Raw genomic sequence first — 219,343 nt, 5'->3', positions numbered from 1 at the left:
TTCCAGGTTCCGGACGAAAATATCCCCGGTCTCACGGGCGGCCGAACCGATGGAACCAAGGCCGAGAAAATCCTGCGCCGCCGACCGCGAAGACCTGTCATCGAAGAAGGAAAGATCCAGCACCAGGTTCCGGACGCTCGCCGCGGTTTCGTCAATCGCCTTCTGGGCGTCGAGCTGGGCCAGCGCCGCCATATCAGCCAGGACCAGGCGCAGAGCCGGTGAAGCAGAGCCGAACTCGTCGACCATGTCAGCGACGCTGAGGCGGGTCTTTTGGGACTTGTCGTGGAACGCCTCAATGGCGTCCCCGGCCGCCTCGATGCGGTCTTCCAGCGTCTCGGCCGCTTCAGCGGAGCCGGTCATCCACTGGATCATGGCGGCGCCTGCAGCAATCCCGCCAATCGTGATCAAGTTCAGCGGGCTGATCATGCGGGCCAGTGCCTGGCGCACCATGCTTACTGCGTTTGCGGCGCCTGAGGTGCCGAACACCTGGGTGATTTGGGTGCCCTGCTGAATTGCGAGCTGAAGCGGGTTCTGACCTGCTGCCAGCATGACGCCAATGTCGTTGAATTGGGCGGTGAGGTTGCCGACCTGGCCCGCCGAAAGCTGGTGTGCCCGCCCAAGTTGGACAACATTGTTCGTCATGCCGCCCTGGGCAGCACCGAGCGCCTGTGCCTGGCCTGCTGCCGTTCCGGAGGCCGCCCCGAGTGCCTTTACTTCCCGCGCAGCCTTGGCTTCTGCCAGGCTAAGAACCTCGGCGGACTTCCCGGTGGCGTTCTTGACGGCCTGAAGCTCCCGCAGTTCCTGTTTGCCTTGGGAGGCATCCATCAGGACTTTACCGGAGAGCACAAAGGGCATGGTCAGGTTCCGTTGGTTTCGGCCAGAACGCCGCTTTCAATCATCTGGACCTTGGCAAACAGGTCCGGGGTCATTTCGGTTCCGCTGAGTGCCCAGGCTGACTGGGCGCCGGAGTAGTTCAGGCCGGTGATGCGGGCCCGGCCGTCGGCAAGAGCGATCCGGTTGAACTGTGTGGCGGCGTCCAGGAAGGCCTCCACCGCTTGCACGTTCTGCGGCCAGACCCCTTCCATTTGCTGCTGGCCGGGCCGCTCGGCAGCCATCAGTTCTTTGGGGATGCCCAGGGCCGCAGCGTCTTCTTCGTCCTGGTGCCGGGCGGCCGGAGAGCTGAAGAGCTTGCCTTTCACCCACGCCCGCCCGGCCCAGATCAGTTTCCCGGCAGCAGGCCGTTCATGCCGATGCTGTAAGCCCCCATCAGGGCGATCCGGGCGTAGGGCAGCTTGAGCACCGCCTCGCGCACCTCTTCGCTATAGGGCAGGGGGTGGCCGCCTTCGCCCGCCAGTTCGTCCAGGGAAGCAATCGCCTGGCGCAGAAACTCTTTGGTGCCTGCAACGTCCGACATGGACAGGTTTTCCAGGGCGTCGTCATCAAGGGCGTTGAAAGTGGCTTTAAAAGTCTGCTCAGTGCAGCCTTCGCCATCCGGAACCTGGACTTTGACGGGGCGTGTGAAGGTCGGGCGCTCGAGGATATTGAACACGGGAATTGCTCCTTCAGATCAGGTGAGGGTCAGCGACCATTGGCCGTTTTCGGTGGCGGCGCGGGGCACCATGCGCAGGGGCCATTCGGTGATGCCCTGGGACTGTGAAAGCCCCGGCCGCTGCATCTGGGCGGTGGGCAGGTTGAGCGTGGCGATCTTCCCGGCCTCGGTGCCATGGGTCACAACCACCGGGTCCTGCGTTTGGGCCATGGCCTTTTGCCACGGGTTGAAGTTGGCCAGCGGCTGGGCTTCGACGGTGGTTTCGAACAGCTCGGATTTGTCGGTGACCAAAATCCGCTCGGCGCCGACCAGGAAGCGCGGCTCCACCTTGTTGCCCAAGGCCAGCTTGGCGGTTTTCATGACCAGGCTGGTACCGCCAATGGTGAAGATCGGGGTGTTGTTGTGGCTGACCACCAGAGGTTCGATCCAGGACGCCAGATCAACAGTCGGTGCCGCCGTGTCGGTGGGCAGCGAGAACAGGCCGGTCAGGTCGAACTTGATCTTGGGTGTCTGCTGGGCATCCAGCATCAGTTCCGCTGTGCCGCGGGTGCCGAGCATGACATAGCGGGTGCCGCCGATGCTGATATGCACCGTTCCGGCTTCCTGGCCGTTCACGATGGGGGTGTATTCCACAGAGGTGCCGGGGGTGATGGTTTCGGCAACAGCGCAGGCCCGCAGCAGCGGCCCCCAGGCGGGAGCGGTGCCCGCCGTGCCGGAGGTGCTGAGGTCAACCGTCAGAGTCAGCTTTGAGTGCAGGTCCAGCGGGATTGTGCCGTTGGCGCTCATGCCGGGCTGTTCCAGGTCGCGTTCCTGGTCCTGGCCTTCCATCGGCTTCAGCGTCACGTCATAGCCCAGGATGGCATTGGCCGCGCCGGTCGGGGCTGCGTCGGTGCCGTAAGTGCCTTCCAGCTTGAACAGGATGCGCTTGTCGCGCCAGTAGATCGGGGCGGCCATTTACGCCTCCTTTTCCTTGCGGGGGTTCGCGGCGGGTTTGGCCGGGGCGGGTGCCTTCGGCTTCGGGTCGGCAGCCGGTTTTTCGACCTGCTCCAGCTCGCCTTCAGGGCGGCGGATGAAGCTGCCGCCGGATTGGGGCAGGGGACCTTTGCTCATGGTGTGACCCTCAGTTCGGTGTTGATGGAAAAGACCAGCTCATAGAGGAGGCGGCCCTGGGTGATGGAGAGGAGACGCCCCCGGTCCACCTGAAACACGCCCGGCCCGTTGACCGGCGCCCAACCTGCCAGGGCAGAGGCCACGCTGATAATCAGCGGGTCCACCTCGTCCAGCGCTTTGGCGCCGGTCTTGGACTGGCAAGGGGCGATCAGCAGCACTGAATAACCCCGGTCCAGGGCTTGGGTGAATGCGCCGGTGCCCGTTCTGGCCGTGCCGCCCTTCAGCCCCGCGGGCGAGACCGTCGCGGTAGCATTCTGAGGCAGGCGGTTGTTCCGGATCATTTCGACCAGGTCAGCCACGGGCTTTGCCCGGTTGGACAACGCGGGCACCTGGGCGTTCAACCGGCTGACAATCGCATCCAGCATCAGATGAAGCCCTTCATGTTGGCGGCGGTCAGCGGGCGTTTCCGGTCGGTGACGCGCACGCCATTGGTGGGCTTGGTGTCAGGTTCGATGCCCTGCACCGGCAAGCGGATCTTGCCTTCAGAAATCTTGTTCAGAGCTGCCATGGCGTCCTTGTGATCCTTCAGCTTTTTGGCGTCGGGCTCGTAAAGGTGCAGATCGTAAATCGCGATGGCCTCGGCCAGCTTCTCAATCAGCGGCGGGGTTTCGGACAGCGGCAGGACGTAACGGCCCTGCAGGTAGCCGTCGATCAATGCGGCCGCGCCGTCGATGGCATCGGCAACCACGGTGGCGTCGATCTGGCCAGTCGGCACTTCGGCCCGGTCTGTCAGCTCAATCAGCAGGCTTTCGCCATACCGCTTAACCAGCTTGTCCTGTGTGGTGTAGGCCATGGTGCCCTCGGGGGTTCGGGAAGGGTGCGGCGGCGCGCCTGGCGCCGCCTGCAGAGTCAGCGGATGGAAACGATCAGCTCCGGATCGTTCATCAGGGCCGCGACGTCGTCGTCTTCGAGGTCACCCCGCGGGATGATGGTCTCATCGCGGGTGAACTTACGGCCGATCCGCCAGCGGCCCTTTTCCGGGCCCAGCACAACGACCTGGCTTTCTACGGGGCCGGGCTGCTCTCCCGCTTGACCGCCGGTTTCGCCTTCGGCGTCCTGGTCCTGGTCCTGGTCCTGGTCCTGGTCCTGGTCCTGGTCCTGGTCCTGGTCCTGGTCCTGGTCCTGGTCCTGGTCCTGGTCCTGGGTGCTGGTGGTTTCGGTGGCCGGGGCGGCGGTGGCTGATGCCGTCCCGGCTGCGGGCTGCTGTCCCGTTTCAGCAGCCGGCGCACCCGTTGCCGGGGCGCCATCCTCCGTGTTGGTCTTCGGGGCTGCCTTTGCCTCGGCTTCCGCCACCACCTTTTTCAGGTTCTCGGTGGAGATGTTCCTGGCCGGGTTCAGTTCCAGCTCTTTGGCCCGGGCGAAGAGGTCTTCACGTTCCTTGTTCATCAGATCAGCCCCTTATGCCAGCCAGGGAACCATCAGCACCTCAGCGGTGCCTTTCCATTCGTTGTCCGAGCCGTTGACCTGCTCATTCTTCATGAGCCGGTTGGCGGCGCCTTCCAAAGCGGGGCCAACCACAAGCAGGTTGGGGGTGATGCCCAGCGGGCGGCCGTAGTCGCCCTTCATGCCGGTCATGGCAGCGCGGGCGGCCTCATAGTTGGCAGCGTCCAGCGTTTGCTTGGAGCCATAGGCCATCTGCCAGTAGCCGAAACCGACGTTACAGCGGCCGTCCACCCCGTAGACGAACTCCTTGTTATGGAAGACGCGCGGGTCCTTCGGGTCGTCCATGGCAACAAAGTTGGGCTTTTCGCGCTCCTGGTACAGGATCGGCTTCAGTGCCCGGTTGGTCGACAACAGGAACCACGGCGCGCCCGCACCGCCGCCGGTGTTGGAGACGGTGGTAACTTCCCCGTCTTTGTCCAGGACCGGATGGTCGGTGTCGAAGAAGTTCTGGCCGTCATAGCAGGCGGTATTGAAACCCTCTTTCAGCAGCTCAAAAACCAGCTGGTCGGGAAGCGCCTGGGTCGACTGGCCCATTTCTTCGAACATGGGGGCGTAAATGCCGAGCTTGTCATCCTTGATCGCATTGCGGTCAACGCCGATGGTCAGTTCGAAGTCGTCGTTCTTGATCGTGTAGCCGTGTTCGGTGATGCCGTGAACGACACGGTCGCCGAGCCACTTGCGCATGTTCGGCATTTTCCCGAGCCAGCCGTAGGTTTCCTCGCTGGTGGACGACGGAACAACGGTAGCAACCTGCATGTACTGCGACGGCGCCTTGCCGAGGCCGCGGTTGAAATGGGCTTTAAAGCCCTTGCGAACGGCCTCAAGAGTAGAAGCATTGATGTGCATTGCGGCCTCCTTAGCCTGCGTTGGTCAGCGCTTCGTCGAAGCGGACCCAGACGCCCTGGGCGTCAACATTGTCGATGAAGCCGGCGCGGGAGCGGGTGCCGCCGCCGTCCGTTTTGGCAAGCGTCTGATCGTCCACGACGTAAGCCATCTGCCCGATGTCGGCCGCGGTGATCTCATCCGCCGCGGCCGAGTTGGCGTAGCGGAAGCAACCCGGGAGAAAGGGTACGTCCATTGCGCCGTCTGCGCCGTTGCGGTTGTCCACATGGGTGTGGGCACGGCCGACTGCGACCAGGTTCAAGGCCGTTTGGCCTTTGGTCAGAAAGCCGGTCGCGGTGCGCATGACGATGGCCCCTGCGAAGATCTGCACAGCGCCTTCGGCCTTGCCCATCTTGTTGTCGCCGAGGGATTGAGGGGTGTTGCGGTCACTGGTCAGGGCAGTCATCAGCCTTCCTCCTCAGCTTTGGCATAGTCTTCTGCGCTCAGCCCCAGTTGGGCTGCCACGTCGGTTTCTGCCGCATTCAGCGAAACCTCACCCTCTTTGGGCGGCGGCGGCAGAATGGTGGTGTGTGTGCGGTCAAGCTTGGGCAGCCCGTTGATAAGGGCTTCCGTGCCTTCCGGGTCCTGCTGGTGCAGGGTGATGAAGCGGTCGCGGCTCGCCTGCACGCCAGCCCGGACTTCCTTGATGGCGTTGTCCACGAAAGCTTCCGCCGCGGTCTTTTTCGTGTCGCCCTGCAACGTGGTGACGGTTGCGCTCAGCGTTTCTACGGTGGACTGCAGGGCGACAATCTTGTCGTCCTTGCTGCTGTCCGAGCCAGCGGTCTTGGCCGCCGCCAGAATGTCTGCCGCCTTGGCGCCTTCGGCACAGCCCAGGGCAACGCCGATTTCGCCCATCTGGGACTGCAGCTCATCGCTGCCGCCGTCCAGGCGGGCATTCAGTTCAGTTCGCACTGCCTCCTCGCTGGCGTCGGGCTTGAGGCCCAGCAGCGAGGCGACGAATTGCTGGAAATCCATGATTTCGGTCTCCTGGTGATTGAGCGCGGTCATGCCCTGCAGGTTCGGCCGGTTGACCAAAGACGCGCGCGGGATGGCCAGGATTTCCCGGCCCTTGGGTTTCTGCAGGGTGATGACGGGAGAAATCCCGTTGTAGGCGCGGTCCTTCAGCAGCTCGCGGCCTGCTTCGGTCCATTCGACCTGGCCATAGATGCCGTCTTCGCGCGCCTGCATGGCGACGATCCAGCCGCGGGCAGGGGCGGGAAGCCCCTTAGGTGCGGCAAGATCCAGCGCATGGTTTTCGTCAATCGGCAGCTTCTGCGACTGGGCAAAGCTGCTTTCGATCACTTTTTGAGCGTCGGTTACATTGTACGGCCCCCGGCTGTCGTTGGTGCGCACCACCCCAGACGCCGCAGGCAGAAGCTGCACCCATTCGGGCACCCCGCCGTCCTCCGCGGAGGCGGGGATCTCGGACTGCAGCGCGATTGTGGTGGTTTCAAACTCTTTTCCCATGCCCGCCAATCTGGCAGGGGCCGAAAACAAATGATGCCCGCAACGGTTTGCGGGCATTCGGGCAGAGCAGCTTGTTTTGCAGGTTGGCGCGCCTGGCGCCGCCGGTCAATCCCGGCTGTCAGCGGCGTTTTGCAGCCACTCTTCCAGCTCCAGAACCATGTTGGCCTGGTCATCGTCGGAAATGCCGATGAACTCCCGCGCCGGAATGTCTCCCCAGGGGATTGAGACAGTCGGGCTGGTGCCGCCAAAGCCCGCCCCTTCATAGGAACCGAAGGCGCCTTTCTTGGCGCCGAACTGCATCACCGCCGCCTGGATGGCATTGGAGCCGTATTCCAGCCCGTCTTTGTCCGCCTCATAGAAGAGGGTGTTTCGCATGTCCCCGGATTGATTCAGCGGCGCGCCAAAAGCCAGCCCCAGTTTGGCGTACCGCTTCAGGGTCGATTGCGCCCGCGGGGCAAAGGGGGTGCCGTCGGGGTTTTCTCCCCTCTGCATCCGATCCTGGGTGGATGCGACCAGCAGCTCGCCCAGGTCCGCCATCGCCTCGGAAGGGTCTTCCAGCGCTTGGCGCAAGGCTTCCAGCATCGGGTCCAGGGTGTCGGTGTTGTAAACAAGTCCGGCCATGGCTATATTTCTCTTGCTTTCGTTGGGGGCATCAGACCGCCAGGCTCATAACCTGGAACCGTGTTCGGGCGTTCAGGTCGGGGACCCTTCGGAAGCTCTTCTCCCCCACATGGATTGAACAGCGAGCATCCGGCGCTTCTTGCCGCGGATCTCCATGGCCACCGTGTAAGTAATCCCGCCGATCCGCCGGGAGAACCGCACCACTGGCAAGCCTACCCGCGATTGCCCTGCCTCCTCGATGACGTCCGGCCTGTCCAGGATGCGGGGCAGGAGGGCGTAGGTTTCCGCGCTGACCGGGATCTGCCCGCGCAAAGCCTCAGAGGCACTGCCGTGGCCCGACAGGATGTGCCGGACGGCCGGGGCGTCCAGCGTGAAGTGGTAGTTCTCAAGGTCACTGCCCAGGATCTCGTTCACGCGCTCCCGGTGCGCCTGGGTCAGGCGGCCCATGGTCCGGATGGGCTGCACCTGGCGCCCTTGCTGCACGGCCGCCGCATAGCGCCGCAAATCGGTCATGAGCGAGGGCAGGTTCCGGTATGCACTGGAAAGCGCGTCCTGCTGTACCGCCGGGAAATCGTCCAGGTAGGCGCGGGCGATGGAATAGGGCCAATTCACCGTCTTATTCGCCATGACTTGCACCAGGTCGGCAACAGATGCGCCGGGCGCCTGACCCCAGCCCTCGTCAATACCGGCAGGCGCCCCGGTTTCTGCCAGGGGCTTCTCCCAGCCGTCCTTCAGCTTTACGTCCGCCTTGCCGCCGCGCCGGATCGCCCCGGCAATAGACCTGGCTCCGAACACCTTGCAACTGCAGCCGTAGCCATTGGGCGGGAAGGCCAGGGGCCAGAATGGGTGTTTTGAAGGCAGGATCAGCCCGTCCCAGGACAGGTGCTGCAGGCGCGGCTCCAATGACCCGCCGTGACGGTAAACCCAAAACGGGAAATTGCCGCCGCGGAGCTGCGCCAGGCGCCCGGCCATGAAGCTGGTGCGCATGTTGGTGCGGTAGATGGTGCGCATCCGCCAGGCCTGGCCACGCTCGCTGCCTTCCCCGGTCCAGCCGGTCCAGCCGCGGCGGGCAACTATCGCGCGGAAATCATCCTTGAAGGCTTCAAAGCCGGTGCCTTCTGTAACCGCCCGGTCCACCGCGGCAGCCAGGTCCGCCAGCAGGTCCGCTTTGAAAGCTCCGGCTACTGCAAAGCTCCGGTCGTGAGCTGCGCCCGGCAGATCATCCCAGGCACTGGTGGGCACCAAGTTGCCAAGCCGCGTCCGGAATGCCGCGACCTGATGGGGGAACGGCTGGCGGAAGATGGCGGCAACCTGGTCAGTCACCGGCTTCTTCCTCGGTCATCGCCCGGCCGCCGGCAACCGCAGCAGCGATGCCCTGGGCCATGATGCCGCCGAGCCTGCCCACGCTCAAATTGGGATATGCGCTCAGCAGGTGCTCCCGGAATTCTTCCAGGTTGGAGGAAGCCTCCATCATGACTTCGACCTGTTGTAGGATCTCGCCCATTGCTGGCGCCGCATCCTGCTCCAATTGACCCGTCAAAGCCGCTACCGGCGAAAACGCCTCAGCGGCCCCAGAAGCCGTTTCTTCGGCCTGCAGCGCGGCTTCCCCTTCCGGAACCTGCTTCACCCCCTTTAAACCCCCTTTAAATCCGCTCTCAGGAGTATTGCCGTCCTTTGCCGGGGGCTGCGCCTCCGGGTTCGAGGCGGTTTCGGGCTTTTTGCCCAGGACTTTCTCCCCGCCTTTCGGGGCGGGCAGACCGAACTTTGTACGCACCACTTTCTCCGGGACTTCCATCCCGCGATCCACCCAAGGCGTTACCCCCTCGGTCCAGGCCACCAGGTCTTCCTCTTCCGGCCGCCCGATCATCAGGCGCGGATAGATCTTCTGGGGACCGTAGTTCAGGTCGATGAATGCGCGGACGAGCTGCTGATTGAGATGGCCGCGGAGCTGCACCGCGTCAGCCCGCTCGATGTCTTCTTGAACTTCGCGGTGCTCTTTGCCGGACCCCAGCCCGCCGGTCTTTGCGTCGGTGGTAGCAGTTTGGCCCAGAACTGCCTTGGAGGTTTGTTCGTCCAGCCAGACTGCACGCTCCTTGTATAGGTCGCTGGAGGAGCTGGCGCTCTTGGCCTCAATGAACTCGATTGCCATGCTTTCGGGAATGATCGCGGCACAATCTCCCGCGATATTGGCAACTGCACCGAAAAGCGTGTCCTTGTCATGCTCGGATGCGCCGGGACCGTACTTCCCGACCCGGATCGGCTGGCCGTAGGTCTGGGTAAAAATCGCCCAATCCCGCTGGGTGAAGGCTTTGAACATCCATGTCCATGCCACAACACGGGCAAGTCCGTTGCGGGCGGGAAGACCGGATTTTGCCTTCATGGTGCTGAAGATGAACTTGAAAGCGGGCAGGTCGGCCTCCTGGCCGCCATCGGTCAGCATGACCGGGGTACGCAGGTCGTCACGTTTAAATCGGAACCAGCGCGGATCGCGCCATTCCAGCCGGGCGGGGACGGTCATTCCGTCCACGTGCTCCCAGATGATTTCAGTAAAGGAGTAACCCTTGCCTACAGCGTCCAGCATATCAAACAGCTCGGTCTGCAGCTCATCACGGGTCAGCCAGTCGCGCAGAGCGCCAGCGTGCTTTTCGTCACCTTTGGTTTCGACTGTGATGTCGAGCTGGCTCACAGACCGTTTACGGGTGCCGAGAACAGCCAAGTAATGCGGATCGCGCTCTTCGACGGCTTCAGCCAGCTCAAGGTAGCTGATCGGGTCGCCCTGGTCAGCCTGGCGTAAGATGGTAGCAAGCTGCACGGGGTCCAGGCCGTCAGCCGGATAACCTGAAATCGGCGAGCGGATCGTTCCGAATTCAGCCTTGGCGACTTCCTGGGTCAGAAGCCCCCGTTTGACCGGCCGGCCGTAAGGGTCCACGAGCTGGTAGCGGTCTGCCATTATCGCGTCCCCCGAAGCATAGCGCCCAGAAACAGCGCCGTCGCACTGAAGGCGGAACTGCCCGCGCGGAGCTGAGGGCGCAGTGCCTGGTTGCCAGGGTGCTTGCCCCGCTTGCGTGTCTCGGCCTGCTTCTTCGCTTGGATCTGCTTCCTGCGGTTGGTCTTCCTGGGCATCACATTCCCCCTCGGATACGGGCGCCCAGAGGGCTTGAATACGGGTTGCGGGACGGGGCATCTGCAGCGCGATTGCGGGCAAGGCGTTCGGCGCTGGTTTGGGCTGCGCCGCCGGTCTGATGCGCTTGCTTTACCGCCCGGTAATCGTAGGCGACGTAACGCATCCGGGATGCGAAATGCGCCAGCGCCAGGCCGATGGCATAGTCACCGTGGCGCTTCTTGCCGCTCTTGCTGGCTTTCTCCGCGTCCCGAATCTCCGGCACGCGCGGAATACCGCGGATGGTTTTCACGGCGCGCAGGTCGGTGACGTGGTCATCGTCGGCGCCGATGGAAATCATGTCTTCTTCAAAGGCGGTTTTCAGCGGCGGCATGTGCAGCCGGTACCATTCCTGGGAAAACTTGATGGCCCAGATCAGGCCAGGTGTGTCTTCGCTTTCGCGCAGGCCGAAGCGGCGGCCCATGTCTTCGGCCACTGTCCACCCCATGCCGGTGGCGTCGAAGGCCGCGCCCAGAAGGCGTTCCCGCACGCAGTCCAGGACGTCGCCAACAATGGCCTTCTGCTCAGTGCCTGGCACGTTGCGCATTTCCAGCGACATGGCTTCCCGGCGGCGCAGGTTTTGCTCCACCATCAGCAGAGGAAGAACAGACAGATCCGCGACGCGGGCGAAGTCGAACCCGGCCGCGTAATGCGGCGTGAGGTCCAGGCCGGACAGCACCTGGTCCAGCTCCCGCATGAATGCGCGCATGTGCTCGGACTGGTGCTGCTGTGTCAGGTGCAGGTAGTTGCCCGGCAGCTCCAGCCGCAGGACGGGCGCGTCTGCCGTCATCCGGGCTTCAATCAGCGGGGCAGGGAGCCAGGCGCCGGTTCCGGCCTTGGGAATACAGTGCAGCTCCTCGTCGGCGTCGTCGCCATAAACCGCATGGATGCTGTCGATCCACTGCTGTTTGGCCTCCGGTGTATCCTCTTTCCCGGTGACCAGGGCGATGCGCTCATAAAGCCCGGAGGCCACGGCCTCGTTGAATGTCACGCGGACGACTTTGGCAATGTCCCCCCGTTCACCTGAGTTGACCTGCTTGACCAGGACATTGAACGGGTTGGCGTCGCCGTCATGGGTTGAAATGACCAGGACCTTGCCGCCCCACATCAGGAGCGCGTTGGCCGCCTTCAGCATTTCGTCCAGCTCGTCGTGGAAGGCGGCCTCGTCAAAGATCACATAGCCCTGGCGGCCGCGCAGCGAGCGCGGCTTGCTGGTGAGCGCGACGATCTGGAAGCCGCTGGCGAAGCGGATGCGGAAGGCCTGAATATGGCGGTCTTCTTCGCCGTCTTTCTGGTCCTTGAAGAGGAATTCCTGAACCGAGCTTGCCGCTGGAATGAAGGCCTTGGCCCACATGGCGCAGGTATCAATGAACTCCTGCGCCATATCCAGGTTGAACCCGATATAGAGCGTGTCCATACCGCCCGCTGCCTTGGACGCGCCGGACGTCAGCACGGCATCGGCGCCCACCGCCCAGGTCATCCCGATCCGGCGGGATTTCTCGCAGACCGTGAACTGGTAAAGGGCCGTCGTCTGCAAGAGCTGCGCCTGATAGGACAACAGCACCGCCGGCAGGCCTTCGGATGTATCAAGGATCTCCGGGAACTCTTGGCGGCTCTTGGCGCGCAGTTCTTCCCATTCTTCGTCGGTCAGAGCTTCAGCAGACATTGCAGAATCTCCCGGCCAGGCATTGAATGCTAGCAATAAGTGTTTTTGATACTTGAGTGAGGACTTTAAAATGATCGAATTGGCGACGATTGCCGCAGCTTTGACTGTTCTCAAACAGGGGGGTGACGCGGCCAAAACCGGAATTGAGGCCTACAACTCTCTTAAAGAAACAGGAAAAGACAGTGATTTGGCGGAGGTGCAAGCAGTTGCTGGACGGCTTGCGGAAGAGCTTTTCCGCTCGCGCGCTACAAACCTTGAGGTGCAGACCAAGCTTCAGGATTTCCAGGCTGAGGCAAAGGCGCAGGAAGACTTTGAAGATACCAAGAGAAAATATGCCCTTTTCAAAACCGAATTTGGTGCGGAAGTTTGGGAACTGGTTGAGGAGACGGACTGCTACCAGCTTCACCAGTACGTTTGCCCGAATTGTCTGGTTAAGGTCAAAGATTTTTACCCCCTCCAGAAAAACGGGGACATTCTCAATTGCCACAACTGCAAGGACCTTTTCCGACTGCGGTCGAGCGGTGTTGGAGGAACTTTCGGCCGCGTGATCAGTTGAAGTAAGGTTTCTCACCGCTTACCCCCGAACAATACTTGCTCGCGGATTGCCTGAACGGTGTCCGCGGTCATGCCAAGCTGGGTGGCCGCCTTTTTGACTTCACCGGCGGCTGCTTCCCGCGCCTCGGCCGCGATCCGGTCGCGCTCATCGTCCATCAGCTTTTCGCGGATGCCAGAGCTGGACATGAGGTCCTTCATCATCTTGCCCAGGAAGTGCAGCTCGCGCGGGTCGATCTCGCCGCCGTCCTGGGTCATCTGGTGCTGCATGGACTTGAACGCCAGCGTGGTCAGCATCTGGAACAGCACGTTATGGCGCTGCGCCTCTTCCTGCAGGCCGTTGTCCGTCATCCAGCTTTCGGCCCATTGACTGGCCTGCTCCTGGTACTTGACGAACTCCTGGTATTCCTTGCCGTACTCATGAACGGCCGACTTGCCGATCTGCAGCTCGATGCCTTCTTCCTGCAGCTTGGCGTTCAGGTCGTCGGCGATCTTTTCATAGCCGCTCCAGCCGCTGTTCTTCAGCGTCTGGTGCAGCCAATCCCGGACCTCGGCGGGCATCATGTTGATCTTGCGCGGCTTGGGCATCGGTCAAGCCTTCGGGCTGGGGCGCTGGATCTCCGGATGGGTGGAGCGGCCCGTTGCAATCTCGGCCCCGGCGATAGTCGCCGTCGCCACGACAAAATCGCCGTTCTCCTTGGTCGATATAAAGCCGTTTTCCTTCAGCCACTGAAGCTCGGTAAGGACCTGGGACCGGGTGGAAGCAACGCCGACGTGGTCCAGCACATCGGTCAGGATTGAGGCGTTGGAAGTGTAGTCCGTGCAGGCCTCGAGGTGGCGCAGGATGGCCAGGCGGCGGTGCTTGCGGTTGAAGTCGTTGTAGCTCATGTGTTTTCCCGCAGGTAATCTTCGTGGCGCGATGAGATGTGCTCAAGCCGGGTCTGGCTTTCTGCGATAGCCCGCATGGACGCCCGCATCGCCTTCAGCTCCCCGCCCATTTCCGAGAGCAGAAGCTGAAGCGAATGGATGTCGTCTTTCTGGGGCATGGTGCTGAGCGTCTGCTCAGCACTCTGGATGCGTTTTTCCAACCCGTTCATACGGTCTGAACCGGCCTTGAACCGGTCATCAACATCAGATCGGCGCGTCGCAAACCAGGTGTAGATAACGGCCCCTAACGCAACAGCGTAGGAGCCGGCAGACAGCAGGTTGGACCAGGTGAAGGTCGGGTCGAACTCCATCAATGCAGCTCCCCGGCTGGTTCCGGTTCGGCGCGGCCCATGGCCTGAAAGTTCGTGCCATAGCCCAAGGTGCATGTGCGCCCGCCTGGGGGCGTTGAAGTGACCGTCCAGGTGCCCGTTTCCGGGGAGGTGAACAGGGAAATGGCGTGGCCGTTCTTGCCAAGCATTTCTGCGGCCCGGTATTCGCCGTACTGGTCGGCAAGCGCAGCCGACATTTCTGCCCAGGTGTCGTAGCAGGCGACGGTTACTGCCGCGGCCCGTTGTGCGGCGAGGCCCAGCACCAGGCAGGCGGCCAGAGCAAAAAGCCGGATCATGCGGCACCGCCTTTCATGCCGGCGATCACCGCGTCCTTGCTCTTGGAGCCGACAGACGAGCCGAAATAGAAGTTCAGCACCTGGGTCAGGCCCGCAGCAAGGGAACCCATCAGCAGAGTGACGACAGGGCCGGTGGCCGCGGGCAGGTCGTAGAGGGAAACGAACGCCAGCACCACAAAGAAGCCGAGGACAACGGCCGCAGCCAAAATGCCCGGCACCCAGTCGCCGGTTTGAACCTGCCGGGCGCGGGCGCTGGCGCGGTCGTTGGCGGCGATGCGCTCCAGCTCAATACCGGCCTCCTCAAGCTGGGCAGCAAAGTCCGCCTCAATCTCCTTCAGCTTGACCAGGTCAGCCGGAGCACTGGTCAAAATGGACTCGGCCAAAGTGTCTTCGGGAACGTCTTCGGCGTCCCAGATACCCTTGCTGAGCGCCTTGACTGCGACGCCCGCCATTGGCCCGCCAAGAGCGGTTGCGATGGTCGGGGCGACGGTGCCCAGGAATGCAATCAGCTTGTCCTTGTTCTTCATTTTGCTGCCCCTTGAAAGCCAGTTTTCGAAGTCGTGATGGGATCGGCGTAAGCCGCGGCTATCCAGCCCTCAGCGCCGCCATAGACGACCTTGAGCCACTTGCGGTTGCCCAGGGTGACGGTGGCGAGAACCGGAACACGGGTCTCGTCCGGGATCTGCGCGATGACGTTGGGATTAAAGCTGGGCCAGCGGCGCAAATTGAGCGTGTCGCGGGGTGTGGTGGTGACCACCATCTCTTCCGCCGCGGTGTCGGTTTCCCCGTCGGCCAGGTCTTCTTCGGCCGGATCGGAGCGGCCCAGGATCAGCGAGCGGATATGCTCAAGCGGGAACAGAGGGTTTGTGTCCTTCTTCCGGCCGGGTGAGACATACCAATGGGTGGTAATGTCTGCGAGGGACGGGATTCCCGAGAAGAGCCGCTGCAATAGGTCCAAAAGGGCTTCGATCTGCGCCTCGGGGTAGGGCATCCAAAAGCCACGGCCGTGCTGGGGCGTTTCCGCCTCCTCGATGCCGTATTCCGCAATGCTGAGTTTCTGGCCGAACCAGGTGCGCGCCATGGTTTCGGAACTGCGTGTCATGAGCCCGGGGTTCACCAGTTCGATGCCGATGGAGAACCCGTTGCACCATTTGCGGCCGTGGTATTCAGACCTGCCCGCGTGGTTGGCTTGGCGGCGGACGGGCACCTGCTGGGTAACAGTGCCGTCCAGCTCAATCACAAAGTGGACCGAAACCTTGGCTTCGTTGTCCTGCAGGTAACGGGCGGCATTGCCCTTTTCGATCCGGCTGGCGGTGTCGTGAAGGATAACCAGGCTTGGAACAATCTCGCGGCCAACCCAGCGCGCCTCGTTGAATTCAATCCCGGTGAGCTTGCCGCTTTGAATGCCCATTTTCGGCCCCTTAAAACCCCGTTTCAATGGGGTTCAAATTGGCAGCCGGGGGGCAAAAAAAATGCCCGCAACGGCTTGCGGGCAAATCGGTCAGAAGAAGGAAAGCTGATTGGGGTCGTCCCGTGAGCGGTCGTCCAGGTACTTGCGGACGGTCACGTCGGTCACCCCAAGCTTGCGGGCTATTTGCGAAACTTTCAAGCCCAATGAAGAATAGACCTTGGCGCGCCATTTCTTGGCGGTCGGCACCCTGGGCTGAAGACGGTGGGACACGGCACCTAGTGACTTTGCCTTAGCGTAGCCGACGACTGCGACGACCTTGTTGGTCTGCCGGGGATTTTGGGAAATCCGGACTTCTGTGCCGGAAAACTCTTCCAGGAACTTCAAGGTGTCCTCCAGGCCCAGCACCTCAAAATAGGGTTCGACCTGCGCCGTGGGTCTTGGAAACTCGGGAGTGTCTTTTGCCATCGGCGGTTCCCCCTACTGTTCCAGCTCGATGCCGGCGCGCCAGCACCAGTCCTTCAGCGCGTTGATCACGTCGCTGATTTGTTCATGCTCAGTCAACATATCCACGTCGGCCAGCTCGGCGCCCCAGGTGTGCCCGAAGCGCTTGCGGATGAACTTGTTCAGGCCGGACCGCCCGGGCTCTTTCAGTTCGCCGTGGGCGCCGAGGAGGCTCCACAGAACATGGATGAGCCGCACACCGCCGTGCTTGGCGCGCGGGTGCTTCTTCTTGCCGCCAGGCTTGCTGCTGGCCCCAGCCTCCTTCAGGTGACTGACCACCTTCAGCAGATCAGTTTGGTCCATATCGGTCAGGGACGTTTTGCCAGTGACCTGACGCTGCATCGCCTTGCGGTCTTCATCTTCCAGGCCGAGCTGGCGGCACTGGGCGAAGATCTGGCGTTTCAGGTTGCCGCTCATGTTTCGGTCTCCGGGGCTGGGAGTGAAGCATGCGGAGCCGGCAGGGCAAGGGGCTTGATTGCGCGGCGCTCAGTGGCTGTTTTTCGCGGCAGCTTCTGGCCGGACTGTACCTCAGCCAAGCTCTTTAGCGCATGGGCCAACTCGAAAGTATCGTCGGTTTCCAGCTCGATCTTCACGGTGGCCTTGGCACCTTTGGTCGTTGCGCCGAATGACTTTAGGCGCAGTGCCGACCTTGGGTCGCTTGAAAGAAAAAAGGTCATTCTGCCGCCTCCACTGAAACCAGCGGGACAACCGGATGGAATGCTTCTGCCGAGGTTGCCATCCGGTGGGCCGCCGCCTCCATTTCCGCACGCACCAGCGCGTCGAACTCCCCGGGCTGCAGCTTAGCCAGCTCGGCCTCGTTCTTCAGGACGCCCAAGCGGCCGCTGAGCTGCAGCCCGGCACGGCGGTGCAGTTTGGCGAAGTTTGAGTAGCCGCCGCGCAGGCTTTCCTGAATTTCCTTTTTGGTCATGGGCATGTGTTCGGTTCCAAATTACTGGTGTTAAAGGTCAGGCGCCTGCGGTCCCTCTTGCCCCAGCGGTGCGGTTTATCTCCCCGCCGGTGGTCCAAAGGCGCAAGGTCTTTGGGGAGCGAAAAATGGCGGCCGCGGATGTCGAAGAACGCGCCGTCCAGCTTCACGTAAACGTGGCCTTCGTCCGCAGAATAGTACGCCTCCGCCTGGGGCCAGATTGTCCTCATTATGAGGAACAGGCTGTAGCACCGCCCTTTCGTGTACATAGCCACCATGTCTGGGTGCGAGGCCCGCAGCGCGGCCAGAAACAGGGCGGCGCCGTTCATTCGGCAATCTGCCTGGCCAATGCGGCTTCCAGCAGTCCGCTGCGGCGCTGCAGGACACGCAGGGGGAGCCCCAGGGCCTCTGAAATACCCTGCAGCTCCTCCAGGGTGGCGGCCAGCAAATCGGCGTCCAGGCGGCCGGAATTCACCCGCCCGCCGTAGCCGCGTTCCAGGACCGCGCGCACGCCGCCGGAAACCGGGCTGTCATCGCCGGAAACCTCAGCCGAGGTGCGCGGGTCAAAGAAGGTCAAAGCGCTCATCTGGGCACCTCAAGCTTTGGCCAAATCGATGGGAATATGTTGCCAGTGTGCGTCCGGTGCGGAGCGCTGGTGACAGGTGACATATGTTGCCTTGCCGACAGCGCGTTCAGCGTCTTTGATTGCCTCCATGGCCCGCAGCCAGCGCTCGTCGGTGATGTCCAGCTTTTTCAACTTCAGCAAGGCAGCCCGGTTGATTTTGCCTTCTTGGTTCACATTGAACGCATCGGAGACAATCGACTGCAGCCTTGCGTCTGCATTGGCGGCCCAGTCGTTCAGGCACTCGTCCACCAGAGACTTCGCAGTCTGCAGCTCCGGCCCATAGTCGTACTGATCCGCTATACGGACGCTGACCTTGAACAGGCCGTCATAGCTAAATAGGGTTTTGTTCCCTTTCGGGCCGCCGATTGCGGCGTCGTACTTGAGCGCCAGCACCTCTTCGAAGGTGGAAATGTCGTCAAAGACATGTGCTTTGAACCGGGAAACCTGGTTGCTGAGCGCAATTGCAAATCCGGCGATGGTGCGGACCGTCTCGTCCTGGAAAAGGTCCTGGGGTTTCACCAGCTCCAGGGGGACCAAAGAACCCTTGGCATCGGGCATATAGGTTCTCCCGTTGACTTCAACCTGGCCGCTGGGGATCGGGGCGGGCTTGAAATCGCTCTGCCGGTGTTCTTGGGGGGCGTGTTCAGTCATGAGTGGTTCTTTCAGTTGGGAGGCTGGGTTGTGCGCGATGCCGCGCGGGGTCTAGGCGCCTGCCGGGTCCAGCAGGTCGGCAAGGCTACGGAGCCGGATTGCGATCCGGGTTTTGAGGGGAAGCTGCTGCGTCATTCTTCGGCTGCCTTGGTGAATTTCGGGCAGACACGGCAGGCGCGCTGCATCCGGACCCGGAACGGGTTTGAGTGGGACCAGATTTCCGCGCGGCGGCGGTGGTTCAGGCACGCTTCGCTGGAGATTTCGGTTTTCAGGGCAGGGCACTGGACCGGCGCGTTCATGAAGACGTCGCGCACCACCTGTTCCACCTTTTCCAGATTGCCGGGGTAGCTGTTGCGGATGGTCTGGCTGATGACTGGGGCGCTGATTTTCAGCTTTGCCGAGACTTGGTTTTGGGATGACTGGTCACATTCCTGAACCAGGACTTTGACCCAGTCGGGAAGGTTGTCGCCCCAAGCGTCCTGGGCAACGATCATGCGGTCGCTCATTACAGGCGCCCTCCTGGTGCATAGACGATTTTGTCATCGTTGCTGTCGACGACGACGGTCATGTTCTTTTTCTGAGGCGGCAGCGGGCCGGTGTTCTTAATCAGGAACAAGGAGGTTTCAGCCTTCAGAACGCGGGTGCGGGCGGCTACGCGGAGGTAGCCTGCCAGGCGCAGGGTCCTGCAGTACTTCAGAATGTACTCCTGGGAGATATCAGGGCGGGCCGGAGACAGCGCGGCAAAAAGGTCAATGGGCCGGAACCGCCGCTGCTGGCGCATTGCAGACCAAATGGCGCCGTCTTTGGTGCCGCGCTTGCCTTTGGCATCCTCCCGGGCTTCTTCCGGCGTCTTCACGGTCAGGAAGGTTTTTCCCTCGCTGCGGCCCCAAACCCGCATCACGCCGGTTTGCTTCAGGCGGTTGAGGAACCGTGTCCTGGTGGCTTCCGTTGCGCAGATGGAGGCCACGTCTGCCGAGGTGAAATAGGGCCGCTCGGAGATGTATTTCCAGATCTGCTGCTCTTCCGGGCTGCGCGGTTCTGGTGTCGGGATTTCAACTTCGGCGCCAGTCTCGCGCATCTTGCCCAGCAGCTGGTCCAGGCGCTGCAGTGACCAGGCCGTGTCCAACTCGCGCCCGTTGGCGGCGGCAATGATTTCTTTGGCCTCATCAACGCCCCAAACGGTATAGAACCGGGTGCAGCCGTCGCGTCCGCATTCGGTGACCACGCCCTGGCGCTGCAGGGCGCGCAGGAAGTTCTCCCGCGCCCAATCGCTGGCCTCGCAATGGGTGGCAACTTCCTGGTGGGTGAACCGCAGCCGGGTCTGGATGAACTCCAGGATTTCCTTTTCGGCGGCGTTGCGGGTGGTGACCGTGATCATTTCAGCAGCCCCGCACGCGGACGAGGCGCATCTTTGCGGCGGAATTCCATGTCGCCCCAGTCCGATTTGGACATGGTTTTAAGGCCAAGCTTGCCCGCCTCGCTTTTGACCTGGGCAAGGTCTGTCACCATGCGCCGCACATTGCCGGTGTTGCGTTCCAGGATGGAATTCAGAAGGTCATTCGCAATTTCGATGCCCTCGGCATAAACGCCAGCAAGCAATTGGGCATCCTTGAGGGTGGCCGGCTGGGCCGCCTCCCTCAGCATGACCCGGCTGTCGATCAGCTCGAACTTCTTGAGCTTATGCGGAAACTCTTCCATACCGATCATGACAACCGGGGTGTCCGATCCATCGTGCAAGTCCCGGATCAGTTCGATAATACCACGCCGGAAGGCATAGTCGGCTTCATCGACAATCAGCGTGCGGCCATCCTGGGCCAGCCCTTCACAGGCCTGCAGAACCATGTCCGGAACAACCCGCTTGGGCGAGATGCCGAGTTCCAGCAGCAGCCGTTCCAGAAAGGTCTTCTTGGTCCAGTCGCCCTGGATGGAAATATGGATGACGTCAAAGGCAGAGGCGCAGAAAATGGCGCCGAAGGTCTTTCCGTAACCGGGGTAGCCGTAGAACACCCCGAGGCCGGGCATACCGAACACCCGGTTCTGCAGCTCTGTCACCATTGCCGCCATTCTCGCAACGTTGGTCAGCGGCTGCACGCTGTTGCCGATCTCCAATGTCTGTGTCATGCTCGCTCCTAGTCAATCAGTGCCGTCGCCTTGGGGACCATCCAGGCGGCGGCTTTCCTTTTGAATTCACCCGGCGTTATCGCCGCCGAATGCCTGTTTCATTGCCGCCATCGCCTCGTATTCCGAGTGGCTCTGGTAGCCTTCCAGCCAAGCCGCCTCGCGCTCCCCAATGGGGGCACCGGCTTGCTGGCGGCGCTCGATATCCTGCGCCTGGCTGAACCGTTCTTCCGGAGTTGCAGCCACCTTGAAATCCTCCTGTTTTGACGACGGTGCGGCTTTCTTGCGCTTGGTGCCCATCTGCAGAATGAGGGCGTCCTGGGCAGCCTCGGCGCTGGGGTCCGAGTGCTGCTTGAAGGACGAAACCCTGGGGTTCTTGGGAAACACCGGCTTCACCACTTTGTCTTCGATCAGCGCCGTGGTTTCTTCGCGGTGCTTGTTCAGATCGGCTGCAAGCTGTTCTGGCGAAATCGGGGCGTGCAGTTCGGCCAGCTTCTTTTCGGCCTTGAGGATCTGTCGCTTGCGCTTGGCGGTAGCCCGCGCGCTCTCCAGGTCAAAAAAGCCGATTTTCTGCTGGCATTCGGCAAATCCCAGGTAGCTGCCTTCCGGGCTGTAAATATGGACGCCGCTGTGCAGGTCTTCCGGGTCGAAGCGCAACACGATCTTGCGGTCTGCTTCCTGGCTCATCCAGTCGCAGTGATAGACGTTGCCTTGGAAATTCAGGCTGCCGTTGTGCTTGTGCAGCTTGCCCGTTTCCTGGCCCATCAGCCAGAGATTGCGCTGCTCCTCGGTCGCCTTCAGGACATTGGCCGTGGCATAGCTGTCCGCAAAGGTCTCATCAAAGGAGCGGCCTTTGGCGGTGTCCGAACGGCGCCCGGTGCGGGCGTTGTGTTCTTCAATGCCTTCCTCCAGGACTTCGAGGAACTCCGCCAGATTTACCGCGCGGCTGCCGTAGTTCTCCGGCTTGGCGGTTGGTCGGTTGCCGACATAGGCACCAGCAAAGCGAGGGTCCTTGGCAATGTCGCTGGCAATGTCCCGGAAGGCCCGTTCAATCGGTTTGGCCTGGCCATGTGCCGGGGTTGCCCAGTGCATCTTGATGCCAAGCTGTGGCAGCACCCCAATTGGATCGTCCTCCCGGATTTTGAACCGGAAGCGGGTAGGGGCGCCGGCCGTCATCCATTTGTTGGCAAACTCATGGCCGTTGTCGAACAGGCAGCGTTTGGGGATGCCCCATTTGTCGGCCATTTCGCCAAAGGCGGCCATGACCATGACCTTGTTGGGGTCGTGGTCCACCCGCCAGGACAGGATCTTGTTGGAGAAAAGGTCCTGAAAGGCGATGATCTGGGGCCGGTTGATGGTGCCGTCGGGCCATTTCACAAAGACGTCGATCTTGTGGCAGTCGGCGTTCACGGCCTCCATAGCCGAGAGGGAGGAGCGGTCGCGGATCTGCGCAGGATAGCAGCGCATCAACCCGCGCGGGCCTTCCCGGCGGAAAATCTGGACGGTGCGCGGGACTTCAGCATCCACCCAGCGCTTTGCCGTCTTCTGGATCGGGAAGGGCCAGCCGTTCCTGTCGGCCTGTTTCTTCGCAGCCCGGTAACATTGCGCAAAAGTGGGGCCTTCGAACTGCAGAAAAGCGCTCTTCAGCCAGTCCATGAATGGCTTGTACTGCTCCCGGTCTGCTTTCCTGGTGCGCTTCTTGGGCGGCTGTGGCGCCAGGTAGGCAAGGTGATCCGCCGCCGCGATACCTTCGACCAGGGAAAGCCAATTATAGACTGTCCGCGGGCTGACCTTCAGATCTGCCGACACGATTTCCACTGCATGAACCTGTGTGGTGCCGCTGTGGTTCAGCAACTCGACCTTGTGCAGGGCGTCCAGCCGCCGCTGGCCTTCGGACTTGGCTTTCGCCGGCAAACCTTCATAGGTCACCCACGCGGTTGTCCGGTCAGGGCGCTCGGCGGGAGCTTTAATGTCCGTTTCAAGCAGCTTTAAACGGGCTTCAAGCGGCAGCAGCGACCATTTGAAGAGGAGCCCGCCACCGCGCCCGGGCTTGCGTTTCAGGTTGCCAGGGCTCTTTGTCCAGCCTTCGCGCTCGGCGTAGGCATTCACGCCGCGAACGCTGGCAGGCAGGCCCGGCAAGCTCGCGGCTGCAATGTCAGCTGCCGACCACCATTCCTGTTTGGGAGACAGTTCCTCGGTCACTGCGCGGCCTCCCGTTTGCTGGAGAACGGTACAACTTCGCCAGGGGCTGCCTGCTCCTGCGCCTCGGCCAGAAGCTCCTCAAGGGCTGAACGGTGAACGCGAACAAACTGCAGTCGGGCGGCCTTGCTTGCGCGGGCGAAGGCATCTCCAATCTTGCCGGCTTGCGCATCCGGGCCGGATTTGACGGCCGCACCAGAGGCTTTCTTGCGGTCAAGCACCTCCTTGGCTGACTTCGCCTGGCCGTCGCCCAGGGCTTGGCAAATTGCGCTGCGGTCATCTGCCTCGCCGCACTTGGCGATCTGTTCCAGATCCGTGAATTGCACCTTGTTCGGTGCTTGCCGGAGCAGGGCGATTTCTTCCTTGGACAAGTTCGTGCCAACGCTGATCAGACGGCGGATGTGGCGCTCGCCTTTGCCGAAAGTTTCGGCGGCGCTGGCGGCAAATGATCGTACGGACATAATGTCCGTACATTCGCCACGGCGTGCTTGATTGGCCTTGAAAGCTCGCTTGGCTTCGGGGTTATCCAACTCATACAGCCTCTTGTGGGCCGCAAGGAAAACAGCAGCATCCAGTGGCGTCATCGGCGCCGCGGCCAGGTTTAGGCTGACTTCCCAACGCAGGGCCTCATCATTGGTGCACTCCCTGACTTTCACTGGCACATCTTCCAGGCCGACCTTGATAGCAGCGGTCAGGCGGTGCAGGCCGTCAATCAGTCGGTAACCACCTTTCACCCGGCGAACGGTCAAAGGCTTCTCAATTTCACCGTCTTCTAGAATTGAAGCTGCGATACTATTGACGGCGGTGGGATTGGCCGGTCGCAAACGCTCTTCCACTTGGATATCAGCAACCGGGAGAATTTGAGGCTTTCGCGAATTTGGAGGGGTCATTGGGGATGCTCCATCTTGTTGAAATTTTGAGTGTTCGGGGGATGGCCTGCTGTTCTATGCAGCATGGCCGACGGCGTCAGCGCGCAGGCGGGGCTTGAAGTTGCCCCTTATGATCTGCGCGCCGGGCATCAGGGGCAGCCTGCGGTTTCCAGCGCCGCGAACTCTTCGAAGCTGTCTAGGAAACCATTGGCGGCAAGGCCTCTGACCTGGAGGGCAATCTCTTCCTGGGCCTCAGCTTCCAAACGGGTCAGTTCGTCGACCACTTCAGCGCGGCGCCCGACAGTGGGCCAACTGCGCCGGCGGGCTTCTGCGAGCCGCCCTACAGCAGTCATGAGCTGTTCCCGCAGGTCGGCATAATTCGCTGCTGAAACCTGCAGTTTGCGCACGCGGTCTGCTGGCGTCAGGGGCAGGGAAACAATTGGGTGGTTCATTTCAGGAAGGCTCCAAACAGAAACAGAAAAGGCAGGGTGAACGCACAGGCCGAGCCAATTGCGTCACCCGCCAGGTCGGCTAGTCGGGGCCACCATTCGCGCGCTTTCTGGCCCCAGCCAGCCGAGAAATGCGGCGAAGCTGGGACCCGTTCCGGCGAGTGGTAAGCGGGAAGAAAAGGCCCCGGCAGCGCATCCCCATGGCTGCCGGGAAGTTGATCCAGGCCGCTGCGGGCAGGCGAGCGGGACTGGCCGTAGTTGTGAGGCTGTTTGCGGCTTGAAGCATGGGGTATCTGAAAACGCATCCAGCGGGCTCCAATCACTTCGAACCAAGGATAGAGGAGAGCTGCTCGATCTGGATCGGATCGAGGTTGACCCCATAACGAACAGCATCAGTCAAAATTTGCCGCTGAAGCTCATAGGCGTGTTCCAGCTTCAGGTTGTTCGGGTTCTTGAGGAAGTTTGAAACCCGGTTCTTTGAACCCGGCTTTCCTTCTTCCAGTAGGTAATGGCTTGCGCGAGTAGGGAGACGCTCCAGTGACGCCTTCACCCACTGAGCAAACTGCTGTGGGGAGGGCATTACCGGAACAATGTGCTGTTGAGGTGTATTGATCATTGCTGCCTCACATTATGATGAGGCTAGAAAATCATAAGTGATTATGATTTGCAACGTTAAATTATGAATGCTTTCATAAAATATGATAACCTGCAAAAAAATACAGGTTGAGAAAATCACATGTCAGCGTGATAACCTGTCCACCAACATGGAGACCGGGTATGGATGGTGTGGACTGGGATAGGCGGCGGCGAAACATTCGCATATTGATGGCCGCACAGGGTACAAACCCAACGAGTGTTGCAAACTCGGTTGGCTTGTCACCTAACACGCTGTCGAAATTTACCAGCGGCTCGACTGCTACACTTAGCCAAAGAACCATTTCGAAAGTTGTTAACGCGCTTGGTTTGTCCGCCGCTGAAGATCTGGACACGGATGATCCTCTGAACAACCCGAGAGCAGTTCTGCGCCAGTTGATCGAAGATCTCCCAGAGGAAGTCCTGGATTCACTGCGTCGGGAGTTAGAGGTTCGGTTTTCGGACCACTTGAAAGACTAGCGCGCTCAATCACAACCAGAATTGCGTCCAAGAGCGTCTCCTGTGGGAGGCGCTCTATTGCTTTGTGGATGTCGTCGCGTGGAGACCTCATCGCAGGTCCTGTGTTGGTGTTGACATGTTATGAAAAATCACGCTAGATTATGAAAATACTCACTTGAGAGGATAGTTTTCACAATGATGCAATTTATGCAAGAAAGATTTTCCGGATATGGCTATGTCGTGCTAGCGCCAGGCGAGGTGCCGACCTCAGCCGAAACCAGCTTCGGGGACGTGTGGCATCAAAAGTACTTCGAAAATGAGTTCCACAAGATCGACCCAGTCTTTGAATTCAATCGGCTATCCCGTGGGCGCTCAGGTGTCCGGCTGTTGTCGTCAAGAGACATGGCTTCGCCCTTGTATGAAGAAGCCCGCCCCTTTGGAGCGGACAGCAATTTCATTTCGATTTCAGTTCTGGGAGGCAGCAAAATGGTGTTTGGTGGAGTGAACCATGACTTGAGTGAGCAATCGGCACGTGACCTTCACGGCGCTTGCCAGGCAGCGCACCGAGCGGCCCTACTGAAGAGGGTGGACGAGTTGTCAGATGCCCAAGTGGACTTCATGGAGATGTGCGAGGAAGGTCTTTTAGATAAGCAGATTGCTAGCGAACTCGGCGTGTCTGTTTCGGCAGTGGCTCAACGCAAGAAAGCTGTTTGCAGCAAGCTCGGCGTGGGGCAGTTCAGGGCGGCCCTGTCGCTGTACTCCCTAAGGAAGTGGAGCGGAATCATTCCTTTGATCTGAAGATTCCTTTGAGGTAAAATCATAATCCGTTATGTATTCTGGATAATGCGGATGATATCCACACACCTCGTTGACCTGACCAATCAAGAAAGCAGGGTGGACCTTTACACCGCCTGCCTACAGTTGCGCAGAGATGTATTCATCTCTTCAATGGGTTGGAACTTGCACGAAAGCTATGGATGTGAGTTCGATCAATACGACATACCCGCCTCAGTCCACATAGCTGCAGTTGCAAGTGGTAGCCTCGTTGGCTGCATCCGGTTGCTGAGAACTGACAGTGAACATAGTGGTACCACCTACATGATCCTGGATGCCCATAGAGGCAATATTCCGAACCTGCCCTCTGAAATTATGCAGGAAGAGATTGCGGCAAGAGACGTCTGGGAGGCTTCGCGTTTGGCAATCAGTTCGTCGGTGGAGCCAAATGACAGAAATGCAGTCCTGATCTCTCTGATCAAGGCTGCCAGGGAGCACGTTCTGAGCAATGGCGGCAAGACAATGCTTGGACTTATGAACCCTGTGTTTCTGCGCGTGTTCCGGAGAGCCGGCTTTGTGGTGGACAGGTTCGGGCCAGTCGCCGAGCAGCGAGATGGGCGGATATGTGTTCTTCGTTGGGACTTCGAGGCAAAGGTAGAAATGGCCGTAGTCGAACCGTCGCCAGAGCAACTAGTTCATTGAACATAATGGCGCTTATGGGGCTTTGAACGGGATCAGCCTGCACCAACAATCTGATCCTAGATCATTGCGTCCTTCGCTCATTGCTGCTGTGCTTCCCTGGCTGAGCTTCAGGCTAATAAAGCAGTCAAGGCAGGGAGGAATGGAGCAAAGACTGTCATATGATTTGCCGCGGAAGCCATGAAGGTTTGATACTCCTGAATAAACCCTTCAGCCCCCTGTGTATCTTCCATCCTTTGGATGGCAGCCTTCAGTTCGTTGAGCGTTTCTGTCTTTAGATCTGCTTCTTCTGCAGCTTTTCTCAATTCGTTGAAGACAGTATTGGCCTGGGACATCGCTGCGTAGTTAGTGGAGTAGTCTTCGGAGTTGATGTTTACACGTGCGTTTGGGCCGTTGACGTGGTTGATGATTGTATGCGGAGCAGGAGGAGGAGAGTCGCTTCTCCGAATTTTAGCCTGATAGTGAGGTTTGATATGAGGAGGGATGCCTGCTTGGTAACCAGGGTCGGTCACAATGAACTCTTCATCAAGGCCGGACTGAAGAGGGCGCAGGAAACGGTCCCCGGGGGCTATGGGGAGCGAAGTGTCAAACGTCATGGCAAGCCCTTCGGTGATCAGCCCTGGGATATTCTCCTTCCGACCTGATCCGTCATTTTTAACAAACGTGAGCTTTTCCGACATCATTCGTTCAACCACGTAAATATCTCCCTTCTCCAGACAAATCGTGCAGTAAGAATCTAACAAACTTTGGGCTCGTGCTTCGACGGCGCAGCTGTCAGAGCCTGCCCACTTTCCTCGATCGTGTTGTGGCGGGAAATTTATCCCATCACCGCGCAAGATACGGTCCTTTTCAATTGCCTTAAACCGAATGCTAGCTGAGAACATGATCAGTATCGATGCGGCTTCCTGAATTGCTTTCTCTCTCACGGCCCTTGGATTAGATGGTAGCTGACCCTCGACAGCGTCAAAGAATGCAGAGACTTTTAGTCTGCGATAACGAGATATAGTATCCCAGTACACGCAGACAGCTGTTCCGCTGTAGGAAATGCCTCCGAAGCAGATTGGGCGGCCTTGGAAGCTATCAATTTCGACAGCGTTATCCCGGCCGATCTGGTGCCATTTGAAGAACCACTCGTTTTCCATCCGCAAAAGCTCAGCTTGGACGTCGAGTTCCAGCCTTTGTGCAATGGTTGTTTGATACGACAAACCTGATTCCTAAAATCACTTGGGAGTCTGTTACTCGAAACTAGCCAACACCTGCGCGGATGAAAACTACTGCCGCTACTGATCAAACGCAGGGAGAGCGTCGTTGGTATCCGCGGCTGCGCTGCCCTGTCGGCTGACTTAGGTATCCCTGACCAAAATGGCGCTTGTGGTGCCGCTAAGGTGAACATAAGTGCGCTTTTTATTGCAAGGACATCGTAAAGCGGTGGCGGGGCAGGGCGTCTGAATGTTGAGGGAAGCAGCGCCTGGTCGCGAGAAGAAACCGCGCTACCGAAAAGAGTTGAATAGTAGCGAATTACTGCTGTTCGCTACCGTTCCTTACTCTTGCGTCCAAGCCTTCCAATGCGTTCAGAATGAGGTTTAACCTCTTGTCCTGTTCGCGATCTCGTACGGCTTGTGTCTCTTCGATCCGGGAAACTGTATTGTTAACAATTGCTGATGCTGCAATCCCCCCGTCGAACCTATCATATGCGAAGGCTGCAATCCCAAAAATGGCCACGACACCGGTGGCAACAACGCCAGCTATTTGCCAAATGCTTGGTGGCGTTGGTCGTGCGTTCATGTTGGCTTGAAGCACGTCAATTCTAGCGAGTACCTTTGTGAAACTAGCATCGTTTTGAGCTTTTACGCTTTCGATCTTAGCGTCCACGTAGTCTTTCGCATCGGTATTCACGGTAGGCTTCCTTCCTCCTTCGGTACCGACGCTGGACGCATAACGCACGGTTTCGGGTTCATCTTCATCATTAAATAGGGCGAGCACTTCTGCGCCGCCACTTCCTGACGGGTCGAATTTACTCATTATTGCTGGACCCGGCCTGCGGCTCAATAGGAGCCTCTGGTGTCGAGCCTTCTTGCGCGCCCGGAGTTATTGACTTGAATTGTGACAAGTTTCTGCTGAAAAAATCTGTAATTCGTTCAAAGGCAGCGAAAGGCATCACCAGCCGTTCGACCGTTTCAATGTAGATTTTAGGGGCTCCGGCTCCGGCGGTGGTGGCTGGCACAACTGTTCTGGTCAAGTTGCATACGACACAGCCGTCTTGGATACTTATTCCGTGAATGCCGTCGATGTAGGTGGTCGGAGCGGTACCTTCGTCAATCACCTGCATTGCAATCTGGGTGTCGGAATCGGCGCTATCAGCCATTGATGCTCTCCAAAGTTCAGGCGTGTGTCACCCGGCAGGGTAGTTTCGACTCGGTTGATTGCAATTTAGCGAAGCGTGTAGGGTTGGCAATAGTGGATAGCTTACGGGGCGGTGTACAGTAGCGGTCGCGAATGGCTCCAAATCCGTTCCAAGTTTGAAACGCCATTTCTTGCCAATGATTGTGCATAATCTTATGTTTTTGCTAACTAAATCCCGTTCTTGGAAGTGTCGGCAAATTTTTGAGGCTAGTTCCAAGTTCGGGAATGCGATTTCAGGAGCCCGCCCGCCGTGCTCCTGCGTTAAAACCCTGTTTTACGGGCCTTTCATGGGTGTTTGAGAGTTTGCAACGGGAAGTGTCCCAGATTTGCCTTCAGGCGCCATTTTGGCCATTTTACCGGGTACTGAAGGACAAACGCTCCGGGCCTTTCCTCAGCCTTAAACCTTCCTGAAAGCCCTTTTTAATATGGCCCCATCCGGGTTCTTCCGGCTTCATCCGGTGTCTTCCGGTTACTGCAGTATCAAGTGTCCCCTAACACGGGTTGTAGCGGGTGTAGCGGGACACTTCCCGTTTCAGTGCGGGACACTTCCCGTTGCAGCAACTCATTTTTGAATTTTGCCTGATTTTCAAAGGTTTCCGGGAGTGTTTCAGCTCCTGGAGAAACTCTCTGGGCGCAGTGTTCGGGACACTTCGGATTGCTGTGCGGGACATTTCCCGTTGCAAATTTCCGAGTTCCGCCGCGCAAACCGTTTAAAATCGCCGGGCGGCAAAGGTCTTTAAAGGGTGTTTGAAGGGTGTTTTACGGTTTGAACGCTTCCGGAGGTGTTTCGACGCGCCTGTCGGAAGCCGCCCCGTCCAAGGGGTTCACATCTGGCGAGTACGACAATACCCCGGTGAACTCGTCCCGTTTGCCGCAGTTGGTTCGGCGGCCCTTGGTCCGGCCGATGGAACTAGACAGGGCGGCCGGGTGGGATACCGGGGCGGAGTGGCCGCTAAGGCAATCAGGGTAAATGACGTGTATGGTCATGGGAGCTTCCCGGTCCGTTTCAGAAAACTGGGAAAAGCTGAAATTGAAAAAGTACTATGAAGAGAAGTGGGAGTGGGAATCGCCCCCTCTGATTTAGTTGTTGTCTTGGCGTCCACACCTTGCTTCTCGGTACATCAAGTAAACCAATCCTAAAACAGCAAGTGCCGCAATAACTTCGAAAGCTCCGTTGCCTGGGAGATTAGTATCTTTTCCCTTTTCCTGAAGGCGCGCAGAATTTCAGAACGCTTCTGGTGCGTAGACGATCTTGCCGGAATTGTTGTCGATAACGACCGTTATGGTCCGCTTTTGGAGCGGCAGCGGGCCGGTGTTCTTAATCAGGAGCAAAGAGCTTTCAGCCTTCAGAACGCGGGTGCGGGCGGCAATGCGGAGGTAGCCTGCCAGGCGCAGGGTCCTGCAATACTTCAGAATGTACTCCTGGGAGATATCAGGACGGGCCGGTGACAGCGCGGCGTACAGATCAATGGGCCGGAACCAGCGCTGCTGGCGTATCGCGGACCAGATGGTACCTTCCTTGGTGCCGCGCTTGCATTTGGCATCCTGCCGGGCTTCTTCGGGCGTCTTCACGGTCAGGAATGTCTTGCCCTGGCTGCGGCCCCAAACCCGTATCACGCCGGTTTGCTTCAGGCGGTTAAGAAACCGCGTCCGGATCGCTTCCGCGGCACAGTTAGCGGCCACATCTGCCGAGGTGAAATAGGGCCGCTCGGAGATGTATTTCCAGATCTGCCGCTCTTCCGGGCTGCGCGGTTCCGGCGTCGGGATTTCAATCTCGGCGCCGGTCTCGCGCATCTTGCCCAGCAGTTGGTCCAGGCGCTGCAGTGACCAGGCCGTGTCCAGCTCGCGCCCGTTGGCCGCGGCAATGATTTCTTTGGCCTCATCAACGCCCCAAACGGTATAGAACCGGGTGCAGCCATCGCGGCCGCATTCTGTGACCACGCCCTGGCGCTGCAGGGCGCGCAGGAAGTTCTCCCGCGCCCAATCGCTGGCCTCGCAATGGGTGGCGACTTCGTAGTGGGTGAACCGCAACCGGGTCTGGATGAACTCCAGGATCTCTTTTTCGGCGGCGTTGCGGGTGGTGGCCTGGATCATTTCAGCAGCCCCGCACGCGGACGAGGCGCATCTTTGCGGCGGAATTCCATGTCGCCCCAGTCCGATTTGGACATGGTTTTAAGGCCAAGCTTGCCCGCCTCGCTTTTGACCTGGGCAAGGTCTGTCACCATGCGCCGCACATTGCCGGTGTTGCGTTCCAGGATGGAATTCAGCAGGTCATTCGCAATTTCGATGCCCTCGGCATAAACGCCAGCAAGCAATTGGGCATCCTTGAGGGTGGCCGGCTGGGCCGCCGCCCTCAGCATGACCCGGCTGTCGATCAGCTCGAACTTCTTGAGCTTATGCGGAAACTCTTCCATGCCGATCATGACAACCGGTGTGTCCGATCCATCGTGCAAGTCCCGGATCAGTTCGATAATGCCGCGCCGGAAGGTATAGTCGGCTTCATCGACAATCAGCGTGCGGCCATCCTGGGCTAGCCCTTCACAGGCCTGCAGAACCATGTCCGGAACAACCCGCTTGGGCGAGATGCCGAGTTCCAGCAGCAGCCGTTCCAGAAAGGTCTTCTTGGTCCAGTCGCCCTGGATGGAAATATGGATGACGTCAAAGGCAGAGGCGCAGAAAATGGCACCGAACGTCTTTCCGTAACCGGGGTAGCCGTAGAACACCCCGAGGCCGGGCATACCGAAAACCCGGTTCTGCAGCTCTGTCACCATTGCCGCCATTCTCGCAACGTTGGTCAGCGGCTGCACGCTGTTGCCGATCTCCAATGTCTGTGTCATGCTCGCTCCTAGTCAATCAGCGCCGTCGCCTTGGGGTCCATCCAGGTGGCTTTCCTTTTGAATTCACCCGGCGTTATCGCCGCCGAATACCTGTTTCATTGCCGCCATCGCCTCGTATTCCGAATGGCTCTGGTAGGCTTCCAGCCAGGCTGCTTCGCGCTCCCCAATGGGACCGCCGGCTTGCAGGCGGCGCTCGATATCCTGCGCCTGGCTGAACCGTTCTTCCGGTGTGCCTGCCACCTTGAAATCCTCCTGTTTCGGCGACGGTGCGGCTTTATTGCGCTTGGCGCCCATCTGCAGGATAAGGGCGTCCTGGGCCGCTTCGGCGCTGGGGTCCGAGTGCTGCTTGAAGGATGAAACCCTGGGGTTCTTGGGAAACACCGGCTTCACCACCTTGGCTTCGATCAGCGCCGTGGTTTCTTCGCGGTGCTTGTTCAGATCGTCTGCAAGCTGTTCCGGTGAGAACGGGGCGTGCAGCTCGGCCAGCTTCTTCTCGGCTTTGAGGATCTGGCGCTTGCGCTTGGCGGTCGCCCGCGCGCCCTCCAGGTCAAAGAAGCCGATTTTCTGCTGGCATTCGGCAAAGCCCAGATAGCTGCCTTCCGGGCTGTAGATATGAACGCCGCTGTGCAGGTCTTCCGGGTCAAAGCGCAGTACGATCTTGCGGTCTGCCTCCTGGCTCATCCAGTCGCAGTGATAGACGTTGCCGTGGAATTTCAGGCTGCCATTGTGCTTTGTGCAGCTTGCCGGTTTCCTGGCCCATCAGCCAGAGATTGCGCTGCTCCTCGGTCGCCTTCAGGACATTGGCCGTGGCAAAGCTGTCCGCAAAGGTCTCATCAAAGGAGCGACCCTTGGCGGTGTCCGAACGGCGCCCGGTACGGGCGTTGTGTTCTTCAATGCCTTCCTTCAGGACTTCCAGGAACTCCGCCAGGTTTACCGCGCGGCTGCCGTAGTTTTCCGGCTTGGCGGTTGGGCGGTTGCCGACATATGCACCGGTAAAACGAGGGTCCTTGGCAATGTCGCTGGCAATGTCCCGGAAGGCCCGTTCAATTGGTTTGGCCTGGCCATGTGCAGGGGTTGCCCAGTGCATCTTGATGCCCAACTGGGGCAGCACCCCAATTGGATCGTCCTCCCGGATTTTGAACCGGAATCGGGTAGGGGCGCCGGCCGTCATCCATTTGTTGGCAAACTCATGGCCGTTGTCGAAAAGGCAGCGCTTCGGGATGCCCCAGTTATCGACCATCTCGCCAAAGGCGGCCATGACCATGACCTTGTTGGGGTCGTGGTCTAGCCTAATCTGACTGGTCCGGTTTGATTGTTAGTGCATGATTGGCCTCGGCTCCATCGGAATGATGGTTTCTGGAGCCGGGGGCCTGTAGCCCAATGCACTGTGGGGTCGTTTTGTGTTGTAGTGTTTTCTCCAGCTTTCGATGATGATCTGCGCCTCCCTCACCGAATAGAATATCTCGCGATTGAGCAGTTCGTCCCGCATCCGGGCGTTGAAGCTTTCAACGTATCCGTTCTCCCAAGGGCTTCCGGGTTCGATGAAGGCGGTCTCCCGACAGCCTCAATCCAGGCCCGCACGTCATTGGCAACAAACTCCGGCCCATTGTCGCTTCGAACGAATGCCGGCGGCCCGCGGAGGATGAACAAGTCCGTTAGGGCATCCATCACGTCGGTCGAGTTGAGTTTCCGTTTCACCCGGATCGTCAGGCATTCAAGGCTGAACTCGTCCAGAGTGTTCAGCGTGCGAAATGCTTTCCCATCGTCGGTTTTCCGAACTGACCTCGGAAGTGTCTTCGTCTGCAGAAGAGCAGTTTACCGGGCTTACAGAAATCAACACTGGTGTTTCGCATTTGGACAGCGTCACCCAGCAGAATGCCGCAATGGTGGAGGAAACCACCGCAGCAACCCGCACCATGCAGCAAGACGCCCGCGCTCTGGCGGACCTGGCCACAACCTTCAAAGTTCGCGCATCACCAGTCCAGTCCCAGGCTGAATTTAACAGCATGGATGTTGGATTGCGCCTGGCAGGTTAGATTTCTCCTGTTATACGCGGGCACTGCTTAGGCGTTGGCAATGCGCCTAAGCTGCTTAGCCGCGAGCAATTCTGTTTTACATATGAGCCCTCAGCGGTCGTTGTCCTTGGTGCGGCCCTTCGCTTGCGCAGAACGTCGGTCACAGCCCAAAGCAGATATGATCTTGGCACATCCTGAGATGCGTGCTGTCTGAAGGGCGGTCGGATTCCGGTCATTCTTCGCATGCGAAAAAAATTATTGTGAAGAAGCTAAAGCGGACCTTGATCACAGGATCATATCCGTCGCGATAAAGGTCGGCGATAAGCTGATAGCGTTGCGCACAAGGCGTGACGCTCTTTTTTGTTGCCCTGAAACACTCTCAGTTTGCGTTGGCTGTATTCTTCTTCGTTCGTCATGAAAACTTCCTTCACCCCCACTTGGGCAGTTTACAGGAAGCGTTCCGAGAGTCCGTGCATATCCACAATCGGCTCAGTCAGCGACGGCTTGAGCGCGGGCTGCATTTTATGTCACGGGTCTGGCGCGCAGCTTTGCGAGCGCCGCGTCCACGGCGGACTGTTCCTACAGCATCTACGCTCATCAATTCCGCTCCTCTAGCCATAGGCGTTTCTCAGTTAGCAGATGGTCAAACAGATACGGCAAAGTCATCGTCCCCAACTCCGTCGACTGCCATGTCCCCCCACTCGCCTTTATCAGTTTGAGCGTTTCCATGGCTCTGAACTCTCTCGCCTTGATCGAAGCATCGGCAATCGGCCAGTTGGGACGCAAAGAGGTGGACCGCATCATGTGTAGGAGTTTGCTTGGCATCTTGTCGAAGCTCTTTCGGTTCGCAGCAATTCCTTTGGACGTTCGCACCAGGTCTTTTGGGGTCAGGCTATCGACCAAGCTTGCTGCAACAAAACCCAAAAAGTGGAGCTGCTGCGCGTTCCGCAGTTGCCACTGCGCCATGGTTCCGTGCAGATCAACTTCCACACGATCCAAATAACCGAACCGAGTCAGGCGGCCATAAAGCTCATGTGTAACTGTTCCTTTGGATGTCATCAGTCCTGCAGTTTCGCCTGCGCGGGCGCTTTCTAGCGCGCCAATCATCGCGGATCGGTCTCCAACGCTCAGGCCCTGGACCAGGAAGAAACACTCTGCGAACCACAGCGGCGCTTTGATTTCATATGTGTCGGTCGACACCTGCATGGGCTCTTGCGCCCCATTCACAAGGCTGCGGAGCCGTTTCCTCAAAAGACCAAACATAGCTAGAGCGACTCCTGATCTGCCGGATCTGTCAGGTCGATCCAGATCGTTGTGGTTTCTCTGTAAATGAACCCAATTTTCCGAAATGTCGCAATGTCTGCGATCGTGACTGGGCCCACAAAAGAACGAGAGTTGCCGTACTGTTCTGGGGTGGGGAGGCGCGGCGGCGAGCCGGGGATCTGATGGATGCCCGGCCCGCAGAGGTCAACGGAGAAGCGGACGTTCGAGGTCGCATCAGCGAACGGTCGACATGAGCCCACAGCTGCCGTCGGCCAAGTGGAGGCCTTCGCATGCGCGGCATGTAGTGAATGGTGCAAAGCGTACAAAACAGCCTTCTGAATTGGCTAAAGAGCCTCACCATTCGCACAAGCGATCGCGTAATCTATCTCTTCAGTCGAAAGTTCCGGATGATCCGAAACATAGTTTTTGATCAAGCCCTCAGTTCTTGGATGAGCAACGTGGTTTAGCAGGCTGCTGAAGAAGTCGGCTCTCGACGCGGCCTGAGGAACATGATTCACCCTCAGCACAATTTCGGCGGGGGTTGGTGATGCGCGGGACGGACGAAGCGAGCGGATCGCTTTTCAGCTATGTCGATCTGGAAGAGCGCATCCCAGCACGGCACCCTCTCCGCAAGATCAGGCAGGTGGTCAACGACGCGCTGGCCAGTCTGGATGCCGATTTCGAGGCGGTCTACACCGATTTCGGCCGCCCCTCGATCCCGCCGGAACGGCTGATCCGGGCCAGCCTGCTGCAGATCCTGTTCTCAATCCGCTCCGAGCGGCAGTTGATGGAACAGATGCAGTATAATCTGCTGTTCCGCTGGTTCGTGGGCCTCGGGATCGACGATCCGGTATGGGTGCCGACGGTGTTCACCAAGAACCGCGACCGGCTGCTGACGGCCGACATGTCGCGCAAGGTGATGGCGGCTATCCTGGCGCATCGCGAGGTCGCGCCGCTCCTGTCGGACGACCACTTCTCGGTCGATGGCACGCTCATAAAGGCCTGGGCATCGATGAAGAGTTTCCAGCCGAAGTCGGCGGGCACGCCGCCCGGCGATGATAGGCCGGATGACCCGCCCGCGACATCCATTGCCCCTGCCGCACAACCCGCCCAGACCGAACCCGAGACCGCTCCAATGCCCCGCTACAGCCGCCGCACCCGAAATCCCGAGGTCAACTTCAAGGGCGAGAAGCGTTCGAATGCGACCCATGCCTCGGTCACCGACCCGGACGCACGGCTCTATAAGAAATCCCCTGGCACAGGTGCGGTGCTGTGCTTCATGGGGCATGCGCTGATGGAGAACCGGCACGGGCTGGTTGTGCAAGGCGACCTAACCCACGCTGACGGCCGCGCCGAGCGAAAGGCTGCGCTGGACATGCTGCACCGCCACTCCCCCGGATCGACCCGGCGGCTGACCTTGGGAGCCGACAAGGGATACGATGCGGCCGAATTCGTCGCAGATCTCCGCCAGGCCTGCGTCACCCCGCACGTCGCCAGGAAGGCGCGGCATTCAGCAATCGACGGTCGCACAACCCGGCACAAAGGCTATGCCCTGTCCCAGAAGCACCGCAAACGGATCGAGGAGGCGTTTGGCTGGGCCAAGACCGTTGGCGGCATGTCCCAGACCGTCTATCGCGGCGCCGAACGGGTGCAGTCGCGCTTCATCCTGACGCTCGCAGCCGGAAATCTCGCCCGGCTGCCCCGGTTGCTGGCGGAATGAGGCTGGAGGGGGGGACGCAGGCCTGCTTCCAGCCACCCAATCCGGAAGACCGATGAGAGAACTCATTCCACCACGGAGAACAGCGTCCCACTGGCCTGACTAATTCAGCGGCCTGTTAGGGAGCTCGAACTGCTCCAGAAGGAGAACGGACGCTTCAGGAAAACGGTTTCTGACCTGACGCTGGATAAGCGGATCCTGTCGAAGCAGCACAGGGAAACTTTTGAGCCTCTCCTGCCGCCGTGCCTGCATTATGCAAGTACGAAGCCAGTTCCAAGTGCTCGAGCGGTGCGCCCGCCGTGTCCAAACAGGCGGCTGTTCCTGTTTGTGCGGCTCAGCTTGGGAAAGCGCGGTTATGCCCGGTCCCTGGCTATAGGCAGGTGCTGAAAATTCGTGAGCCAATTCCTGAAACGGCAAAAATCACACCAAAACAGGTGGTGCGGATTACCGGCCCCGGTGACCAAAACACTCTTTACTCACTCTTAATACAACTCCGGAGACGGAGCATAACCGTACCGTTAACACTAATTTGAACGGTTGGTAAAAGACAGGCAGGTATTCCTGACCCTAGGTCAAGCTTGCGCGCAATTGAGCCATTGACGCGCCGGGGCCGGCGGAACAGTGTCAGGGCATGAGCACGGCCTTGAAAATTTCCCGCATTCCCCGTCCCTTCGACCCGGATCTTGGCGCCGAGGCACGCGGCCTGGTGCCGGAACTTTCCGGCGATCTGGCAGATCTTGTGGCAGGGGCTTGCGGCTCCAGCCCTTATCTCAAGGAATTGACCGCGCGTGAATCGGTCTGGCTCCCGGAAGCCTTGCGGGATCCGGCGGCGGCGCTGGAACTGGTGTTTGACGGCTGCCGGGCGCTGGCAGGGGCGCAGTTGAAACCGGGGCTGCGCCAGGCCAAGCGGCAGGTGGCGCTGCTGACGGCGCTCTGCGATCTGTCCGGCGGCTGGAGCCTGGAACAGGTGACCGGCGCGCTGACGGACTTCGGGGCGCTCTGTGCCGATGTGGCCATCAAGGCGGAAATCGCCACTCTGATCCGGCGCAAGAAGCTGCCGGGCCTGACGGAGGATGACGTGGAGACCGCAGGCGGCCTGACCATCCTGGCGATGGGCAAGATGGGCGCGCATGAGCTGAACTACAGTTCGGATATCGACCTGATCTGCCTGTTTGATGAAACCCGCTTCGACCCGGATGATTTCTATGAGGCGCGCCAGGGCATGGTGCGCGCCACCAAGAACATGAGCGCGGTGCTCAGCGACCGCACCGGTGACGGCTATGTGTTCCGTACCGACCTGCGGCTGCGGCCGGACCCGGCGGTGACGCCGGTCTGCCTGGCGATGGAGGCGGCGGAGCGCTACTACGAAAGCCTGGGCCGCACCTGGGAGCGGGCCGCCTATATCAAGGCACGCCCCTGCGCCGGCGACATCGCGGCAGGGGAGCGGTTCCTGAACACCCTGCGCCCCTTTGTCTGGCGGCGGCATCTGGATTTTGCCGCCATCCAGGACGCCCATGACATCCGCCTGCGCATCCGCGAGAACAAGGGCACCGGCGGCGCAATCCATGTGCCCGGCCATGACATGAAACTGGGCCGCGGCGGCATCCGGGAGATCGAGTTCTTTACCCAGACCCGGCAGCTGATTGCCGGCGGGCGCGACGAGAGCCTGCGCCTGCGCGGCACCGTCGAGGGGCTGGCGGCGCTGGCAGAGAAAGGCTGGGTGCCGCAACAGGCGGCAGAGCAGCTCAGCGCCCATTACCGCGCCCACCGCGAGGTCGAGCACCGCATCCAGATGGTGCATGACGCCCAGACCCACCGGATGCCCAAGTCCGAGGATGGCATCGCCCGGGTGGCCTGCCTGATGGACCGGGACCCGGATCAATTGCTGGCGGAGATCGAGACCCGCCTGGAAGATGTGCATGCGCTGACCGAAGGCTTCTTTGCCCCGGGCGGCGGGCCTGCGCCCCTGCCGGACGACACGGCTGAGCTGGACGGGGCCATCATTGCCCGCTGGCCAACCTATCCGGCGCTGCGCTCAAGCCGCGGCGCGCGGATCTTCGAACGCCTCAAGCCGGATCTTCTGGCGCGCGTCGCCAAGACCGCCAAGCCGGCCGAGACCTTGGTGGCGCTGGACGGTTTCCTGGCGGGACTGCCGGGCGGCGTGCAGCTGTTCTCGCTGTTCGGCGCCAACCCGCATCTGATCGACCTGCTGGTCGACATCGCCGGCACCTCGCAGGAACTGGCCAGCTTTCTGTCGCGCAACTCGGCGGTGTTCGACGCGGTAATCGGGGGCTCCTTCTTCGACGACTGGCCAAGCCGGGCCCGGCTGCTTGCCGATCTGAAACACCGGCTGGCGCAGGAAAGCGACTATGAGGCCAGGCTCGACGCTGCCCGCCGCTGGTGCAAGGAATGGCACTTCCGTATCGGGGTGCACCACCTGCGCGGCCTGACCGACGGGCATCAGGCCGGGGCGCAGTACGCCGAACTGGCCGAAGTGGTGATCGCCTGCCTCTCGCCAGAGGTGGTGGCGCAGTTTGCCCGCAAGCACGGGCCCCCGCCGGGCCGCGGCGCGGCGGTGCTGGCGATGGGCTCGCTTGGGGCCGGGCAGATCAATTCGCAATCCGACCTGGATGTGATCGTCATCTACGATCCCGGTGACGCGGAGATGTCCGACGGCAAACGGCCGCTGGCCACGCGGCCCTATTTCGCGCGCCTCACCCAGGCCTTTGTCACTGCCTTGTCGGCGCCGATGGCGCAGGGGCGGCTCTACGAGGTCGACATGCGCCTGCGCCCCTCCGGCACTCAGGGCCCGGTGGCGGTCAGCCTCACGGGCTTCACCCGGTACCAGCAGAACGAGGCCTGGGTCTGGGAGCATCTGGCACTGACCCGCGCCCGGGTGGTTGCCGGCGAGGCCTCTCTGGCGGCCGAGATCGAAGACTTCCGCGCCAGCTTCCTGCGCCAGCCGCGCGAACGCACCAAGGTGCTGGCGGAGGTTTCGGAGATGCGGGCGCGGCTGTCGGCGGCCAAGGCGCCCTCCGGCGTCTGGGATGCCAAGAACGGGCCCGGCCGGATGATGGACATCGAGCTGACCTCGCAAGCCGGTGCGCTGACCTCCGGCTCGGTGGCCCGCGATGTGGCCGCAGGCCTGCGCGGCGCTGTCGCTGCCGGATGGCTGAGTGACGCTGACGCAGAATACCTGCAGGGCAGTTACCGCTTATTCTGGTCCGTGCAAAGCGCAGCGCGGCTGCTCTCCGGCAAGGCCATCGAGGCGGACAGGATCGGGGAGGGCGGGGCGCAGTTCCTCTGCCGCACCACCGGATACGCCCGGCTGGACGCGCTGGAGCAGGAACTGCAAGCCCGCTACACGCGCTGCGCCGCGATCATTGCAGGGGCCTTGGAAAGGGATGAGGCGGATGAAGGGCAGCACTGAACAGGACCCGCGCGGTCTGATCTACGAATCCTACCGGATCGACGGCATCACCGATGCGCAATGCCGCAGCATCTTCTTTGACTGGGCATTGGGCATGGACGCGGCCCGCGACAGCCGCGCGGACATCCAGGCGCTCTTGGAGATGTACGGCAACGGCCAGCCGGAGCATCCGATGACCGCGGTGCTGCGCGACGGGCTGGAAGGCGCCGAAAAACCGCGCCGCCGCGGCGGCTGGCGCTCGCGCGACCGGTAAGCGGTGTTGCCGGATATGGCCGGGGCAAAAGTTACCCGGTCATAAACATTCGTTAATTTTTCGCTAAATTGGACGCAAATTGTCCCAATTCCGCCCCGATTGGGCGGCACCTTGCCCTTGTCCCCGCCACCGGACCCTCACCCGGCAGCGGCTGAAGAATGGTAAGGAGAAGCCCCATGAACATCTTCCGCAGCCTCGCGTTTGTCTCCCTTGGCCTGATGGTGTCCGCCTGTGCCTCGGTTGATGTGCCCTCGCGCAACCTGCCGTTCGAAGCGACACCCGATGCAGCCGTGCAAGTGCCCGAGGGCTATGAAACCCTGCCGCAGATCGACCCGCTGCCAGCCCTGCGGGTGAGCAGTGTCACGGTTGAAGTGCCCCGCACCCTGACCGTTTCCGAAGCCAACAGCTATCTGCCCAAGGGCGACATTGTCTGGCGCGAAGACCCGTTCGGCGACCGTTACGTCCAGGTGCAGGCGATTGTGCAGCGCGCGATGGAGGCAGGCAGCGCCGGTCTTGAGGGCCCGATCACCGCCCATCTGAACGTTGAGGTGCAGCGCTTCCACGCGCTGACCCAAAAGGCCCGTTACACCACCGGCGGCATCCACGCGATCACCTTCAAGATGCGCCTGACCGATCCGGCCACCGGCACCTTGCTGCGTCCCGAGAAAGTGGTCGAGGCCGACCTCAAAGCCTTTGGCGGCGCCCGCGCGCTTGAGGCGATGACCCGCGGCCAGACCCAGAAGGTGCGCATCACCGGCCATCTGGCCAATGTGATCCGCCAGGAGCTGACCAGGCCCGGCAGCTATCAGAACGCCCGCCTGGGCCTGCTGCAGGCCTTCCAGTAAACCGGCAGCCGGCGGAAAACTTCTTGCAAAGAGGGGCCAGGCGGCCCCTTTTCCTGTTGCGGGCTTAAGGATAAGAGGGGGCCATGACAGCCTCCCCCGATGCGCCGCAGCGCCCCCGCGTGAAAATGAAGCCCAAATCCAACGCCCGCGCCATCCGGCACGGGTTTCCCTGGGTCTACGCCAACGAACTGGTCACCGACCGCCGCACCCGCAAGCTGGCGCCTGGCACCCTAGCGGTGCTGGAGGATGAGGCGCAACGGCCCCTGGGGCTGGTGTCGGTCAATCCCGAAAGCAAGATCATCGCCCGGATGCTGGACCGCGACCCGGAGGCGCAGATCAGCCAGGCCTGGTTCGCCGCCCGCCTGTCGCGCGCGCTGGAAATGCGCGAGCGGCTCTATGACGCGCCGTTCTACCGGCTGGTTCATGCGGAATCCGATGGCCTGCCCGGCGTGGTGATCGATCGCTTCGGGGGCACTTGCGTTGTGCAGCCCAATGCCGCCTGGGCCGAGGCGCATCTGGATGCGCTCACCGCCGCCCTGGCAGAGGTGACCGGCGCGGAGGTGATCCTGAAAAACGCCTCCGGCCGCACCCGCTCCCTGGAAGGCCTGGATGATCAGAACCAGACTCTCCTGGGCGAAGCCCCAGCGGCTCCGGTGCCGGTGCTGATGAACGGCGCCACCTACATGGCCGACCTCACCGGCGGCCAGAAAACCGGCCTGTTTTTCGATCAGCGCGAGAACCACGCCTTTGCTGCCCGCCTCACCGCACCCGGCGCCAAAGTGCTGGATGTCTTCTCTCACGTCGGCGGCTTTGGCCTGGCGATGCTGGCAGGCGGGGCAGGGCAGGCCACCTGCGTTGACGGCTCCGCCGCGGCGCTGGAACTGGCCGCCCAGGGTGCTGAGGCCAGCGGCTTCAATGACAAATTCACCGCCCGCCAGGGCGACGCCTTCGACGTTCTGGCAGCCCTCAAGGAAGAAGGCGAAAGCTTTGACGTGGTGATCTGCGATCCGCCCGCCTTTGCCCCCTCGAAACAGGCGCTGGAGGCCGGCTTGCGCGCCTATGAACGCGTTGCCAAACTGGCCGCGCCGCTGGTCAAACCCGGCGGCTACCTGGGCCTCTGCTCCTGCTCGCACGCCGCAGACCTGGCCAGGTTCCGCAACGCCTCGGCCCGCGGCATCGGCAAATCCGGCCGCCGCGGCGCCCTGATCCACACCGGGTACGCCGGCCCCGACCACCCGCAGCTGCCGCAACTCGCCGAAAGCGGCTATCTCAAGGCCGTCTTCTTCCGGCTGGACTGACCCCTGGTGAAGCTGCTCCTGGATACCTGCGTCCTCTATCCGACGGTGATGCGCGAGATGCTGCTGGGCGCGGCCAGGCTGGGGCATTTCACCCCGCTCTGGTCCGCCCGCATCCTGGGTGAATGGGAGCGCGCGGCCCTGAAACTCGGCCCTGAAGGCGCCGCCCAGGCCAAGGCGGAAACCGCTCTGATCCGCGCTCATTGGCCCCAGGCCGAAGTGCCCCCGTCACCGGGCACCGAGGCCCGGCTCTGGCTGCCCGACAGCGCCGACACCCATGTGCTGGCCGCCGCCATCACCGGCCACGCCGACGCCATCGTGACGGTCAACAACAAGGATTTCCCGCGCCACACCCTGGCCGAGGAAGGGTTGGAGCGCCTTGGCCCGGATGAGCTGCTCTACCGCTTCTGGCTGCAGGACAGTGCCGGAATGGAAGCCCTCGGCGCCCAGGTGCTGGCCGAGGCCAACCGCCTGTCGGGCGGCGGCTGGCAGATCCGCCCGCTCTTGAAAAAGGCGCGGCTGCCGCGCCTCGCCAAGGCCTTGTCTTCTTCTTTGTGAAAATACTCCGGGGAGTTTGAGGGGCCGGCCCCTCAAGGCCGCAACGCTCTCAGCCCTTGGCCCATTTGTCTTCCAGCCGCTCCAGCGCCTCGATCCGCTCTTCGGTCCTGGGATGGCTCATCAGCCAGGCCGGCGCCATGCCCGCGCGCGCTTGCGTCAGCTCTTCCAGCTTGGCAAACAGGCTCTTTTGCGGCGCCAGGCCGATCCCCGCCTTGGTCAGCAGCGCGGCGGCATATTCATCGGCCTCATATTCATCACCGCGCGACAGCCGCGCCGCAATCAGGCCCGTCAGCACGCCGGCAATCCACGGCCCGATAAAGGGAATATACCGCCCCAGGATCATCATCAGCGCGGTGCGCAGCGCGTTCTGGCCGGAGAAATCGATCATCCGCTTCCTGGCATGCCCCAGCGCCACATGGCCCAGCTCATGGGCAATCACCGAGGCCATCTCCTCGGCGCTCACCTCGCCGTTCTGGTATTTTCGGTAGAACCCGCGGGTGATGAAGATCCGCCCGTCGGGTGCTGCCAGCCCGTTGACCGGATCCACCTCATAGATATGCACCGGGATGCGGGCGACCCCCAGCGCCGCCGCCAGCCGGTCGGTCAGCCCTTTGAGCTTTGCATCCGCCAGCTCGGTCGAACGCTGGTCCAGCTCGCGATGGGTGCGCCAGATGGAAATCCGGTACATCACAAGGCCATAGGCGACGGCCAGCAGGATCGGCAGGAGACGCAGCATGGCTCAGATATGGGGTCTGTGCAGCGCAGGCTCAAGCGCAAAGCCCGGCCGCCGCAGAAATGTGATGTGCTCCGGGTGGCGCAAATGCGGTCCCGCCGCGCGCCAGCGCGGCGCCGGGCCCAACGGGAGCGGTGCATCTGAAGATGCACCGGCGACGGGCGGGAGCAGCCGCAGGGACTGCGCCGCCGCCCGCCGCCGGCTCCCAGGGGGTGCCCCTGGGGCCCCGGCCCTAGTTCATTCCCAGTTTGCCCGGGAATTCGATGTTGATCTCCAGGCTCGACAGCTCGTCGCCGCGCTCCATGCGGATGTCGATGGCCTCATCGCCGATCTGCATGTGGCGGCGGATCACGTCCAGGATGTCGCGCTGCAATTGCGGCAGGCAGTCGGGCCTTGCGCCGCCGCTGCGCTCATGCGCCAGCAGGATCTGCAGCCGTTCCTTGGCGGTGCTGGCGGAGGCTTTGCGGGGGCGGAGGGAAAAGCCGAACATGGTCACGCAGTCCTTCCGAACAGCCGCTGCAGCAGGCCGGGGCGCCGGTCCGCGGCAATGCGCATTTCGATCTGCTCGCCGATCAGCCGGCCCACCGCGTCCTCGTATGCGGTGCCGGCGGCAGAGGGATCATCCAGCACCACCGGCACCCCCAGGTTGGAGGCGCGCAGCACCGCGGCGCTTTCGGGGATGATGCCCAAGAGCGGCACCGCCAGGATCTCCAGCACATCCTCCACCGGCATCATCTCGCCGCTCTCGATCCGCGCCTTGTTGTGGCGGGTGATCAGCACCTGCGCCTTCACAGGCTCGGCGCCTTCCTTGCCGGCCCGCTCGGTGATGCTGTTCAGCAATCCCAGCACCCGGTCGCTGTCGCGCACGGATGAGACCTCGGGATTGGTCACCACAATCGCCTCATCCGCGAAATACATCGCCATCTGGGCGCCGCGCTCGATCCCTGCCGGGCTGTCGCAGATGATATAGTCGAAGTCCTGGCGCAGCTCCTCCAGCACTTTCTCCACGCCGGCGCGGGTCAGCGCATCCTTGTCGCGGGTCTGCGAGGTGGGCAGCACCGACAGCGTCTCCAGCCGCCGGTCGCGGATCAGCGCCTGCTTCAGCTTGGCATCGCCGTGAATGACGTTGATGAAATCGAAGACCACCCGCCGCTCGCAGCCCATGATCATGTCGAGGTTGCGCAGGCCGACGTCGAAATCGATCACCACCGTCTTGTGGCCGCGCCGGGCCAGCTCTGCCCCCACCGCTGCCGAAGTTGTCGTCTTGCCGACGCCGCCCTTGCCCGAGGTGACGACAATCACCTTGCCCAGCGGCGCTTCCGGTATCAGGTCCTTGCTCATTGCCCTGCCTTTCCTAGTCCATTGCCTCGACGCACAGCCGCTCATCACGCAGGAACACCTGCGCCGGGCGGCCCTGCAGTCCGGGCTCCAAAGTCTCGCTTGTGCGGTACAGCCCCGCCACCGCCAGAAGCTCGGCCCTCAGGCTGCGGCAGAAGATGCGGGCGCTCTCGTCGCCTTCCGCGCCTGCCATGGCGCGGCCCCGCAGGGGGCCGTAGACATGAATGCTGCCGCGCGCGATCAGCTCGGCGCCGGAGCTGACAGGCCCTACCACAATCAGATCGCCGCCCTCGGCCACCACCGACTGGCCCGAGCGCACCGGCTCGGTGATCAGCCGGTTTTCCGGCGGCCGCAGCTTCTTGGGGATCTCGCGCCGCAGCCCGGGGCCGGTGTTCAATGGCGCATCCTTGCCGCTGGCCAGGATGATCAGCCCGGCATCCTCCGCCGCGGCTTGCTGCAGGGCGGTGGCATTCTGCACCCCGAAGACCGCCAGGCCGCGGCTGCGCAGGCTGTCCGCCAGCGCCCGCAGCTGCGCCGGACGGCTGAGCTGCGGCGCCTGCGCCAGATCCAGGATCAGCGGCGCGCCGTCAAAGAAATGCGGGCTCCAGCGCAGCTGCGCGTCAAGTGCTGCGTAAAACGCCTGGTCCAGCGGCCCGTCTTCGGGGCGCAGCGCCACGGCGGTGAAGTAGCGGCCGCGGATCTGGAACGGCTTCACGCTTGCGGCGGGGGGGGCGCCGCGGGGTTTTATGTCTTGATGCGGCACGCTCACGCGATGCTCCTGCTCGGGGATGGCGGCCTTTACCTGCCGCGCCATTTCCTCTTGCGTAGCGTCCGGAAGGCCGCCCGTTCAACCGCGCAGCACCGTCTTCGGCGGACATGCGCCGGAAGCTGCACCGGGCGGCGGATTTCCGCATGGGAACCACTTGGGGTTGCATGGGGCGCAGGGCAGGCGGCGGCAATCCGCCTGCCAGCCAAGGGGTTAGAGCGGCAGCGCCCCGGACCGCCCCGAGGTCTCGAAATCCCATACTGCAGACCATGTGCCGCCGGAGCGCTCCAGGATCAGATAATTCCGTTCCGCCGTATAACGCCCTGCCTGGCCGGGAATTCTGCGGATCCGAATGGGGTGGCCCCTCAGCGGCGCGTCCCCCAGCCAGGACAGCATTCCCAATACCTTGGCCCAGGCCTTGGGCGGTGCCCGGTGGGCAATGCCCGAGGCCACCAGCTGGTGCAGGGTCTTGCCGCCGCCAAGCGTCATTTCACCCCGGGTGGCCAGATGGATCTCGCCCGAAACGGCGGTGACCTGCTGCTCCGGCTTGGCGGCCATGTCCCGCACCAGCCGCAGCATCCGCCGCCACGAGGCCCGGTGCGCCCGGCTTTGCCATTGGTCGCGCAGGTCGTCCTCATATTTTTGCATCTTCGGGATAAGCACCATCAGCAGTTCCAGCAGCGACAGCCGCGGCCCCAGCAAAGGCACACTGGACAGGATGAAAGTGCGCCCCGGAGCGTCGCGTTCGGCCTCAGCCTTCATCATCCTCCAGCCGCCCCGCGCCATCACCCGCCGCCGGCTGCGCTCCGAGCGCAGGTCAGGCGCCAGCAGCCGCAGTCCCGGGGCCTCGACGCCCCAGCCCAGATGGGTGCCTTGCGGGTCGGCAAAGCGCGCGGGCAGATCGCCATCGCAGCAGCCGTGCTGGAACAGCAGCGCCGCCTGGCGCGCAGCGGCAAACAGGGTTTGCCCCACCGGGGAATAGGTGCGCGAGCGGCGCAAGCTCCCCCAGCCGTCGCAAATGTCATGGTCGTCCCATTGCATCAGCGATGGCACCCGGGCCGCGATCCAGGCAAACTCCGGCGCGCTGTAGACCGCCAGGTAGCGCTGCAGGAAGCGCTCCCGCAGATGTTGCTGCAGGTCCGCAAGATCCTCCCGCGACGGATCGCGCGGCACGCGGCCCGGCCAGTTCCGGCTCAATGGGTGGCCTTGCGTCACCTCATCGGCATAGACCTGATCGCCGCCGTGCAGCAGCAGCGAGAACGGGCGCTTGCTGTGCTCAGCCCCCATCCGCTCCCACATGGCGTTGCGCTCACACCCCTCGCGCTCCAGATCGCCATGCTCCTCGCCGTTGCAGGAGGCAAAGGCCATCCGCATGTCCGCGCCAAAGCCGCCCGCGGTTTCGAAGCTCTGGCCGTTCCACTCATAGGCAGCAGCGGTATCAGCAGGCAGCGTAAAACGTGCGCGCAGCACGCAGGCCTCTTCATATTCCGCCACAAGGGAAGGGAGAATTTCGCGGCTCTTGACCGTCACAGGCGGCACCGGCCGGCCCTTGGGCGCAATGAACAGCGCCGCAAGCTGCATCTGGCCGTCGCGGATCCCGTCCAGGATCAGCACCGGGCCGGTTATGGTTCCGGGGGACTGACTGCTCATGGTGGAAAGAGCTAAGGTTTCAGGCGCTTGCAATCAAGGGCTCTGCCGGTGCCAGTGCCGGCTCCCGCCCGTCCGGCCTGCATTGGAAATGCCGGCCTCCCGGTTGGGCCCGGCGCCGGACCTGGTGGTCCGGCGCGCATCCTGCCTGCCGGAGGCAGGCAGGATGCCATGCCCAAGGCTGCCAAGGGGGGCTGGCGCCAGCCAGTGCACCTGCAGGCGCGGGAGGGCTGCCGCTGCCGGGTTTCTATCTAGCGGGACAGCTCCCGCATGCCGCGTTCCAGCCCGTCCAGCGTCATCGGCACCATGGCGCCTTCAAAAATCTCCCGGATCATGCCGATCGAATGGGTGTAGTCCCAGTATTTCTCCGGCACCGGGTTGATCCAGAGGTGCGCCGCCCAGGCTTCCCGCGCGCGCTGCAGCCAGACCTGGCCTGCCTCCTCGTTCCAATGCTCATTGGCGCCGCCGGGATAGGCGATCTCATAAGGCGACATCGAGGCATCCCCCACGAAGATGCATTTGTAATCCGGCCCGTAGGTGCGCAGCACCTCATGGGTCGGGATCTTCTCGTTCCAGCGCCGCCGGTTGTCGCGCCACACGCCCTCATAAAGGCAATTGTGGAAGTAGTAGTATTCCAGATGCTTGAATTCGGCACGTGCCGCTGAGAACAGTTCCTCCACCACCTGGATATGCGGATCCATCGAGCCGCCAACGTCCAGAAACAGCAAGACCTTCACCGCATTGTGCCGCTCGGGCCGGGTCTTCACGTCCAGATAGCCATGCTCGGCGGTGGAGCGGATGGTGCCATCGAGATCCAGCTCTTCCTGCGCGCCCTCGCGCACCCAGCGGCGCAGCCGTTTCAGCGCCACCTTGATGTTGCGGGTGCCCAGCTCCACATCGCCGTCGAGGTTCTTGAACTCGCGCTTGTCCCAGACCTTGACCGCGCGCTGGTGGCGGCTCTTGTCCTGGCCGATGCGCACGCCCTCGGGATTGTAGCCATAGGCACCAAAAGGCGAGGTGCCTGCGGTCCCGATCCACTTATTGCCCCCCTGGTGGCGGCCCACTTGTTCCTTCAGCCGCTCCTTCAGCGTCTCCATCAGCTTGTCGAAACCGCCAAGCGCCTCGATCTCGGCCATTTCCTCTGCGCTCAGATGCTTTTCCGCCATCTTGCGCAGCCATTCCTCGGGAATGTCCACCGCCTCCATCACCGCCTCGGCAGGGATCGCCTCCAGCCCCTCGAAGGTGGCGGCAAAGGCGCGGTCGAACTTGTCGATGTTGCGCTCGTCCTTGACCATCGCCGCGCGGGCGAGGAAGTAGAAGGCCTCGATGTCATAGGTCGCCAGCCCCGCCTTCATGCCCTCCAGAAAGGTCAGATACTCGCGCAAGGAGACCGGAATGGCCGCCTTGCGCAGGTTTTCAAAGAACGGCTGGAACATCGCAAAGAGCCTCTCAGGTTACGCCAGCACCCGGTGGGTCAGAATGGTTGCCAGCAGGCCGAGAATACCAAATACGATGGCGTAGACAGCCCCGTATTGCAGCATGTCCAACGTGTTGCCGCCACGTTTGCGGGCCTTCATTGCGCCGGTCAGGGCGCCCAGCAGCACGGCTGCGATTACGATCATGGTCTTGTCCGTTCCTTGGTTCCACCGGTTCGGGATCAGGGGGCAGCGGGGCGCAGTGCGGCGATTTCCTCAAGCCGGGCCTCGACCACCCAATCCGGGCCAAAGCCGTAGCGCGCCCATCCCAGGCTGTCCAGCCTCACCCGGCGGGCCTCGGCGCCGCGGTGTTCCAGCTCCAGCGCCTCCGCCTTCAGCATCAGCAGCGTCGACAGGAGCGCGGCGTTTTCATGCTCTGCTGCGGTCTGCGCGGCGGGCTCCAGCCGGGCCAGCGCGGCGGCGCCGCGGCCATGGGCAATATCATAGGCCGCCAGCTGCACCGCCAGCTTGGCCCGGTGCATCCGGGTGCTGCTGTTGCCGGCAAGATAGCTTTCGGCGGTCTGGAAATGCTTGCGCGCCAGCTCCGGCTCGCGCACATGCAGCATCCGGCCCAGGGTATAGTGGCTCAGGGCGCGGCGGTGGTCCTGCCAGCCCAGGCTGCGGGCAATTTCCGCCGCCCGGTTGGCGCCGCGCAGCCGGTCGCGCAGCGCGGATTGCGGCCCCAGCGCCTGTTCCAGGGAGACCACCCAGGCCCGCGGCGTCTCCGGCAGCCACCGGGTTGCAATCCTGGCGCCCTCCGGGTTCATCCGCGCCAGAATGGCAGGCAGGCGGGCCGCGACCTCGGCCCGGCTCATGCCGGTGCGCAGTTCGGGCGCATAGGTCGCGCGCAGGATCAGCATGTCGAAACCGGTCAGCACCGCATGGATATTGTCGTCGTTGAAGATCGAATCCGGCAGCCGGTAGAGATCGTTCAGCGGGCCGATCGCCTGGGCCAGCTCCTCATGCAGGCAGTCGCGCACTTCCTGCGGGCTGACGTCATTGGGAATGAACACCGCCAGCCGCTCGCGGCTGCGCAGCAGCGACCAGTTGGTGCGCGCCGCGCGCCTGTTGCGGCGGTATTCCGCCAGCGACGAGACATTGGGCACCACGAAACAGGCCGCCTTGGGCAGGGCGCGGCGAATCTCGGCGCGGGTCACCGACTGAATGGTAATACTGGCCTCGCCGCCGGAGACGCGGCTGATGCTGATCCCGGCCTCATCCCGCAGCCGGGCCAGCAGCGCATTCAGATCGCGGGTGAACCCCGGCGCCGGATCACCGGTGACGCGCAGGGAGATCGGGCCTTCGAAGCGGGTGAACTGGGGCAGGGTGCTGCCGCCTTCCAGCGCAAAATGCAGATCCAGGAAATCCCGCGCTATATCAGCGTTTGAACGCTGCGGCGGGCGGGGCCTGCGCGGCGAGAACACCTTGACCGGCGGCAGCGCGGCCGGGGCTGCGGCTGCCCGTGTCGGCGCCTCGACGCGGGCGGCAGGCAGCGAACAGGCGGCCAGCGCCAGCACCGCCAGCCCGGCCGCAGCCCGGCGCAGCCTGCGCAGGCGGCGACTGCGGGCAGGGAGGTCGAAATCCGGGGCAGTGTCAGCGGGCAAGCAGGCGTCTCCTATCGGCCCGGCGCGTGCGGCCCGGCTCCTTACCCCTCTGATAGGGGAATGCGGCAGCAATTTGAAGGGAAACAGGCGGGCGCCGGGCAGGCACCCGCCCAAGGCCTCAGCGCCGTCCCCGCGCCATGAAGGCCAGCCGCTCGAACAGATGCACATCCTGCTCGTTCTTCAAGAGCGCGCCATGCAGTTTGGGCAGCGCATTGGCGCCGTCGCGGGCGATGTCCTCGGGGCTCAGATCCTCGGCCAGCAGCAGTTTCAGCCAGTCGATCACCTCGGAGGTGGAGGGTTTCTTCTTCAGGCCTTGCGTTTCGCGGATCTCGTAGAACTGGGTCAGCGCCGCGGTCAGCAGCGCCTCCTTGATGCCGGGGTGATGCACCGCGACGATCTTCTTCATCGTCTCCGCATCCGGAAAGCGGATGTAATGGAAGAAACAGCGGCGCAGAAAAGCGTCCGGCAGTTCCTTTTCGTTGTTGGAGGTGATGATCATGATCGGGCGGTGTTTCGCCCTGACCGTCTCACCGGTCTCGTAGACGTGGAACTCCATCTTGTCGAGCTCCTGCAAAAGGTCGTTGGGGAATTCGATATCGGCCTTGTCGATCTCGTCGATCAGCAGCACGACCTTCTCGTCTGCCTCGAACGCCTCCCACAGCTTGCCCTTCTTGATGTAGTTCTTCACATCATGCACGCGCTCCTCGCCCAGCTGGCTGTCGCGCAGGCGGCTGACCGCGTCATATTCATAAAGCCCCTGCTGGGCGCGGGTGGTGGATTTCACGTTCCACTCGATCATCCGCAGCCCCAGCGCGCCTGCAACCTGCCTGGCCAGCTCGGTTTTGCCGGTGCCCGGCTCGCCCTTGACCAGCAGCGGACGCTCCAGCGTGACCGCCGCATTGACCGCGACTTTCAAGTCATCTGTTGCGACATATTCCTTAGTGCCCTGAAATTGCATGTCTTTCCTGTCTCAGCCGTGATTGCCGCCTTCTTATCACGGTTTTAACCAAACGGCGCCACTATTGTGTAGTGACATTCCTTCCCGATAGGGATAAACGCTGCGGCAGAGGGGGAGCCAAAATGTTCAGGTACCAATTATGACCAGCATTATGGGCCAGACCGAAGGAGCCGAAATGAAGCAAGAAGTGTTTCTGCCGGACGACTACCGCCCGGCCGAAGATGAGCCGTTCATGAATGACCGGCAGCTTGAGTATTTCCGACGCAAACTATTGGAATGGAAGCAGGAGCTTCTGGCCGACAGCCGCGACACCATCGAGGGGCTGCAGGATAACACCCGCAATATCCCGGATGTCGCCGACCGTGCCAGCGAAGAGACCGACCGCGCGCTGGAGCTGCGCACCCGCGACCGCCAGCGCAAGCTGGTCGCCAAGATCGACTCGGCCCTGCGCCGCATCGACGAGGGCGAATACGGCTATTGCGAAGTGACCGGCGATCCGATCTCGCTGAAGCGCCTGGATGCGCGTCCGATCGCAACCATGAGCCTGGAAGCGCAAGAACGCCACGAGCGCCGCGAGAAAGTCCACCGCGACGATTAACCGCCGGCTTTGGCGGCAGAAATGAACGAATACAGGACGCCGGGGCCTTTTGCTCCGGCGTTTTTTGTTTCATTGGGGGGAGCGGAGAATCTGCGGGAGCCCCATGGAACTCAAAGGCCTGAAAATAACCATCACCGGCGCCGGCATCGGCGGGCTGACCGCAGCGCTGGCGCTGCGCCGCCTGGGGGCTGCGGTGACCGTTCTGGAACAGGCCGAGGCGATTTCAGAGGTGGGCGCGGGCCTGCAGATCACCCCCAACGGGGTGGCGGTGCTGAAGGCGCTGGGGCTGGCCGATGATCTGGCCTGGGGGGCGCAGCGCGCCCGCGCGGTGGTGCTGCGCGGCCACCGGCGCGGCAACGAGGTGCTGCGGCTCGATCTCGATGAATATGCCGCGGGGCTGCGCTATTACTTCGTGCACCGCTCCGACCTGGTCAATATCCTGGCCGGCGCGGCCCGCCGCGAAGGCGTGCAGGTGCGGCTGCTGCAAAAGGCCGAACGGGTCGAGCCGGGGCCGCAGCCGGTCATCCACCTCAGCAATGGCGCGCAATGCGGCGGCGATCTGGTGATCGGCGCGGACGGGCTGCACTCGAAAACCCGCGCGGCGCTGAACGGCGCGGACACTCCGTTCTTCACCGGCCAGGTGGCCTGGCGGGCGGTCGTGCCCAACCACCTGAACCTGCCGGCGGAGGCGCAGGTCTTCATGGGGCCGGGGCGCCATCTGGTGGCCTACCCCTTGCGCGACGGCAGCCTGGTCAATCTGGTGGCGGTGCAGGAGCGCCGCGCCTGGGCCGAGGAAGGCTGGCATTTCAAGGACGACCCGGCCAATCTGCGCGCCGCCTTCTCCCGCTTCGGCGGCAGTGCCGCGGCGCTGCTGGACGCGGTGGAAGACGTGCTGCTGTGGGGGCTGTTCCGGCATCCGGTGGCGGCGCGCTGGCACGGCGGAAACACCGCCATCCTGGGCGACGCGGCGCATCCGACGCTGCCGTTCATGGCGCAGGGCGCCAATCTGGCGCTGGAGGATGCCTGGGTGCTGGCCCGCTCCCTGCGGGAGGCCCCGGATGCGGCTTCGGGGCTGGCGCTGTACCAGTCCCGGCGCCAGGAGCGGGCACGCAAGGTAGTGGATGCAGCCAGCAAGAATGCCTGGAAATACCACCTGCGCGCGCCGCTCAGCTGGCCTGCGCATCAGGTGCTGAAGCTCGGCGGCCGTTACGCACCCGAAAAGATGGTCAGCCAGTTCGACTGGATCTACCGCCACGACGTCACGGCCTGATCCGGCCAAAGCCGGGGCAGCGGCGGGCTCCCGCCCTTTTCCGGGCCATTGATAATGACCCGGAAAAAGTTGGGCCGGGCGCCGCGCGGGTGCGCGGCGCGGGCCGCCTGGCGGCGGCCGGAATGATCAGAGGTCCAGTTCGACCCAGACCGGCACGTGATCCGAAGGTTTGTCGCGGCCGCGCACATCCTTGTCGATCTGGCAGTCCAGCAGCAGGTCGGCGGCCTGCGGCGTCAGCAGGAAATGGTCGATGCGGATGCCGTCGTCGCGGTTCCAGGCGCCGGCCTGGTAATCCCAGAACGAATAGTGCCCGGGGCCCTGGTGCCGGGCCCGGAACGCCTCGGTGAAACCGAGGTTGACGATCCGCTGAAAGGCCGCCCGGCTCTCGGGGCGGTGCAGCGCATCCTCGCGCCAGGCCTCAGGGCGCTTGGCGTCCTCGGCTTGCGGGATGATGTTGTAATCGCCCGCCATCAGCGCAGGCATCTCCTCTGCCATCAGCGCCGCCGCGCGCGCCTGCAGCCGCTCCATCCAGGCGAGTTTATAGGCATATTTGCCGCCTGCCACCGGGCTGCCGTCCGCCTCCAGCTCCACCGGGTTGCCGTTGGGCAGATAAAGGCCGCAGATCCGGATCGCCTGTTTGCCAACCACCGTGGCTTCGATCCAGCGGGCCTGCACGTCGCTGTCGTCGCCCGGCAGCCCGCGGCGCACATCTTCCAGCGGCAGCTTGGACAGGATCGCCACCCCGTTGAAGCTTTTCTGCCCGTGGGTCTCGACGTTATAGCCGCGCTCTTCGAACATTTCGCGCGGGAACGCCTCATCCACCGATTTGATTTCCTGCAGCAGCGCGACGTCGGGCTGCGCCTCATCCAGCCAATCCGGCAGCGCCTGCGCCCGGGCCTTGATGCCATTGATGTTGAATGTGGCGATTTTCATGGCTTGCCTCCGGCCCAGATTGCTGTATTCCGGGCCGATCTATCGCTGAATCAGCGCCCCGGGGCAAGCCTGATGCGCGCGCTTCGAATCACTTTGGCATCACCGCAGGCGCGGTGTTTTGCGCGAGTGAAAAATACCCCTCAGGTTGTTTCATTTTACTTTGCAGTAATAGGCGTGTGAATAACGCGGTGAATATTTTGTGGATTAATCGAATTAAATTAAAATGCTCAAAAAATAGTGAGTTGAAGTTAATGTTTGGAGTTCTAAAAAATACAATGTGAAATTGCATTTTATATTTGCGCTGCGCGGTGGCCGTGACAGCGTGAAGGAACCTTTTGTCACTAACGAATGGGGTTCCAAAATGACTGCTCAGCGTAAAATCAAGGACTTCCGCGCCACTCTCCCGGCTGCAGGCGCCAGCCTGTTCGACGGGGAAGGGGCAGAAATGTTCTCGTCGGGCTCTGCGCCCGGATGCACCGCTGGCATCAGCACGGGCGAGGGCGTTTCGCTGTTCTCCTCCGGGTCGATGCCTCAGGCGGCAGAAAGCTGGGCAGGCGGAGAGACCGGGCTGTTCTCCAGCGGCTCCGCACCGGCCGCGCAGGGCACAGCCGCAGCGGGGGATCTGGTTGAGATGTTTTCCTCCGGCTCCGCACCGGCCGCCTCAGGCAGCACCGGCGCCGGCGACCTGGTGCAGCTGTTCTCATCAGGCTCCGCACCGGCCGCGCAGGCCGCGGCTGCGGCGGGCGATCTGACAGAGATGTTCTCCTCCGGCTCGGCCCCGGCGGCCGCGGCTGAGGCCGGCAGCGGCGAAGGCACCCATTTGTTCTCCTCCGGGTCCGCCCCGGCGGCAGAGGCCCGCACCAGCGCAGGCGACGCCACCCGGCTGTTTTCCTCGGGCAGCTGATCCGGGCACCTGAACCGGACAGCTGATCCGGACGGGGCCGGTGTCCAGCCGGCCCCGCCCAAGGCGGCTCTGCATCAGGGCTGCGCATCCATCCGCAAGAGGTTGCCATGGCCCAGGTCATCCCGTTTTTCTCTCCCGCCGCCCGCCAGTCCCGGACCTGTGCGCAGGCCGCGCTGATCAGCAGTTTCGCATTGCACCGGCGCACGCAGGAGGATGTGTTCTGGCTCAAGGAGAACGCCGAGCTGCTGAACATTCTGGAGTGCACGGGGGCCGGATTGCCGCTGGACGCCCTGGCGCCCCTGCAGCAGTTTTACGATGGTGCGGCCCGGCACGTCAGTTTCTTCCGGCAGTACTACCGGTTCATTCTGTCGATCTGCCTGGACCTGGAGGACCTTGGCCTGCCGGGCCGGACCGGCGCGCAGATTGCAGAATGGGTGGCGGCCCAGGACCTGCCCGGGGCGGAACTCTCCGACCTGCAGCGGGCCGAAGCCCGCCGCCTGCTGGCGCGGCGCGGGGTGGCGCTGGGGGACAGCGGTTTGGACGACCGGCTGCGCAGCTTCATCTCCTGTCCGCAAACCTTTGCTGTCCCGAACAAAAAGGCCGCTTACGAACTCACGCATATTGTCTTTTACCTGTCCGCCTACGGCCGCCGCGACCCGCTGGTGCCAGAGGCCGCCGGGGCCAGCCTGGAGTTCGCCGGACTGGTGGCGTTTCTGGATCAGAACGCGGACTTGCTGGCGGAGATCTGCATCGCGCTGCGCTATGCCGGCCTGCAGCCCCCGGCGGAATGGGAGGCCTGGCTTGACCGGCGGGTTTCCGCCTATATGCTCGCTAAAGATGAATTTTATGGACTTCACGATGCGTATCACGAGTATTTTGTGGTCAACTGGCTCATGCTGCTGTCCGGGCGCAAGGCCTTCCGGCAGCCGGTCCCTTCAGGGGGTGTGCAAGTGTCAGCCGTGCAGGGAGGAAGCATATTGAGGAGCCTGTCCGAAGCTGTTTTCGATGCCGGATCCGCCCGGGCCGGCTGGAGCGCGGTCAAGGCCCGCGCCGAGGCCAGGCTGAGCGAAGAAGAACATGGGATCCTCGCTGCCGCGGAACGCAGCTGCGCCCGGTTCGACGGGTTCTTCGAGGGGTTTGCCCGCGCGGGCAGCGCCGGAGCGGCCTGATGCCGGGCGGGCGCAACCAGGCTCTGGCAGGGGCGCTGCTGGTGGTGGCCTATACCGGGCTGATCGCCTCTGCCGACGGGATCACCAAGCTGCTGGCCGGGCAATATGCGGCGGCCCAGCTTTATGCGCTGTCCGGTGCCATGGTGGCGGGGCTGTGCCTGCTGGCCGACCGGCTGCCGGCCCTGCGGGGCGGCTTCCGCACCGTCTGCCCGCGGGCGATGGCGCTGCGCTCCGCGGCGACGCTGGTTGCTGCCGTCTGCTTTTTCTATGCTTTCCGCCTGCTGCCCTTTGCCGAGGTGTTTGTCTTCATCGGGCTGATGCCGCTGCTGGCCGGGGCGATGTCCGGGCTGGTTCTGAAGGAACCGGTGCGCCCGGCCGCCTGGATTGCCCTGGCCGCGGGCTTTGGCGGCGTCTTGTTCCTGCTGCCGCATGGCGGGGCCGGCGGGCATTCCTTCTGGGGGCATGTCATTGCCCTGGGCGCGGTGCTGTCGGGCACCTTCTCCATGACCATGGCACGGTTCATCGGCCGATACGAAAGCAACTCCCTGGCCCAGGTGTTCTATCCTAACCTGACGCTCTGCCTGGCGATGCTGGTGCTGTTGCCCTTTGTCTGGATGCCGATGCCGCTGGCGGATGTGGCCTGGGCTGCGGCCTATGCGTTCCTTCTATTCGGCGCGCGCTGGCTCCTGGTGGTGGCGCTGCGGCTGCTGGCCTCCTATGCGGTGACGCCCTTGATGAACCTGCAATTCATCTGGATGGCGGTGATCGGCGCGGTGGCCTTTGGCGAGTTCCCGCCCGCAACAACCTACATCGGCGGCGCCATCGTGATTGCCTCCGGCCTCTATCTGGTCTGGCAGCAGTTTGCCCCGCCATTGCCGGGTCTGCGTCTTTCCGGGCGGCTGCAGACGGACCCATAGGGATGCGCCGCGGCTGTTGAGCCCGTCACAACGGGGCGAAGCGCCCGCCCCTCCAGCTGGGGGCGGGCGCGGCCTTGCCCGCAGGGCAAGGCTGGCCCTGTTGCAAGGGGCCGGATCACATCGAAAACGAGGTGCCGCAGCCGCAGCTGGAGGTGGCGTTCGGGTTCTCGATGGTGAAACGGGCGCCGATCAGCTCTTCGGTGAAATCGATTACCGCGTTTTCCAGGAACGGCAGCGAGACACTGTCGACCACCACCTTCTCGCCCTGGCCTTCAAGCACCAGATCATCCGGTTTCGGATCGTCCAGCGCGATCTCATACTGAAAGCCCGAGCAGCCGCCGCCTTCGACCGCCACGCGCAAGGCCTGGCCCTGGCCGGCGGCACCGATTTCGGCCAGCCGGGCAAAGGCACGCTCGGTCACTTTCGGGGGCAATTGCATGGCGTTTCTCCACAGGCTCATGTTGCAGCGCAAAGCATTATATAGAAAGGTGCAATTCAGGCGGCAAGATTGCCGGCGAAATTGTCTGGGAAAAGATTTCAAATGCATGCGCCTTATGCCACATTGCCGGACCGGTGCCGCGGCCGGCTGGTCCCTGAGGAAGAAAGCTCTTTCCGCTCGCCCTATCAGCGCGACCGCGACCGGATCATCCATGCCAGCGCGTTCCGGCGGCTGAAGCACAAGACGCAGGTGTTTGTCGAACATGAGGGTGACAACTACCGCACCCGGCTGACCCATTCGATCGAGGTCGGGCAGGTGGGCCGGACGATTGCCGGCGCGCTGGGGCTGAACCAGGAGCTGACCGAGGCGGTGGCGCTGGCGCATGATCTGGGCCACACGCCCTTTGGCCACACCGGCGAGGATGCGCTGCACGCGATGATGGCGCCCTACGGCGGCTTTGACCACAATGCCCAGGCGATCCGCATCGTCACCTGCCTGGAGCGCCATTACGCCGGGTTCGACGGCTTGAACCTCACCTGGGAAACCCTTGAAGCCATTGCCAAACACAATGGGCCGGTGACGGGGGAGCTGCCCTGGGCGCTGGCCGAATGCAATCTGGCGGTGGACCTGGAACTGCATACCCACGCCAGTGCCGAGGCGCAGGTGGCCGCGCTGTCCGATGACATCGCCTACAACAACCACAACCTGCATGACGGGCTGCGCGCCGGGCTGTTCACCGATGCAGACATCGCCCGGCTGCCCTTGATCGGGCCCTGTTACGCCGAGGTCGACCGCCTGTTTCCCGGCCTGGATGCAAACCGCCGCCGGCACGAGGCGCTGCGCCGCTTTTTCGGGGTGATGGTGGAGGATGTGATCACCTCCGCCCGCAGCCTGCTGGCCGCCACCGGCGTGCAGAGCGTCGAGGAGGTGCGCGGGCTGGGGCATCCGGTTGTGAAATTCTCCGATCCCTTGTGGAGCGACCTGAAAGAGATCCGCGCCTTCCTGTTCACCCGCATGTACCGGGCGCCGTCTGTGATGGAGAAGCGCACCAAGGTTGCCAGGGTGGTGGAGGCGCTGTTTCCCCATTTCCTGGACAATCCGCAGGACATGCCGGAGCGCTGGCACGCCGAGATCGCGGCTGCGCAGGACCGCACTGCGCTGGCGCGGATCGTATCGGATTATATCGCCGGCATGACCGACCGTTTCGCCCTGCAGCAGCATGAGCGGCTGTTCGGGGTGAAGGTCGAGGTCTGAGGGCTGTCTTGCCTGCGGTCTGTGCCGTGGTCTGTTGTGCCGTGCCTTTCAACGGGGCGGGGTAGTGATGGCGGCGCCGCCAACGGGGGCGGAGGGTAGGGCCGGAACGCCAGCGCGCCCCGGGTCCGGTCAAAAGCTTCAACCATTTGACGCCCCTGCACCTTTTGTGGAGGTGGTCTCGGGGGTCCTGGTCTCCTGCGCGCGCGGGGTGCCAGACCCGCGCCATGTGCTGCAGCGGGAGTGACTATCGCAGAGCGGGGTTAAGGCCGCGCAAGCAGGGCGTGCGCTGCGGGCGGTATGTGCGCAACGTCTTCCGGCGGCTTGTTCCGCAATGAGCGTTCCTGTAATGTTCTTGTCAAATTCAAGTGAACGGAAGGAGTGCCGGAATGATCGAGGGAAGCTGCTGCTGCGGTGCGGTCAGGTTTGAATTGCTGGCGCAGCCCGGTTTGATGGGCACCTGCCATTGCGCGCGCTGCCGCAAGGCCGGGGCCAGCACCATTGTCTTTGTGAAGAAGGGCGATCTGCGGTGGATTGCTGGCAGGGAGGAGGTGGCGCTGTACCAGCCCGCGCCGCCCTATAAATTCGGCCGCTGCTTCTGCCGGATCTGCGGCAGCTCGCTGGGGGAGATCCTGTCGGAGGAGGAAAGCTTCCCGATCGCCGCAAATGCGCTGGACGGGGCGCTGGAAGCCGGCAACAGCTTCCATGAATTCGTCGGCGAAAAACCCGGCTGGTATGAAATTTGCGACGGTGCCAAGCAGTCCGAAGGGCATCCGGCCTAGGCCCTGGTCTGCGCAAGGGGCGGATGGCCCGCCCTGCGGCCGCCGCAGCGCTGCAATTTGGCTGTAAGCCGTGCTATCATCTGGCCCTATGATGCGGGCAGGCATCGGCGTTAAGGCGCGGGGGAGGATAGCAAGGGAAAAGCCATGGCACGCTGGACCGTCACCTTCACGGACAAGCCGGAAATGGACCGGGTGCGCGGCGACAGGAAACGCCGCGACGCGCATATCGCCTTTGTCCGGTCGCGGCCTGAGCTGCAGATCGGCGGCGCGCTGGCAATGCGGCCAATGCAGGACTTTCCCGGTGCCATCTGGAACGTGGAGGCGGAGACCCGCCAGGACGTCGAACGTCTGATCCTGCAGGACCCCTATTACGTGGCCTCCTTGCGTACGTATAAAATCACCGAGTGGGGCACCGCCTCTGCCATCCAGGGAATGCTGTCATGACCGCACCTCAGGAAACCCGCAAATCCGCGCCTGCACTGACCCGCTGGGCGGTGCTGTTCCGCGATGCGCCTGCGATGATGGAAATCCGCGCCGGCAAGGCGCGGCGCGATGCCCATGTGGCCTACGTGCAGGAGCATCCCGAGCTGCGCATCGGCGGCGGGCTGAAACCGGACCCCGAGGGGGACTTCTGCGGCGCGCTGTGGATAGTCGAGGCGGAAGACCGGATCGAAGTGGAGCATCTGATCCATGGCGACCCGTTCTACGTGCCGGCCTTCCGCTCTTACGAGATCTTCACCTGGGGCAAGATCCTGGAAGACCAGACCGCGGTTCTGTGAGACAGGGCTGCAGGCGTGGCGCCGCAGCAGCGGCGCAATTTTCTTGAGGAAGAAAATTGGCCGGAAAATTTGAATTTTCCGGTGCGTTGCGCGCCGCGGTTCCGGCTGCCCCTGCAATCCTGTTGACCCTGCCTGCGGGCCTAGGTATCCGCAGGGCTGAACATATGGGACGCCAGATATGAACCTCTTTACCGACATCCGCTCGCTTGTGATTGACAGCCTGACCGCCATGACCGGCGAAGGCGCGCTGCCCGAGGGGCTCGATTTTGCCAATGTGGCGGTGGAGCCGCCGCGCGATGCCGCCCATGGCGATATGGCCACAAACGCGGCGATGGTGCTGGCCAAGCCCGCCAGGATGAAGCCGCGCGACATTGCCGAGGCGCTGGCCGCCAAGCTGGCCGCGGATGAACGGATCACCTCGGCCGAGGTTGCAGGCCCCGGCTTCCTGAACCTGCGCCTGGCGCCCGGCATCTGGCAGGGCGTTCTGAAATCGGTCCTGGACGCAGGCACGGATTTCGGCCGCTCCGCGATGGGCGCGGGCAAACGGGTGAACGTGGAATATGTCTCTGCCAACCCGACCGGCCCGCTGCATGTGGGCCACACCCGCGGCGCGGTCTTTGGCGATGCGCTGGCGTCGCTGCTGGCCTATGCGGGCTACGGCGTCACCCGCGAATACTACATCAACGACGGCGGCGGCCAGGTCGATGTGCTGGCCCGTTCCGTCTATCTGCGCTACCTGGAGGCGCACGGGCAGGAGATCGCCTTTGCAGACGGCACCTATCCCGGCGACTATCTGGTGCCGGTGGGTCAGGCGCTGAAGGAGAAGGTGGGCGATGCCTATCTGGACCAGTCTGAGGACGTCTGGCTGGCGGAAGTGCGCGAGTTCTCCACCGATGCGATGATGGCGCTGATCCGGGAGGATCTGGCTCAGCTCGGTATTGAAATGGATGTGTTCTATTCCGAGAAATCCCTCTACGGCACCGGCCGCATCGAGGCCGCGCTGGAAGAGCTGGAAGCCAAGGGCCTGATCTACCAGGGCGTGCTGGAGCCGCCGAAGGGCAAGAAGCCCGACGATTGGGAGCCGCGCGAGCAGACGCTGTTCAAATCCACCGATCATGGCGACGACGTCGACCGGGCGGTGAAGAAATCCGACGGCTCCTGGACCTATTTTGCACCGGATATCGCCTATCACTATGACAAGGTGAGCCGCGGCTTTGATGAGCTGATCGACATTTTCGGCGCCGACCACGGCGGTTATGTCAAGCGGATGAAGGCGGCGGTCTCGGCGCTGTCCGACGGCAAGGTGCCGCTGGACATCAAGCTGTGCCAGCTGGTCAAGCTGTTCAAGGACGGCCAGGAATTCAAGATGTCCAAGCGGGCAGGGACCTTTGTCACCCTGCGCGATGTGGTCGATGCGGTGGGGGCGGATGTCACCCGCTTCATGCTGCTGACCCGCAAGAACGACCAGGGATTCGACTTTGACCTCGACAAGGCGCTGGAGCAGTCCAAGGACAACCCGGTGTTCTACGTGCAATACGCCAACGCCCGGATCTGCTCGACCCTGCGCAAGGCGGGTGAGCAGGGCATTGCCGCGGATGATGCCGCGCTGCTGGCGGCGGATTTCAGCCTGATTGCCGATCCGGCGCAGCTGGCGGTGGCCAAGAAGCTGGCCGAATGGCCGCGCCAGGTGGAAATCGCCGCCCGCACCCATGAGCCGCACCGGGTCGCCTTCTACCTCTATGATCTCGCCTCCGAGCTGCACGGGCTGTACCACCTTGGCAAATCGAATGAAGGTTTACGCTTTGTTAACGAGAGCAGCCAATCGGCAACACATGCGAATTTGGCTCTGGCCAAGGCCGTTTCCGTTGTCATTTCCGCAGGGCTTGGTATTCTTGGCGTCAAACCGGCAGAAGAGATGCGATAACCCGAGGGGCTGGTCCCTGAGGGTATAAATCACACGTTCCGCCGGACTGAGGCAGTTCAAGAGACTTGGGGCGCGGCGCTGTTTGGGCGCCGCCGAACCGGGCAGTGAGGCGGATATGGCGTATTTTGCGCAGGCGGGCCAGGGGCACGCCTATACACAGGGCGGTGCCCGCGAACAGGACACCGCGGCTGACCACGCTTACGGTCAGCCCTATTCCCCCCAGCAATACACCGGCCCCGGCGCCGAGCCGGATTACGGCTATGCGGATCCCTCCTATGGCTACCAGCCCGAAGAGCCGGGCGGGGAGGGGCAGGCGTATGCCGCCTATGCCGCGCCGGCCGGGCTGCGGGCGCGATTCTCCAAGACGCTGAGCCTGCTGGGCGCCGCGGCCTCGATCGCGCTGGTCGCGGGTGTCGGCTTTTGGGGCTACAAGCTGGTGATGCGCGATGTCAGCGGCGTGCCGGTGGTGCGCGCCGCCGAAGGCCCGATGCGCGAGCAGCCCGCCAACCCGGGCGGCACCCAGGCTGACCACCAGGGGCTGGCGGTGAACGCCGTGGCAGCGCAGGGCAGCGCCGAGGCGCCCGCCGAGCGGCTGACGCTGGCGCCCGCCGCGATCGAACTGACCGAAGACGACAAGCCGCTGCCGCAGCTGGCGGCAGAAGCGGCCCCGGCAGAGCTGCCCGCGGCGCCTGCTGAACCGGAGGCGCCGGATGCGCCCGGCGCGGCAGGGGTGAGCGATGAGGCCGTGGCCTCTTTCCAGAACGGCGATATCGATGCGCTGGTGGCTGAGCTTGCGCGCGAGGCGGAAACCCTGTCTGCGGCGGTGCCCGCCTCGGCTGCGGCGCCTGCCGTTGCCCCGGCCATCGTGCAGCCGGAACCGCTGCAGCCGGCGCTTGCCGCCGCCGCTGTCTCTCCGGCGCTGCTGAATGCGCCCGGCGTCAAACTCTCGCTGCGGCCCTCGGCCCGGCCCGCAAGGTTCAGCCCTGCACCGGCCGCAGCCGCACCCGCGGCATCTGCGGCAACCGTTGATGTCGACCCGGCCACCCTTGCGGCCGGCACCCGCCTGGCGCAGCTTGGCGCCTATGAAAGCCCGGCAGTGGCGCGCGCCGAATGGGAGCGCATCCAGGCCCGGTTCCCGGAGTATCTCGAAACCAAGCAGCGGGTGATCCAGCGCGCCGAAAGCGGCGGCCGCACCTTCTACCGCCTGCGGGCGATGGGTTTCGCCGGGCTGTCGGATGCCCGCCGTTTCTGTTCGGCGCTGGTGGCTGGCAATGCCGACTGTATTCCGGTAACCACACGGTAACAGGACTGGAAGCAGACTTTTGTTCCGCCCGGCTGCATGGCCGGGCAGCGCCCGTCCCGCCCCCGAGGGACGGGCGCTTTGCCCCCTTCCCGCCGGGCCGGGGCGCAGTGCTTTTTCTGTTGCAGCGGGGGAGCGCGAGCACAAGGGGGACTTCATGACATACGGAGCGACAATTCTGGACGCCGAAGGCCTGCGCCTCACCGCAGATGAAAAGGCGTTTTTCCGCGAGGCGGACCCGTTCGGCTTTATCCTGTTTGCCCGCAATCTGGACGATGTTGAGCAGATCCAGGCGCTGTGCGGCGACTTCCGCGAGGCGGTGGGCCGCGATTGCCCGATCACCATCGACCAGGAAGGCGGCCGGGTGCAGCGCCTGCAGGGGCCGCTGGCGCGGGACTGGCAACCGCCGCTGGACCATGTGCAGCTGGCCGGCGAAGAGGCGGTGCGGGCGATGTACCTGCGCTACCGGCTGATCGCCCATGAGCTGCACACCCTGGGCATCGACAGCAACTGCGCCCCGATTGCCGATGTGGCCTGCGCCGGAACCCATCCGTTCCTGAAGAACCGCTGCTATGGCACCGATGCCGCCTCTGTGGCCCGGATTGCGCGTGCCGTGGCCGCCGCGCATCTGGATGGCGGCGTGCTGCCGGTTCTGAAGCATATTCCCGGCCACGGCCGTGCCACCGCCGACAGCCATCTGGACCTGCCGCATGTGGCGGCCCATCCCGCGGAGCTGGAAGACAGCGACTTTGCCGCCTTCGAGGCGCTCAATGACCTGCCGCTGGGGATGACCGCGCATCTGGTCTACGAGGCTTACGACGACCGCCCCGCCACCACTTCGCCGGTGATGATGCGGCTGATCCGCGAACGGATCGGCTTTGACGGGCTGATCATGACCGACGACATCTCGATGAAGGCGCTGCAGGGCTCGCTGGCCGGCAATGCCCGCGCCTCGATCGAGGCAGGCTGCAATGTGGTCCTTCTGTGCAATGCCTCGCTGGCGGAGCGCATCGCGGTGGCCGATGCCGCAGGCACCATGACAGAGGCGGCGCAGACCCGCGCAGAGCGCGCTTTGGCAGCCCGCAAACCGCCTGCCGCCCTTGACATTCTCGGCGCTGAAAGAGAACTTGCCGCCCTCATGGGCGGGCAGGTGTATGGCTGAGCAGACACTCTTTTCGGAAGCAGACACAAGCGTAGAGGAGCGGCTGGCGGCCGAGGCCCTGATCGTGGATGTGGACGGCTTTGAGGGCCCGCTCGACCTGCTGCTGACGCTGTCGCGCACCCAGAAAGTGGACCTGCGCAAGATCTCGGTGCTGGAGCTGGCCAAGCAGTATCTGGCCTTTGTCGAGAAGGCCAAGGAGCTGCGCATCGAACTGGCTGCGGACTACCTGGTGATGGCCGCCTGGCTGGCCTTCCTGAAATCCCGCCTGCTGCTGCCCCCCGACCCGGAGGAAGAGGGGCCGTCGGGCGAGGAACTGGCCGCCCACCTGGCGTTCCAGCTGGAGCGTTTGCAGGCGATGCGCGATGCCTCGGCGCGGCTGATGGCGCGCGACCGGCTGGGCCGCGACTTCTTTGCCCGCGGCGAGGTCGAGACTGTCGCCCGGATCAAAACCGTGACCTATACCGCCAACCTGCTGGACCTGATGCAGGCCTATGCACGGATCCGCACCAAGGACGATTTCCGCCCCTTCGTGATGGACCGCGACTCGGTTTTCACCATGGAGGAGGCGCTGGACCGGATGCGCCACCTCCTTGGCTTTACCGGCGATTGGACCGACCTGATCAGCTATTTGCCCGACGGCTGGCACAGCGACCCCGTGAAGCGGCGGTCGGCCACCGCGGCGACCTTTGCCGCCTCGCTGCAGCTGGTCAAGGAAGGCAGGCTTGAGTTGCGCCAGAGCGAAACATTTGCGCCCATTCAGCTGCGCAGCCTCGACGGGGAACACTGATGGAAGATCAGATCATGGACGGCCAGAACGCGGCAGGGGCCAGCACCTCAGGCCGGACCGAAAACGACACCCTGTTTGATGCGCCGCCGATGGCGGAGCAGGAGCGCATGGTCGAAGCGGTGCTGTTTGCCAGCGCCGAGCCGGTTACCCTGCGCGACCTCGAAAGCCGCCTGCCGCCGGGCTGCAACCCGCGCGAGGCGCTGGAGCATCTGCGCAAGCGCTACGAGGGGCGCGGCGTCCGTGTCGTGCGGCTGGGCGATGCCTGGGCGATCCGCACCGCGCCGGACCTGGGCTTTCTGATGCAGAAGGAAACTACCGAGCTGCGCAAGCTGAGCCGCGCCGCGATCGAAACCCTGGCCATTGTTGCCTACCACCAGCCGGTCACCCGCACCGAGATCGAGGAGATCCGCGGCGTGTCCGTCTCGCGCGGCACCATCGACCAGCTGATGGAGATGGACTGGATCCGCCTGGGCCGCCGCCGCATGACGCCGGGCCGCCCGGTGACCTTTGTGGTGACGCCGGATTTCCTCGACCACTTCGGGCTTGAGAGCGCCCGCGACCTGCCGGGCCTCAAGGAGCTGCGCGCCGCGGGCCTCTTGGAGAACCGGCCGCCGCCGGGCGCCTTGCCGATGGGGCAGGGCGGCGACGAGGACGAAGAGCCGGAGGAGCAGGCAGAACTCTTCGAAGAATGATGCCTGGTTGCCGCGGCCGGCCGAATTACAGCAATGTGACTGCGGCTTTCCGCTGCCGGGCCTGTGTTGCGCCCCGGAATTGTCTTAATCTCGATTTAAGATACCGGGCAGGCAGCAGACAGGGCTGAGGCAATGAACATCAACTGGATCATCAACATGGTGCTGCGCAAGCTGGTCAGCCGTGCGGTCAATGCCGGTGTAAACGCGGGCATCAATGCGGTTTCCAAACGCGGCAAACGTCCGGGGCCGGGCAGCGCGCCTGCGCAGCAGGCAGGGCGCTCGCGCATCCCTTCGGTCAAGCCGGGGCGGCGTCAGGGCTGATCCGCTTGCGGCGCAGCCCCAGCGCCTCCGCCGCGCCAGCAAGGGCCAGCAGCGCCGAAAGCGCCAGGCATCCGGCCAGCCCCCAGCTGGCAAACAGCAGGCTGCCGGTGAAGGGGGCTGCAAAGACGCATAGATAGGTGACGGTGCTGTAAAGCCCCATGATGGCGCCGCGCTGGGACAGGTCCAGCGCCGTCAGCCGCGCCACCAGCAGGTTGAGGCCCAGATGCTGGAACACGCCCCAGACCAGGGCGGCGCCCAGCAGCAGCGCATACTGCGGCGCTGCGGCCGCCAGCAGCATGTAACTGGCCGCAATCACCAGCAGCACCGGCGCCGTCGCGCGCGCCAGCCCCAGCCGGTCCAGCAGCGGATCCAGCAGCACCGCCAGACCAAAGCCGATGCCGTAGAACAGCGGCAGAAGCCCGGCCTGGGTGGTGCTCCTCCCCAGCACTTGGGTGATATGGGCGCCGGTGAAGAAGTAGCTGCCGTAGAACCCCATCATCAGCAGTGCTGCCGCCAGCAGCCCGCGCCAGATCCCCGGCACCCGCAGCGCTGTCAGCGGCGAGGTTGCCCTGCCGCTGGGGCTGCCCGCCCCGCGCAGGGATACGGCTGCACCCCACAGCAGCAGCGCAATGCCCGCCAGCGCGCCGTAAACCGCCCGCCAGCCCGCCAGGTCGGTGGCCCAGGCGCTGACACTCACCCCCAGCACCATCGACACCGTCCAGCCGGACAGCACCAGCCCCAGCACCCGCGCCTCGCGCCCCTTGGGAGCAATCACCATCGCCAGCGTGTAGATCGAGGGCAGGGCGGCCCCCGCTGCCAGCCCGCACAGCACCTGCGCCGCCGCCAGCATCCAGGCATCCGGCGCCGCGGCACTGGCTGCCAGTCCCGCCGCCAGCAGCAGCAGCGCCATCCGCAACAGCCGCCCGGCACCGATCCGGTCGCCCAGGGGCGCCAGAACCAGCGCCGCCGCCGCCACCCCCAGCCCATAGGCGCTGGCGGCCCGCATGACCTCGCCGGTTGCGGCGTTCAGGCTTTCACTCACCGCCGTCACCACCGGCGACAGCAGGAGCGAGTTTGCGCCAATCACGCCAATAGCGCTCATCAGGATCAAAATGGGGGTCCGCATGGGTTTAGCCTTGAATGGTGTTCGAGTATAACTGCTATTCACTGAATGGTGTTCTGTGAAGGGCAGGAGCATATGGGGCAGGAAAAAACAGATGGCATTCGGAAAACCGGCGGCGCGGCCCGGGTGCTGGACGCTTTGGACCGAAGAATATTAGGTGCGCTCAGCGGGGATGCGACGCTGTCTTATGCCGCCATCGGCCAGGCGGTTGGCCTGTCGGCGCCTGCGGTGCATGAGCGGGTGAAACGGCTCAGGGCCTCTGGCGCGATTGAGGTCACAATTGCCCGCCTCGATGGCGCCGCCGTGGGCAAGCCTCTCTTGGCATTTATCCATGTGGAAACCGAGGGCTGGGGTGTCACTACGGACCTGCTCGCGCTGCAGCAGATGCCCGAGCTGGAGGAAATCCACAGCGCCGCAGGCGATGCCAATCTGATTCTCAAGGTGCGGGTGGCCTCGCCGAAGGCGCTGGAGGGCTTGCTGGCGCGGGTCTATGAGGTCGACTGCGTGCGCGGCACCCGCACCCATATGGTGCTGTCCACCCATCTGGACAGGCCAGTGCAGGCAGGCACGACGGAAGATCTGACGGAGGGTGGTCCGGTCAAGTGAAGGGTTTCCCGCCGGGCCATTGGGGGCAAGGCTAGTGTACTGGAGGAAACGGAATTCGGCGCGAATTCCGTCCTGAAATCCTGCGAGGACTTCAGGCCCGCTGCGCCCCTCTGCCGCCGGTTTCCGCGCCGGAAACCGGGCCGAATTCCTCGCAGGAATTCGATCCGCCGCGCATCTGTGCTGATCTTGCTCCCCCGGGCGGACGGCTTGCCTCCCGGGGTACCGCCCCTGGCGGGTCTAGCCCGGCGTCTTGAAGTGCTTCGACAGCTTCAGCCCCTGGCCCTGGTAGTTGGAGGCAATGCCCGCGCCATAAAGCTGCTCGGGCACCTCCGCCATCTTTTCATAGACCAGCCGCCCGACCACCTGGCCATGCTCCAGCACAAAGGGCGCCTCGTGGCAGCGCACCTCCAGCACCCCGCGCGATCCGGTGCCGCCAGCCGCGTCATGGCCGAAACCGGGGTCAAAAAAGCCCGCGTAATGCACCCGGAACTCGCCCACCATCGCCAGATAGGGCGCCATCTCGGCGGCAAAGGCGGGCGGGATATGCACCGCCTCGCGGCTGACCAGGATATAGAAGGCGCCGGGGTCCAGGATGATGCGGCCATCCTTGGTGCGCACCTCTTCCCAGTATTCCTGCGGGTCGTATTCGCCGATCCGGTCCAGATCGATGACGCCGGTGTGCGGCTTGGCGCGGTAGCCGACCAGATCGGTGCCGGGCAGCTTGAGGTCAACGGAAAAGCCGAGGCCGTCCTCGATCACCGCCTCGCCATCCACCAGCGGCGAGCCGGCGTGCAGCATCTTCAGTTCCGCGTCCGACAGAACCGCCTGGCCGGTGCGGAAGCGGATCTGGTTCAGCCGCATGCCGGGACGCACCAGCACCGAAAACGACCGGGGGCAGATTTCCGCATAAAGCGGGCCGGTGTAGCCGGGCTTGATCCGGTCGAACTCTTCGCCGCCATCGGTGATAGTGCGGGTCAGAAGATCCAGCCGCCCGGTGGAGCTTTTGGCGTTGGCCACGGCAGAGACGCTGTCCGGCAGCGCCAGGCTCTCCATCAGCGGCACCACATAGACGCAGCCCTTTTCCAGCACCGCACCGCCATCGAGGCTGATCCGGTGCATCTCGAACTCGCTGAGCCGGTCGGAGACGCTGCTGCCTTGGCCGGCCAGAAACGAGGCCCGCACCCTATAGGCCACGGTGCCCAGCCGCAGATCGAGGCTCGCGGGCTGGACCTGGCCCTCCGCCAGCGGCGCGCTGACGGCGATTTCGCCGCGCGCGAGCATCTTTTCAATGGTTTGGCTGGGCAAAACGCCTGTCATTCTCTGTCCCCTCCGCGCGCCGGCTTTGCGGCGATGCTGTCCCATCCGGGCGCCATGCGCAATCAGCAAAGCAGGTTCCGGATATGAAAACGCCCGGGTGCGCAAACACCCGGGCGTTTTTCATATGGTCGGGCTAGCAGGACTCGAACCTGCGACCTTCCGTCCCCCAGACGGACGCGCTACCAGGCTGCGCCATAGCCCGTTGAAAAGCCTTCTAACCGTTTTCGCGGCAGGGGCAAGAGGGCGCAGCAAGATTTTTTGCAGCTTCTTGCAGAAATCCTGCCGGCTGAGGCAGTTACCGGGACTTTGCCTTTCGGCATCCGTTTCCCGGCACGGGAAACGGAGCGGAATTCGCGCCGAATTCCGGCGCCTGCATTCAAGGCCTGCCTGCGGTCAGCGCCCGCAGCTCTTCGGCGCAGGCCGAAATTTCCGCTAGGGCGTGCGGCGGCAGGCTGCGGAGCGCGGCAAGATGCGCCAGAACCCCGGGCGGCACCGCCGCAGGTTCCTCCGGCGCGTCCTCGGCTGCGGGGGCCGGCTCCACCGGGCTTTCCAGCGGTTCCTCACCGCCAGGCTCCGGCTCGCCGCCATCCTTGAAGCCGGAGGCGAATTCCAGCGCGTCCACCTGGCGGGCCGCCTCGTCCAGGTCATGCGGCGGGAAGGGGGCAGGGCTTTCGCCATCCTGCTCCGGATCCGCCTCCGGCAGCTCAGCCGGGCTGGTTGCAAACGGATCGGCGGCCGCGGTGCCAAAATCCATCGGCTCCTCAGGCTGCAACCCGGCGGCCGCCACCAGAGTGTCCTGTGCCGGAAGCGCGTCCGCCGCTGTATCCGGTTCCGCGTCCGGAACCGTCTCCAGCGTCAGGTCTTCTGCCGGGGCGGCCTGTTCAGCCGCCGCAGTCTCTTCTGCTGTCGCAGCTTCCGCGAAGGTCTCCGCCCCGGTGGGCAGGGGGGGCTCCATCGCTGGTTCGGCGGCGGGTTCAGGCGCCGCCGCGGGGGCTGGTTCGGTAAATTCGGCCGTCTCTGCTGCCGGCTCCGGCTCTGCGGCGGGGGGCAGGGGGGGCGGGGGTGATTCTGCCGCAGGGGCGAAGCCCGCGGCGTCTTCCGGCTCTGCAAGCGGGCCGGCTGCCGTGGGATGCTCCGGTTCGGCAACAGGCCCGGCGTCTGCTTCCGGCTCTGCAAGGGGCTCTGCCTCAGATGCGGGGAGCGGAGACTGGGGGGGCGCCGCCGGTTCGGCTGCGGCTGCCGGTTCCGGCTCCGCCATGGGCGCGGTCATGCGGTCTGGCTCGAGATCCGGCGCGGGCTCTGCGTCTGCGGACGGCGGCAGCGGGTCCGGGAGTGCGGAGAATTCCGGTACGGGGGCGGGCGTTTCGGGCGGGAGGGACCTTTCTGAGGGTGCTTCCGCGCCCGGTTCCGCAATGGGTTCCGGCGGCTGTTCTGTCCAGGGCGCGGCCTCCTCCGGCCCAGCGGCTTCCGGGTGCTCGCTGGCGGCAGAGGCCGGTGCAAGCTCGGATTCGGCAGCTGGCGCCTCTGGAACCGCAGGTAAGTCCGCGGCTTCGGCTGGGGCGGCGCCAGCCGCGGCCGCACCGGCGGCGGGAGGCTCCGGCTGCGGGTCGTCAGCAAGGGGAAGCTCCGCAACGCCGTCAGCCGCCGGCGTGTCCAGATCCATCCGCATCTGCGGCTCTTCCGCGGCGGGGGTTTCCGTCGCGGGCTCTGCTGCGCTGGCGACGGGCTGCGGATCGGCAGCGGGCTGCTGCGGTGCCGCCTGCTGCGGAAACCCGACAACATTGTCCGCATGGGGGCCGCCGCTGCCAGCCTCCAGGAGGCTTTGGTCCTGCGCCGCTTCGCCCTGCGCCGCTTCACTATGGGCAAGGTCCAGCGAGCTTTGCCAGTCGCCGCCCAGCTTGTCCGCCGGAGGGGCCTTGGCGGCGGGTGCTTCCGCGCTGCCGTCCAGCGGGTGGGAGAACTCAGCCACATGGGCCGCGCCATGCTCGCGCAGCATCGCCTGAACGTCCTTGATCGGCAGCCCGTCGTCGTGCAGCAGCTTCTTGATGCCACCCAGCAACTGCATATCCGCAGGCCGGTAATAGCGCCGCCCGCCGGCGCGCTTCACAGGCTTGACCTGGGTGAATTTGCTCTCCCAGAAGCGCAGAACATGCGCCTGCACGCCCAGCCACTCCGCAACTTCGCTGATGGTGCGGAAGGCGTCCGGTGATTTCGACATGGCTTAATCTGTCCCGTTTACTTACGGTTGCCGTCTGCCACGCGGTCTTTCATCAGGTGGGAGGGCCGGAAGGTCAGCACGCGGCGCGGCTGGATCGGCACTTCTTCGCCGGTTTTCGGGTTGCGCCCGACCCTGGCTGACTTGTCCCTTACGCTGAAGGTGCCGAACGAGGAGATCTTTACCTGTTCACCGCGCACCAGGGCATCCGACATATGCTGCAGCATGCTTTCCACCAGCTGAGCGCTTTCGTTGCGCGACAGGCCGACTTCCCGGAAAACAGCTTCACTCAAATCCATTCTTGTCAGTGTTTTTTCGCCCATACCAATCCCCGTTGTTTTGCAAAGCATAGGGTGCAGGGAAATTCCCTGTCAATATCAATGAATTGCAAGGGGGTATTCGGGCGGGTATTCGGGCGGAATGGTTACCAGCGCAGCACAACGGCGCCCCATGCGAGGCCGCCGCCGATGGCTTCGGTCACGATCAGGTCGCCTTCTTTGATCTGGCCGCGCTGCTTGCCGACAGAAAGCGCAAGCGGAATGGAGGCGGCGGAGGTATTGCCGTGATCCTGCACGGTTACCACCACATTGTCCATGCTCAGGCCCATTTTCTTGGCGGTGCCTTGAATAATGCGGATATTGGCCTGATGCGGCACGATCCAGTCCACATCGGCGGCGCCAAGGCCCGCGCGGTCCAAAGCGGTGTTCGCGGTGGAGGCGAGTTTCTCGACCGCATGGCGGAACACCTGGTTGCCTTGCATCCGCAAATGGCCGGTCGAATTGGTGGAGACGCCGCCGTCGACGTACAGGAGATCCTTGTAGCGGCCGTCGGAATTCAGGTCGGTGGACAGAATCCCGCGGTCCTTGTTGGTGCCGGCCATCTCCTGCGCTTCCAGGAGCAGCGCGCCGGCGCCGTCGCCGAACAGCACGCAGGTGGTGCGGTCGGTCCAGTCCATGATCCGGCTGAAGGTCTCGGCGCCGATCACCAGCACCCGGTCTGCCTGGCCTGAGGCAATCAGCGCGTTGGCATTGCTGAGCGCGTAGACAAAGCCCGCACAGACAGCCTGCACATCAAAGGCAAAACCCTTGGTCATACCCAGCTTGGCCTGCACCATGGTGGCAGCGGACGGGAAGGTGAGATCGGCGGTCGAGGTGGCGACGACAATCGCGTCCACATCATCCGCCGTCAGCCCTGCATCCGCCAAAGCGCGTGTCGCGGCCTTGGCGGCCATATCCGAAGTGGTCTCTCCCTCGGCGGCGAAGTGGCGGCGTTCGATGCCAGAGCGGGTGCGGATCCACTCATCGGTGGTCTCCAGCTCCGGCATGGCTTCGAATTCCGCGTTTTCAACAACCCGTTCGGGGAGATAATGGCCAGTGCCAACAACTACCGCGCGTCGCGTCATCCGGTGCCTGCCTTGCTTTTAGTCTTTATCAGTGGCCGCCCGCAGTTCGCGGGGGGCGTTTTCATCTTGGGCAGCCGCGCCGGCAGATGCAACCCGCGCAGCCAGTTTTTCGGCAAATCCATGCTGGGCCAGCCGGTAAGCGAGCTTTACCGCGGCTGAAATGCCGGTGGCATCGGCGCCGCCGTGGGATTTCACCACGGTGCCGTTCAGCCCTAGGAACACGCCGCCGTTCACCCGCCGGGGATCCATCCGTTTTGACAGCCGTTTCAGTGACGTAACGGCCAGCAATGCCGCGATCTTGGAGAGGAAGGAATACTGGAACGCCTCGCGCAGCGCGGTGCGCATCAGGCTGGCAGTGCCTTCGCCGGTCTTGATCGCCACATTGCCGGTAAACCCGTCGGTCACGATCACATCTGCGACATCTCCGGGGATGTCGCTGCCTTCGACAAAGCCGACAAACTCGAAGCTGGATTTCTCCGCATTGTCCGCAATCAGCGCAAAGGCTTCCTTCAGCTCGGCGCGGCCCTTGTGTTCTTCGGTGCCGACGTTCAGCAGCCCCACCCGGGGGCGGGTGATGTCCATCGAGTTGCGCACGTAAGAGGTGCCCATCAGGGCGTATTGCAGCAGGTCTTCGGCATCGGCCTTCACATCGGCGCCGACATCCAGCATCACGTTGAAGCCCTGCGGGTTCAGCGAGGGCCACAGGATCGCAATGGCGGGGCGGTTGACGCCGGGCAGCTTGCGCAGCCGCAGCATGCTGAGCGCCATCAGCGCGCCGGTGTTGCCGCAAGAGACGGCACCGCCGGCCTCGCCGTTCTTGACCGCGTCCAGCGCCGACCACATCGAGGTGCCCTTGCCGTTGCGCATCACCTGGGAGGGCTTGTCCTCCATGGTGACCACATCCTGGACATCGCGAATCTCGACGCGGCCTTCCAGCACCCGTTTCCGGGCAACAAGAGGCCTCAGCTGCGCCGCGGGGCCATGCAGGATGAACCCGATGTCCGGGTTCTTTTCTGCAGACATGGCAATGCCGGCCACTACAACAGCAGGGCCGGCGTCTCCGCCCATGGCGTCAACAGAAATAGTGATGCGGCCGGCTTCTGCCTGATTTAGATCGGGTTTACCCGTCATGCGAAAGCCTGCCTGGCATCAAATCCTGTCCGTGGCTTACGCCGCGTCTTCGTCGATCTCGATCTCGTCTGCAGCTGCGACGATTTCCTTATCGTCGTAGTGGCCGCAGGAGGGGCACACGTGGTGCGGGCGCTTCAGCTCGCCGCAGTTGCCGCATTCGTTCGGGTTCGCAGCAACCAGTGCATCGTGCGCGCGGCGGTTGTTGCGGCGCGATTTGGATACTTTGTTCTGTTGGACGGCCATGTCTCAACCTTTGTCTGTTTGGGCCTTGGGGCCATCCCCGCGGCTGGATTGCATTCGTGTTCGCTCGGTCTGACGTGCGTTTAGGCGCCTGCCCAAACATTGTCCAACCAAAAATTCCGATGAGCGCGCGAAAATACTGCGAATCTCCGGCGGCGCAAGGCGTTTTTTAAGGCAGCGGCGCCCAGCAGGCCAGATGCAATTTCCGCATGTGCGAAAAAACCGGTTCAGCCCTCATCTTTCAGCTGGCCGCGCAAGGCTGCAAGGCCGGCAAAGGGCTTGGCGTCCTCGTCCCGCATCGGCGCCACCCCCGGTTCGGCGTAAACCGCCTCGCCCAGTTCGGCGCCGTCCTTGCGCGGGTAGGCGGGCAGATGCAGGGCTAGCGCCTCAACCATCACTTCGGCCGGGTCGATATGGCTGCCGAGCGCTTCGGTGCTGTCATCCTCGGGCATCTCGACTTCGGCGCCCTCGGGTGTTTCGAAGCTGGCGGCGTAGGTGAGGGAGACCTTTTCGTCGATCCGGGTGGTCACCGGCTCCAGCGTCACCACGCAGTCCTGCACCACGGTGGCGCCCAAGGTCCCGGTCAGCTGCCAGTCGCGCTTGCCGCGGGCCTTGATCTCGCCGGCAAAGCGCAGTTTGCGCAGGGCATTCAGGCCCAGCTCCGCCGCAAGCGCGGCCAGGTCCTCCTTGCCGGGGGCAATTTCAAAGGCGGTCGGGCTGTTCTGCGGCAGATCCGCAACCCGCAAGGCGGTGCTCTCAGACATGTTAGGGAACTTTCGTTTCTTGAACCGGAAGCGGTCATTAGGTAATCGGGTTCAAAGACGTATTCAAGCCGCACATTGCTGCGGCAGACTGGGGGGCAGTCATGTTTGCAAAGCGGTTTCACTCCAAGGCACTCCTGCGCGGGGCGGTTTTTGCCGTCGCCGGGCTGGCGCTGGCGGCCTGCGCCTCGGTCTACCGCAAGCACGGCTATGTGCCGACGCCCGATCAGCTGGCCGAGGTGGTGCCAGGGATCGACACCAGGGATTTGGTGGCCGAGAGCATCGGCGTGCCCACATCGACCGGCGTGCTGAACGAAAGCGGCTATTACTATGTTGCCACCCGCTTCCGCCATTATGGCGCCACCGCCCCCAGGCCGGTGGCACGCGATCTGGTGGCGATCAGCTTTGACGCCCAGGGCGTGGTGCAGGCGATTGAGCGCTACAATCTGGAAGACGGCAAGGTGGTGCCGCTGGAGCGCCGCGTGACCAGCTCCAGCGTCGACGACAACCCCTTCCTGCGCCAGCTCTTGGGCAGCCTGGGCAACTTTGGCCCCGATCAGTTCCTGCAGGATCAGTAAGCCGGCGTCACCGGGGCGTCACACTGCCTGTGCTAGGGGCTGAGCCGGGCAACGGGGAGGCCGCGATGGCACATCCGCAAACGCTTTTGAGCAAGGGGCGCTACCGCGCCCGCCTTGCGGCGCGGCCGGAGGATGTGGCGGCGGCGCAACGCCTGCGCGGCCTGTGTTTTGGCACCTTGGGCATTGATCAGGACGGTTTCGACGCTGATTGCATCCATGTGCTGGTGGAGGATATCCGCAGCGGCGTGCCGGTCAGCTGTTTCCGGCTGCTGGTGCTGGAGGGCGGCGGCGGTCTGGGCCGCAGTTATTCGGCGCAATTCTATGACCTCACCGCCTTGCAGGCGTTTCAGGGGCGGATGGCGGAAATGGGCCGGTTCTGCATCCATCCGGGGCGGAGCGATCCTGACATCCTGCGCGTCGCCTGGGGAGCGATGACGGCGTTTGTTGATGCCAATGAAGTGGAAATGCTGTTTGGCTGCTCGTCTTTTGCCGGCACGTCCGCAGACGCCTATCTGGATGCTTTTGCTATGCTCAAGCACCGGCACCTGGCGCCCAAGCGCTGGCGGCCGCGGGTGAAGGCGCCCGATGTGTTCCGCTTTGCTGCCCGGCTGCGGCGCAAACCGGATGCAAGAAAGGCAATGCTGGGGATGCCGCCCTTGCTGCGCAGTTATCTGATGATGGGCGGCTGGGTCAGCGACCATGCGGTGATCGACACCCATATGAACACACTGCATGTGTTCACCGGGCTTGAAGTCGGCGCCATCCCCGCGTCCCGCAAGCGGCTGCTGCGGGCCGTGGCCGGGGGGAATTGAGTATTTCCGGCAAGATGAAAGGGGAGCGTTGACGCGCCCTTGCAGCCGGTTTAGCTGGCTGGCATGGCACGTATTCCTCTTTTGCAGATGTCCGGTATCTCGCTGACCTTCGGCGGCAATCCGGTTTTCGCGGATCTTGATCTGGTGGTTCAGCCCGGCGACCGGGTGGCGCTGGTGGGGCGCAACGGCTCGGGAAAATCCACCCTGATGAAGGTGATGGCGGGGCTTGTTGAAGCGGATACCGGCTCGATCGTGGTGCCGCCGGGCAAATCGGTGGGCTACATGGAGCAGGACCCGAAGATGGAGGGGTTTGCGACGCTGGGCGATTTTGCTTCCAGCGGGCTGGAGCCGGGCGAGCTGTACAAGGTGGAGCGTGCGGGCGAAGGGCTGAAGTTTGATCCCGCCCGGCCTGTCGGGACCGCATCCGGCGGCGAGCGGCGGCGGGCGGCGCTGGCCAAGCTGATGGCCGAGGCGCCGGACCTGATGCTCTTGGACGAGCCGACCAACCATTTGGATATCGAGGCGATCACCTGGCTGGAGGCAGAGCTGAAGGCCACCCGCGCCGCCTTTGTGCTGATCTCTCACGACCGGGCATTCCTGCGCGCCTTGACCCGGGCCACCCTGTGGGTGGACCGCGGCGAAGTGCGCCGGCAGGAGAAGGGGTTCGAGCATTTCGAGGCCTGGCGCGACAAGCTGTGGGAGGAAGAAGACCAGCAGCGCCACAAGCTGAACCGGCTGATCAAATCCGAAAGCCGCTGGGCGGTGGAAGGCATTTCCGCGCGGCGCAAGCGCAACATGGGCCGGGTACGCGCACTGCAGGATCTGAAGGCGGAGCGTTCCGCCCAGATCAAGCGCCAGGGCGCGGCAGAGATGGCGCTGGAAGCAGGCCCCAAGTCGGGCCGCAAGGTGATCGAGTCCGAGGGGCTGAGCAAGGCGTTCGGCGGCAAGCCGATTGTGCAGAACTTCTCTTTGAAGGTGCAGCGCGGCGACCGGGTGGCCTTTGTCGGTCCCAATGGCGCGGGGAAAACCACGCTGCTGAAGATGCTGCTGGGCATGGAAGACCCTGACGCCGGGTCTGTGAAGCTGGGCACCAATCTGGAGGTTGCGCTGTTTGATCAGACCCGCGACCAGCTGGATGGAGACGCGAGCCTGTGGGAGAATCTGACCGCCGATCCGTTGCTGGGGATTTCCGGCAAGGCGGACCAGGTGATGGTGCGCGGCCAGCCCAAGCATGTGGTGGGCTATCTGAAGGAGTTTCTGTTCGACGAACGCCAGGCCCGGGCGCCGGTGCGGTCGTTGTCGGGCGGCGAGAAGGCACGATTGCTGCTGGCGCGGCTGATGGCGCGGTCCTCGAACCTCCTGGTTTTGGACGAACCCACCAACGATCTGGATGTGGAGACGCTGGACCTCTTGCAGGAGCTCTTGGACAATTACGACGGCACCGTGCTGCTGGTCAGCCACGACCGGGATTTCCTGGACCGGGTGGCGACCACGACAATTGCGATGGAGGGCAACGGGCGGGCCACCGCCTATGCCGGCGGCTGGAGCGATTACATCGCGCAGCGCGGGCCGCTGGAGGCAGCGGAGCGGCCGGAGAAGGTGAAGCCTGCCAAGGCAAAGCCCAAACAGGAGAGCCAGCCCAAGGATGGCCTGAGCTTCAAGGAGAAGCACCGGCTGGAGGCGCTGCCCGCGGAGATCGAACGGCTGGAGGCGGAGATCGGCAAGTTGCAGGAGCTGATGAGCGATCCGGAGCTGTTCACCCGCGAGCCGGTCAAGTTCAAGAAGGCCACCGAGGCGCTGGTGGAGCGGCAGGAGAAGCTGGCCGCCGCCGAGGAAGAATGGCTGGAGCTGGAGGAAAAAGCCGGGGGCTGAGGCGGCTCTTCCGGTTGGGTCAGTAAGGCTGACCAAATGTTTCGCGCGTGAAACATTTGGTCAAAGAGGCTGCCGTAAAACTTTGGAAATCATCAGGAAAAATGAACCGCGGGTTAAGGCGGCGGGCGCTGGCTTAACGGGTTGAGGACCGTCAGCGGGGGCGGGCCGGGTTGCCTGTGACGGTCTGCCCGGCGGCCACGTCTTTGGTGACCACAGCGCCGGCCCCCACGATGGCGCCATCGCCGATGGTGACACCGGGCAGGAGGATGGCGCCGCCGCCGATCCAGACGTCAGCGCCCAGGGTGACCGGCAGGGCAATCTCCAGCCCCTGGGCCCGCAACGCCCTGTCTTTGTGGTGCTGGGCGCAGTAGATCTGCACATTCGGCCCCAGCATGGTTCCGTCGCCAATGGTCACCGGCGCGCTGTCCAGAATGGTGCAGCCGGCGTTCATATAGACATTGCGGCCCAGGCGGATGTTGAGGCCGTAGGAACAGTGGAACGGGGTCTCGACCAGGCAGTTTTCGCCGTGTGCGGCGAAGAGCGCGGCCAGCGCGGGGCTGAGGGTTTCCGCCGGATCGGGAGGTCTTGTGTTGTGCTGCTGCACCGCCACCCGGGCCTGATGGCGCAACGCCGCCAGTTCGCTGTCCAGGCAACAGTACCAGCCGCCAGCCTGCATTTTCTGGTGTTCGGTTCTGGTCATCGGAGCCTCCTGGCGGGGAGTGAAGGGCCGGCGGGCGGGATTGTCAACGGCCGGGGCTCCCGCGCCCGCAGGTGCCCTGGCTGCGCCAGAGCACCTTTGTGCGGCCTTGGGCCGGGCACCGCTGGCGCGGTGCCGGGCGGGCGGTTTAGCCGGTTTTGGTCATCTCATTGAGGGTGAAGGCGGCCACTGCGCCCTCGGTCGCGGCCATATAGGCGGCCAGATGCGGCGCGTTCATGTGCTGCTGCCACAGATCCCGCGTTTCCCAGGTTTCATAGAACACAAAGAAGCCGGGCGTCTGGTTGTCCTGGTGCAGGTCATAGCGGATGCAGCCGTCCTCGGCGCGGGTGATCGGCACCAGCTTTTCGAGTTCGGCTTTGACCAGGGCTTCCTGACCGGGCTGGGCGGTGATCTGGGCGAGAATGGTGAGGGCCATCGGGGCCTCCTGTGCTTGAGTGGTTTGATGGGAGGGGATATGGAGGTGCGGTATTTTCTGCGCAAGAACGCATGTTTTGTGAGGGTAGGCACCAAATGGATACTGTGAGCGGCAAGGACGCCCGGACAGCCCGGTTCGAGACTTATGACTGCAGCGGCGGCTGCCCGGTGGAGGCGGCGCTGGAGCAGATTTCGGGCAAGTGGAAGGGGCTGATCGTCTATCACCTGCTGCCGGGCACCCTGCGGTTCAACGCCCTGGGGCGGGCGCTGGGGGATGTGACGCAGCGCAGCCTGACCAAGCAGCTGCGGGAACTGGAGGCGGATGGCATCGTGCACCGCAAGGTCTATGCCGAGGTGCCGCCGCGGGTGGAATACAGCCTGACCGCCAGAGGCCGGGCGCTGCGCCCGGTGATCGAGGCGCTGGCGGCCTGGGGTGCGGGGGCCGACGGGTGAAACGGAGGGCTGGCAGGGCGCTCCCGCGCCCGCAGGCGCCTTGGCTGCGCCAAGGCGCCTTTGTGCGGCCTTGGGCCGGGCGCTGCTTGCGCAGCGCAAAAGGTTTTGCTGAGAAGCGCTTGAGGGGCAGCTGTGCCCCTCAAGGTGCCATGCCGAGTGTGTGTTTTGTTGAGGCCGCCTCAAGGATGAACCGTGCTTCGCACGGCGGCTGTGCCGTCCTTGACCCACCCTCAACGGAGGGGGCTTAGCGCATGCGCAGAGCGCCGTCGATGCGGATGACTTCGCCGTTGAGGTAGCCCATTTCGACGATGAAACCGGCGAGGCGGCCGTATTCGCGCGGATCGCCCAGGCGGGCGGGGTTGGGGACATCGGCGGCGAGCTGCTGCTGCACCTCTTCCGGCAGGCCGGCCAGCATCGGGGTCATGAAGATGCCGGGCGCGATAGTCATCACCCGGATGCCCGAGGAGGCGAGATCGCGGGCCATTGGCAGGCACATGCCGGCAACGCCGCCCTTGGAGGCGGCATAGGCGGCCTGGCCTTTCTGCCCGTCGAAGGCGGCGATGGAGGCGGTGTTGATGATCACGCCGCGGGCGTTGTCGGCATCGGGGGCGTTCCTGGCGATCTCCACCGCGGCCAGGCGGGCGACGTTGAAGGTGCCAACCAGGTTGATGTCAATGGTGCGCTTGTAGGCATCCAGCGGGTGCGCGCCGTCCTTACCAACTGTTTTGGCGCCAATGGCGATGCCCGCGCAGTTCACGCAAGCGGTGATCCTGCCCATTTTCGCTGCTGCATGGGCGATGGCGGCGGCGACGGAGTCTTCGCTGGTCACATCGGTCTGGGCGAAATGCCCGCCGATCTCCTCTGCCACCTGGGTGCCGCGATCGGCGTCGCGGTCCAGGATGGTGACCTGGGCGCCCTGTTCGGCAAAGTAGCGGGCGGTTGCCTCGCCCAGGCCAGAGGCGGCGCCGGTGATGACGGCGGCGGTATCTGCGAGTTTCATGAGCGGGGCTCCTCCCGGTTATATGAACGTGCGTTCATATAATGGAGGCGGCGTGCTCCTGTCCAGCGGGACGGGACGTCGCGGGCGCAGCCGGGCCGTGCCGTGCGGCCGGGCCGTGCCGTGCGGTCAGGACCTGGCCATCAGCCTGCGGTCCAGTGCCGCCAGCGGGCGCAGCAGGCGGCCGAGCGGCGGCCAATAGCCCCATGTGCCGCCCAAGGCGTGCAGTTTTGCGCCGGTGCCGAGCTTGAAGCGGGCAAGGCCGGGCGCGTCCTCGGTATTGATCAGGCCGAGGTCGAGCCGGGAGATGCCCTTGGCGGCGAGCCAGGACATGGCCTCCCACAGCAGCAGATTATGGGCGCTGAGCTGTTTGCCGAGCGCGGTGGTGTGGGCGACGTGGTAGGTGGCGCCCTGGCCGTGGGTGAGGATCAGGATGGCGGCCACGGGTTCCTTGCGGTCGATGGCCTGGAACAGCTTGGCCTGCCCCTTGTTCACCTGGGCATAGGCCAGTGTCAGGCCGATGGGCCAGCTGCGGTAGCGGCGTCTGGCCTGCTGCCGGGCCTCAGCCTGGAACAGCCAGTGCGCAGGGGCGATGGGCAGGTTCTGCCGGGTGAGGCGGAGGTTTCGGGATTCGCCGTGTTTGAGCCGGTTGCGCCATTTCTGGTGCAGCGCGGCGCGGCGCTGGTCCGGGTTGCCGCTGAGGTCCAGGAAGGCTGTATGGGCAGGGCTCATCAAGGGCAGGGCGCCGCAGCGGGCAAGCGCCGGGGCCGGGGTTTCCGGCGACAGGATCACCGGTGTGCGGGTAAGGCCCTGTTGCTGCAGCAGGTCCAGCAGGGGCTGCGGATTGCCAAGGGGGGCACGGTTGACCATGGCTGCGCTGAAGCCGCCGGGAAAGCGGCGGTGCAGAACCAGCGTATCTTCCAGGGAGCCGAGGATCAGCGGCCTTTCACCGCAGGCCTGCAGTGCCCGGGCAAACTCCGGCGATTGCTGGAGCGCGCGGGGCTGTCCGGCGGCGGTGTGGCGGGGCATCGCATCGGCTTGGGGAAGATCGAACATGGCACCATTTACCGGTTGGAAACCTAAATCGCGGTTAATGGCGGTATGAAAAATTTGACGAAAGTTTTGGGCCGATCGGCGCCTGCGAAAGTTTTGGGCCAATCGGCGCCTGCGCCGAGGCTGACCAAGGCGGCGGCCTTGCTGATTGCCATCGGCCTGTCGGTGCCGGTGTTTGTGCTGCTGACGCTGCTGGATCTGCTGCTGTTCTAGCGGCTGGCGGGGGGCTCCCGCGCCCGCAGGTGCATTGGCTGCGCCAATACGCCTTTGTGCGGCCTTGGGGTGACGAGCGTTAGGGAAACCGTCCGGGGGACGGTTTCAGCGAGGAACGGGCGGAGCCCTGGGTGCGCAGCAACAGAGATGCTGAGAGGCGCTTAAGGGCAGGTCTGCCCTCAAGGCGCCTGTTTCAGGGTATCCCGGCTCTCCCCGCCTCAAGGGTGAACCGTGCTGCGCACGGCCGCGTGCGCGGCCCTTGACCCGGGGACAGCCTGGGTGAGCCGTTGCGTAAAACCGCTGCCGCGCCGCGCGGCGGCGCCGGGCCCAACCGTGAAGGCCCGTCTTTGATGGGGCTGGAACGGGCGGGAGGGCCTGCGGCATGAAAAAAGGGAGCGCGGCGGCTCCCTTTTTACGTTTCAGGCCAGGTTACGTTTCAGGCCAGGCGGTTCAGCCTTCCAGACGCACCAGCGCGTGGCGTTTCTTGCCGGCGCTCAGCTTGATCGGCGAGGACAGGGCGCCGGCATCAATCATCAGGCCTGCGTCGGTCAGCGGCTGGTCGTCGATTTTGGCGCCGTTCTCGGCAATCAGGCGCTTGGCGTCCTTGCCGGATTTGGCGAGGCCGGACTTAACGATCAGCTGCACGATCGAGATGCCGTCACCGAGGTCGGCAGGGGACAGCGACAGGGTGGGCAGGTCGTCGCCGACGCCGCCTTTCTCGAACACCTCGCGGGCGGTGGCTTCGGCGGCCGCCGCCGCTTCGGCGCCGTGGCAGAGGGTGGTCACCTCATTGGCCAGGATCACCTTGGCGGCGTTCACTTCAGATCCAGCCAGCGCGCCGAGGCGTTCGCATTCCTCGACCGGCAGCTCGGTGTAAAGCTTCAGGAAACGGCCCACATCGGCGTCGGTGGTGTTGCGCCAGAACTGCCAGAACTCATAAGGGGAGCGCATCTCGGCGTTGAGCCACACGGCGCCGTCCTGGGATTTGCCCATTTTCTTGCCGTCGGAGGTGGTCAGGAGCGGTGAGGTGAGGCCGAAGATCGAATTGTCCAGCACCCGGCGCGTGAGGTCGATGCCGTTGACGATATTGCCCCATTGGTCCGAACCGCCCATCTGCAGGATGCAGCCGTAGCGGCGGTTCAGCTCCAGGAAGTCATAGGCCTGCAGGATCATGTAGTTGAATTCGAGGAACGACAGCGACTGCTCGCGGTCGAGGCGCGATTTCACGCTCTCGAAGGACAGCATCCGGTTGACCGAGAAATGGCGGCCGATGTCGCGCAGGAATTCCAGGTAGTTCAGCCCGTCAAGCCATTCGGCATTGTTCAGCATCAGCGCCTTGTTGGGCGCATCGGTGTCATAGTCGATGTAGGCCGAGAAGACCTTCTTGATGCCTGCGATGTTGTCGTTGATCGCGGCTTCATCCAGCAGCGGGCGTTCATCGGCGCGGAAGGAGGGGTCGCCTACCTTGGTGGTGCCGCCGCCCATCAGGGTGATCGGCTGGTGGCCGGTCTTCTGGAACCAGCGCAGCATCATGATCTGAATGAGCGAGCCCACGTGCAGCGATTTCGCGGTGGCGTCAAAGCCGATATAGGCCGGGCGCACGCCGCTGATCAAGGCGTCATCCAGGCCCTGATAATCGGTGCAGTCCGCGAGGAACCCGCGTTCCATCATGACTGCGACGAAATCCGATTTCGGTGTGTAGGTCATAACATGCCTCGGTCTATGGTTTTGCACCATGCCCTATAAATCGCATCGCTGCCGGTTGGAACCTGTTTTCCCGGCAAATGTTGCGCGGTAGTATCCTGTGCAACGGGCGGGACGGTCCGGTGTGTTGGAAAGGCAGGGGCGATGAGCAAGGCCATTGCAAAAACGGGTATGGTGCGGGCGCTGGGGGCGATGAGCGGCACCTCGCTGGACGGGGTGGATGCGGCGGTGGTGGTGACCGACGGCGCGCGCATTCAGAGCTTTGGCGAGAGCAGCTACCGCGAATATACGGAAGAGGAGCGCGGCGTGCTGCGCGCCGGCCTCGGCAAGTGGACCGGGCCCGAAGTGGAGGCCGCGGCAGAGGTCTGCGATGCGGCTCATGCGGCGGCGCTGGCGGAATTCGGGGATGTGGAGATCATCGGCTTTCACGGCCAGACCCTGGCCCATGCGCCGCGGCTGCAGGGCACGCTGCAGGTGGGCGATGGGGCGGCTTTGGCAGAGAAACTGGGCAAGCCGGTGGTCTGGGATTTCCGCTCCGACGATGTGGCGATGGGCGGCGAGGGCGCGCCTCTGGCGCCATTCTTTCACTTTGCCTGTGCGAAATACATCGGTGCTGAGAGGCCCCTGTGTTTTCTGAATCTGGGCGGGGTGGGGAACCTCACCTATGTGGATCCGCGGTTCGAGAGGCCGGAGGAGCCGGGGGCGCTCTTGGCCTTTGACACCGGCCCGGCCAATGCGCCGGTCAATGATCTGGTGCAGGAACGCTTGGGCATTCCCTGGGATGCGGATGGCAAGGTGGCGATGTCAGGCACAGTTGAAACCGGTGCGCTGGAGCTGTTCCTGGCCGAGCCCTATTTCTCAAGAATGCCGCCCAAGTCGCTGGACCGTAACGATTTTGCCGAGATGGTCACGCTGGTGCGCGAGCTGAATGATGCTGATGCGGCAGCCACTCTGACAGCGATGTGCGCGGCTTCGGTTGCCCAGGGAATGCAGCATTGCCCGGAGCCGCCGGAGGTGGTTCTGGCCACCGGCGGCGGCCGCCGCAACCCGGTTCTGATGGAGATGCTGCGAGTGTCGCTGGACTGCCCGGTGAAGCCCATCGAGGACGCCGGGCTGGACGGCGACATGCTGGAGGCGCAGGCCTTTGCCCATCTGGCAGTGCGGGTGGCGCGCGGGATGCCGACCTCGGCGCCGGGCACCACCGGAGTGAGCGCCTGTGTCGGCGGCGGGGTGGTCAGCGTGCCGGGGGCATGACGCGCCGGAATTCTGCAAGAATTCCGGCCAAAATTCCGTGCCGGAATTTTGTTGCGTTTCAATGACCGGCTTAGCGTGCCAGCTGCTTCACATAGTCCGCCGTGAATTCTCCATACCCGTTCGATGTCGACTTCAGGTGCGCCTGGGTAATCGCGTGGAAAGCCGGCAGCTGGTGGAAGGGCACGTTCGGGAAGGAATGATGCTCGGCATGATAGGGCATGTTCCAGGCCAGAAAGCGCACCAGCCGGTTGGTGAAGGTGGTGCGGGAGTTTTCCAGCATGTTGGCGACCGGCGGGCAGAGGCCGTGCTCCGCCAGCAGGTAAGCGCGCAAAAACGGCTGGCCGATCAGCAGCGGCACGATCCACAGCCACAGCACCAGCGGCGAGACCAAAAGGCTCAGCAGTGCGGCGGCATAGATGGCCAGCAGAACCCGGGCCTCCAGCCGCATGTGCGCGTGGCGGCGTTCCGGCAGGTAGGGCGAGGTGATGGTGCCGAAGGCGTTGCGCCAGATGGTCCTGGCCATGCCTTTCCAATAGCCCCAGCCGCTGAGGTACAGGATCCACTGGCCGAAGGTTTCCGGCCGGCCGCCGTGTTCCAGCTCCGGGTCGCGCTCAGGGTCGTTGGTGAACTTGTGATGCGCCAGATGGTAGTAGCGGAACCAGACAAAAGGCAGCGCGATGGCCAGGGCGCAAAAGTGGCCTGCGGCCTCGTTCATCCAGCCGCTTTTGAACGGGGTTTTATGGGTGCATTCATGCGACAGCGTGAACAGGAAAACCAGCAGCACGCCTTGCGGCAGCATCAGCAGCGGCCACAGAGGGACCTTCACCGCGATCCCCAGCATACACAGAGCCAGAGCCCCCAGATACAACGCCAGATGACGCAACCCTGCGGCATCGGAACGTTTGGTCAAACGGGTTTTGGTTTCGGCGGGCAGCGCCTTGATCAGCGCGGTGTGGTCGACTGCATCAGACATACTGGACAATATTGTCCAGTGGATTGATTCGCACAAGAGGCCGGACTCAGCCGCGCGGGATGTCGAAACCGGGTGCGGCCAGCTCGAAACCCTCGAACTGAAACCCGGGCGAGACGGTGCAGCTGACCAGGGTGAACGCACCAGTGGTGCGGGCCGCCTGCCAGTGGCCGTCGGGCACGATCAACTGCGGCGCGCCCTTTGCCAGGTCCGGGGTCAGCAGATGGTCCTGCGCGGGGCCTGCGTCCGTTGCCGCCAGCGACAGCACCAGCGGCGCGCCTGCGTGGTAGAGCCAGATTTCGGCGGCATCCACCCGGTGCCAGTGGCTGCTCTCGCCTTCCTTTAAAAGAAAGTAAATACAAGTGCCTGCGGGGCGCCCCTCATTCGATGCGCGCCAGGTTTCCCGGTACCAGCCGCCCTCCGGGTGCTGCTGCAGGCCAAGATGTGTGATGATCTGATCCGCGGTCATTGCTGCTCTCCCTGCATTGGCGCTGGTAAATCCGCATCCCAGCCATATGTTTGGGCCATGACACTCACGATCCCCTTTGACAACACCTATGCCGCCCTGCCGCAGGGCTTCTACAGCAAATTGCCGCCGCAGCCGGTGAAGGCGCCAAAACTTGTGGCCTTCAACGATAACCTGGCAAGGATCCTGGGCGTCGCGCCCGGTGAGGCGGCAGAGATGGCCGAGGTCTTTGGCGGCAACCAGGTGCCGGAGGGGGCGGAGCCGCTGGCGCAGCTTTACTCCGGCCATCAGTTCGGCACCTATAATCCGCAGCTGGGCGACGGGCGCGCGATCCTGCTGGGCGAGACAGTGGGCGCGGATGGCAAACGCCGCGATATCCAGCTGAAGGGCTCGGGCCGGACGCCCTATTCACGCAATGGCGACGGGCGGGCCTGGCTGGGGCCGGTGCTGCGCGAATATGTGGTCAGCGAAGCGATGCACGCGCTTGGCATTCCGACCACCCGGGCGCTGGCGGCGGTGGAGACCGGCGAGACGGTCTGGCGCGAGGGCGGACTGCCTGGTGCGGTGCTGACCCGGGTGGCCTCCAGCCACCTGCGGGTCGGGACTTTCCAGGTGTTTGCGGCACGCGGCGACAAACACAGCCTGCAGCAGCTGACGGAGTATGCCATTGCCCGCCATTATCCGGGTGCGGAAGGGCCGATGGGGCTGCTGCGCGCGGTGCGCGATGCCCAGGCAGAGCTGATTGCCGCCTGGATGGCCGTGGGCTTCATCCACGGGGTGATGAATACTGACAATTGCGCAATCTCGGGCGAAACCATCGACTATGGTCCGTGCGCCTTTATGGACGTCTACCACCCGCATACGGTGTTCTCCTCGATCGACCGCGGGCGGCGCTATGCCTATGCCAACCAGCCTTCAATTGCGGTCTGGAACCTGGCGCAGCTGGCCACCGCGCTGATCCAGCAGATGGAGGATCCGCAGGCGGGTGTCGAAGAAGCAACAGAGGTTGTGCATGCCATGCCGCAGCTGACCGAAGGCGCCTGGCTGAGCCGGTTCCGCGCCAAACTGGGGATCTCCTCGGCGCGGGAGGGGGATCTGGATCTGGTGACCGCGCTGCTGGGGCGGATGGCAGAGAACCAGAGCGATTTCACCAATACCTTCAGAGCGCTGGCAGATGGCTCTGCCCGGGATCAGTTCACCGATCCGGCGGCATTCGATGCGTGGGACCAGGACTGGCAGGCGCGGCTGGAAGGCGAACCGGAGCCGCAGGCGGTGATGCGCGCGGCCAATCCCGCCTTCATCCCGCGCAACCACCGGATCGAGGAGATGATCGCCGGTGCGGTTGCCGGGGATTACGCGCTGTTTCACCGGCTGAACGCGGTGCTGGCAACCCCTTATGAAGACCAGCCTGAACACGCGGACCTGCAGCGCCCGCCGCTGCCGGAAGAAGTGGTTCAGGCAACCTTCTGCGGAACCTGATCCCTCTTCTTCTTGCTGGAAATATCCTCGGGGGTGAATTGAGCTGAAAGCTCAAGAGGGGGCAGACAGCCCCCTTCCTGTGCGATGCCCGGCGCGAAACGGTTGTGCCAAAGGCGGCTCCCGGCGCAAACTGGCGGCATGGGCCGGGAACAGAAGATACCAGGGCGGCCGCGGGGCAGGCTGCGGGTTGCAACGTACAACATCCGGAAATGCATCGGCATGGACCTGCGCCGCAGGCCGGAGCGGACGCTGCAGGTGATGGCGGGTCTGGAGGCGGATATTGTCGTGCTGCAGGAGGCCGACAAGCGGCTGCCGCCGCGCCCCGCTGCCTTGCCGCATTTCCTGGTGGAGGAGACCGGCTGGCAGGCGGCGGAACTGGGCGGCGCCGGGTCGCTCGGCTGGCACGGCAATGCGGTGCTGTTCCGGGATCGCGTGGCATTGCGCGGCAAGGGCCATATCCCGCTGCCGGGGCTGGAGCCGCGCGGTGCGGTCTGGGTGCTGCTGGAGAGCCCGCTGGGAGCGGTGAAGGTGATCGGTGCGCATCTGGGCCTGACCGGCCGGGCGCGGCGGGAGCAAATGCATGCTTTGGCCCGGGCGGCGGCGGCGGAGGATGCCGCGGTGGTGCTGGCCGGCGATTTCAATGAATGGTCGCGCAGGCCGGTGCTGGAGCATATTGCCCCGGCATTGACCTTTGTGCCTGCAAGGCCCAGCTTCCCGGCGCTGCGGCCCTTGGGCGCCTTGGACCGGATTGCCCATTGCCGCCGTCTGATCGCGGTGGCGCATGGGGTGCATATGGGGCGGCCTGCGCATGTCGCTTCGGACCATCTGCCGGTCTGGGCGGATTTGCAATTGGCGTAAGGTCAATAGGCGGGGGAGGAGCTCCCGCGCCCGCAGGCGGATTGGCTGTGCCAATCCGCCTTTATGCGGCCTTGGGCCTGGCGCTGCTGCGCAGCGCAAGGACTTTTGCTGAGAAGCGCTTAAGGGCAGGCTTGCCCTTAAGGCGCGTATCCAAGTGTGTATTCCGCCGGAACCGCGTCAAGGGCAAGCCGCGCATCCGCGCGGTCCCTGCGGGACCCTTGACCCGGTGCCGCCGGAGTCTGGCCGTCAAGTCAGCGGGCGCGCTGTTTTGCGCCGCCGCGGCGCTGGCCGCCCGGCTTGCTGCCTTGGGGTTTGCCCTGTCCGCCACCGCGGCGCCGGAAACCGCCCGGTTTGCCGCCGGGGCCGCCGCGGCGGCCGCCCGGCTTGCCTGCAGGCGCAGCCGGGTCGGGCATTGCCTCCCAGGCGCGGCCGGAAGCCACCGGGATGGAGATTTTCATCACCTTCTGGATTGCTTTCAGATCGTCCATTTCATCCGGCGCACAGAAGGCCACGGCCTGGCCGTCCTTGCCTGCCCGCGCGGTACGGCCGATGCGGTGGACATAGGCGTCCGGCACATTCGGCAGCTCGTAGTTGTAGACGTATTTCACGTCCGGGATGTCGAGGCCGCGGGCGGCGACGTCGGTGGCGACCAGCACCTTGATCTCGCCCGCCTTGAAGGCCGCCAAGGCGCGCTCGCGCTGGCCCTGGCTTTTGTTGCCGTGGATGGCGGCCGCCGCGAAGCCGGATTTCTCCAGCGTCTTCATCAGCTTTTCCATGCCCCATTTGGTGCGGCCGAAGACCAGGGTACGCTCATCCTTGTGGGCGTCCAACAGCTCTTTCAGCAGCGAGAGCTTTTCGGCCTTAGCGATGAAATGCACCGACTGGGTGATCTTGTCGGCGGCCTTGCCCGGGGGCGAGACCTCGATCCGCACCGGGCTTTGCAGGTAGGAGTTGGCGATCTCGTTCATCTGCTTGGGCATGGTGGCCGAGAACAGCATGGTCTGGCGCTCGGCCGGGATCAGCGCCGCAATCTTGCGCAGGGTATGGATGAAGCCGAGGTCCAGCATCTGGTCGGCTTCGTCCAGCACCAGGAAGTCGCAGGAGCCGAGGTCCAGCGCGCCGCGGTCGAGGATGTCGATCAGGCGGCCGGGGGTGGCGACCAGGATGTCGGTGCCCTTGGCGATGCGGGCGATTTGCGGGTTGATGGAGACACCGCCCACCACCAGGCCGACCTTCATCGGGGTGTTTTCGGTCAGGCCCTTCAGTGTGTCGGCAATCTGGTTGGCCAGCTCGCGGGTCGGCGCCAGAACCAGGCCGCGCACGGTCATCGCGGCGGGCTTGCGGCCGTATTCCAGCATCCGCGCCACCAGCGGCACGCCAAAAGCGGCGGTCTTGCCGGTGCCGGTCTGCGCCAGGCCCAGCACGTCCTGGCCGTTCAGCGCATGGGGGATGGCGCGGGCCTGGATCGGGGTGGGGTCGTTGAGGCCCATGTCCTTGAGGCGGGCGAGGAGCTTTTCGGGCAGCCCCATGGTCGAAAATTCAGTCACATTCATATCCTTGTGCGGCCAGGCAGTATGCACAGGCCGGTGCCGCGGATCAGAGCCGCGGATGGGGTGGGCAGGGGCCTCAGACGGGCGCTGGCCGGATGCCAGGCCGCTGGCCTCTGCAATCCCCACGCGTGATTTTGGGAATGGCGGCATATCACTAGACCCCGGGCATTTGGTTGTGCGCATTCGGCGCGGCCGGTTTTGGTCTCTGCTCACGCGGCAGGGAGGGATGCCTGGGTGCCACATGGCTGTGGATAAAGCGCATGTCAAGCGGGTATCTCTGCAAAACCCGGTTTTCGCGGCCTTTGGCATCCGTTAAAGAGGTGGACCAGAACTTCATGAGGACACCGATGCCAGAGACGATTATCGCCCGCTGCGAGGCCAAGGGGCTGCGCATGACCGGCCAGCGCCGGGTGATTGCCCGGGTGCTGCAGGAGAGCGATGATCATCCGGATGTGGAGGAGCTGTATGCCCGCGCCAGCGCGATGGATGCCGGTATTTCGATTGCCACCGTCTACCGCACCGTGAAGCTGTTCGAAGAGGCGGGGATCCTGGAGCGGCTGGAGTTCGGAGACGGGCGCGCGCGTTATGAGGATGCCGAGCGCGAGCATCATGATCATCTGATCGACATGAACACAGGTGCTGTGATCGAGTTCTGCGATCCGGAGATCGAGGCGTTGCAGGAGAAGATTGCCCGCAAGCTGGGCTATGAGCTGCGCGGCCATAAGCTGGAGCTTTACGGGGTGCCGCGCAAGGAGGGGTAGGCTGCGCGGCTTGCGGCAGGCCGTTTTCTTGTAAAGAAAACGGCTCGGAATTCGTGGCGAATTCCGGTTGCGCCCGGTGCAAACCGGCCCATCCATCACGGGTGTTGATATGTGTGCTCACGTCTTGTCATGAAAGCGGGTCGGAAACGGAGTTGCCGGACGTTCAGCGCTGATGTCATGTGCCCGGATGGCCTGGCATGCAGCTGGTCCGCAACACGGGACGCGCGAACATGAACAACCTGCAGGGTATTTTGCTGGTCATCGCTTCGATGGCGTTTTTCACGCTTGAAGACATGTTCATCAAGCGCCTTGCGGGCAGCATCCCGGTTGGCGAGATCCTGATCTGCCTTGGGGTTGGCTGCGGGCTGGTGTTTGCGGTGATGGCAAAGATGCAGGGCACCGCGCTGTTTGCGCCGCGGGCCTGGCGGATGAAGCCGGTGCTGCGGGCGGGGACCGAGGCCATCTCAGCCATGGGGTTTGCCTCGGCGCTGGCGCTGGTGGACATCTCTACCGTGGCGGCGGTGTTTCAGGCAACGCCGCTGGTGATCACCATGGGCGCGGCACTGTTTCTGGGTGAAGACGTGGGCTGGCGGCGCTGGCTGGCGATCTGCACCGGATTTGCGGGCGTGCTGCTGATCATCCGGCCCGGGCTGGACGGGTTTGAGCCCGCCGCCCTGCTGGTGCTTGTTGCCGTCCTGGGCGTTGCTGCGCGCGACCTGATGACCCGGGTGATGGACAGCGCGGTGCCGTCTTCGGTTGTCAGCTTCCAGGCTTACCTATCGCTGATCCTGGCGGGCGGGCTGCTGCTGGCGTTCACTCCGGGCGAGGCGCGCATGCTGGAGGGCGGTGAATACGGCATGATGCTGGGCGGCATCGTCTTTGGCGTCATGGGCTATTACGGCATTGTGGTGGCGATGCGGATCGGCGATGCCTCGGCCGTCACCCCGTTCCGTTACACCAGGCTGCTGTTCTCGATTCTGGTCGGCGTCATCGTGTTTGGCGAGCGGCCAGATGCGCTGACACTTGCGGGGGCGGGGCTGATCATTGCGTCCGGGCTTTATACCTTTGTCCGCGAACAGCGGCTGGCGCGGCGCGCCCGCAGGGCGGCGGCAGCCGCGTCGGCTGCGGCCTAGGGCAGCGCCCCGCGCATTTGTCTGATCCTGTTGGCGCAAACAGGGCAATGTTAGCCCTAAACCGCCGCTTTTATGTGTGTTAGCGATAACGCAGCCGGTTTACTTTCCGGCAGCGGCTGGTATGACGCTGGCAACAGAACGCGCCTCTTTCAGGCCCAACCAAGGATGGACAGATGAGCACCATTATCGACATTCACGCCCGTGAGATCCTCGACAGCCGGGGCAACCCGACGGTTGAGGTCGACGTGATCCTGGAAGACGGCACCATGGGCCGCGCCGCCGTGCCCTCGGGTGCGTCGACCGGTGCCTATGAGGCGGTGGAAAAGCGTGACGGCGACAAGTCCCGCTACATGGGCAAGGGTGTGCTGGAAGCGGTTGCCGCGGTGAACGGCGAGATTGCCGAAGAACTGGTCGGCTTTGATGCCACTGAGCAGGTCGCCGTGGACAGTGCGATGATCGAGCTGGACGGCACCGAGAACAAGGGCCGCCTGGGCGCCAACGCCATCCTGGGCGTGTCGATGGCTGTGGCCAAGGCTGCGGCCGATTTCACCACCCAGCCGCTCTACCGCTATATCGGCGGCACCTCGGCCCGGGTCCTGCCGGTGCCGATGATGAACATCATCAACGGCGGCGAGCATGCCGACAACCCGATCGACATCCAGGAATTCATGATCATGCCGGTGGCCGCGGACAACATCCGCGACGCGGTGCGCATGGGCTCCGAAGTGTTCCACACCCTGAAGAAAGAGCTGTCGGCGGCGGGCCTGAGCACCGGGATCGGCGACGAGGGCGGCTTTGCCCCCAACATCGGCTCCTCCCGCGAGGCGCTGGACTTCATCCTGAAGTCGATCGAGAAGGCAGGCTACAAGCCGGGTGAAGAGATCTATCTGGCGCTCGATTGCGCGGCGACGGAATACTACAAGGACGGCAAATACGTCCTGGCGGGCGAGGGCAAATCCCTGACCTCCGAAGAAAACGCGGACTACCTGGCGGCGCTGGTCAACGACTACCCGATCATCTCCATCGAGGATGGCATGTCCGAGGACGATTGGGACGGCTGGAAGCTGCTGACCGACAAGATCGGCAATTCCGTGCAACTGGTGGGCGACGACCTGTTCGTGACCAACCCGGCGCGTCTGGCCGAGGGCATCGAGCGCGGCGTCGCGAACTCGATGCTGGTGAAGGTGAACCAGATCGGTTCGCTGACCGAGACCCTGAAGGCGGTCGATATGGCGCATCGCGCCCGTTACACCAACGTGATGTCGCACCGCTCGGGCGAGACTGAGGACGCCACCATCGCCGACCTCGCCGTGGCCACCAACTGCGGCCAGATCAAGACCGGCTCGCTGGCGCGTTCGGACCGGCTCGCCAAGTACAACCAGCTGATCCGCATCGAGGAAGCGCTGGGCGAAGTGGCGGAATACGCGGGCCGTTCGATCCTGAAGCGCTGAGCGCCTCCATTACGACGAATGATCCGGAAGGGCTGATGTCAATCGGCCCTTCTTTTTTCAAGGGGACATTTCGATGGGCGTATTTTTGAACCTGCCTGAAGCGGTTAAAACTCTGTTTGAAGCACGGGCAAAGCTGGAAAATGAATTCGCCGGTTCAGGATTGAATTTTACTCTGGATGGCAAGCTTGTAGGCGACATCGGAGAAGCAATCGCCTCCCGCGCTTTTGGTCTTGAAATCACGGCCAACAATAGTCCGGGTATCGATGCGATGATGGCCGACGGAAGGGCTGTCCAGATCAAGGCAACTGGTGACCCTAAAGGCGCGGCACACTTTCGGCCGCATAACACTGGTGCCGATTTTCTGATTGTCCTGTTGCTTGACTATAAAGAGCTGAAGGCCGAAATCGTTTACAACGGGCCGGAGGCATGTGTCCGTACCCATTTGAATGAGAAAACCAACTTTGCGAGCCAGCGCCCGGTGTCATTGCGGCAGCTGCGGGCGATGCAGGAAAAGAACACCGCTTCTGCTCAATTGCCATTGGTTAAAAAACCAGCCGCGTGATTAATTTTCCTGCATGCAGCAACGACGGAACCGGCGGAGGACAAAAGTAAACTATGCAGACACCCTCTCCGGAGAACAGCTATCAAACCGCCCATGCAGATTTGCTGCTGTCCTCCTTTGCCCAGGTGACAGGCCGCCCGCTGCTGGAGGGGGCGGATGCCGAAGCGCTGTACCGCGCGCCGTTCCCTGTGCTGTCGCACGATACCGAGGCCGATCCGGTGCTGACCTATGGCAACCTTGCGGCGCAGGAACTGTGGGAGATGGGCTGGGAGCAGCTTACCGCGATGCCGTCGCGTCTGACCGCAGAGCCTGCGCACCGCGGCCAGCGGGATGCGATGTTTGCCGAGATGCGGGCCAAGGGCTTTATCAACAAATACGCAGGCGTGCGGATCAGTGCCTCAGGAACGCGGTTTGAGATTCGCAATGCGGTGATCTGGCCGCTGCTGGGGCCGGACGGCCGGAAACTGGGCGAGGCGGCGACGTTCAAGGACTACGTGTTTCTGTAGCGGCAATTGCGGGCCTTGTGTGGCCCGGATCACAGACGCTCACGCGGGTGTTATGTTACGTTTTCCTTGCGCAGCAAGCACTGCGGGAAAGGGGAACAGGCCATGACGACGCGGGTTCTGCGCACAGTGGCGATCTGTGCAATTCTTTCAACACTTCTGGGATGCGGCGGCGCGGGGGTCTATCCCCTCAGCGGCCAGCCTGCCTCCGCCGGCGATCCGGTGATGCGGATGAACATCTCTGCGGACTACATGCTGCTGCCGGGGCTGTGAGCCAAGGCCGGGGACCATCCGGTGCAGCAGGCGCCCTGGCCGGGGCAGGGCGCCGTTGATCCGGGCTGGACCCTAAGCCGCCTCCTGCCTATGATTTGATCAAATTTCCGGCGGGATTTCTGGAGGCTGAAGTGTCCGGCGTATCGATACGTGTTCAACAAATGGAAGCGGGCGGCGCACATCTGGCTGCGCGGTTCATTGCAGCACTGCTGGAGGAGCTGTCTGGCGGTGAAGCCTGCGATCCGGCCCCGCTGGAGGCTGTTGCGCATGAGCTGCTGGGATCCGGGCGGGTCAGCGGATTTGCAGCGTACAGCCAGGAGCAGCCGGTTGGCGTGGTGATGCTGAACGAATGCGCCGCGGTGTATGCGGGCGGGCGCTTTGGGGAAATCACCGAGCTGTTTGTGGAGCCGGAGTGGCGGTCGCAGGGGGTGGCGGCAGCGCTGGTTGCTGCCGCGGCGGAGCACGGGCGCAAGCGGGGCTGGACGCGCCTGGAAGTTGGAGCGCCGGACCAGCCGGCCTGGCACCGCACGCTGGCGTTTTACCAGCGCTGCGGTTTTGCCGAGGTCGGGCCGCGGCTGCGGTATCTGCTGTAGGCAACCGGAATTCGGCGCGAATTCCGGCCATGAAAAATCGATTTTTCATGGCCGTTTTCCGTGCCGGAAAACGGCAGCCGTCAGAGTTCCTTGGTCATCAGGATGTACTTGCCCCGCGGCTGGAACCGGGTGCGCAGGTAGAGCCGCTGGGCGGTCTCGTTTTCGCGGTCCACCTCCAGGTGCAGGGCGCGCATGCCGGCGCCCGCCAGTGATTTCGGCAGTTCAGTCAGAACTTCGGTGGCAATGCCGCGGCCGCGCACGGCGGGGCGGATATAGAGCTCATCCACAAAACCGTCCATGCCGCCGAATTCCACCGACCAGCCGAAGGTGATGACGATATAGCCAATGGGCGCGCGAGTGGGGCCGATCAGGTAGACGGCGCCGTAGGGGTGGCCGTTCAGCAGAGGCTCGATACCAGCGCGGCGGTGCTCGTCGGTGGTGTCCAGACCGGATTCGGCGTGGAAGGCGGCAACCAGTGCCAGCACCCTGTCCAGATGCTCAGGCTTGGCGAGATGCAGGGCGGCGCTCATAGGCGGGCGAGCCTTTCGGTCAGGAGGGTGAAGAACCCGTCTGCATCAGCATCGCCGATGAACAGGGCGTTGGGTTTGCGGTCCGTGACACCCCACCAGTCGGCGACGGTCATGCCGAGGGTGAGTTCGGAGCGGGTCTCTATTTCGACGTTCACATGGCGGCCGGAGAAAAGCTCAGGCTTGAGCAGCCAGGCGATCACGCAGGGGTCATGCAGCGGGCCGCCTTCGGAGCCGTATTTCTCCACGTCGAAACGTTCGAAGAAATCGAGCATGTCTGCAGTGAAATGGGCCACCCTTGTTTCCAGTGCGCGGATCGCCGCGATGCGGGGCCTGGTGGCCAGCACCTTATGCGTCACATCCAGCGGCATGACGGTGATTGGCGCGCCGGATCTGAACACGATTTCAGCGGCTTCCGGGTCGACGTAGATGTTGAACTCAGCCGCGGGAGTGATGTTGCCGACCTCGAAATAGGCGCCGCCCATCATCACGATGTCTTGCACCCGTTCGATGATGTCGGGCGCGGTGTTGAAGGCGGCGGCGATATTGGTGAGCGGACCCAGCGTGCACAGGGTGACGGTGCCCGCCGGTTCGCGGCGCAGGGTCTCGATGATGAAATCGACGCCATGGCCTTCGGCCAGGGGCATCTGCGGCTCCCATAGGTCTGGCCCGTCGAGGCCGGTTTGCCCGTGCACATGTTCGGCGGTGATCAGCGGGCGCGCCAGCGGCGCCTTGCTGCCGGCGTAGATGAGGACGCCGGTTTTGCCTGCGGCCTCGCAGATGATGCGGGCGTTCTTGCTGGTGAGATCCAGCGGCACATTGCCGGCAACGCAGGTGATGCCCAGCAGATCAAGCTCTTGCGGGCTGGCCAGCGCTAGCAGAAGCGCCACCGCATCATCCTGGCCCGGGTCGGTGTCGATGATGATTTTCCTGGCGCTCATGGCTCACTCCGCATTGGCTGAGCCGCGAGCCTACGCCTTGTCCGCCCGGGATTGAACCGCTGCCGGGCAGGTCTGTGCAAATTTCCGGAAGTTTTCTGCACCCGGCCTTTGCAGCCGGGAGGTTTGCTTCCTATGTTTGTTTGACGTGGCGGCAACCTGGGCGGGATGGTCCGGCGGCCGGTGCGGATTTTTAACGCCCGGTTCCGGGCGGTATTGGTGCGGCGCGGTTTTGCCGGGAAATGCACGTTGTTGATTTTGAATGGGGAATACATCAGATGGCGAAAGAGCCCAAAGTTGTTGGCGATATCCTGAAAGACAAGAAAATGACCGCTGCTTACATGGACTACTGCAAGCGGCGCTATTGCCTGAACGAGTTCATGTTCACCCAGAACAAGGGCAACCCGGAATTGCTGTGGGCCCGTTACATGGACCAGAAAAAGGGCAAGGAGCCGGTCAATATCACCTCCAAGACCTATAACGCGGCCAAGGTTCTGGCTGAGAAGGGCGACTTCAAGAGCGGCGACTGGAAGAAGATCATCGCGACTGGCAAAGACGAGGTCGTGAAGATGCTGAACAAGGATGTGATGGGCTTCACCGGCAGCGATGAATACAAGAAATACGTGGCTGAAAACGGGATGGGCGATCCCAAGAAAGCGGCCAAGCTGCTGGGTATCACAGATGCCAAGAAGCTGAAGGATGTGATGGTCAATATCGCCGTGGGCGACAAGAAGACTGCGGAGAAGCTGTGGAAGGATCTGATGAAAAAGGAAAAGATCATCGAGGACTTCAAGACCATCATGGCCAATCTGAAGAAGGCCGGGCTGGCCTGAGGACAGCTGCTGCTGCCCGGCGGCTGCGCCGCCGGGGATTTGAGTATTTGAAGCAAGATGAAGGAGGGGCGTGCCGTCAGGCGCGCTCGTCTGCTTTGACTTCGTCCCAGAGCGCGTCCATTTCGGCCAGATTGCTGTCTTCGGGGCGTTTGCCGCGGGTGGCGAGCTTGGCCTCGACGCCTTCAAACCGGCGGGTGAATTTGGCGTTGGCGGCACGCAGGGCGGCCTCCGGTTCGACGCCGAGGTGGCGGCCCAGGTTGGCCATCACAAACAGCAGATCGCCGAATTCTTCCTCGACTTCCGCCTGGGTGAGGCTGTCGCGGGCTTCGACCAGTTCGGCGCATTCCTCGGTGATCTTGGCGATGACATTGTCCGCCGAGGGCCAGTCAAAGCCGACGCGGGCGGCGCGTTTCTGCAGTTTATAGGCGCGCAGCAGGGCGGGCAGGCCAACCGCGACGCCGTCCAGCGTGCCCTTCTGTTCCTTGCCGGCCCGTTCGGCAGCCTTGATCGCCTCCCAGTCCCGGGTCTGCTGTTCGGCGGATTTCTCGCGGTTTTCGTCCCCGAAAACATGCGGGTGGCGGGAGACCATCTTGTCGGACATGGTCCGCACCACATCCTGAAAGGTGAAATGCCCGGCTTCCTGCGCCATCCGGGCGTGGAAGACGGATTGGAACAGAAGGTCGCCCAGCTCGCCCTTCAGTTCCTCCCAGGCCTCGCGGTCGATGGCGTCGGCAACTTCGTAAGCCTCTTCAATGGTATAGGGGGCGATGGTGGCAAAGTCCTGTTCGATGTCCCAGGGGCAGCCGGTTTCGGGGTCGCGCAGGCGGGCCATGATTTCCAGCAGGCGTTCGATACCTGCGGTCTCATCGTGGATCAGGTCTGTTTGGGGCATTGCGGCTGCTCTTGTTTGGGTGTCAGATGCATCATCCCTAACCTGGAGCAGGAGTCCAGCCCAATGCCCGTTGTGAACCGTATCGCGGATTTTGCCGAAGACATGAAGGCCTGGCGGCGGCATCTGCATCAGATCCCAGAGCTGGCGCTGGACCTGCCCAAGACCGCTGCCTTTGTGGCGGAGCGGCTGCGGGAGTTTGGCGTGGATGAGCTGCATGAAGGCATCGCGCAGACCGGTATGGTGGCGATCATCAACGGGCGGGGAGAGGGGGCTACGATCGGCCTGCGTGCCGACATGGATGCGCTGCCGATTCCGGAGGAGACCGGGGTGGAGTATGTCTCCGGCCATGAAGGCAACATGCACGCCTGCGGCCATGACGGGCACACCACGATGCTTTTGGGGGCCGCGAAGTACTTGGCGGAGACGCGCAACTTTTCGGGCAGGGTGGCGCTGATCTTCCAGCCTGCGGAAGAAGCGATCGGCGGCGCCCGCATCATGGTCGAGGAAGGCATGATGGAGCGGTTCGGCATCGGCGAGGTTTATGCGCTGCACAATGCGCCGGGGCTGCCGGCAGGGAATTTCCTGACCACGCCGGGTGCGCTGATGGCGGCGGTTGATACGTTTCACATCCATATTCAGGGGGTTGGCGGCCATGGTGCCATGCCGCAGGAAACCCGCGATCCGGTGATGGCGGCCTGCGGCATGGCCCAGGCGATCCAGACCATCGTCAGCCGCAATCACCACACGCTGGAGGATCTGGTGGTCTCGGTCACCCAGATCCACACCGGCAGCACCGATAACGTGATCCCGGACACGGCCTATATCAACGGCACCGTGCGCACCTTCAATCCGGAGGTGCAGAAGATGGTGATGCGGCGGATGAAGGAGATCGTGGCGGGGCAGGCGGCCAGCTATGGGGTTGAGGCGGAGCTGGACTATGAGATTGGCTATCCGGCAACATACAACGATGCAGAAAAGACAGCCTTTGCGGTTGAGGTTGCCAAGGAGATCTCGGGCGAAGGCAATGTTGAACCCGAGGGCGGGCGCGAGATGGGCGCCGAGGATTTTGCCTATATGCTGCAGGCGCGGCCCGGGTCGTATCTGTTCCTGGGGCAGGGCGATACCGCCGGGCTGCATCATCCGAAGTATGATTTTAATGATGACATCGCTCCGGTGGGGGCGTCCTTCTTTGCCCGGCTGGTGGAGCGGGCGCAGCCAGTGGGCAGCTGAGCGTTCAGGGTAGATGACAGAGGCCTGCGAAGCGGGTATTTGATCAAAAACAATGCATCACAACAGGGGCGCACCGCCATGGCTTTGGAAGACGCAAAACATATGATCGACCACGCCTTCACCCGCGAGGATCTGAAGGGCTTGAGTTTTGAGATCACCTTTGGCGGCGCGACGTCTTTTTTGCGCCGCAAGTACACCAAGGACTTGACCGGTGTGGATATTGCCGTCACCGGCGTGCCCTTTGACCAGGCGGTGACCAACCGGCCCGGCACCCGGCTGGGACCGCGGGCGATCCGCGAGGCCTCCAGCCTGCAGAGCCCGGATGAGCCTTATGGCTGGCCGCATAAGCCGCTGAGCACGCTGGCGATTGCGGACTATGGCGACCTGGCATTTGATCATGCCAACGTGCCGGAGTTTCCGGGGGCCTTGACCGAGCATATCCGCGGTATCCTGGACTCGGATACGGCTTCGGTGGTTCTGGGCGGCGATCACTACATCAGCTTCCCCATCCTTAAGGCTTACGCTGAGAAATACGGGCCGATCTCGCTGTTGCAGTTTGACGCCCATACCGACACCTGGCCGGACGACAATATGGACCGCGTGGACCATGGCACCATGTTCTACAAGGCAGTGAAGATGGGGATCATCGACCCTGCGACCTCGGTGCAGGTGGGCATTCGCACCACCAATGAGGACACGCTGGGCGTCAATATCATCGACGCGCCGACGGTGCATGAGATCGGGCCTGTGGAGACGGCCAACCGGATCAAGGCGATTCTGGGCGACCGGCCCACATACCTCACCTTTGACATCGACTGCCTGGACCCGGCCTATGCGCCCGGTACTGGCACGCCTGTGTGGGGCGGGCTGACTTCGGCGCAGGCCTCGCGCATCCTGCGGGAGATTGCCGGCATCAATATCAAGGGCGGCGATGTGGTCGAGGTCTCTCCCCCCTTTGACACAAGTGGCGCAACTGCTATTGCCGGGGCACATGTGGCGACGGAAATCATCTGCCTTCTGGGCTGGAACATGAGAGACAATGACTGACTTCAATCAGCCGATCAGCGGCAATGACCTGGCCCGGTTCTCAGGGCCCAATACCTATATGCGGCTGCCGCAGGCGACCTCGCTGGATGGCTTGGATGTCGCGGTCGTGGGCGTGCCGATGGACATCGGCACCTCCTGGCGGTCGGGCACCCGGTTCGGCCCCAAGCAAATCCGCGCCGAAAGCGCTATGCTGCGGCCTTACAACATGGCCACCGGTGCGGCGCCGTTTGACAGTCTGAACATTGCCGATATCGGCGATCTGGCGATCAATACGTTTTCGCTGAAGGAATTGCTGCGGATCATCCAGGAAAGCTATGAGGCAATTCTGTCCGGCGGGGTGATCCCGGTGGCGATGGGCGGCGATCATTCGATCACCCTGCCGATCCTGCGGGCGGTTGCGGCAAAATACGGCCCCGTGGCGCTGGTGCATGTGGATGCCCATGCGGATGTGAACGACGAGATGTTCGGCGAGCGCGAGACCCATGGCACTGTGTTCCGCCGCGCCTATGAGGAAGGGCTGATCGTCCCTGACAAGACCTATCAGATCGGCATCCGCGGCACGGGCTATGCCGCCACCGATTTCTCCGAGGCGCAAAGCTGGGGCTTCCAGCACTTCCCGGCGCAGGAGCTGTGGGGCCGGCAGCTGCACCAGATGGGTGCGGAAATTCGCCGCGATATCGGCAATAGGCCGGTCTATGTGAGTTATGATATCGATAGCCTTGACCCGGCTTATGCGCCGGGCACCGGCACGCCGGAAATCGGCGGGCTGACCACGCCGCAGGCGCTGGAACTGATCCGGTCGCTGAAGGGGATCAATATCGTCGGCTGCGACCTGGTGGAGGTGTCGCCGCCTTATGATCCTTCGGGCAACACAGCTCTGGTGGGGGCAAACCTGCTTTATGAGCTGCTGTGTGTGCTGCCGGGCGTGACAACGAGATAAGCGGCCCGGCCTGCACGGCAGGCCAGGGGAGGGCCGCGCAGGGAGGAGGCAAGGTTTGACCTTGAAACCGCGATGAGGCGGCTGATGCTGTTTGGCTGGATTTTATTGGCTGCTGTGGTTGCCGGGCTGGGGTTCATCCGCCTGGCGCCGAGCGATCCGCTGGATTGGAACACCCAGCCGGAGTTCACAGAGGACAAAGAATTCCGCGGCGGCGTATTCCGGGTGGTGCGCACCGGGCCGGACGGGCTGGTGCGGTTCCACCGGATCGCCAGCACCGCTCCGCGCACCAGCGTGCTGGCGGGCGGGCCTGCGGACGGGATGGCGACCTATATCACCCGCACCCAGTTGCTGGGCTTTCCCGACTACACCACCGCGGCGCAGGACGGCGATCTGCTGAAGGTCTATGCAAGGCTGCGCTTCGGCCGCTCGGATTTGGGCGCCAACAAGGAGCGGATCAACGGCTGGCTGGAAGCGATGGAAGCGGCGGCGCAGGCTGTTTCGGCTGGCGAGTGAGCATGGGCTCCCGCCTGCTCGCGGGCTTTTGGAAAAAGCCCCTCACAGTTGGGCATGGCGCCTCGCTGGCGCGCGGCGCAGGCTCATCGGCCATAGGCCGATGAGCCATGGTTTTTGCTGAGAAGCGCTTCAGGGGCAGGGCTGCCCCTGAAGACGCGTTTTCGATTGTGTTTGTTTCTGCCGCCTCAAGGGCAAGCCGCGCTGGCGCGCGGTGGCTGCGCCACCCTTGACCCGGCTGGACTTAAGTACAAGAGGTTAGGAAGCGCTTCTGAGTATGTCGAAGTGAACCTTTGACTGGAACCTTTTTAATAAAAGAGATTTTTGTACATGACGCTACGTGGCTTCACCGCTCTTTCCACTGGCCTGGCATTTGCCATTCTTGCTTCTGGGGCATCTGCCGAAATTCGAAGCTACTACTGTAAGCTTGATCATTCGACGCATTTTCAGGCTTTGATTGAGGTTGACGCCGAAGAAAATACAGTGCGCGCATATGGCGACTATATTGCTCATTCATACAAGCATCCGATCGAGGTCAAACTATCTGAACGAGCAGAAGGCAAAACCAGGTTACGTTGGAAGGTGAGAGGTCTGCCTGGTACTTTAACGAGGAAGTCAGGGCATGTGGTGGATACTGTCACTGAGGTAAAGGTCACCATTTCAATCCGTCTGGATTTGGACAAGACTTTTTCAAGTTTCAGTTTCCAGGAAAGAGTGCATGGTGGCGGGGGCTGGAGAAGTCCAAGGAGCGGAAGCTGTAAGACGCTAACTGGAAGCATCGAAGACTACATCAAGTCATAAACGCGAATTTGTTCAGGGGCGATATTTGTGTGCCGCCATTGCGGTCCTTCAAGGCTCTGGTTGTTCAGAATGCGCAGAACTTTGTTAACGGCGTCCATTTTTGCCGGGGGCGAAGCCGCTTAAAGCTGCGGCAGCTCCGATTCTGCGCCTGAATAACCGTTCAGCGACGCCGACAGGCAGCTGCTTTGCACCTCGCGCCACATCGGCACGTTCAGGGACATCTGGCATTGCGCCATGAACATGCGGCCGTCGACTTGCAGGCAGCGCAACTCACCCAGTTCGACGCGGGAGCCGGACTTGTCGGTGCAGTAGCAATCAATGGTCTTGCCGCCCGGTCCGGTCACATCCGCGAGCGCCAGGCCGGGCAGGGCGAGGAAGATTGTGGCAATAAGGGCTCTGGCATGTCGCATGGCTCTAGCATATCACAATGGGCAGAATTGGCCAAAACATGAACAAGCATAGGCGCGCCCATGGTCCCCGAAGAACGGCTGGAACAGATCCTGCAGCGGTTTCAGTATCTTGAAGCCGCAATGGCGGATGGTGCCGGGGGCGGGGATATTGCCGCCCTGGCCAAGGAGTATTCCGATCTGCGCCCGGTGGCGGAGCAGATTGGCGCCTACCGCAAGCTGCTGAGCGATCTGGACGAGGCGGAAGCGATGCTGGCGGATCCGGATATGAAGGATCTGGCAGAGGAGGAGATCCCGGCGCTGAAGGCGGCCATCCCGGAAGCGGAGCATGCGCTGCAGTTGGCGCTCTTGCCCAAGGATGCAGCTGACGGGCGTCCGGCGATGCTGGAAATCCGGCCCGGCACCGGCGGCGATGAGGCGGCGCTGTTTGCCGGTGACTTGCTGCGGATGTACCAGCGCTATTCCGAGGCGCAGGGCTGGAAGTTCGACATCATCGAGGAGCAACCGACGGAGCTGGGCGGCATCAAGGAGGTGGTGGCCCATATCAAGGGCGAGAATGTCTTTGCCCGGCTGAAGTATGAATTGGGTGTGCACCGGGTGCAGCGGGTGCCCACGACCGAAAGCGGCGGGCGTATCCATACTTCGGCGGCGACGGTGGCGGTGCTGCCGGAGGCGGAGGATGTGGATCTTCATATCGATCCGAATGACATCCGCATCGACACCATGCGGGCGTCAGGTGCCGGCGGGCAGCATGTGAACACCACCGACTCGGCGGTGCGGATCACCCACCTGCCGACCGGGCTGATTGTGACCTCCTCGGAGAAGTCCCAGCACCGCAACCGCGAGATTGCCATGCAGGTGCTGAAGACGCGGCTTTACGACTTGGAGCGGCAGCGGATCGACCGCGAGCGCTCGGCGGACCGCGCAAGCCAGGTGGGGTCGGGCGACCGGTCGGAACGCATCCGCACCTACAACTTCCCTCAGGGGCGCATGACCGATCACCGCATCAACCTGACGCTTTACAAGCTGGATCAGGTGATGGGCGGCGATCTGGAAGAGATCATCGACGCGCTGACCGCGGACAATCAGGCACGGCTGCTGGCCGAGATGGGGCAGTAACCATGGCAGAGACCGCGGCACAGGCAATGGCGGCAGCAACAGCCAAACTCCGCGCAGCCGGGGTACAGGACCCGGCGCGCGATGCGCGGGTGCTGCTGGCCCATGCGGCGCGGATCGAGGCCAGCCGGGTGACGCTGATCGCACCCGAAGAGCTGGCGCCGGAAATCGCCGAACGCTACGAGCAGCTGATTGCGCTGCGCGCCGTGCGGGTGCCGGTGTCGCATCTGATCGGTGAGCGCGAGTTTTACGGGCGCCGTTTCAAGGTCTCGCGCGATGTGCTGGACCCGCGGCCGGAAACCGAGATCTTGATCGAGGCGGCGCTGGCGGAGCCTTACCGCAGGGTGCTGGATCTGGGCCTGGGGTCCGGATGCATCCTGGTGACGCTGCTGGCAGAGCGGCAGGAGGCAGCCGGGCTGGGGGTGGACATCAGCGAGGCTGCCTGCCTGCAGGCCAGCGCCAATGCGGTGCTGCACCGGGTTGAGATGCGCGCGGATATCCAGCAGTCGGACTGGTTCGAGAAGGTTGAGGGGGAGTTTGACCTGATCGTCTCGAACCCGCCTTATATCGCGCTGGATGAGATGGAGGGCCTGTCGGCGGAGGTGCGCGGCCATGAGCCGGGGATTGCGTTGACCGATGGCGGCGACGGGCTGGGTGCCTACCGCAGGATTGCAGCCTCGGTGGCGGCGCATCTGGCGCCGGGCGGGCGGGTCCTGCTGGAGATTGGCCCGTCGCAGGGGCAAGCTGTCAGTGCTCTGCTGGAGGCTGCGGGGTTGCACGGCATCTCTGTGCTGCCCGATTTGGACGGCCGCGACCGGGTGGTGCGGGCGCATTCCGGCGCAAAGAGCGGGAAATAGCGCGAAAATTCGTGTTTTAGAAAGAAAAATCCTGGAAAATCGCCTTGTGCCCCTTGTATGGGGCTCTGTAACATGGTTACTCAGAGGAGCTGCTTGAGGAGAGAGCTCTGCAAGCCCTCCCGCGGCATCAAGCCCAAAAAAGCTAACGATCCGGCGCTGAGGCGCGCTGCACAGGGTCAACGGCGCATTAACTCAAGGCTTATGATAGGCATATGAGATCGTCCAAATCACGTTCACGCTCCAAGTCGAACCGGAATTGCCCAAATGGCGCCAATGTCGTCAACCGGGTGTTCGACAGCTCGGGCCCCGAGGGCAAGGTGCGCGGAACTCCGCAGCAGATCATCGACAAGTACAATCAGCTGGCCCGCGACGCGCAGCTGAGCAATGACCGGGTTGCGACTGAGAACTTTCAGCAGCACGCCGAGCATTATCTGCGGATGCTGAACGAGGCGCAGCGCGAGATCGAAGCGCGCCGCGAGGAGCAGGAGCGGCAGAACCGCGAACGCCAGGCTGAGCGCGACCGCGAGCGTGCCGAGCGGCTGGAGCGCCAGGAGCGCGAAGCCGCAGCTGCTGCAGCTGCACCGGCGGCAGACCCGGCCGAAGCGCCGCAGCCTGAGGTGATCGACCCGCGCGGCGATAATGGCAACGGCGGCGACAGCGGCTTGGTCGAGACCCCTGAAAGCCAGGCGGCAGCGCCTTCCGAGGCCCCGGCAGAAGCACCTGCCAAAAAGGCTCCGGCTCGCAAGCCCCGCAGCCGCAAACCTGCGGCCAAGGCAGAGGATGCTGGCGAAGCGGCCGCGGATGGCGGTGAAGAAGACGCCAAGCCAAAGAAAGCCACCCGGCCGCGCGCCAAGCCCAAGCCGAAGACCAAGCCGGACGATGGCGCGTCAGACGCTGCCGAAGCGGCTGAGTAAGCAGGTTTTCCTGAATTAGCCCCGGTCAGAGCAGCTCTTGCAGCAGGTCTGGCCAGGCATCAAAAGAGGCTCCCATGCGGCCCATCGCGTGGGAGCCCAGATAAAGCCGTTGCAGCGCAGTTGCCTTGCGCTCCAGCACATCGCGCGGCTGATCCGGCGCCACTTCCTGCACAATCGAATAAAGCGCGGTCCAAAGCTGCCGGGAAATCCGGTGGCAGCGGGCCTCGCTTTCGGCGTCGAAGGGGGCCATCTCGACCATGACATTGCACAGGAAGCAGCCGATCCGCGGAGCGGGGCGCTGCGGTGTGTTTTCGGTGCGGTAGAAGAAATTGGTCAGCCGATCGCGCGGCGGCGGGCCGTCCTTGGCGGCTAGCTCCGCCAGGGCCTTGGCCATCCGGGTTGCGCCATAGTGGTCCAGGGCCCGCAAGTAGACCGAGTGCTTGTCGGTAAAGGCCTTGTAGAACGAGCCGCGGGTAAGCCCCATTGCGTCCAGCAGATCGGGCAGGTTGGTGCCCGCATAGCCGCGCTTCCAGAACAGCATCATGGCGCCTTCCAGGGCGTCTTCCTCGTTGAACTGCCGGGGTCTGCTCATGCCTGTGCCTCTGCCGCTGCAAACGCCGCCCGGCGGTGATGCAGGGCGGAGCAGAGGGGAGCATAGTGCCGGGCCGGGGCGGGTTCAATCGCAACCGGTGCGCAACCGGGGCGCAACCGGGCCCGGGATCAGGAGTCCGGCATTTGCTGCGGGTGCTGGAAACCCAGGTTCGGGCGCTGCGAATGGGAGACAAATTTGACGGAGCCTTCCTGCAGCCCGGTATGCACGGTGTTCCAGTTGGCCTGGTTCTGGGCCAGCAGATTGGCCTTGTCCTGCAGGAAACGGTCCTTCACCTCGGCGGACCAGGTGATGTAAAGCTTGTCATCCTCAATGAACCAGCCGTTGATGAAATCGGTTTCCGCAGCATAGCCATGGGCCACGGCCCAGGCGCACCAGCCGTTGTTTTGGGGGGCGTATTTCTCCGGTGCGGCAGCAAATTGGTCGCGGTTTTGGGCGGAGGCAAACAGCCAGGTCCGGCCCTTGTAGGCATGGCGGAACGCCTGGCCGCCCTTGGTTGCGGCGCCGGTGGTGAAATAGGCCACCGGGTCGAAGCCGTCCATGGCGATGCCGCGGCTGGTGGAGTTCACCACATGGGTTGTCAGCCCGCCCGCGCCGGAACCGGAGCCAGCGTCAGCCGGCGGGCTGGCGAGCATCATCGACAGGGCGCAAAACGCCGTGAACAGAAGTTTCTTCATGGGTACCTCCCTTTGGTACTGTTTGGATTTTGTTATAGGAACCAATCAGTACATAATGGGTTTCGCCGGGCAATTCACATCCGTTTCACGATGCTGTGAGGGTGCAGACGGAAAAGGGCTCCGGCGGCCAGCGGCCGGGAGCCCTTGAATTAATGCAATGGGAGGGGGTTTCAGGCGCCGTGGCCGAGCACCCGCAGGTAGCGGCGGACCGCTTCGGGGAAGCCCAGCATCAAGGCATCGGCGGTCAGGCCGTGGCCGATGGAAACCTCCGCCAGATCCGGGACCGCCTGCCGCAGAGCGGGCAGGTTTTCGACCGTCAGGTCGTGGCCTGCGTTCATCATCAAGCCGCCAAGCGCGCGGGCGGCGCCGGCGGTGTCCTTGATCTTGGCCAGCTCAGCGGCGGTTGCCTCCGGCGTGGCCTGGTTGGCGTAAGGCCCGGTGTAGAATTCGATCCGGTCCGCGCCTGCCTGCTGCGCCAGTGCCGGGTCTGCCGGGCTGGCGTCCACGAAGCAGGAGACGCGGATGCCCGCAGCTTTGAATTCCTCGGCGACGGGCCGCAGCATTTCGCCGTCCTTGGCGAAATCCCAGCCGTGATCAGAGGTGGATTGCTCCGGCGTGTCCGGCACCAGCGTGACCTGATGCGGGTTGTTTTCCAGCACCAGGTCGATGAAGTGGCGGGTGGGGTAGCCCTCGATGTTGAACTCGGTTTCCGGGAATTCCTCGCGGGTGAGTTTTGCCAGCGCGGGCAGGTCGGAAAAGCGGATGTGGCGCTCATCCGGACGGGGATGCACGGTGATGCCATGGGCGCCCGCCTGCAGAATGGCGCGGGAGATGTCGATCAGGTTCGGCCACGGCACCTCGCGCCGGTTGCGCAGATACGCCACGGCATTGACGTTGACGGACAGAAGCGTCGGGCGGGATGATACGGTCTGGGTCATCGGAAAACAGGCCTCCGGGAAAAGACTGGCAAGAGAAGATAAATCAGGTTTTGGCAACTTCGCGCGCCAGGGCGCAGAAGGCCTCAAGGCTCACCTGCTCGGCGCGTTCGGTCGGCGGGATGCCTGCGGCGGTCAGGTGGTCTTCGATCGCGGGCGAGATGCCTTTCAGCGAAGCGCGCAGCATTTTGCGGCGCTGGTTGAAGGCGGCGGCCACCACGCGCGACAGCACCGCGGCATCGGCCTCGAACCGAGGTTGGGGCAGGGCGTCCAGATGCACTACTGCGCTGGAGACCTTGGGCGGCGGGGTGAAGGCGCCGGGCGGCAGCGACAGCACGATCTTTGCATCCGCCCGCCACTGGGCCAGGATCGCCAGGCGGCCATAGGCCTTGGAGCCGGGCTGCGCGACGATGCGCTCGGCCACCTCGCGCTGGAACATCAGGGTGAGGCTCTGCCAGACCGGCGGCCAGTTCTTGGGCGTGAGCCAGCGCACCAGCAGCTCGGTGCCGACGTTATAAGGCAGGTTGGCGGCGATGCGGATCGGCGGCGTCAGGTGTTCGAGCGGGTCGATCTCCAGCGCGTCGCCATTGATCACCTCGAAACGGCCCGGGTAGGCGTCTGCGATTTCCTGCAGTGCGGGCAGGCAGCGGCTGTCTTTTTCCACCGCCAGCACCCGCCGGGCGCCTTCGGCCAGCAGGCCGCGGGTGAGGCCGCCGGGTCCCGGGCCGATTTCGAGCACGTCGCAGGTGGCAAGGTCGCCGGCCTGGCGCGCGATCTTGGCGGTGAGATTCAGGTCCAAAAGAAAGTTCTGGCCCAGAGATTTGCGGGCCGACAGCTGATGCGTTGCGATCACTTCACGTAAGGGGGGAAGAAGTCGATAGCGCTCATGTCATCTGGACCTTGGGACTGGGCGCAGGGCGCGCGCCAAAAATTTCATGCCTCCGGCGGGGATATTTCCCGCCAGAAGAAGAATCAAGGGCTGGCGGCCATCGACTGCGCCAGCTTCAGGGCTTCGATGAGGCTGGTTGGATTGGCCTGGCCGGTGCCGGCGATATCGAAAGCGGTGCCGTGATCGGGGGATGTGCGGATGAACGGCAGGCCCAGGGTCACGTTGACGCCGCGGTCGAAATCCAGCGTCTTGATCGGGATCAGCGCCTGGTCGTGATACATGCAGACCGCCGCGTCATAGCGGGCGCGGGCGGCGGCGTGGAACAAGGTGTCGGCGGGGTGCGGGCCGGTGACATTCAGGCCATCTGATTGCAGCTCACCGATCAGTGCGTTGATCCAATCGAGTTCTTCCGAGCCCATGGCGCCGCCTTCGCCGGCATGGGGGTTGAGGCCTGCCACCGCGATGCGGGGCGCGGCGATGCCGAATTGATCGCGCAGGCCTGCGGCGGTGATCTCAACGGTCTCGCGCAACACTTCGGGCGTGAGCGCCTTGGGCACATCGGCCAGGGCGATGTGGATGGTGGCAGGCACCACGCGCAGCTGCGCGCTGGCCAGCATCATCACCACACGGCTGCGGCCTGCGAGGGCTGCCAGAAACTCGGTATGGCCGGGGTAGGCAAAACCGGCGCCGTCGATCAGCGCCTTCTTGTGGATCGGGGCAGTGCAGACAGCGGCGGCCTTGCCTGCCTGCACCATCCGGACGGCAGTTTCGATTGCTTGGATCACTCCGGCAGCATTGGCCGGATCCGCGGTGCCCTTGGCCGCGCTGCCGCCAAAGGTAAGAGGCAGCACGGGAAAACTGTCAGCAGACGCGGTGCCCGCTTCGGCGGGGGCGGCGATCTCTTTGACCGGTGTCCCGGCAGGCAGGTGGCGCGGGTCGCCGATCCAGAAGAACGGGCAGCTGCCGCGCAAGGCTGCCCAGGCCTTCACTGCGATTTCCGGGCCAATGCCTGCGGGTTCGCCGCAGCTGAGCGCAATGGGCCCGGCAGCGCTCATTTGATGTCGATCCGCGCGTCGGCGCGCAGCTGCTCCAGGTAGCTCTCGACCAGGGAGGTCATCCGCTGCGCGGTGAGCGCGTTGGCGACGGTGTCGCGGGAGCTGTCCTCGCCCAGATCGGCAGTACGGCCACAGAGCATCAGCACCATCAGGGTCTGACCGTTGTTGCGGGTCAGCGCGGTGGAGGTTTCATTCGGGTCCAGCTTGGCCAGCTCCAGGGCGATATCGGCGGGAAGTTCCGACGGCGGCAAGCTCTGGATGTCCAGCACCGACGGGTCCTGGCCCTGGGCCAGCCCGTAGAAATCATCGCAAGTGTCGGTGCTGTTCACCACGTCCTGTGCGGCGGCAAGTGCTTCGGGAGTGCGGCCGCCAGGCAGGTAATAGGCTGCGTATTCAATGGCGGTGTAGCGGGGGGCGGCGCCGTCCACTTCGCGCACGCCGCGCATCTGGAACAGCGCAACGGCGCCCTGCAGCGGCAGCGGTTCGGAAATCTCGCCCGGTTTCAGCGCCAGCACAATTTCCTGCAGTTGCGGCGGCAGTTTGGTCAGCGGCATCCAGGGCAGGCGGCCGCCGTCATTGCGGCTGGAGGCGGCGGAGTATTGCGCCGCCGCGGCCGAGAAGCTGTCATAGCTCTTGAGCTGCGCCACCTGATCCACCAGGTCCTCGACCTGGGGGGCGTTCTGCTCGTTGATCGGCACGATGAATTCGCTCAGCAGGACCTGGACGCTGCCAGTGCCGGCGGCGCCCATGGCGCGGTCGATTTCGTCCGGTGTGGGGCGGGCACGGGACAGGAAGCGGGCGCGGGTGTATTCGCGCCAGCCCAGCCCGACCTTGGCGAAGTCGCGCAGGGTTTGCGGCTCCACGCCCTGCTGCTGCAGCGCGGTCAGGAAGTCGTTCAGCGACAGGTTGGCGCGGCCTGCCAGCTCTTCCATGCCGGCGGTGACGTCCTCGTCGGACAGGTCGATCCCGGCTTCTTCCAGAACCGCCAGCTTGAGCCGGTCGTCAATCAGCTCCTTGCGGGCGGTTTCCAGCGGATCGCCCGGCACCCGCAGCGCTGCCTGAAAGCGGGCGCGCTGTTCCAGCTCGTAGCGGGTGATGACGTCGTCGTTCACGGTGATTGCCGGGGCAAAGAGATTCTGCGCGCCTGCGGGCAGGCCAGTCAGCCCCAAGCCGGTCAGGCCGAGGCCTGCGGCCAAGGCCAGCGCGGCGGCCGATTTGAGAGCGCGGGAAAGGAAAGGAGCCCGGAACCGGGTATTCACGTCTTGCTGCATGACCGCCTGTACTGTTTGCTGCCGCTTTTCACGGAAAATCCGCTGAGCGAGATGGTAAAGCCGAAATCGGTTGTCGGCTCAACACTTGTTGTTGATGTATAGCGGCGGTTGACTGACAGGTCGACCGTCACGCATTCGTTGCTGTAGGCGACACCGAGACCTGCGCGGGTGGCCTGGGCGCCGGCGACATCATAGCGGAGCCGGGCGCTGGCCGACCAGCTGGGGTTGAAATCATAGCTGCCGTCGAACCAAAGTTCCGAGGTTTCCTCGGTTCGGTCTTCCGCCGGATCGGTGCCGAGCCACAAGTAGGTGCCGGAGAGGCTGGAACGGTCGGTGCGCCAATCGCCGCGGAATTCTGCCTTGGAGAAATTCAGCGAGCCGTTCAGCAGGCCGCGGCTGGAGACCGCCAGCCCGTCGCCGAATTTCAGCTGACCTGCCAGCAGCAGGTCCGAAGAGGTGCCGCCCAGGCCGGAGCTTTTGGTAAAGCGGCTGTCGCCCTCGCTGCGCAGCACCTGTCCCACAGTGGCATAGGCCTGCCAGCCGGCCGGGGCATAGCGGGCCCAGTTGGCGCCGTAGACCAGGGTCAGCCCGTCCTCGCGGGCATCCGTGGCCGGAAACCGTGACAGCGCCAGCAGGTTGCCCTGGCCGAACTCGACAAAGCGGCTTTCCTCGCTGACCACGTCGCCGCCGCCCTCGTCGCGCCAGCCAAGTTGCAGGATGGGCTCCAGATACTGGGTGGCGCCGCCGGCTTCGCGGCGGCTCATCGGCAGGCGCAGGGTGAGCGCGGTACGCGGGGTCAGGCGGGTGATTTCCTCGGTGAAGAAGGCCTCGTCATAGGCGCGGAATGCGTCGGCCGCAGCCCCCACTTCCCATTCCGCAATGATGCCGTAGCCCAGGCGCCAATTGCGGCGCCAGTCGATGTCAGCGGTGAGCCGGGCCAAGTCGCGGCCATTGCTGTCGGTTTCCGTGCCTTCCAGGCTGGAGCTGCGGCGGTGCCCGTGGCCCTGAAGGGTCAGCCGCAGCTCGCCGCCGGTCAGGGCCGGGAAATGGCGGGTCTGATAGTAAATCTCGGCAATGCCGGACGGAATATCGGCTTGGTTTTCGCTGGAGCGCAGGGTCTTGTAGTGGGTCAGCGAAGTCCGGAACAGGCTGTCGCGCTTAGCCCGTGACAGCACCGCCTCGGAACGCAGACGGTCCAAGTCGGGCAGGCCGTAGTCTTCGAGGTAAGCATCATCCGAGACCGCCTTGACGTCGAAGGTGAAACGGAAGTCGTTAGGCAGATCGAACCGGCCTTCGCCAAAGATGTAGCCGCGGTCTTCATCCGGGAACAAGTCGTCTTGTGTATAGGCGCCGTTAAACTCGATCCGGCCGCGGCGGAACGCCTGCCGGTAGCGCAGGTCCAGCGTTTGGGTGCTGGAGGAGACATAGGGTGCAATCGTCAGGTCGCGGTGCGGGCCGAGGGTGAAGAAATATGGCAGCCGGATGCCGGTGCCGAGGTTCGAGGTGGAGCGCAGCGACGGGATCAGGAAACCGGAGGACCGGTCCAGCGACGGGTCCGGCAGGCGGATCGCCGGGAAATAGAAGATAGGCACATCCAGCACCCGCAGCTGGGCGCTTTCGAAATAGAGCTGGCGTTCCTGCTGGTCATGAGTGACCCGCTCGGCCCGGATCTGCCAGAGCGGCGGGCGGCCGTCGTCGCAGACGTGGCAGGAGGTGACAGCGGTCTTGTAAAGCTGGGTATAGCGGCCGCTGACCCGGGTCATCTGCAGCGAGGCCAGCTGCAGCTGCTGCTGGAACACCATACGCGCGCCGGTCAGCAGGCCGTTGCGCAGGTCGCGGTCCAGCTCGGCGGCATTGGCCAGAATGGTGACGCCGCCATCCTGGTCGATGCGGATCGGGCCTTCGATCTGCAGGGTGCCGCTGGTCTGGTCAAAGGTGATCTTTTTGGCCTTCAGGCGGATATTGCCCTGGAACGCCTCGACATTGCCCTCGGCCACCAGGGTGCGGTCCGGGGTGATGAAGACCTGATCGGCCACCAGCATGGCGGGCTGCGCGGGGTCCGGCGGCGCGGCGGTTTGCGCCTGCGGGGCAGGGGCGGTCAGCGCCAGCCAGGGCAGCACGGCGGAAAGAAGCAGCGCCCGGCGCAGGTTACCCGTCTTCGGCATGGAGAAGCAGTCCCAAGGTCAATAGTATCGCGGCGGCAGGCGGTGCCCAGGCAGCAAGCGCCACCGGGATTTGCCCGTTCTCGCCAAGGATTTGCGCGAAATTGCGGATGAAATAAAGCCCGAATCCCAACAGCACCGCCATCAGCACCGCCAATCCGGTTCCGCCAAAGCGGGCGTGCCGCATGGTGAAGGAGGCGCCGACCAGCACCATGGCAATCAGGAACAGCGGCCGGGCCAGCTCAGCCTGGTAGCGTACTTCATAGCGTTTGGTGGTGAAACCGGCTGCCGAGAGCTCGCGGATGGTGGCGGGCAGGTCATAGATCGAGATGCCGCTGGCGGTGCCCAGCGTATCGCGGATGCGGTCGGTGGTGAGCGTGGTGGGCAGTTGCAGCTCGTCATGCTGGGCGGCGCCGGATTCCGGGTTGATGCCGGCCGCCAGCGGCCAGGATTTGGCATTGGCCAGCACCCAGTTGCTGCCCATCAGCCGGGCGCTTTCGGCGGTGATGCGGCGCACCGGCCCGCCTGCGGTCGTGTAGCTGTGGATCGAGACGTCGTGCAGGGTGATATCGGCACCGTCGCCGCTGTAGCCCTTGGCGTGGATCACCGACTGGCCCTGGGCGCCGCCCTGGCGCAGCCACAGGCCTTCACCCGACAGCGACAGCGCCGAAGGACCGCCGTTATGATAGGTCTCGGCCAGATCCTGGTAGCGGTTGGCAGTGGCGGCGGCGATCGGGTTCAGCATGGTGACCGCCAGCCCGCCGATGGCCGCAGCCGACAGCACCGGAGCCGCCAGCGCCCGGATGCCAGAGCGGCCGATGGCGCGGGTCACCACCAGCTCGCTGCTGCGGGCGAGGCCGACAAACAGCACGATGGTGGTCAGGATCATGATCAGCGGCAGGAACTCGCTGAGCGCGGGAGGGATGTTCAGCAGGGTCAGACCCAGCAGCTGCGCCAGGCTGAGATCCAGGGCATCAAAGCGGCGCACCTGTTCGTTGAGGTCGATCAGCATGACCAGAGTCATCAGCACCGCGCAGATCACCAGGAACCATTGCAGGAACCGGCGGGCGTAGTAGAAATCCAGTTTCATGCCGGTGCCTCCGGCAGTGGTGCCCGGGTCCGCTTGGGCCGGGCGGCGAGGATCAGGAAGACCAGCGCCACGCCAAGTCCCAGCACCGTGGGCAGGTAAATCAGCGGCCACAGGCTGGGGTTGTCCAGCACCGGTTCGGAGACCACGCCGCGCAGGCCTTCGACAAAGATCAAGACGATAAAAGCGAGGAAGGCCTGCCGCCAGACGCCAAAGCGGGAGAAGCTGCCGATCATCAGCGCGGAAAACCCGATCAGCGTGACGGCCACGCAGACCAGGGCGCGGGCAAAGCGCAGATGCAGCTCTTCGGCCTGGGCGCCGGCTGTGTAGCCATCCTGTTTGGTGACCGTGGCGGGGCTGGTCAGCAACTCAAGGCTGGGAATGGCCCGGATATTGCGCGCCGGGCTCTCAGCTTGCCGTGCCAAAGCGCTGATATCGTAGGAGAAGTCTGAGAAAAACGTGGTCGACAGCCGCCCGGTTTCATTGTCCAGCCGCTGTGCCATGCCTTCCACCATGATCAGATGCGCGCTGCTTTCGTCGCGCACCAGAAAGGCGCGCGCGCCGGTATAGGTCACGCTCACCGCTGGATCGCGGCGGTCCGACAGGAAGACATCGTTCAGGGTGCCGTCCGGATCGATCTGGCGGATGTAGAAGGTAACGCCATCTGCCGGATGCAGGAAGTCGCCCTCGCTCAGCAGTTTGGCGGTGATGTTGCGCGACACTTCGCTTTCGCGCACCTCCAGCTGGCTGATCGAGGCAGGCAGCAGGTAGTGGGTCAGCGCCGACATCATCAGAGCGGTGATCACACCGAAGGCCAGAGCAGGCCGCGCCATTTGCCAGGGACTGGTGCCGGTGGCGCGCAGAACCGTCAGCTCGCTTTCGCTGTTCAGCCGGTTGGTCACCCAGACCGAGGCGCCAAAGGCCGCAATCGGCAGAACCATGCGGATCAGGTTCGGCAGGGTCAGCGCGGTGAATTCCAGGAAGACCAAGGCCGACTGGCCATTGCCGATCAGCCGGTCAAACAGCACAACGGCCCGGTTGACCCAGAAGACGGCCACCAGAATCAGCGCGAAAAAGCCGAAGAACAGCAGATATTGTGACAGCACATACCTGTCGTAGCGTGACACCCGATCCCCCCAGATCTTGCCATTGTTGTTTTGCGGGACCTTAGTGGATTTGGCTGGCGGGGAAAACTGCATTCTCGCCAAGGGCGTGGATCGGCGGCAGACCGCGGATCGCGCAGAGGCGAAGGCAGGTCTGGCCAAGCGGTTCCGGGCAGGATACCTGTTTTGTCAAAGAAACGCATGACCTCAGCAGGAGAGCACGGAATGAGCAGCCTTACCCCGATCCGTTTTGCCGATTACGACCCCAAGGCCTTGGCGGAAATGACCGGCCGCGTGGCGGTGATGGTGACGCCCGAGGGCAGCATGGATCAGGCCGCGCGCAGTGCCAACCGGCTGAGCAAAGGCGCGATTGCCCGGCTGATCGAATCGGAGGGTTTCAAGAAAGCCAAGACCGGCGATGTGATTTCGCTGGGCTGGCCTGCTGGCATGCAGGCCGAGGCGCTGCTGGTTCAGGTGCTGCCGCGCAAGCTGACCCCGGTGGAGGCGCGCCAGACGGGGGCCAAGCTGGCCAAGGCCGTTGCGGGCAAACGGCTCACCGTGATGGCGGGCAGCATGAACAAGGCGGCGGATCTGACTATGGGGATCGCCCTGCGCGACTACGGTTTTGACGACCACAAATCGCCCAAGGAGGACAAGCCGGAGGGGGAAGTGGTGATCGCCTCCAAGACGCCTGCTGATCTGGAAGCCGCCTGTGCGCCGCTTTTGGCGGTGGCCGAGGGCGTGCATATGACCCGCGACCTGGTCAATGAACCCGCCAACGTGCTGACCACCACCGAATTCGCCCGCCGCATCGAAGAGATGAAAGCGATCGGCCTGGAGGTCGAGGTTCTGGAAGAGGCGGAACTGGAAAAACTGGGCATGCGCACGCTCCTTAGCGTGGGGCAGGGATCCGATAGTCCTTCCAAGGTGGCTGTCATGCAGTGGAAGGGCGGCGCCAAGGATGCGGCTCCTCTGGCACTGGTCGGCAAGGGGGTGGTGTTCGATACTGGCGGCATCTCGCTGAAGCCCGCGGGCGGCATGGAAGAGATGACCATGGACATGGGCGGCGCAGGTGTAGTCACCGGCACCATGAAGGCGCTGGCTTTACGCAGGGCCAAGGCGAATGTCGTCGGCCTGGTGGGTCTTGTTGAAAACATGCCTTCCGGCAATGCCACCCGTCCGGGCGATGTAGTGAAGTCGATGAAGGGCGACACGGTTGAGATCATCAACACCGATGCCGAGGGCCGCCTGGTTCTGTGCGACGTGCTGTGGTACGCGCAGGAGCGGTTCAAGCCAGCGGGCGTGATTGACCTGGCCACCCTGACCGGCGCCATCATCATCGGCCTGGGACATGAGAATGCCGGTGTCTTCTCCAATGACGACGACCTCTGCAATGCATTCCTGAAGGCAGCTAAGGCCGAGGATGAGGGTGCTTGGCGGATGCCCTTGGGCAAGGCCTATGATGACCAGCTGAAATCGCGCATTGCCGATATGAAGAACGTCGGCGGGCGTCCCGCGGGCTCAATCACCGCGGCGCAGTTCCTGCAACGCTTCATCAAGGAAGACATGCCCTGGATCCATCTGGACATCGCGGGTGTGGCGTCCGTGAAATCCGATACCTCTTACGCGCCCAAAGGCGCCACCGGCTGGGGTGTTGCGGCGCTGAACCGGCTGGTCGCGGACAAGTTCGAGGCGGAATAAGCAGGCATGGGGGCTGCCTATTTCTATCATCTGACGCGCAGGCCGCTGGAGGAGACCCTGCCGGTTCTCCTGGACAAGGCGCGCGGGGCGGGCTGGCGCATTGCGGTGCGCGGGCGCGACCCTGAACGCATGGCCTGGCTGGATGACCGCCTGTGGCTGGGGCCGGAGGAGAGCTTCCTGGCCCATGGCCTGGCGGGCGGCCCCCACGATGCGCTGCAGCCGGTGCTGCTGACGGCGGGACCGGAGGCGGCAAATAGCCCGGATTGCGTGATGGCGGTGGATGGCGCCGCGGTCACGCCGGAGGAGGTGCAGGCGCTGAGCCGCGTCTGCATCCTGTTCGACGGCACCGATCCGGAGGCAGTGCAGCATGCCCGCGGACAATGGAAAAGCCTGACCGATGCGGGCTGTTCTGCCCAGTACTGGTCCGAGGAAAGCGGACGCTGGGAAAAGAAGGCCGAGAAATAGCCTGCGGGCGAAATTCGTTCGGCGGTTTTCTGCCAATTCCGATCAGGTTTGTTTCAAATGTGCAGGAAATGCTCGCCTGAATCGCAGTTCCGCAGTATTGCTCCCCGCCAAAAGAACAAGACGACTGGGGGACAGATCACCATGGAGCGTGCGTTTTCGCGGGCACGGCACCTGCCGCTTGCGGCTGCAAGCCTGCTGATCCTGGCCAATTGCGCAAGCCCGAACGGCGGCGCGGTCAGCCGCGCAGAGGTCGAGGCCGAGCGCCTGGAATATGCCGTGAACCAGGTGGAAAACCTGCAGTCCAGCGGCAAACGCGTGTGGTGCGTGCCGTTTGCCCGCAACGCCAGCGGTATCGAAATTTACGGCAACGCCAAAACCTGGTGGGGACAGGCCAAGGGCCAGTTCCTGCGCGGGCAGGACCCTCAGCCCGGCGCGGTGATGGCCTTCAGCGCAACCCGCTCCAATCCGCTGGGGCATGTGGCGGTGGTGTCCAAGGTCGAAGACACCCGCCGGATAGAGGTCAACCACGCCAACTGGCACCGCAACAAGGTCTCGCTGGGCATGGCGGTGATTGACGTGTCCAAGGAAAACGACTGGTCGGCGGTGCGGCTGGAAAGCAACCCTGGCGCCTTTGGCCGGGTATACCCGGTTACCGGTTTCATTCTGCCCTCTTTGGAAGACAGCTGAACCTGAGAGAGCGGGGCGCTGCTCCGGGGCTGGAAAAGATCAGGGGCGCTGCCCCTCTCGGCCTCGCGGCCAATTCACCCCGGAGTATTTCGGACCAGAAAGAAGCGGGCCGGCGGCTTCTTTCTGGTTAAAAATACCTCCCGCCGGAGGCAGGTGCCGCAAGGCACCATTCAGCGGGTCAGGATCAGCGCACCATTGCGGATTTCTAAACCGGACCAGCGCTGCAGGTATCCCATGCCCAAGAGGGATTGCTCCAGCTCCCCCTGGTTGACCCAGACGCGCACGCTGGTATCGGTGATGCCGCCCAGCGATATCTCATCAACCCAGACCGAGGCCGTGCGCACTTCGCCATTGGCGGTGCGGGCGCGGCCGAGGTAGGCGAGGTTTTTGGTATCAATCCCGGCGCGCTGCGCATCGGCGGCGTTCAGCACGACCTGGCTGGCGCCGGTATCGACCAGGAACTCGATGGCCGCACCGTTCACCTCCAATGTCAAGTAGTAGTGACCGTCCGGTGCGCGCGGAACCTCGACCCGGCCGGCATCGACAGCAACGCTTTGCTGCGGGCGCACGGTCTGGCGGATGTCCTCCCACAGCCCGTAGGACGCCACGGCGCCGAGGAAGATGAAGCCCCAGACGGCAAACATTTGCAGGGTTTTGCCAATGCTTTGGCGGTTTTGCACAAAGACCCAGGAGCCAACCGCAATCAGCAGCAGCAGCAGATAGATAAACCGCCCGATGTCATGTTCGCCCATGCGCGCACCTCCTGACGTTAATGTAGGCGGGCCGGGGCGTGATGCTAGCCTGCAAAGCCGAAGGCGCGCAGCCCGTCCAGCACGAACTGCACCGAGAGCGCGGCCAGCAGCATGCCCAGCAGCCGGGTGACAACCGTGATGCCGGTCTTGCCGAGAAGGCGTTCGAACAGGCCGGAAAACAGGCACATGATCAGGAGGATGGCCAGCACGGCCGCGACAACGCCCATCACCATGGCAAAACCTGCCAGTCCGGGTTGCTGGCCTGCCAGCAGGATCACGGTGGCGATGGAGCCAGGACCGGCAATCAGCGGGATCGCCAGCGGGAAAATGGAGGGATCGTCGAAATCATCCTCTTCGCTGCGGTCCTCACGCCGTTTGTTGCGGCGTTCGAACAGCATGTCGAGCGCGGTGAGGAACAGCAAGATGCCACCGGCCACCCGGAAGGCTGGCATGGAAATGCCGATAAAGCCCAGAACCGCCTCGCCCAGGGCGGCAAACAGTGCCAGCAGCACGGCGGCGGTGATGGTGGCCCGCAGCGCGATGGCGCGGCGGCGGGCAGGCGGCATGCCTTGGGTCAGCGCAATGAATATCGGCGTGAGGCCAATCGGGTCGATAATCACAAACAGCGTCACAAAGGATGTGATCAGGAGTGCGGTGTCGATCATTGCGCTTCAGCCTGCTCCAGCTTTTCAAGCGCGTCCATCCACAGGCCTTCGGCCCGTTCCAGCGCTTCCAGGCATTCGGCGTGTTTTTTCTGCCAAACCTCGATGTCGGCGGCCTTGCCCGGTTCATACAGGCTAGGGTCGGCCAGCTTTTCGTCAAGCTTTTCGCGCATCTCGCTGAGCTTTTCGACGCGGGCCTCGGATTTGCGGACCTCTGAGCGCAGGGAGAGCAGCACGTCGCGGGAGGCGCGTTTGGGCTTGGCCGGTTTCGCGGTCTCCGGCTTGGCGGGTTTGTCCCGGGCCAGAAGCAGCGTGCGGTAGCTTTCCAGGTCGCCGTTATAGGGTTTGACAGCGCCGCCGGAGACCAGCCAGAGCCGGTCCGCCACCAGGCTGAGGAGATGCATATCGTGGCTGACCAGGATCACCGCACCGGAATAGGCGGTCAGCGCTTCGACCAGCGCTTCGCGGCTTTCGATGTCCAGGTGGTTGGTCGGCTCGTCGAGGATCAGCATATGCGGCGCGTCGATGGTGGCAATGAGCAGGCTGAGCCGTGCCTTCTGACCGCCCGACAGCCTTCCGACCTCGGTTTCGGCCTGTCCCGCACCCAGGCCAAAGCCGGCCAGGCGTGCGCGCAGTTTGGCGGGTGCCTCATCCGGGCGCAGGCGGCGCAGGTGGTCGATCGGGGTTTCATCGACATACAGCTCATCCACCTGGTGCTGGGCGAAGTATCCGATGCGCAGCTTGGAGGAACGGGTCATCTTGCCCGCCATCAGCGGCAGCCGGTCCGCCAGCAGTTTCGACAGCGTCGACTTGCCCTGGCCGTTCTTGCCCAACAGCGCAATGCGGTCGTCTTGATCGATCCGCAGGTTCAGCCGCTTCAGGATTTCCGTGTCGCCATAACCGGTTGTGCCGCCTTCCAGATGTATGATCGGGGGCGACATTTCCTCTGGTTCGGGGAAGGTGAAGGCGCGCAAGGCCGCTTCCTGCGGGGTAGTGATCGGCTTCATCTTGGCGATCATCTTGAGGCGGGACTGGGCCTGCACCGCCTTGGTGGCCTTGGCCCGGAAACGGTCGACAAAGCTTTGCAGGTGGGCGCGGCGGGCTTCCTGTTTCTTGGCTTCGGCCTGGGCTGCCAGAATTCGGGCAGCGCGGGTCTCTGCAAAGGTGTCGTAGGTTCCCTGGTAAAGCGTGAGCTTCTTGTCTTCCAGATGCAGGATCGCGCCAACCGCGCGGTTCAGCAGGCCGCGGTCATGGCTGACGATCAGCACCGTATGGGGGTATTTCGCAAGGTAGCTTTCCAGCCACAAAGCGCCCTCGAGATCGAGGTAGTTGGTGGGCTCATCAAGCAGCAGCAGGTCGGGCTGGGCAAACAGCACGGCCGCAAGCGCCACCCGCATCCGCCAGCCGCCGGAGAAATCGGCGCAGGGGCGTTGCTGGTCCTCGTCGTCAAAGCCCAGGCCCTTGAGGATGGAGGAGGCGCGCGCCTCAGCCGACCAGGCGCCGATGTCTGAGAGCCTTGTCTGGATCTCCGCAATACGGGCGGCATCGGTGGCGGTTTCAGCCTCGGCCAGCAGAGCAGTGCGTTCGGTGTCAGCGGCCAGCACCGTATTCACCAGCGACACGTTTGACGCCGGGGCCTCCTGGGCAACGCCGCCGATGCGGGCTTTGGAGGGCAGCGAGATGCTGCCGGTCTCCAGCGCCAGCTCGCCCCGGATCAGGCGGAACAGGGTGGTCTTGCCGGTGCCGTTGCGCCCCACGAGGCCCACCTTGTGGCCAGTGGGAACAGTGGCGGAGGCGCCCTCGATCAGCGGGCGGCCTTCGACCGAATAGGTGATGTCCTGAATGCGTAACATGAAGAGCGGTGTGGCCCAGGTGCCCGGGGCTGTCAATCAGGCCCTTTCGCTTCTTCCGGCAAGAAATTTTCCCGCCTGAGGCACGGGCGCCTGCGCTGGCCCTGAAAACGTCTTCCCAAGCGGCGCCAGCCATGTTACGCGGCGCGCGGAGTTTCCGGCCCGGGCATTGGCCCGCGGCCCATCAATCAGGAGAATGCCAAATGGCTCTGGAACGCACTTTCTCGATCATCAAGCCCGATGCAACCCGCCGCAACCTGACCGGCAAGATCAACGCCAAATTTGAAGAAGCAGGCCTGCGCGTTGTTGCGCAGAAGCGCATCCACCTGACCAAAGCGCAGGCAGGCGAGTTCTACAAGGTGCACGCCGAGCGCCCGTTCTATGACGAACTGTGTGAATTCATGGCTTCCGCTCCGATCGTTGCTCAGGTTCTGGAAGGCGAAAACGCCATTGCCAAGAACCGTGAAGTGATGGGTGCCACCAACCCGGCAGATGCCGCGGCCGGCACCATCCGTGCTGAATTCGCTGAATTGGTTGGCGAAAACTCCGTACACGGTTCCGACGCGCCGGAAACCGCTGCTGTGGAGATCGCCTACTTCTTCTCCGGCCTCGAGCTGGTCGGCTAAGCCACTGGCTTACCGGATGAATTGAGGCCGCCCTGTTTCGGGGCGGCCTTTTATTTTGGGGCAATCAGCGCGGCGCGGGTTCGGAAATTTTCAGGTCCGCAGGTGTGGCGCGCACGCCGATGGCATCCAGCTCCGACAGCAGTTTTGAACTGTGCTGAGGGTGGACATCGGCCTTGATCATGTCGAAGCGCTTGCGCAGTTCTTCTTTTTCCTTGCCCTTGCAATCGTTCCAGGGCCGCCCCTGCAACGCCATCACCAGAACGTAATAGCCGATGAAATGCGGCCGGGTGCCGGATTGCAACAGCCGGGCATAGGCCGCATCGGCACCGATGGCGCGCAGGTCTTCGGCCGAGGTGATACCGGCACGGTGGCAGGCCTCCTCGTAGGCGGGACCAAGATTGCGGATCGAAGAAATGGCAGTGTTCATGGTTTGTTTCTATCGGTTCCGCGCGTCGCTGTCACCCAGCAATTTGCAATGTTCGTTAACCGCGCGAGGCTGTTGTGACGCTGGGTTCGATGCTGCCTGATTGATTGACAGTCGCATTTCTGACGGGAAGCTGTTGACCGTGGCAAGCAGAACCGCCGGAGGGGTGAGATGAGGGGAAGCCAGCAAGTATCTGTGAGGGCACAAGGTTTCGATCTTGCACATCCGCCGCGGGGATTTGTGGAGGATCCGTTTCCCTTTTACGATGCGCTGCTGCGCGATGCGCCGGTTCTGCCGCAGCCAGACGGGTCGATGCTGATTTGCCGTCATGCGGACCTGGATCGTATTTACCGTGACACCACTTTGTTTTCTTCGGACAAGAAAAAGGTTTTTGCCCCGAAATACGGCGCGGGCTCGCCTTTGTTTGAGCATCACACCACGTCGCTGGTGTTTTCCGACCCGCCGCTGCACACGCGGGTGCGCAGGATCATGACTTCGGCGCTGACACCTAGGGCGATCGCAAAGATGGAACCGGGGCTGGTTGAGACGGTTGACTGCCTGCTTGAGCAGATGGCGGGCCGGGCGCAGGTTGATCTGATCGAGGATTTCGCCGCTTCGATCCCGATCCAGGTCATCGGCAACTTGCTGGATGTTCCGATGGCAGAGCGGGCGCCGCTCCGCGATTGGTCGCTGGCAATTCTGGGCGCTTTGGAGCCTGTGCTGAGCGAGGCTCAGCTGGCAGCGGGCCACCGGGCTGTCGAAGAGTTCAAGACCTATCTGCAGGATCTGATTGCCCGGCGCCGGGCTGATCCGGGCGATCCGGAAACCGACGTGCTGACGCGTCTGATCCGAGGCGAGGGGGCAGAAGGGAAGCTGAGCGAGATCGAGCTGATCCAGAATTGCATATTCATTCTGAATGCTGGTCATGAGACCACCACGAATTTGATCGGCAACGGGCTGGCGCTGCTCAATGACCACCCGGAGCAGAAACAGAGGCTGCTGGCACAGCCGGAGCTGATCAAACCGGCGGTGGAGGAGGTGCTGCGCTTCCGCTCACCCAACCAGCTGGGCAACCGCGAAACCACGGCAGAAGTGGAAATCGGCGGCGTCCGCGTGCCCGCCGGAACAAACCTGCATCTGGTGATCGGTGCGGCAAACCGTGATCCGGAGGTGTTTGAAAGTCCGGGAGTTTTCGACATCTCGCGGGCACCCAACCGGCATCTGGCCTTTGCCGGGGGCCCGCATGTCTGTGTCGGGCTGACCTTGGCACGGCTTGAAGGGAAGATTGCGATTGAACGGTTCCTGAAGCGGTTTGCGGACTATCGCCTGAAGCCAGGCCGGGTGCCGGGGGGACGTATCCGCTTTCGCGGCTTTTCGGCCCTGCCGGCCGACTTGAGCTGACGCCGGCGGGCCGCCGAAACGGGCAGGCTAGAACAGCCCGGCTTCTTTTGCGGTCAGGGCGGCCTGGGTACGGTTCTTTGCGTCAAGCTTGCGGCACAGCGTGCGCACATGCAGCTTGATGGTGACTTCCTGCAGTTCCAGCTCGCGGGCGATTTCCTTGTTCGACAGGCCGCGGCACAGGCCATCCAGCACTTCCAGCTCCCGCGGGCTCAGCTTTTCGGCCAGGGGATGGGTGTTGCCAGCGGCCTCTTCGCGCATCAGGTCGACCGGCACGTAGATCTCACCCGCGCTCATGAACCGCACCGCGTTGAGCAGTGACTGCGCGCCCATGGTTTTGGGGATGAACCCGATGGCGCCGGCATCCAGAGCATCCTGGGCGGTGCGGGCCGGAGCGCTTCCCGACAGGATTGCCACGCCTTTACCGCCATTGGCCTCCAGCGCTTTGGCGAGCCCGTCCAGCCCCATCATGCCAGGCATATTGTAGTCGAGCAGGACAAGGTCGAACGGCCCGTCGCCGGAAATCTGCTCGATCGCTCCCGGCAGGTCGGTGGCCAGTGTCACCTCGGCCCCGCCCTCCGAGCGGAGGTAGGCTGAGATTGTTTCGCGGACCATGTCATGGTCGTCTGCCAGCAAAATTCGCATGTAGCCACTAGACCTGTTTTGAAATTCCCGCTCCCAGTCTACAGCGACAAGGGTTTCAAAACTGTCAACCGTGGATTGCGGTCTGGCTGCGTGCTTCAACATCGGCTGCTGCTCCCGGAAAATGGCTGTAATTTTTCTGATTTTATGCCAGCCGGGCGGGATCCGGTAAGTCGGCATTAGGGTGCTGTCAATATGCTGGAGGTTGTGCACCCTATACGGAAGGATAGGAGACTATCCTCTGGTGCCGGTTTCCGGGCAGGCCGGTTGTGGCATGCTCCGCCTGAACGCTGTGTCGAAGGATAGAGGAAAGGAAGGCTGGAATGAGACGATTGATTGCGCGCGCCGCTGCACTGGCCGTTGTGGTGTTTTCTGCCTGTGCTGCTGCTGTCTCTGCCAGCGGCGAGGAACCGGTTCTGCTGTCTGTCCGCCTTGCCGGTGACGCCGCCCCTGAGGCGCAATTCACGATGGAGGACCTGCGGGCCCTGGCGCCGGTGACCTTTGAGACAGAGACCATCTGGACCACCGGGCCGCAACGCTTCACCGGTGTGCCGCTGGCCGTGCTGATGGAGCGGATGGGGGTCAGCAGCGGGCAGCTGATTGCCCATGCGGTGAATGATTATTCGGTGGAAATCCCGGCTACGGATGCGGTGGACGGCGGCCCGATCGTCGCCTATGAGCGCAACGGTGCCGAAATGTCGCTGCGCAACAAGGGGCCGCTTTGGGTGGTTTACCCTTATGACAGCAATCCGGCTTACCGGACCGAAGAGGTCTATTCGCGCAGCATCTGGCAGCTGGACCGGATTGTGATCCGGCCGTAGGCCGCAGCCAGGGGCCGGGCAGCTGATGTTTCGCGGGTTTCCAACCATGCCGCGCTGGGTTCTGGCGCTGGTGCTGGCCCTGGCGGCCGCCTTGGCTGCGCAATCGGTGCGGCTGGGTCATCAGGTGCTGCAGCAGCTGGATGAGCTGTCGACGGCGGCCACCGACAACATGCAGTGGAACCTGTCCCAGGCCGAAGTCGAGCATCTGAAACTGGAAACCGCAGTTCTGACCGTGCAATCGGCTGCGGATCTGCCGAGGCTGCGGCGCCAGTTCGATATCTACTACAGCCGGATTGCCACGTTCCGCGAAAGCCCCTTGTTTGCAGGGCTGCGCCAAAGCCCGGGCGGGGCCGCCCTGCTGCAGCAGATGCAGGTCCGGCTGGACCGGATGGCGGTGGCAATAGACAGCGCCGACCAAGCGCTGCTTGGCAGCTTGCGGGACCTTGCGGCGGAACTGCAGCAGAACAGCGGCGACGTGCGCGAATTGGCTCTGTTTGGGGTCGTGCTGCAGGTGGAGGATTCCAAGGATAAACGGCTGAAGCTGTTCACGATCCTGGCGCGGCTGGGCTGGGTGGTTCTGGCACTGGTGCTGGCACTGGCGCTGGCCGCGCTGCTGCTGGGGCGGCTGTACCGGAAGGGGCGCCAGCTTGCCAAGGAACGCAGCCGGGCCGCGGCGCGGATGGAGGCGATGATTGCCTCTTCGCTGGATGCGATCCTGGTGGTCGGGGCCGATGGGCGGATCCAGGCCTTCAACGGTGCGGCGGAAACCGTGTTCGGCTACAGCCGCGAGGAGGCCGTTGGCCAGCCGATGGTGAACCTGATTGTGCCGGATCACCTGCAAGAGGCGCACAACGCGGGGATGCGGCGGTTCCTGCAGACTGGCGAGGCCCGAGTTGCGGGCAAGGGGCGGCTGCAGCTGGAGGCAAGGCGCAAATCCGGTGAGCTGTTCCCTGTGGAGCTGTCTGTCTCGGTCAGCCAATCGGGCACCGACATGGTGTTTGTCAGCTTCCTGCGCGACATTTCCGACCGGATCGCGGTCGAGGAGGAGCTGCGCCGGGCGCGGGACGATGCCCTGGCGGGCGAGCGGGCCAAGCACAACCTGCTGACGGTGATGAGCCATGAAATGCGCACGCCGCTGACCGGGGTGCTGGGGGCCATCGACCTGATCGAAGACACAGGCCCAACCCCGGAGCAGCGCCGCTACCTGCAGGCGATGCGGGTGTCGGGGGAGCTGTTGCTGCACCATGTCAACGACGTGCTGGAACTGTCGCGGCTGGAATCCGGTGCCGAGGCCGAGAAACTGCGGATCTTTGATCTGGAAGAACTTGTCGGTGGTCTGGTGGACAGCCAGCAGGCCAGCGCCAAGGGGCGGGGCATCGACTTGTCGCTGCATTGCAGTCTGGATGGCAGGAACATGGTGGCGGGCCGACCCCGCGCGGTGCAGCAGGTGCTGCTGAATTTGATCGGCAATGCGCTGAAGTTCACCGGCGAGGGGGCGGTGAGTGTCGATGTAATGCGCCTGCCGGGCGGCGAAACCGTGGAATTCCATGTCGCCGACACCGGCCAGGGGATCGCACCGGAGGATCTGGACCGGATTTTCGAGGATTTCATTACCCTGGATGCCAGCTATGGCCGCGGCAGCGAAGGCACCGGGCTGGGGCTGTCGATTACCAAGCGGCTGGTGCAGGCCATGGGCGGCACTATCAGCTGCGAGAGTGAGCTGGGCGAGGGCAGCCTGTTCTCCATTTCCCTGCCGCTGCCCGCAGCCAAGGCGCCGCCGCGCCGGGCAGAGAAGGACGCGCCAAGGCTCAACGGCGCCTGCCGCCTGCTGATCGCGGAGGACAATGACATAAACCGCGAGCTGCTGGCCACCATGCTGCGGCAGGAGGGGCACCAGGTTACCGCTGCGGCGGGCGGGCTGGAAGCGGTGCAAGCGGCGGAGCAGCAGCGGTTCGATCTGATTCTGATGGACATCAGCATGCCGCAGGTGGACGGGATCGAAGCGCTGCGCCGGATCCGGGCTCAAAAACTGGCGGAGGGCACGGACATCGTGGCGCTGACCGCCCATGCCGCGGCCGAGGATCACACCCGGATCCTGGAAGCTGGATTTGCCGAGGTGCTGACCAAGCCGGCAAACAAGGCCGGGCTTGCGGATGTGATCGCGCGCCGGGCCGGCGGCGGAGTGAAGGCCCTGCCGCAGACCGAGTTGGACATCCAGCAGTTCTGCGATGCGCTGGGCCAGGAGCAGGCCCGCGTCTTTCTGTTGGCGTTCTGCAGCGAGGTCAAACAGTTCCAGGAGGAGCTGCAAAGCTGCGCTGCACTGGCAGACGGCCAGCGCAAGGAAGCGCACCGGCTGGCGGGTTCGGCCGCGGTGCTGGGGCTGCCGGATCTGCGCACAGCAATGCTGGCCATCGAGACGGCACAGGAAGGCGCCGAACCGCCGCTTGCCCCGCTTCTTCAGGCCTGGGCGCACGCTGAAACGGTCTTGGAACCGCATTTGCGGGTCTGACGGGGCTGGCACGGCGGCCATCTTTGACACTAGTCACTGGCAGAAGGGTGTAGAGCCGGGGCACGCAGCCTGCGCCACCGGATAGGCGCCCAGGCTGGCCGCAGCCTGATGGCCGCCGCGATCCCTGGCAAGGCTGCCGGTACTGGGGAAGAACGCCGCTTCAGGCCTTGGCGTGACCGGCAAATTGCAGGCCTTGATCAGGCCCCGGTTCTCTTTACCCGCCTGCGGGTCCTGACTGCCCGCCAGAGTTCACTTCCAGAAACTCCCTCAGCAGGCGGTTGAATTCCGGTGCCTTTTCGATGTTAACCAGATGACCGGTTCCGGGGAACCTGTGCCATGCGGCGTTGGGCAGGACCTCCTGCAAAAGGGCATTGGTTTCTGCCACCAGGTAGTAATCCTCGTCCCCTGTCACCAGCATCACCGGTTTGGCAAGCGCCCTCAGGCGCGCCTGGTCTTCAAACAGGGAACGGCGGTTCCAATGCAGCGTTGACAGCACATGCACGGCGCCTTCGGCCGGCTGGCTGCGCAGGTTTTCCGCATAAACCGCCCAGTCTTCCGGGGAATTCCTCTGAAAGCTCTGATAGGCGGGGTCCTCTTCCAGAACCGCGACAGCACCGTTCCCGCCATCTCTCTCCCGCAGCCGGATTTCATGGCCGACCCAGTCCTCGCGGTAGCGGGTCTGCTCGGCTTCGTCCCGGGGACCGGAACTGTTGCCGACCAAGGTGACGCTTGCGGTGCGGGGGGAATGGTTCAGGGCAAAGTCCAGGCTGGTGAAGCTGCCCATGGAGGTTCCGACGAGATGGGCGTCTTCCAGCCCGAGGTGGTCCAGCAGGGCCAGGAGGTCAGCGGTCGACTGCGCTTGCCCGTATTGGCTGCGCTCCTGGGGGATGGCGGAGGGCAGGAAGCCGCGGGCGCAATAGGTGATGCAGCGGAAAGATTGCGACAGAACCGGAACTTGCCGGTGCCAGCTGCGGTGGTCGCCGCCGAATTCGTGAACAAAGACAATCGGGGCGCCGCTTCCGGCCTCTTCGTAATAGAGCCGGATGCCATCGGCGGTCTGGAATTCGGGCATATTAAAAGTCCTGCCTGAGTTTTCGAGAGTAGGGTAATCAGCGCGCCAGAACTGCAATTGCAGCAGCGTCATAGCCGAGTTCGGCCAGAATCTCCGCGGTGTGCTCACCCAGTTCCGGCGCCTGGCTTTCCTGCTGGCCGCGCTCCGCGATGGGGTTGCGGGCAAATTGCATGCTGCGGCCGTCCGAACCGGCTTCGACGCTGGAAAAGGCGGCGTATTCTTCGGCAATGGGGCTGTCGGCGATGGTCTGGATGGTCTCTACCACCGAACAGGGAATGGCATTTTTGATCAGGATCTTCGTCCAATAGGCCGACGGGTGCTGTTTCAGTTGCGCGCCCAGCACCTCATCCAGCGCATCCCGGTTGGCCAGCCGCGCCTCGTCGCCCTGGAACCGCGGATCGTCCAGTAGTTCGGTGTAGCCGATGGCCTCGCAGAAGCGCGGCCAGTCCTTGTCGCTGCCGAGGCCGATGACAATGTCCCGGTCGGCAGTGGGGTAGGGCTCGAACGGTGTCATCGACGGATGGCGGGACCCGATCGGCCCCGGCACGATGCCCGCGTTCAGATACCGCGCAAAGGCATTTTCCAGGCACACCCACTGGCAGGCCAGCATGGAGACATCCAGATGGCTGGTTTCAGCTGCGCCTTTGGCATCACGCTCATAGAGGCGCTGCAGGATGCCGATGGTGGTGAACAGGGCGGCTGCGATATCGCCAACCGAGAAGCCGACGCGGGTCGGCTCGCCCCCCAGCTCGCCGTTGATGCTCATCATGCCGCTCATCGCCTGCACCACGATGTCATAGGCCGGGCGGTGCGACAGGCTGCCGGCCTGGCCGAAGCCGCTGATCGAGGCGGAGATCAGCCGCGGATTGATCCGCTTGAGGTCGGCATCGCCGCAGCCCAGCCGGTCGCGCACGCCGGGGCGCATGTTTTCGACAAAAACGTCAGCGGTGGCCAGCAGCTTGTGCAGGGCTTCCTTGCCCTCCTCGGTTTTCAGATCCAGTTTCACAGACCGTTTGTTGCGGTTCAGCGAGGCGAAATAGAGGCTGATGCCGTCCTCGAACGGCGGGGTGGTGCGGGCCAGGTCGCCGTTCGGGTTTTCCACCTTGATCACATCGGCACCGAGGCTGGCAAGCAGCCAGGTGCAGAACGGGCCGGATAGCACCGAGGTCATATCGACAATGCGGATGCCTTTCATGACGAACCTCCCCTCAGCATGGACTTGAGTGTTTTCAGATGCGCCGCGTCCGCGGCCAGCGCCGTGGCGCACAAGCTGCGACAAGTGTCCTGCAGCGCGTCCCGCGGCACCAGACGGTCGGCCAGGCCCCAGGCGGCGGCGTCCTCTGAGCTCACGGTGTCGCCGCCGAGCAGGATTGCAGCGCAGCGGCCGGGACTGCTCAGGGCCTGCAATGTATCCACGTCATACTGCCCGGGCAGCACGTTGTTTTTGAGGACGGGATAAGAGAACCGTGCCTCGGGCACGCAGACGCGGATGTCGCAGCCAAGTGCCAGGGTCAGACCGCCGCCGATGCAGGGGCCGTTGATGGCCGCCACTGTCAGCACCGGAACAGCACGCAGCGCCGCGGACATCTCGTCCCAAGGGTCGGGGCCGTCCAATTCGTCGTAGAGCGTGTTCAGATCCGCACCGGCGCAAAATACCCGTTCGCCTGCGCCTGTGAGGATGACGGCCCGCAGTTCTTTGTCACTGGCGGCCGTGCGGAAGATGTCCCGCAGCGCCGTCAGCATCCCGGTGGTCAGGGAATTGGCCTTGTCCGGCCGGTTGATGGTGACGGTCAGGCAGGCGCCTTCGCACCGGGTCAGGATCAGGCTGTCTGCATTCATGACCGGAACTCCGGTACTGTGCGCTCCAGCATCCGGATCAGCGCGGGCCATTGCACTTCGCCGTGCGGGCCGTTTTCCGGTGCGCCCCAATCGTGCAGGGCGGCCATAGCATCCTTGGTGATGGAGATGGGTTTGTCCGTGGCGCCTAGGATATCCACCTGGATCTTGCAGGCCATCTCAAGGAAATAGTGATAGGTGAAAGCCTCTGCCGCGGTTCGCCCGACGGCCAGCAGCCCGTGGTTCTGCAGCAGCATGGCGAAATTGCCGCCCAGGTCGCGGGCCAGAAGCGCGCCTTCGTCTTCCACTGCGGTGGAGTCCTGGTAGGGGTGGCTGGACAGGGTGCCAAGCACAAATCCCGCGTGCTGCGACAGCGGCAGCAGGCCTTCAGGCATTGCCGAGACCGCGACACCTGCACGGGTGTGGCTGTGGATCACGTAGTTCACATCGGGGCGCGCGTTCAAAATGCCGGAATGGATGATATGCCCGGCCAGATTGATGATCTTGCCGCTGCCGGGCTGATCATCCACCGCTTCACCCTCAAACGACATGCGGGTGAGGTTCGATGCCGTAATCTCATCGAACATCAGGTCGTGCGAGTTCAGCAGGTAGTGCCCTGGGTCCTGCGGCAACCGGGCCGAGATATGGGTCGAGGTCAGGTCGGTCCAGCCATAGTGGTGCGACAGCCGGTAGAGCGCGGCCAGATCCTGGCGGGTCTGGGTGGCGGTGCTGGATGAAGAGGTCAGCATTCCGGTTCTCCCAAGGCGTCGCGGTACAGATTGTGAAAATGGCGCAGTCCGACTTCGCTCATGGCGCCGCAGCCGTCGCCGATGACATAAGGCCCGGGCTCGAACGCGCGGCTTTGCATGCCTTTCTGGATTTTGGAGACGACCACCTCGTCCTCGGCGCCGGTGGTTTCGCGGTGCTTGACCATCAAGGCGCGCACTTCCTCGTCCGAAACCGTGCCGCTTGCAAACCAGCGGTAACGGTAGATGGTGCGGTTCCACGCCACCGGCAGCCATTGCCGGATGGTGAAATAGCCGCCCGGGTAGCAGCACATCGAGACATTCGGCCAGATCCAATAGGCGCCGTAGTCGCCGGCCCGCGGACTGGCTTCCAGGTTGTAGTCGTACTGCTTTTCGTTTCTGGTTTGTGCTTTGCCGTCGTGCCAGATGGTCATGCCGCGCGGTACCGTGGTGTAGCCTTCCATGTCCAGAACGCCATGGGTCAGCGAGGAGGCATGCACTGTGGGACAGTGGTAGCATTCGTTGTAGTTCTCGACCGACAATTTCCAGTTGGACTTGTGCTCGATCTCGGTTTCGCAGACGAACCGCAGCTGGGCTGGATCGGGGTGAAAGCTCAGCAGGTTTTCCCTGTAGTCCTCCAGCGCAGGCCCCATTGGCGCAGCATCCTCGTCCAGATTGACAAAGACAAAGCCGCAAAAGACCTCCGCCCGGACCCCGCGCAGGTTAATCTGATCGCAGGTCAGCCCGTCGCTTTCGACGGATCCGGGAGCGCGGCGCAGCTTGCCGTTAATCTCGTAGGTCCAGGCGTGGTAGGGGCAGACCAAGACCCGCTTGCCCTTGCCTTGGCCCTCAACCAGTGGGTGGCCGCGGTGGCGGCAGATATTGTAGTAGGCCTTGATGCCGCCATCCGGCGCGCGGATCACAAAGACATCCTCATCAACAATGGTGAAGGTCTTGAAATCGCCCGGTTCCGCGATCTCGGACACATGGCAGACGCATTGCCAGCTGCGGAAGAAGATCTTCTCCTTGTCGGTCTCAAAACACTCCGGCTCAACGTAATACCGCGCAGCCAATGGCGTATCCCGTGACATATGCTCTCCGTTTCCGGCCGGCGTACCAATGGCAGCCGGTTTGTTCGCTCCTGATAAGGGGCAGCCTGCCTTGTTGTAATTGTCATGAATAGATAGAAAGATTTTACACCTAGGGTAATTTCAGGTTGGCCTATTCATGTCCGAAGCCTCCAATCCCGTTCCGCTGGGCGCGGTCCGTGTCTTTGCCGTCGCCGCGCGGTATGAGAATTTCAAGCGCGCGGCTGGCGAATTGGGGGTGACCCCAACCGCCGTCAGCTCGCAGATCAAATCTCTCGAGGCGTTCCTCGGTTGCGCGCTGTTTGACCGCAACGCCCAGTCGGTCTCTCTGAACGAGGCGGGGCGGCAGTTTTCCGTGGCCTGTGAGGCGGTGTTTGCCAGCCTCGACAGAGCGGTCCAGGACGTGCGCCAAACGGCCGGCCGCGCGTCGATCACCGTTGGCGTGGGCGCCCTGATCGGCTCGCAATGGCTGTCCAAACGGTTGTTCAGCTTCTGGCAGCGTTTTCCCGAAACCGGGCTGCACCTGCAATATTCGCCTGGCGGGGTTGAGTTCTCGGATGGTCAAACAGACATGATGCTGGCCTGGGGCGATGGCCGCTGGCCAGGGCTGGTCTCGGAGCCACTGCTGCGGTTTCAGACCGCGCCGGTTACTGGTCCGTCCTTGCTGGCGGGAAAGCCGGTTCCCGCGGCCCCGGCGGACCTGCTGGAGCTGCCGCTGCTGCATTGGAAGGACACATTCGACTGGCAGGAATGGTTCGCCGCCATGCAGGTCGACACAGGCGGGCATTTGCCCGGGGTCGTCATTGACAATTCCAGTGTCCTTCTCCGGGCGGCGCTGTCCGGGCAGGGGGTTGCCCTTGGGCTGCTGCCGCTGATTGAGGGGGAACTGCAATCCGGACAGCTTCTGCGCCCGTTTCCTGCGGATTTCACGCCCTCACGGTCTTATCACCTGGTTTACCCGCCGGAAGCCATGGAGCAGCCGCAGCTGAAGGCGTTCCGGGATTGGATAATCCGTGAAGCCGAACACCCTGAGGAGAACCGGGCAGACGCCGTCTCTGCCTGAAGACACTCTGTCTTTGATCTGCTGCCTGGCTGTTCTGCTGCCGCCTCCAGCCGCAGGCCGGCGGTTCGTTCCCTTGGTCGACAGGAGGCGCCCCGAAACAACAAAAGCGCCCCGGGCTGGAGCGCTTTGCCGTCTATTTCCAACCTCTTAGGGGGAGGTTGGCTCCGGCGGTAGGGATCGAACCTACGACCAATTGATTAACAGTCAACTGCTCTACCGCTGAGCTACGCCGGAATGTGAGGCGTCGTATAGAAGCTCCAATCTGCGGCGTCCAGAGAAAAAATCGCTTTGCTCAAGAAATTTTTTCTGCGGCAAAACACAAGGCCGTCAGAGGCGCAGGCCTGCCGTTTCAGGGCGGGCAAAACAGCTGAGGTTCTTGCTGGAAGAGGGGATGTCTGATTGCCGGGATGCCAGCGAAGCTGACAGTGGACGGTGCGGAACAGAACCGGAGACGCGCCGTGGCCGACGGCCAGCGCACGGGAAAACCTCTTGTGTTTTCATGTGCTTGAAAATGGCTCCGGCGGTAGGGATCGAACCTACGACCAATTGATTAACAGTCAACTGCTCTACCGCTGAGCTACGCCGGAACGGTCTGTGCCGTATAGCGCCCCCCGGAACAGGCGTCCAGAGGGGCAGGGGAAGTTTTTTGAAAAAAATCAGCCGCCGCGGAGCTCAAAGACGGCAGTTGCCGACAGGGGGCCTTGCGGTGCTGCCAGCGCGCGGGTGGTGAGGTCCACCAAATGGGCAAAGACATTGCGTTCTGCCGCTTTCATCAGCGCGGCAGGGGTTTCGGTGTAGATCTGCTCTGCCAGCGCGCGGGCGGTTGCAGGTGCTTTTGCCAGCGCCTGCAGAATCGCGGCCTCGCGCGATTCCCGGTGCGCAATCAGCCAGTCGAGCCGCCCGGCGGGATCGGTGACCGGCGCGCCGTGGCCGGGGTGGAAGACCCGCCAGCTGCGTGCCCGCAGGCGGCGGCAGGAGGCCATGAAATCCGTGAGGTCGCCATCCGGCGGTGACACCAGCGAACTGGCCCAGCCCATGACGTGGTCGGCGGTGAAACAGGCATCGCCCCAGGCCAGCGCGATATGGTTGCCCAGATGCCCGGGCGTGTGAATCACTTCCAGTTCCCAGCCGTCTCCCTGGATGGTTTCACCGTCACCTATGACGATGTCCGGGGAAAATCCGGTGTCGATCCCCTCACCGCCGCCGGCCAGCCCGTCCGCGGCCAGCTGCGCCATGACCGCGCTGCGCCCTGCTTCCGGCCCGCCAAAGGCATAGACCGGCGCGCCGGTGGCCTGGCTCAGGGCCGGGGCCAGCGGCGAATGGTCCAGGTGGCTGTGGGTCACGATGATATGGGTGATCTTCTGACCGGGCTGCACGGCCGCCAGGATCGCCTCAAGATGTGCGTCCGACCCGGGTCCGGGATCAATCACTGCGAGGCTGCGGGTGCCAAGCATATAGGTATTGGTGCCGCGGTAAGTCATTGGCATGGGATTCGGCGCCAGGATCCGGCGCAGGCCGGGTTCCAGCTCCTCGGCCGCGCCGGCGGCCGGGTTGAAATCGTCTGGTGCCTGCATGGTCTCGCCCCGCTGCTGTTTTCCTGGCCGCTGCGCGCCTGGAGTGTCTTTCCTCTTTCCCAAGCGCCCGATAGGTTTAGCCCATGTTCTTCAAATGGCTCAAACGATATATGCCGCGCAGTCTCTATGCCCGGGCGGCGCTGATCCTGGTGGTGCCGATCGTGGCGCTGCAGATCGTGGTTTCGGTGGTGTTCATCAAGCGCGACCTTGAGGATGTCACCGTGCAAATGACCGCAACGGTGCTGCGTGAGCTGGTGCTGCTGCAGCAGATCATGGCCAGCGAGCCTGACCAGGAGGCGGCGCTGGCGCAAATCGCCCCGCTGCTGCAGCCGCTGAACATGCAGGCCCGGTTCCTGGCGCCGGATGCGCCGCCGCCACAGAACCAGTTCAGCCTCAATGAGTTCTCCGGCAGGGTGGTGCGCGACGAGCTGCAGAAGACCTTTCCGGCGTTTCTGGCAGCCCGGTTTCCGGCCGACCGCACCGCGCATATCTATTTCGAGACCGTACACGGGCCGCTGGAGCTGAGCTTTGACCGCCGCCGCCTGACCGCGGCCGCGCCGCACCAGCTGATTGTCACCATGCTGCTGTTCGGCCTGCTGATGACGCTGATTTCCTTTCTCTACATGCGCAACCAGCTGCGTCCGATCAAGCGGCTGGCCAATGCAGCCGAGGCCTTCGGGCGCGGGCGCGCGGTGCCCTACTCCCCGGCCGGCGCGCTGGAGGTCCGGGCCGCGGGCAGCGCCTTCCTTGATATGCGGGCGCGGATCGAGCGTCAGATCGAACAGCGTACCCTGATGCTGTCGGGGGTGAGCCATGATTTGCGCACGCCTTTGACCCGGATGAAGCTGGAGCTGGCGCTGCTTGACGAGGAGGACGCGGCGCCGATGCTGCGCGACGTGGATGAGATGCAGGCGCTGCTGGATGCCTTCCTCGATTTCTCCCGCGGGGCAGCAGTCAGCGAGCCGGAACCGGTGGATCCGCAAGAGCTGATCCGGACCATTACCGCCGACTGGCAGCGGCAGGAAAAACTGGTGGTGCTGGGTGAAATGTCCGGCGAGGGTGAGGTGATGCTGCGCCGCCAGCCAATGCGGCGCGCGGTGGAGAACCTGATTTCCAATGCTGTGCGCTATGGTTCGCAGGCGCGGGTATCGGTGGCGCTGACCGATCGTTCGATGCGGATCCGGGTCGAAGATGACGGCCCCGGCATCCCTGCCGCGCAGCGCGGTGATGCGGTGCGCCCGTTCACTCGGCTGGACCCGGCACGCAACCAGGACCGGGGATCCGGGGTTGGCCTCGGGCTCGCAATTGTGGCCGACACGGCACGGGCCCATGGCGGCACCCTGCGCCTGGGTGAGAGCCTGGAACTGGGCGGGCTGAAGGCGGATATCGTGATCGCCCGCTGAACCGCGGCGGCCTCCGGAAAGGGCGCGCCGGCCTGTTGCGCCGCACCGGAAACAAGCGCACGCCTGCTTTTCCATATATTCTTTCTTTGCGGATATCCCTTTGATCCCGGGCAGCTTGCCCGGGACCGAAACACTGTTGGGAGACCCCTCATGCCGCAGATTGATCCTTTTGCCCATTTCCGCCGCGGGCTGGAAAGCCCTGTCACGCATCAGCTGAACATCACGCCGCAGGACGGTATCGACCTGCCTGTCAGGCCGCGGGTGCTGCGGGTGCTGACGTCTGGCGATCTGGCGCTGCGCGATGAGGCCGGAACCGTAATCACCTATGCCGTGGAAGCGGGAGAGATCATCGGCTTTTCCGTTGTCGGCGTCGAAGCCACCGGGACAACGGCCGCCGTCGCAGGATGGTACTGAGACCGTGCGGACATGCCTCCACCGGCCAGCGGCACGGTTTGTGTGCTGTTGGCCGGCTCCGGCCTGACATGCCGTTCCAGAGGCGCGAGGCACAAGATGAAAGGTCCGGGCAGCTCCTGCGGGTTCAGATTGATCCGCTGGATGCAAACGGGAAAGCTTGAGAAAATCAGTGCGGGCGTTCTGCCTGCGCGCTGAAGGGGATTCCCCTTTTAAGGACTTCCTCCCCTATCGGAGACGTTCTTCCTTAAGTCGGTTCTTACGGTCCTGATGTCGCAAATGCTGATCATTCCGGCGCGCTGGCATCGAGTCCGGGACGCGGATCTCTGGTGTTTGAGCGCATCCGCCTCGTACAGGCGACCTGACTCAAGGGAGGAGAAACCCGTGTCACCATCTGATCCGAATACCGTGAAACCCGGGCTGGGAATGGCGCTGCTGCCGATCCTGCTGACGCTGGCCGTTCTGGGCGTCCAGCTGTTCTACTTCGGGGACTTCACCCCGCATATTCCGCTGGCCATCGGCATTGCCATCACCGCTTTGGTGGGGCTGAAGCTGGGCCACAAGTGGGACAACATCGAAGAAGGCGTGTTCCACGTCATCAATATCTCGCTGCCGTCGGTGTCGATCCTGATCACCGTCGGCATGATCGTCGGCATCTGGATTGCCAGCGGCACCGTGCCGACACTGATCTATTACGGGCTGAAGATCCTGTCGCCGGAGCTGTTCCTGGCTGCGGGCATGGTGCTGTGCTCCATTGTGTCGGTGTCGCTGGGTACCTCCTGGGGCACCGTCGGCACCGTTGGCCTGGCGCTGATGGGGATCGGCGCGGGCTTTGGCATTCCGATGTACTGGACCGCCGGCGCGGTGGTTTCCGGCGCCTTCTTCGGCGACAAGATCTCGCCCTTGTCGGATACCACCAACCTGGCTCCCGCCGTCACCGGCACCAACCTGTTCGACCACATCCGCAACATGCTGCCGACCACCGTGCCGTCGATGCTGATTGCGCTGGTGATCTATCTGGTTGTGGGCTTCACCCTGATCGACACTTCGCAGGTGTCGTTTGAACGCATCGACGCGATCACTGCTGCACTGGACGAGGCGTTCTGGATTTCGCCGCTGATGCTGCTGCCCGCATTGCTGGTCATTGTGCTGGCGGTGAAGAAGCAGCCGCCGATCCCGTCGCTGTTTGCCGGTGCGGTTGTCGGCGGCATCATGGCGATGGCGTGCCAGGGTGCGGGCCTGCATGAGACCTTCACATTCGCCAACAGCGGCTATGCCATCGAGACCGGCGTGGCGGAGATCGACCCGCTGCTGAACCGCGGCGGCATCCAGTCGATGATGTGGACCATCTCGCTGGTGCTGCTGGCGCTGGGGTTCGGCGGCGCGCTGGAGCGGACCGGCTGTCTGCAAGCCATCATCGAGGTGATCATTGCCCGGGTGAAGTCCTTTGCCGGCATCCAGACCTCGGCCATCCTGACGTCCGTGGCGACCAACACCGTGGCGGGCGACCCCTATCTGTCGATTGCCCTGCCGGGCCGGATGTATGCACCTGTGTATCGCGGCATGAAGTATTCGCCGCTGAACCTGTCGCGCGCCATCGAGGAGGGCGGCACGCTGGTGTCGCCGCTGATCCCCTGGAACGCGGGCGGTGCCTTTGTAATCTCGGCGCTAGCGCTGGGTATTGCCGACGGCAACTTTGAGAACTTGCTCTACATCCCGCTGGCTTTTGCCTGCTGGCTGTCGCCGCTCATCGGCATCTTCTATGCCATGACCGGCCTGTTCTCGCCCAGGGCCAGCGAGGATGAAATCGCAGCCTGGGAAAACAGCGGCGAGCCGGTGGCGCAAGTGACCGCCTGACCGCCCGCGCGCGCCGGGGCCTCCCCTCCGGCGCGCGTTTTGATGTAAACACCCCATCTGTTAGGTTACCGATATGCTTTCCCGCAGCTATGTCCCGAAAGGTGCGGCCAGTTTCCGGGTTGATTACGACGGGCCGCCAAAAGACATCTACTTCCTGCTTCTGCCGAAGCTGACCATGCTGGCCTTCAGCGCCGCCGTGGAACCGCTCAGGATCGCCAATCAGGTGACCGGCAAGGAGCTGTACCGCTGGTTCCTGATGAGTGAGAGCGGCGCGCCGGTGCCCTGTTCCAACGGTATCGAGGTCAAGACCGACCTGGACCTTGAGGATCTGCCGCGCGGCAGCTTTGCCTTTGTCTGCTCGGGCATCGAACCCTCGGACAGCACCAATCCCCGCACGCTGGCCTGGATCCGGCGGCAGAATGCCCATGGCAGCCGCTTCGGCGGCATCTGCACCGGCGCCTTTGCCCTGGCACAGGCCGGCATCCTGCAGGATCAGCGTTTTACCCTGCATTGGGAAAACCAGCCCTCGTTCTCGGAGTATTTTCCAGGCTTGGAGCCTACCGCCAACCTCTATGAAATCGACAGCGGGCTGATGACCTGCGGCGGCGGCAATGCGGCCACCGACATGATGCTGGAGATGATCGAGACCGACCATGGCAAGGACCTTGCTGTGATCGTGTCTGACATGTGCATCCACTTCCGCTCCAACAACCGCGAGGCGCTGCAGAAGTCGGCCTATTCGGTGGCCTTGAGCAGCAGGAACCAGCATCTGATCAACGCGATGCAATTCATGCACGACACCATCGAGGAGCCGGTGGAGATCGGCGAGGTGGCAGATCATGCCCAAATCTCGCGCCGCCAGCTGGAGCGGCTGTTCCAGCGCTATGTCGGCACCTCGCCGGTTCAGTTCTACATCGAGCTTCGGGTCGGGCGGGCTTTGGCGCTGCTGAACGAAACAAACCTGACGGTGGCGGAAATTTCCGCAGCGACCGGGTTCAGCAGTGCCACGCAGCTATCGATCCGGTTCAAGAAGCGCTACGGGCAGTCGCCGGCGTCCTTTCGCAAGAGCTGGAGCAGCACGCCGGAGTAGGAAGGGCGCAAGGCCTGCCTGCCCCTGGATGCACTGCAAAGGCCGGCCCGGTAAACAGCACGTCGAAGGCGCCGTTCCAGCCTGTGCTGCTACCCCTCGACCACTGTCATTGCGCAGCCGCGATGGGCATTGGGCATGCCAACGTGATGGGGGTTCTGCACGAGATACCAGACCGGCGCATGCCCCGGTGCCTGAGTGCGCGAATAGGTGCATCCGTCAGGTGAAGTCCAATGCGCGGCATTGCCGCTGCGGGACACGCTTTCCTGCGACAGGAAGCTGTTGACGATCTGCCGCTGAGCAACCGGGTTACGGTAGTTCGTGGCAGGCCCATACATTTTGGACAAATCGTTCCTGTCAAACTCAACTGCCCCGCAGGCAGACAGGGCAAGACACAGGGTGGAAGGGATAATCAAACGCATTGCAGGCATTCCTTTTGCAACAGGACACTGGAACAGCCCTAGCCAGACTCCAATCTGCCGCCCACACCCTAAGCAGAAAGCCGGAAACCAGAACAACTATAGGGTAAATGTTTGGGGCAAAGAATGCACAATTCGTTAACGGATGAGGGGCGTCTAAAATGCAAGATATTTTTGGCCGGATAAATTTCCAGAATACAGGTTCATTCGGCGCGCCGGGACCTGCCTTAACCCTCTGTTTTCCCGAAGGTGATACTGACTGAAGGAGTTACGAGGGAGTGGTCGCTATGCGGAAAGCCATTAAGTTCAATCTACTGCTGTTCACGGTTGCGGCACTGGCAGGCTGCGTTTCGCCGGAGCAGTTTGAAACGGAACCGGTGCAGCTCGAAACCGGCAAAGGTATTGTCACTTGCCAGTTGTACACAAAGGACCGGGTTCTTTGGGACCGCTCGATTAGCCGCCCGCAATCAATGTCGATCGAAGAGGCCGACGCCATCTGCCAGCAGGAAGGGCACAGGCAAAAGAACGGTGGCTGAGCGCCGCGCCGTTGACCGCTTGCAAACATGAAGATGCGAGCGCCGGCGGTCATTCGGTCTGGATGGCCGAATGACCGCCGGTATCCGCTCGCCCGTTCCGGATTTATTGAGTTGTCAAGCCTCTCCAGGCGGGGCTGGTTGCAGGGAGGCCTCTCGCAGCGGAGACCCTGTGCAACGCAGCGGGCCTGCATCAGTTTCGTGCTTGGATGCGATGAAACTGCGGCACACCCTGGTTTTCGATCTTTTGCGAAATTCAGGCGGTCGGACCGTTATTCGGCACGCTGGATACCCTGAAAACCTGAGTATGGTGGTAGGCCCGGCAGGATTCGAACCTGCAACCAAAGCGTTATGAGCGCTCTGCTCTAACCGTTGAGCTACAGGCCCGCCATGGTTCGTGGGTATGAAATAGGGCGGATGAGGTCAAGCGGTGATTGCCGGGGCCGCGGGCGATTTTGCGGCAGGCTGCCGGAGCAGCGCCTCCAGCCGTTTTACCGTGTTTTCAATCGTCAAATCCCGGCGGCGGTCCGGCGTGCGGCGTGAGGGGTAGACGGCAAAGACTTCCTTGAGCGGCGCCTCGTACCCGGGCAGCACCTGCTCGTATTCGCCGGAGGCCAGCTGCGCTTCGACCATGAAGCGGGGCGCGCGGGTAAAGCCGGATCCGCTGCTGACAGCCCGCATGATCAGGTCCGGGTCATCCGCGGTGAACCCCACTTGCACCGGCGCCAGAAACTCCTGCCCCCCGCGGCGCAGCGGAAAAAAGCCTTTGGTCTGGTCCTCGTAATGCTGAATGAACTTGAGCCGCTGCAGCTGATCCGGGGTCTGCGGCCGGCCTTCGCGGTCCAGGTATTCGGGGGCGGCAAACATTACGGTTTCCAGCACCGAGATTTTGCGGCCGAAACCGTCGGTATCACCCAGCTGCCCGGTGCGGATGGCCAGGTCATAGCCTTCGCGCACCACATCGACCAGCCGGTCCTCCAGCCGCATCACGATGTTCAGGTCCGGATGGTCGCGGTCCATCTCTACCAGCATCGGGCCGATCACGCTGCGGCCCAGGAAGGAATTGACGCTGATCCGGAAAGTGCCGGAAACGCTGCCCTCCAGCGCATCGAGTTCTGCCGTCATCCGGTTGTAGCCGGTCAGCAGGGTTTGTGCGTGGCTGTACACCAGATCGCCGGCGCGGGTGGCGTGGATGCCCTTGGCGGTGCGGTGCAGCAGCTGCTGGCCGGTCAGGTTTTCCAGCTGCTTGATCTGCTGGCTGACGGCGGACTGGGTGATGCCGCGGCGCTGGGCTGCCTTGTTCAGGCTGCCTTCGTCCAAGGCAATTGCAAATGTTTCGAGCAGGGAAAGCCTGTCCATGATTAACCTATAAGCATTGCTGATAACCGCTATCGGAGCCGCTGGGCTGCAAGTGCCGGAAGCACTGGCTTATCTCCGGGGGGCAGGGAATTTCTCCTTGGACAGATATCGGAGTTTCTTATGACAATCAATCGCAGGGCACTTTTGACCGGACTGGCCGCGGCCCCCGCAGCGGCGCTGGCCGCCGGGGCCATGGCTCCCGCATTTGCAGCAGCAGGAGGGACCGCAATTCCAGAGCCTGCCGTTCACGCCTTCACCTTGGGGGACGCCAGGGTCACCGTGCTGCTGGACGGGCATCTGCCCCTCGGCACGCAGCTGATCAATGACTATGACGCAGGCAAGGCGGAGGAGGTGCTGGCCAAAGGGCTGCACCGGCTGCAGAACGATGCGCTGCAGATCCCGGTTAACGGCTATCTGGTGGAGCGTGGCGGCCAGAAGCTGCTGATCGACACCGGCACCGCACAGCTGATGGGACCGGAGTTGGGGCTGGGGGCGCTGGGCGCGGGTCTGGCCGCAGCCGGCGTAGCACCCGAGAGCATCGGCACGGTGCTGCTGACCCATATCCACCCGGATCATTCCGGCGGGCTGATCACCCCGGACGGTGCGGCGGCCTTTGCCAACGCGGAACTGGTGGTGGCGCAGCGCGAATGGGATTTCTGGCATGACGATGCCATTCTGGCCGGCGTCCCCGAAAGCAGCCGCGGCTTCTTCGATATGGCGCGCCGCTCGGTTGCGCCTTATGCAAACCGGCTGAAACTGCTGCAAGGGGAGCGCGAAGCGGCGCCGGGGTTCACAGCTTTGGACCTGCCGGGCCACACGCCGGGCCACACCGGCTTCATGCTGGATGCAGGCGGCGAGGGGCTGCTGTTCTGGGGCGACCTGATCCACAGCACCGCCTTGCAGTTCGCGCTGCCGGAGTGGACCATCGCCTTTGACACCGACCCGGCACAGACCGCGCAGACCCGGCGGCGGATGATGGACCGGGCAGCGGCAGACAATCTGCTGGTGACAGGCGCGCATCTGGACTTTCCGGCGCTGGGGCGGGTGCTGCGGCAGGGCGAGGCTTTTGCCTATCAGGCAGCGCCTTGGCAGTTCGGTCTCTGAGGGCTGGCAATCGCCCTGAAAAACACCCCGCCGCGCCGCCTGGGACGGCGCGGCGGAATCCCTTGTTTCCTTCTGATGCGCCTTGCGTTAAAGGCTGCGCAACCGAGTTGAAGGAGCCAAGTGATGACCAGCGGCAAGAACGGCCTGACCTATGCAGATGCAGGCGTGGACATTGATGCGGGCAACGCCCTGGTTGACCGGATCAAGCCGGCCGCCAAGCGCACCAACCGCTCTGGCGTGGCCAGCGGCCTGGGCGGCTTTGGCGCGCTGTTCGACCTGAAGGCTGCCGGCTACAACGACCCGATCCTGGTCGGCGCCACCGACGGCGTCGGCACCAAGCTGCGGATCGCCATCGACACCGGTGTGGTGGACGGCGTTGGCATCGACTTGGTGGCGATGTGCGTCAATGACCTGGTCTGCCAGGGTGCGGAACCGCTGTTCTTCCTGGATTACTTTGCGACCGGCAAGCTGGAAACCGAGATCGCCGCGCGCATCATCGAAGGTATCGCCGAAGGCTGCGTGCGCTCCGGCTGCGCGCTGATCGGCGGTGAGACTGCGGAAATGCCGGGCATGTACCCGGAAGGCGATTTTGACCTCGCAGGCTTTGCCGTGGGCGCAATGGAGCGCGGCACCGCGCTGCCCGAAGGTGTGCAGGAAGGCGACGTTCTGCTGGGGCTGGCGTCCGACGGTGTGCACTCCAATGGCTACTCGCTGGTGCGCAAGCTGGTGGAGGTCTCGGGCCTTGGCTGGGACGCGGACTGCCCGTTTGGTGAAGGCTCCCTGGGCGCCGCACTTCTGACCCCGACGCGCCTTTACGTTAAACAGTGCCTGGCTGCTGTGCGGGCAGGGGGCGTGCGTGCGCTGGCTCATATCACCGGTGGCGGCCTGACCGAGAACCTGCCGCGGGTACTGCCCGAGGATCTGGGTGCAGACATCGACCTGAACGCTTGGGAATTGCCGCCCGTGTTCAAATGGATGGCAGACACCGGCAGCATCGCCGAAGCTGAGATGCTGAAGACCTTCAACTGCGGCATTGGCATGATCCTGTCGGTCGCGGCCGACCGCGCTGATGCGCTGAGCGAAGTACTGGCCGCAGAAGGTGAGACCGTGACCCGCCTGGGCACCGTGACCGCAGGCGCGGGCATGCGCTACTCGGGCAAGCTGCTGTGAGCCACAAGAAAGTCGCCATCCTGATTTCCGGGGGCGGCTCCAACATGGTGTCGCTGCTGGACAGCATGACCGGGGATCACCCGGCGCGCCCCTGCCTGGTCCTGTCCAACAATGCCGATGCAGGCGGGCTGGCCAAGGCCGCGGCGGCAGGCGTGGCTACTGCCGTTGTTGACCACCGCCCGTTCAAGGGCGACCGCGAAGCCTTTGAGGCAGAACTGGTGAAACCCATCTTTGAGGCCGGGGCGGACATCGTCTGCCTTGCGGGCTTTATGCGGGTGCTGACCGCCGGTTTCGTGTCGCAGTTCGAAGGCCGGATGCTGAATATCCATCCGTCGCTCTTGCCCAAGTACAAGGGGCTGCACACCCATGCCCGCGCGCTTGAGGCGGGCGACGCCGAGCATGGCTGCTCTGTGCATGAGGTGACGCCGCGCCTGGATGACGGGCCGCTCCTGGGTCAGGCCCGGGTGCCGGTGCTGAAGGGTGACACGCCGGATACGCTGGCGGCACGGGTGCTGGTTGAAGAACATAAACTCTATCCGGCGGTGCTGCGCCGTTATGCCGCTGGAGACAAAACGCCGGTTCTGCTGGGCTGAGGCCCGGTTGATTGCAATGCCGGGGCCAAGCGCGTATCACGATCTGACCCCACTAGATTGAAAAGCCGTTATTGATGAAAACTCTGACCACCACCGAAGACCTGCAGTCCTTTTGCGAAGCTGCTGCCCAGCATCCTTATGTCACGGTGGATACTGAGTTTTTGCGGGAACGGACCTATTACTCCAAGCTCTGCCTGATCCAGCTGGCCTTTTCCGGCGACGGCGAAAATGATGCGGTGCTGGTGGATCCGCTGGCCGAGGGCATCTCTCTGGAACCGCTCTATGACCTGTTCCGCAACGAGAATGTCGTGAAGGTGTTCCACGCCGCGCGCCAGGATCTTGAGATCTTCTGGGTCGACGCGCAGGTCTTCCCCAAGCCTTTGTTCGACACCCAGGTGGCGGCGATGGTCTGCGGCTTTGGCGAACAGGCGGGCTATGAGACGCTGGTGCGCAAGATCGTCAAGCAGGGGCTGGACAAGACCTCGCGCTTTACCGATTGGTCGCGCCGCCCCCTCAGCGAAGCGCAGAAGACTTATGCGCTGGCGGATGTGACCCATCTGCGCAAGATTTATGAGTTTCTGGCGGCCGAGCTGGACAAGTCGGGCCGCGCCCATTGGGTGACCGAAGAGCTGCAGGTGCTGACTGATCCGGCGACCTATGACATCCGCCCTGAAGACGCCTGGAAGCGGGTCAAGACCCGGACCACCTCGGGCAAGTTCCTGGCGGTGGTGCGCGAACTGGCAGCCTTCCGCGAGCAATATGCCCAAACCAACAACGTGCCCCGCAACCGGGTATTCAAGGATGACGCACTGGTGGAGCTGGCCTCGACCAAGCCGCGCAACACGGGCGAGCTGGGCGGCTCCCGCCTGCTGCTGCGCGAGGCCCGCAAGGGCGCGATTGCCGAAGGCATTCTGCAGGCCGTGGCCAAGGGCGTCGCCTGCCCGGCGGAAAACCAGCCCAAGATGGACCGCAGCAAGGAGAAACTGCAGGTGAATCCTGCGCTGGCGGACCTGCTGCGGGTGCTTCTGAAGGCCAAGACCGAAGCCGAGGGTGTCGCCGCCAAGCTGATTGCCCCCAGCGCCGATCTGGACGCCATTGCGGCGGGCTTGCGCGATGTGCCTGCCCTCAGCGGCTGGCGGCGTGAAGTGTTCGGTGCCGATGCCCTGCGCCTGTGCGAGGGCAAGATCGGTCTGGCAGCAAAAGGTCAGGATGTGAAAGTGGTAGTGCTTTAGATCCTGGCACGAGCAGCAAAAGAAAACGCCCGCATCCGCGGGCGTTTTTTGTTTCCGGCATCAGGTTTCCCGGGTCAGCGGCGGCGGCTCTCGCGGGCGTTCTCCGCCGCATTGACGCGCACAGTCCGGATGCCGTCCAGATCCTGTTCGGACACGGTGCGGGCCGCATGCACCGTGCGGCTGAACGCGCTGCCGCTGGGGGTCTGAAATTCGGGGTAAACAACCCGGAAGTCAAAGGCGAGCACGCCGTCCTCCGGCAGTTCAACCGGGCGCAGTTCTACGTTGTAGGCGCCCTGGCGGCTGGCAATTGCGGTGGCATAGATGATGGCGCCCGCAGCGGTCCGCTCGACCCGCAGGTCCGAGATCTGGCTGATCAGAACCGTGGTATCCTCGGGTTCGGGGCGGGCAAAAATGCCTCTGGGATTGCTCTCCTGCGGCAGCAGGGGGTTGCTGTTTGCTGCCACGGTCTCTTCAGCGGGCTGCGACTGGCCGAACCAGTTGGACGGGTTGATCCGCGACTCTTTCCAGCCGCAGCCTGCCAGCACCAGCGCGCCGGCCAATGTGATCGCCAATGGTTTCTGCATTCGTCCCCGCCCCAATCGAAATTGCTTTGCAAGGGATTACCCGATTGGCTGCGGCTTGAAAAGCGGTTGAAATACAGGCGGCAGCGGCTTAGGTGCTGATCTGCCCCAGGACGCGTAATTGAGGATTGACTGGCGATGGCCACAGCTGCCTTTGAAGAGATCGTGGAAGACTTCGAGTTCATGGAGGACTGGGAGGACCGCTACCGCCATGTGATCGACCTGGGCAAGGCGATGGAACCGCTGGAGGAGGCGCTGAAAGTGCCGGCCACCAAAGTGGACGGCTGCGCCAGCCAGGTCTGGCTGCATGCCACGGTGGAGGGCGGCGCGTTCCGGTTTGACGGCGACAGCGACGCGATGATCGTGCGCGGGCTGATTGCGGTGCTGCGGTGCCTGTATAACGGTCTGCCGGTTCAGGATGTGGCTGCCGTGGACGCCAAGGCTGAATTGGGGCGGCTGGGTCTGAACGAGCATCTGTCCTCGCAGCGCTCCAATGGCTTGCGTGCGATGATTGAGCGGGTGCGCGAAACCGCGATGGCGAGCGCCTGAAGCGGGCCAGGCGAGGGGCCGGCCCCTCGCGCTCCCCGGAGTATTTTTGGCAAGATGAAAGGCTACCGGGCCCAGTTCGTCATGGCGGCTTCCAGATCGCCGTAGCCGGTGTGGCGGTGTTCGAACTCAAGCCCCATGCGCTCGGCGCATTCCTGTGCCTTTTCCATCAGCCTGGGGTCATTGACCTGTGACTGGTAGACCAGCTTGGTGTAGTTGCCGAAGACCATATCCCGAAGTTCAGGGTTCTTATCGAGCCCCATCGGCCGCCAGACAAAGGCGTCAAACTGCTTGACCAGGAAATCGGTCAGATAAAAGGCGGTGATTTCGCCTGCGTCCGCGTGGGCGGCAAAGGTTTCGTTGCCTTCGAAAAAGGAATAGCAATGCGGGCCTGCCACCATTTCGACACCCAATTCCGCGCATTTGCGCTCCAGCGCGCCGCCGGTGCCGCAGTCGGCGTAGACCACGAAGATCTTGTCATAAACGGCTGAATGCTTGGCCACGGCACCGTCAACGGCGTCGACGATCTGCTCCGGGTAAAGGTGCAGCTTGGCGGGCAGGCAGGTGAGGTCGATGTGATCCATGCCGTTTGCATCCTTGATGGCAAGGATCTCGCGCGCCAGCGCGCCGCAGGCAATCAGCAGGATGCGGCCGGTCTTCTTTTCGGGCGCGGCCAGGCCCTGTTCGGTGAGGGAAGCTTCCTCAAGCGTCCGCCCGGTGGGAGGACGGAAGGCAGCCCGCTCAGTCAAGCGGGCTGCACGTCCTTTGCGTGCCAAATCAGGCGCTCATCGAGTTGTGCTTGCGCGCAACGAAGTCCTTGGCCATTTCCACGGCCACGGCTGCGTCACGGCAATAGCCGTCGGCGCCGATTGCCTTGCCGAACTCTTCGTTCAGCGGCGCACCGCCGACCAGCACGATGTAGTCGTCGCGCAGGCCCTGCTCGACCATGGTGTCGATAACCACTTTCATGTAGGGCATGGTGGTGGTCAGCAGAGCCGACATGCCGAGGATGTCCGGCTTGTGCTCTTCCATGGCTTCCAGATAGTTCTCGACCGGGTTGTTGATGCCGATGTCGACAACCTCAAACCCTGCGCCTTCCATCATCATGGACACGAGGTTCTTGCCGATGTCGTGGATGTCGCCCTTGACGGTGCCGATGACCATGGAGCCCACGCGCGGCGCGCCGGTTTCGGCCAGCAGCGGCTTCAGGATGGCCATGCCGCCCTTCATCGCGTTTGCCGCCAGCAGCACTTCCGGCACGAACAGGATGCCGTCGCGGAAGTCGGCGCCGACGATTGTCATGCCGCCAACCAGTGCTTTGGTCAGAATGTCGTAGGGAGTCCAGCCGCGCTCGAGAAGGATGTTCACACCTTCTTCGATTTCCTCTTTGAGACCATCATAGAGGTCATCAAACATCTGCTGAACAAGTTCCTCGTCATCGAGTTCAGAGAGGATGATGTCTTCTTCGTCCGACATTCGCTTAATCCTTGCTTACGGGGCGGGATGCCCCGTGTTGGCCTAGTTTTGGAACTTTTGTGACAGAATGCCGCCGCTCGACTGCATTGTTTGCGACATTGCTGTTGTCCGAACCGACCTATAGGAGGAAATTCGGCTTATTGATACTTCGGATTATGCATGAAAATCTTCAGTTCTGCGCATTTGTTCTTTATTTGTTCTTGCTGCAGATGCATAATCGAGCCATGCCTTACCACAGCGTTCCCGAACCCATGCGACGCAAAGCGCGCGCGAGCCTCAGCAATGCGGCAGGCCGCTATGAAATGGCACGGGATGCTGTGGATGATGGCTGGTTCCAGGAGGCGGACCCGGAAGTGATTCCCACCGAGGTGCGGGAGGAGGCGGTGCGGTCTCTGATCACCTATAACCGGTCTCCCGACCTGCCGTTCGACCGTTCCATCAATCCGTACCGGGGCTGTGAGCACGGCTGCATCTACTGTTTTGCCCGGCCGACGCATGCCTATTTGGGGCTGTCGCCGGGCATGGATTTTGAAACCCGGCTGGTGGCGCGCCCCAATGCGGCAGCAGTCCTGCGCAAGGAACTGTCGTCGCCGCGTTACCGGGTGGCAACGCTGGCGCTTGGGACCAGTACCGACCCCTATCAGCCATGCGAGCGGGACTATGGCATCACCCGGGCCTGCCTGGAGGTGCTGCGGGATTTCAATCATCCAGTGGCGATCGTGACCAAGGGCGCGATGGTGGAGCGGGACCTGGACATCCTGGCGCCGATGGCGGCCAAGGGGCTGGTGCGGGTGGGAATTTCCGTGACGACCCTGGATCCGGACCTGTCGCGGCGGATGGAGCCGCGGGCGCCGCTGCCCGCCCGGCGGCTGGCGGCCATCCGGCGGCTGACGGATGCAGGCGTGCCGGTGCGGATCATGACCTCGCCCGTTGTTCCGGGGCTGACAGATCATGAGCTGGAGGCGCTGCTGGCTGCCGGGGCAGAGGCGGGGGCGGATGCCGCGAGCTGGATCATGCTGCGGCTGCCGCGGGAAGTGTCGGAGCTGTGGCAGGAATGGCTGGCCGAGCATGAGCCTGGCCGAGCGGCCAAGGTGATGGCGCGGCTGCGGGAGATGCATGGAGGGCGCGACTATGATCCGCGCTGGGGCCACCGGATGCGCGGCGAGGGCCGCTATGCCGAAATGGTCGCGCAGCGGTTCAAGGCAGCCTGCAAGCGCCTGGCGCTCAGCGAGCGCAGCCCGGAGCTGCGAACGGATCTGTTTGCCCGCCCGCCGCAGCCGGGAGATCAGCTCGCCCTGTTTTGATCCTGTATAAAGACGCCGGTCCGGCGCATTTGTGCTATGCTAGGTGCACAATGACGGAAAGGAAGGTGTCTCATGACCTCTGTCGCGATCAAAGCGCGGGTCACGGGCCGCGTGCAGGGCGTGGCCTTCCGTACCTGGGCCAAGGCGGAAGCGGTGCGCCACGGGCTGGCCGGCTGGGTCCGCAACGAGCCGGATGGCTCTGTGAAAGCATTGCTAATGGGGCCGGCAGGCAGCGTCGCGGATATGGTGCGCCGCATGGGCCGCGGACCGGGGGCGGCGGCGGTGAAGGATGTGCTGACCGAAAAGACCGATCCGGAACCGGGGCTGACCGGGTTCCGGATTGTCAGGTAGGCTGATCCGCCCAGAGTTGCGCCTGTACAAAGATACGCCTGCAAGGGGTCCCCGCAGGCGCGCCGGGGGTTGAGCCGGGAGGGCGGAAGCCGAAACCGGCCGCGCCGCTTGGTTCCATGAAAGGACACGCCGCCGCATGCGGGCATGCGGCGGGGTATCTTTTTGGAAAATCAAATTGTTTCCCGCGTGCCGCGGTCCTGCCGGTTCAGGCGCGGCGGCGGCGGCGGGGGCGGCGCTCGCCGCCGGCATTCGCGTCTTCACCAGTGCCGTCGCTGTCAGAGGTGAAGGGGCCGAGCAGTTCGACGATTTCCTCCAGCGCCGGGCGGTCGCCGCGCGGCCGGGTGTCCAGCGCCTCGCGCATGGCGCGGAGGTGGGCGGGCATGGTGCCGCAGCAGCCGCCAATGATCTTGGCGCCGGCATTGCGCGCCATGACCGCATATTCGCCCATCAGATCGGGCGTGCCGTCATAATGGATGTGGCCGTCGACATATTTCGGAATGCCGGCATTGCCCTTGGAGATGACCGGACGTTCGGTGCCTTGCGCGGCAAAGCCCAGAACGGTGCGCAGAATGTCGGATGCGCCGGTGCCGCAGTTGGCTCCAAAGGCCAGCGGGGCATTGTCAAACTCTTCCACCAGCTGGGCCAGATCCGCCGAAGTCACACCCATCATGGTGCGTCCTGCGGTGTCAAAACTCATGGTGCCGCACCAGGGCATGCCGGCCAGTTTGAACGCTTCTGCAGCAGCGCGGAACTCTTCCGGGGCCGAGATGGTCTCGACCCACAACACATCCGCGCCGCCTTCCTTCAGGGCGTCTGCCTGCTCATGGAACATTTCCACTGCGAGGGAATGTGACATCTCGCCAACGGGCTGAAAAATCTCACCGGTCGGGCCGACCGAGCCGGCCACTGCAATTTTGCGCTCCGCCTTGTCGGCAACTTCGCGGCCGAGTTCTGCAGCGGCGCGGTTCAGCTCGCGCACCCGGCCCTGGGCGTCGTGCAGCTTGAGGCGCGCTGCGGTGCCGCCAAAACTGTTGGTCAGGAACAGGTCGCTGCCCGCATCCACCGACCCCTGATACAGCGCCATGATCTTCTTGGGCTCATCGGTGTTCCACAATTCAGGCGCATCGCCGGATTGCAGCCCCATGGCAAACAGGTTGGTGCCGGTCGCACCGTCCGCCAGCAGAACGTCTTTGGTCTCAAGCAAATGAGTGAAGGTGTTGGTCATAGCTCATGTCCCGATCAGGGGCCGCCGCAAAACGGAGTGCGGGCGGCTGGTAGGTCTGGTGTTCTCTCTCATGCCGTATGGGCAAGCGCAATTTCATTTTCTTCATCTTCATTATGAGTTTGCGTGCCCGGTGCAGCTGGCATCACCGCGGGCGGGCGGTGCACCAGGCGCACAAGTTCGGCAATGCAGAGCGCCATCTGCAGCCAGCCTGGCGCGGCCATGTAGCGGGGCTCCCATGACGGGGCAAAACAGGTCTTGAAACGGCGCAGGCCGCGGTCGACGCCTTTGGCCAGCCGGTGATCCGGGACTGCAGCCAGCGACAGGCGGCTGATCCCGGCGGCGGCGGCTGAAGAAATTCCTGCGCGCACCAGGGCGTGGCCGGTGCCGTCCGGCGCATCCGGGCGCAGGCGGATCAGGTCGAGGCACCATTCGCGCGAAGATGCATGGAAGCTGGCGAAACCGATCAGTTTCCCTTCCAGGAAAGCCAGAACAACTTCTTGCCCGGCGATGTAGCCTGGCTCGAACCGGCCCATCGTTGTGCCATAGGCGGTGCCGTGGGCGGCCTGCCAGGCTGCGTCCACCTCTTGCATCTGATCAAGCGGCAGCGAGGCGCCTGCCGAAAAGGCCTCCAGCCTAGCCTTTTCCGCGTGGCGCAGTTTGCGGCGCAGCTGGCGGCGGCTGGATCCCTTTTCGGCAAAGGCTAAAGGGTTCAGCACGGCCTCTTCGGCAATCCGCAGAACCCGCCATCCGGCCTTGCGCGCCGTTAATGCAGTGCGGGGGGCGCACTTATAGTAGCAGGCGGCAGCATTGCGGCTGCGGGCGTGGGCTGCCAGCGGGGCAAATGTCTCCTGGGTGATGCCGGAGAGGGGGTCAAACAGCGCGACCGAGGCTTGCGGCGTGTTCAGCAGCGCCACCTGATTGAGGCCGAAGGCCTGCACATGGCCGCCGTTTTGCCGGATGATTCCGGCTTCAGAGCATGGCCGGTCTTTGGGGAGAGCAGCGGGCGACAAAGCGCGGCTGCCTTGCAGATCCGTGTCTTCCAGGGGCTTGTTGCGCACCGGGATGAGGCCGGGGAAGATCAGCAGCAGGCCTGCCAGAGCGGCCGGAACAGCGTAATAGACCAGCCGGAAGGCCAGCAGCCCGGCAATCAGCGTGCTGTCAGGCACCGCGGGAAGCAAAGCACAGAGGGCAAGTTCAAACGGGCCCGCACCGCCTGGAGCGGAGGAGACGACCGCCAGCCCCAGCGCCACGGCATAGGCCGTCAGGAGCGGTGCCCAGGAGACGCCGGCGCCTTCCGGCAACAGCAGCCACAGGGCGGTTCCAGCCGCCGCAACATCCACCACCGCCCAGAACCCCAGCGCGGCCATCGCGGTCAGCGAGGGCCAGCGCAGCTTGAACCGGAACAGCGGCATTTCCGGGTGAAGAAAGCTGGCAGCGGAAATGGCCGTGGCTGCCAAAAGGATCAGCGCCCCGGCCCAGCCCAGGCCCGGCGCAGGCGGCGCTAGGATCAGCGCCGCACCGCAAATCACTGAAAGTGCAGCAAGAAATGTCGCTGCCACCAGGGCGGTCAGCTGGCCTGCCTGCAGCGGCGCAAGCCCCGGCAGCAGCCGCCAGCGCGCATAGGCGCCGGTGAACAGGCCGAACCCGGCGGTTTGCGAAAAGGCAATCGCTGCGATGCCCGCGCGCCGCGCCGCGGGCCCGTCCAGCCCGGTTTGCAGATGCCGGTGAGCAACGGAATCATAGCGCCCCAATGCCCAGAAACTGAGGGCGGTTGCCAGGGCCGCGCCCGCCCATTTCCAGGCGGGCAGCCCAGCCAGCACGGCGCCAAGCTCGGCCAGCGGCGGCAGCTCCGTTTGCGCCTGCAGCAGCCAGAGGCAGCCGCCCATGACCAGAAACGGCAGTGTCAGCCGGATCAGCCGCACAGCCGGTCTGGGGGCAGGGGATTTTGAAAACAGCATGACAGTCCTGAACAGGCGGAGCAGAGAGGCATTCCAAGCCAGTCTAGGGGCAGCGGTTTTCAGTTCGGTTAACCTCTAAAATTGTGCGGGGATGTGCAAATGCAATCCCGGCCTGACGCAGCCAATTGCCAAGCCGGACGCGCAGGACGCGCCGGGCGTTCGATCCGGGCATCGCGGGCGGAAACAGGCGCCGGGCGCGGGGTCAGCCGGCCTCTTGCAGGATCTCTTGCTGGGCCTGAGGCATCATCTCGCGGATCTTGCTGCGGATCTGCTCCTGAGTGGCCCGGTAGCCGAGATCGCCGTACAGCTTTCGCACCAGATCCTCGTGGCCTGCTTCTTCCAGGTCGGCGGCAACGACGGTTTGAGCGTATTCCTCGGCTGCCAGCCCGGATTTACCTAAAAGCTCAGCTGCCCAAAGCCCGACCAGCTTGTTGCGGCGGGCACGGGCGTTGAACTGCATTTCCTCGTCATGCGCGAATTTGGCTTCGAAGGCCTGTTCGCGTTCGTCGAATGTCGTCATGGCTGATCCTCTTTAACCGCTTGCACATTTGTAATGATAGGAGTGTGATCCCCCTCCAGGGCAAGAAAAAACTGAGCCGGTCAAAGCCCTTGCCCGGCGCGGCCCGCCTTGTGCAGGCCTGCTGGCCTGCCGCCGGGGCAGGCGGGCGCGCCACCATGGATGCGGACAGAGGGGTGCCGGCCCGCTGCAAGCTTGCGGCGCGGCCCCCCTTGCACTATGAGGGCGGCACATCGCAGGGCCGGATTCCCGGCATTGACCCGAAAGGTTCCCAATGGCGCGTCGCAAGAAAATCTACGAAGGCAAGGCAAAGACATTGTATGAAGGCCCCGAGCCGGGCACCATTGTGCAGTATTTCAAGGACGACGCCACCGCCTTCAATGCTGAAAAGCACAACGTGATCGAGGGCAAGGGCGTCCTGAACAATATTCTCAGCGAGTTCTTCATGCTGGGGCTGGCGCAGATCGGCGTGCCGACCCATTTCCTGAAGCGGCTGAACATGCGCGAGCAGCTGGTGCGCAGCTGCGAGATCGTGCCGCTGGAAGTGATCGTGCGCAACTATGCGGCCGGGTCCATCTCCAAGCGCCTGGGCATTGATGAAGGCACCCAGCTGCCGCGCCCGATCGTGGAGTACTGCTACAAGGACGACGCCCTGGGCGACCCGCTGGTCACCGAAGAGCATATTGCCGCATTCGGCTGGGCAAGCCAGCAGGACATGGACGACATCCTGAGCCTGGCGCTGCGGGTGAATGATTTCCTGTCCGGCGTGTTCCTGGCCGTCGGCATCCGCCTGGTCGACTTCAAGATCGAGATCGGCCGTGTGTATGAGGGCGATTTCCAGCGCCTGGTCATTGCCGATGAAATCAGCCCCGACAGCTGCCGCCTGTGGGACATCAAGACCGGCCAGAAGCTGGACAAGGACGTGTTCCGCCGCGACCTGGGCAGCCTGACCGATGCCTACAGCGAAGTGGCGCGGCGTTTGGGCGTGATGCCGAATAATCCGCCGGCGCCGGGCAAGCCGACGCTGGTGAACTGATCCGGTCCCGCCCTGCTGACAGGGCGGGATTTTGAGTATTTTTGGAAAGATGAAGCCTAGATGAGGCTTCGCCATCGAAAACCTGAGGGATGATGCGATGAAGGCACGGGTGCATGTGATGCTGAAGAACGGGGTTCTGGATCCGCAGGGCGAGGCGGTGCGCCACGCGCTGGGGGCTCTGGGCTTTGACAAGGTCGAAGGCGTGCGTCAGGGCAAGGTGATTGACCTGGATCTGGCCGAAGGCGCCACCGAGGCCGACGTTACCGCGATGTGCGAGAAACTGCTGGCCAACACCGTGATCGAATCCTACAGCATCGAGATGGCCTGATGAAAGCGGCGGTTGTTGTTTTCCCGGGTTCGAACTGCGACCGCGATCTGGCGGTGGCGTTTGAGCAGGCCGGTTTCGACGTGTCGATGGTCTGGCACAAGGACAGCGCGCTGCCCGAAGGCGTCGACATCGTCGGCGTGCCGGGCGGCTTTTCCTATGGCGACTATCTGCGCTGCGGTGCCATCGCGGCCCAGTCGCCGATCTGCAAGGCCGTGATCGAACATGCGGACCGCGGCGGCTATGCCATCGGCGTCTGCAACGGCTTTCAGATCCTGACCGAAACCGGCGTGCTGCCTGGGGCGCTGCTGCGCAACGCAGGCCTGAAATACATCTGCCGTACCGTGGGCCTGAAAGTGGCGACCTCTGACAGCGTCTTCACCCAAGGGTATAACGCGGGCGATGTCATCGGGGTGCCGATTGCCCACCACGACGGCAACTATTTTGCCGATGCGGATACCGTCAAGGCGCTGCAGGATCAGGACCGCGTTGCCTTCACTTATGAGGACAATCCCAACGGTTCGGTCGCGGACATTGCGGGCATCCTGTCTGAAAACCGCCGTGTTCTCGGCATGATGCCGCATCCGGAGCGCGCAGCCGACGAAGGTCATGGCGGCACCGACGGAACGGCCATGTTCCGCGCATTGGCCGGCATGGTCACCGCGGCGTGACTTGAGAAGGCGGGGCGGCCGCAATAGGTATAGGCTATGACCGCCCCGCGCTCTGATTTGACCAAATCAAAACCCAGGACCGGCTCGCGCACGATTTCGTGGCGCGCCCGGCTGGCGCTTGTGCTGTTCATGGCGGTCGCAGCCATCACTGTCTGGACCACCAACCGGGCGCTGACCCACCGCTTCACCGAAAGCACCCGCAACCGGGCCGAGCTGCGGCTGGCGCTCTATTCCGGCAACCTGCTGAGCGAGCTGCGCCAGCACGCCATCGTGCCGCAGCTGCTGGCGCGCGACCAGACGCTGATCTCGGCCCTGCAATCCAGCGATTTTTCCCTCTCCACCCAGCGGTTGATCTCCTTTGTCGATGAGATCGGCGCCGCTTCGATCATGCTTTTGGCACAGGACGGCCGCACCGTGGCGGCCACCGACCGCAACCGGCTGGGCGAGAGCCACCGCAATGCCGCCTATTTCGTCGATGCGGTGCGTGCCAAGTCGACAGTTTTCTCGGTGATCCCGCGCGAGGTGGGCGGCTACCGCTTTACCTATTCGCGGCGGATGGTGGATGCGACCGGCGTGCTAGGCGCCATTGTGGTTGAGGTCGACCTGCAGAAATTCGAACGCGCCTGGGCGGGGATTTCCGACGCGGTGCTGGTCACCGACAGTACCGGCAACATCATCCTGGCAACCGAAGCGCGCTGGCGCGGGCTGCAAGAGGGCGATGCGCTGACCTTGCAGACGCCCGAGGGCGCCATTCAACGGGCGATCCGCGCGACCACCGACTGGACTGCACTGCCGCCGGACGCCTACCTGCAAGGCGAAGCCGTGATGCGGCTGGAGACCCGGGTGCCGTTCCAGGGCTGGCGGATGGCCTCTTTCACCACCTATTCCTCGGTGCGCGAGCGGGTAAACGCGGTGCTGGCGCTGGAAATCATGGGATTCGCCATCCTGCTGGCGCTGGCCTTCTATGCGCTCAGCCGGAAAACCGCGCTGCGGATGGCGCTGTTTCAACGCGAGTCGGCAGAGCTTCGCGTATTGAACGCTCGCCTCCAGCGGGAAATCGCCGAGCGTGAACGGATGCAAAAGACCTTGGCGGTCGCTGAACAGAGCCTGGCGCAGAGCTCAAAACTGGCGGCCCTGGGCGAGATGTCGGCGGCTGTCAGCCACGAATTGAATCAGCCGCTTGCAGCGATGAAAACCTATCTGGCGGGCGCCCGGCTGCTCTTGAACCGGAACCGCCCGGACGAGGCGCTGGCCTCCTTTGGCCGTATTGACGACCTGATCGAACGGATGGGGGCGATCACCCGGCAGCTGAAGTCCTATGCGCGCAAGGGCGGCGATGCGTTCAGCCCTGTAAACTTGGGCGATGCGCTGGCTTCCAGCCTGTCGATGATGGAGCCGCAGCTGCGCCAGCGGCATGTGAAAATCACCCGGATTTTGCCGGAAGAACCTGTTATGGTGATGGGCGACCGGATGCGGCTGGAACAGGTCATGGTCAACCTCTTGCGCAATGCGCTGGACGCCACCAAATCAGTGGCCGATCCAGAGGTGGAAATCCTTCTGGCCGCGGGCGAGACCGCGACCCTTTCGGTGCGCGACAACGGGGTGGGGATCAAGGACTTCGACGAGCTGTTCGAGCCTTTTTACACCACCAAGCAGCCCGGCGACGGGGTGGGTTTGGGGCTTGCCATCTCCTCGGGGATCGTCAACGACCTTGGGGGACGGCTGACCGCCCGCAACGGGCAGAACGGCGGGGCGGTCTTTGAGATGCAATTGCCGGTCCTGGTGGACGGCATCGAGGCGGCGGAGTGACCGCGGCCCGTAAGAGTTAGGAGAGGACGCGCATGGCACAGGCTATGAAAATCGCGATCGTCGATGATGAACAGGATATGCGGCAGTCGATCAGCCAGTGGCTGGCGCTGTCAGGCTATGACACCGAAACCTTCTCCAGTGCCGAAGAAGCGCTCAAGGTGCTGGGCCCGGATTATCCGGGGATCGTGATTTCCGACATCAAGATGCCGGGCATGGACGGGATGCAGTTCCTGAAAAAGCTGATGGGCAGCGATAGTGCGCTGCCGGTGATCATGATCACCGGCCACGGCGATGTGCCGATGGCGGTGGAGGCGATGCGCGTCGGCGCCTTCGACTTCCTCGAAAAACCCTTCAACCCGGACCGCATGTCAGAACTTGCCAAGCGCGCCACCGGTGCGCGCCGCCTGACGCTGGACAACCGGGCTCTGCGGCGCGAGCTGTCCGACGGCGGCCAGATTATGAAGAAGCTGATCGGACAGAGCCCGGTGATGGAACGCCTGCGAGAGGATATTCTGGACCTGGGTCAGGCCGATGGCCATGTGCTGATCGACGGCGAGACCGGCACGGGCAAAACGCTGGTGGCGCACGCGCTGCACGCGGTTGGCAGCCGCGCGGGCAAGAAATTCGTGCTGATCTCCTGCGCGGCGCTGGAAGAGGAGGCCCTGGCCAAGCGCCTGTTCGGTCCGATGCTGCCGGAAGACAGCATGCTGCCCGCCATCGAGGAGGCCCGCGGCGGAACTCTGGTTCTGGAAGACATCGACGCGCTGTCGGAAACCCTGCAGGCCAAGCTTCTGAGCGTGATCAATGAGCAGGGAACCCCGGCGGAAACCCGGATCATCGCGATTTCGAACCTGCAGGAAGCGGGCAAGACCTGCGAAGACGCCCTGCGCCCGGACCTGTTCTACCGCCTGGCCGCACTGCGCATCACCGTGCCGCCGCTGCGCCAGCGCGGCGAGGACATCCTGACCCTGTTCACCCGCCTCAGCGAACAATTCTCCGAGGAATATGGCTGCGACGCACCGCAAGTGAGCGCTCAGGAAGCCGCGCAGCTCTTGCAGGCCCCCTGGCCGGGCAATGTGCGCCAGCTGATCAACATCGCTGAACGCGCCGTGCTGCAATCGCGCCGCGGCTCCGGCACCATCGCGTCGCTGCTGATGTCGGATCACGAGGAGATGCAGCCGGTGATGACCACCGAAGGCAAGCCGCTGAAGGAATATGTGGAAGCCTTTGAGCGGATGCTGATCGACAACACCATGCGCCGCCACAAGGGCTCGATTGCCAGCGTGATGGATGAGCTGTGCCTGCCGCGGCGGACCTTGAACGAGAAGATGGCCAAATACGGGCTGCAGCGCTCGGATTATCTGGCGTGAGGCCTGCGGCGCCGTTTCCCGGCGCGGGAAACGGCCCGGAAAACGCATGTTTTCCGAGCCGGAATTCGCGTCGAATTCCGGCGCCCGCCTGAAAACTTACCTGAAATTAACGGCTTGCCTGCTAAGGGCAGGCTGTCTGCATTTTAAGGCCTGGCAGAGTCGAATGGCCATTGTCATTACCTATCCACAGGCCTTATGCTGACCCAACGGGCCGGAAACCGGCATTTGGTTTCGCCCGTTCTGATGAGTTTCGCTGGTTATGGCTTTTGTCCGGCAAGATCCGAGAAAGCTGCAGCCAGACCGATTGGCCCCCTGATGCAGGGGGCAGTTTAGCGCCCAAGCCGGAATTTAAACCGGTGAAGGGATAATAGGGCAGGGACGGGACAGCCCGCCTGCCGGAGAAGAACCGCGATGACGCGCGCGAGAGCGAAGAGCACTGAGGCAGGAAGGCCGGGCACTGTCCCCGGGACCACCTGCTGCACCGCGCCGTCCGAGATCGCCCTGACAAGACACCACCCTAAACGCGCGCGGCCGCCTGGAAGCAGAAGGCTTGCGGGCGCACAGGGCAGGTGCACCAAGGAAACATGGCTAAGAAAATGCTTATCGATGCCACCCACGCGGAAGAAACCCGCGTCGTGGTGGTTGATGGAAACAAGGTTGAGGAGTTCGACTTTGAATCCGAAAACAAACGGCAGCTTGCCGGCAATATCTATCTCGCAAAAGTAACCCGGGTCGAACCCTCTCTGCAGGCGGCCTTTGTGGACTATGGCGGCAACCGCCATGGCTTCCTGGCGTTCTCCGAGATCCATCCGGATTATTACCAGATCCCCGTTGCGGACCGTGAGGCCCTGATGGAGGAAGAGCGCGCCTATGCCGAGGCAATGCGCGCCCGCGACGAGGAAGAGGAAGCCAAGCAGTCCAAGCCCAAGCGCTCCCGCAAGTCCAAGTCTTCCGCCAAGGCGGCCAAGGCCTCCTCCGATGATGCGGTTGAGACCAAGGAAGTCGCGACACCGGAAGACCAGCCCGCTGAAATCGCCGGCATGGAGACGATCGACCTGAGCGACAGCGCTGAGGCGGCGGATGAACCGGCTGCAGAGCTGGCCGAGGTTCCGGAAGGGTCCTCGCCGATGGAGCGTGTGGCGGAAACCCCGGTGGAAGACCCGGACGAAGCCGCCGCGGAAGGCGAAGCGGCTGCAGATGCTCCGGAAGGCGATGCAGCGGCTGCTCCGGCAGATGGGGAAGAGCCCAACGCTGAAGCTCCGGCCGAAACAACCGAAGACGAAGCTCCGGCCGGGCCCGCGGAAGACACGGCAGCGGCGCCGGAAGCTGCTGCCGAAGACATTGCTGAGGCCGCGGCGGACACCCCGGCCGCCCCTGAAGCGGAAGATGCTGCGGCAGAAGCCCCGGCGGCAGACGCCAAGGCGGACGACGCTGCTGTTGCTGAGGACAGTGCCGAAGACGCGGCTGACGAAGCCGCCGCCGAAGCTGGCGATGATGGCGATGACGAGGACGACGCCAAGTCCCGCCGGGCTGACGCAACCTCCAAGGATGAAAACATCGAATCCGTTGCGGATGAGGACGACAGCGAGGACATCCGTCCGCCGCGCAAACCCCGTCCGCGCCGCTACAAGATCCAGGAAGTCATCAAGGTCCGCCAGGTTCTGCTGGTGCAGGTCGTCAAGGAAGAGCGCGGCAACAAGGGTGCGGCGCTGACCACCTACCTGTCACTGGCCGGCCGCTACTGCGTGCTGATGCCCAACACCGCCCGCGGCGGCGGTATCTCCCGCAAGATCACCAACGCAGCCGACCGCAAGAAGCTGAAGGACATCGCTACCGAACTGGACGTGCCGACCGGCGCAGGCCTGATTGTGCGCACCGCCGGTGCCAAGCGCACCAAATCCGAGATCAAGCGCGACTACGAATACTTGCAGCGCATGTGGGAACAGATCCGCGAGCTGACGCTGAAGTCTATCGCGCCCGCCAAGATCTATGAGGAAGGCGACCTGATCAAACGCTCGATCCGCGATCTTTACAGCCGCGAGATCGACGAGGTTCTGGTGGAAGGCGACCGCGGCTACCGCATCGCCAAGGACTTCATGAAGATGATCATGCCGTCCCACGCCAAGAACGTGAAGCACTACCAGGAAGGGCTGCCGCTGTTTGCGCGCTACCAGGTGGAAAGCTACCTGGCGGGCATGTTCAACCCGACGGTGCAGCTGAAATCCGGCGGCTATATCGTGATTGGCGTCACTGAGGCGCTGGTGGCGATCGACGTGAACTCCGGCCGTGCCACCAAGGAAGGCTCGATTGAGGAAACCGCGCTCAAGACCAACCTGGAAGCCGCCGAAGAGGTGGCACGCCAGCTGCGCCTGCGCGACCTTGCCGGTCTCATCGTCATCGACTTCATCGACATGGACGAGCGCAAGAACAACGCCGCCGTCGAAAAGCGCATGAAGGACAAGCTGAAGACCGACAGGGCCCGCATCCAGGTGGGCCGGATCTCGGGCTTCGGCTTGATGGAAATGTCGCGCCAGCGGCTGCGCCCTGGCATGATCGAGGCCACCACCGCGCCATGCCCGCACTGCCACGGCACTGGCCTGATCCGTTCTGACAATTCGATGGCGCTTTCGATCCTGCGCCAGATCGAGGAAGAGGGCACCCGCCGCCGCTCCCGCGAGGTGCTGGTGCGCTGCCCGGTCTCCATCGCCAACTTCCTGATGAACCAGAAGCGCGAACATATCGCCCAGATCGAAGCGCGTTACGGCCTGTCCGTGCGCATCGAAGGCGATGTGCATCTGGTCAGCCCGGACTTTGTGCTGGAGAAGTTCAAGACCGCGTCGCGCAATGTGCCTGCGGCAACCGCTCCGGTGGTGTCGGTGGATACCTCGATCATGGATCAGGTGGACGCTGAAGAGGCCAAGCAGGAAGAGGAAGAAGCAGTTGCGGCTGCCGATTCCGCTGAGGACGGCAGCCAGGAGGACAAACCCAAGCGCAAGCGCCGCCGCCGCCGCCGCCGCAAGTCCGGCGCAGGCGATCAGGCTCAGGCTGGTGAGGGCGCAGAAGCGGTTGCTGAGGACCAGGATCAGCCCAAGGAAGACGCCACCGAGGCTGAGGCTGAGGCCGCGGCTGAGGGTGAAGAAGCGGCTCCGGAAGAGGTGAAGGAGAAAAAGAAACCTTCCCGCACCCGCACCCGGTCGCGCAAGTCCAAGCCGAAGAAGGATGAGGTGGAAACTGCAGAGGTTTCTGAAACTTCCGCGGAAGTCGCCGTTTCCGAAGCTGAAACCGGGAAAACTGCGGAAGACGCCCCCGAAGCGGCTGAGCCCGCTGCGGAAGCGGCAGAGGACGCCTCCGGCGAAGCTCCGGCTGCGGAAGCTCAAGCACCCGAAGCCCCTGAGGCAGAGGCCGTTGCTGAAAGCTCAGAACAGGAGGCCGCCGAAGACGCTGATGCGGCTGCTCCGGCTGAAGACACCCCGGCCGAAGAAACCGAAGCGGTGGCAGATGCAGCAGAAGAACCCGCTGCAGAACCAGTTGCTGAGGACGCTGAACCTGTGGCGGAAACCCCCGCTGAAGAAGACCCTGTGCAAGCTGAACCTGCACCGGCAGCTGAGGAAAATCAGCCGGAACCTGCGATGGCAGGGGCCGAAGCTGAGCCGGAACCCGCAGCGCCGCCCAAGCCCAAGCGCCGCGGCTGGTGGTCGATGGGCGGCTGAGCCTCGGAAGAACCAACAAACAAAGGCAGGCCGCTTGGCCTGCCTTTTTTGTACCAGATGCCGGGAAAGCGCCGCTCGGACTTCCGTTTCCCGGCGCGGGAAACGGCCCGGAAAACACGTGTTTTCCGAGCCGGAATTCGTGCCGAATTCCGGCACCCCGGGGCAGGTTCCGTAGCGGTTGCGGGCTTAGCTGCCTTTGCGGATCAGATAGACCTGGTGGCCGGCTCCGTCGCTGTGGCCCAGAAACTCATGGCCCGCCTCGTTGCAGAAATGCGGCACATCGATCACCGCTGCCGGGTCATCGGCCAGCAGCTCCAGCACATGGCCGGGCTGCAGCGCTTTCAGCCGCTTGCGGGCCTTCAGGACGGGCAGCGGGCACAGCAGCCCGATGGCATCCAGGGTCTCTTTGATCTCGCTCATGGTTTTCAGATAAGGGGGATGTTTCATGCTGTCCACAAGGATGTGACCAGCCGCCCCCGTGACGCTGGCCACTTGCTGACATAAGTGTTGGATCATGTTTGGAATCGAGATCATAGACGCAGGGCTGCTCCCTGCCATGCTGGTTGCGCTGCTGGGCGGCGTGATCAGTTTTCTGTCGCCCTGCGTTCTGCCGATCGTGCCGCCGTATCTGGCTTATATGAGCGGCGTCACCATCGGCGAGATGCAGGGCACCGCCGCAGCCCGCCGCAAGGCGGTCATTGCGGCGCTGTTCTTTGTTCTGGGTCTGTCGACCGTGTTCCTGCTCCTTGGTTTCACCGCGTCGGCCTTTGGGGCCTTTGTGCTGCAAAATCAGGAGCTTTTCGCCCAGGTTTCGGGCGTGGTTGTCATTGTCTTCGGCCTGCATTTCCTGTCGGTCTTCCGTATTCCCTTGCTGGACCGGGAGGCGCGGATGGACGCAGGCAAATCCGGCGGTTCGGCGCTTGGCGCCTATGTGCTGGGCCTGGCCTTTGCCTTTGGCTGGACCCCCTGCATCGGTCCGCAGCTGGGTGCCATCCTGTCGCTGGCGGCTTCCGAGGCCTCGGTCAGCCGCGGTACCATCCTGCTGGGCGTCTATGCAGCGGGCCTGGGCATTCCCTTCCTGCTGGCGGCAATGTTCCTCAACCGCTCCATGGTGCTGATGAACAAGATGAAACGCCATATGGGCGCCATCGAGAAGGCCATGGGCGGACTGTTGCTGCTTGTCGGCGTGATGCTGGTGACCGGGCTTTTCACCGAGTTCTCCTGGTGGCTGCTGGAGGCGTTCCCGGCGCTGGCAACGCTGGGCTGAACACCGGGACGAACAAAGGGGCCTTCGGGCCAGCCCTTTACCATAAGTGTTGCAGCCCAGAGATCTCCTCTGGGCTGCTTCAGTTCTCGACATCAGAAGGTAGCTTTCCGACGCTTACCAGTTCTTTACCGGCTTCTTTTCACGAACGATCTTGGGGCCTTTATCGTTGAATAATCTTTTTCCACAAAACGCAGTTGCAGTCTCAACAGAAGCGCGAGCAGAACGCGTCAATGAAGGCCTCTTGCTGTAGCGTGGAATTTGGACACTTTTCGATGTCACACCCGAAGCTATAGACCTTTCGACTGCACATGAACAAACGGCTTCTGTTCCTTTTCCGTTTCCTCCCATGCGATACCAAACCGGGTCCCTCAACGCGATTGTTCCCAAGCAAGTTTCACCGATGAGATTTCGAAATTGTTGTTGGGAAACAATCGGATTGGCATTCGCTGCTACTCCCAAAACTGCTCCTGCACATAAAGTTCCAACAAAGACCATATTGCGCATCCCGATGCTAACTCCCTTAAGCCTAACCCAGTGAGAAATAGGTGGTTTTCTGCTGGATCATAAAAGGCTTTTCAGATCGTCGCTAACTGAACAGGTCCTTCGCATTGACCTTGCCTCTGGCCAACCCCAGCTTCATCGCTGGGGTTTCCTTCGTTGAGCGCCTGCCCATCCAGTTATGCGTGAAGCGAAAAATATCGACGATTTTCACCATGGTTTCAGGGTTGTAGAGGTAATGGCGATGCCAGGCGCGGCCGTTGGCGCTTGGTGTATGAGAAGGACGTTCTGCGAACTTCAGATTGCTCCGGACCTTATGAAAGTAGGCATCAACGCTGCGTAGCGTGGCCAGACGCATGAGGCGCGCGCGGCGGTCCGGCGCCATGCTCTCCCGATCTGTCAGAATGCGCATACAGCGATGCGGCTCCGACTTCGTATGATATGGCCACTCGAAGGTTGCTGCCAGCGGCAGATCCTCCAGCATGCTCTCCACCAGGATGTCCTTGATCTCGTCTTTCGTGCTTGGATCGAAGTCATCAAAGATATGACGAGGCACATTGCTGTCGTTTTCCAGCTGCTTGCGACCTTCGTTCATCAACATGTTCCGTTGATCGTTGGATTGGTTCTTGTCGAATTCCACGACGATGACATCTGCTCGACCATCCTGGATCCTTCCGGCGAAGGCAGAGATGAACGACATCGCCAGTCCAGGGTCAGCATCCAGGACGAATACGAAGCGCTCAGAGCCTTTGCCGAGGAAATGACGCATCTGGAAAGCATGCGCCATCTGCATGGCGTCCTGGCGGACCAGGGCGCCGCTGTGGGGCAGCTGTAGCCCCAGATCGACCTCTGGGGCCTCATCGGGGTGAATGGCCACGTTGTGGGTCATTTTGTCGAGGTAGCCTTTGAACTCCGTTTCCGACCAAAGGCGTGCCTGCTCCCGAAAGGCTCTTGGCAGACTGAAATCCCCGGTTGCGACCATTCTGGCCTCAATATCCGGCAGCTCGATCGCCGGATCCAGCTGCAGGTGAGCGACCATGATGTAACCGGAGTTGGCGTGCGCTGTGCAAAGATGCTGAACAGCGATTTGCGCCCTGGTCCGCTTGTTTGGCCAATTCAGATGGAGGATCTGAGAATCCGAAGCGAAGCGGCGGCCGACTTTCTCCCAATGCACGCGCTTGAAATCAGCTTCCCGCTTGGCGGTGAAGTCGATAACGCGGTCATGGATGAAGTCGATCTTCCGATAGACATCCCGCGGAGATAGCTCAGTGAAATCGCAGATCTTGGTGATCGGCACGCCATTGGTGATCATCCAGAGGACATCGCGGTTCGTGTGGCTACGCTTCTGGCGACCCAGGCGCGTTCCCGTCGAGAATGTCTTCAGGCAGGATTTGCATTTCCAGCGCTGCGTGCCTTTCTTCGTCGTTCCCGCTTTGCGATACAGCTCCGGGTGCTCGGATTGGGTCTTCCCGTGATTTGCGCACTCCTCGGTGGAGCAGGCATCTCTTGGAAATTCGGGGCGGAACTTCCGACGAAGGCGGCGATATTCTTTGATAATCGCCTTGTTGTTCTTGATGATGGAGGTTTTTCCGCACCCACCACACTGGAAGGTTTTTTCATCGCCGGATCCGATGACCCTGCCGCGCGGCATGTTCGGCTTGACCTTGCTCCGGTTTTGCCCGCTTCTATCAAACGGGTCTGGAGCCTCTGCAAAGAAATCACATTGAGGATTTCGGCAGAAATTTACGCTGATGCCAAAGGAAGGCAAAGGCAAGCGCCTACGAGCGCCTGACGAAGATTTCTTCGTGGCTGTTCCCACACGTTCTCTCCCGGTTTTTCCGAGTTTTTCTTATTATTGTGGGATAAGATTGGCCAAAAACTGGCCAACCAAAATCTTATTTTTGCAACACTTATGGCAAAGGGCTGGGCCTTCGGGCCTCTTTTTCTTTGCCCGGTGCGGCCTTACTCTTGCCGGATTGCCCTGCTAACCTGGCGGAGCAAGGCAGAGCAGGTAAGAGCGTGGATCAAAGCGGCTCCAATCCCCAGGACGTGCGCAAGCGCCGGGTTTTCTACATTCCGGGCTACGACCCGATTCATCCGCGCCGTTACCGCGAGCTCTACCGCAAGGAAAGCGCGGCCCAGGCGCAGATTTCCGGCTATGGCATTTCCCTGTCGCCCAAGCAGACCAAGGGCCCCTACGGCTGGCACGTCACCGCTGAAATGGACGGCACCGAAGTTCAAGCGGATGTAGAAGTCCTGGTCTGGTCTGACATTGTCCGCGGCAGCATGGAGGCCTCTGTCGCAGGCACCTACCTGCAACTGGCCCGCACCGCCTGGATCTATATCACCACCGGCGCGCTCAGACGGTTGATGCGGCTGCGCAAGGGGCCGGTGATTGCAGCGCTCTATCCCGTGGGCATGCTGATTTTGCAGGCGCTGCTCGCGCTGCTGCTGGCCTGGGGCGTGGCCCATGCTGTCTCACTTGTGGCCGGTGCAGCGGGGCTGAGCGGCAGCATCGTTGCGGCAGCTGGCTGGGCCTTGGGTCTGAGTGCGGGCTATGCGCTGCTGCATTGGTTCAAGGCGCGCGATGGCAAGTTGTTTGCCTACTACCTGATGCACGACTACGCCTATTCTGCTGCGTCCCGTGGTGCCAACCCGCCAGAACTTGAAGCCCGGATGGCCGAATTCCGCCATCTGATTTCGGATGCTCTGCAAGACCGCAGTTTGGATGAAGTTCTTGTTGTCGGCCATTCCTCCGGTGCCCATGTCGGCGTGTCCGTGCTGGCGGACCTGATCCGGGAGAGCCTGCCCGCAGACCGCCCGGCGCTTGGCTTCCTGTCGCTGGGGCAGGTGGTGCCGATGGTTTCCTTCCTGCCGCAGGCCAAACGGCTGCGCGCAGACCTCAGATACCTGTCGCAGCGCGGCGAGCTTGCCTGGGTGGACGTCACTGCCCCCGGCGACGGCTGCGCCTTTGCACTCTGCGATCCGGTTGCTGTCAGCGGTGTAGCGCCAGAAGGCAAGCGCTGGCCGCTGGTGTTTTCGGCCGCTTTCACCCAGACCCTCAGCCCGGAGCGCTGGCAGGCCTTGCGCTGGCGGTTCTTCCGGCTGCATTTTCAGTATCTCTGCGCCTTTGACCGGCCGGGCGATTATGACTACTTCCATATCACTGCCGGGCCTCTGACACTGGCGGAACGGTATAAGCACCGCAAACCCTCGCAGTCGCGGATCGATGTGCCGGTGTCCAAGTTCACGTCGGTGGCCGCTGAATGACGCAAGCTCTGCCGCCGAAACCGCCAGCACGCCCGGACCGGGTGTCGCTGTGGCGGTACGCCAAACTGTTCCGCCAGGACATTCTCTCGGCTCAGCCAGCGCGGCTGTACCGGGCCTGGATGGCCGAGTTCCGCACGCCGTTCTTCCGCTCTTTTCTGGTCAACCAGCCGGATCTGGTGAAACTGCTGCTGAAGGACCGGCCGCAGGATTTTCCAAAGTCGGACCGGATTGCCGAGGGGCTGAAACCCTTGCTGGGCAATTCGGTGTTCCTGACCAATGGCACGGCCTGGAAGCGGCAGCGGCGGATCATCGATCCGGCGTTTGAGGGCGGGCGGCTGAAAGACACCTTTCCGGCTATGCGGGCGGCGGCTGAAGCTGCGGTCGAACGGCTGGCCACCCGAACCGGGCCGGTGGAGATCGAGGAGGAAACCTCGCACGCCGCCGCCGATGTCATTTTCCGGACGCTGTTCTCCATCCCGATCGAGCATGAGGTTGCAGGGGAGGTATTCAGCCGGTTCCGAGATTACCAGCGCAGCCAGCCGATTTTGAACCTTGCCGCCTTTTTGCCGGTGCCTGCCTGGATGCCGCGGTTTTTCCGTAAGGGAACCAAGGAGAATGCCGACCGGATCCGGGCACTGATTGCCCGTCTGACCGAGGCGCGGATGCAGGCGATCAAGGCGGGCACTGCGCCCGATGACCTGGCCACCAAGATCATGACCACCAGGGACCCGGAAACCGGAGGCACCTTCAGCACGGAAGAGATGGTCGACCAGGTCGCGATCTTCTTCCTGGCGGGCCATGAAACAAGCGCGTCCGCTTTGGCCTGGGCGCTTTACCTGATGGCGCTTTACCCGGAATGGCAGGACAAGGTGGCCGAAGAGGCAGCGGTGCTGGAGGATGTGAGCTTTGCTGCGGTTTCCAGGCTGAAGATCAGCCGGGACGTGTTCCGCGAGACCTTGCGGCTCTACCCGCCGGTGCCGATGATGGTGCGCGAAGCCGCTTGTCCCGAACGCTTTCGTGACCGGGATGTGCCGAGGGGATCGCAGATGGTGCTCAGCCCCTGGCATCTGCACCGGCATGAGCGCCTGTGGGAGAACCCGGACGCCTTTGATCCTGCCCGCTGGGGGACGCAGAACGGCAGGCAGTGCCAGCGCGATGCCTATATTCCCTTTTCAGCCGGATCCCGTGTTTGCACCGGAGCAGGGTTTGCGATGGTGGAGGGGCCTCTGATCCTGTCGATGATCTTGCGCCGGATCCGGATTGAACCCGTGGAAGGTAACACACCGGTGCCCGTGGCGCATCTGACAGTGCGGTCGAAAAACGGGATCTGGCTGCGGCTATCGCCCCGGCAGCCAAAACTTTTCTAAAAAGTTTTGGCCAAAGTTTTCAGAAAACTTTGGCGTCAGCACAGCAAGCGAACAGGCTGATTGTTGCAGAAGATAACAACCTGCTCCCCGTTCAAAACCGCGTGGTAACCCCGGCGCTGGACTTCGTGCTGCAATCTGGCAAGCCCCACATTTCTTTCCACATCGCGCAGTTTTCGGCGAACCACGCCGCCCTGGCGTGCAGATTTCACGTCGAATATCTGCTGCATCCACAATTCAGGTGAGATTGTGCGAAACACTTGTGCCATAGGGCGAGTGTCCGGAAATGTGGTTAACGCGACCTTAACCGGCGCAGCACAAACAGCCGGATCGCGGAGGCCAGGCCGCAGTCTTCGCCGCGGGTTTCATCGATTTCGGCTGCAAGATCGTTGATTGCACGGTCCTCGTCAGCTGCGATCTCGCGGAAGGCATCCCAGAAGTCATCCTCCAGCGACACTGAGGTCCGGTGTCCGCGCAAAGTCAGGGAGTGTTTCTTGGGACGGGCGTTCATTCGTCGCGCTTATGCTCGTCCAGCCGACGGACCTCTTGCGCATTGCGCGCCTTGTCCAAATCCTTTTCGGCCTTGGTCCGCCCGAAGGTCACGGCGTTCTGGTCAGCGCGGGCCTTCTTCTCGGCCCGCGCTTTGTCCTTTCTGTACCGGTTCAGATTGACCGGCTTTCCCATCAGTCTTTGGGCCCGATCATCTGCTCCGGGCGGACCACTGCATCAAAAGTCGCCTCATCGACAAAGCCCAGGGCAATCGCTTCTTCCTTCAGCGTGGTGCCGTTCTTATGCGCGGTCTTGGCAACCTTGGTGGCGTTGTCATAGCCGATGGTTGGCGCCAGCGCGGTGACCAGCATCAGGCTTTCCTTCATCAGCTTGTCGATGCGCGGCTCGTTGGCCTGGATGCCGTTCAGCATGCGTTCAGTGAAGCTGTCCGCCGCGTCGCCCAGCAGCTGGATCGACTGCAGCAGGTTGTAGGACATCATCGGGTTGTAGACGTTCAGTTCGAAATGGCCTTGCGAACCTGCGAATTTGATCGCCGCGTCATTGCCCATCACGTGCGCCGCCACCTGGGTCAGCGCCTCTGCCTGGGTCGGGTTCACCTTGCCCGGCATGATCGAGGAGCCGGGCTCGTTTTCCGGCAGGATCAGCTCGCCCAGGCCCGAGCGGGGGCCGGAACCCAGGAAGCGAATGTCATTGGCGATCTTGTAGCAGCTGCCGGCAATGGTCGCGAGCGCGCCGGACAGGAACACCATGGCGTCATGGGCGGCCAGCGCTTCGAATTTGTTCGGCGCAGTAACAAAGGGCAGGCCGGTGATTTCGGCCATATTGGCAGCGACCTTTTCGCCCCAGCCTTTTTGGGTGTTCAGGCCGGTGCCGACGGCAGTGCCGCCCTGTGCCAGCTCGTAGATGCCGGGCATGGCTGCCTCGACTCGCGCCAGGCCCTGACGGATCTGATGCGCGTAGCCGCCGAATTCCTGGCCCAGGGTCAGCGGGGTGGCGTCCTGGGTGTGGGTGCGGCCGATCTTGATGATGTCCTTGAACTCTTCCGATTTCTTCTCCAGCCCCTCGGCCAGCTTGGTCAGGCCCGGCACCAGCACGTCGCGCACGCTCATCGCGGTGGCGATATGCATGGCGGTGGGGAAGGTGTCATTGGAGGACTGGCCCATATTGCAGTGATCATTGGGGTGGACCGGGTCCTTGGAGCCGATCACGCCGCCAAGGATCTCAATCGCGCGGTTGGCGATCACCTCGTTGGAGTTCATGTTGGACTGGGTGCCGGAGCCGGTCTGCCAGACCACCAGCGGAAAGTTGTCGTCGAACTTGCCCGCCACCACTTCGCTGGCCGCTTGAATGACGGCATCGCCGATTGTCGCGTCCAGCTTGCCCGACGCCTTGTTGGCCATGGCGCAGGCCTGCTTGATCACGCCCAGCGCGCGCACGATGGCGACGGGCTGCTTTTCCCAGCCAATCGGGAAGTTCATGATCGAGCGCTGGGTCTGTGCGCCCCAGTATTTGTCTGCGGGGACCTCAAGCGGGCCAAAGCTGTCGGTTTCGGTGCGGGTCTCGGACATCCGTCGCCTCTCTGATTTGTATGCGGTTGTATGCCGTTTAGCCTTTGCGCAGATGCAGCGCAATTGGCCAGTTGCGCGCAGCATAGCCATTCATGCGGTCAGGTATAGGGGTGTTTTGGCGCAGCCGGCGCCATGGCCTGGGCACGTTACCATTGTGTAAGGCTATGCTATGCTTACATAGCAGGGGATAGGCTTTGAATTCAGGCCAGGTAATCCGGAAAGGAAGACAGAGTGCCGATCCGCGTGCGAACCCTCCATGACTGCAAGGCTGCGATTGCGCCTGCGCTGACGGCGGCTGCCTTGCTGCTGCTGCCCCTGCAGGCGCTGGCCGATGTGTCGCGCTTTGCCGGCGAATACACCGGCAGCGTCGAGGTGGTCAAAGGTGATGGCGACACAGACCCGCGGGACATGAGCGTGGTGATCCGGCAGATGAAGAAGGGCTTCACCCTGAAGTGGACATCGACCACCGAAAAAGATGATGGCCGCAGGAAAACAAAGACTTACGAGATTGAGTTCCTGTCCAGCGGCAGCGACGGCGTCTATTCCGCGGCGATGACCCGCAATGTGTTCGGCCATGCGGTGCCGCTCAATCCGATGGAGGGGGAACCCTTTGTCTGGGGCCGCATCACCGGCGCTACCCTGACCGTGTTTTCCTTGTTCATTCATCCCAACGGCGACTACGAGATGCAGCAATATGACCGGACCCTGGCCGACGGCGGGCTGGATCTTGTCTATACCTCCCGCCTGAACGGCGAGACGCAGCGCGAGCTGAAGACCTTTCTGACCAGAGAGTGAGCGGGTTCAAAAAAGGCGGCCCGGACGGCCGCCTTGCAGGCATTCAGCTGATCTCACGGATTATTTACGGAAGCTGTCCAGCGAGACGACATCTGCGTCTTTTTTCTCCGGTACTGGGGCTTCGCCGCTCTCCGGCTCATCTTCGATTTCCGCAACCGCGGCATAGCCTTCGGCCTCTTCCTCGGCGCTTTCAAAGCGCAGGCCAAATTCCACCGACGGGTCCACAAAGGTGCGGATGGCGTCATAGGGAATATAAAGCGGCTCAGGCGAGTCGCCGAAGTTCAGCGTGACGGCAAAGCCGTCCTCATCGACGGTCAGATTGTCGAACCAATGCTGCATGACCACGGTCATTTCGCCCGGGTAGCGGTCAGACAGCCAGTCGGCCAGCTCCACATCGGGGTGGGCGGTGTCGAAAGTGATGAAAAAGTGGTGGTTACCCGGCAGCCCGTTCTCGGAAATATCCTGCAGCACGGTCCGGATCAGGCCGCGCATGGCAGAATGCATCAGGTTGCCATAGTCGATTTCACGGGACATGCAGTCACCCTTTGTTCATTTGCTCCCAGCATAGGAGATTCTGCCGGAAACAAAAGAGCGGCCTTTCGGCTGAGGCCATTATTTTTGGTATCGGCAGCCTATACGAAAGCGGGGCAGTCAGCTGATTGCAAACGGGAATTCTGCGATCCCAAGGCCTGAGGCCGCCATCACCGCCAAGAGCAGCAGCATATTGCCGCGCACGGCCCAAGCGGCAAACGGCGCCAGCAGAACCAGCAGTGCGGCGGTGGTGTTCATGCTGGCCCAGACCGGAGCGGGGACATGCAGAACGCCTGCCTCGAAGATCCGGGTTTCGGCAAAGGCCACATGCAGCAGGAACCAGACCGACAGGTTCAGGATGACGCCCGCAACTGTGGCAGTCACAGCCTTCAATGCCATGCCAAGGCGCGGATGCGCGGCGATACGCTCCACATAGGGGGCCGCAGCAAAGATCCACAGAAAACAGGGCATGAAGGTGGCCCACAGCGCCACGGCGCCCGCAGCCAGGAACAGGCCAAAGCCGTCTTTCAGCAGGCCTGACAGCATGGCGACAAACTGGGTAACCAGGATCAGCGGTCCCGGCGTGGTTTCGGCCAGCCCCAAGGCGTCGATCATCTGCCCGGCGGAGATCCAGCCGAACTGGCTCACCACTGTCTGGCTGATATAGGCCAGCACCGCATAGGCCCCGCCGAAGGTGACCACCGCCAGCTTGGAGAAGAACCAGCCGATATCGGCCAGGAAGTCAGCGCCAGACAGGCTGAGCGCAATCAAGGGCAGCAGCCACAGCGCCCCCCAGACCGCGATATTGCGCAGAGCGCTGTCATTGCGGGCAGGCGGGCTGTGTGCTGCATCGTCTGCGCTGGCATCCTTCCGCATCAGGCCGATGCAGGCTGCCGCCAGCACCACCAGCGGAAACGGCAGGTTGAGCAGGAACAGCGCGGCGAAGCCAAACCCGGCCAGCGCCCAGTCCAGCGGATGGTTCAGCGCCTTTCCGGCCAGCCGCCGCAGCGCCTGAAGGATGATGACAACCACGGCTGCCTTAACACCCAGAAAGGCGGACTGCACCGCGGGCAGGGTGCCGTATTGCGCATAAAGCCAGACCAGTGCCGCAATCACTGCGGCTCCGGGCAGCACAAACAGCAGGCCCGCCAGCAGACCGCCCGCGGTGCCGCGCATCCGCCAGCCGGTATAGGTGGCCAGCTGCATCGCCTCCGGCCCAGGTAAAAGCATGCAAAAGGACAGGCCGCGCAGAAAGCTCTCCTCGCTCAGCCAGGGGCGCTCCTCGACCAGTTCCTTATGCATCACCGCAATCTGCGCCGCCGGGCCGCCAAAGCTCAGCACGCCGATGCGCCCGAAGACACGGAACATCTCCGCCCAGGAAGGCTGGCTCATGCTTTGCCGCCCGCCGGCCAGTCGTGGCCTTCGCCGCGCCCGTCGCGGGCCCAGCGGTAAAGCGCATCATAAAGAGTCATGCCTGCCTCAAGCTGCTGATGGTCGTCCTTATACTGGCGCGACAGCCCGACGGAGAGAGCCAGAAGCCCCGCTGCCTCAGGCGCAAGATCGTGCCGGTTGGTGTCGGCGCCTCTCACAACCCGTGCCAATATGTCAAGCGCCGGAATTCTAAGACCGAATTCATCCAGCATGATGTCAAAGGTGCACAGCTCCCCGCGGTGCGACCAGAACACATCCTCGACATCAAACGGCGTGGCGCCAAAGCGTTCCGCCACACCCGCAACCTCGGACGGTGACACAAACAGAAACCGCGCCCCGGTGTCCACGAACCGGCGGATCAGCCAGGGGCAGGCGATGCGGTCGATCTTGGGCCGGTGCCGCGTCACCCACAGGGTGCTGCCGCCGACAGGCGCGGGCAGGGCACTGGCCGGAATGCGCGGTGCGCCCTTCATATCGCGCCAGGCGAACATGCCGCCCTGCAGGTACTCGGCCTCGATCCCGTCATTGCGCAGCCAGGCCGCCACGCCTTGCGACAGCTTGATGCCCTTCTGGCAGATCACCACGCAGCGGCGCCCGTTCAGCCGCGCCTTCAAACCTTCCATATCGGTATGCGGATGGCGGATGGAGCCGGGGATCAGGTAGGGATCAGCAGCGAAATCCTCGCTGATGCAAATATCTATCAGCACCGGAGCATTCGGCGTGCCGATCAGGCGGGATAATTGGGCAGGTGTGATTTCATTCGGGGCAGCCATAAGCATGTCTCCTCGCGAGCAAGGTTAACATGCGAACCTTGGGCTGTCGCCTCACGGGGCGTTCGCGTCTCTCCCCATGGCTCTTTACAAGCGTATTTCCGGACCGGTTGTCAAGATTGCCGGCGCCGCGGGCGGCTATTTCAGCCGCTCGCCGGTCATGCAGATGGCCAGGGCCTCAGGCGGCAGCTGCCCCAGCATCTCGAACATCCGGAAATAATCCATGTTGGAATGCATTTCCGCAATCCGGCCGTTTTCAACCCGGGCCATGAGCTGGCCGGTGATCTGAAACGGGGTGCCGTCCCTGGGGTTGCTGGTATCTGCCAGCAGCCGCACCGACACCCAGTCGCCGGTTTCCATCGCATGGGTAAAGGTGACGCTGACCGGACCCAGCAGATTGCGCAGCGCTGCAACCACCTCGCCATAATCGCACTCCGGTTCCGCCAGGGCCGAGACTGCGCCCGAAATCAGCGTGTCCGGGGTCATCACCTCACCTACGGCTTCCAGGTTGCCCTTGCACCAGACCTCTTCGAACCAATAGTGCAGCAGCCGGGTCAGCGGCATACCGGGGCAGCCGGCCGGATCAAAAGGTGCAGCCATGGCGGGGGAAGAACGCTCCTGCGGCTGGCTGGGAGCCTTGGCGGCCCTGCGAGGAGAAAACGGGGCGGGCTGGTTGCTGGTTCTGGTCATCTTCATCGCCACATGAGGCCCTGGCCGGTGAGGCAGGCGGCTACGGTGTCTTGCGGCAGCTGGCCGAGCTGCTCGAACAGGGAGATATAGTCGAACTGGCTGAAGGTTTCGGCCATCTTGCCGTCCTCGAAACGGATCATGACATGGCCTGAGGTGCTGACCGGTTTGCCGGTGGCAACGCAGCGGCATTGGAACTTCGTCCGGGCTGCCAGCCAGTCATCCTGTTCGACAACCTGGGTAATGCCGATCTTGATTCGCTCCACGCGGCTGCGCAAGGCGGTCACAAAATCTTCGAAGTCGCCCCGTGAAAGCTGCAGCGACGGCACCGCACCCGTCGCGGTGCTGCCGGGCAAAAAACAGTCGTCAAGGGCACTTAAGTCGCCGCGCGACCAGCCCTGATCGTACCAGCGCTGCAAAATTTCGGCTTTGGAGGAGGGGGCAGTCAAAGGTCGTGTCAGCTTTCGTGCTGGGCAGTTTCGTCCGGGCACCATTTTTATAGCCGTGCGGGCCGGGTTTAAAAGCTCAAAACTAAAGTCTTAGCATTCCCCAAGTCAGAAACAGCGGTGCCGCAGCGGAAAGAAGCAAGATCGCAAACAGGGGGAAAGTGCAGGTTTCTGTTGCCAGGTACCTGCGAACCCCGCCTTACGCGGCTAGGCGCAAGGGCTTAGATTTCGATTCCTCGAACTGCTTACGCAGCCAGAGCAACCGGAGCACGATTGTCGTTTGCAATTGTACTGTTTGGGCCGGTACGGTGGCACCCCGCCGAGACAAAGCAAACCCCTTTAGACGTCCGTCGATCCTGTTTCGGCCCCATGATCCCCAAACGAAGGATTTTGGTGGAGCCGCCGGGTACCGCCCCCGGGTCCGATCCGCTTATTACGAGCGCGTTTATGTCCATAGTTCCACGAGGGAACAGGAGTCATATAATCGGCTTCTGCTCGGATGCAAAGAGGAGAACCGGAATCCTGCGAGGATTCCGGCCAGTTTTCCGGCGCGGAAAACCGGCGTCAGCTGCAACTGATGCGCATAAAAATCCTCGCAGGATTTTTGGCCGTTTCCCGCGCCGGGAAACGGCGGCGCTAGTCAAGCTTCCGGATCGGAGCGCTATTGCAGAAGATGATGACCTGCTCGCGGTTCTGCACCGCCTGAAACCCGCGGGCGCGCACCTCCGCCAGAAAGGCCTCCATCCCGGCATAGCCTTCGATGTCCCGGAGTTTGCGGCGGACCACACCGCCGTTCTGTACCGCCTTGCAGGCGAAAATATCGCGCAGCCAGATGTCGGGGGACAGGGCGGAACCGGGTTTGACCATGCCGGAAGTGTCCGGGGTCGCGGTTAACAAATCCTTACCGCCTGGCTCGGGCCGCAAAGACGTTGCAGGCAAGATTGCGGGTTTCATCTTCCAGGTCCTGCAGCCCCGCAACAGCTGCGCCGCCATCGCCGGCCTCGATGGCATCGGCAATCCGGGTGTGCAGCCCGGTGATCACGGCGCGGTCGCGGGCGGTGAAGGTGATCATGTTCATCAGAGGCTGCATCGCCTCCACCGCGCCGGCCAGCTGATAGGACAGAACCGGATTGCAGGCTCCGTCGACCAGTGCCCGGTGAAAGGCCACGTCGGAGGCACAGAAAGCCACATCCGTCAGCCCCGGCTGTCCTTGCCGGAAAATCTCTGCCCGCATCGTCGCCAGATGATCGGGACTGCGGCGGGCGGCGCTGAGCGGCGCGCAGGCCCGCTCCAGCGCATAGCGCGCCTCGCAGGCGGTGTCGAAACTCACCGCGTTCATGCTCAGGAGCAGCGTCGATGTAGTAATCTGCTGCGAATAGGCATCCTCAAAGCTTAAGCGATTGACAAACGCCCCGCCGGACGCGCCGCGCTGGGTGCGGATCAGCGATTGCGCCGCCAGCCGCTTCAGCGCCTCGCGCACTGTCGGGCGGGAGACCTGGAAATGCTCCGAAAGTTCCGTCTCCGACGGCAGACGGGCATCGACATCCAGCTCGCCCGAGATAATTGCATCCTTGATCGCCTGGGCGATCTGCACCGGCAGATCGGCGGTACTGTTGGGGTCAATCTTCATCTGCAAGGCCCTGACGCAGCGTGACGCCGGCGGGGGCCGGCAAGAAATCATTTGTCTGACATTTAAAAGTCTGACATTTAGATCCTAAGGCTTGAGTTGGGGGAGGGCAATGCCTGGACCCTCTGCGCGCAAGCTTTTGCGGCATTGGTTTTGCCGCGTGCAGCCAATGATCTGAAACGCTCAAACGGAGACTTGAGCATGGCAAGCATCTTTCCCTCCCGCCGCATCCGGCGCACGCCCTTTTCCCCCGGTGTCGAGGCCGCGGGCGTCAAGGGCTATACGGTCTATAACCACATGCTGCTGGCAACGGTGTTTGACAGCCTGGAATATGACTGCGCCCACTTGAAAGAACATGTGCAGGTCTGGGATGTGGCCTGTGAGCGCCAGGTCAGCATCAAGGGTCCGGACGCGCTGCGGCTGATGAAGCTGATCAGCCCGCGCGACATGGACAAGATGGCCGATGACCAGTGCTACTATGTGCCGACGGTCGACCACAACGGCGGTATGCTGAACGATCCGGTGGCGGTGAAACTGGCAGCGGATCACTACTGGCTGTCGCTGGCGGATGGCGACCTGCTGCAGTTTGCCCTGGGCATCGCCATCGCCAAAGGTTTTGACGTGGAGATCGTCGAACCCGATGTCTCGCCGCTGGCGGTGCAGGGCCCCAAGGCGGATGAGCTGATGGCGCGCGTCTTTGGCGACGCGGTGCGCGATATCCGCTTCTTCCGCTACAAACGGCTGTCCTTCCAGGGGGCGGAGCTGGTGGTGGCGCGCTCTGGCTGGTCCAAGCAGGGCGGGTTTGAGGTTTATGTCGAAGGTTCGGATCTGGGCATGCCGCTGTGGGATGCGTTGTTTGCGGCCGGCGCAGATCTGAAGGTGCGGGCAGGCTGCCCCAACGCGATTGAGCGGATCGAAAGCGGGCTGCTAAGCTATGGCAACGACATGACCCACGCAAATACGCCTTATGAATGCGGGCTGGGCAAGTTCTGCAATTCGCCGGAGGACTACATCGGCAGGGCCGCGCTGGCGGAGCAGGCCGCAAACGGTCCCGCCCGCCAGATCCGCCCGCTGGTGATCGGCGGAGAGATCCCGCCCTGCCTGGACGCCTGGCCGCTCTATGCGGATGGGCGCCGGGTTGGGGAAATCGGCTCGGCAATCTTTTCGCCTGAATTCGGCGTGAATGCAGCAATTGGAATGGTGGACCGGTCTCATTGGGCGCCGGGCACTGTGCTGGAGGTTGAAACTCCTGCGGGGATGCTGCCGGCAACGGTGCAGAAGCGGTTCTGGCGCTGAAGTGAAACACCGGGGGCGCTGCCCCCGCCGCGGCAGGCCGCGGCTCCCCCGGGATATTTTGGGCCAGGTGAACACGGGATCTGGTTCGCGGTACAGGAAAGGATGGCATGATGTTCAATGCACTGGTTGTGAACAAGGACGAAGACAGCGGCAAGACATCCGCCGCGGTGGAGCAGATCAGCCTGGATCAGCTGCCCGAGGGCGAGGTGACCGTGGCGGTGGAATATTCCACCGTGAACTACAAGGACGGTCTCTGCTTGGGCCCGGGCGGCGGTTTGGTGCGCAAATACCCGCATGTGCCGGGGATCGATTTTGCCGGTACCGTGGAGGCGTCAAGCGACGGCCGCTACAAGCCTGGCGACAAGGTGGTGCTGACCGGCTGGCGTGTGGGCGAGGCCCATTGGGGCGGTTACAGCCAGAAAGCAAATGTGCGCGCGGATTGGCTGGTGCCGCTGCCCGGGGGGCTGGACACCCGCCAGGCAATGGCCGTGGGAACCGCGGGCTTTACCGCGATGCTGGCGGTGATGGCGCTGGAAGACCACGGCCTGGAGAAAGGTCACGGGCCGGTGCTGGTGACGGGCGCCGCGGGCGGCGTCGGCTCGGTTGCGACTGCGATCCTGGCCAACCTGGGCTATGAGGTGGCCGGTGTCACCGGGCGCCCGGAAACAGCTGAATACCTGAAATCGCTGGGTGCCACGCAGATCGTCGCGCGTGAAGAGGTCAACGAAACCACCAAACGCCCGCTGGAAAGCGAAAGCTGGGCAGGCTGCATCGATGCTGTCGGCGGCGCCATGCTGGCGCGGGTGCTGGGGCAGATGAAATACGGCTGCTCGGTGGCGGCGGTGGGCCTGGCGGGCGGCGCGGTGCTGCCGGCCACCGTGATCCCCTTCCTGTTGCGCGGGGTGAACCTGCTGGGCATCGACTCGGTGATGCAGCCCTATGAAAACCGCCTCCGCGCCTGGCAGCGCATCGCCAAGGACCTGCCGATGGACAAGCTGGAGGCGATGGTGCAGCCCGCCTCCCTCAGCGACCTGCCGCAGCTTGGCGCGGACATCCTCAAAGGCCAGGTCAAGGGCCGGGTTGTCGTTGACGTGAATGCCTGATTGCGACCTCTGCGTCTTGCAGGTCTAGGGCCGGTTTTTACCGGCCCTTTTTTGTGCCTGGAACTCTAGGCAACCGTGCAGGGGGCAGTAAAATATAGATTTCAGGCACATGTTTGCAATGCGGCATTCAATCGGAGTTTTGCGAAACCCGGCAGAACGGCTCCTGTCACAAAACCGGTAGGATGTCGGTTTTGTCTAATTTCTGGTCTTTCCTGCGGCTCCCTGGGCAGGCTTTCCCCCGGATGACAGCCCCACTGACTATTCGGGGAGACAAGTCATGACTTCTGAAACCAATGAGCCTGATGCCGGCTATGAAGCCGGCCAGGACAATATCCAGGTCATGGGCCTGGATGTGCACAATCCGGTCTTTGCCATTTCGGCGGTGACCATCGTCGCCTTTGTGTTCTTTTCCCTCGTGTTCAAGGAACAGGCGGGCGAATTCTTTGGCTGGCTGCGCCCGGCGCTGACCAGCAGCTTCGACTGGGTCTTCATGATCTCGACCAACATCTTTGTGCTGTTTGCACTGTTCCTGGTGGTGACGCCTTACGGCTCGATCCGCTTGGGCGGCGATGATGCGCGTCCGGACTATTCCTATGCCGGCTGGTTTGCGATGCTGTTTGCGGCCGGCATGGGTATCGGCCTGGTGTTCTGGGGTGTGGCGGAGCCGATCTCGCACTACGGCTCCGCTCTGGGCGGCACCGCCGTTGGCGAAGACGGCGTGCGCACCGACTGGGCGCCGCTGGGGGCGGCCGCTGGCGATGAGGCAGCCGCGCAGAAGCTCTCCATGGCCGCAACGATCTTCCACTGGGGGCTGCACCCCTGGGCGATCTATGCGGTGGTGGCGCTGGCGCTGGCCTTCTTCTCCTTCAACCGCGGGCTGCCGCTGACCATGCGCTCGGTGTTCTACCCGCTGTTCGGCAATGCCACCTGGGGTGTGCTGGGCCATATCATTGACGTGCTGGCGGTGTTCGCCACCATCTTTGGCCTGGCGACTTCGCTGGGTCTGGGCGCGACCCAGGCGCTGGCCGGCCTGAACTACCTGTTCGGCGTGCCCATCACCGACGGCATGAAGGTGTTCCTGATCGTGGCCATCACCCTGTTTGCCCTGATCTCGGTTGTCGCGGGCCTGGAAAAAGGCGTCAAACGCCTGTCTGAGGCCAATATGATCCTCGCGGCGGCGCTCTTGCTCTTGGTGCTGATCGTCGGCCCGACCGTCGCCATCCTCACAGGCTTCTTCACCAGCCTGGTGGATTACGCCATCTTCCTGCCGGAGCTGTCAAACTGGGTCGGCCGTGAAGACACCAACTTCCTGCAGGGCTGGACCACCTTCTACTGGGCCTGGTGGATTTCCTGGTCGCCGTTTGTCGGCATGTTCATTGCCCGCATCTCCCGCGGCCGCACCGTGCGCGAGTTTGTGATCTGCGTGCTGCTGATCCCGACCGTGGTCGGCGCCCTGTGGATGAGCGTCTTTGGCGGCGCAGCCCTGGACATGGTGGCAGGCGACGGCGGCCAGGCGCTGAAGGACGCGGCACTTGAACTGAAGATGTTCAAGATGTTCGAAAGCTTCCCGCTGACCGGCATCCTGTCATTCGTCGGCATCATCCTGGTGGTGGTCTTCTTTGTCACCTCCTCGGACTCCGGCTCGCTGGTGATCGACACCATCACTGCTGGCGGCAAGACCGATGCACCGACCAAGCAGCGCGTGTTCTGGTGCGTGCTGGAAGGCGCCATCGCCATTGTACTGCTACTGGGCGGCGGTCTGGGCGCGCTGCAGGCTGCAGCCATTGCCACCGGCTTCCCGTTTGCCATCGTGCTGGTGCTTATGTGCCTCTCGGTCTTCATCGGCCTGGCCGGGGAAAGGCGCCGCCGCAAGTAAGCGGACTGCCAGAGACCAAAGAGAAGGCCCCGGGTGATCCCCGGGGCCTTTTGCGTGTCAGTCGTTGTACTTGAAGAAGCCAAGCGAATTACCATCCGGATCCGTCGCATAGAAGAAATGCCCTGGCGGGATCTCGATAACCGGAGAGACCACGGCGCCGCCTGCGGCGGTAACCCGCTCCATCACCTCATCCAGCTCACCCTCGGCGGTCAGATGCAGGGTCGGGCCGCGGCCGTCGCCTGCGGGTTTGCCAGGGTAGAGATGCAGCGCGATGCCGGTTGCCTCATCCGCGGGCTTGAACATCGCCATCGGGTTGGGGCCATTGGTGTCGATGCTCAAATCCGCGCCGGTCACCTTCGAGTAAAAGGTCACCGCTGCGTCCATGTCGCTGACAGGCAGTTCTGCCCAGACCAGGAAATCCTTGGGGGTAAAGGCCATAACAAATCCTCCGTTTTGCCTGCTGCCAGGATGACAGGCGGTCCTGTCAGTTTTTGTCATCAGGCAGCAGGGGCAGGGCGTAACGGTGCAATCTCCGCCAATGTGATTTCCGGCTTGCAGGGGCGCTCCTGTTCCCTCAATCCTTGTCCGCGAGCGAGGAGAGACAGAACCCATGACCGCATTGGATATTGATTTCGTCCGGGCGCAGTTCCCGGCCTTTGGTGAACCCAGCCTTGAAGGCCAGGCCTTCTTTGAAAACGCAGGCGGCTCCTACACCTGCCGGCACGTCATAGACCGGCTGACCCGTTTTTACACCCAGCGCAAGGTGCAGCCTTATGCGCCTTATGAGGCCTCCCGCCTGGGCGGCGAAGAAATGGACGAGGCCCGCGCCCGTCTCGCAGCCCTCATGGGCGTCGCCACCGAAGAGCTCAGCTTTGGCCCCTCAACCACCCAGAACACCTATGTGCTGGCCCAGGCCTTCCGCAAGTTCATGAAGCCCGGCGAAGCCATCATCGTCACCAATCAGGACCACGAGGCCAACACCGGCCCCTGGCGCCGCCTGGCGGAGGAGGGGATCGAGATCCGCGAATGGCAGATCGACCCGCAGACCGGCCATCTGGACCCGGCGCAGCTGGAGACCCTGCTGGACGAAAACGTTCGACTGGTGTGCTTCCCGCATTGCTCCAACGTGGTGGGCGAGATCAACCCGGTCGCCGAGATCACCGCGCTGGCCCATGCCGCCGGTGCCTTTGTCTGCGTCGACGGCGTCTCGTATGCGCCGCACGGGCTGCCCAATGTCGAGGAGCTGGGCGCCGATATCTACCTGTTTTCCTCCTACAAGACCTACGGGCCGCACCAGGGGGTCATGGTGATCCGCAAGGCGCTGGGCGAACTGCTGCCCAACCAGGCGCATTACTTCAATGAAGGCACCCTCTACAAACGCTTCACCCCGGCAGGCCCCGACCACGCGCAGGTGGCGGCCTCTGCCGGCATGGCCGATTACTTTGAGGCGCTGGCGGCACATCACGGCCACAGCGGCAGCGCCGCGGACACCGGCGCCTTTGTCCACGACCTGATGCGCGCGCATGAGATCAAGCTGCTGCAACCGCTGCTGGACGCGGTGAAGGACCGCAATGATGTCCGCCTGCTGGGGCCTTCCACGGCAGAAACCCGTGCGCCCACAGTGGCCGTCGCCCTGAACAGGCCGGCCGGACCAGTGGCGGCAGCCCTGTCAGAACATGGTATCATGGCCGGCGGCGGCGATTTCTATGCCGTGCGTGCGCTGCAGGCGATGGGTATTGATCCAGCCGAGGGGGTGCTGCGTATGAGCTTCACCCACTACACGTCCGGGGCAGAGGTCGCCAAACTGATCGAGGCTCTGGACCACGTCCTGTAACAGCCCGGGAGCCGATGCATGAGCAACCGTCCTTTGGTGATCTGGTGGATCCGGCGGGATCTCCGCCTGGCCGACAATCCCGCCCTGACGGCTGCCCTTGCAAACGGCGCGGCGGTCCTGCCTGTCTATATTCTGGACGAACAGGACGAAGCGCTGGGCGCCGCCCCCAAGTTCCGCCTCGGCCTGGGGCTGGCGCATTTCGGGCGCGACTTGGCCAAGGCCGGCTCCCGCCTGATCCTGCGCCGCGGCGACGCGCTGGAACAGCTCCGCCGGCTGATTGCGGACACCGGGGCAGGGGCCGTGTTCTGGTCCCGCCTTTATGATCCGGCAGCCATCGAACGCGACACGGGGGTAAAACAGCAGCTCATGCGGCAGGGGGTTGAGGCCCGCTCCTTTGGCGGCCGCCTGCTGTTTGAACCCTGGACGGTCGGGACCAAGGCCGGCGGTATGTTCAAGGTCTTCACCCCGTTCTGGAAGTCTGTCCGGGTGCGCACGGTGGACCCCCTGCTGCCTGCACCGGACGCGCTGCCGGCCCCGGAACACTGGCCTGCCAGCGACGATCTGGCCACCTGGAACATGAGCGCTGCCATGAACTGCGGCGCGGATGCCGTCGCGCGCCACTGCCGCGTGGGCGAGGCCGCAGCACAGGCGCGGCTGGACGCCTTCCTGGACATCTCAGTCGCCGCCTACAAGGACCATCGCGACTTCCCGGGCGAAGACGCCACCTCGGGCCTGTCGGAAAACCTGGCCTGGGGCGAGATCAGCCCGCACCGTATGTGGCACCTGGGCCGTGCCGCGATGGAGCGCAGCAGCCAGGGCGCTGAGACCTTCCTGAAAGAAGTGGCCTGGCGCGAGTTTGCCTATCACCTGATGTACCACTCACCGCAGATCCTGACCCAAAACTGGCGGCCGGAGTGGGACGCCTTCCCCTGGCAAGAGGCAGAAACCCCGGATCTGCAAGCCTGGCAGCGCGGCCAGACCGGCTATGACTTCATCGACGCCGCCATGCGGGAGCTGTTCGTTACCGGCAAGATGCACAACCGGGCCCGGATGATTGCCGCAAGTTTCCTCACCAAGCATCTGATGATGCATTGGAAACTGGGCATGGACTGGTTTGCGGAGACGCTGGTGGACTGGGACCCGGCGTCCAACGCCATGGGCTGGCAATGGGTGGCGGGCTCCGGCCCCGATGCTTCCCCTTTCTTCCGCATCTTCAACCCTTCGGGCCAGTTGCAGAAATTCGACCCCTCCGGCCGCTACACCCGCCGCTGGATCGCCGAGGGGCAAGGCACACCGCCGCAAACCGCGCTTGACTTCTTTGCCGCCGCGCCCCGGCGCTGGAGGCTTTCACCGGACATGCCCCGCGCCGCGCCGGTCATCGCTTTGCAGGCGGGCCGCGAGCGCGCGCTCACGGCCTATCACGAATTGCGCCAAAACCGCTAACACACAGTTTTCTTGCCAGAAAGCACCCTCCGCCCTAGCATTTTCCCTATAGTGCTGAGGAGGAAGGGAATGATCTTCACGGATACCGAAGGCCAGAAAGACCTGCCGCGCTACTTTGCGCCGGTGTTCGAACAGGTTTGCCGGATGGAGACCGGCCAGCTGGATATCCACCTGCCAGACGGCCGCATCTTCCGCGCCAAGGGCAGCAACCCGGGTCCGGCCGCCGATTTGCACATCCGCAACCCGGACTGTTTCTCCCGTCTGATCCGCGAAGGCGAGCTGGGGTTTTCCGACGCCTATCTCGAAGGCTGGTGGAGCACCTCCGACCTGCAGGCCTTCATGGATCTGGTGCATATGGGGGCGGAGACGGTCTATGACGATTTCCGCGGCCAGGCGCTGCTGCGTGCTTATGAGCGGCTGCGGTTCTGGCTGCACCGCAACCACCGCCGCCAGGCGAAAAAGAACATCTCCTATCACTATGACTTGGGCAATGAGTTCTACAGCCTGTGGCTGGACGACACGATGACTTATTCCAGCGCCCTGTTCCGCAGCGGCCAGGACAGCCTGGAAAAGGCGCAGACCGCGAAATACGCCTCCATGGTGGATCAGATGGGGGTGAAACCCGGCGACCACGTTCTGGAGATCGGCTGCGGCTGGGGCGGCTTTGCCGAATATGCCGCCAAGGAGCGGGGCCTGCGGGTGACCGGCCTGACGATCAGTAAAGAACAGCTTAACTTCGCCCGCCGCCGCATTGAAAAAGCGGGACTTTCCGGCCAGGTCGAGCTGCGCATGCAGGACTACCGGGATTGCAAGGGCCAGTTCGACGGCATCGCCTCAATCGAAATGTTCGAGGCGGTGGGCCAGAAATACTGGCCCGCCTATTTCAACACCATCCGCAACCGGCTGAAGCCCGGCGGCAAGGCCACCTTGCAGATCATCACCGTGGCCGACCGGCGCTGGGAGTTTTACCGCAGGGGCGTCGATTTCATCCAGAAGCACATCTTTCCCGGCGGCATGCTGCCCTCGCCGAAAATCCTGCGCGAACAGGTGGAGCGGGCCGGTCTCGGCGTGGTGCGCTCGATCGAATTCGGCGACAGCTACGATCAGACGCTCAGGCGCTGGCACGAGACTTTCAACGCCCGCTGGGGGCAGATTTCCCGCATGGGCTTTGACGAGCGCTTCCACAAGATGTGGAACTTTTACCTCACTTCCTGCGCGGCCGCCTTTAAGACTGGCAATTGCGACGTGACGCAGATTACAGTTGCGCATCGCTGATTGAACTGGCCGCACGGAAACTGACCTGACATGCCCACCGGAGCCCGACTGACCGCTGCCATCACCCTTGGTCTGGTGGCCTTTTTCGTGTCTTTCCTGGTGATGCCGCAGATGCCCGAGGGCACCGATTTCGGCTATTTCGTGCATGTGAACGTGGCCTTGGGCCTGCTCTGCGGCTGGATCTTCATGGGCAAACGGGCAGGCCGCGGGCTGGTGCCTGCGATCAACAACGGCCTGACAGGCATGGCCGTCATGGTGCTGTGGGCGCTGTTCATCCAAGGCGCCTGGGAAATGTTCCGCCTCGCCATGCGCCACCGCTATGACGGCCCGTTCGAAGCTCTATCGGCGATCTTTGTCATTGCGCTGGAATATTTCTTTGTTATCGCTGTTCCCACTGTGCTGATACCGCTGGTGGTCGGCGGTGTCCTGTCCGGGCTGGCGACCGAAAACGCCTCCCGCCGCTGGCGCTGAATATATTTATTAACAACAGGTTATCTTCCGTGGCTGATCTATTCTTCTTTGGCACGCTGCGCCATCGCCCTTTGCTTGAACTGGTTCTGGGGCGCAGCGGTGCGGCGCTGAAAGCGCAGGAGGCCACGCTGGCCGGCCATGGCATCTACCAGGTTGCGGATCAGCCCTTTCCCGCAATTGAAGCCCGCGAAGATGCCACTGCCGAAGGCCTGCTGGTGCAGGACCTGTCGCCGCAGGATCTGGACGCGCTGAACTTCTACGAGGGCGGTTTCGGTTACGCGCTGAAACCTGTTTCTGTGCAGCTGAAGGACGGCAGCAGCGCCACGGCCGAAGTCTATTTCCCGGAACCCGGCCTGTGGCAGACCGCCGAGCCCTGGGACATGGACGCCTGGGTCCGGCAATGGGGCGCGCTGTCGCTGCGCGCGGCGGAAGAAGTGATGGCCTACCACGGCCGGATGACGGCGGAGGAGGTTGCCCGTGTCTTCCCCTCGATCCGCCGCCGCGCCGCCGCCTGGCTGGAGGCGCAGGCCCGCCCCGGCGACGGGGGGCATGACCTTGCCAAGGACGTGATCGTCCACAACCACAACCGCGGCTACCTCAACTTCTTCGCGATGGAGGAGATGGACCTTCAATACCGCCGCTTCGACGGCACGATGAGCCCGGTGATGAACCGCTCGGCGGCGATGGCGGGGCATGCGGCGGTGGTGCTGCCTTATGACCCGGTGCGCGACCGGGTGCTGCTGGTGGAGCAATTCCGCGCTCCGCCCTTTATCATGGGCGACGCCCATCCCTGGATGCGGGAACCGGTGGCCGGCGTCATCGACCCGGGCGAAACCGCTGAGGAAACCGCCATCCGCGAGGCGGAGGAAGAGGCAGGCGTCACCGTTCTGCGGCTGGAGCCGGTAGCCCAAGTCTATCCCTCCAGCGGTGCATTGGCGGAATTCATTCACGTTTTCATCGGCATAGCCGATCTCTCTGACATCAGGGGCGGCGGCGGCGTTGCAGGCGAAGGCGAGGACATCCGGAGTGAGATCCTCAGCTATGACGCGCTGATGAAAGGGGTCGATGCCCAGATCTACCAGGACATGCCGCTGGTCACTGCCGCCCTGTGGCTGGCGCGCCACCGCGGCCGCCTGCGGCACCGGGGATATTGACGGCGGATATTGACGGAACGGTGCGTGCTTCCCGCCTTGTGGTCGCCTGATCCCTTGGATACACCTTGGGGGAACGATCGAAAGGGATACCATGCGCATTGCACGCGATCTGGCTGATGCCATCGGCCACACTCCTCTTATCCGCCTGAACCGTGTCAGCGAAGAGACCGGCTGTGAGATCCTGGGCAAGGCGGAATTCATGAACCCGGGCCAGTCGGTCAAGGACCGTGCGGCGCTGTACATCATCAAGGATGCTATCGCCCGCGGCGAGCTGAAGCCGGGCGGCACCATTGTCGAGGGCACCGCCGGCAACACCGGCATCGGCCTGGCGCTGGTCGGCGCTTCGATGGGCTTCAAGACGGTGATCGTGATCCCGGAAACTCAGTCGGAAGAGAAAAAGGACATGCTGCGCCTGGCAGGCGCCCAGCTGGTCCAGGTTCCGGCGGCCCCGTACCGCAACCCCAACAACTACGTGCGCTACTCCCAGCGTCTGGCCGAACAGCTGGCCAAGACCGAACCCAATGGCGCCATCTGGGCCAACCAGTTCGACAATACCGCCAACCGCCAGGCCCATGTGGAAACCACCGGCCCCGAGATCTGGGAACAGACCGGCGGCAAGGTCGACGGCTTTGTCTGCGCCGTCGGTTCCGGCGGCACCCTGGCGGGCGTTGCTGACGCGCTGCAGCCCAAGGGCGTGAAGATCGGCCTCGCCGATCCGCTGGGCGCGGCGCTTTACTCCTATTACACCACTGGCGAGCTGGCCTCTGAGGGCAGCTCGATCACTGAGGGCATCGGCCAGGGCCGGATCACCAAGAACCTGGAAGGCTTCACACCTGATTTCAGCTACCAGGTTCCCGACGCCGAGGCGGTGCCTTACGTATTTGACCTGCTGCACGAGGAAGGCCTGGTTCTGGGCGGTTCCTCTGCCATCAACATTGCCGGCGCTGTGCGTATGGCCAAGGATATGGGCCCGGGCAACACCATCGTCACCGTTCTGTGCGACTATGGCACCCGCTACCAGTCCAAGCTGTTCAACCCGGACTTCCTGCGGGAGAAAAACCTGCCGGTGCCGGAGTGGATGACCCACACGCCCGCGTCGATCCCCGGCGTATTTGAGGACGTATGACACCTATAATAACCGCTTTGCGGACTGTTTTACTGGGGCTGGCCCTTGCGGCCGGCCTCGCTATGCCTGCTCTGGCCCAGCTCAATGCTGAATCCCGGGCGATTTATCAGGACTGGCTCAAGACCGCCAATCGCGCGGAAGAAGTCATTGACGCCAGACGGGCCTCCAGCGCCGCCATGGAAGCGCTGCGCAAGGAGCTGACCACCTACCGGCAGAATTTCCTGGAGGCGCGCACCGGCAATGGCGAGCGCATCCAGACCCTGGAAGGCCAGATCGCCGCGCTTGGCGCCGCACCGGGCGAAGGCGAGAGCGAGCCCGAGGACATTGCCCGGCTGCGTGCCTCGCTGGAACGGCAGCTGAAGGATCTGAAGGTCCCGCGCATCGTCGCAGAAGAGGCCTACAGCCGCGCCAACGGCCTGATTTCCGAGATCGACAAGATCATCCGCGACCGCCGCACCCGCAGGCTGCTGGAGCGCGGGCCCTCGCCGTTGAACCCGGAAAACTGGGCAGGCGCCTGGCGCGCGCTGACCCGCTCCGGCGGTGCGATCTGGAACGAGACCGCCAGCCGGATCTCCAGCGCCACCACCGCCGAGCGGGTGCAAAACAGCCTGCCGGCCCTGCTGGCGCTGCTGCTGGCTGCGGCGCTGCTTTTGTTCCGCGGCCGCCCCTGGGCGCATGCCGCGGGCGACTACCTGCGCAGCTTTGGCAGCAGCGGCCGCGGAGTCTGGGGTTTTGTGGTCTCGCTGCTCGAGGTGATCCTGCCCTTCATCGGCATCGTCTGCCTGGTGGCGGCGGTGAACCTGTCCGGCATCCTGGGCATCCGCGGCACTATCCTGCTGGACTATGTTCCGGGATGGGCGCTGCTGATCCTCTCCTTCCATTGGCTGGGCAATCAGCTGTTCTCCAGCCGCCTTGAAAACGACCTGGTGCCCGTGCAGCAGGGCCGTCTCAACGAAACCCGCCTGATGGTCGACATTCTGGCGGTGATCCTGGTGCTGCAGGACGCGCTGCGCCAGCTGGAGGCCATCGAAAGCATCCCGGCAGAGGCCCATTCGGTTGCCAGTTTCCCGCTGATCATGGCGGCCGCCCTGGTGCTGCTGCGGCTGCACCGCATCGGCGCCAAGCGGCGCCAGAAACAGGCGGATACCGGCACCGAGGAAGACGGCGCCATCACCGCCGGCGCCACCCGCATCATCACGCTGGTGCGCCGCGGCACCTATCTGCTGGGTTTCCTGGCACCGGTGCTGGCTGCCTTCGGCTATGTGAACGCGGCCGAGGCGCTGATCTACCCGGCGGTGTCCACCCTGGCGCTGCTGGCCGCACTGCTGGTGGTGCAGCGCTTCCTGGGCGATGTCTACGGCTGGCTGTCGGGCGAGGGCTCCGCCGCCCGGGAATTGCTGTTCTCGGTGCTGATCGGCTTTGTCCTGGCGGCCCTTGCGGTGCCGCTGCTGGCGCTGATCTGGGGCGCCCGTGTTGCTGACCTGACTGAGCTGTGGTCGACGTTCCTCGAGGGCTTCCAGATCGGCGACGCCCGCATCTCGCCCACCGCCTTCCTGACCTTTGCTGCCGTCTTTGCCATCGGCTACACGCTGACCCGGCTGCTCCAGGGCTCTTTGCGCAACTCATTGCTGCCCAAGACCAAGATCGATCCCGGCGGCCAGAACGCCATCACCTCCGGCCTCGGCTATGTCGGTATCTTCCTGTCGGCAGTGGTGGCAATTTCCATGGCCGGCCTTGACCTTTCGTCGCTGGCCATCGTCGCCGGCGCGCTTTCGGTCGGCATCGGTTTCGGCCTGCAAACCATCGTGTCGAACTTTGTCTCCGGCATCATCCTCCTGATCGAACGCCCGATCTCCAAGGGCGACTGGATCGAGGTTGGCGGGCTGATGGGCTATGTGCGCGACATCTCCGTGCGTTCCACAAGGATCGAGACCTTCGACCGCTCCGACGTGATCGTGCCCAACTCGGACCTGATCTCGGGCACCGTCACCAACTATACCCGCGGCAACACCGTGGGCCGGGTGATCGTGCCGGTCGGCGTGGCCTACGGCACCGACCCGCGCAAGGTGGAGGCGATCCTGGGCGAGATTGCCAAAGCGCATCCGATGGTGCTGCTGAACCCGGCGCCCTATGTGGTGTTCCAGGGCTTTGGCGCCGACAGCCTCGATTTCGAGATCCGCGCCATCCTGCGCGACGTGAACTGGGTTCTGACGGTCAAGTCCGACATGAACTACGAGATTGCCAAACGGTTCGAGGAAGAGGGGATCGAGATCCCCTTCATGCAGCGCGACATCTGGATCCGCAATCCGGAGGCGCTGGCGGCAGGCACAGCCCCGGCAAGCCCAGAGGCAGAGGCCCCGGCCAGCTCTCCGGCCCAGCCGCCGCAAACAACGGCTCCGGCCAAACCGGACTTGAACGACCTGCAGGACACAGAGGGAGACGGCGATGCCGACAAGTGAGAAACTGTTCCTCAAGGACGCCTATGCCCGCATGACCGAGGCGCAGGTGCTGGCCCATACGGAGCAGGGCGGGATCATCCTCGACCGCTCCCTGTTCTACGCCACCGGCGGCGGCCAGCCCGGCGACAGCGGCCAGCTCTTGTGGGGCGATGGCCAATGCACCATCGCCACCACCGTCAAGGGCGAAGGCGATGCCATCGTGCTGGTGCCGCATGAGGATGAGGCGCTGCCCCCCGCGGGCACCACCGTCACCCAGGTGCTCGACTGGGACCGTCGCTTTGGCCACATGCGCGTGCACACCGCGCTGCACCTCTTGTCGGTGGTGATCCCGCTGGAGGTGACCGGCGGCTCGATCAGCGCAGAGAAGGGCCGTCTCGATTTCAACATGCCCGAGGCGCCGGAGGACAAGCAGATGCTGCAGGACCAGCTGCAGGCGCTGATCGACCGCGATCTGGAGGTGACCGAGGACTGGATCACCGACGCGGAGCTTGACGCCAACCCGCAGCTGGTGAAAACCATGTCGGTCTCGCCGCCGCGCGGGGCCGGGCAGGTGCGGCTGGTGCGCATCGGCACCGCGGACGAACAGACCGACCTGCAGCCCTGCGGCGGCACCCATGTGAAACGCACCGGTGAAATCGGCAAAATCCGCCTCGGCAAGGTGGAGAAAAAGGGCAAGCAGAACCGCCGCGTCTACCTGCATCTGGAGTCCTGAAAAAGAATTGGGGGTAAGTGAAGTTTTTGAAAGATCGGCTCTTGCAATTCCCCGGCCGATCCTTCAAAAGCCCCCTCAACGGAGAGGTGGCCGAGTGGTCGAAGGCGCACGCCTGGAAAGTGTGTAGGCGGGAAACCGTCTCCAGGGTTCGAATCCCTGTCTCTCCGCCATATACCCCTGAAATTGGAAATCGAAACTGCCGGATGCTGAATTGCGCCGCCTTTTCAAGGCCGTGGCACCCGGCAGGCTGCGTGTTGCTGATCTGGCCGGCCGCTTAGTTCGGGCGCACCGCAACCAGAACAACGCCAAGTTCTTCTTCCAGTTCCTGCAGTTTCCTAAGCTGATCTTCCGGCAGGGCGGCGGTATTTGCATCAACGCCGGCCAGCGCCACCACCGGGCTGCCAATATCCTTTTCCAAGGCCTGGATCGCGTTCAGTTTCTCAAATTCCAGCGTGGCAAGCGGATAGAGCATGGTGTTCTCCTGTTTTGTGGATACAGCCGAGTATAGCCAGAATTTGCGAATGCGGGGTTTTAGTTTCCCGGCCTGGCTGCAGCGCGGGCGGAACCGGGGCCGGCGGCGGATGGGCGCCGATGGTTTGAATAAAGTCTTCAGCGTTATTTACTTTGCCGGGCGGCTGCGCTGACCTTTGGTTCAGGCCGGTTGATTCGAAAGGCGGGCGCGCGCCTTTCGCGGCTTCCGGAAACAAACCGGGCAAACGGCAGGGATTGAAATCAAATCCGGCCTATTTCCCTAGGGGCAACCGGCGGCCGGGGGATAAATCAGCGCAAGCGGCCACATTCTCTCCATGTTTCGGGTCTGGAAACAATCCTTGTGTGCCGTGGCATCAGACCCCCTGAAAATAGCACTCTGCGAACCTTTCCGCCTCGAATTGCCACTAATTCGGGAAACAATAGGGGCCGATTTGCACAGGCAGGCATCCCTGGCAGCAGGCCATCACGGCGCATTGAAGGGAATTTTAGGCAATTTTTTGGCTTTGTGGCCCGAACCGCCTAAAGTATGGATGGATTAGCCCATTGGGGGGGCGAGTTCTGCGAGCTGCTGGAGTGTGGTGGACTACTGAAAAATTGAAATGGTCCCGGTGCCGTTAAGTCGGCACACCACTGATCCGAAAGCTAATGCTATCCGGCTGCGCGCCGCTGCGGCGCGCAATTCAGTGCGCTTGCGCGTTCTGGCCCCCATCCCGTTTGGGCTGGTGTTTTGATTGCGGCATGCCGCGTGGCTTTGCGGCTGTCCGGCTGGCCCGAAAGATGGGGCTTGGGGCCAGACTGGCGAGGAGAGGGTAATGACAAAGAGTTACGATAAGCCGAATCCGGCGCTGGATGGGGTTGTTGAAGGCACTTCAGGGAATGACCTGATCGATGCAGCCTACACCGGCGATCCGGAAGGCGACATGGTCGACAATGGCGATGCCATCGACCCGTCGGCAGGCCCGGACGATGACGTCATTATTGCCGGTGCCGGCAATGACAGCATCTATGCAGGTGCCGGCGACGACACCGTGGACGGCGGCTCCGGCGACGACCTGATCCTGGGCGATGGTGCCTCCGGCGCCACCAGCCCGGTTTCGATCACCATCAACTCGACCAGCGCTGCGTTCCGCAACCAGGTGTTTGCCTATACCATCGACCCGGATACCGGCGAGATCAGCAACGTCGTGGTGCTGAGCGAGAACGCCAAGGCGGACGTGGGCGAAACCTTCACCTATGACGCGCCTGCCGGCGCCGTGGTCGGCGTGGGCATCATCAGCCCGCAGGGCACTTTCTTCTCGTCCGGCTATGGCCCCAATGTCGGGCTGAACAGCGACGGCCTGGTTCACACCCAAGGCATCACCCAGAACCCCGACGGTTCGGTCAAGCTGGGCTTTGAGGATCTGGCCGGCCTGGGCGACCGCGACTTCAACGACGTCAAGCTGACCGTTGATCTGGGCACCTCCGGCACCGAGTTCGATAACGCGCATTTCGACTATGAATCCGATCCGGCTGACCCGGTTGTGCCAGGCGACGACGTGCTGATCGGCGGTGACGGCGACGACACCATCTTCGGCGGCGGCGGTGACGACACCATCGACGGCGGTGACGGCTCTGACGGGGTCGACGGCGGCGATGGCGACGACGTGATCGACACCTCCGGCGGCGTGCCGCTGCCGGACCGCGGCTTCCCGGGCTACACCGGAACCGATCCGGACATCCCGTTCATTCCGGCCGACCCGGTCCCGTTTGATGACATGGACACCGTGCTGGGCGGTGCCGGCAATGACACCATCTCGACCGGCGACGACGCCGATGTGATCGAGGGCGGCACCGGCATGGATGTGATCGATGCGGGCATCGATGACGACACCATTGACGGCGGCGCAGATGCCGATGTGATCACCGGCGGTGAAGGCTCCGACCTGATCCAGGGCGGCAGCGGCGGCGACACCATTTATGGCGGCCTGAACCCGGCCTTCCCGGACGGTCTGAACATCACCGATGACGGCAGCGACGGCCGCCCGGCGGATCCGGATCCGACCAATGGGATGGACACCATCGATGGCGGTGCCGGCAATGACCTGATCTTTGGCCAGGATGATGATGATGTCATCTCCGGCGGTTCCGGCAATGACACCATCGACGCGGGTATCGACGACGACGAAGTCTTTGGCGGCTCGGGCAACGACCTGATCACCGGCGGTCAGGGCGCGGATACCCTGTCGGGCGGCGACGGCCGCGACACCTTCATCGGCGGCGATGCCGGCGACGTGGTCGATGGCGGCTCTGGCGGCGATGACTTCGACACCCTGGATCTGACCGGCTCCGGCCCGTTTGAGCTGACCGGTGTCACCGTGGACGCGGATGGCAACAGCATCTCGGGCACTGTCAACTTCCTGGACGATGACGGCGATGTCACCGGCTCGATGAGTTTTGGCGAGATCGAGCAGATCATTCCCTGCTTCACGCCGGGCACGCTGATCGCAACACCGCTGGGCGAACGCCGGGTCGAGGACCTGCAGGCCGGCGACCGGGTGATCACCCGAGACAACGGCATCCAGGAGATCCGCTGGGTTGGCACCCGCACCCTGGAAGGCCGCGACCTGGCCCGTGCCGCGCATCTGCAGCCGGTGCTGATCCGCCAGGGCGCCCTGGGCAACGGCCTGCCGGAGCGCGACATGATGGTCAGCCCCAACCACCGGGTGCTGGTCGCCAATGACAAGACCGCGCTTTACTTCGAGGACCGCGAGGTTCTGGTGGCGGCCAAGCATCTGACCGGCCTCGCGGGCGTCGACCGGGTGGAGACCTCCAAGGTCACCTATATCCACTTCATGTTCGACCAGCATGAGGTTGTGCTGTCCGACGGTGCCTGGACCGAAAGCTTCCAGCCCGGCGACCAGTCCCTGCGGGGCCTGGACAATGCGCAGCGCAACGAGCTGTTCGAACTGTTCCCGGAGCTGAAGTCCGAGAAGGGCCGGGCCGGCTACACCGCGGCGCGCCGCTCGCTGCGCAAACACGAAGCGCATCTGCTTGTGCATTGATTGATGCAGCTGCCGTTTTGGGGGAGACGGCCGCAAGAAGCAAAAGCGCAGGGAGGCAGGGCATTTTGCCCTGCCTTTTCTTTTGCGGCCTCAGCGGCGGCTGCGCCAGGCAGCCCAGTCTTCGGGCGTGTCCAGATCCGTGAGCGCGTGGCGGCCGGGCAGGGGGATGGTCTGCACAGTTTCGCTTTGCAAAATGCTGCGCGCGCCCTGGTCGCCGCTGAGGTTTTGCAGGACGCCGAAGCAGCGGCGGGGAAACAGCACCGGGTGGCCGGGGGTGCCATCTTCGGCGGTGGCGCGCAGGACCGGGCTGGCGTTCCCGCGGAAATGCGCGGCCAGGTGCAGCATGTCCTGGGTTTCGACGTCCGGCATGTCGGCGGGCAGGATCATCACGGCCTCTGCCGCGTCCGGAAGGGCGGCCACGCCGCGCCGAATTGAGGCGGACATGCCATCGGCTGCATCAGGCACTTGGACCGGGCTTGCGGTTCCGGTGGCCTGGGCACGGGGATGTCCGCTGGCGGGGATTGTCACATAGACCGGCAGCCCGGTCAGCGCCGCGCGGCGGCACATCAGGGTGAGCAGGGGCTGGCCGTCCACCTCCTCCATCAGCTTGTCCCGGCCCCGCATCCGTGAGGAAGCGCCGGCGGCAAGCAGGAGAATGGCGATGGCGGTCATGACTGTTCGAACCTCGGCTTTTGCCGGGCTGATGGATGCCTCCGGCGGGGATATTTTTAGCCAGAAGAAGGGGAGGGTCCAGTGAAAGCCGCATAGGTCAGCAAGGTTGACTAAATGTTTCGCGCGCGAAACATTCGGGTGCTGCTGCTGACGTTTCCGTTGCGCAAGTTCCGCGGCGTCAGCGTGCGCTGCCGTGGCAACGGGGCGGATTCAGGTCAGGCGGGCTGACCTGAATCCAGTGCTTTTGTGGCTCAGCCGCGCATCCGGGCGCCATCGGCGTCGAACAGCGGTTCGGTGATCAGCCGGGCCTTGTACATCTTGCCGAGGATTTCGATCTCGACTTCCAGGCCGGCCTGGGCGCGGTCCGTGGGAACAAAGCCAAGCGCGATGGATTTCTGCGCGTGGTGCGAATAGCCGCCGGAGGTGCAGAAGCCCGCCACGGCGCCGTCGAGCCAGATTGGTTCATAGGCGACCACATCGGCGTCGTCTGCGTCGACCTCAAAGGCGCAGAGCTGGCGGGCGGGGCCTGCGTCGCGTTCGGCCTCGGCGGCGGCACGGCCGATGAAATCCGCTTCCTTCTTGAAGGAGATGAAACGGTCGAGACCGGTTTCTGCCGCTGTATAGTCGGGGGAGAATTCCCGCAGCCAGGAGCCGAAGAACTTGTCCAGGCGCAGCGACATCATCGCCCGCATGCCAAAGGGTTTCATGCCGTGCGGCTGGCCTGCGGTCCACAGCGCGTCCCATAGGGCGCGTTGCGAGGGCAGGTCGCAGTAGATCTCATACCCCAGATCGCCGGTGTAGCTGACCCGCTGCACGATGCAGTCGGCCATGCCCACGGTCAGGCGGCGCACATCCATGAAGCGCATGTCCGAGACGTCCTGCCTTGTGCAGGCCTGCAGCACCTCGCGCGCCTTGGGGCCTGCGATCTGGAAGCCGTTGCGGGTGTCGGAGATGTTTTCCAGGCTCACACCATCGTCGAGGTTCTGCAGGAACCAGCGCATGTGGTAGGCTTGGGAGCCGTAGGAGGCGGTGAGCTGGAACTCTTCCTCGCTGAGGCAAGAGATGGTGAAATCGCCGATCAGGCGGCCCTTGGGCGATAGCATCGGGGTCAGCGACAGGCGGCCCGGTTTCGGCACCCGGCCTGCCATGATGCGGTCGAGCCAGGCGCGGGCGCCGGCGCCTTTGATCAGGTATTTGCCGAAGTTGTGGACTTCGTTGATGCCGACGTTTTCGCGCACGGCTTTTACTTCGCGTGCGGTGGCCTCGAACGCGTTGGAGCGGCGGAAAGACGGGGTCTCGTAGCGGGGTTCATCCCCTTCGGCGAAGTAGTTCGGGACTTCGATGCCGTATTGCGCGCCCCAGACCGCGCCCATGCCGTCAAAGATGTCGTACATCGGGGTGGTGCGGAACGGGCGGGCCGCGGGCAGCTCCTCGTTCGGGTAGGCGATGGAGAAGCGTTTCTGATAGTTTTCAATGACTTTGGGGCGGGTGTAGCCCGGGGTGATCCAGTCGCCGAAACGGGCGCAGTCCATCGCGAAGGTGTCGCGCTCGCATTCGCCTTCGACCATCCACTGGGCCAGCATCAACCCGACGCCGCCGCCCTGGGAGAAGCCGGCCATGACGGCGCAGGCGGACCAGTAGTTGCGCATGCCAGGCACCGGGCCGACCAGCGGGTTGCCGTCGGGGGCAAAGGTGAAGGGGCCGTGGATCACGGATTTGACGCCTGCGGCCTCCAGCGCCGGGAAGCGTTTGTAAGCGAAGGCAATAGAGTCTTCGATCTTGTCGAAGTCATCGGGCAGCAGTTCATGGCCGAAGTCCCAAGGCGTGCCATCCACCGCCCAGGGTTTGCAGGGCTGTTCGTAGAAGCCGATGCAGAGGCCGCGGCCCTCTTGCCGGAGGTAGCTTTCGCCGGCCGGGTCCATCACATGCGGGTGCTCGCCGCCGCCGTCGATGATCTCGGCGATCATCGGCACCTCGTCGGTGACGATATACTGGTGCTCCATCGGGTGCAGCGGGAAGTAGACGCCAGCCATCGCGCCAACCTCGCGGGCCCAGAGGCCGCCTGCGTTGACCACATGCTCGGCGTGCACGGTGCCCTTGTTGGTGACCACGTCCCAGGTGCCGTCCGGGCGCTGGTTGGTCTCGATCACCTTGCAGTGGGTTTCAATGGTGGCGCCGCCCATGCGGGCGGCCTTGGCATAGGCGTGGGTTGTCCCCGAGGGGTCGAGGTGGCCGTCGAGCGGGTCATAGAGACCGCCGATAATGCCGTCGGTGTTGGTGACAGGGGCGATCTTCTTGATCTCTTCGGGGGAGACAATCTCGGTCTCCAGCCCCATGAAGCGGTGCTTGGCGCGCTCCGCCTTCAGCATGTCGAAGCGCTCCTGGGTTTCCGCCAGGGTGACGCCGCCGACGTGGTGGAGGCCGCAGGACATGCCGGTGATTGCTTCCAGCTCTTTATAAAGCTTGATGGTGTAGCCCTGCAGCGCCGCCATGTTGGTGTCGCCGTTCAGGGTGTGGAAACCGCCTGCCGCGTGCCAGGTGGAGCCGGAGGTGAGCTCCGAGCGTTCGATCAGCATGACGTCGGACCAGCCGAGCTTGGTCAGGTGATACAGGACTGAGCAGCCGACGACGCCGCCGCCGATAACTGCCACGCGTGTGGTGGTTTTCATGTGGGCCTCCCTGAATAGGTGTTGCCTGCATTCTGGACATATGTGTGCAGTAGTCCAGCAGAAAAACGGCTGCGCATGCCGCAGAAGGCGGCGCAGAGGAGGAAAAAGTCACTCGGACGTGCGGAAGCGGCTGTTTTGGATCACGAAAATCGCGGTCAGGGGGGCTGCGAGGAGGATCACGCCGACGGTGATCAGCAGCATGCCCAGCTGGGAATAGTCGGCGGCGGTGGTGATGGCGCCCGCCGAATTTGTGACTTCACGGGTCACCACGAAGATTTCATTCAGATATTTGGTGCCCAGGCTGGAGGCCGAGAGCGCCAGGTTGGTGAAGGAGGCCATGACCGCAAAGAAGGTGGCCTTGAGCCCGGAGGGCGCGTTGCGGGCGATCCAGGCGAGCATCGGGATCATCGCGACCTGGCCCAGCGGGGATTCGACGGCGGTGTCGACCATTGCGATGAAGCGGGCGTCGACCACGCCGCCGGTCATGGTGGCTGTCCAATGGTGGGCGCCGTAATAGAGTGCGATGTTGGGCAGGCTGAGGACAGCCTCGGTGACCGCCAGGAACGCAACGATCCAGGCGATGGGGCGGCTGGCCATCAGCGGGCGGAAGATCAGCATGCCGGCCAGCGTCAGCAGCGAGGTGATCAGGGCAAGGACCGAAAGGAACTGCTGATCAAACCCCAGCACGTCGATCTCGAACCAAGTGGCTCCTGGGCCGCGCAGGGGCGTGGCGCGGTAGGCAAAGATGATAATGGCGGTGCCGATCAGGGCGCGGGCGTGGTCCACCGGCAGGACCGAGACCAGCTGGCGCATCAGGAACAGGACGATGGCCATGGAACCGGCAAAGACGATCTCTTGCGAATAGGGCACATCGCCCAGGCCGACGGCGAGGGACAGCGCCACAAAGGCGCCGCCGCCAATGAAATACCAGTGGTTCGGGGTGACCGGTTCCCGCGGGAGGTCGAGGCGGGTGCGGATGTCAGCCTCGGACACACCGGCGCGGCGCAGCCGGGCGGCCTTGCGCCATTTCTGCCAGATTGCCAGGGCGACGCCGGACAGCGAAATCACCGGGATCAGCAGGGCGAGGATGAAGACAAAGCCGTAAAGCGCACCCTTGTCCGCTTGCGGCAGCGCGCCGGCGCCGTCGAACAGGGCGACGTTCAGCGCGGCGGCAGCGCTGGAGCCGGCAATCAGTGCGATGCGGCCGAAGGTCTGCATGGTGGTGTGCAGCGATTTGGTCTCGGCCTCGGGCAGGGGGCGGCCCTGGTGGTCGGTGTGGGGCACCGCCTCGACTGACATGGCGTCGGCGACCACGTCCTGCAGCACAAACCCGCAAGGGGCCAGCAGCGCTGAGGCCACGTACCAGGAGCCGAGCGGCATCACGGCGGACATCATCGCGGGTTCCAGAACGATGGCGGCGAGGATGGCGTAGCTGGCCGCCATCAGTGCAGCACCCAGCAGGATCAGCAGGTATTTCCAGCGCCAGATCAGGTCGACCAGATGGCCGAGCGGCATCTTCAGCGCCCAGGGCAGGCCGACCCAGAACGCGAGACCGGCCAGAAAGGCAGCGGATAAGTCCAGGTATTCCTTGACGAAAAACGAAGCGGCAACGGTGGTGATGCCCTGCGCGCCATAGGCGAAATAGATCAGCAGCGGCGGCAGGAACGACCAGCGCATCTGACGGAACAGCTCAAGGATGATGCTGTCGAACCAGGTGCGTGCCAGTGCTGCGGTGCGGATCATGACAGGCCCTTCCTCAAGAAAGCGGCCTGATTTTCAGCCCGGTCACCCGGTTGCCTTCGCGCTCGGTGACCTCAAACCGGAAGCCGTGGAAGGAGAACACCTGGCCCTTGGTCGGAATCATCTGCGCCTCGTGGATGACCAGGCCCGCGATGGTGTTGGCCTCGTCGTCCGGCAGGTTCCACTCGGTTGCGCGGTTCACGTCGCGGATGGTGGCGGCACCTTCGACCAGATAGGAGCCGTCGGCGGTTTTCTTGACGATGTTTTCCTCGGCCGGGTCGAATTCGTCGGTGATCTCGCCGACGATTTCCTCAAGGATGTCCTCCAGCGTGATCAGCCCCTGCAGCGCGCCGTATTCATCCACCACCAGCGCAAAATGCGAGCGCATCCGCAGGAACTGCCGCATCTGCTCGTCCAGGGTGGTGGTTTCGGGGACAAAGTAAGGTGCCTTGGCTACCTTGCTGATATCAAATGATTTCAACCGCTCAGCATCGCCGCCCGCCTGTTTGTACATGGCGCGGAACAGGTCCTTGGCGTGGACCACGCCGATGATGTTCTCCTGCTCGCCGCGGAAGACCGGCAGGCGGGTATGGGGGCTTTGCAGGCAGTGCTCCAGAATGGTTTCGGGCTCTGCGTCGGCGTCGATCATCTCGATGTTGGAGCGGTGCAGCATGATTTCTTCGACAAAGCGGTCGGAGAGGTCGAGTGCGCCGAGGATTCGGTCGCGGTCTTCCTTTTCGACCACGCCTTCGGAATGGCCGAGCTGCAGCGCGCCGGCAATCTCCTCGCGCACCGCCATGATCTGGCTGTCGGGGTCGATGCGCACACCGAACAGGCGCAAGACGCCGCGCACCAGCAGCCGCACGGTGCCGACGATGGGCGACAGCACGGTGACCAGGAAGCCGATCACCGGCGCCACCGCAGCGGCCGCCTTTTCGGCGTTTGAGATGGCGTAGGTCTTGGGCAGAACCTCGGCAAAGATCAGCACCAGCAGGGTCATCACCAGGGTGGCCAGCGCCACGCCGCTTTCGCCAAAGGCGCGGGTGAACAGCGCGGTGGCAAGCGAGGCGGCCAGGATATTGACCAGGTTGTTGCCCAAGAGCACAGAGCCGATCAGCCGTTCATTGTCTTCGGTGATCGACAGGGCGCGCTGCGCCCCGCGTGAGCCCTTGTCGGCCTGGGTGCGCAGCTTGCCGCGCGAGGCGGCGGTCAGCGCGGTTTCGGAGCCCGAGAAGAAGCCGGACAGCACCAGAAGCAGCACGATGGCCCCGGCAGTTGTCCAGAAGGCGCTGTCGAGAACGGTGGAGGCAGTGTCCATGAGAGGTCCAGAGGTCCGGTCAGTTGTGAATCTTCGCTGTATTTATGGGGCCTTGGCGCCGCTGCTTCAAGCGGTGCTCAGTTGTCTTTGGCCAGCGGGTGGTGCTCCAGCACCAGTTCTTGCAGCCGGGCGTCCAGCACATGGGTGTAAATCTCGGTGGTGGCGATGTCGGCGTGGCCCAGCAGCGCCTGGATCGCGCGCAGGTCGGCGCCGTTGGCCAGGAGGTGCGTGGCAAAGGCGTGGCGCAGGGTGTGCGGGGTGACCTTGTCCGGAGAAACGCCGCCAGTAACCGCCAGCTCCTTGATCAGAAGATAGAAACGGTGCCGGGTCAGGTGGCCGGATTTGCCGCGGGAGGGGAACAGGAAGCGAGAGCCGGGCTTGCCTTTGACCTCGCGCTCAGCCTCGGCCTCATCCCGCACCAAGAGCCATTGCGCCAGCGCCTCGCGTGCAGGGGGCGACAGCGGCACCATGCGCTCCTTGCCGCCCTTGCCCATGATCAGCAGCATCCGGGGATCGCCGCGGGCGGCGGAGACCGGCAGCGACACCAGTTCGGTCACCCGCATGCCGGTGGCGTAAAGCAGCTCCATCAGGCAGGTGTTGCGCAGGCGGTCGGCGGTGGTGCGGCCGGTTTTGCGGGCGGCCTCCAGCAGGCGGTCGACCTCGATCACTTCCAGCGTTTTCGGCAGCCGTTTCTCGCGGCCGGGACCGCGGATCTGGATCGCAGGGTTGTCCTCGCGCCAGCCTTCCTCGAAGGCAAAGCGGTAGATTTGCTTGACCGCCGACAGCCGCCGTGCCCGGGTGGCGCGGGAAAGACCCTGGGCGTCGCAGCTGATGAGATAGGCCTCGATATTGTCCTGGGCCGCGGTGAGGAAGTCCAGTTTGCGGTGTTCCAGCCAGGCGGTCAGGTCCTTGAGATCCCGGCCATAAGCCAGCAGGGTGTTCTGCGAAGCGCCGGTCTCGGCGGCCTGGGCGTCCAGGAAAGTGGAGATCCATTGCAGATTGTCGCGGGGGGCGGCCATGTCACTGCCGCTCCAGCAGCATCAATTGCAGCGCCGCCCGGCGGGCGGTGTCCTCCAGTCCGACCGCGCGGAAGGCGGCCAGCGCCGAGGTCAGGTCGCCCAGGTTGCCGTCGGCGCCCCGGGCAAACAGCATCATGCTGCGCAGGATGGCTTCACCCAGCTGTCCATTGTCCAGAAGCTGCCGGATTTGCGGCGGGACGGGCGGCGGCGCAGAAAACCCGCGGGTGATGGCGTCGCCAATCTGCGATGGTGCGGCGGCATCTGCGGGGCGGCCCCGGGCGAGGGCGGCCAGGAACTGCTCCTCTGCGCCTGCGGGCGGGGTGTCATGGGCGGCAAGCTCATAAAGCGGCGACAAGAGGCGGATGCGCCAGGCCAGCGCCTGGGCGGGTCCGGTCAGTTCGGTCCGGGCCAAGGGCTCGGCAAAGAGATCGGCAAAGACGGTTTCGGTGCCCGCCTGCTGCATGGCGGCCCAGGCCCGGGGCAAAGAGCGGGCCAGCGCCCCGGCGCTGCCGGAGCTGAGGTCGGCCTCCAGCCGCTGCACCGCTGCGACCCGGTCCCAGATGCCGCCCGAAGCGGCAGGTTTGCGGGCGCTGAACAGGCCGAGATATTGATTGGGGTTGAGCGCACCGCCGCGGGCCAGCCGCTCGGCGGCCTCCAACTGCGCCTTCCAGCCCGCGATGTCACGCAGATCGGCGGCAGCAAAGGCAGGCGGCAGCGGCGCCGTGGGCATCGCCTCGCCAATGGTTTCGAACAGGCGGAAGGTCAGCGGGTCCGGATCGGACGGCCGGCGCAGAGGCGCGGCCAGCTCAAACAGGTCCGGGTTCAGGAAACGGTCCAGCAGCTCCATCTGCGCTTGCGGCAGCAGCTCCAGCGCATGGGCGGTTTCCAGCATCAGTGCCGCGGTTGGCCAGTCGCCGCGCCGTGCAGCGCAGAAGATCCGGGTGGCGTAATCGTCCGACAGGTGGGGGGACGCGGTCAGCGCCGCGCAGGGCTTGTCCTCGCTGCCGGTGAGAAGGGTGGCGTCGAACCAGCGTTTGAACCGGGCCTTGCTGGCGGCGGGGCCTGCGTGTTCGGCCAGCGCCTGGGACGGATCGGTTGCCCCCAGCGCCAGCAGCCGGTCGAGACGTGCCAGCAGGATCCGGTCCCCGGCAGTGGCCGGCGGGCGCGTCTCTGACAGCAGCAGGGTGAACAGCAGCGCCTGCATGGCGGGGCTGCGGCGCACCGGAACGGTCCCGATCAGTTGCGCGATCTCCGCCGCATTGCTGCCGCGCCACAAATCGGCCGGCAGGCCGGTGGCCGACGGCGGCACCAGGCCAACGGGGGGCAGCAGTGTTTCCAGGGGGGTCACCGAAACCGGCGGCAGCGCCGCGGTGCCGGTCACCGGCGGCTCCAGCAGCACGGTTCCGGGCAGGTCGCTGCGCGGTTGCGGCTGGTTCAGCCAGTCGATTGCCGCCAGGGGCTCATTGGCAAGCGCCTGGCCTGCCAGCATGACCCCGGCCGCGGCCGCCTTAATCCGCATTCAGCACCACCGGCTTGCGCACCTCGGTGGCGGGCGCACGGAAATCGGCGCCGAACCAGGGGCCGACATAGGCATAGCCCACCAGCCCGATCGCGGCGAGAACCGCTAGATAGACCAGATACTTAATCAATCGCCCCATATCGTGTCCAATGCCTGTTTCCTGCTCTTTTGCTCAAGTTATATATGGCCTTTTCCGCAAGATCACGTCATTCACTGAAGAATGAGCGAAAAAGAGCAAAGCCGCGGCCAGGAGGCTGCAAGCCCGGTGTCAGAGAAGGTGCCGGGGAAACTGAAAAAGACCATCGTGATGGTGGGAATGATGGGGGCCGGCAAGACCGCCGTGGGCCGTGCTTTGGCGGCCCGGCTGAACGTGCCCTTTCTGGACAGCGACCATGAGATCGAGGCCGCTGCCAATATGACGATCCCCGAGATTTTCGCCCGCGACGGCGAGCCGTTTTTCCGCCAGAAGGAGCGCCAGGTGATTGCGCGGCTGCTGGAGGAGGAGCGCGGCGTCCTGTCGACCGGCGGCGGCGCCTTCCTGGCGGAGGAAAACCGTGAGGTGATCACGGCCAAGGGGGTTTCGGTCTGGCTGAACGCGGACCTCGAGGTGCTGTGGAACCGGGTGCGCCACCGCGATACCCGGCCGCTGCTGCGCACCGCCGATCCGCGTGCGACGCTCAGCGGCCTGTACCAGGCGCGGGTTCCCTATTATTCGCAGGCGGATCTGGCTGTCGTCTCGGACGGGCAGGCGGCGATTGAAACCATGGTTGACCGCGTGCTGGAGGCGCTGAAGGCGCGCCCCGACGTATTGGAGTGGAAGTGATGGAACGTGTTGTGCATGTGCCTCTGGGCGAGCGCGCCTATGACGTGGTGATTGCGCCCGGGCTGCTGGCGCAGGCGGGGGAGCGGATCAAGCCGCTGCTGAAGCGGCCGCAGGTGGCGGTGCTGACCGATGAGACGGTGGCGGAGAAGCACCTGGAGGCCCTGCGCGCTGGCCTGGCCGCGGCAGGCATTGCCATGGAGGCGCTGGCGCTGCCGCCGGGCGAGGCCACCAAGGGCTGGCCGCAGTTTTCCCGTTCGGTGGAGTGGCTGCTGGAGCAGAAGGTCGAGCGCGGCGATGTGGTTGTCGCCTTTGGCGGCGGGGTCATTGGCGATCTGGCGGGCTTTGCTGCCTCCGTGCTGCGCCGCGGGGTGCGCTTTGTGCAGATCCCGACGTCGCTTTTGGCGCAGGTTGACAGCTCGGTCGGCGGCAAGACCGGCATCAACGCGCCGCAGGGCAAGAACCTGATCGGGGCTTTCCACCAGCCGTCGCTGGTGCTGGCGGATACCTCGGTGCTGGAAACCCTGACGCCGCGCGATTTCCTGTCCGGCTATGGCGAGGTGGTGAAATACGGCCTGCTGGGGGATGCGGAGTTCTTTGCCTGGCTCGAAGAGCATGGGCCTGCCCTGGCGGAGGGCGATGCGGCGGCGCGGGTTGAGGCGGTGGCGCGCTCGGTGCAGATGAAGGCGGATATCGTGGTGCGCGACGAGACCGAGCAGGGCGACCGGGCGCTGCTGAACCTGGGCCATACCTTTTGCCATGCGCTGGAGGCGGCAACTGGCTATTCGGACCGGCTGCTGCATGGCGAGGGTGTGGCGATCGGCTGTGCGCTGGCGTTTGAGCTGTCGTCGAAGCTGGGCCTGTGTTCGCAGGAGGATCCGAGCCGGGTGCGGGCGCATCTGAAGGCCATGGGCATGAAGACCGATCTGGCCGATATCCCTGGCGATCTGCCGGGGGCCGAAGCGCTGCTGGACCTGATGGGGCAGGACAAGAAAGTGGTGGCCGGCCAGCTGCGCTTCATCCTGGCGCGCGGCATTGGCGAAGCTTTTGTGACCGGCGACGTGCCGCCCGCAGCGGTGCTGGAGGTGCTGCGCAGCGCCGGCGCCTGAATCTGAACCGGAACAGCAGACAGGGCAGCCGCTGCGGCTGCCCTGTATTTTCGGCCCGTGATGACAGGGGCGGGCTCAGGCAGCCGCGCTGTCCGCATCAAACCCCGGATCCCCCTCATCGAAGTCGATCGCAAGCGGCGGCTGCGGCGCGGCTGCCGCGGGCGGGCTGCCGAAGTCGCTGAGATCGCCGACTGTGAACTGCTGCACCTGGGCCCGCAGGTCCTGCGCCTGTTCGGACAGCGAGGTGGTTGCAGCGGTGGTCTGTTCCGCCATGGCCGCGTTCTGCTGCGCCATCACTTCCAGCTCGCCAACGGCGGTGTTGACGTCGCCCATCTGCACCGACTGCTCCTTGATATTGCCGGCAATTTCCACAACCAGGGTGGAAATTTCCCCGACCTGCTCATTCACCGTGGCCATCGCCTGGCCGGCCTGGTCCACCAGGGAGGCGCCGTTCTTGACCTGTTCGGAGCTGCGCGCGGTCAGTTCGTCGATCTGCTGCACCGCATCGGCGCAGCGCTGCGCCAGCATGCGGACTTCGCTGGCAACCACGGCAAAGCCGCGGCCCGCCTCGCCGGCCCTTGCGGCCTCAACCCCGGCGTTCAGAGCCAGCAGGTTGGTCTGGAAGGCGATGTCCTGGATCACCTTGGTGATCTGGGAGATCTCCTGCGAGGATTCCTGCAGCTTGTCCATCGCGACAATGGTGTTCTTCACCACCTCGTCGCAGGATTTGACGCCGTTCTGGGCGCTGTCGGCCAGCCGCTCGGCGCGCCCGGCGTTGTCGGCCGATTGCTGCACGCTGCTGGTCAGCACGTTCATCGCATGGGTGGTCTTCTCCAGCGTGGCCAATTCCGCCTCTGTGCGGTGGGCCAGATCCATCGACGCCTCGGCGATCGACTTGGTGCTTTCGTCGACGCTGCTGGTCAGTTCGCCAATGGCGGAGACCGCCCCGGCCAGGGATTTCAGCGAGTCGTTGAAGTCCATCCGGATCGATTTGAACTCTTCCGGGAAGTACTCGACAATCGGGTTGTCCAGCCGCATGTTCTGCAGATCCATCAGCGCCGCGCCAATACGGCGGGCAACATCGAGGATTTCCTCGCGGCGCTTGGTGTCGAGACGCTTTTCCTCTTCCTGCTTTTCCTGGGTAACCGTTCGCAGGGCGACAACATTGCGCGCCACAGAACCGATTTCGTCGCGGCGCCCGGCGCCGGCCACGTCGGCATTCACATCACCGCTGGCCAGCTGTTTCAGGGCGTTGTTCAGCACGCCGAGCCCCTTGGTCATGTCGCGGGCGATCACCAGGGTTAGGGCAACGACTCCGAAGAGGAGTACGCCGGTGAAAATCAGCATCTCGGCCAGCAGCAGCTTGTTGTTGGCGTCATAGGCCGCCATGTCTTCTTGCAGGTGTGCGATCAGAATACCTTCTTTGCTGCGCAGGACCTTCAGCATGCCGGTTGCCGCTGCAAACCAGGACTTTGCATCATAGCCGGAGGTGTCGCCACCGGTCAGCACGGCTTCACGGATGTCGTTGAAGATTTTCATCTCTGGCGCTTTGCTGAGCTCTGCAACCGCGTTGCGGTCTTCTATGGTGGCAAAGTCCAGGAAACGGTCCAGGCGTTCTTTGAAGCGTTCATGGGTCGAAACGAAGTTCTGCAGGTCGGCCGGCGTCCATTGATTGGAAAACCCAACCGCACCGGCGGCCCGCTCCAGGCCCGCAGCATCCTTGGCCCGCAGGAACAGCGACAAGGCCACGGCCTCCTGGGAAATCCGCGGGTCATCGATTTTCTGTGCCACAGAAAGGCCGGACTGGATCAGCGCGGTATTGAGGCCGGTGTAGTATTCGACCGCATTGCGCAACGGTATTGTGCGGCTGGAGATCTGCTGACGGATCTCCTTCTTGCGGCCAAGTTCGGTCTGGGCCACCCGGAAGGTCTGAAGGGCTTCGGTGCTGAGGCCGTCGCGGTCGACGGTTTCAAGCTTGGCCAGATAGTCCGCCATGGCTGTGTCGTTGGAAAGCCTGATCTTTGCCAGGGCATCCGGAACAGTTGCGGAGTCCCCGCCAAGATAGGCGGCGCTCATCCCGCGTTCGACTTGCAGGGTATGGACCAGGCCGCTCATGCTTTCGAGCAGTTCGCCCGCAAGCGCGGTGTTCACCTGAGCCCGCTGGTAAAGTTCATTCAGCTTGGTTCCCATGAACCAAAGGCTAAGCAGCAGTGGTGCCGCCAGGAGCATCGCGATCTTCACCTTGATCGAAAGATGCTGCAAGAAACGCATACCCATACATCTGTTTCCTTGTTACTCATTTTCTCAATAGTTGAATTCAACATGCAGGATGTGTCTTAATATTCAGCTACCCAGCGCGCGTTCCGGAATGACGTCCGGCAACGGCCTTGCCAGGCTGTCAGAGATTTGGGCCCGGCGGCAGGGCCGGTGCAGTGAAGGCAGGTATTTTTCAATAAAAACAACCGAGAAGAAGAGGGACAGCTGCGGTGTTCCCGGGCAATAGGGATGCGTTCCGTGATGTGTTTCCAGAGGCTGGCGAGAGTGCTCCTTCAGCCGTGAAATCACCAGAAAACCGGGTAAAAAATAGGAGAAACTTCCAAATGTGCGGGTCGGGTAACCTCAGTCTCTTCTCTTAAAAAGGGTGTTTGCGAGGAGCCCGAAGTGTGGTGCAGGCTTGTGGCGGCTTTCGGGTGTTTTGTGCAGGCAATGGCGTCGGCCGTGCTGGTGAAGGGCACTGCCAAAGACGGATTGGCATGTTGCCGGCGGAACTCAAGCCGCACCCGGTGGTCTCGCCATGGCGGCTGCAGCCTTGCGGCCGGTCCAAAGCCTTCCATCGGCGGCAAAGCGTTGATTGATGGGGCTGTGCCCGTTTGGAGCACGGGCCGCCGGGATGAACCGTTCAATCCCGCGCTTTCCTCGTCCGGCATCAAAGCCCGTGCCAAGCCGGCTGCAATTGCAGATGCCTGCTTGGGTCATGCTGGCTGCTGGATGTGAGCCCCGTTGCCGCATGGCTTGACCTGGGACCGCCCGCCGGGGGGGACACTTTGCAATCCGGGGGAGGGAAACCTTGCGCCTCCCGAAGCAAAGAAGAAGGGCTTGGCACGTGCCAAGCCCTTCATTGTATTCGGAGTTCCGGGAATCTTTGCATGATCCCCCTATCGGAAATCAGAACGGGATTTCGTCGTCGTCGATATTGTGGGAGGCACCGCCGCCGAAACCGCCGCCGCCACTGCCGCCGCCCTGCGGGCCGCTGTCATAGCCGCCGCCGAAACCGCCGCCCTGGCTGCCGCCGCCCTGGCTGCCGCCGCCGTAGCTGCCGCCGCCCTGGCCGCCGCCGTAACCTCCGCCGCCGCCGCCGCCTTCGCCGCGGCCGTCAAGCATGGTCAGGGTGGAGCCGAAGCCCTGCAGAACGACCTCGGTGGAATAGCGGTCCTGGCCGCTTTGGTCCTGCCACTTGCGGGTTTGCAGCTGGCCTTCGATATAGACTTTGGAGCCCTTGCGCAGGTACTGCTCGGCCACCCGCACCAGGCCTTCGCTGAAGATCGCCACCGAATGCCATTCGGTCTTCTCGCGGCGCTCGCCGGTGTTGCGGTCCTTCCAGGTCTCGGAGGTGGCGATGCGCAGGTTGCACACCTTGCCGCCATTCTGGAAGCTGCGCACCTCGGGGTCGCGGCCAAGGTTGCCGATAAGCATGACTTTATTCAGTGAGCCGGCCATAGGGTTCGGTCCTTTTTTGTCTTGATGTTCTTGTTCCGCAGCGGTCTGGCGCGAATCCGTCCGCGCTGATTTCCAAGCACACTATAGACCCGCGTGGCCCTAGAAAAGCAGGTCTCTGGGGATAAATCCGGCGGTGTTTGCGCAGTGGTGACGGTGGGTCACGCCTGTGTTGCTTTAAATTTGTTCTGCATTAGTTATATTTGCGCGTAGTGGGACAGTGCCGGAACAGTGAGTATGCGCCAAGCGGTTGCGTGGATGGTTGTTGCGATGGTCGGGGCAGGGCAGCCTGCCGCCGGGGATGTTTTGAGCACCAAGAGCAGGCGGGATCTGTTTGCCGCCCATACCAGGGTGCTGGATGGCCGCGCTGCGACACAGTACAAGAACTCGGCCCGGCTGCAGCCCAAGACCTACAGCATCCCCTCCGCTGGCGGCGGATTGCCTTACTCCGGCAAGTACCGTGGCGAATATTTGCAGATGGCGCGCGACGCTGCCCGCTTGCACGGGGTGCCGGAGGAGCTGTTTCTGCGCCTGGTGCAGCAGGAGAGCAACTGGAACCCGAGGGCGAAGTCGCACAAGGGGGCGCTGGGGCTGGCGCAGCTGATGCCGGCCACGGCGCGGGCATTGGGGGTGGACCCGGCGGTGCCGAAGCAGAACCTGGAGGGCGGCGCCCGCTACCTGGCCCGCCAGTTCCGCAAGTTCGGCTCCTGGCGGCTGGCGCTGGCGGCCTATAACGCAGGGCCAGAAGCGGTGCGGAAATACGGCGGGGTGCCGCCGTACAAGGAAACCCAGAACTACGTCAAAAAGATCTGGGGCAGCTGAAGCTGCCGCCGCTTAACCTTTGGGGCGGTTAACCTGCGGGTAAGGACTATTAATGCCCCGTTAACTCCGCTGATGTGTCACGTATTTGCCTTAATTTTTCGTGAATCTGACCTCAGGTTCAGGAGGGAAATTCCTTGCATATCAAGAGCTTTGACGAACGCATCGACGGGATCCATTGGCAGCCGAGCGCAGTGCCGACAAAGGCGATGATCGACAGCGTGCTTGGCAGCCGCCTGCCGCGCAAGCCGCGCAATGCTGTATTGTCCCTGGCCGGTGCGGTCAGTGGTATCCTGGTCGGCGTCGGGCTCAAGGGCATGGTGCTGCCGGGCTCTCCCTGGGGGCCGGAGACCGGCTTGGCCGGTGCCCTGGGCGGCACGCTGGCACTGTCCGGGCTGGCGCTGTCAATCGCTGCGGCGCTTTATGCGGCGGCCCGCGGCAAGCAAGCGCCCCGGCTGATGCAGTTTGCGTCGATGAACCTGCTGATGATTGTGGTGCTGCTGCTGAGCTGATCAGCATGCGGTTAACGCCGTGGGAGTGGCGTGGGAAAAGCGCGTTTGAGCCAGGCTCAAGCGCGCTTTTTGGGTTTGTTCATGGATGGTTTTGCAACCCGGCATGCAGGCTTCGCCTGGGGCCGCACGAGATTGACTCGTACACGGGGTGTTTACCACTTTACCGTAGCCTGAGGCGGTTTTTTATAAATCGAGTAGGCTCATGAACCAGCATCTGCGCAATGCCCCTGGCAATACGGATACCAAGGAAGACTGGCTGGTCCAAGTGGACCGGCTAATGGCTGAGGGGGAGTTCAAAGGGGCGCTTGCTATTCTCAATCCGCGCCTGCGGGGCGGCGATCTTGACATAAGAACCCTGGATCGCGCGTCGGTTAGTTTTTTCAGCCTGGGTGATGTGAAAACGGCGATATCGCTGATGAAGGTCATGCGTGATCTTCGGCCTGAAATCGCGCCGATCTGGGGCAAGCTGGCCAGCATGCAGGTTACTGCAGGCGAAACGGAAGCGGCTATCAGCAACCAGAAAAAAGCGCTTGAGCTGAACCCGCACCTGGCCGCAGGGTTGGCTTCCCTGTACAGGCTGGAGCCATTTTCAGCAGACAGTCCCTATGCGGATCGTCTGCGAGAGATCACTGTGATGGAGCAACTGCCAGTCAAGGCCCGGTCAGAAGCTTGGAATGTGCTCGGTGCGATTGAAAGGCGAGCGAACAACCCGGCAGAGGCGATGCGTTGCTTTGCGAGATCCAAAGGCCTTATGAATGAGCAATACAAACCCGGCGGGATTGATCAGGCGGTTGCTATCCAGGCCGAAAGCTATTCGCCCGTACAATCAGCGGACACTCCAGTGGACGGGCCGAGGATGGTTTTTGTCTGCGGCCTGCCGCGGTCCGGCACGACCTTGACGGAAACCATCCTGCAGCGCCATTCGCAGGTGGGCACCGTTGGCGAAAGCAAGGCGCTTTCGAACACTCTGAATGAAGCCAAGAAACTGTTCTCTGTCACCGGCCGGCAAGGCGAATTCTGGCCTTGGCTCCTGAGCCGTAGCCCCGAGGAGATTTCGGTATTCCGGCGGCACTACTTGGCGGGAGCATTGCGCGGAGACGACAAGGGTACCGCAGTCATCGACAAAATGCCGATGAACTGCCTTCACTTAGGATTTGCGCAAGTTCTGCTGCCCGGTGCCAAGTTTGTCTTCATGTCCCGCCATCCATTGGACGTGGGCCTGTCAATTTTCTCCCTGTCCTTCAGCGAGTTGATGCCATTTGGCTCCCGCCTGGATTGGCTGGGCCACATGACAGCGGCGGTCTACCGGTCTGCCTTGGACTATCAGGTCAAGCTGGGCAGTCAGATGCGGGTGCAATCCTATGAAGCCTTGGTGCGGGAGCCGGAAACCCAGATCCGGGCTCTGCTGGCGCACTGCGGGCTGGATTGGGAGGAGGCCTGCCTGAGCCCCGAAGAGAATGCAGGTATGGTGAACACGGCCTCTCAGCTGCAGGTGCGCGAAAAGATCAACACCAAGGGGCTGAACAAATGGAAGCCGTTTGAGGCGGAGCTGCAGCCGCTGACAGAGGCCCTGGGCGGGCCGGAATGGCTGGCCAAATGGGAGAGCTGGGACCGGAACGCGGCGCGCAGCGGTCAGTTTGGGCCTTAATCCGGTAAAACAATTTCTTACATGGCGATGCTAATGTGGAAAAGCCGGGCTGCGAGGCCCGGCTTTTGCTTCATTTCTGGTGCTTTGGGCCGGAGAGAACGGCCTTACTCCGCCGCGATCTTGATCACCGGGGTCATCTGGTCCAGCACGTCGTCGCTGAGGTGGCACTTGATCTGGTGGCCGTCCTCCAGCTGGCGCACCGGCGGCACCTCGCGCTCGCACAATCCGCCCGGAACCTGGGATTTCCAGCGGCAGCGGGTCTGGAACGGGCAGCCCGGCGGCGGGTTCATCGCCGAAGGAATGTCGCCTTCCAGAACAATGTGCTCTTTCTCGATCGAGGTGTCGGCAATCGGCACCGCCGACAAGAGCGCCTCGGTATAGGGGTGGTAGGGCGGTGAGAACACCTGGTCGGTGTCGCCAAGCTCCACCACATGGCCGAGGTACATCACCATCACCCGGTCGCTAAGATAGCGCACGATCGACAGGTCGTGGGAGATGAACAGCAGCGTGGTTTTCTCGTTGCGCTGGATCTCCATCAGCAGGTCGGTCACCGCCGCCTGCACCGACACATCCAGCGCAGAGACGGGCTCATCCGCGACCACGATCCGGGCACCGCCGGCAAAGGCGCGGGCAATGCCCACCCGCTGCTTCTGGCCGCCCGACAGCTGCCGCGGCATCCGGTCGGCAAAGGCGCGCGGCAGTTTCACCAGATCCAGAAGCTCCAGCATCTTCTTCTTGCGCTCGGCCTCCGAGTTGCCGATGCCGAAGATTTCCAGCGCCCGCATGATCTGGCGCCCGACGGTCATCGACGGGTTCAGCGTGTCAAACGGGTTCTGGAACACCATCTGCACGTCGGATACGGTCCTGGTGTCGCGTTCTTCGATCGGCACCTGTTCGATGTTCTGGTTGTCGAGCAGGATTTGGCCCTCAGTCGCGGTTTCCAGCCCCATCAGCACCTTGGCGAAGGTCGACTTGCCGCAGCCGGATTCACCCACAATGGCAAGGGTTTCGGATTCTCGGGCCTCGAAGCTGAGGGTCTCGTTGGCCTTGACCACTTTCTTCTCGCCGCCGCCGAACAGGGCGTTGGCCGCAACCTCATAGTATTTCTTGAGGTTGTCCATCTTCAGGACAACCTTGCCAGGCGCGGTCTTCTCCTTCTGGTCACCCACCGTCAGCGGCGCGTTCCAATCGATTTCCTCGAACTTCAGGCAGCGGGTCTCATGGCGGTCGTTGCCATGCACCGGCGACATCGGGATCACCATGTCCTTGTCGCAGCGCCCCTCCTCGAAATAGTCGCAGCGGGGCCCGAAGTTGCAGCCGGGCGGGCGCTCGTGGGGGAGGGGGAAATTGCCGGGGATCGCCACCAGCGGGCGCGAGTTCTTGTCGGCGCCGGGCAGCGGGATCGAGCGGAACAGCGCTTGGGTATAGGGGTGCTGCATCTCGTCGAAGACATCCTTGATCGAGCCGCGCTCGACCGCCTCGCCGGAATACATCACACACAGCCGGTCGCAGGTCTCCAGAACCAGCCCGAGGTTGTGCGAGATAAACAGCATCGAAGTGCCGTATTTCTTGCCCAGATCCTTGACCAGCTCGACCACGGCGGCCTCAACCGTCACGTCCAGCGCGGTGGTGGGTTCATCCAGGATCAGCAGGGCGGGTTTGGACATCAGCGCCATCGCAATCACGATCCGCTGCTGCTGGCCGCCCGACAGCTGGTGCGGGAAAGAGTTCAGCATCCGCTCCGGGTCGGGCAGGCGCACGTCGGTGACCACCTCCAGGGCGCGGGCATAAGCTTCCTTTTCGCTGACGCCCTCGTGGATCATCGGCACTTCCATCAGCTGCTTGCCGATCTTCATCGCCGGGTTCAGCGAAGCCATCGGCTCCTGATAGATCATCGCGATCTCATTGCCGCGAATGTCGCGCAGCTCTTCGGCGCTCATCTCGGCCAGGTCGCGGCCCTTGAACTTGATTGAACCGCCGACGACACGGCCGTTCTTGCCGAGGTCCTGCATGACGCCAAGCGCCACGGTGGATTTGCCGCAGCCGGATTTGCCGACCAGGCCCACGGCCTCGCCGGGCTGCACGGTGACCGAGAAATCCATCACCGCGGGAATTTCGCGCAGGCGGGTGAAGAAGGAGATCGACAGCTTGTTGATCTCGAGGATCGGGCCGTCGTAATCTGCCAGTTTGTTCATGTTCTTGTCTCCCTGTTGGAGCTGGAAGGGAACTCATCCCTTTCTTCTGGCTCCAAATATCCCGGGGGTCCGGGGGCTGGCCCCCGGTCCCGCCGGTTTGGATCAATCCTTCAGGCTCTCTTCGCGCAGGCCGTCGGCCAGCAGGTTCAGGCCAAGAACCAGCGTCAAGAGGGCAAAGGCAGGCGGCAGCGCCGGGTGCAGGTAGATCGACAGCAGCTTGCGGCCGTCATTGATGGTCGATCCCCAGTCCGGGCTTTCCGGCGGCAGGCCGAGGCCGAAGAAGCCCAGGGTCCCCAGCAGGATGGTGGTATAGCCGATGCGCAGGCAGAAATCGACGATCAGCGGCCCGCGCGCGTTGGGCAGGATCTCCCACAGCATGATGTACCAAGGGCCTTCGCCGCGAGTTTGGGCAGCGGCCACGTAGTCGCGGGTTTTGATGTCCAGCGTCAGGCCGCGTACGATGCGGAACACCGTGGGCGAGTTGACGAAGACCACCGAGACGAAGACCACCAGGATGCCGCCGGGAATGTCGAACAGGTCCATCGCCCTGGGCAGGCCGGGGATCGAGTAGGCCGGGGTGTTGATCAGATAGCCGCCGTTGGAGACCAGCTGCAGGTAGAACCAGATGATCGTGCCCAGCACCAGCGGCAGCAGCATGTTGCGCAGCTTCGGCCGTGTGTAATAGCGCGAGTTCAGCAGCACGCCCACAAAGATGATCGGGAACACGAACAGCACGATGGCCATATAGTTCGGCACGCCGGTGGCGACGATTTCCGGGGTCACCAGCAGATAGAACAGCAGGATCACCGGGAAGGCCAGGATCAGGTTGGCAGCAAAGGACAGGATGGTGTCCAGGCGGCCGCCGTAATAACCCGCCGGCAGGCCGAGGGTGATGCCGACCATAAAGGCGAACACCGCGGCCATCGGGGCGATCTTGATCACTTCCCATGCGCCTTTGACCAGGCGGCTGAAGACGTCGCGGGCCAGGTTGTCGCCGCCCAGGAGGTAGTAGGCGTAATCGCCTTCCTCTGCGCCGCGCAGCGGCGTGCCGGGCACCTTGTTCTTCATGCCCGAGACCTGGGTCAGCGCGTCGTGGGTCACGATCATGTCCATGGCGCCGTAGATGCCGGTGAAGACCCAGAACATCACCAGGCCAAAGCCGATCATGCCGATGGGGCTGTCGAACAGCTTGCCATAGAGGCCCAGCTTGCGTTTGAAGCCGATGGAGAAGCCGTAGAGGATCACCAGAGAGATCCAGACCGGAGACAGCTGGTAGATAATACGCCCAGCAATTTCGAGTGTGCTAAGAGGTTCCATACTCTGCTGCCTTCCTTAAGAGATCCGGATACGCGGGTTCAGGTACACGTAGCCGATATCGGAGATCAGCTGAGTGACCAGCACCACGACAACTGAGACCACGGAGACGGCCAGCAGCAGTTCGATGTCATTATTGCCGGCAGCTTCCACCAGCACCCAGCCGAAGCCCTTGTAGTTGAACAGGGTCTCGACGATCACCACGCCATTCAAGAGCCAGGGGAACTGCAGCATGATGACGGTGAAGGGGGCGATCAGCGCGT

The 219,343-nt window shown here is 63.3% G+C and carries 228 protein-coding genes, 5 tRNA genes, 1 other RNA gene and 2 pseudogenes (2 of these 236 cut by a window edge); 99 read left to right on the top strand and 137 right to left on the bottom strand.

Annotated elements, in window-relative coordinates:
* The 15 genes from ACXAEH_RS07240 to ACXAEH_RS07170 all read right to left on the bottom strand — a co-directional run.
* Positions 1-855: the beginning of a phage tail length tape measure family protein gene (locus ACXAEH_RS07240; RefSeq protein ID WP_475031787.1), read on the bottom strand. 1,569 nt of this gene lie to the left of the window's left edge; 855 of the gene's 2,424 nt are visible here — the first part of the coding sequence; the start codon lies at positions 853-855; the stop codon falls past the left edge of the window.
* Between the two features lie 2 nt (positions 856-857).
* A complete protein-coding gene (locus ACXAEH_RS07235; protein WP_475031785.1) occupies positions 858-1,199 on the bottom strand; it encodes a DUF1799 domain-containing protein in 342 nt (113 codons plus the stop codon).
* A 20-nt stretch (positions 1,200-1,219) separates the two neighbouring features.
* Entirely contained in the window at positions 1,220-1,549 is a 330-nt protein-coding gene (locus ACXAEH_RS07230; protein WP_475031784.1) for a hypothetical protein, read from the bottom strand.
* Between the two features lie 18 nt (positions 1,550-1,567).
* Positions 1,568-2,503 carry a phage tail tube protein gene (locus ACXAEH_RS07225; protein ID WP_475031783.1) on the bottom strand — a complete coding sequence of 312 codons (936 nt, stop codon included), beginning with the start codon at positions 2,501-2,503 and terminating at the stop codon, positions 1,568-1,570.
* Complete coding sequence (locus tag ACXAEH_RS07220; protein ID WP_475031782.1) at positions 2,504-2,659, bottom strand: hypothetical protein; 156 nt, start codon at positions 2,657-2,659, stop codon at positions 2,504-2,506.
* A complete protein-coding gene (locus ACXAEH_RS07215; protein WP_475031781.1) occupies positions 2,656-3,084 on the bottom strand; it encodes a phage tail terminator protein in 429 nt (142 codons plus the stop codon). Before ACXAEH_RS07215 ends, ACXAEH_RS07220 begins: the two co-directional genes overlap by 4 nt.
* Positions 3,084-3,512, bottom strand: a complete 429-nt coding sequence (locus tag ACXAEH_RS07210; protein WP_475031780.1) for a gp436 family protein — start codon at positions 3,510-3,512, stop codon at positions 3,084-3,086. Before ACXAEH_RS07210 ends, ACXAEH_RS07215 begins: the two co-directional genes overlap by 1 nt.
* A 56-nt stretch (positions 3,513-3,568) precedes the next feature.
* The gene (locus ACXAEH_RS07205) at positions 3,569-4,105 is read right to left on the bottom strand and encodes a hypothetical protein (RefSeq protein WP_475031779.1); all 537 of its coding nucleotides are present in this window, start codon (positions 4,103-4,105) and stop codon (positions 3,569-3,571) included.
* 12 nt (positions 4,106-4,117) lie between these two features.
* The gene (locus ACXAEH_RS07200; RefSeq protein WP_475031778.1) at positions 4,118-5,008 is read right to left on the bottom strand and encodes a Mu-like prophage major head subunit gpT family protein; all 891 of its coding nucleotides are present in this window, start codon (positions 5,006-5,008) and stop codon (positions 4,118-4,120) included.
* 10 nt (positions 5,009-5,018) lie between these two features.
* Positions 5,019-5,450, bottom strand: a complete 432-nt coding sequence (locus ACXAEH_RS07195; RefSeq protein WP_475031777.1) for a hypothetical protein — start codon at positions 5,448-5,450, stop codon at positions 5,019-5,021.
* Positions 5,450-6,511, bottom strand: a complete 1,062-nt coding sequence (locus tag ACXAEH_RS07190) for a phage protease (RefSeq protein ID WP_475031776.1) — start codon at positions 6,509-6,511, stop codon at positions 5,450-5,452. Before ACXAEH_RS07190 ends, ACXAEH_RS07195 begins: the two co-directional genes overlap by 1 nt.
* Positions 6,512-6,616: 105 nt before the next feature.
* Entirely contained in the window at positions 6,617-7,132 is a 516-nt protein-coding gene (locus tag ACXAEH_RS07185) for a phage virion morphogenesis protein (RefSeq protein WP_475031775.1), read from the bottom strand.
* Between the two features lie 72 nt (positions 7,133-7,204).
* The gene (locus ACXAEH_RS07180; protein ID WP_475031774.1) at positions 7,205-8,455 is read right to left on the bottom strand and encodes a PBECR3 domain-containing polyvalent protein; all 1,251 of its coding nucleotides are present in this window, start codon (positions 8,453-8,455) and stop codon (positions 7,205-7,207) included.
* The gene (locus ACXAEH_RS07175) at positions 8,448-10,082 is read right to left on the bottom strand and encodes a DUF935 domain-containing protein (protein WP_475031773.1); all 1,635 of its coding nucleotides are present in this window, start codon (positions 10,080-10,082) and stop codon (positions 8,448-8,450) included. The genes ACXAEH_RS07180 and ACXAEH_RS07175 overlap by 8 nt, the downstream gene beginning before the upstream one ends.
* A gap of 172 nt (positions 10,083-10,254) precedes the next feature.
* Positions 10,255-11,958 (bottom strand): terminase large subunit domain-containing protein, encoded by a 1,704-nt coding sequence (locus ACXAEH_RS07170; RefSeq protein ID WP_475031772.1) that lies wholly within the window; start codon positions 11,956-11,958, stop codon positions 10,255-10,257.
* A gap of 70 nt (positions 11,959-12,028) precedes the next feature.
* Here ACXAEH_RS07170 and ACXAEH_RS07165 point away from each other — a divergent pair, with 70 nt between their 5' ends.
* Positions 12,029-12,514, top strand: a complete 486-nt coding sequence (locus ACXAEH_RS07165; protein ID WP_475031771.1) for a hypothetical protein — start codon at positions 12,029-12,031, stop codon at positions 12,512-12,514.
* Positions 12,515-12,525: 11 nt separating this feature from the next.
* Here ACXAEH_RS07165 and ACXAEH_RS07160 read toward each other — a convergent pair whose 3' ends face one another.
* The 20 genes from ACXAEH_RS07160 to ACXAEH_RS07065 all read right to left on the bottom strand — a co-directional run bounded on the left by ACXAEH_RS07160 (position 12,526) and on the right by ACXAEH_RS07065 (position 24,426).
* A complete protein-coding gene (locus ACXAEH_RS07160) occupies positions 12,526-13,098 on the bottom strand; it encodes a phage protein Gp27 family protein (RefSeq protein ID WP_475031770.1) in 573 nt (190 codons plus the stop codon).
* 3 nt (positions 13,099-13,101) lie between these two features.
* A complete protein-coding gene (locus ACXAEH_RS07155; RefSeq protein WP_475031769.1) occupies positions 13,102-13,398 on the bottom strand; it encodes a VpaChn25_0724 family phage protein in 297 nt (98 codons plus the stop codon).
* Positions 13,395-13,748, bottom strand: a complete 354-nt coding sequence (locus ACXAEH_RS07150) for a DUF2730 family protein (RefSeq protein ID WP_475031768.1) — start codon at positions 13,746-13,748, stop codon at positions 13,395-13,397. Before ACXAEH_RS07150 ends, ACXAEH_RS07155 begins: the two co-directional genes overlap by 4 nt.
* Complete coding sequence (locus ACXAEH_RS07145) at positions 13,748-14,062, bottom strand: hypothetical protein (RefSeq protein WP_475031767.1); 315 nt, start codon at positions 14,060-14,062, stop codon at positions 13,748-13,750. The genes ACXAEH_RS07150 and ACXAEH_RS07145 overlap by 1 nt, the downstream gene beginning before the upstream one ends.
* A complete protein-coding gene (locus ACXAEH_RS07140) occupies positions 14,059-14,589 on the bottom strand; it encodes a hypothetical protein (RefSeq protein WP_475031766.1) in 531 nt (176 codons plus the stop codon). Before ACXAEH_RS07140 ends, ACXAEH_RS07145 begins: the two co-directional genes overlap by 4 nt.
* On the bottom strand, positions 14,586-15,473 hold the full coding sequence (locus ACXAEH_RS07135) for an N-acetylmuramoyl-L-alanine amidase (protein WP_475031765.1): 888 nt from the start codon (positions 15,471-15,473) through the stop codon (positions 14,586-14,588). Before ACXAEH_RS07135 ends, ACXAEH_RS07140 begins: the two co-directional genes overlap by 4 nt.
* Positions 15,474-15,563: 90 nt before the next feature.
* Complete coding sequence (locus tag ACXAEH_RS07130; protein WP_475031764.1) at positions 15,564-15,938, bottom strand: helix-turn-helix domain-containing protein; 375 nt, start codon at positions 15,936-15,938, stop codon at positions 15,564-15,566.
* A 12-nt stretch (positions 15,939-15,950) separates the two neighbouring features.
* Positions 15,951-16,391 carry a gp16 family protein gene (locus ACXAEH_RS07125; protein WP_475031763.1) on the bottom strand — a complete coding sequence of 147 codons (441 nt, stop codon included), beginning with the start codon at positions 16,389-16,391 and terminating at the stop codon, positions 15,951-15,953.
* Entirely contained in the window at positions 16,388-16,651 is a 264-nt protein-coding gene (locus ACXAEH_RS07120; protein ID WP_475031762.1) for a hypothetical protein, read from the bottom strand. The genes ACXAEH_RS07125 and ACXAEH_RS07120 overlap by 4 nt, the downstream gene beginning before the upstream one ends.
* Entirely contained in the window at positions 16,648-16,902 is a 255-nt protein-coding gene (locus ACXAEH_RS07115) for a hypothetical protein (protein WP_475031761.1), read from the bottom strand. Before ACXAEH_RS07115 ends, ACXAEH_RS07120 begins: the two co-directional genes overlap by 4 nt.
* Entirely contained in the window at positions 16,899-17,228 is a 330-nt protein-coding gene (locus tag ACXAEH_RS07110) for a hypothetical protein (RefSeq protein ID WP_475031760.1), read from the bottom strand. Before ACXAEH_RS07110 ends, ACXAEH_RS07115 begins: the two co-directional genes overlap by 4 nt.
* A complete protein-coding gene (locus tag ACXAEH_RS07105) occupies positions 17,225-17,485 on the bottom strand; it encodes a hypothetical protein (RefSeq protein ID WP_475031759.1) in 261 nt (86 codons plus the stop codon). Before ACXAEH_RS07105 ends, ACXAEH_RS07110 begins: the two co-directional genes overlap by 4 nt.
* Before the next feature lie 9 nt (positions 17,486-17,494).
* The gene (locus ACXAEH_RS07100) at positions 17,495-18,175 is read right to left on the bottom strand and encodes a DUF3164 family protein (RefSeq protein WP_475031758.1); all 681 of its coding nucleotides are present in this window, start codon (positions 18,173-18,175) and stop codon (positions 17,495-17,497) included.
* A gap of 131 nt (positions 18,176-18,306) precedes the next feature.
* On the bottom strand, positions 18,307-18,681 hold the full coding sequence (locus tag ACXAEH_RS07095; protein ID WP_475031757.1) for a hypothetical protein: 375 nt from the start codon (positions 18,679-18,681) through the stop codon (positions 18,307-18,309).
* Entirely contained in the window at positions 18,681-19,553 is an 873-nt protein-coding gene (locus tag ACXAEH_RS07090) for a hypothetical protein (protein ID WP_475031756.1), read from the bottom strand. Before ACXAEH_RS07090 ends, ACXAEH_RS07095 begins: the two co-directional genes overlap by 1 nt.
* The gene (locus ACXAEH_RS07085; RefSeq protein WP_475031755.1) at positions 19,550-20,296 is read right to left on the bottom strand and encodes an AAA family ATPase; all 747 of its coding nucleotides are present in this window, start codon (positions 20,294-20,296) and stop codon (positions 19,550-19,552) included. Before ACXAEH_RS07085 ends, ACXAEH_RS07090 begins: the two co-directional genes overlap by 4 nt.
* Positions 20,297-20,362: 66 nt before the next feature.
* The gene (locus ACXAEH_RS07080; RefSeq protein ID WP_475031754.1) at positions 20,363-22,495 is read right to left on the bottom strand and encodes a transposase domain-containing protein; all 2,133 of its coding nucleotides are present in this window, start codon (positions 22,493-22,495) and stop codon (positions 20,363-20,365) included.
* A complete protein-coding gene (locus ACXAEH_RS07075; protein ID WP_475031753.1) occupies positions 22,492-23,382 on the bottom strand; it encodes a ParB/RepB/Spo0J family partition protein in 891 nt (296 codons plus the stop codon). Before ACXAEH_RS07075 ends, ACXAEH_RS07080 begins: the two co-directional genes overlap by 4 nt.
* A 128-nt stretch (positions 23,383-23,510) precedes the next feature.
* Positions 23,511-23,768 carry a hypothetical protein gene (locus ACXAEH_RS07070; RefSeq protein ID WP_475031752.1) on the bottom strand — a complete coding sequence of 86 codons (258 nt, stop codon included), beginning with the start codon at positions 23,766-23,768 and terminating at the stop codon, positions 23,511-23,513.
* 361 nt (positions 23,769-24,129) lie between these two features.
* Positions 24,130-24,426 (bottom strand): hypothetical protein, encoded by a 297-nt coding sequence (locus ACXAEH_RS07065; protein WP_475031751.1) that lies wholly within the window; start codon positions 24,424-24,426, stop codon positions 24,130-24,132.
* Positions 24,427-24,587: 161 nt separating this feature from the next.
* Here ACXAEH_RS07065 and ACXAEH_RS07060 point away from each other — a divergent pair, with 161 nt between their 5' ends.
* The 3 genes from ACXAEH_RS07060 (at position 24,588) to ACXAEH_RS07050 (ending at position 26,378) form a co-directional block, all read left to right on the top strand.
* Positions 24,588-24,923, top strand: coding sequence for a helix-turn-helix domain-containing protein (locus tag ACXAEH_RS07060; protein WP_475031750.1), 336 nt, complete (start codon positions 24,588-24,590; stop codon positions 24,921-24,923).
* Positions 24,924-25,097: 174 nt separating this feature from the next.
* Positions 25,098-25,700: a helix-turn-helix transcriptional regulator gene (locus ACXAEH_RS07055; RefSeq protein ID WP_475031749.1), complete on the top strand. Its 603-nt coding sequence runs from the start codon at positions 25,098-25,100 to the stop codon at positions 25,698-25,700.
* A gap of 45 nt (positions 25,701-25,745) precedes the next feature.
* Positions 25,746-26,378, top strand: coding sequence for an acyl-homoserine-lactone synthase (locus ACXAEH_RS07050; protein ID WP_475031748.1), 633 nt, complete (start codon positions 25,746-25,748; stop codon positions 26,376-26,378).
* Positions 26,379-26,485: 107 nt separating this feature from the next.
* Here the strand turns inward: ACXAEH_RS07050 and ACXAEH_RS07045 are convergent, their stop codons facing one another.
* The 8 genes and pseudogenes from ACXAEH_RS07045 to ACXAEH_RS07010 all read right to left on the bottom strand — a co-directional run.
* Positions 26,486-27,580 carry a hypothetical protein gene (locus ACXAEH_RS07045; RefSeq protein WP_475031747.1) on the bottom strand — a complete coding sequence of 365 codons (1,095 nt, stop codon included), beginning with the start codon at positions 27,578-27,580 and terminating at the stop codon, positions 26,486-26,488.
* Positions 27,581-27,893: 313 nt separating this feature from the next.
* Positions 27,894-28,397, bottom strand: a complete 504-nt coding sequence (locus ACXAEH_RS07040) for a hypothetical protein (protein WP_475031746.1) — start codon at positions 28,395-28,397, stop codon at positions 27,894-27,896.
* A complete protein-coding gene (locus ACXAEH_RS07035; protein WP_475031745.1) occupies positions 28,390-28,740 on the bottom strand; it encodes a hypothetical protein in 351 nt (116 codons plus the stop codon). Before ACXAEH_RS07035 ends, ACXAEH_RS07040 begins: the two co-directional genes overlap by 8 nt.
* 1,262 nt (positions 28,741-30,002) lie before the next feature.
* Positions 30,003-30,872 (bottom strand): hypothetical protein, encoded by an 870-nt coding sequence (locus ACXAEH_RS07030; RefSeq protein ID WP_475031744.1) that lies wholly within the window; start codon positions 30,870-30,872, stop codon positions 30,003-30,005.
* On the bottom strand, positions 30,869-31,615 hold the full coding sequence (locus ACXAEH_RS07025; protein ID WP_475031743.1) for an AAA family ATPase: 747 nt from the start codon (positions 31,613-31,615) through the stop codon (positions 30,869-30,871). The genes ACXAEH_RS07030 and ACXAEH_RS07025 overlap by 4 nt, the downstream gene beginning before the upstream one ends.
* 63 nt (positions 31,616-31,678) lie before the next feature.
* Positions 31,679-32,296: a hypothetical protein gene (locus ACXAEH_RS07020; protein WP_475031742.1), complete on the bottom strand. Its 618-nt coding sequence runs from the start codon at positions 32,294-32,296 to the stop codon at positions 31,679-31,681.
* Positions 32,256-32,909 (bottom strand): transposase domain-containing protein, encoded by a 654-nt coding sequence (locus ACXAEH_RS07015; protein WP_475035535.1) that lies wholly within the window; start codon positions 32,907-32,909, stop codon positions 32,256-32,258. The genes ACXAEH_RS07020 and ACXAEH_RS07015 overlap by 41 nt, the downstream gene beginning before the upstream one ends.
* A gap of 21 nt (positions 32,910-32,930) precedes the next feature.
* Positions 32,931-33,388: pseudogene (locus ACXAEH_RS07010) on the bottom strand (integrase core domain-containing protein); the annotation flags it as partial.
* Between ACXAEH_RS07010 and ACXAEH_RS07005 the strand changes: the two are divergent.
* Complete coding sequence (locus ACXAEH_RS07005) at positions 33,367-33,651, top strand: hypothetical protein (RefSeq protein ID WP_475031741.1); 285 nt, start codon at positions 33,367-33,369, stop codon at positions 33,649-33,651. The pseudogene ACXAEH_RS07010 and the gene ACXAEH_RS07005 sit on opposite strands and share 22 nt — an antisense overlap.
* A 576-nt stretch (positions 33,652-34,227) precedes the next feature.
* Here ACXAEH_RS07005 and ACXAEH_RS07000 read toward each other — a convergent pair.
* Positions 34,228-34,893 (bottom strand): hypothetical protein, encoded by a 666-nt coding sequence (locus ACXAEH_RS07000; protein ID WP_475031740.1) that lies wholly within the window; start codon positions 34,891-34,893, stop codon positions 34,228-34,230.
* A gap of 547 nt (positions 34,894-35,440) precedes the next feature.
* Between ACXAEH_RS07000 and ACXAEH_RS06995 the strand changes: the two genes are divergently transcribed.
* From ACXAEH_RS06995 to ACXAEH_RS06970, 6 genes are all read left to right on the top strand, one after another.
* Positions 35,441-36,613, top strand: a complete 1,173-nt coding sequence (locus tag ACXAEH_RS06995) for an IS5 family transposase (protein WP_475030626.1) — start codon at positions 35,441-35,443, stop codon at positions 36,611-36,613.
* Positions 36,614-37,241: 628 nt separating this feature from the next.
* The gene (locus ACXAEH_RS06990; protein ID WP_475031739.1) at positions 37,242-40,040 is read left to right on the top strand and encodes a [protein-PII] uridylyltransferase family protein; all 2,799 of its coding nucleotides are present in this window, start codon (positions 37,242-37,244) and stop codon (positions 40,038-40,040) included.
* Positions 40,024-40,293: a hypothetical protein gene (locus tag ACXAEH_RS06985; protein WP_475031738.1), complete on the top strand. Its 270-nt coding sequence runs from the start codon at positions 40,024-40,026 to the stop codon at positions 40,291-40,293. The genes ACXAEH_RS06990 and ACXAEH_RS06985 overlap by 17 nt, the downstream gene beginning before the upstream one ends.
* Positions 40,294-40,469: 176 nt before the next feature.
* A complete protein-coding gene (locus ACXAEH_RS06980) occupies positions 40,470-41,138 on the top strand; it encodes a DUF6778 family protein (RefSeq protein ID WP_475031737.1) in 669 nt (222 codons plus the stop codon).
* An 83-nt stretch (positions 41,139-41,221) separates the two neighbouring features.
* On the top strand, positions 41,222-42,436 hold the full coding sequence (locus tag ACXAEH_RS06975; RefSeq protein ID WP_475031736.1) for an RSP_2647 family RNA methyltransferase: 1,215 nt from the start codon (positions 41,222-41,224) through the stop codon (positions 42,434-42,436).
* A gap of 6 nt (positions 42,437-42,442) precedes the next feature.
* Positions 42,443-42,991 carry an RSP_2648 family PIN domain-containing protein gene (locus tag ACXAEH_RS06970; RefSeq protein WP_475031735.1) on the top strand — a complete coding sequence of 183 codons (549 nt, stop codon included), beginning with the start codon at positions 42,443-42,445 and terminating at the stop codon, positions 42,989-42,991.
* A 49-nt stretch (positions 42,992-43,040) separates the two neighbouring features.
* Here the strand turns inward: ACXAEH_RS06970 and ACXAEH_RS06965 are convergent, their stop codons facing one another.
* The 9 genes from ACXAEH_RS06965 to ACXAEH_RS06925 all read right to left on the bottom strand — a co-directional run bounded on the left by ACXAEH_RS06965 (position 43,041) and on the right by ACXAEH_RS06925 (position 51,512).
* Positions 43,041-43,727, bottom strand: a complete 687-nt coding sequence (locus ACXAEH_RS06965; protein ID WP_475031734.1) for a M48 family metallopeptidase — start codon at positions 43,725-43,727, stop codon at positions 43,041-43,043.
* A 229-nt stretch (positions 43,728-43,956) separates the two neighbouring features.
* Positions 43,957-44,214: a cell division topological specificity factor MinE gene (minE, locus tag ACXAEH_RS06960; RefSeq protein ID WP_039160912.1), complete on the bottom strand. Its 258-nt coding sequence runs from the start codon at positions 44,212-44,214 to the stop codon at positions 43,957-43,959.
* A 2-nt stretch (positions 44,215-44,216) separates the two neighbouring features.
* Positions 44,217-45,065 carry a septum site-determining protein MinD gene (gene minD / locus ACXAEH_RS06955; RefSeq protein WP_475031733.1) on the bottom strand — a complete coding sequence of 283 codons (849 nt, stop codon included), beginning with the start codon at positions 45,063-45,065 and terminating at the stop codon, positions 44,217-44,219.
* Between the two features lie 13 nt (positions 45,066-45,078).
* On the bottom strand, positions 45,079-45,831 hold the full coding sequence (gene minC, locus ACXAEH_RS06950; protein WP_475035533.1) for a septum site-determining protein MinC: 753 nt from the start codon (positions 45,829-45,831) through the stop codon (positions 45,079-45,081).
* 210 nt (positions 45,832-46,041) lie between these two features.
* Positions 46,042-47,478, bottom strand: coding sequence for an alkaline phosphatase D family protein (locus ACXAEH_RS06945; RefSeq protein WP_475031732.1), 1,437 nt, complete (start codon positions 47,476-47,478; stop codon positions 46,042-46,044).
* A gap of 248 nt (positions 47,479-47,726) precedes the next feature.
* Positions 47,727-48,911, bottom strand: coding sequence for a vWA domain-containing protein (locus ACXAEH_RS06940; RefSeq protein ID WP_475031731.1), 1,185 nt, complete (start codon positions 48,909-48,911; stop codon positions 47,727-47,729).
* Positions 48,912-48,929: 18 nt separating this feature from the next.
* Positions 48,930-49,097, bottom strand: a complete 168-nt coding sequence (locus ACXAEH_RS06935) for a hypothetical protein (RefSeq protein ID WP_475031730.1) — start codon at positions 49,095-49,097, stop codon at positions 48,930-48,932.
* Between the two features lie 35 nt (positions 49,098-49,132).
* Positions 49,133-50,554, bottom strand: a complete 1,422-nt coding sequence (locus ACXAEH_RS06930) for a DUF2927 domain-containing protein (protein WP_475031729.1) — start codon at positions 50,552-50,554, stop codon at positions 49,133-49,135.
* Between the two features lie 118 nt (positions 50,555-50,672).
* Positions 50,673-51,512, bottom strand: a complete 840-nt coding sequence (locus ACXAEH_RS06925) for an AAA family ATPase (protein WP_475031728.1) — start codon at positions 51,510-51,512, stop codon at positions 50,673-50,675.
* Positions 51,513-51,687: 175 nt separating this feature from the next.
* Here ACXAEH_RS06925 and dksA point away from each other — a divergent pair, with 175 nt between their 5' ends.
* Together dksA and ACXAEH_RS06915 are read left to right on the top strand one after the other, a co-directional pair.
* A complete protein-coding gene (dksA, locus tag ACXAEH_RS06920) occupies positions 51,688-52,110 on the top strand; it encodes an RNA polymerase-binding protein DksA (protein ID WP_039161623.1) in 423 nt (140 codons plus the stop codon).
* A gap of 103 nt (positions 52,111-52,213) precedes the next feature.
* Entirely contained in the window at positions 52,214-53,380 is a 1,167-nt protein-coding gene (locus tag ACXAEH_RS06915; RefSeq protein ID WP_475031727.1) for an FAD-dependent monooxygenase, read from the top strand.
* A gap of 126 nt (positions 53,381-53,506) precedes the next feature.
* On the opposite strand, the gene xth is transcribed toward ACXAEH_RS06915, so the two are convergent.
* A complete protein-coding gene (gene xth / locus ACXAEH_RS06910; protein WP_475031726.1) occupies positions 53,507-54,313 on the bottom strand; it encodes an exodeoxyribonuclease III in 807 nt (268 codons plus the stop codon).
* Between the two features lie 361 nt (positions 54,314-54,674).
* Between xth and ACXAEH_RS06905 the strand changes: the two genes are divergently transcribed.
* The 3 genes from ACXAEH_RS06905 to ACXAEH_RS06895 all read left to right on the top strand — a co-directional run bounded on the left by ACXAEH_RS06905 (position 54,675) and on the right by ACXAEH_RS06895 (position 57,303).
* Positions 54,675-55,217 (top strand): hypothetical protein, encoded by a 543-nt coding sequence (locus tag ACXAEH_RS06905; protein WP_475031725.1) that lies wholly within the window; start codon positions 54,675-54,677, stop codon positions 55,215-55,217.
* 107 nt (positions 55,218-55,324) lie between these two features.
* The gene (locus ACXAEH_RS06900; RefSeq protein WP_475031724.1) at positions 55,325-56,386 is read left to right on the top strand and encodes a DUF6902 family protein; all 1,062 of its coding nucleotides are present in this window, start codon (positions 55,325-55,327) and stop codon (positions 56,384-56,386) included.
* A complete protein-coding gene (locus tag ACXAEH_RS06895; RefSeq protein WP_475031723.1) occupies positions 56,386-57,303 on the top strand; it encodes a DMT family transporter in 918 nt (305 codons plus the stop codon). The genes ACXAEH_RS06900 and ACXAEH_RS06895 overlap by 1 nt, the downstream gene beginning before the upstream one ends.
* A 115-nt stretch (positions 57,304-57,418) precedes the next feature.
* On the opposite strand, the gene ACXAEH_RS06890 is transcribed toward ACXAEH_RS06895, so the two are convergent.
* Positions 57,419-57,742: a HesB/IscA family protein gene (locus tag ACXAEH_RS06890; protein ID WP_475031722.1), complete on the bottom strand. Its 324-nt coding sequence runs from the start codon at positions 57,740-57,742 to the stop codon at positions 57,419-57,421.
* 102 nt (positions 57,743-57,844) lie between these two features.
* Here ACXAEH_RS06890 and ACXAEH_RS06885 point away from each other — a divergent pair, with 102 nt between their 5' ends.
* The 10 genes from ACXAEH_RS06885 to ACXAEH_RS06840 all read left to right on the top strand — a co-directional run bounded on the left by ACXAEH_RS06885 (position 57,845) and on the right by ACXAEH_RS06840 (position 66,740).
* A complete protein-coding gene (locus ACXAEH_RS06885) occupies positions 57,845-58,996 on the top strand; it encodes a deoxyguanosinetriphosphate triphosphohydrolase (RefSeq protein ID WP_475031721.1) in 1,152 nt (383 codons plus the stop codon).
* Positions 58,997-59,382: 386 nt separating this feature from the next.
* Complete coding sequence (locus tag ACXAEH_RS06880) at positions 59,383-59,775, top strand: GFA family protein (protein WP_475031720.1); 393 nt, start codon at positions 59,383-59,385, stop codon at positions 59,773-59,775.
* A 144-nt stretch (positions 59,776-59,919) separates the two neighbouring features.
* Complete coding sequence (locus tag ACXAEH_RS06875) at positions 59,920-60,219, top strand: YciI family protein (protein WP_475031719.1); 300 nt, start codon at positions 59,920-59,922, stop codon at positions 60,217-60,219.
* Positions 60,216-60,554 carry a YciI family protein gene (locus tag ACXAEH_RS06870; RefSeq protein WP_475031718.1) on the top strand — a complete coding sequence of 113 codons (339 nt, stop codon included), beginning with the start codon at positions 60,216-60,218 and terminating at the stop codon, positions 60,552-60,554. The genes ACXAEH_RS06875 and ACXAEH_RS06870 overlap by 4 nt, the downstream gene beginning before the upstream one ends.
* Before the next feature lie 178 nt (positions 60,555-60,732).
* Positions 60,733-62,478, top strand: coding sequence for an arginine--tRNA ligase (gene argS / locus ACXAEH_RS06865; RefSeq protein WP_475031717.1), 1,746 nt, complete (start codon positions 60,733-60,735; stop codon positions 62,476-62,478).
* Between the two features lie 115 nt (positions 62,479-62,593).
* Positions 62,594-63,781, top strand: a complete 1,188-nt coding sequence (locus ACXAEH_RS06860; protein ID WP_475031716.1) for an SPOR domain-containing protein — start codon at positions 62,594-62,596, stop codon at positions 63,779-63,781.
* A 154-nt stretch (positions 63,782-63,935) separates the two neighbouring features.
* Complete coding sequence (gene nagZ / locus ACXAEH_RS06855; protein ID WP_475031714.1) at positions 63,936-64,940, top strand: beta-N-acetylhexosaminidase; 1,005 nt, start codon at positions 63,936-63,938, stop codon at positions 64,938-64,940.
* Positions 64,933-65,727 (top strand): segregation and condensation protein A, encoded by a 795-nt coding sequence (locus ACXAEH_RS06850; RefSeq protein ID WP_475031713.1) that lies wholly within the window; start codon positions 64,933-64,935, stop codon positions 65,725-65,727. Before nagZ ends, ACXAEH_RS06850 begins: the two co-directional genes overlap by 8 nt.
* Positions 65,727-66,419: an SMC-Scp complex subunit ScpB gene (gene scpB / locus ACXAEH_RS06845; protein WP_475031712.1), complete on the top strand. Its 693-nt coding sequence runs from the start codon at positions 65,727-65,729 to the stop codon at positions 66,417-66,419. Before ACXAEH_RS06850 ends, scpB begins: the two co-directional genes overlap by 1 nt.
* A gap of 132 nt (positions 66,420-66,551) precedes the next feature.
* Positions 66,552-66,740 (top strand): hypothetical protein, encoded by a 189-nt coding sequence (locus ACXAEH_RS06840; protein ID WP_475031711.1) that lies wholly within the window; start codon positions 66,552-66,554, stop codon positions 66,738-66,740.
* Here ACXAEH_RS06840 and ACXAEH_RS06835 read toward each other — a convergent pair.
* Complete coding sequence (locus ACXAEH_RS06835; protein WP_475031710.1) at positions 66,715-67,866, bottom strand: MFS transporter; 1,152 nt, start codon at positions 67,864-67,866, stop codon at positions 66,715-66,717. The two genes, ACXAEH_RS06840 and ACXAEH_RS06835, sit on opposite strands and share 26 nt — an antisense overlap.
* A gap of 45 nt (positions 67,867-67,911) precedes the next feature.
* Here ACXAEH_RS06835 and ACXAEH_RS06830 point away from each other — a divergent pair, with 45 nt between their 5' ends.
* Positions 67,912-68,469 carry an Lrp/AsnC family transcriptional regulator gene (locus ACXAEH_RS06830; protein ID WP_475031709.1) on the top strand — a complete coding sequence of 186 codons (558 nt, stop codon included), beginning with the start codon at positions 67,912-67,914 and terminating at the stop codon, positions 68,467-68,469.
* Between the two features lie 237 nt (positions 68,470-68,706).
* Here ACXAEH_RS06830 and ACXAEH_RS06825 read toward each other — a convergent pair whose 3' ends face one another.
* The 8 genes from ACXAEH_RS06825 to ACXAEH_RS06790 form a co-directional block, all read right to left on the bottom strand.
* A complete protein-coding gene (locus tag ACXAEH_RS06825; RefSeq protein WP_475031708.1) occupies positions 68,707-69,786 on the bottom strand; it encodes a 2'-deoxycytidine 5'-triphosphate deaminase in 1,080 nt (359 codons plus the stop codon).
* A gap of 125 nt (positions 69,787-69,911) precedes the next feature.
* Positions 69,912-69,988, bottom strand: a tRNA-Pro gene (locus ACXAEH_RS06820).
* A 174-nt stretch (positions 69,989-70,162) separates the two neighbouring features.
* A complete protein-coding gene (locus ACXAEH_RS06815; RefSeq protein ID WP_475031707.1) occupies positions 70,163-72,004 on the bottom strand; it encodes a MerR family transcriptional regulator in 1,842 nt (613 codons plus the stop codon).
* Positions 72,005-72,021: 17 nt separating this feature from the next.
* On the bottom strand, positions 72,022-72,324 hold the full coding sequence (ihfA, locus tag ACXAEH_RS06810) for an integration host factor subunit alpha (protein ID WP_008207184.1): 303 nt from the start codon (positions 72,322-72,324) through the stop codon (positions 72,022-72,024).
* A gap of 101 nt (positions 72,325-72,425) precedes the next feature.
* Complete coding sequence (locus tag ACXAEH_RS06805; RefSeq protein ID WP_475031706.1) at positions 72,426-73,403, bottom strand: beta-ketoacyl-ACP synthase III; 978 nt, start codon at positions 73,401-73,403, stop codon at positions 72,426-72,428.
* Positions 73,404-73,421: 18 nt separating this feature from the next.
* The gene (gene plsX, locus ACXAEH_RS06800; RefSeq protein WP_475031705.1) at positions 73,422-74,534 is read right to left on the bottom strand and encodes a phosphate acyltransferase PlsX; all 1,113 of its coding nucleotides are present in this window, start codon (positions 74,532-74,534) and stop codon (positions 73,422-73,424) included.
* A 36-nt stretch (positions 74,535-74,570) separates the two neighbouring features.
* Complete coding sequence (rpmF, locus tag ACXAEH_RS06795; RefSeq protein ID WP_008558107.1) at positions 74,571-74,777, bottom strand: 50S ribosomal protein L32; 207 nt, start codon at positions 74,775-74,777, stop codon at positions 74,571-74,573.
* A gap of 224 nt (positions 74,778-75,001) precedes the next feature.
* Entirely contained in the window at positions 75,002-75,538 is a 537-nt protein-coding gene (locus ACXAEH_RS06790) for a YceD family protein (protein WP_475031704.1), read from the bottom strand.
* A gap of 101 nt (positions 75,539-75,639) precedes the next feature.
* On the opposite strand from ACXAEH_RS06790, the gene ACXAEH_RS06785 reads away from it, so the two are divergent.
* From ACXAEH_RS06785 to ACXAEH_RS06775, 3 genes are all read left to right on the top strand, one after another.
* Positions 75,640-76,113: an outer membrane protein assembly factor BamE gene (locus ACXAEH_RS06785; protein ID WP_475031703.1), complete on the top strand. Its 474-nt coding sequence runs from the start codon at positions 75,640-75,642 to the stop codon at positions 76,111-76,113.
* Between the two features lie 65 nt (positions 76,114-76,178).
* Complete coding sequence (locus ACXAEH_RS06780) at positions 76,179-76,925, top strand: GNAT family N-acetyltransferase (protein WP_475031702.1); 747 nt, start codon at positions 76,179-76,181, stop codon at positions 76,923-76,925.
* Positions 76,926-76,988: 63 nt separating this feature from the next.
* Positions 76,989-78,797 carry an ABC-F family ATP-binding cassette domain-containing protein gene (locus ACXAEH_RS06775; RefSeq protein WP_475031701.1) on the top strand — a complete coding sequence of 603 codons (1,809 nt, stop codon included), beginning with the start codon at positions 76,989-76,991 and terminating at the stop codon, positions 78,795-78,797.
* A gap of 151 nt (positions 78,798-78,948) precedes the next feature.
* On the opposite strand, the gene ACXAEH_RS06770 is transcribed toward ACXAEH_RS06775, so the two are convergent.
* Positions 78,949-79,497, bottom strand: a complete 549-nt coding sequence (locus ACXAEH_RS06770) for a sugar O-acetyltransferase (RefSeq protein ID WP_475031700.1) — start codon at positions 79,495-79,497, stop codon at positions 78,949-78,951.
* A gap of 145 nt (positions 79,498-79,642) precedes the next feature.
* Positions 79,643-79,930 carry a putative quinol monooxygenase gene (locus tag ACXAEH_RS06765; protein WP_475031699.1) on the bottom strand — a complete coding sequence of 96 codons (288 nt, stop codon included), beginning with the start codon at positions 79,928-79,930 and terminating at the stop codon, positions 79,643-79,645.
* Between the two features lie 95 nt (positions 79,931-80,025).
* On the opposite strand from ACXAEH_RS06765, the gene ACXAEH_RS06760 reads away from it, so the two are divergent.
* On the top strand, positions 80,026-80,382 hold the full coding sequence (locus ACXAEH_RS06760; RefSeq protein ID WP_475031698.1) for a winged helix-turn-helix transcriptional regulator: 357 nt from the start codon (positions 80,026-80,028) through the stop codon (positions 80,380-80,382).
* Positions 80,383-80,626: 244 nt separating this feature from the next.
* Here ACXAEH_RS06760 and ACXAEH_RS06755 read toward each other — a convergent pair whose 3' ends face one another.
* Positions 80,627-81,382, bottom strand: a complete 756-nt coding sequence (locus tag ACXAEH_RS06755) for an SDR family NAD(P)-dependent oxidoreductase (RefSeq protein WP_475031697.1) — start codon at positions 81,380-81,382, stop codon at positions 80,627-80,629.
* A 126-nt stretch (positions 81,383-81,508) separates the two neighbouring features.
* Positions 81,509-82,435 carry a GNAT family N-acetyltransferase gene (locus ACXAEH_RS06750; protein WP_475031696.1) on the bottom strand — a complete coding sequence of 309 codons (927 nt, stop codon included), beginning with the start codon at positions 82,433-82,435 and terminating at the stop codon, positions 81,509-81,511.
* A gap of 45 nt (positions 82,436-82,480) precedes the next feature.
* Between ACXAEH_RS06750 and ACXAEH_RS06745 the strand changes: the two genes are divergently transcribed.
* Complete coding sequence (locus ACXAEH_RS06745) at positions 82,481-82,645, top strand: hypothetical protein (protein WP_475031695.1); 165 nt, start codon at positions 82,481-82,483, stop codon at positions 82,643-82,645.
* 450 nt (positions 82,646-83,095) lie between these two features.
* On the opposite strand, the gene tyrS is transcribed toward ACXAEH_RS06745, so the two are convergent.
* Complete coding sequence (gene tyrS / locus ACXAEH_RS06740; RefSeq protein WP_475031694.1) at positions 83,096-84,352, bottom strand: tyrosine--tRNA ligase; 1,257 nt, start codon at positions 84,350-84,352, stop codon at positions 83,096-83,098.
* A gap of 141 nt (positions 84,353-84,493) precedes the next feature.
* Between tyrS and ACXAEH_RS06735 the strand changes: the two genes are divergently transcribed.
* A complete protein-coding gene (locus ACXAEH_RS06735; RefSeq protein ID WP_475031693.1) occupies positions 84,494-85,603 on the top strand; it encodes an anhydro-N-acetylmuramic acid kinase in 1,110 nt (369 codons plus the stop codon).
* 70 nt (positions 85,604-85,673) lie between these two features.
* On the opposite strand, the gene ACXAEH_RS06730 is transcribed toward ACXAEH_RS06735, so the two are convergent.
* Positions 85,674-86,576: a fatty acid desaturase gene (locus tag ACXAEH_RS06730; protein WP_475031691.1), complete on the bottom strand. Its 903-nt coding sequence runs from the start codon at positions 86,574-86,576 to the stop codon at positions 85,674-85,676.
* Positions 86,577-86,622: 46 nt separating this feature from the next.
* Complete coding sequence (locus tag ACXAEH_RS06725) at positions 86,623-87,042, bottom strand: cupin domain-containing protein (protein WP_475031690.1); 420 nt, start codon at positions 87,040-87,042, stop codon at positions 86,623-86,625.
* A 57-nt stretch (positions 87,043-87,099) separates the two neighbouring features.
* Here ACXAEH_RS06725 and ACXAEH_RS06720 point away from each other — a divergent pair, with 57 nt between their 5' ends.
* On the top strand, positions 87,100-88,518 hold the full coding sequence (locus tag ACXAEH_RS06720) for a protein adenylyltransferase SelO (RefSeq protein WP_475031689.1): 1,419 nt from the start codon (positions 87,100-87,102) through the stop codon (positions 88,516-88,518).
* 138 nt (positions 88,519-88,656) lie between these two features.
* Complete coding sequence (locus ACXAEH_RS06715) at positions 88,657-89,376, top strand: endonuclease/exonuclease/phosphatase family protein (protein WP_475031688.1); 720 nt, start codon at positions 88,657-88,659, stop codon at positions 89,374-89,376.
* Positions 89,377-89,627: 251 nt separating this feature from the next.
* On the opposite strand, the gene ACXAEH_RS06710 is transcribed toward ACXAEH_RS06715, so the two are convergent.
* A complete protein-coding gene (locus ACXAEH_RS06710; RefSeq protein WP_475031687.1) occupies positions 89,628-90,923 on the bottom strand; it encodes a DEAD/DEAH box helicase in 1,296 nt (431 codons plus the stop codon).
* Between the two features lie 350 nt (positions 90,924-91,273).
* Between ACXAEH_RS06710 and ACXAEH_RS06705 the strand changes: the two genes are divergently transcribed.
* From ACXAEH_RS06705 to ACXAEH_RS06675, 7 genes are all read left to right on the top strand, one after another.
* Positions 91,274-91,687 (top strand): Fur family transcriptional regulator, encoded by a 414-nt coding sequence (locus ACXAEH_RS06705; protein WP_475031686.1) that lies wholly within the window; start codon positions 91,274-91,276, stop codon positions 91,685-91,687.
* A gap of 230 nt (positions 91,688-91,917) precedes the next feature.
* Positions 91,918-92,820 carry a DMT family transporter gene (locus ACXAEH_RS06700; RefSeq protein ID WP_475031685.1) on the top strand — a complete coding sequence of 301 codons (903 nt, stop codon included), beginning with the start codon at positions 91,918-91,920 and terminating at the stop codon, positions 92,818-92,820.
* A 173-nt stretch (positions 92,821-92,993) separates the two neighbouring features.
* Complete coding sequence (gene eno, locus ACXAEH_RS06695) at positions 92,994-94,271, top strand: phosphopyruvate hydratase (protein WP_475031684.1); 1,278 nt, start codon at positions 92,994-92,996, stop codon at positions 94,269-94,271.
* 73 nt (positions 94,272-94,344) lie between these two features.
* Positions 94,345-94,833 (top strand): DUF6998 domain-containing protein, encoded by a 489-nt coding sequence (locus ACXAEH_RS06690; protein ID WP_475031683.1) that lies wholly within the window; start codon positions 94,345-94,347, stop codon positions 94,831-94,833.
* 53 nt (positions 94,834-94,886) lie between these two features.
* Positions 94,887-95,339 (top strand): MEKHLA domain-containing protein, encoded by a 453-nt coding sequence (locus ACXAEH_RS06685; protein WP_475031682.1) that lies wholly within the window; start codon positions 94,887-94,889, stop codon positions 95,337-95,339.
* Positions 95,340-95,441: 102 nt separating this feature from the next.
* Positions 95,442-95,609 carry a hypothetical protein gene (locus ACXAEH_RS06680; protein ID WP_475031681.1) on the top strand — a complete coding sequence of 56 codons (168 nt, stop codon included), beginning with the start codon at positions 95,442-95,444 and terminating at the stop codon, positions 95,607-95,609.
* 161 nt (positions 95,610-95,770) lie between these two features.
* Positions 95,771-96,202 (top strand): GNAT family N-acetyltransferase, encoded by a 432-nt coding sequence (locus ACXAEH_RS06675; RefSeq protein WP_475031680.1) that lies wholly within the window; start codon positions 95,771-95,773, stop codon positions 96,200-96,202.
* Between the two features lie 80 nt (positions 96,203-96,282).
* On the opposite strand, the gene ACXAEH_RS06670 is transcribed toward ACXAEH_RS06675, so the two are convergent.
* Together ACXAEH_RS06670 and ACXAEH_RS06665 are read right to left on the bottom strand one after the other, a co-directional pair.
* On the bottom strand, positions 96,283-96,732 hold the full coding sequence (locus ACXAEH_RS06670; protein WP_475031679.1) for a GNAT family N-acetyltransferase: 450 nt from the start codon (positions 96,730-96,732) through the stop codon (positions 96,283-96,285).
* Positions 96,729-97,670, bottom strand: a complete 942-nt coding sequence (locus ACXAEH_RS06665) for a nucleoside hydrolase (RefSeq protein WP_475031677.1) — start codon at positions 97,668-97,670, stop codon at positions 96,729-96,731. The genes ACXAEH_RS06670 and ACXAEH_RS06665 overlap by 4 nt, the downstream gene beginning before the upstream one ends.
* Before the next feature lie 275 nt (positions 97,671-97,945).
* On the opposite strand from ACXAEH_RS06665, the gene ACXAEH_RS06660 reads away from it, so the two are divergent.
* The gene (locus tag ACXAEH_RS06660) at positions 97,946-98,500 is read left to right on the top strand and encodes a hypothetical protein (protein WP_475031676.1); all 555 of its coding nucleotides are present in this window, start codon (positions 97,946-97,948) and stop codon (positions 98,498-98,500) included.
* 76 nt (positions 98,501-98,576) lie between these two features.
* Here the strand turns inward: ACXAEH_RS06660 and mazG are convergent, their stop codons facing one another.
* Positions 98,577-99,392: a nucleoside triphosphate pyrophosphohydrolase gene (gene mazG, locus ACXAEH_RS06655; RefSeq protein WP_475031675.1), complete on the bottom strand. Its 816-nt coding sequence runs from the start codon at positions 99,390-99,392 to the stop codon at positions 98,577-98,579.
* Positions 99,393-99,455: 63 nt separating this feature from the next.
* On the opposite strand from mazG, the gene ACXAEH_RS06650 reads away from it, so the two are divergent.
* The 5 genes from ACXAEH_RS06650 (at position 99,456) to ACXAEH_RS06630 (ending at position 103,920) form a co-directional block, all read left to right on the top strand.
* Positions 99,456-100,622: a M20 aminoacylase family protein gene (locus ACXAEH_RS06650; RefSeq protein WP_475031674.1), complete on the top strand. Its 1,167-nt coding sequence runs from the start codon at positions 99,456-99,458 to the stop codon at positions 100,620-100,622.
* A gap of 78 nt (positions 100,623-100,700) precedes the next feature.
* Positions 100,701-101,669, top strand: a complete 969-nt coding sequence (gene speB / locus ACXAEH_RS06645; protein WP_475031673.1) for an agmatinase — start codon at positions 100,701-100,703, stop codon at positions 101,667-101,669.
* Entirely contained in the window at positions 101,662-102,609 is a 948-nt protein-coding gene (gene speB, locus ACXAEH_RS06640) for an agmatinase (protein ID WP_475031672.1), read from the top strand. Before speB (ACXAEH_RS06645) ends, speB (ACXAEH_RS06640) begins: the two co-directional genes overlap by 8 nt.
* A gap of 72 nt (positions 102,610-102,681) precedes the next feature.
* The gene (locus ACXAEH_RS06635; RefSeq protein WP_475031671.1) at positions 102,682-103,122 is read left to right on the top strand and encodes a DUF1499 domain-containing protein; all 441 of its coding nucleotides are present in this window, start codon (positions 102,682-102,684) and stop codon (positions 103,120-103,122) included.
* Positions 103,123-103,449: 327 nt separating this feature from the next.
* Positions 103,450-103,920: a hypothetical protein gene (locus tag ACXAEH_RS06630; protein ID WP_475031670.1), complete on the top strand. Its 471-nt coding sequence runs from the start codon at positions 103,450-103,452 to the stop codon at positions 103,918-103,920.
* Between the two features lie 119 nt (positions 103,921-104,039).
* Here the strand turns inward: ACXAEH_RS06630 and ACXAEH_RS06625 are convergent, their stop codons facing one another.
* On the bottom strand, positions 104,040-104,330 hold the full coding sequence (locus ACXAEH_RS06625; protein ID WP_475031669.1) for a hypothetical protein: 291 nt from the start codon (positions 104,328-104,330) through the stop codon (positions 104,040-104,042).
* Positions 104,331-104,390: 60 nt separating this feature from the next.
* On the opposite strand from ACXAEH_RS06625, the gene prfA reads away from it, so the two are divergent.
* The 3 genes from prfA to ACXAEH_RS06610 all read left to right on the top strand — a co-directional run bounded on the left by prfA (position 104,391) and on the right by ACXAEH_RS06610 (position 107,214).
* Positions 104,391-105,446, top strand: a complete 1,056-nt coding sequence (gene prfA, locus ACXAEH_RS06620; protein WP_475031668.1) for a peptide chain release factor 1 — start codon at positions 104,391-104,393, stop codon at positions 105,444-105,446.
* Between the two features lie 2 nt (positions 105,447-105,448).
* A complete protein-coding gene (gene prmC, locus ACXAEH_RS06615) occupies positions 105,449-106,300 on the top strand; it encodes a peptide chain release factor N(5)-glutamine methyltransferase (RefSeq protein WP_475031667.1) in 852 nt (283 codons plus the stop codon).
* 212 nt (positions 106,301-106,512) lie between these two features.
* Entirely contained in the window at positions 106,513-107,214 is a 702-nt protein-coding gene (locus tag ACXAEH_RS06610) for a DUF4167 domain-containing protein (protein WP_475031666.1), read from the top strand.
* Between the two features lie 25 nt (positions 107,215-107,239).
* On the opposite strand, the gene ACXAEH_RS06605 is transcribed toward ACXAEH_RS06610, so the two are convergent.
* The 9 genes and pseudogenes from ACXAEH_RS06605 to lptF all read right to left on the bottom strand — a co-directional run bounded on the left by ACXAEH_RS06605 (position 107,240) and on the right by lptF (position 117,027).
* Entirely contained in the window at positions 107,240-107,806 is a 567-nt protein-coding gene (locus tag ACXAEH_RS06605; protein WP_475031665.1) for a TetR/AcrR family transcriptional regulator, read from the bottom strand.
* 128 nt (positions 107,807-107,934) lie between these two features.
* Positions 107,935-108,501 carry a YHS domain-containing (seleno)protein gene (locus ACXAEH_RS06600; RefSeq protein ID WP_475031664.1) on the bottom strand — a complete coding sequence of 189 codons (567 nt, stop codon included), beginning with the start codon at positions 108,499-108,501 and terminating at the stop codon, positions 107,935-107,937.
* 170 nt (positions 108,502-108,671) lie between these two features.
* Positions 108,672-109,439, bottom strand: a complete 768-nt coding sequence (locus ACXAEH_RS06595; protein ID WP_475031663.1) for a pyridoxine 5'-phosphate synthase — start codon at positions 109,437-109,439, stop codon at positions 108,672-108,674.
* Between the two features lie 43 nt (positions 109,440-109,482).
* Positions 109,483-110,324, bottom strand: a pseudogene (gene rsmA / locus ACXAEH_RS06590) (16S rRNA (adenine(1518)-N(6)/adenine(1519)-N(6))-dimethyltransferase RsmA).
* Between the two features lie 84 nt (positions 110,325-110,408).
* Positions 110,409-111,380, bottom strand: coding sequence for a 4-hydroxythreonine-4-phosphate dehydrogenase PdxA (gene pdxA, locus ACXAEH_RS06585; protein ID WP_475031662.1), 972 nt, complete (start codon positions 111,378-111,380; stop codon positions 110,409-110,411).
* Positions 111,377-112,651 carry a peptidylprolyl isomerase gene (locus tag ACXAEH_RS06580; protein ID WP_475031661.1) on the bottom strand — a complete coding sequence of 425 codons (1,275 nt, stop codon included), beginning with the start codon at positions 112,649-112,651 and terminating at the stop codon, positions 111,377-111,379. Before ACXAEH_RS06580 ends, pdxA begins: the two co-directional genes overlap by 4 nt.
* Positions 112,636-114,816: an LPS-assembly protein LptD gene (locus ACXAEH_RS06575; protein ID WP_475031660.1), complete on the bottom strand. Its 2,181-nt coding sequence runs from the start codon at positions 114,814-114,816 to the stop codon at positions 112,636-112,638. Before ACXAEH_RS06575 ends, ACXAEH_RS06580 begins: the two co-directional genes overlap by 16 nt.
* Entirely contained in the window at positions 114,800-115,903 is a 1,104-nt protein-coding gene (gene lptG / locus ACXAEH_RS06570; RefSeq protein ID WP_475031659.1) for an LPS export ABC transporter permease LptG, read from the bottom strand. Before lptG ends, ACXAEH_RS06575 begins: the two co-directional genes overlap by 17 nt.
* Entirely contained in the window at positions 115,900-117,027 is a 1,128-nt protein-coding gene (lptF, locus tag ACXAEH_RS06565; protein ID WP_475031658.1) for an LPS export ABC transporter permease LptF, read from the bottom strand. The genes lptG and lptF overlap by 4 nt, the downstream gene beginning before the upstream one ends.
* A gap of 201 nt (positions 117,028-117,228) precedes the next feature.
* Between lptF and ACXAEH_RS06560 the strand changes: the two genes are divergently transcribed.
* The 3 genes from ACXAEH_RS06560 to ACXAEH_RS06550 all read left to right on the top strand — a co-directional run bounded on the left by ACXAEH_RS06560 (position 117,229) and on the right by ACXAEH_RS06550 (position 119,856).
* Positions 117,229-118,704 carry a leucyl aminopeptidase gene (locus ACXAEH_RS06560; RefSeq protein ID WP_475031657.1) on the top strand — a complete coding sequence of 492 codons (1,476 nt, stop codon included), beginning with the start codon at positions 117,229-117,231 and terminating at the stop codon, positions 118,702-118,704.
* 6 nt (positions 118,705-118,710) lie between these two features.
* Positions 118,711-119,169, top strand: coding sequence for a DNA polymerase III subunit chi (locus ACXAEH_RS06555; protein WP_475031656.1), 459 nt, complete (start codon positions 118,711-118,713; stop codon positions 119,167-119,169).
* A 141-nt stretch (positions 119,170-119,310) separates the two neighbouring features.
* Positions 119,311-119,856 (top strand): CHAP domain-containing protein, encoded by a 546-nt coding sequence (locus ACXAEH_RS06550; RefSeq protein ID WP_475031655.1) that lies wholly within the window; start codon positions 119,311-119,313, stop codon positions 119,854-119,856.
* 170 nt (positions 119,857-120,026) lie between these two features.
* Here the strand turns inward: ACXAEH_RS06550 and ACXAEH_RS06545 are convergent, their stop codons facing one another.
* The 3 genes from ACXAEH_RS06545 to ACXAEH_RS06535 are packed head-to-tail and all read right to left on the bottom strand — an operon-like array spanning position 120,027 to position 123,123.
* Positions 120,027-120,608 carry a retropepsin-like aspartic protease family protein gene (locus tag ACXAEH_RS06545; RefSeq protein ID WP_475031654.1) on the bottom strand — a complete coding sequence of 194 codons (582 nt, stop codon included), beginning with the start codon at positions 120,606-120,608 and terminating at the stop codon, positions 120,027-120,029.
* Between the two features lie 44 nt (positions 120,609-120,652).
* Positions 120,653-121,273, bottom strand: coding sequence for a MarC family protein (locus tag ACXAEH_RS06540; protein ID WP_475031653.1), 621 nt, complete (start codon positions 121,271-121,273; stop codon positions 120,653-120,655).
* Positions 121,270-123,123, bottom strand: coding sequence for an ABC-F family ATP-binding cassette domain-containing protein (locus ACXAEH_RS06535; protein WP_475031652.1), 1,854 nt, complete (start codon positions 123,121-123,123; stop codon positions 121,270-121,272). Before ACXAEH_RS06535 ends, ACXAEH_RS06540 begins: the two co-directional genes overlap by 4 nt.
* Positions 123,124-123,323: 200 nt before the next feature.
* Between ACXAEH_RS06535 and ndk the strand changes: the two genes are divergently transcribed.
* Complete coding sequence (gene ndk / locus ACXAEH_RS06530; RefSeq protein WP_475031651.1) at positions 123,324-123,746, top strand: nucleoside-diphosphate kinase; 423 nt, start codon at positions 123,324-123,326, stop codon at positions 123,744-123,746.
* Between the two features lie 64 nt (positions 123,747-123,810).
* On the opposite strand, the gene ACXAEH_RS06525 is transcribed toward ndk, so the two are convergent.
* Positions 123,811-124,173 carry a TfoX/Sxy family protein gene (locus ACXAEH_RS06525; protein ID WP_475031650.1) on the bottom strand — a complete coding sequence of 121 codons (363 nt, stop codon included), beginning with the start codon at positions 124,171-124,173 and terminating at the stop codon, positions 123,811-123,813.
* Positions 124,174-124,341: 168 nt separating this feature from the next.
* Between ACXAEH_RS06525 and ACXAEH_RS06520 the strand changes: the two genes are divergently transcribed.
* On the top strand, positions 124,342-125,571 hold the full coding sequence (locus tag ACXAEH_RS06520) for a cytochrome P450 (protein WP_475031649.1): 1,230 nt from the start codon (positions 124,342-124,344) through the stop codon (positions 125,569-125,571).
* 27 nt (positions 125,572-125,598) lie between these two features.
* Here ACXAEH_RS06520 and ACXAEH_RS06515 read toward each other — a convergent pair whose 3' ends face one another.
* Positions 125,599-126,213 carry a response regulator transcription factor gene (locus ACXAEH_RS06515; protein ID WP_475031648.1) on the bottom strand — a complete coding sequence of 205 codons (615 nt, stop codon included), beginning with the start codon at positions 126,211-126,213 and terminating at the stop codon, positions 125,599-125,601.
* A gap of 320 nt (positions 126,214-126,533) precedes the next feature.
* On the opposite strand from ACXAEH_RS06515, the gene ACXAEH_RS06510 reads away from it, so the two are divergent.
* On the top strand, positions 126,534-127,031 hold the full coding sequence (locus tag ACXAEH_RS06510; protein ID WP_475031647.1) for a putative pterin-binding protein: 498 nt from the start codon (positions 126,534-126,536) through the stop codon (positions 127,029-127,031).
* Positions 127,032-127,056: 25 nt separating this feature from the next.
* Positions 127,057-129,540 (top strand): hybrid sensor histidine kinase/response regulator, encoded by a 2,484-nt coding sequence (locus ACXAEH_RS06505; protein ID WP_475031646.1) that lies wholly within the window; start codon positions 127,057-127,059, stop codon positions 129,538-129,540.
* A gap of 214 nt (positions 129,541-129,754) precedes the next feature.
* Here ACXAEH_RS06505 and ACXAEH_RS06500 read toward each other — a convergent pair whose 3' ends face one another.
* From ACXAEH_RS06500 to ACXAEH_RS06480, 5 genes are read right to left on the bottom strand one after another with little or no spacing between them, the layout of a single operon-like run.
* Positions 129,755-130,612 carry an alpha/beta fold hydrolase gene (locus tag ACXAEH_RS06500; protein ID WP_475031645.1) on the bottom strand — a complete coding sequence of 286 codons (858 nt, stop codon included), beginning with the start codon at positions 130,610-130,612 and terminating at the stop codon, positions 129,755-129,757.
* Positions 130,613-130,649: 37 nt separating this feature from the next.
* Positions 130,650-131,807, bottom strand: a complete 1,158-nt coding sequence (locus tag ACXAEH_RS06495) for a CaiB/BaiF CoA transferase family protein (RefSeq protein ID WP_475031644.1) — start codon at positions 131,805-131,807, stop codon at positions 130,650-130,652.
* On the bottom strand, positions 131,804-132,451 hold the full coding sequence (locus ACXAEH_RS06490; protein WP_475031643.1) for an enoyl-CoA hydratase/isomerase family protein: 648 nt from the start codon (positions 132,449-132,451) through the stop codon (positions 131,804-131,806). The genes ACXAEH_RS06495 and ACXAEH_RS06490 overlap by 4 nt, the downstream gene beginning before the upstream one ends.
* Positions 132,448-133,197 carry a class II aldolase/adducin family protein gene (locus ACXAEH_RS06485; protein WP_475031642.1) on the bottom strand — a complete coding sequence of 250 codons (750 nt, stop codon included), beginning with the start codon at positions 133,195-133,197 and terminating at the stop codon, positions 132,448-132,450. Before ACXAEH_RS06485 ends, ACXAEH_RS06490 begins: the two co-directional genes overlap by 4 nt.
* Positions 133,191-134,285: an aromatic ring-hydroxylating oxygenase subunit alpha gene (locus ACXAEH_RS06480; RefSeq protein ID WP_475031641.1), complete on the bottom strand. Its 1,095-nt coding sequence runs from the start codon at positions 134,283-134,285 to the stop codon at positions 133,191-133,193. Before ACXAEH_RS06480 ends, ACXAEH_RS06485 begins: the two co-directional genes overlap by 7 nt.
* Positions 134,286-134,421: 136 nt before the next feature.
* On the opposite strand from ACXAEH_RS06480, the gene ACXAEH_RS06475 reads away from it, so the two are divergent.
* The gene (locus ACXAEH_RS06475; protein WP_475031639.1) at positions 134,422-135,345 is read left to right on the top strand and encodes a LysR substrate-binding domain-containing protein; all 924 of its coding nucleotides are present in this window, start codon (positions 134,422-134,424) and stop codon (positions 135,343-135,345) included.
* A 159-nt stretch (positions 135,346-135,504) separates the two neighbouring features.
* On the opposite strand, the gene ACXAEH_RS06470 is transcribed toward ACXAEH_RS06475, so the two are convergent.
* From ACXAEH_RS06470 to ACXAEH_RS06460, 3 genes are all read right to left on the bottom strand, one after another.
* Positions 135,505-135,579: transfer RNA gene (locus ACXAEH_RS06470), tRNA-Asn, on the bottom strand.
* Positions 135,580-135,857: 278 nt separating this feature from the next.
* Positions 135,858-135,932, bottom strand: a tRNA-Asn gene (locus ACXAEH_RS06465).
* A 69-nt stretch (positions 135,933-136,001) separates the two neighbouring features.
* Complete coding sequence (locus ACXAEH_RS06460; protein ID WP_475031638.1) at positions 136,002-136,919, bottom strand: MBL fold metallo-hydrolase; 918 nt, start codon at positions 136,917-136,919, stop codon at positions 136,002-136,004.
* A gap of 83 nt (positions 136,920-137,002) precedes the next feature.
* Here ACXAEH_RS06460 and ACXAEH_RS06455 point away from each other — a divergent pair, with 83 nt between their 5' ends.
* From ACXAEH_RS06455 to ACXAEH_RS06440, 4 genes are all read left to right on the top strand, one after another.
* The gene (locus ACXAEH_RS06455) at positions 137,003-138,322 is read left to right on the top strand and encodes an ATP-binding protein (protein WP_475031636.1); all 1,320 of its coding nucleotides are present in this window, start codon (positions 137,003-137,005) and stop codon (positions 138,320-138,322) included.
* A 150-nt stretch (positions 138,323-138,472) separates the two neighbouring features.
* Positions 138,473-138,736, top strand: a complete 264-nt coding sequence (locus tag ACXAEH_RS06450) for a spike base protein, RCAP_Rcc01079 family (protein WP_475031635.1) — start codon at positions 138,473-138,475, stop codon at positions 138,734-138,736.
* 423 nt (positions 138,737-139,159) lie between these two features.
* Positions 139,160-140,590 (top strand): Na+/H+ antiporter NhaC, encoded by a 1,431-nt coding sequence (nhaC, locus tag ACXAEH_RS06445; protein ID WP_475035531.1) that lies wholly within the window; start codon positions 139,160-139,162, stop codon positions 140,588-140,590.
* Positions 140,591-140,663: 73 nt separating this feature from the next.
* A complete protein-coding gene (locus ACXAEH_RS06440) occupies positions 140,664-141,680 on the top strand; it encodes a GlxA family transcriptional regulator (protein ID WP_475031634.1) in 1,017 nt (338 codons plus the stop codon).
* An 89-nt stretch (positions 141,681-141,769) separates the two neighbouring features.
* Here the strand turns inward: ACXAEH_RS06440 and ACXAEH_RS06435 are convergent, their stop codons facing one another.
* Complete coding sequence (locus tag ACXAEH_RS06435) at positions 141,770-142,015, bottom strand: hypothetical protein (RefSeq protein WP_475031633.1); 246 nt, start codon at positions 142,013-142,015, stop codon at positions 141,770-141,772.
* A gap of 368 nt (positions 142,016-142,383) precedes the next feature.
* Here ACXAEH_RS06435 and ACXAEH_RS06430 point away from each other — a divergent pair, with 368 nt between their 5' ends.
* The gene (locus tag ACXAEH_RS06430; protein WP_475031632.1) at positions 142,384-142,632 is read left to right on the top strand and encodes a hypothetical protein; all 249 of its coding nucleotides are present in this window, start codon (positions 142,384-142,386) and stop codon (positions 142,630-142,632) included.
* Positions 142,633-142,940: 308 nt separating this feature from the next.
* On the opposite strand, the gene ACXAEH_RS06425 is transcribed toward ACXAEH_RS06430, so the two are convergent.
* Both ACXAEH_RS06425 and ACXAEH_RS06420 read right to left on the bottom strand, forming a co-directional pair.
* Positions 142,941-143,016: transfer RNA gene (locus ACXAEH_RS06425), tRNA-Ile, on the bottom strand.
* A 36-nt stretch (positions 143,017-143,052) separates the two neighbouring features.
* Positions 143,053-143,988: a LysR family transcriptional regulator gene (locus ACXAEH_RS06420; RefSeq protein ID WP_475031631.1), complete on the bottom strand. Its 936-nt coding sequence runs from the start codon at positions 143,986-143,988 to the stop codon at positions 143,053-143,055.
* 120 nt (positions 143,989-144,108) lie between these two features.
* Here ACXAEH_RS06420 and ACXAEH_RS06415 point away from each other — a divergent pair, with 120 nt between their 5' ends.
* From ACXAEH_RS06415 to rnd, 4 genes are all read left to right on the top strand, one after another.
* The gene (locus ACXAEH_RS06415; protein WP_475031630.1) at positions 144,109-145,092 is read left to right on the top strand and encodes an MBL fold metallo-hydrolase; all 984 of its coding nucleotides are present in this window, start codon (positions 144,109-144,111) and stop codon (positions 145,090-145,092) included.
* A 123-nt stretch (positions 145,093-145,215) separates the two neighbouring features.
* On the top strand, positions 145,216-146,262 hold the full coding sequence (gene purM, locus ACXAEH_RS06410) for a phosphoribosylformylglycinamidine cyclo-ligase (protein ID WP_475031629.1): 1,047 nt from the start codon (positions 145,216-145,218) through the stop codon (positions 146,260-146,262).
* Entirely contained in the window at positions 146,259-146,855 is a 597-nt protein-coding gene (gene purN / locus ACXAEH_RS06405; protein ID WP_475031628.1) for a phosphoribosylglycinamide formyltransferase, read from the top strand. The genes purM and purN overlap by 4 nt, the downstream gene beginning before the upstream one ends.
* A 74-nt stretch (positions 146,856-146,929) precedes the next feature.
* The gene (rnd, locus tag ACXAEH_RS06400; protein ID WP_475031627.1) at positions 146,930-148,087 is read left to right on the top strand and encodes a ribonuclease D; all 1,158 of its coding nucleotides are present in this window, start codon (positions 146,930-146,932) and stop codon (positions 148,085-148,087) included.
* Between the two features lie 74 nt (positions 148,088-148,161).
* On the opposite strand, the gene ACXAEH_RS06395 is transcribed toward rnd, so the two are convergent.
* Entirely contained in the window at positions 148,162-148,671 is a 510-nt protein-coding gene (locus ACXAEH_RS06395; RefSeq protein WP_475031626.1) for a hypothetical protein, read from the bottom strand.
* A gap of 135 nt (positions 148,672-148,806) precedes the next feature.
* On the opposite strand from ACXAEH_RS06395, the gene ACXAEH_RS06390 reads away from it, so the two are divergent.
* Positions 148,807-149,217: a SufE family protein gene (locus ACXAEH_RS06390; protein WP_475031625.1), complete on the top strand. Its 411-nt coding sequence runs from the start codon at positions 148,807-148,809 to the stop codon at positions 149,215-149,217.
* 62 nt (positions 149,218-149,279) lie between these two features.
* Here ACXAEH_RS06390 and ACXAEH_RS06385 read toward each other — a convergent pair whose 3' ends face one another.
* Both ACXAEH_RS06385 and ACXAEH_RS06380 read right to left on the bottom strand, forming a co-directional pair.
* Positions 149,280-149,990 (bottom strand): DUF1638 domain-containing protein, encoded by a 711-nt coding sequence (locus ACXAEH_RS06385; RefSeq protein ID WP_475031624.1) that lies wholly within the window; start codon positions 149,988-149,990, stop codon positions 149,280-149,282.
* Between the two features lies 1 nt (position 149,991).
* Positions 149,992-150,690, bottom strand: a complete 699-nt coding sequence (locus ACXAEH_RS06380; RefSeq protein WP_424980210.1) for a corrinoid protein — start codon at positions 150,688-150,690, stop codon at positions 149,992-149,994.
* A gap of 251 nt (positions 150,691-150,941) precedes the next feature.
* On the opposite strand from ACXAEH_RS06380, the gene ACXAEH_RS06375 reads away from it, so the two are divergent.
* Both ACXAEH_RS06375 and ACXAEH_RS06370 read left to right on the top strand, forming a co-directional pair.
* On the top strand, positions 150,942-151,994 hold the full coding sequence (locus tag ACXAEH_RS06375; RefSeq protein WP_475031623.1) for a PA0069 family radical SAM protein: 1,053 nt from the start codon (positions 150,942-150,944) through the stop codon (positions 151,992-151,994).
* Between the two features lie 72 nt (positions 151,995-152,066).
* Entirely contained in the window at positions 152,067-152,345 is a 279-nt protein-coding gene (locus ACXAEH_RS06370) for an acylphosphatase (protein ID WP_475031622.1), read from the top strand.
* A gap of 205 nt (positions 152,346-152,550) precedes the next feature.
* Here the strand turns inward: ACXAEH_RS06370 and bmt are convergent, their stop codons facing one another.
* From bmt to ACXAEH_RS06355, 3 genes are all read right to left on the bottom strand, one after another.
* Positions 152,551-153,570 (bottom strand): betaine--homocysteine S-methyltransferase, encoded by a 1,020-nt coding sequence (gene bmt / locus ACXAEH_RS06365; RefSeq protein ID WP_475031621.1) that lies wholly within the window; start codon positions 153,568-153,570, stop codon positions 152,551-152,553.
* Positions 153,571-153,638: 68 nt separating this feature from the next.
* Positions 153,639-155,492, bottom strand: coding sequence for a phosphatidylglycerol lysyltransferase domain-containing protein (locus ACXAEH_RS06360; protein ID WP_475031620.1), 1,854 nt, complete (start codon positions 155,490-155,492; stop codon positions 153,639-153,641).
* A gap of 238 nt (positions 155,493-155,730) precedes the next feature.
* Positions 155,731-156,048 carry a DUF1476 domain-containing protein gene (locus ACXAEH_RS06355; protein ID WP_475031619.1) on the bottom strand — a complete coding sequence of 106 codons (318 nt, stop codon included), beginning with the start codon at positions 156,046-156,048 and terminating at the stop codon, positions 155,731-155,733.
* Positions 156,049-156,319: 271 nt separating this feature from the next.
* On the opposite strand from ACXAEH_RS06355, the gene purC reads away from it, so the two are divergent.
* The 6 genes from purC (at position 156,320) to ACXAEH_RS06325 (ending at position 164,966) form a co-directional block, all read left to right on the top strand.
* On the top strand, positions 156,320-157,081 hold the full coding sequence (gene purC, locus ACXAEH_RS06350) for a phosphoribosylaminoimidazolesuccinocarboxamide synthase (RefSeq protein ID WP_475031618.1): 762 nt from the start codon (positions 156,320-156,322) through the stop codon (positions 157,079-157,081).
* 97 nt (positions 157,082-157,178) lie between these two features.
* Positions 157,179-157,409, top strand: a complete 231-nt coding sequence (purS, locus tag ACXAEH_RS06345; RefSeq protein ID WP_019297460.1) for a phosphoribosylformylglycinamidine synthase subunit PurS — start codon at positions 157,179-157,181, stop codon at positions 157,407-157,409.
* Positions 157,409-158,077, top strand: a complete 669-nt coding sequence (gene purQ, locus ACXAEH_RS06340) for a phosphoribosylformylglycinamidine synthase subunit PurQ (protein ID WP_475031617.1) — start codon at positions 157,409-157,411, stop codon at positions 158,075-158,077. The genes purS and purQ overlap by 1 nt, the downstream gene beginning before the upstream one ends.
* Positions 158,078-158,113: 36 nt before the next feature.
* Positions 158,114-159,886, top strand: coding sequence for an ATP-binding protein (locus ACXAEH_RS06335; RefSeq protein WP_475031616.1), 1,773 nt, complete (start codon positions 158,114-158,116; stop codon positions 159,884-159,886).
* Positions 159,887-159,918: 32 nt separating this feature from the next.
* Complete coding sequence (locus ACXAEH_RS06330) at positions 159,919-161,256, top strand: sigma-54-dependent transcriptional regulator (RefSeq protein WP_039125397.1); 1,338 nt, start codon at positions 159,919-159,921, stop codon at positions 161,254-161,256.
* A 584-nt stretch (positions 161,257-161,840) separates the two neighbouring features.
* Positions 161,841-164,966: an Rne/Rng family ribonuclease gene (locus tag ACXAEH_RS06325; RefSeq protein ID WP_475031615.1), complete on the top strand. Its 3,126-nt coding sequence runs from the start codon at positions 161,841-161,843 to the stop codon at positions 164,964-164,966.
* Between the two features lie 186 nt (positions 164,967-165,152).
* On the opposite strand, the gene ACXAEH_RS06320 is transcribed toward ACXAEH_RS06325, so the two are convergent.
* Positions 165,153-165,386, bottom strand: a complete 234-nt coding sequence (locus ACXAEH_RS06320) for a sulfurtransferase TusA family protein (protein ID WP_475031614.1) — start codon at positions 165,384-165,386, stop codon at positions 165,153-165,155.
* Between the two features lie 94 nt (positions 165,387-165,480).
* Between ACXAEH_RS06320 and ACXAEH_RS06315 the strand changes: the two genes are divergently transcribed.
* Positions 165,481-166,233: a cytochrome c biogenesis CcdA family protein gene (locus tag ACXAEH_RS06315; RefSeq protein ID WP_475031613.1), complete on the top strand. Its 753-nt coding sequence runs from the start codon at positions 165,481-165,483 to the stop codon at positions 166,231-166,233.
* A gap of 114 nt (positions 166,234-166,347) precedes the next feature.
* On the opposite strand, the gene ACXAEH_RS06310 is transcribed toward ACXAEH_RS06315, so the two are convergent.
* Complete coding sequence (locus ACXAEH_RS06310; RefSeq protein WP_475031612.1) at positions 166,348-166,737, bottom strand: hypothetical protein; 390 nt, start codon at positions 166,735-166,737, stop codon at positions 166,348-166,350.
* 82 nt (positions 166,738-166,819) lie between these two features.
* Positions 166,820-168,550, bottom strand: coding sequence for a transposase (locus ACXAEH_RS06305; RefSeq protein WP_475031611.1), 1,731 nt, complete (start codon positions 168,548-168,550; stop codon positions 166,820-166,822).
* Between the two features lie 200 nt (positions 168,551-168,750).
* On the opposite strand from ACXAEH_RS06305, the gene ACXAEH_RS06300 reads away from it, so the two are divergent.
* Together ACXAEH_RS06300 and ACXAEH_RS06295 are read left to right on the top strand one after the other, a co-directional pair.
* Positions 168,751-170,001: a hypothetical protein gene (locus ACXAEH_RS06300; RefSeq protein WP_475031610.1), complete on the top strand. Its 1,251-nt coding sequence runs from the start codon at positions 168,751-168,753 to the stop codon at positions 169,999-170,001.
* The gene (locus ACXAEH_RS06295) at positions 169,998-171,368 is read left to right on the top strand and encodes a cytochrome P450 (protein WP_475031609.1); all 1,371 of its coding nucleotides are present in this window, start codon (positions 169,998-170,000) and stop codon (positions 171,366-171,368) included. The genes ACXAEH_RS06300 and ACXAEH_RS06295 overlap by 4 nt, the downstream gene beginning before the upstream one ends.
* A gap of 35 nt (positions 171,369-171,403) precedes the next feature.
* Here the strand turns inward: ACXAEH_RS06295 and ACXAEH_RS06290 are convergent, their stop codons facing one another.
* Genes ACXAEH_RS06290 through fumC form a run of 4 tightly spaced genes read right to left on the bottom strand, consistent with a single transcriptional unit; the run spans position 171,404 to position 173,443 of the window.
* Positions 171,404-171,634 carry an N-(5'-phosphoribosyl)anthranilate isomerase gene (locus tag ACXAEH_RS06290; protein ID WP_475031608.1) on the bottom strand — a complete coding sequence of 77 codons (231 nt, stop codon included), beginning with the start codon at positions 171,632-171,634 and terminating at the stop codon, positions 171,404-171,406.
* A gap of 23 nt (positions 171,635-171,657) precedes the next feature.
* The gene (locus tag ACXAEH_RS06285) at positions 171,658-171,876 is read right to left on the bottom strand and encodes a ribbon-helix-helix domain-containing protein (protein WP_475031607.1); all 219 of its coding nucleotides are present in this window, start codon (positions 171,874-171,876) and stop codon (positions 171,658-171,660) included.
* On the bottom strand, positions 171,873-172,049 hold the full coding sequence (locus ACXAEH_RS06280) for a DUF4169 family protein (protein WP_475031606.1): 177 nt from the start codon (positions 172,047-172,049) through the stop codon (positions 171,873-171,875). The genes ACXAEH_RS06285 and ACXAEH_RS06280 overlap by 4 nt, the downstream gene beginning before the upstream one ends.
* On the bottom strand, positions 172,049-173,443 hold the full coding sequence (gene fumC / locus ACXAEH_RS06275; RefSeq protein WP_475031605.1) for a class II fumarate hydratase: 1,395 nt from the start codon (positions 173,441-173,443) through the stop codon (positions 172,049-172,051). Before fumC ends, ACXAEH_RS06280 begins: the two co-directional genes overlap by 1 nt.
* Positions 173,444-173,674: 231 nt before the next feature.
* Here fumC and ACXAEH_RS06270 point away from each other — a divergent pair, with 231 nt between their 5' ends.
* Positions 173,675-174,238: a hypothetical protein gene (locus tag ACXAEH_RS06270; protein ID WP_475031604.1), complete on the top strand. Its 564-nt coding sequence runs from the start codon at positions 173,675-173,677 to the stop codon at positions 174,236-174,238.
* A gap of 60 nt (positions 174,239-174,298) precedes the next feature.
* On the opposite strand, the gene ACXAEH_RS06265 is transcribed toward ACXAEH_RS06270, so the two are convergent.
* From ACXAEH_RS06265 to ACXAEH_RS06230, 8 genes are all read right to left on the bottom strand, one after another.
* Positions 174,299-174,772: an SspB family protein gene (locus tag ACXAEH_RS06265; RefSeq protein WP_475031603.1), complete on the bottom strand. Its 474-nt coding sequence runs from the start codon at positions 174,770-174,772 to the stop codon at positions 174,299-174,301.
* 117 nt (positions 174,773-174,889) lie between these two features.
* Entirely contained in the window at positions 174,890-176,161 is a 1,272-nt protein-coding gene (gene chrA / locus ACXAEH_RS06260) for a chromate efflux transporter (RefSeq protein WP_475031602.1), read from the bottom strand.
* A complete protein-coding gene (locus ACXAEH_RS06255; RefSeq protein ID WP_475031601.1) occupies positions 176,158-176,973 on the bottom strand; it encodes a chromate resistance protein ChrB domain-containing protein in 816 nt (271 codons plus the stop codon). The genes chrA and ACXAEH_RS06255 overlap by 4 nt, the downstream gene beginning before the upstream one ends.
* A 135-nt stretch (positions 176,974-177,108) precedes the next feature.
* Positions 177,109-177,570, bottom strand: coding sequence for a nuclear transport factor 2 family protein (locus ACXAEH_RS06250; RefSeq protein ID WP_475031600.1), 462 nt, complete (start codon positions 177,568-177,570; stop codon positions 177,109-177,111).
* A gap of 92 nt (positions 177,571-177,662) precedes the next feature.
* Complete coding sequence (locus ACXAEH_RS06245; protein ID WP_475031599.1) at positions 177,663-178,106, bottom strand: ester cyclase; 444 nt, start codon at positions 178,104-178,106, stop codon at positions 177,663-177,665.
* A 157-nt stretch (positions 178,107-178,263) separates the two neighbouring features.
* Positions 178,264-178,613: a transfer-messenger RNA gene (ssrA, locus tag ACXAEH_RS06240) on the bottom strand.
* Positions 178,614-178,739: 126 nt separating this feature from the next.
* On the bottom strand, positions 178,740-179,000 hold the full coding sequence (locus ACXAEH_RS06235; RefSeq protein ID WP_475031598.1) for an aspartate aminotransferase: 261 nt from the start codon (positions 178,998-179,000) through the stop codon (positions 178,740-178,742).
* A 4-nt stretch (positions 179,001-179,004) separates the two neighbouring features.
* Positions 179,005-179,733 (bottom strand): FadR/GntR family transcriptional regulator, encoded by a 729-nt coding sequence (locus ACXAEH_RS06230; protein WP_475031597.1) that lies wholly within the window; start codon positions 179,731-179,733, stop codon positions 179,005-179,007.
* 198 nt (positions 179,734-179,931) lie between these two features.
* Here ACXAEH_RS06230 and ACXAEH_RS06225 point away from each other — a divergent pair, with 198 nt between their 5' ends.
* The 3 genes from ACXAEH_RS06225 (at position 179,932) to ACXAEH_RS06215 (ending at position 184,005) form a co-directional block, all read left to right on the top strand.
* Complete coding sequence (locus tag ACXAEH_RS06225) at positions 179,932-181,026, top strand: dimethylsulfoniopropionate demethylase (protein WP_475031596.1); 1,095 nt, start codon at positions 179,932-179,934, stop codon at positions 181,024-181,026.
* A 110-nt stretch (positions 181,027-181,136) separates the two neighbouring features.
* On the top strand, positions 181,137-182,129 hold the full coding sequence (acuI, locus tag ACXAEH_RS06220; RefSeq protein WP_475035530.1) for an acryloyl-CoA reductase: 993 nt from the start codon (positions 181,137-181,139) through the stop codon (positions 182,127-182,129).
* Between the two features lie 277 nt (positions 182,130-182,406).
* Complete coding sequence (locus tag ACXAEH_RS06215; protein ID WP_475031595.1) at positions 182,407-184,005, top strand: BCCT family transporter; 1,599 nt, start codon at positions 182,407-182,409, stop codon at positions 184,003-184,005.
* Between the two features lie 57 nt (positions 184,006-184,062).
* On the opposite strand, the gene ACXAEH_RS06210 is transcribed toward ACXAEH_RS06215, so the two are convergent.
* On the bottom strand, positions 184,063-184,443 hold the full coding sequence (locus ACXAEH_RS06210) for a VOC family protein (RefSeq protein ID WP_475031594.1): 381 nt from the start codon (positions 184,441-184,443) through the stop codon (positions 184,063-184,065).
* 172 nt (positions 184,444-184,615) lie between these two features.
* Between ACXAEH_RS06210 and ACXAEH_RS06205 the strand changes: the two genes are divergently transcribed.
* The 9 genes from ACXAEH_RS06205 (at position 184,616) to ACXAEH_RS06165 (ending at position 194,649) form a co-directional block, all read left to right on the top strand.
* Entirely contained in the window at positions 184,616-185,839 is a 1,224-nt protein-coding gene (locus ACXAEH_RS06205) for an aminotransferase class V-fold PLP-dependent enzyme (RefSeq protein ID WP_475031593.1), read from the top strand.
* 18 nt (positions 185,840-185,857) lie between these two features.
* Positions 185,858-187,282 (top strand): cryptochrome/photolyase family protein, encoded by a 1,425-nt coding sequence (locus ACXAEH_RS06200; protein WP_475031592.1) that lies wholly within the window; start codon positions 185,858-185,860, stop codon positions 187,280-187,282.
* A gap of 69 nt (positions 187,283-187,351) precedes the next feature.
* Positions 187,352-188,557, top strand: coding sequence for a class I SAM-dependent methyltransferase (locus ACXAEH_RS06195; RefSeq protein ID WP_475031591.1), 1,206 nt, complete (start codon positions 187,352-187,354; stop codon positions 188,555-188,557).
* A 30-nt stretch (positions 188,558-188,587) separates the two neighbouring features.
* Entirely contained in the window at positions 188,588-189,028 is a 441-nt protein-coding gene (locus ACXAEH_RS06190) for a TrgA family protein (protein WP_475031590.1), read from the top strand.
* Positions 189,029-189,057: 29 nt separating this feature from the next.
* A complete protein-coding gene (locus ACXAEH_RS06185) occupies positions 189,058-190,182 on the top strand; it encodes an NUDIX domain-containing protein (RefSeq protein WP_475031589.1) in 1,125 nt (374 codons plus the stop codon).
* Positions 190,183-190,273: 91 nt separating this feature from the next.
* A complete protein-coding gene (locus ACXAEH_RS06180; RefSeq protein ID WP_475031588.1) occupies positions 190,274-191,308 on the top strand; it encodes a cysteine synthase A in 1,035 nt (344 codons plus the stop codon).
* On the top strand, positions 191,305-193,767 hold the full coding sequence (locus tag ACXAEH_RS06175; RefSeq protein WP_475031587.1) for a DUF3772 domain-containing protein: 2,463 nt from the start codon (positions 191,305-191,307) through the stop codon (positions 193,765-193,767). Before ACXAEH_RS06180 ends, ACXAEH_RS06175 begins: the two co-directional genes overlap by 4 nt.
* On the top strand, positions 193,754-194,479 hold the full coding sequence (locus tag ACXAEH_RS06170) for an alanyl-tRNA editing protein (RefSeq protein ID WP_475031586.1): 726 nt from the start codon (positions 193,754-193,756) through the stop codon (positions 194,477-194,479). Before ACXAEH_RS06175 ends, ACXAEH_RS06170 begins: the two co-directional genes overlap by 14 nt.
* Before the next feature lie 80 nt (positions 194,480-194,559).
* Positions 194,560-194,649, top strand: a tRNA-Ser gene (locus ACXAEH_RS06165).
* Between the two features lie 104 nt (positions 194,650-194,753).
* Here the strand turns inward: ACXAEH_RS06165 and ACXAEH_RS06160 are convergent.
* The gene (locus ACXAEH_RS06160; protein ID WP_475031585.1) at positions 194,754-194,951 is read right to left on the bottom strand and encodes a hypothetical protein; all 198 of its coding nucleotides are present in this window, start codon (positions 194,949-194,951) and stop codon (positions 194,754-194,756) included.
* Positions 194,952-195,783: 832 nt separating this feature from the next.
* Between ACXAEH_RS06160 and ACXAEH_RS06155 the strand changes: the two genes are divergently transcribed.
* The gene (locus tag ACXAEH_RS06155) at positions 195,784-198,012 is read left to right on the top strand and encodes a Hint domain-containing protein (RefSeq protein ID WP_475031584.1); all 2,229 of its coding nucleotides are present in this window, start codon (positions 195,784-195,786) and stop codon (positions 198,010-198,012) included.
* A gap of 90 nt (positions 198,013-198,102) precedes the next feature.
* Here the strand turns inward: ACXAEH_RS06155 and ACXAEH_RS06150 are convergent, their stop codons facing one another.
* From ACXAEH_RS06150 to ACXAEH_RS06120, 7 genes are all read right to left on the bottom strand, one after another.
* On the bottom strand, positions 198,103-198,684 hold the full coding sequence (locus ACXAEH_RS06150; protein WP_475031583.1) for a nucleotidyltransferase family protein: 582 nt from the start codon (positions 198,682-198,684) through the stop codon (positions 198,103-198,105).
* A gap of 251 nt (positions 198,685-198,935) precedes the next feature.
* Positions 198,936-201,353, bottom strand: a complete 2,418-nt coding sequence (locus ACXAEH_RS06145; RefSeq protein WP_475031582.1) for a GcvT family protein — start codon at positions 201,351-201,353, stop codon at positions 198,936-198,938.
* Between the two features lie 108 nt (positions 201,354-201,461).
* Complete coding sequence (locus ACXAEH_RS06140; protein WP_475031581.1) at positions 201,462-203,096, bottom strand: MFS transporter; 1,635 nt, start codon at positions 203,094-203,096, stop codon at positions 201,462-201,464.
* A gap of 13 nt (positions 203,097-203,109) precedes the next feature.
* Positions 203,110-204,411 carry an HlyC/CorC family transporter gene (locus tag ACXAEH_RS06135; RefSeq protein WP_475031580.1) on the bottom strand — a complete coding sequence of 434 codons (1,302 nt, stop codon included), beginning with the start codon at positions 204,409-204,411 and terminating at the stop codon, positions 203,110-203,112.
* A 77-nt stretch (positions 204,412-204,488) separates the two neighbouring features.
* A complete protein-coding gene (locus tag ACXAEH_RS06130; RefSeq protein ID WP_475031579.1) occupies positions 204,489-205,430 on the bottom strand; it encodes a site-specific tyrosine recombinase XerD in 942 nt (313 codons plus the stop codon).
* Between the two features lies 1 nt (position 205,431).
* Positions 205,432-206,949 carry a hypothetical protein gene (locus ACXAEH_RS06125; RefSeq protein ID WP_475031578.1) on the bottom strand — a complete coding sequence of 506 codons (1,518 nt, stop codon included), beginning with the start codon at positions 206,947-206,949 and terminating at the stop codon, positions 205,432-205,434.
* On the bottom strand, positions 206,939-207,088 hold the full coding sequence (locus ACXAEH_RS06120) for a hypothetical protein (RefSeq protein ID WP_164982734.1): 150 nt from the start codon (positions 207,086-207,088) through the stop codon (positions 206,939-206,941). Before ACXAEH_RS06120 ends, ACXAEH_RS06125 begins: the two co-directional genes overlap by 11 nt.
* Positions 207,089-207,169: 81 nt before the next feature.
* On the opposite strand from ACXAEH_RS06120, the gene ACXAEH_RS06115 reads away from it, so the two are divergent.
* Both ACXAEH_RS06115 and aroB read left to right on the top strand, forming a co-directional pair.
* Positions 207,170-207,772, top strand: a complete 603-nt coding sequence (locus tag ACXAEH_RS06115; RefSeq protein WP_475031577.1) for a shikimate kinase — start codon at positions 207,170-207,172, stop codon at positions 207,770-207,772.
* Positions 207,772-208,878: a 3-dehydroquinate synthase gene (gene aroB, locus ACXAEH_RS06110; protein ID WP_475031576.1), complete on the top strand. Its 1,107-nt coding sequence runs from the start codon at positions 207,772-207,774 to the stop codon at positions 208,876-208,878. The genes ACXAEH_RS06115 and aroB overlap by 1 nt, the downstream gene beginning before the upstream one ends.
* A 75-nt stretch (positions 208,879-208,953) precedes the next feature.
* Here aroB and ACXAEH_RS06105 read toward each other — a convergent pair whose 3' ends face one another.
* The 3 genes from ACXAEH_RS06105 to ssb all read right to left on the bottom strand — a co-directional run bounded on the left by ACXAEH_RS06105 (position 208,954) and on the right by ssb (position 212,595).
* Complete coding sequence (locus ACXAEH_RS06105) at positions 208,954-211,155, bottom strand: methyl-accepting chemotaxis protein (protein WP_475031575.1); 2,202 nt, start codon at positions 211,153-211,155, stop codon at positions 208,954-208,956.
* A gap of 284 nt (positions 211,156-211,439) precedes the next feature.
* The gene (locus tag ACXAEH_RS06100; RefSeq protein WP_475031574.1) at positions 211,440-211,805 is read right to left on the bottom strand and encodes a hypothetical protein; all 366 of its coding nucleotides are present in this window, start codon (positions 211,803-211,805) and stop codon (positions 211,440-211,442) included.
* Positions 211,806-212,043: 238 nt separating this feature from the next.
* The gene (gene ssb, locus ACXAEH_RS06095; RefSeq protein WP_475031573.1) at positions 212,044-212,595 is read right to left on the bottom strand and encodes a single-stranded DNA-binding protein; all 552 of its coding nucleotides are present in this window, start codon (positions 212,593-212,595) and stop codon (positions 212,044-212,046) included.
* Between the two features lie 234 nt (positions 212,596-212,829).
* Here ssb and ACXAEH_RS06090 point away from each other — a divergent pair, with 234 nt between their 5' ends.
* From ACXAEH_RS06090 to ACXAEH_RS06080, 3 genes are all read left to right on the top strand, one after another.
* Positions 212,830-213,414, top strand: coding sequence for a lytic transglycosylase domain-containing protein (locus tag ACXAEH_RS06090; protein WP_475031572.1), 585 nt, complete (start codon positions 212,830-212,832; stop codon positions 213,412-213,414).
* 134 nt (positions 213,415-213,548) lie between these two features.
* Complete coding sequence (locus ACXAEH_RS06085) at positions 213,549-213,923, top strand: hypothetical protein (RefSeq protein ID WP_475031571.1); 375 nt, start codon at positions 213,549-213,551, stop codon at positions 213,921-213,923.
* A gap of 202 nt (positions 213,924-214,125) precedes the next feature.
* Positions 214,126-215,571: a tetratricopeptide repeat-containing sulfotransferase family protein gene (locus ACXAEH_RS06080; RefSeq protein ID WP_475031569.1), complete on the top strand. Its 1,446-nt coding sequence runs from the start codon at positions 214,126-214,128 to the stop codon at positions 215,569-215,571.
* A 104-nt stretch (positions 215,572-215,675) separates the two neighbouring features.
* Here ACXAEH_RS06080 and ACXAEH_RS06075 read toward each other — a convergent pair whose 3' ends face one another.
* The 3 genes from ACXAEH_RS06075 to ACXAEH_RS06065 all read right to left on the bottom strand — a co-directional run.
* Positions 215,676-217,766 carry a dipeptide ABC transporter ATP-binding protein gene (locus ACXAEH_RS06075; protein ID WP_475031568.1) on the bottom strand — a complete coding sequence of 697 codons (2,091 nt, stop codon included), beginning with the start codon at positions 217,764-217,766 and terminating at the stop codon, positions 215,676-215,678.
* A 102-nt stretch (positions 217,767-217,868) separates the two neighbouring features.
* A complete protein-coding gene (locus ACXAEH_RS06070) occupies positions 217,869-219,083 on the bottom strand; it encodes an ABC transporter permease (protein ID WP_475031567.1) in 1,215 nt (404 codons plus the stop codon).
* 15 nt (positions 219,084-219,098) lie between these two features.
* Positions 219,099-219,343 carry the end of an ABC transporter permease gene (locus ACXAEH_RS06065; protein WP_475031566.1) on the bottom strand. It continues 808 nt past the right edge of the window, so only the last 245 of its 1,053 coding nucleotides appear in the window; its start codon lies beyond the right edge, outside the window; the stop codon is at positions 219,099-219,101.

The sequence above is a fragment of the Leisingera sp. ABM4_060 genome (assembly GCF_056158765.1).
The sequence above is the reverse complement of the archived record's forward strand: the minus strand, read 5'-3'. Positions and strand labels throughout refer to the sequence as shown.

Coding starts and splice junctions, on each gene's coding strand:
- ACXAEH_RS07160 (WP_475031770.1), bottom strand. CDS start 13,098: ATGCCCAAGCCGCGCAAGATCAACATGATGCCCGCCGAGGTCCGGGAT.
- ACXAEH_RS07190 (WP_475031776.1), bottom strand. CDS start 6,511: ATGGGAAAAGAGTTTGAAACCACCACAATCGCGCTGCAGTCCGAGATC.
- ACXAEH_RS06195 (WP_475031591.1), top strand. CDS start 187,352: ATGATCTTCACGGATACCGAAGGCCAGAAAGACCTGCCGCGCTACTTT.
- ACXAEH_RS07125 (WP_475031763.1), bottom strand. CDS start 16,391: ATGAGCGGCAACCTGAAACGCCAGATCTTCGCCCAGTGCCGCCAGCTC.
- ACXAEH_RS06680 (WP_475031681.1), top strand. CDS start 95,442: ATGACGACGCGGGTTCTGCGCACAGTGGCGATCTGTGCAATTCTTTCA.
- bmt (WP_475031621.1), bottom strand. CDS start 153,570: ATGACCAACACCTTCACTCATTTGCTTGAGACCAAAGACGTTCTGCTG.
- ACXAEH_RS06605 (WP_475031665.1), bottom strand. CDS start 107,806: ATGAGCAGACCCCGGCAGTTCAACGAGGAAGACGCCCTGGAAGGCGCC.
- ACXAEH_RS06140 (WP_475031581.1), bottom strand. CDS start 203,096: ATGATCCGCACCGCAGCACTGGCACGCACCTGGTTCGACAGCATCATC.
- ACXAEH_RS07095 (WP_475031757.1), bottom strand. CDS start 18,681: ATGAGCGACCGCATGATCGTTGCCCAGGACGCTTGGGGCGACAACCTT.
- ACXAEH_RS06550 (WP_475031655.1), top strand. CDS start 119,311: ATGGAGCGTGCGTTTTCGCGGGCACGGCACCTGCCGCTTGCGGCTGCA.
- ACXAEH_RS06835 (WP_475031710.1), bottom strand. CDS start 67,866: ATGCGGACCCCCATTTTGATCCTGATGAGCGCTATTGGCGTGATTGGC.
- ssb (WP_475031573.1), bottom strand. CDS start 212,595: ATGGCCGGCTCACTGAATAAAGTCATGCTTATCGGCAACCTTGGCCGC.
- ACXAEH_RS06730 (WP_475031691.1), bottom strand. CDS start 86,576: ATGTCTGATGCAGTCGACCACACCGCGCTGATCAAGGCGCTGCCCGCC.
- ACXAEH_RS06785 (WP_475031703.1), top strand. CDS start 75,640: ATGTTTGCAAAGCGGTTTCACTCCAAGGCACTCCTGCGCGGGGCGGTT.
- ACXAEH_RS06535 (WP_475031652.1), bottom strand. CDS start 123,123: ATGTTACGCATTCAGGACATCACCTATTCGGTCGAAGGCCGCCCGCTG.
- ndk (WP_475031651.1), top strand. CDS start 123,324: ATGGCTCTGGAACGCACTTTCTCGATCATCAAGCCCGATGCAACCCGC.
- ACXAEH_RS06355 (WP_475031619.1), bottom strand. CDS start 156,048: ATGACGACATTCGACGAACGCGAACAGGCCTTCGAAGCCAAATTCGCG.
- ACXAEH_RS06130 (WP_475031579.1), bottom strand. CDS start 205,430: ATGGCCGCCCCCCGCGACAATCTGCAATGGATCTCCACTTTCCTGGAC.
- ACXAEH_RS07030 (WP_475031744.1), bottom strand. CDS start 30,872: ATGATCCAGGCCACCACCCGCAACGCCGCCGAAAAAGAGATCCTGGAG.
- ACXAEH_RS07040 (WP_475031746.1), bottom strand. CDS start 28,397: ATGAGTAAATTCGACCCGTCAGGAAGTGGCGGCGCAGAAGTGCTCGCC.
- ACXAEH_RS06980 (WP_475031737.1), top strand. CDS start 40,470: ATGAACATCTTCCGCAGCCTCGCGTTTGTCTCCCTTGGCCTGATGGTG.
- ACXAEH_RS06080 (WP_475031569.1), top strand. CDS start 214,126: ATGAACCAGCATCTGCGCAATGCCCCTGGCAATACGGATACCAAGGAA.
- ACXAEH_RS06390 (WP_475031625.1), top strand. CDS start 148,807: ATGGCCACAGCTGCCTTTGAAGAGATCGTGGAAGACTTCGAGTTCATG.
- ACXAEH_RS06700 (WP_475031685.1), top strand. CDS start 91,918: ATGAACAACCTGCAGGGTATTTTGCTGGTCATCGCTTCGATGGCGTTT.
- ACXAEH_RS06985 (WP_475031738.1), top strand. CDS start 40,024: ATGAAGGGCAGCACTGAACAGGACCCGCGCGGTCTGATCTACGAATCC.
- ACXAEH_RS07090 (WP_475031756.1), bottom strand. CDS start 19,553: ATGATCACGGTCACCACCCGCAACGCCGCCGAAAAGGAAATCCTGGAG.
- ACXAEH_RS06455 (WP_475031636.1), top strand. CDS start 137,003: ATGTTCTTCAAATGGCTCAAACGATATATGCCGCGCAGTCTCTATGCC.
- ACXAEH_RS06925 (WP_475031728.1), bottom strand. CDS start 51,512: ATGCAATTTCAGGGCACTAAGGAATATGTCGCAACAGATGACTTGAAA.
- ACXAEH_RS06600 (WP_475031664.1), bottom strand. CDS start 108,501: ATGAAGAAACTTCTGTTCACGGCGTTTTGCGCCCTGTCGATGATGCTC.
- ACXAEH_RS06155 (WP_475031584.1), top strand. CDS start 195,784: ATGACAAAGAGTTACGATAAGCCGAATCCGGCGCTGGATGGGGTTGTT.
- ACXAEH_RS07065 (WP_475031751.1), bottom strand. CDS start 24,426: ATGATCAATACACCTCAACAGCACATTGTTCCGGTAATGCCCTCCCCA.
- ACXAEH_RS06395 (WP_475031626.1), bottom strand. CDS start 148,671: ATGCAGAAACCATTGGCGATCACATTGGCCGGCGCGCTGGTGCTGGCA.
- ACXAEH_RS07200 (WP_475031778.1), bottom strand. CDS start 5,008: ATGCACATCAATGCTTCTACTCTTGAGGCCGTTCGCAAGGGCTTTAAA.
- ACXAEH_RS06870 (WP_475031718.1), top strand. CDS start 60,216: ATGACCGCACCTCAGGAAACCCGCAAATCCGCGCCTGCACTGACCCGC.
- acuI (WP_475035530.1), top strand. CDS start 181,137: ATGTTCAATGCACTGGTTGTGAACAAGGACGAAGACAGCGGCAAGACA.
- ACXAEH_RS06990 (WP_475031739.1), top strand. CDS start 37,242: ATGAGCACGGCCTTGAAAATTTCCCGCATTCCCCGTCCCTTCGACCCG.
- ACXAEH_RS06330 (WP_039125397.1), top strand. CDS start 159,919: ATGGCACAGGCTATGAAAATCGCGATCGTCGATGATGAACAGGATATG.
- ACXAEH_RS07110 (WP_475031760.1), bottom strand. CDS start 17,228: ATGAACGGCGCCGCCCTGTTTCTGGCCGCGCTGCGGGCCTCGCACCCA.
- ACXAEH_RS07195 (WP_475031777.1), bottom strand. CDS start 5,450: ATGACTGCCCTGACCAGTGACCGCAACACCCCTCAATCCCTCGGCGAC.
- ACXAEH_RS06295 (WP_475031609.1), top strand. CDS start 169,998: ATGACGCAAGCTCTGCCGCCGAAACCGCCAGCACGCCCGGACCGGGTG.
- mazG (WP_475031675.1), bottom strand. CDS start 99,392: ATGCCCCAAACAGACCTGATCCACGATGAGACCGCAGGTATCGAACGC.
- ACXAEH_RS06595 (WP_475031663.1), bottom strand. CDS start 109,439: ATGACCCAGACCGTATCATCCCGCCCGACGCTTCTGTCCGTCAACGTC.
- ACXAEH_RS07215 (WP_475031781.1), bottom strand. CDS start 3,084: ATGCTGGATGCGATTGTCAGCCGGTTGAACGCCCAGGTGCCCGCGTTG.
- ACXAEH_RS07165 (WP_475031771.1), top strand. CDS start 12,029: ATGATCGAATTGGCGACGATTGCCGCAGCTTTGACTGTTCTCAAACAG.
- speB (WP_475031673.1), top strand. CDS start 100,701: ATGGCTTTGGAAGACGCAAAACATATGATCGACCACGCCTTCACCCGC.
- ACXAEH_RS06430 (WP_475031632.1), top strand. CDS start 142,384: ATGCGGAAAGCCATTAAGTTCAATCTACTGCTGTTCACGGTTGCGGCA.
- ACXAEH_RS06775 (WP_475031701.1), top strand. CDS start 76,989: ATGGCACGTATTCCTCTTTTGCAGATGTCCGGTATCTCGCTGACCTTC.
- argS (WP_475031717.1), top strand. CDS start 60,733: ATGAACCTCTTTACCGACATCCGCTCGCTTGTGATTGACAGCCTGACC.
- ACXAEH_RS06575 (WP_475031660.1), bottom strand. CDS start 114,816: ATGCCGAAGACGGGTAACCTGCGCCGGGCGCTGCTTCTTTCCGCCGTG.
- ACXAEH_RS06670 (WP_475031679.1), bottom strand. CDS start 96,732: ATGAGCGCCGCCCTGCATCTCGCCAAGCCTGAGCATCTGGACAGGGTG.
- ACXAEH_RS06880 (WP_475031720.1), top strand. CDS start 59,383: ATGATCGAGGGAAGCTGCTGCTGCGGTGCGGTCAGGTTTGAATTGCTG.
- ACXAEH_RS06765 (WP_475031699.1), bottom strand. CDS start 79,930: ATGGCCCTCACCATTCTCGCCCAGATCACCGCCCAGCCCGGTCAGGAA.
- ACXAEH_RS06850 (WP_475031713.1), top strand. CDS start 64,933: ATGGCTGAGCAGACACTCTTTTCGGAAGCAGACACAAGCGTAGAGGAG.
- ACXAEH_RS06450 (WP_475031635.1), top strand. CDS start 138,473: ATGCCGCAGATTGATCCTTTTGCCCATTTCCGCCGCGGGCTGGAAAGC.
- ACXAEH_RS07145 (WP_475031767.1), bottom strand. CDS start 14,062: ATGATCCGGCTTTTTGCTCTGGCCGCCTGCCTGGTGCTGGGCCTCGCC.
- ACXAEH_RS06440 (WP_475031634.1), top strand. CDS start 140,664: ATGCTTTCCCGCAGCTATGTCCCGAAAGGTGCGGCCAGTTTCCGGGTT.
- fumC (WP_475031605.1), bottom strand. CDS start 173,443: ATGTCCGAGACCCGCACCGAAACCGACAGCTTTGGCCCGCTTGAGGTC.
- ACXAEH_RS06070 (WP_475031567.1), bottom strand. CDS start 219,083: ATGGAACCTCTTAGCACACTCGAAATTGCTGGGCGTATTATCTACCAG.
- ACXAEH_RS06280 (WP_475031606.1), bottom strand. CDS start 172,049: ATGGGAAAGCCGGTCAATCTGAACCGGTACAGAAAGGACAAAGCGCGG.
- ACXAEH_RS06320 (WP_475031614.1), bottom strand. CDS start 165,386: ATGAGCGAGATCAAAGAGACCCTGGATGCCATCGGGCTGCTGTGCCCG.
- chrA (WP_475031602.1), bottom strand. CDS start 176,161: ATGAGCCAGCCTTCCTGGGCGGAGATGTTCCGTGTCTTCGGGCGCATC.
- ACXAEH_RS06635 (WP_475031671.1), top strand. CDS start 102,682: ATGAGGCGGCTGATGCTGTTTGGCTGGATTTTATTGGCTGCTGTGGTT.
- ACXAEH_RS07225 (WP_475031783.1), bottom strand. CDS start 2,503: ATGGCCGCCCCGATCTACTGGCGCGACAAGCGCATCCTGTTCAAGCTG.
- eno (WP_475031684.1), top strand. CDS start 92,994: ATGAGCACCATTATCGACATTCACGCCCGTGAGATCCTCGACAGCCGG.
- minE (WP_039160912.1), bottom strand. CDS start 44,214: ATGTTCGGCTTTTCCCTCCGCCCCCGCAAAGCCTCCGCCAGCACCGCC.
- ACXAEH_RS07220 (WP_475031782.1), bottom strand. CDS start 2,659: ATGAGCAAAGGTCCCCTGCCCCAATCCGGCGGCAGCTTCATCCGCCGC.
- purC (WP_475031618.1), top strand. CDS start 156,320: ATGGCGCGTCGCAAGAAAATCTACGAAGGCAAGGCAAAGACATTGTAT.
- rpmF (WP_008558107.1), bottom strand. CDS start 74,777: ATGGCCGTCCAACAGAACAAAGTATCCAAATCGCGCCGCAACAACCGC.
- ACXAEH_RS07005 (WP_475031741.1), top strand. CDS start 33,367: ATGCTTTCCCATCGTCGGTTTTCCGAACTGACCTCGGAAGTGTCTTCG.
- ACXAEH_RS06685 (WP_475031682.1), top strand. CDS start 94,887: ATGCAGACACCCTCTCCGGAGAACAGCTATCAAACCGCCCATGCAGAT.
- ACXAEH_RS06075 (WP_475031568.1), bottom strand. CDS start 217,766: ATGAACAAACTGGCAGATTACGACGGCCCGATCCTCGAGATCAACAAG.
- ACXAEH_RS07100 (WP_475031758.1), bottom strand. CDS start 18,175: ATGACTGAACACGCCCCCCAAGAACACCGGCAGAGCGATTTCAAGCCC.
- ACXAEH_RS06225 (WP_475031596.1), top strand. CDS start 179,932: ATGGCAAGCATCTTTCCCTCCCGCCGCATCCGGCGCACGCCCTTTTCC.
- speB (WP_475031672.1), top strand. CDS start 101,662: ATGACTGACTTCAATCAGCCGATCAGCGGCAATGACCTGGCCCGGTTC.
- ACXAEH_RS06555 (WP_475031656.1), top strand. CDS start 118,711: ATGGGGGCTGCCTATTTCTATCATCTGACGCGCAGGCCGCTGGAGGAG.
- ACXAEH_RS06325 (WP_475031615.1), top strand. CDS start 161,841: ATGGCTAAGAAAATGCTTATCGATGCCACCCACGCGGAAGAAACCCGC.
- ACXAEH_RS07105 (WP_475031759.1), bottom strand. CDS start 17,485: ATGAGCGCTTTGACCTTCTTTGACCCGCGCACCTCGGCTGAGGTTTCC.
- ACXAEH_RS06675 (WP_475031680.1), top strand. CDS start 95,771: ATGGAAGCGGGCGGCGCACATCTGGCTGCGCGGTTCATTGCAGCACTG.
- ACXAEH_RS06505 (WP_475031646.1), top strand. CDS start 127,057: ATGTTTCGCGGGTTTCCAACCATGCCGCGCTGGGTTCTGGCGCTGGTG.
- nhaC (WP_475035531.1), top strand. CDS start 139,160: ATGGCGCTGCTGCCGATCCTGCTGACGCTGGCCGTTCTGGGCGTCCAG.
- ACXAEH_RS06115 (WP_475031577.1), top strand. CDS start 207,170: ATGAGCGAAAAAGAGCAAAGCCGCGGCCAGGAGGCTGCAAGCCCGGTG.
- ACXAEH_RS07060 (WP_475031750.1), top strand. CDS start 24,588: ATGGATGGTGTGGACTGGGATAGGCGGCGGCGAAACATTCGCATATTG.
- ACXAEH_RS06135 (WP_475031580.1), bottom strand. CDS start 204,411: ATGGACACTGCCTCCACCGTTCTCGACAGCGCCTTCTGGACAACTGCC.
- ACXAEH_RS06255 (WP_475031601.1), bottom strand. CDS start 176,973: ATGGCTGCCCCGAATGAAATCACACCTGCCCAATTATCCCGCCTGATC.
- ACXAEH_RS06650 (WP_475031674.1), top strand. CDS start 99,456: ATGCCCGTTGTGAACCGTATCGCGGATTTTGCCGAAGACATGAAGGCC.
- purM (WP_475031629.1), top strand. CDS start 145,216: ATGACCAGCGGCAAGAACGGCCTGACCTATGCAGATGCAGGCGTGGAC.
- ACXAEH_RS06335 (WP_475031616.1), top strand. CDS start 158,114: ATGACCGCCCCGCGCTCTGATTTGACCAAATCAAAACCCAGGACCGGC.
- ACXAEH_RS06415 (WP_475031630.1), top strand. CDS start 144,109: ATGACAATCAATCGCAGGGCACTTTTGACCGGACTGGCCGCGGCCCCC.
- ACXAEH_RS07170 (WP_475031772.1), bottom strand. CDS start 11,958: ATGTCTGCTGAAGCTCTGACCGACGAAGAATGGGAAGAACTGCGCGCC.
- ACXAEH_RS06900 (WP_475031724.1), top strand. CDS start 55,325: ATGGCCCAGGTCATCCCGTTTTTCTCTCCCGCCGCCCGCCAGTCCCGG.
- ihfA (WP_008207184.1), bottom strand. CDS start 72,324: ATGGGCGAAAAAACACTGACAAGAATGGATTTGAGTGAAGCTGTTTTC.
- ACXAEH_RS07140 (WP_475031766.1), bottom strand. CDS start 14,589: ATGAAGAACAAGGACAAGCTGATTGCATTCCTGGGCACCGTCGCCCCG.
- ACXAEH_RS06265 (WP_475031603.1), bottom strand. CDS start 174,772: ATGTCCCGTGAAATCGACTATGGCAACCTGATGCATTCTGCCATGCGC.
- ACXAEH_RS06375 (WP_475031623.1), top strand. CDS start 150,942: ATGCGACGCAAAGCGCGCGCGAGCCTCAGCAATGCGGCAGGCCGCTAT.
- ACXAEH_RS06840 (WP_475031711.1), top strand. CDS start 66,552: ATGAACATCAACTGGATCATCAACATGGTGCTGCGCAAGCTGGTCAGC.
- ACXAEH_RS06690 (WP_475031683.1), top strand. CDS start 94,345: ATGGGCGTATTTTTGAACCTGCCTGAAGCGGTTAAAACTCTGTTTGAA.
- ACXAEH_RS07175 (WP_475031773.1), bottom strand. CDS start 10,082: ATGGCAGACCGCTACCAGCTCGTGGACCCTTACGGCCGGCCGGTCAAA.
- nagZ (WP_475031714.1), top strand. CDS start 63,936: ATGACATACGGAGCGACAATTCTGGACGCCGAAGGCCTGCGCCTCACC.
- ACXAEH_RS06825 (WP_475031708.1), bottom strand. CDS start 69,786: ATGACAGGCGTTTTGCCCAGCCAAACCATTGAAAAGATGCTCGCGCGC.
- ACXAEH_RS07025 (WP_475031743.1), bottom strand. CDS start 31,615: ATGACACAGACATTGGAGATCGGCAACAGCGTGCAGCCGCTGACCAAC.
- ACXAEH_RS07085 (WP_475031755.1), bottom strand. CDS start 20,296: ATGACACAGACATTGGAGATCGGCAACAGCGTGCAGCCGCTGACCAAC.
- ACXAEH_RS06090 (WP_475031572.1), top strand. CDS start 212,830: ATGCGCCAAGCGGTTGCGTGGATGGTTGTTGCGATGGTCGGGGCAGGG.
- ACXAEH_RS06625 (WP_475031669.1), bottom strand. CDS start 104,330: ATGCGACATGCCAGAGCCCTTATTGCCACAATCTTCCTCGCCCTGCCC.
- ACXAEH_RS07150 (WP_475031768.1), bottom strand. CDS start 13,748: ATGGAGTTCGACCCGACCTTCACCTGGTCCAACCTGCTGTCTGCCGGC.
- ACXAEH_RS06705 (WP_475031686.1), top strand. CDS start 91,274: ATGCCAGAGACGATTATCGCCCGCTGCGAGGCCAAGGGGCTGCGCATG.
- ACXAEH_RS06175 (WP_475031587.1), top strand. CDS start 191,305: ATGACACCTATAATAACCGCTTTGCGGACTGTTTTACTGGGGCTGGCC.
- ACXAEH_RS06770 (WP_475031700.1), bottom strand. CDS start 79,497: ATGACCAGAACCGAACACCAGAAAATGCAGGCTGGCGGCTGGTACTGT.
- ACXAEH_RS07185 (WP_475031775.1), bottom strand. CDS start 7,132: ATGGCCGGACTTGTTTACAACACCGACACCCTGGACCCGATGCTGGAA.
- ACXAEH_RS06285 (WP_475031607.1), bottom strand. CDS start 171,876: ATGAACGCCCGTCCCAAGAAACACTCCCTGACTTTGCGCGGACACCGG.
- lptG (WP_475031659.1), bottom strand. CDS start 115,903: ATGAAACTGGATTTCTACTACGCCCGCCGGTTCCTGCAATGGTTCCTG.
- ACXAEH_RS07050 (WP_475031748.1), top strand. CDS start 25,746: ATGCGGATGATATCCACACACCTCGTTGACCTGACCAATCAAGAAAGC.
- ACXAEH_RS07210 (WP_475031780.1), bottom strand. CDS start 3,512: ATGGCCTACACCACACAGGACAAGCTGGTTAAGCGGTATGGCGAAAGC.
- ACXAEH_RS06545 (WP_475031654.1), bottom strand. CDS start 120,608: ATGGGCGAACATGACATCGGGCGGTTTATCTATCTGCTGCTGCTGCTG.
- ACXAEH_RS07130 (WP_475031764.1), bottom strand. CDS start 15,938: ATGGCAAAAGACACTCCCGAGTTTCCAAGACCCACGGCGCAGGTCGAA.
- ACXAEH_RS07000 (WP_475031740.1), bottom strand. CDS start 34,893: ATGTTTGGTCTTTTGAGGAAACGGCTCCGCAGCCTTGTGAATGGGGCG.
- ACXAEH_RS06780 (WP_475031702.1), top strand. CDS start 76,179: ATGGCACATCCGCAAACGCTTTTGAGCAAGGGGCGCTACCGCGCCCGC.
- ACXAEH_RS06665 (WP_475031677.1), bottom strand. CDS start 97,670: ATGAGCGCCAGGAAAATCATCATCGACACCGACCCGGGCCAGGATGAT.
- ACXAEH_RS06610 (WP_475031666.1), top strand. CDS start 106,513: ATGAGATCGTCCAAATCACGTTCACGCTCCAAGTCGAACCGGAATTGC.
- ACXAEH_RS06125 (WP_475031578.1), bottom strand. CDS start 206,949: ATGCGGATTAAGGCGGCCGCGGCCGGGGTCATGCTGGCAGGCCAGGCG.
- ACXAEH_RS06895 (WP_475031723.1), top strand. CDS start 56,386: ATGCCGGGCGGGCGCAACCAGGCTCTGGCAGGGGCGCTGCTGGTGGTG.
- ACXAEH_RS06420 (WP_475031631.1), bottom strand. CDS start 143,988: ATGGACAGGCTTTCCCTGCTCGAAACATTTGCAATTGCCTTGGACGAA.
- ACXAEH_RS06170 (WP_475031586.1), top strand. CDS start 193,754: ATGCCGACAAGTGAGAAACTGTTCCTCAAGGACGCCTATGCCCGCATG.
- pdxA (WP_475031662.1), bottom strand. CDS start 111,380: ATGAGCGCTGCCGGGCCCATTGCGCTCAGCTGCGGCGAACCCGCAGGC.
- ACXAEH_RS06180 (WP_475031588.1), top strand. CDS start 190,274: ATGCGCATTGCACGCGATCTGGCTGATGCCATCGGCCACACTCCTCTT.
- ACXAEH_RS06830 (WP_475031709.1), top strand. CDS start 67,912: ATGGTGTTCTGTGAAGGGCAGGAGCATATGGGGCAGGAAAAAACAGAT.
- ACXAEH_RS06905 (WP_475031725.1), top strand. CDS start 54,675: ATGACTGCTCAGCGTAAAATCAAGGACTTCCGCGCCACTCTCCCGGCT.
- ACXAEH_RS06490 (WP_475031643.1), bottom strand. CDS start 132,451: ATGAATGCAGACAGCCTGATCCTGACCCGGTGCGAAGGCGCCTGCCTG.
- ACXAEH_RS06515 (WP_475031648.1), bottom strand. CDS start 126,213: ATGCGAATTTTGCTGGCAGACGACCATGACATGGTCCGCGAAACAATC.
- ACXAEH_RS06755 (WP_475031697.1), bottom strand. CDS start 81,382: ATGAAACTCGCAGATACCGCCGCCGTCATCACCGGCGCCGCCTCTGGC.
- ACXAEH_RS06790 (WP_475031704.1), bottom strand. CDS start 75,538: ATGTCTGAGAGCACCGCCTTGCGGGTTGCGGATCTGCCGCAGAACAGC.
- ACXAEH_RS06205 (WP_475031593.1), top strand. CDS start 184,616: ATGACCGCATTGGATATTGATTTCGTCCGGGCGCAGTTCCCGGCCTTT.
- minD (WP_475031733.1), bottom strand. CDS start 45,065: ATGAGCAAGGACCTGATACCGGAAGCGCCGCTGGGCAAGGTGATTGTC.
- ACXAEH_RS06805 (WP_475031706.1), bottom strand. CDS start 73,403: ATGACGCGACGCGCGGTAGTTGTTGGCACTGGCCATTATCTCCCCGAA.
- ACXAEH_RS06945 (WP_475031732.1), bottom strand. CDS start 47,478: ATGAGCAGTCAGTCCCCCGGAACCATAACCGGCCCGGTGCTGATCCTG.
- ACXAEH_RS06310 (WP_475031612.1), bottom strand. CDS start 166,737: ATGCGCAATATGGTCTTTGTTGGAACTTTATGTGCAGGAGCAGTTTTG.
- ACXAEH_RS06935 (WP_475031730.1), bottom strand. CDS start 49,097: ATGATCGTAATCGCAGCCGTGCTGCTGGGCGCCCTGACCGGCGCAATG.
- ACXAEH_RS06745 (WP_475031695.1), top strand. CDS start 82,481: ATGAAAAATTTGACGAAAGTTTTGGGCCGATCGGCGCCTGCGAAAGTT.
- ACXAEH_RS06480 (WP_475031641.1), bottom strand. CDS start 134,285: ATGTCACGGGATACGCCATTGGCTGCGCGGTATTACGTTGAGCCGGAG.
- ACXAEH_RS06995 (WP_475030626.1), top strand. CDS start 35,441: ATGCGCGGGACGGACGAAGCGAGCGGATCGCTTTTCAGCTATGTCGAT.
- ACXAEH_RS06630 (WP_475031670.1), top strand. CDS start 103,450: ATGACGCTACGTGGCTTCACCGCTCTTTCCACTGGCCTGGCATTTGCC.
- ACXAEH_RS06725 (WP_475031690.1), bottom strand. CDS start 87,042: ATGACCGCGGATCAGATCATCACACATCTTGGCCTGCAGCAGCACCCG.
- ACXAEH_RS06475 (WP_475031639.1), top strand. CDS start 134,422: ATGTCCGAAGCCTCCAATCCCGTTCCGCTGGGCGCGGTCCGTGTCTTT.
- ACXAEH_RS06860 (WP_475031716.1), top strand. CDS start 62,594: ATGGCGTATTTTGCGCAGGCGGGCCAGGGGCACGCCTATACACAGGGC.
- ACXAEH_RS06510 (WP_475031647.1), top strand. CDS start 126,534: ATGAGACGATTGATTGCGCGCGCCGCTGCACTGGCCGTTGTGGTGTTT.
- ACXAEH_RS06760 (WP_475031698.1), top strand. CDS start 80,026: ATGGATACTGTGAGCGGCAAGGACGCCCGGACAGCCCGGTTCGAGACT.
- xth (WP_475031726.1), bottom strand. CDS start 54,313: ATGAAAATCGCCACATTCAACATCAATGGCATCAAGGCCCGGGCGCAG.
- tyrS (WP_475031694.1), bottom strand. CDS start 84,352: ATGACCTACACACCGAAATCGGATTTCGTCGCAGTCATGATGGAACGC.
- ACXAEH_RS06210 (WP_475031594.1), bottom strand. CDS start 184,443: ATGGCCTTTACCCCCAAGGATTTCCTGGTCTGGGCAGAACTGCCTGTC.
- ACXAEH_RS06560 (WP_475031657.1), top strand. CDS start 117,229: ATGAGCAGCCTTACCCCGATCCGTTTTGCCGATTACGACCCCAAGGCC.
- ACXAEH_RS06495 (WP_475031644.1), bottom strand. CDS start 131,807: ATGAAAGGCATCCGCATTGTCGATATGACCTCGGTGCTATCCGGCCCG.
- aroB (WP_475031576.1), top strand. CDS start 207,772: ATGGAACGTGTTGTGCATGTGCCTCTGGGCGAGCGCGCCTATGACGTG.
- ACXAEH_RS06100 (WP_475031574.1), bottom strand. CDS start 211,805: ATGCCGGACGAGGAAAGCGCGGGATTGAACGGTTCATCCCGGCGGCCC.
- ACXAEH_RS06120 (WP_164982734.1), bottom strand. CDS start 207,088: ATGGGGCGATTGATTAAGTATCTGGTCTATCTAGCGGTTCTCGCCGCG.
- ACXAEH_RS07115 (WP_475031761.1), bottom strand. CDS start 16,902: ATGACCAAAAAGGAAATTCAGGAAAGCCTGCGCGGCGGCTACTCAAAC.
- ACXAEH_RS06915 (WP_475031727.1), top strand. CDS start 52,214: ATGGAACTCAAAGGCCTGAAAATAACCATCACCGGCGCCGGCATCGGC.
- ACXAEH_RS06370 (WP_475031622.1), top strand. CDS start 152,067: ATGACCTCTGTCGCGATCAAAGCGCGGGTCACGGGCCGCGTGCAGGGC.
- ACXAEH_RS06380 (WP_424980210.1), bottom strand. CDS start 150,690: ATGTCGGACGAAGAAGACATCATCCTCTCTGAACTCGATGACGAGGAA.
- ACXAEH_RS06965 (WP_475031734.1), bottom strand. CDS start 43,727: ATGCTGCGTCTCCTGCCGATCCTGCTGGCCGTCGCCTATGGCCTTGTG.
- ACXAEH_RS06660 (WP_475031676.1), top strand. CDS start 97,946: ATGGCGAAAGAGCCCAAAGTTGTTGGCGATATCCTGAAAGACAAGAAA.
- ACXAEH_RS06720 (WP_475031689.1), top strand. CDS start 87,100: ATGACACTCACGATCCCCTTTGACAACACCTATGCCGCCCTGCCGCAG.
- ACXAEH_RS06190 (WP_475031590.1), top strand. CDS start 188,588: ATGCCCACCGGAGCCCGACTGACCGCTGCCATCACCCTTGGTCTGGTG.
- ACXAEH_RS06105 (WP_475031575.1), bottom strand. CDS start 211,155: ATGGGTATGCGTTTCTTGCAGCATCTTTCGATCAAGGTGAAGATCGCG.
- ACXAEH_RS06890 (WP_475031722.1), bottom strand. CDS start 57,742: ATGCAATTGCCCCCGAAAGTGACCGAGCGTGCCTTTGCCCGGCTGGCC.
- ACXAEH_RS06435 (WP_475031633.1), bottom strand. CDS start 142,015: ATGTATGGGCCTGCCACGAACTACCGTAACCCGGTTGCTCAGCGGCAG.
- purS (WP_019297460.1), top strand. CDS start 157,179: ATGAAGGCACGGGTGCATGTGATGCTGAAGAACGGGGTTCTGGATCCG.
- ACXAEH_RS06580 (WP_475031661.1), bottom strand. CDS start 112,651: ATGCAGCAAGACGTGAATACCCGGTTCCGGGCTCCTTTCCTTTCCCGC.
- ACXAEH_RS06290 (WP_475031608.1), bottom strand. CDS start 171,634: ATGGCACAAGTGTTTCGCACAATCTCACCTGAATTGTGGATGCAGCAG.
- ACXAEH_RS06230 (WP_475031597.1), bottom strand. CDS start 179,733: ATGAAGATTGACCCCAACAGTACCGCCGATCTGCCGGTGCAGATCGCC.
- ACXAEH_RS06460 (WP_475031638.1), bottom strand. CDS start 136,919: ATGCAGGCACCAGACGATTTCAACCCGGCCGCCGGCGCGGCCGAGGAG.
- prmC (WP_475031667.1), top strand. CDS start 105,449: ATGGCAGAGACCGCGGCACAGGCAATGGCGGCAGCAACAGCCAAACTC.
- ACXAEH_RS07075 (WP_475031753.1), bottom strand. CDS start 23,382: ATGACCCCTCCAAATTCGCGAAAGCCTCAAATTCTCCCGGTTGCTGAT.
- ACXAEH_RS06540 (WP_475031653.1), bottom strand. CDS start 121,273: ATGATCGACACCGCACTCCTGATCACATCCTTTGTGACGCTGTTTGTG.
- ACXAEH_RS06875 (WP_475031719.1), top strand. CDS start 59,920: ATGGCACGCTGGACCGTCACCTTCACGGACAAGCCGGAAATGGACCGG.
- ACXAEH_RS06525 (WP_475031650.1), bottom strand. CDS start 124,173: ATGAACACTGCCATTTCTTCGATCCGCAATCTTGGTCCCGCCTACGAG.
- ACXAEH_RS07205 (WP_475031779.1), bottom strand. CDS start 4,105: ATGAACAAGGAACGTGAAGACCTCTTCGCCCGGGCCAAAGAGCTGGAA.
- ACXAEH_RS06500 (WP_475031645.1), bottom strand. CDS start 130,612: ATGCCCGAATTCCAGACCGCCGATGGCATCCGGCTCTATTACGAAGAG.
- ACXAEH_RS06885 (WP_475031721.1), top strand. CDS start 57,845: ATGCATGCGCCTTATGCCACATTGCCGGACCGGTGCCGCGGCCGGCTG.
- ACXAEH_RS06160 (WP_475031585.1), bottom strand. CDS start 194,951: ATGCTCTATCCGCTTGCCACGCTGGAATTTGAGAAACTGAACGCGATC.
- ACXAEH_RS06975 (WP_475031736.1), top strand. CDS start 41,222: ATGACAGCCTCCCCCGATGCGCCGCAGCGCCCCCGCGTGAAAATGAAG.
- ACXAEH_RS06315 (WP_475031613.1), top strand. CDS start 165,481: ATGTTTGGAATCGAGATCATAGACGCAGGGCTGCTCCCTGCCATGCTG.
- ACXAEH_RS06750 (WP_475031696.1), bottom strand. CDS start 82,435: ATGTTCGATCTTCCCCAAGCCGATGCGATGCCCCGCCACACCGCCGCC.
- ACXAEH_RS06200 (WP_475031592.1), top strand. CDS start 185,858: ATGAGCAACCGTCCTTTGGTGATCTGGTGGATCCGGCGGGATCTCCGC.
- ACXAEH_RS06735 (WP_475031693.1), top strand. CDS start 84,494: ATGAGCAAGGCCATTGCAAAAACGGGTATGGTGCGGGCGCTGGGGGCG.
- ACXAEH_RS07120 (WP_475031762.1), bottom strand. CDS start 16,651: ATGACCTTTTTTCTTTCAAGCGACCCAAGGTCGGCACTGCGCCTAAAG.
- rnd (WP_475031627.1), top strand. CDS start 146,930: ATGAAAACTCTGACCACCACCGAAGACCTGCAGTCCTTTTGCGAAGCT.
- purQ (WP_475031617.1), top strand. CDS start 157,409: ATGAAAGCGGCGGTTGTTGTTTTCCCGGGTTCGAACTGCGACCGCGAT.
- ACXAEH_RS07055 (WP_475031749.1), top strand. CDS start 25,098: ATGATGCAATTTATGCAAGAAAGATTTTCCGGATATGGCTATGTCGTG.
- ACXAEH_RS07020 (WP_475031742.1), bottom strand. CDS start 32,296: ATGAGCCAGGAGGCAGACCGCAAGATCGTACTGCGCTTTGACCCGGAA.
- scpB (WP_475031712.1), top strand. CDS start 65,727: ATGGAAGATCAGATCATGGACGGCCAGAACGCGGCAGGGGCCAGCACC.
- ACXAEH_RS06485 (WP_475031642.1), bottom strand. CDS start 133,197: ATGCTGACCTCTTCATCCAGCACCGCCACCCAGACCCGCCAGGATCTG.
- ACXAEH_RS06520 (WP_475031649.1), top strand. CDS start 124,342: ATGAGGGGAAGCCAGCAAGTATCTGTGAGGGCACAAGGTTTCGATCTT.
- ACXAEH_RS07135 (WP_475031765.1), bottom strand. CDS start 15,473: ATGGGCATTCAAAGCGGCAAGCTCACCGGGATTGAATTCAACGAGGCG.
- ACXAEH_RS06715 (WP_475031688.1), top strand. CDS start 88,657: ATGGGCCGGGAACAGAAGATACCAGGGCGGCCGCGGGGCAGGCTGCGG.
- ACXAEH_RS06145 (WP_475031582.1), bottom strand. CDS start 201,353: ATGAAAACCACCACACGCGTGGCAGTTATCGGCGGCGGCGTCGTCGGC.
- plsX (WP_475031705.1), bottom strand. CDS start 74,534: ATGACGGGTAAACCCGATCTAAATCAGGCAGAAGCCGGCCGCATCACT.
- ACXAEH_RS06940 (WP_475031731.1), bottom strand. CDS start 48,911: ATGTTCCAGCCGTTCTTTGAAAACCTGCGCAAGGCGGCCATTCCGGTC.
- ACXAEH_RS06150 (WP_475031583.1), bottom strand. CDS start 198,684: ATGACCGCCATCGCCATTCTCCTGCTTGCCGCCGGCGCTTCCTCACGG.
- ACXAEH_RS07035 (WP_475031745.1), bottom strand. CDS start 28,740: ATGGCTGATAGCGCCGATTCCGACACCCAGATTGCAATGCAGGTGATT.
- ACXAEH_RS06215 (WP_475031595.1), top strand. CDS start 182,407: ATGACTTCTGAAACCAATGAGCCTGATGCCGGCTATGAAGCCGGCCAG.
- dksA (WP_039161623.1), top strand. CDS start 51,688: ATGAAGCAAGAAGTGTTTCTGCCGGACGACTACCGCCCGGCCGAAGAT.
- ACXAEH_RS06815 (WP_475031707.1), bottom strand. CDS start 72,004: ATGTCGAAATCACCGGACGCCTTCCGCACCATCAGCGAAGTTGCGGAG.
- ACXAEH_RS07155 (WP_475031769.1), bottom strand. CDS start 13,398: ATGAGCTACAACGACTTCAACCGCAAGCACCGCCGCCTGGCCATCCTG.
- ACXAEH_RS06250 (WP_475031600.1), bottom strand. CDS start 177,570: ATGGCTGCACCTTTTGATCCGGCCGGCTGCCCCGGTATGCCGCTGACC.
- prfA (WP_475031668.1), top strand. CDS start 104,391: ATGGTCCCCGAAGAACGGCTGGAACAGATCCTGCAGCGGTTTCAGTAT.